Here is a 225,634-nt window from a genome sequence, read left to right as displayed (position 1 = left end):
TCGCGCAGCTGCGCGAAGTTGCCGGTGCTCGAGCCGGACGGCGTGCTCGCGAAATCGGGCTGGATGTAGATCGACACATGGTCGGAAACGTCGCCGCTGAGCACCACGCGCGCGCGGCGGATGCCGAGGCTCTGGTTGTCGCCGATGAAGCGATCACCCGGGGCGCGCAGCTCCTGCGAATCACCGGACAGCGGCTCGTCGAGGCGAATCTGCGTGTAGCCGCGCAGCGAGAGCTTCTCGAACCACTTCTTGTCGCTGGGCGTCTTCGGCTGCGGCGAGGCCACCGTGGCCGGAGCCGGAGCGGGTGGCGGCGGCGGCAGCTGCACCTTGTCCTCGACCTGCTTGAAGGTACCGAGCTTGACGCGATCCGGCCCCGGTTCGGAGTAGATCTGCCGCGTGTTCTTGTCGACGTAGAGATCGAGATTTTCTGCGTTCACCTCGATCGGTGACAGGCTGCTCAGCACAAGGGCGGCGGCGAGAGGCGTTTTCTTCATTCGGTCACAAAACTCGGTCGGATATGACAGCTCTGTTAAGGCGCCGGACCGAGCCTCGACGGCTCTTTGCAGCTGTGGCGGCGCGATTTCCCTGTTTCGCGCACGCGAAGCCGGGAATTCGGGCCGCAAGTTACGCAGGCCTGATTTCGAATTGATGAAAAATCGATGACAGTTTTATTACACGACCGAGCTCTGTAATACGGCTCGTCGACGCCGGATGCCGCGGTGCTGCGGAATCGGCTACGGCTTGTCGAACCAGCGCAGCTGGTCACGCAGGCTCACCACGCTGCCGACGATGGTCAGCGCAGGCCCCTGCACCTGCGCGGCCTGCACCTCGGCCGCGAGCGTGGCTAGCGTGGCCGCGATGACGCGCTGGTTCGCCGAGGTGCCCTGCTCGACCACGGCGGCCGGCCAGTCGGCCGGCAGGCCGTGCTCGATGAGCGCCTGGCAGAGCTCCGGCAGCGAATTGAGCCCCATGTAGATGACCACGGTTTGCCCTGGACGCGCGAGTGCGTCCCAGTGCAAGGCCAGCTTGCCGTCGGCGCGCTGATGGCCGGTCACGAAGATGCAGGCCTGCGCATGATCGCGGTGCGTGAGCGGAATGCCCGCATAGGCCGCGCAGCCGTTGGCCGCGGTGATGCCCGGCACGACCTGGAACGGAACGCCGGCCGCCGCGAGTTCCTGGATCTCCTCGCCGCCGCGCCCGAACACGAACGGATCGCCGCCCTTGAGCCTCAGCACGCGCTTGCCCTCGAGCGCCAGCCGCACGAGCTCGCTGTTGATCTGCTCCTGCGGCAGCGTGTGACGCGCACGCCGCTTGCCGACGTAGATGCGCTCGGCGTCGCGGCGCACGAGATCGAGGATCGAATCGGGCAGCAGGGCGTCGTAGAGCACGACGTCGCACTGCTGCATGAGCCGCAGCGCGCGAAACGTCAGCAGATCCGGATCGCCCGGGCCGGCGCCGACCAGGTAAACCTCGCCGCGCACGGACTCGCCGTCGATGAGCTTCTGCAACTCGGCGTCGGCGGCGGCTTCGGCCGCGCCGGACAGCAGCGCCTCGGCTCCGGGCGAATCGAGGAAGCGCTCCCACAGCCCGCGCCGCTGCGCTTGCGCGAGCGCCTGCTGCACGCGCTCGCGCCGGGCACCCATGAAGCGCGCGAGCCGGCCGTAAGCGGCCGGCAGCAGGGTTTCGAGCTTTTCGCGCAGACGGCGGCCGAGCACCGGCGCCTGGCCTTCGGTGCCGATGGCGATGACGACCGGCCAGCGATCGACGATCGACGGCGTGACGAAGCTGCTGGCCTGCGGATCGTCGACGGCGTTGACCGGAATGCCGCGCGCATCGGCCTCGGCGGCGACGCGGCGGTTGAGCTCGGCGTCGTCGGTCGCGGCGATCACGAGCGCGCAGCCGTCGAGCTGGGAGGCATCGAATTCAGCGGCGAGGTGGCGGATCGCCTGCGCCTGGCTCAGCGCGTGCAGTTCCTCGTTGATCTCACGCGCGACGACCTCGATGCGCGCCTGCGAACGCGACAGCAGCCGGACCTTGCGCGCCGCCACTTCCCCACCACCGACGACAAGCACGCGGCGACCGGCGACGCGGAAGAACAGCGGGAAGAAGGACCATTTGCCGTCAGGGGTCATGGTGGGTTCGGTGAGCGAGATTCAATGACGGACAGGCCTCGAGCCGTTCCTCTCTCCCGCTAGCGGGAGAGAATCCCGCCGAAGGCGGGGAGAGAGGGTTCGTCCGAAAAGTGAACGCACTTTGCGAGCTTTCCCTCTCCCGGTCCTTCGGACCACCCTCTCCCGCAAGCGGGAGAGGGGACCAACAAAGCTACAGCCTTTACAACCCCAGATTCAGCCCCGGCGGCAGCTGCATGCCGCCCGTGACGGCCGCCATCTTCTCCTTGCTGATCGCGTCGATCTTCTGCGAGGCGTCGTTGATCGCCGCGGCGATCAGGTCTTCGAGGAATTCCTTGTCTTCCTGCAAGGCGGCCGGGGCGATCTCGACCTTGCGCGCCTGGTGCTTGCCGTCGAGCGTGACCTTGACCATGCCGGCGCCGGATTCGCCGGTGGCTTCGAGCTTGGCGACTTCGTCCTGCGCGCGCTTGATGTTGTCCTGCACCTGCTGCGCCTGGCGCATGAGCTGGCCTAGCGGACCTTTCATGGTTCAACTCCTCAAGGATTCAAAAGATGGATGACGAAAGCCGGATGGCTTTCAGGAATCGAGCGGCTGGATCGAGCCCGGACGCACGCTGGCTCCGAACTGCTCGCGAAACGCGCGCACCACCGGATCGGTCTCGATGGCCACCTGCGCGGCCTTGACCTTCTCGACCGCGCGCCGCGCATCGAGCTCGGCCGGGCTGATGCCCGCGGACGACTCGGGCGCCGGCTCGTCGGCCATGCGCAGCTGGATGCGCAGTTCGATGCGCTCGCCGTAGGCACGCGAGAGCGCCGCCTCGAGCGCGGCGCGGCGCGCCTCGACGAGCAGGAACGCCGCGTCGGGCGACAGGTACAGCAACACGCGATTGTCCTCGCGAGACACCCATGCGCACTGGCGCGCGAGCTGGCGCGCGGCGCCTTCGAGGCCGAGCTGCTCGTGCAGTTCGGCCCACGGAAGATTCGACAAGTCGACGGCCGGCGCAGAGGACTCGCGCTCGGGCGCCGCCCCGATCGGAGCCGAGGCCATTTCGGCCGGCGCACCGCGCAGGCCGCCACCCGCACCGGCGGCCGGCACCGGACGCGCACCACCGGCCGGAGCCTTCGGCGCCGCGCCGCCCGCCTCGTCGGGCTTGAACGCGAGCATGCGCAGCAGGCTCATTTCGAAGCCCAGGCGCGGATCGGGCGCCCACGGCAGATCGCGACGGCCGTTGACCGCGATCTGGTACCAGAGCTGCACGTCCTCGACCGTCATCTCGCCGGCGAGCGCGACGATGTCGGCATCGTCGTCGTCATCGCGCGCATCGGGCAGCAGCTGCAGCACGGCGATGCGCTGCAGGCTCGCGGCGACGTCGTTGAGCAGCGAGGCGTAGTCGGGCGATTGCGATTCGAGTTTCCTGAGCGCGGCGAGCATCAGCGCGCCGTCGGATTGCGCGAGCGCCTGCAGCAGCTCGACGAGCATCTGCCGCGAACCCGTGCCGAGCATTTCGGCCACCGGCTCGCGCTTGAGCGCTTCACCGCCTGCAAACGCGATCGCCTGGTCGAGCAGCGACAGGCCATCGCGCATCGAGCCATCGGCCGAGCGCGCGATCTCTGTCGCCGCCGCGATCTCGTAGCCGACACCTTCGTTGTCGAGCACCTTGGCGAGCTGGTCGCGAATCACCACGATCGGCAGGCGCTTCAAATTGAATTGCAGGCAGCGCGACAGCACGGTGATCGGCAGCTTCTGCGGATCGGTGGTGGCGAGGATGAACTTGACGTGCGACGGCGGCTCCTCGAGCGTCTTGAGCAGCGCGTTGAAAGCGCTCTTCGACAGCATGTGGACTTCGTCGATCAGGTAGACCTTGTAGCGTCCGCGCGCCGGCGAGTACTGGCTGTTGTCGATCAGCTCGCGCACGTTGTCGACGCCGGTGTTCGAGGCGGCGTCGATTTCGAGCAGGTCGACGAAGCGGCCGCCGTCGACTTCCTTGCAGGCGCTGCAAATGCCGCAGGGCTGCGAGGACACGCCGGTTTCGCAGTTGAGGCCCTTGGCGATGATGCGCGCGAGCGTGGTCTTGCCGACGCCGCGCGTGCCCGTCAGCAGAATGGCCGGATGCAGCTTGTCGCCATCGAGCGCATGCGACAGCGCCTTGACCACATGCCCCTGCCCCATCACGTCGGCGAAGACGCGCGGGCGCCATTTACGGGCGAGTGCGAGATAGCTCATGTGATTTCGTTGGAAGCGTGAAGCCGGCGGCGCCGACCGGAGCGCGATTGTCGGCGATGCCGCCGGACGAGGCCAGCCCGGCCCGCACCGGAGCTACTTGGAAGCCGGGCGCTTGAGCTGGTGCTCGCCGATCCCGGGCAGCATCACGAGCAGGGAGCCGTCCTTAACGAGCTGCATCGCCCCCTCGCCGATCGGCGCTCCATCGTCGGCGGTGCGCAGCACGATGACCCAGCCGCCGTTGTGCGGCTGGAACAGCACGTCGAGCTTGCTCGATTCGGCCTGCGTCCGGCCGCTCGCATCGAGCGGCGTGATGGTGATCTGCTCGGCCGAGAAGTCCCAGCCGATCGCGCCGTTGTCGCCCTGCTCGACCCATTTGCCGAGCACTTCCTTCGGCGCGACCGCGGCCGACGCAGCGAAGCCGGCGCAAGCCAGCAACAGGCCCAGCATGGAAGCGAAACGACGCATGTCTGCGAACTCAGTTCAAAGGTGACTGCAGCGAGTGGAAGCCAATCTGCTTGCGCGCATGCGGCTTCACGGCCACTTCCGCCTCAAGCATCTTCTTGAGTTCGGCGCCGTTGCCGAGTTCCCCCAGAAGCTTCGCACGATTGCGCACCACCGCGTAGTCGCCCGGCGTCAGCGCATCGATTTCGCGGATGCCGGCCGGTGCCTCGATATCGAAGTAATGGCGGAACGCGAGTTCGCGCTGGGCGGGCTTGAGGAAATCGAACTTCACCTTGAACGAGAACCGCCGCAGCGCGGCCTCGTCGAGATGGCCCATCAGATTGGTGATGCAGGCGAACGGCAGCTCGTGGCTCTCCATCCAGGTCAGCATTTCGTTGACCTGGCTGATCTCCCAGCCCTGGCTCGCATGGCGACGGTCGCCAAGCAGCGAATCGGCCTCGTCGAAGACCAGGAAGGCGCCGGCGTCGCGCGCTTCGGCGAACGCGGCGGCGATGTTGCGCTCGTTCTCGCCGACCCATTTGCTGAGCAGGTCCGATGCGCGCTTCTGGATCACTTCCAGGCCCATCTCGCGCGCGAGCCAGCGCACGTAGGCGCTCTTGCCGGTGCCCGGCGGGCCGTAGAGGCACAGCGAGAACGCGCGCGTATCGAGCCCGGACAGGCGCGTCGCGAGATTGGCCAGGTCGAGGTCGGCGTTGATCAGCTGCGGCTCGTAGGCGACCGCATTCTTCGGCCGCGGCGGTGCCTCCGCTCCGCGCATGACCTTGGCGATCGAGGTCACCGCGCGGCGGATTTCGCGAGAGCCGCCGCCGGTCAGGCGCGCCGAGCGCACCGCGCCGGCCGCGATCGCGGGCGCGGTGTCGAAATCCTCGGCCAGACGTCGGATTTCCTCGCGCGGAATCTCGACGTGCTCGCGCTCGAGCAGGCGCGCCCAGACGCGCTCGCGCACGCGCGCCGGCGGCACCTTCATCTCGATCGCGAAGGTCATGCGACGCAGCACCGACGGGCCGAGCGCGGACGGATCGTTGACCGTCCACAGCGTCGGCACGCGCGATTCCTCGAACAGCTTGTGCATGAACACGCGCGAGCCGTAGCCGCCCGGGCGCTCGGCGAGGAATTCGTCGTGGCCTTCGGCGCGCAGCAAATCCTCGGCCTCGTCGAACAGCAGCAGGGCGTCGGTCTGGTTTTCGAGCAGCTTCTGCGACAGCCGGAAAGACCCCACGCGCTCGTCGCGCGAAGGCTCCTGGCCACGCTCGTCGGCCATCCCGACGCCGTAGAGCTTCAGGCCGAGCTTGGCCGCGAGCGTCTTGCAGAACTCGGTCTTGCCGGTGCCCGGCGCGCCATAGAGCAGGATGTGGATGCCGTGCTCCTGCAGGCTCGCCGCGCGCGACAGGATGTTGCCGGCCAGGTCGCGGTCTTCGCGCAGGTGCTCGTAGTCCTCCCACTCGAGGCTGTGCAGCAGCGGATCGCCGAGCAGGGCCGCGCGCACGTCGGACAGCGGCTCGGCCTGCGCCTGCAGGAATCTCGTCAAAGCAGGCAGCGGCTGGCAGTCGGAGCGGTAATCGATCGTGAACAGGCCCGAGCCGAGCAGCCGGCCGCGAGGCGACATGGCGTCGAGCAGTTCGCCACGCGTGAGGCCCAGCAGGGTCGCGAGCACGCCCATGACGGTCGAATCGCCGGCGCGGATCTCGTCGAGCTCAAGCGTTTCGAACAGGTCCTCGAACAGCGGCGAGACCTTGGCACGCACGAGCGCACCCATCAGCACGTGCTCCTGCTCGGAGAGCTGCAGCAGCTCGCCGACCGCGCGCAGGTTCAGCTCGAGCACCGAGGGTTCGGCCGACTCGCGCGCGGCCACGGCCGTGCGCAGGGCCTCGACGATGATGTCGTTGGTGATCGTGCGGTTCTCGTCGCCGAGATCGACTTCGAGATGCTCGGCCTCGTCGAGCACGAAGCGCGTATAGCCGTCCTGCGCCCAGCGGTAGCGGTCGACGCGGACCGAGAAATTGCTGAGCCAGCTCAACAGCAGCCGCTGCTCGAAGACTTCCATCATGGCACTGCCTTATGACGACGGGGCGAGACTGAAAATGTGGCCGAAGCCGGCGCTTCCAAGTACAGCCTGGCGAACCCAGTGCTCTGCGAGCCGATGTGACGATTAATCAAACAAGATTCCACAATGAAGCCAAAATAAACATCACTGCAGCATCAACACCTTGCGTGTCGAAAAAACTGCGTCCGCCGAATCGCGCTCGATGCGGCCCGATTCGGACAGCGAATGAAGAAGGCCCGCGCCAGCTGACTCCGGCGCCCGGTGCACCGCTACCGTTGCTCCCTTCCGGGCCTGGCGGGGTTCACGGCTTGCCGTCGCGGAGGGCCGGCGCGGACCAGCGGCCATTATCGCCGAAATCGATGGCTCAGGTGCCGAAAAAATGCGATCAGCCCCGAATCGGGCAGATATTCGCCGCTCGAAGTGCCAGGCCTCAGCCCTTGGCGGCACGCGCTGCCTGTTGCTCGACCAGCGTCAGGGCGACGCGATCGCGCAGGTAGGCTGGGGCGAGTTCATCCGCGCCGAGAACGTCGCCATTCGCGAAAGCCGGTAGCGCAAGCTTGAGCGCGGCGGCCGCGTGCGGCAGCGCCTGGCCGTCGATCGTGGCCGGTTCGATCTTCAAGCCTTGCTTCAACAAGGCCTCGTAAGTGCCCCAGCCGGTTCCGGCTGCGGCCCAGGCGCCGGCCGCCAGATCGGCCTCGATGGCGCCCGGCGGCGCGACCCGATCCGCGAGCAGCGTCCGGGCCAGACCCTCCGCCCCGCGCTCGTAGGCGCCCCAGTAGACCTCGCTCATGCGCGCATCGATGCAGGCAATCACGCGCTCGGCGCCGGCCTCGATCGCGCCCTGGGCGAGCATCGCGAGCGAGCTCACGCCGACCACGGGCCGGTCGAGCGCGAGCGCCAGGCCTTTGACGAAGCCGACCGCGATGCGCACGCCCGCGAAGCTGCCCGGTCCGATTCCCGCGACGAGCCCGTCGAGCTGGGCCGGCCGGGTGCCGGTGTCGGCGAGCAGCTGCTGAACCAGCGGCAGCAGGCGCTCGGTGTGCGTTCGCCCGGCGACTTCGTAGCGCTCGACCGCCTCGCCTTCGAGCCAGAGGGCGACGGAGCAGGCTTCGGTGGCGGTATCGACGGCGAGCAGGCGCATGGAAAGATCGGAAATTGGTCGCTAATCGGAAGGCTGAGCGGCGGAAAGGCTAATCGCTTTGCGTCCGCGATTCCTGGCTCACCATTACCCGCTCCCTGCTGCTCAAAGCGTCGACGCCCAGTCCAGAGCCTCGTCGCGATTCACGCGCGGCATCGGCGGCAGGGCTTCGAGCACCTTGCGGCCGTAGGGCTTGCCGCGCAGGCGCGGGTCGCCGATCACGAGCAGGCCGCGGTCGCCGGCGTCGCGGATCAGCCGGCCGGCGCCCTGGCGCAGCATCATCACGGCATCGGGCAACTGGTAGTCGAAGAACGGGTTGCCTCCGGCCTTGCGGATCGCGGCCAGGCGCGCCTCGAACACCGGGTCGCCCGGGGCCGCGAACGGCAGCCGGTCGATCAGCACCAGGCGCAGCGCCCTGCCCTTGACGTCGACGCCCTCCCAGAAGCTCGCGGTGCCGACGAGCACGCCGTCGCCGTCGGCCGTGAAGCGCTCGAGCAGGCGGGCGCGGTCGTCCTCGCCCTGCACGTAGAGGTTCTGGGCGAGCTTGTCGCGCAAAGTCTGCGCGACCTGCTTGAGCGCCCGGTGGCTCGTGCAGAGCACGAAGGCGCCGCCGCGCGCGGCCTCGATGATCGGCACGACGGCCTCGATGAAACGCGCGGTGTAATCGGGTGCGTTCGGCTCGGGCAGGTCGGCCGGCAGGTACAGGCGCGCCTGCTCGGCGTAGTCGAACGGGCTGTCGAGCGCGAGCGTCTGCGCGCGCTCGAGCCCGAGCTGGCGCTGGAAGTGGCCGAAATCACCGGCCGCCGACAAGGTCGCCGACGTGAAGATCCAGGCGCCGGCATGGGTCAGGCGCAGCTTCTCGAAGCTTTCGGCGACCTCGATCGGGGTTTGGTGGAAGCTGCCGCCGCGACCGCGCGCCTCGATCCAGCGCACGCGGCCTTCGAGTGCCTCGGGCGCGGTCAGCAGGGCCCAACGCTCGTAGGCCGCCGCGGCGCGCTCGAACACGCCCGACAGCGCGGGCGAGCGCTCTTCGTAGGCGCGCACGGTCTGGCGGAATTCGAACAGGCGCTCCTCGGTGGTCTCGATGAGCTTGGGCACCATCGGCCGGGCGACGAAATCCTCGAGCTTGAGCCGGCCGTTGATCATCGCGAAGGCCGCTTCGAGCGATTGCACGGTGTCGGCCAGCGCTTCGCTCGCGGAGACCAGATCGGGCAGGTCGCCCCACTCGTCCGCCTCGTTCTGCGCATCGGTGGCAAGGTCGCGCAGCTGGCGCGTCGACACGCGCACGCCGAAGAACTGCGTCGCGAGTTCGGGCAACTGATGTGCCTCGTCGACGACCACGGCATCCGAGCCCGGCAAAATCTCGCCGAAGCCCTCGTCCTTGAGCAGAAAGTCCGCGAACAGCAGATGGTGATTGACGACGACGAGGTCGGCCGCGAGCGCCGCGCGGCGCGCCTTGACGACGAAGCACTCGGCGAAATCCGGGCATTTGGCGCCCAGGCAGTTGTCGGCCGTCGAGCTCACGCGCGCATGCAGCGGATCGTCCTCGGGCAGATCGCCGAATTCGGACAGCTCGCCCGAATCGGTGGTCTTGGCCCAGGCGCGCAGGCGATTCAGGCGGTCGTCGTAGCGCCAGCCGGGCGTCTGCATGGCGCGCGTCGTGCGCTGGATGCAGAAGTAGTTCGAGCGGCCCTTGAGCAGCGCGGTGCGCGCCGGAATCTTGAGTGCGGACAGCAGCCGCGGCAGGTCGCGACGATAGAGCTGGTCCTGCAGGTTCTTGGTGCCGGTCGACACCACCACGCGACGGCCCGCGACGAGCGCCGGAACCAGGTAGGCGTAGGTCTTGCCGGTGCCGGTGCCGGCTTCGACGATCAGGGTTTCGGCGTTGTCGATGACGCCGGCGACCGCTCGCGCCATCTCGCGTTGCGGTCCGCGCGAGACGAAACCCGGCAGACCGCGCGCGAGTACGCCGTCGTCGCCGAACCAGTCATCGACCTCGTCCACTGCCGGCGTCTCAGCTGCCGATCAGGTTGCGCTGAATCTCGTCGAGTCGGCTTTGCGCCTGCAAGGCGCCGATGGCATCGCCCTGGGCCTGGCGGGCCTCGGTGATGATCTTCCAGTTCTCGAGTTCCACGTAGACGTTGCCGCGCGCGAGGCTGTTGGACTTCAGCGCGATGCTCTCGGCGTTGTCGTAGAGCTTCTTGTCGAGGTAATTGCGGGCCAGCGCGGACCAGACGAAGTAGTTGCGCGGCTCGATGCGCACGGCGCGTTCGAGCGCCCCGCTGGCCTGGTCGTACTTGCCGGCCGCGCGCGCCTGGCTGGCCTGCTTCATGAGCGAGACCACGGCCCCGCCACTGATGTCGGCCGCGCTCTTGGGGTAGCTCGGCTTCGGCGGCGGCGCCATGGCGGTCTGGTCGCCCGGCACGATCGGGACCGGCTGCTGGGGCTGCTGCGGAGCGGTCGGCTGCTGTGGCGCCGGATAGACCGTGCCGACCGGCGGCTGCGGCTGGGTACTGCCGCCCGGATAGCCGGTACGCTCGCCGGTGCTGCTCGCGCAGCCGACCAGTACGAGCAGGCCCAGCGCGGCAAGCGCCGGTCCGGCCGGGAAGGAAAACCGTTGCATCCTCATTCGAAAATCTCGCGCAACCATTGCAGGGGCTGGGACTCGGCGGACCGCGCGCAGGGCGCCCAGCTGGCCGGAGCGTAACCCCGCAAGTAGGGCAGCATCAGGCGGCTCTGGCAACCCTCGTCGGCCTTCAGGCCCGTGACGGTGTCGACCATCTGCTCCTCGACGTCGGGCGGCGGGATCAGATCCAGCGAACGCACGTTGAGGCTGCTGATGAGGTCGGTCCAGATCGGCAGGGCGCCGGTGGCGCCCGACAGGCCCATGGGCTTGTAGTCGTCGCGGCCGACCCAGATCACGCCGACGCGGTCGCCCGCGAAACCGGCGAACCAGGAATCGCGCAGGTCGTCGGTAGTGCCAGTCTTGCCGGCCAGCACGATGTTGCCCGGGATCTTGCTGTAGGCCGAGCGGCCGGTGCCGAGGCGCATGACCTGGGTCATCGCCCAGTTGATCAGGTAGACCGGCCCTTCGGACAGCGTCTGCTTGACCCGGATCGGATAGCGGTTGAGCGGCTCGCCTTCCTTGGTCGTGACCTCGCGGATCGAGGACAGCGGGCTCTGGAAGCCGTTGGCCGCGAGCGTGCCGTACATCTGCGCGACCTCGATCGGGGCAATGTCGACCGCGCCGAGGAACATCGACGGCACCAGCCCGGTGTTGCCCGTGTAGCCGGCCTGCTTGAGCGTCTGCAGCACGTTCTTCTCGCCGACTTCGAGGCCCAGGCGCACGGTCGGCAGGTTGTACGACTGGGCCAGCGCCATGTAGAGCGGCTGCGGACCGTGCAGCTTCTTGTCGTAGTTGCCGGGCGACCAGATCTGCTTGTTCGGCAGGCGCAGGGAGATCGGCTCGTCCTCGAGATAGGTATGCAGGTTGAAGCGGTCGCCCTGCTCGAGGGCCGTCAGATACACGAAGGGCTTGACCAGCGAGCCGATCGAGCGCCGCGAATCGAGCGCCCGGTTGAAGCCGGCGTAGCGCGTGTCGCGGCCGCCGACCACGGCGAGCACGTCGCCGCCGTCCACGCTCGTGACGACGCCGGCCGACTCGAGCGTGCCGGCGGGCAGCTTCCTGGATTTCTCGAGCGTCGCCAGGCCCTGGCCGATGCTGCGCTCGAGCTCTTCCTGCGCGCGCGGCTCCAGCGTCGTGAAGATGCGCAGGCCTTCGTCGGTCAGGTCGGACTCGGCGTACTGGCCGCGCAGCTGGCGCTTGACGAGGTCGACGAAGGCCGGATAGCGCTCGACGCCGCCCTTGCCGTTGCCGGCCAGGCTCAGCGGCCGCGCGATCGCCGATTCCATCTCGGCGTCGCTGATGAGCCCTTCGTCGCGGAATACGTGCAGCACGAGGTCGCGCCGCTCCTTGGCGCGCTTGGCGTTGCGCCGCGGGTTGTAGAACGAGGCGCCCTTGACCACGCCGACGAGCAGGGCGATCTCGTGGTCGCGCAGCTCGCCGAGCGGCTTGTTGAAGTAGAAGTAGCTCGCCAGGCCGAAGCCGTGGATCGCCCGGTTGCCGTCCTGGCCGAGGTAGATCTCGTTGATGTAGGCCTCGAGGATCTCGTCCTTCGGGTAATGCCGCTCGAGCAGCACCGACATCAGCACTTCGTTGATCTTGCGCGTCCAGCTGCGTTCGAGCGTCAGGAAGAAGTTGCGCACGAGCTGCTGGGTGATCGTGCTCGCGCCCTGCACCGTGTGGCCGGCGCGCAGGTTCACGAACATGGCGCGCAGCACGCCCTTGATGCTGATGCCGAAGTGGTCGTAGAAGCTCTTATCCTCGACCGCCAGCAGGCCGTCGCGCAGCAGCTTGGGCACCTCGTCGAGCTTGACGAGCACGCGGTCCTCGCCCTGCTGCGGATAGATGCTGCCGATCAGCATCGGGTCCATGCGCACGATGTCGCGCGGCTCCTTGGTATCGAGGTCGAGCACGTCGGAGACGCCGTCCTCGGACAGTTTCACGCTGATGCGGCTCTCGGGGCGGGGGCCGTCCCAGAAGTGAAAGGAGCGGATGTAGATGTCGGCCGCGGACTTGCTCAGCGAGAAGGTGCCGGGCCCGTCGAGGTTCTCGGTCGAGCGGTAGCCGAGGCGCTCGAGCTCGTGCCGCAGCGCCCCGCCGGTGATGCGCTGCCCCGCGTAGAGTTCCAGCGGAGCCGCGTAGACCTGGGCCGGCAAGGCCCAGCGCACGCCGGCGAAACGCGTGCGGATGTCCTTGTCGAGCTTGACGATGGTGAACGAGAACGCCACCAGAGCGACGCTGCCCGCGATGAGCAGCACCGCGAGCAGGCCGAGCCAGACCTGCCGCGGAATGAGGGGCGATTGTTTTCGAGTAGGAGGCGCCATGGAGCGGCCCCATCATACCGGCTTGGCCTGCCGAAATAACCGGATGCCAGCTGAACGCCGCCGAATTTGCGCAGCCGGGCCTCTCTAGCCGCCGCGGACTTCCTTCTCCATCTGCTCGATCGAGACGTGGCGGACATCCTTGCCCTTGACGAAGTAGATCACGTACTCGGCGATGTTCTTGGCGTGGTCGCCGATGCGCTCGAGCGCGCGCACGGCCCAGATCAGGTCGATCACCCGGCCGATCGTGCGCGGCTCCTCCATCATGTAGGTGATGCACTGGCGCAGCAGGGCTTCGTACTCGCGGTCGATCACCGCGTCCTCGCGCACCACGGCCAGCGCGGCATCGGCGTCCATGCGCGCGAAGGCGTCGAGCGCGTTGCGGACCATGCTCGAGACCTGGCGCGCCAGATGCTGCGTCTCGACCATGTTCTCGTACATGCGCTCCTGCGTGGACAGCTCGTGCGCCATCTTGGCGATCTTGTGCGACTCGTCGCCGATGCGCTCCAGATCGGTGATGGTCTTGATCACCGCGTGCACCAGGCGCAGGTCGCTGGCCGTCGGCTGGCGGCGCGCGAGGATGCGCGAGCACTCGTCGTCGATATAGACCTCGAGCTGGTCGACCTTGTCGTCGGCCCGGAACACCGATTCGGCGAGCTCGGCGTCGAGATCGAACAGCGCGCGCGTCGCATCGACGATCTGCTGTTCGACGAGCCCGCCCATCGCCAGCACGCGCTGGCGCACGTCTTCGAGCTCGGCGTTGAACTGGCTGGAGATGTGGGACTTGTAGCCGGGGGTGGTCATGGTGAGTCCTGTTTGATCGATTAGCTTTCGCCATCCATGGCGCAACTTCGGTGCCTATCGGATAACCCTGCCGGCCATCCCTGGCCGGGCGTTCGCCGGGACGGATTGCCAATGGCAATCCGTCCATTTCCGGCTCACCCATACCGTCCGGTGATGTAATCCTCGGTCTGCTTCTTGCTCGGCTTGGTGAACAGCTGGTCGGTGTTGCCGAACTCGATCAGATCGCCCACGTACATGAAAGCCGTGTAATCGGAAACGCGCGCGGCCTGCTGCATGTTGTGGGTGACGATGACGATCGTGTACTTGTGCTTGAGCTCGTTGATGAGCTCCTCGACCTTCAGCGTCGAGATCGGATCGAGCGCCGAGCAGGGTTCGTCGAGCAGGATCACGTCCGGGTGGATCGCGATCGCACGCGCGATCACCAGGCGCTGCTGCTGGCCGCCCGAAAGACCGAGCGCGGAATCATCGAGGCGATCCTTGACCTCATCCCAGAGCGCGGCGCCCTTGAGTGCCCATTCGACGGTCTCGTCGATGACGCGCTTCTTGTTGATGCCGGCCAGGCGCAGGCCGTAAGCCACGTTCTCGTAGATCGACTTCGGGAACGGGTTGGGCTTCTGGAACACCATGCCGACGCGACGACGCAGCATGGCGATGTCGACGTCGCGATCGTAGATGTTCTTGCCGTCGAGCTTGAGCTGGCCCTCGACGCGGCAGCCGTCGACGAGATCGTTCATGCGGTTGAAGCAGCGCAGCAGCGTCGACTTGCCGCAACCGGACGGGCCGATGAAGGCCGTCACCTTGTTGCGCGCGATCTTCATGTTGATGCCGTGCAGCGCGTGCTTGGCGCCGTAGTAGAGATCGAGCTTATCCACCTCGAGCGCGATCGTTTCGTTCTCGATGCGGCTGGCCGCGGGAATGCGGTCCAGCGACGAGATGTCGATGCCGTGATTCAAACGCGTCTTGTCTTGCACGCCGGTCATGGGTTTGTTGTCCAAAGTGAATCCCTTTTAAACGGTCACGGGCGGCTTGTCGAAGTCTGGGGAAACTCCGAGGAAGCGTCGCGAGGAGCGCAGCAGCTTCATCGGGGTTTCCTAGCCTTCGAGCGCCTTGTACCGCTCTCGTAGCCTGTTGCGAATGCTGATGGCGGACAGATTGAGCGCCAGGATCACCAGCACGAGCAGGAATGCGGTTGCGTAAACGAGCGGCCGCGCCGCCTCGACGTTCGGCGACTGGAAGCCGACGTCGTAGATGTGGAAGCCCAGGTGCATGAACTTGCGCTCCAGGTGCACGAAGGGTGTATCGCCGTCGAGTGGCAGCGAGGGCGCGAGCTTGACCACGCCGACGAGCATCAGCGGGGCGACTTCGCCGGCCGCGCGCGCGATCGCGAGAATCAGGCCGGTCATCATCGCCGGCGAGGCCATCGGCAGCACCACGCGCCAGAGCGTTTCGGCCTTGGTGGCACCCAATGCGAGTGAGGCTTCGCGCACCGAGCGCGGAATGCGCGCGAGGCCTTCTTCGGTGGCGACGATGACGACCGGCAAGGTCAGCAGCGCGAGCGTCAGCGAAGACCACAGAATGCCCGGCGTACCGAAGGTCGGTGCCGGCAGCGATTCGGCGTAGAACGCGCGGTCGATTGCAGATCCGACGAAGTAGACGAAGAAGCCCAGGCCGAACATGCCGTAGACGATCGACGGCACGCCCGCGAGATTGTTGACCGCGATGCGGATGCTTTGCGTGACGAAGCCCTGCTTGGCGTATTCGCGCAGATACAGCGCGGCGAGCACGCCGAACGGCATCACGATGATCGACATGATGATGACCATCATCACGGTGCCGAAGATGGCCGGGAAGATGCCGCCTTCGGTGTTCGCCTCGCGCGGATCCTCGCTGACGAATTCACCGATCTTACGGAAGAAGAACATCGTCTTGGCGAACACGCCCATGTCGTTCGGGCGATAGCCGTCGAGCACCTTGGCGAGCGGCAGCCTGACCTCGCTGCCGTCGACGGTCCTGATGATCAGCGTGTCGCGCGCGAGCTGCTGCTTGAGCTGGTCGAGCTCGACGCGCAGCTTTTCGTAGCTCGCCTGCTCGTGCTTGCGCTGCTCCTCGATCTCGGCGTAGTAGGCCGCGGCGTTCTCGCGCGTGCGGCCCTTGAGCTGCAGCCGGCGCTCGTCGAGGCGCAGCTGTTCGAGCGCGTAGTTGATGCTGCTGATCTCGCCCTTTTCGATGTCGCGGATCTGCCCGCGCAGATCGTCGGCGCGGTCCAGCCGCTCGTCGAACGCCGCCCAGGCCGTCGAGGCATCGGCGACGCGCTTGCCGTTCTCTTCGACGCCTTCGAGAAAACCGTGGAAATTGCCCCACTCCACGCGCTCGAACACGCCGGCGCTCTCGGGCGTGCTGCGCTCGACGAACCAGTCCGACAGCAGATAGCGGAAGTCGGCTCCATAGACATCGCGATTCGCCACCTTGACGAGCAGGCGCTCGTGCAGCGGCTTGTCGTCGGTGATCTGCATGCCCGCGCCCTTGAGGCGCTCGCTCGTCACTTCCTCCATGCTGCGGATTTCGACGAGCAGCGGAACCGGTTCTTCGCCGACGGCCTGATAGCGGCCCTGCACGAGATCGGCCGGCCAGAAATGCGGCAGGCCGCGCGTCGCGGTGAGGATCAGCAGCGACAAGGTGATGATGAAGGCGAAGGCGATGGCGGCCGCCGTCACCCACACGTAGGGCGCGCCCGAGCGCACGTAGGCGCCGACGCCGCGCGTGTCCTGCGCGACGAGGGTCTTGGGCATCGCTGCGGCGATTTCGTCTGCGGTATTGGCCATGTGCGAGCTACAGGCTGCTGTACTTGCGGCGCAGGCGCGAGCGCACCAGCTCCGCAACGGTATTGAACAGGAAGGTGAAGACGAACAGCACCAGGCCCGACAGGAACAGCAGGCGGAAGTGCGTGCTGCCGACTTCGGATTCGGGCATTTCGACCGCGACGTTGGCGGCCAGCGTGCGCATGCCCGAGAACAGGCTGAAGTTGGTCACCGCGGTGTTGCCGGTGGCCATCAGCACGATCATGGTCTCGCCGACCGCGCGGCCCATGCCGATCATCACGGCAGAGAAAATGCCGGGGCTCGCGGTCGGCAGCACCACGCCGACGAGCGTCTGCCAGGGCGTTGCGCCGAGCGCGAGCGAGCCGAGCGAGAGATGCTTGGGCACCGAGAAGATCGCGTCTTCGGCGATCGAGAAGATCACCGGCACCACCGCCACGCCCATCGCAATGCCGACGACGAGCGCGTTGCGCTGGTCGTAACCGATGCCGAGCGTGTGATCCATGAAAGCCTGCATGTTGCCACCGAAGGCGATCGCCTCGACCGGCTTGGCGAGCATGAAGCACAGCCAGACGATCAGCACGATCACCGGTATCAGCAGCGCGGCCTCCCAGCCCTGAGGAACGCGCAGGCGCAGAGAACGCGGCATGCGCAGCCACAGATAGCCGAAGATCGGAATCGACGTGGGCAGCAACAGCAGCGCCAGGAACATGCCCGGCAGGTTGTCCTCGACGAACGGCGCGAGCCACAAGCCGGCGAGGAATCCGAGGATCACCGACGGCAGCGCGGCAAGCACTTCGACCGCCGGCTTGACCACCTGGCGCAGCTCGGGCGACATGAAATTGGCCGTGAAGATCGCGCCGAGGATCGCCAGCGGCATCGCGAAGATCATCGCGTAGAACGCGCCCTTGAGCGTGCCGAGCGCGAGCGGAGTCATGCTGAACTTGGCCTCGAAATCGGCGCTCGCCGACGACGACTGCCAGAGCCACAGGGGCTCGTCGTAGCTCTCGTACCAGACCTTGTTCCAGAGCGCGCTGATGGAGACTTCGGGGTGCTCGTTGTCGACGTCGTAGGCGACGATCTTGCCGTCGTCGCCGAGCGCCATGAGCAGCTGCGCACGCGGGTTGAAGGCGAGCGCACGCACGGCCGAATCGAGCATCTTCTGCTCGTGGATCAGCCGGCCCGAGGTCGCGTAGAACACCGAGACATGGCCCTGGTCGTCGCCGACCGCGAAGCCGCGACGACGCGGTTCGGCGCCGATCGAGGTGGCCTTGGCGCCGTCATCGAGCGAGAAATCGCGCACGTGCGCGAGATAAGTTTTGCCGGCATCCGCGCCTTCGCTGCGACGCGCCGGAAACCACTGCGAAATGCGGCCGTCGGCATGCGCGACGACGATCGAGATGCCACCGGCCAGATAGTGCGCGCCGACCACCGGCGCCTTCGAGTCGACCACCTCGACGAGCTCGGCCGGCTTGTCGCCGCCGACGCGATAGAACGCGATCTTGCCGCTGGCCTTGTCGATCGCGTAAAGCCAGCGCATGCCCGGATCGAGCAGCAGCAGGTCGGGCTTGATCGGCGGAACAAAGGTCCGCAAGGGCGATTCGGTGACGCTGGTGTCGCCCATGATCGACGTGGTGACTTCGAACGATTTGAGCGAAACACCGCCATCCGGATCGGAGCCGACGATCATCATCGCATCGTCGCTCTCGCGCACCGCCAGATGCATCGGCGCGCGATCCATGAACGCCAGCGACGCCTCGCCCTTGGGATAGACGATGCCCGGCGTGATCAGGCGTTTGTCGTTCGGATAGCTGACCTTGTATTCGGGCGTGAACAGCAGCACCGAGCCATCCGACAGCCCTGCTGCGAGCGCGCCTTTTTCGGGAGCGACCTCGATCACTTCACCGAGCTGGCGATCGCCGATCGGCAGGTGCTGGGTATCGCGCAGCTGGCCGTCGTGGAGATCGAAGAAGCTCAGCTCGCCCGAGGCCGACACGCGCAGGCCGACTTCGCCCTGCTCTTCGGCGGCGACGAACAACGTTGGATTCGCATCGCCGGGCACCGGGAACGACTGGCGCGCCTTGAAATGCGCGCCCGCGAACAGCGGGGCCACTTCCGAAACCAGGTAAACGAAGATCAGCAGCAGGGCGACGATCACGCCGATGCCGCCGACCAGCACGACGAGCTTGGCCGCCAGGTCCTTCAGGTACCGCGGCTGATAGCCGCTGCGCCCGGCCACGATGGAACGGGGAACGCGGTCGATAGGGTCGGACGTGGGAGCTTCGCTCATGGATCGATCAACGAATGACGGGCGGGCGCAAAAACGAAGCGCAGCGTGTGGCTGCGCTTTCTACGCGAAAAATACTGCGGGAAAAAGTCGTGCAGCATCGATCAGAACGCGAACTGCGCCCGGGCGGTGAAGGCCTCGGGCTTGTCCTTCGCGAAACCACGGTCGTTCTCGCCCTTGAGGTAGTCGAACATGAAGCGCACCGCCGGGTTGACATACCAGTTGACCCCGGCCGTGATCAGGCTGGCCTCGCAATGCGTGGCCGAAACCGTGGTCGCGGGCAGCGGATTGGCGCCCGTGGTCGCGGCGATGGCGACGTCGCAGCCGGCGTTCGAATCCTTGTTCTCGGCGTGGTCGTAGCGCAGCGCGAGCTCGACGGCCCCGTGCGAACCGCTGGCCGGCTTGGGCTGGCCGAACACGCCCTCGCCCTTCTTGTACGGACGGGTTTCGCCGGTCAGGAAGTAGCTGGCCTGCAGATACCAGGCCGGAATGTCCTGATCGTGCAGACCGTCGCCCTGGCCGACGGTCTGCAGCATGTACTCGGCCTGCACTTCGGCCGGCCCGAGCTCGCCCGCGAGCTCGGCGCCGACGGTGCGCGCGTGATCGCCCTGCCTGGTGGTGCCGAGCACGACGGTCGGACCGCGGCGACCCGCGTAAGCCGCGGCGCTGCCGATGCTGTCGGCGGAACCGTCGTTGCCGTTGGTCTGCGGATTTTCGTCACTGTACGACAGGCCCAGATGCAGCACTTTGCCGTCGGCGCGCAGCGGGGCGTAGACGATGCGGCCGTTGTAGCCGAGACCTTCGGTCGGGCGCGTGTTGTCGCGGCGCAAGTCGAAAAAGCTCGCGCCGACGAGGAAGTCGCCGACGTCGGCCCTATAGAAGATGCCCTCCTGGAACTCGCGGCTCGAACCGCCGCCGTAGGTTCCCGCCGCCGATGCGAACGGCCGCTCCATCAGGGTGATGTCGTTGGAACTGGTCAGCTCTTCCAGGCCCCGGAAGGGCTTCATCTGGCCGATGAACACGTCGCCCGGACCGAGCGCGTGGCTGATGTAGATGTCCTGGAACGCGATGTCGCGGCTGCTGTTGCTGGTGCCGGTGGCGACACCGTTGTTGGTGCTGTTGCCGGCGAAATCGGGCTCGAACTTGTAGCTCCAGCCGTAGGCCTTGCCCTTGAGCGTCAGGTACAGCCGGCGGAAATAGGTGGAGCTGCGCTCGTCGTTGGCGCCAGTCCCGCTGCCGAAAGCGGCGGTGCGTCCATCCGCAGCGGTGGCGATGGCGCCCTCGTCCTCGTTGAGCTCGTAGAGATCGAACTGGATGCGTCCGCCGAGGCTGGCTTCGAATTCGCCATCATCGCTCTTGACCCTGAAACCGCCCTTGGTATCGATGGTGGCCGCCTGCGCGGCATCGAGGCCCGCTCCGAGCAGCATCGCCAGGACCGCAACAGGGACGATCTTCTTCACGGTGAGTGTCTTCACGATGCTTCTCCGCAAGGGCTGCAAGGAAACGGACGCAAGGCCGAGGCGGCGCCGGACGCCTGCGCCGCCTCGAACGGAATGGACCGGTAGGCTGATCGCCACGGTCGTCGATATCCAGCGCGGAACGGGTCTGCACGGAGCATGAGCGCGCAAGGTTTGCACCGGCTTGGCGGGCCTGCCCTTGCATCCACCTGCCGCGCAGGCCGCCGGCCGGACTTACTTGAGCTTGGCGAGTTCCTTCTCGGCCAGCTTGGCCGGCAGCGCGATGTAGCCGTCCTTCTCGACCGTGGCCTGCCCCGACTTGGACAGCACCATCTTGAAGAACTCGAGTTCCAGCGGAGACAGCGGCTTGTTCGGCGCCTTGTTGACGTAGACGTAGAGCACGCGGGCCAGCGGATACTTGCCGCTGATGGCGTTTTCCTCGGTGGCTTCCTCGAGCTCGCCGCCGTCCTTGGACGAGATCGGAACCGCCTTGACGCCCGAAGTCTTGTAGCCGATGCCCGAGTATCCGACGGCGTTCAGGCCGGTGGACACCGACTGCACCACCGAGGCGCTGCCCGGCTGCTCGTTGACGTTGGTCTTGAAATCGCCCTTGCAGAGCGCGTGTTCCTTGAAGTAGCCGTAGGTGCCCGAGACCGAGTTGCGGCCGTAGAGCTGGATCGGCCTGGTCGCCCAGGCTCCGGTCAGGCCCAGATCACCCCAGCGCGTCACGTCCTTCTCGGCGCCGCACTTGCGCGTGGCCGAAAACACCGCGTCGACCTGCGACAGGCTCAGGCCCTTGACCGGGTTGTCCTTGTTGACGAACACGGCGAGCGCGTCGATGGCCACGCCGACCGCGGTCGGCTTGTAGCCGTACTTCTGTTCGAAGGCCTGGATTTCCTGGTCCTTCATGAGGCGCGACATCGGGCCGAAGTTGGCCGTGCCCTCGGTCAGCGCCGGCGGCGCCGTGGCCGAGCCCGCGCCCTGGATCTGGATGTTGACACTCGGGTAGAGCTTCTTGAACTCCTCGGCCCACAGCGTCATCACGTTGTTGAGCGTGTCGGAACCGACGCTGCTGAAGTTGCCGGAGACGCCCGAGGCCGGCTTGTATTCGGGAAGGCTCGGATCGACCTTGGCGAGCGCCGCGCCCGTCATCAGGCCGGCGACGGCGCCGAAGGTCACCGCAAACGATTTGATAGTCATGTACTGCCTCAAAGGTGGCTGTGGAGCCTCGCCATGCTGGGATCGGCTCGTGCACAGCGTATGAATCTTTGATGACAGAAATATTTCAGTCCGCGCGGATTATTAAATTCATTTCAAAACAGCACCTTGTAAAGCATCATGCTGCCGACGAGGATCAGCAGGGCGGCGATCAGCTTCTTCAACACAGCCGCATCAAGGCGAAAGCCGATGCGCGTGCCGATCCAGATACCCGGAATCGCCCCGACCAGCAGGGCCGCCAGCATCGGCCAATCGATCGCCCCGAGCCCGGCGTGGCCCAGGCCGGCGATGGCCGTGATGATGACGGCGTGCGCCAGATCGCTGCCGACGAGGCGAATCGGCGCATGCTTCGGATAGATGATGAGCAGCATCATCATGCCGATGACGCCCGCTCCGACCGACGAAATGGTGACGAGCGCCCCGATGGCGACGCCGCAGATCACCGTGAGCGGCCGCTGCAAGCGGTCCGGCAAGGACAGCGGCTGGCGTCCGCTGCGCTTGATGAGCCCGAGCAGGGGCTCCTGCAGCAAGGTGAACAGCGCGGTGACCATGATGGCGACCGCGAGCACCAGCTTGATCATCTGGTCCAGTTCCTTGCCCGGCGGCTGCAGGTGCAGGAACGCTAGGGTCAGCAGTGCGGCGGGCACGCTGCCGATCGACAGCCAGCCGACGAGCCCCCAGTCCAGCGAACGATTGCGAACATGCAGGCCGACGCCGAAGGCCTTGCTGATCGAGGCGTAGAGCAGATCGGTGCCGACCGCCACGGTGGGCGAGATGCCATAGAACAGAATCAGGATCGGGGTCATCAGCGACCCTCCGCCGACGCCCGTGGCGCCCACCGCGATGCCGACCGCCAGGCCAGCCCAGGAAAATGCGAAGTCCATGTCTCGTGACGTAGGAGAGGGAAAGAGCCGCGCACATTAACAACAGCCCCTTGTAAGCGGCAGAACCAACATGATCTATCGTTATTCCATAAACGAATATTTAATAGGCATAACGGAATAACCAAGTATTCTTTTTAAGAAAAAAAGAATATGGCAGAGTGCTGACCGCCTTGTTGCGGAATATGCAACGAGCTCTACAGACCCAAAAGTGTGGACGCTGCCGTGAAACTCCGACAACTGAGCTACATCCACGAGGTTGCTCGCCGCGGCCTCAATGTCACCGCCGCCGCGGACGCCCTTTATACGTCGCAGCCCGGCGTCAGCAAGCAGATCCGCATGCTCGAGGAAGAGCTCGGCGTCGATATCTTCGTGCGCAACGGCAAGCATCTGTCCGAGGTCACGCCGGCCGGCAAGCGCATCCTCGAATACACCGATCGCCTGCTCAACGAAGTCGAGAACATCCGCAATATCGCCGAAGAATTCCGCGACACCGATCGCGGTGACCTGTCGATCGCGACCACGCACACGCAGGCGCGCTACGCGCTGCCGCCGGTGATCCAGCGATTCAAGGGCCGATTTCCTCGCGTTTCGCTGCATCTGCACCAGGGTTCGCCGCCGCAGATAGCCAAGATGGCCGCCGAAGGCCAGACCGATTTCGCCATCGCCACCGAGGCGCTCGAACACTTCGAGCAGCTGGTCATGCTGCCCTGCTACCACTGGAACCGCTGCGTCCTGATCAAGCCCGATCATCCGCTCGCCCAGGTATCGCGGCTCACGCTCAAGGAACTCGCCGAGTTCCCGATCATCACCTACACCTTCGGCTTCACGGGTCGATCGAAGCTCGACCAAGCCTTCGCCGCGAGCGGCCTGCGTCCGGACGTGGTGCTGACCGCGGTCGATGCCGACGTGATCAAGACCTATGTCCGCCTGGGGCTCGGCGTCGGCATCGTGGCCGACATGGCCTATGACGAGAAGACGGATGCCGATCTCGTCTGCCTGAGGGCTGATCACCTGTTCGAGCGGAGCACCACGCATATCGGCTTCCGCCGCGGCCTGTTCCTGCGCGGGTTCATGTACGAATTCATGCATACCTTCGCTCCGCATCTGACGCAGGAACTGGTCGACTCGGTGGCCTCCATCGCCGACCACGAAGAGCGCGCGGCCCGGACGCGCAACCTGGTCGACGAGGTGCTTCTGGTCTGACGATCGGCCAGGAAACCCGGCGGGCTGAGCCGAAGTGGTGCTTGGGCTTATAATCCGCCTCCCCTGTAGGGGGCGCAGGCAGGCTGCCGGCCTTGCGCCTCTTCTGTCGCGACCCGCAGCATGGAAGCCCGATGTACCGCTACGACCAATACGATCAATCCCTGGTGGACGAGCGCGTCGTCCAGTTTCGGGATCAGACGCGCCGCTTCCTGAACGGCGAATTGCCGGACGAAGAGTTCCGCGCCCTGCGCCTGCGCAATGGCCTCTACGTCCAGCGCTTCGCCCCGATGCTGCGCATCGCCGTTCCCTATGGCCTGCTGTCGAGCGCCCAGCTGCGCATGCTCGCGCACATCGCGCGCACCTACGACAAGGACTACGGCCACTTCACCACGCGCCAGAACCTGCAGTTCAACTGGCCTGAACTCGCCCGCGTTCCGGATATCCTCGCCGACCTCGCGTCGGTGCAGATGCACGCGATCCAGACCTCGGGCAACTGCATTCGCAACATCACCAGCGATCATCTGGCCGGCGTCGCCAAGGACGAGCTCGTCGATCCGCGTCCGTACTGCGAAATCACGCGCCAGTGGGCAACCTTTCACCCCGAATTCAACTGGCTGCCGCGCAAGTTCAAGATTGCCTTCGCGGCGACCACGAGCGATCGCGCCGCGATCCGCGTGCATGACATCGGCGTGCAGATCGTCCGCAACGAAGCTGGCGAGCTCGGCTACACCGTCTACGTCGGCGGCGGCCTGGGCCGCACGCCGATCATCGGCGTGAAGATGCGCGAGTTCCTGCCCGAGCTCGATCTGCTGTCGTACTTCGAAGCGGTGCTGCGCGTCTACAACCGCCTCGGCCGCCGCGACAACATGTATAAGGCGCGCATCAAGATCCTGGTCAAGGAAACCGGCGCCGACAAGTTCCGCCAGATGGTCGAGGCCGAGTGGGAGCAGATCAAGGACGGCGAACTCAAGCTCGCACCGGGCGACATCGAGTTCATGAAGTCGCGCTTCGACGAGTTCGAATACGAAGCCGGCGCGGCCGACGACAAGACCTACGCCGAACAGCTCGCCAGGGACAGCGCCTTCGCTGCCTGGGCCAAGCGCAATCTGGTTGCACACCGCGTCCCGGGCTATCACATCGTCTTCGTCTCGCTGAAGGCTTCGGGCATCGCCCCGGGCGACATCACCTCGACGCAGATGGACGCCGTCGCCGAACTGGCCGATCGCCATTCGTTCGGCGAAGTCCGCGCGACGCACGACCAGAACCTCGTGCTCGCCGACGTCAAGCAGGCCGATCTCTACGTGGTCTGGCAACGTCTGAAGGAACTCGACCTGGCGACTCCGAACATCGGCCTGCTGACCGACCTGATCTGCTGCCCGGGTCTCGATTTCTGCTCGCTCGCGAACGCCGGCTCGATCGGCGTGGCACAGGAAATCTTCGACCGCTTCGAGAACCTCGACGATCAGCACGACATCGGCCCGATCAAGGTCAAGATGTCGGGCTGCATGAACGGCTGCGGCCATCACAGCGTCGGCCACATCGGCATTCTCGGCGTCGACAAGAAGGGCGAGGAGTGGTACCAGGTCACGCTCGGCGGCTCGGCCGAAAACGACGCCAGCCTCGGCGATCGCACCGGCCCGTCGTTCGCGCGCGATGAAATCGCCGACGCGATCCAGAAAATCATCGAAATCTACCTCGAGTTGCGCGACAGCGAGGACGAAAGCTTCCTTGCCTGCTATCGCCGCGTCGGCATGGCCCCGTTCAAGACCCGCATCTACGCCAGCGAGGCGGAACCCGCATGACGCTCATTCGAGACGGAGCGATCACCGAAGACGATTTCGTACGCCTGGCCGACGATGCCGCCATCCCCTCGTCGGGCAAGGTGCTGGTCGGCTGGGATCGCTGGAGCGCAGAGTTGTCCGCGCCCGCCTCAGAGGCTGCCCGGTTCGGCGTGCAGCTGCCCAACACGCTGGACGTGGTCGATCAATGGCCCCAGCTGCAGCAGCTCGCCCTGATCGCGCTGAGCTTCCCCGCGTTCGCCGATGGCCGGGCCTACAGCCAGGCTCGCCTGTTGCGCGATCGTCTGGGGTTCAAGGGCGAGCTGCGCGCGGTCGGCAATGCCGTGGTTCGCGACCAGATGCAGAGCCTGAATCGCTGCGGCTTCAATTCCTTCGAGCTACGCGCGGACCAGGATGCCGCCGAATGCATCGCCGCCTTGCATGATTTCAGCCAGGCGTACCAGCCGGCGGCCGACCATCTTCCCGGGATATTCGGAGCCCGCCGCCGTGCCGCCGCGACCGCTGACCCGAAAAGAACCTGACAAAATCCACTACCTGACAAAATCCTCTTTCCGCAGGCACTTTGCCTGGGAAATTTCCGGAAGTATGATCAGGCTATATTGTTGCAGTGCACGAATTCGCTCGCGTCCGCTTGCGAATCCCGAGAACCGGTCGGCATAATCGCTGCAATAGGGCGTAGTCGATTTTCATAAAAGTTAATAGCAATAGGAATAGGGAGTCAGCATGCAGAAAACGATTTTGGCCACGCTGGGTATGGCCTGCCTCTTCGCAGCCAACCAGGCCTCTGCCCAGACGGCCGCGCCAGCCACTGTTGCTGCCCGCCCGACGTTGGGACTCGCAGCTGCCTCGTTCCAGGCTCCGGTCGGTTTCGGTGCCAGCTGGGGCGCCGTGGGAGCAGGCGCATATGCGCAAACCCTGGGCGACACGGAAGACGGTGCCGCGGGCGTCGTCATCGGCCTCGGTGATGCCAGCGAGTACGCCGGTCTGGAACTCGGCGCGGTGTTTTCCTCGCTGACCGGCGACAACAGCGACGACTCTTTCGGTGACTCCGGCTCGTTTGCGGCCAAGCTGCACACCAACCTCCCGGGCAATGCCGCCTTCGCCATTGGCGTCGTCGGTGCCGAGGAGTGGGGCAGCTCGGGCTTCAAAAACGCGAACAGCTCGAGCGTCTACACCGCGGTGACCAAGGCCTTCCGCGTGGGGAATCACGTGGCGATCCTGAATCTCGGTGCCGGCGACAACGTCTTCAACTCTCCCGACAAGAGTGGCATCGGTGTTTTCGGTTCGGGCTCGTTCTACTTCACCCATTGGCTCTCGGTCATCGGGGAATACAGCGGACGCTTCGCGAATGCCGCCGTGTCGATCGCTCCGCTGCCCAAGTATCTGCCGTTGACGATCACGCTCGGCGCCATCAATCTGACCGAGAAGTATGGCCAGGATGTCGAGTTCGGTGGCAGCGTTGGTATTGGTTACTCTTTCAGATAAGCGCAGATTGATCTGCACGGAGCATTGCAATGATGAAGTCAGGCACGGTTAAAGTTGCAGCTGTCATGTCGCTGATGCTGGCAGGAATTTCGGTTGCCGCGGCTCAAAGCGGAGGTAGCGGTGCTTCGGGCAGCGCCGGGGCAACCATCGATACCGGTGCTGGCGGCGCTCTGGCAGGTGCCGGCGCAGGCACCAACCCCGTCATTGGGCTCCCTCCTTTTGGAAGCTTTCTGCCTGGCCCCATGGGGCTGGTCATCGAGGTCTTCATGTCCGAGCAGAGCGGAGCCGACCTGAGCTGAAACTCCTCTTCGCTCAAAAAAACGGCCCCTTTCGGGGCCGTTTTTTTGCCGGTCGATCGATGATGCTTAGCGGATCGCGGTGATCGGCCCCATGTACGGTTTCAATACCTCTGGAACCGAGATGCTGCCGTCGGCCTGCTGATAGTTCTCGAGGATCGCGACGAGGGTACGGCCGACCGCGAGCCCCGAGCCGTTGAGCGTGTGCAAGAGCTCGTTCTTGCCTGCGGCGGTGCGATAGCGTGCAAGCATGCGGCGGGCCTGGAAATCTTCGAAGTTCGAGCAGGAGCTGATCTCGCGATAGCGGTTCTGCGAGGGCAGCCAGACTTCGATGTCGTAGGTCTTGGCCGCGTTGGCGCCCATGTCGCCCGTGCACAGCACGACGACGCGATACGGCAGGCCGAGCTTCCGAAGGATGGCCTCGGCGTGGCCGGTCAGCTCTTCGAGCGCTTCGGTGGATTTCTCTGGCGAGACCGCGTGCACGAGTTCAACCTTCTCGAACTGATGCTGGCGAATCATGCCTTTGGTATCGCGCCCGGCCGCACCGGCTTCGGCGCGGAAGCACGGCGTGTGCGCCACCCATTTGCGCGGCAGTGATTCGGCGCTCTGGATTTCATCGCGCAGCAGATTGGTGACCGGCACTTCGGCGGTCGGAATCAGCGACCAGCCGAGGCTGCCTTCATCACCGGCGCTCAGCGTGAACAGATCGTCGCCGAACTTCGGCAGCTGGCCCGTTCCACGCAGGCTCGCCGAATTGACGATGTAAGGGACGTAGAGCTCCTCGTAGCCATGCTCCTGCGTGTGCACGTCGAGCATGAACTGCGTGAGCGCACGATGCAGGCGCGCGAGCTGGCCCTTGAGTACGGTGAAGCGCGCGCCCGTCAGCTTGGCCGCGGCCGCGAAATCCATGAGGCCCAGCGCCTCGCCGAGATCGGCGTGATCCTTCGCGCCTTCGGCTGCGCGCGGCGTGCCCCAGCGACGCACTTCGACGTTGTCGTTCTCGTCGCGGCCTTCGGGCACCGATTCCTGCGGAATGTTCGGCACGCGCAGCAGGAAGTCCTCGAACTCGGCCTGCAGCGCCGCGAGCTTCTGCTCATTGCCGGCAAGCTTGTCCTTGATGAGCTCCATGTCGGCCAGGATCGGCGCCGCATCCTCGCCCTTGGCCTTGGCCTGGCCGATGCGCTTGGACCCCGCGTTGCGTTCGGCCTGCAGCTTTTCGGTTTCGCTCTGCAGCTGCTTGCGCGAAGACTCGAGCTCGTTGAAGCGCGTCAGGTCGAAAACATAGCCGCGGCGAGCAAGCTGCTGAGCGATCGCTTCCGGATTGGCGCGTAGGCGCTTGGGGTCCAGCATGGGAACGGTCCAGTCGAAAAACGGGCGCGCAGTATAAGCGCTGCGACTTGCGCCACCGCGCCGAAGCCTACAGCGCCCGGCCGAACCAGTAGCCGAGCGCGCAGGCGCCGATGCTCAGCAGCACGTTGGCGCCGATGTTGAGCAACGCCAGAGCCCCCTGCCCGTCACGCCAGAGCGTCAGGGTTTCGAGCGAGAAGGCCGAGAAGGTCGTGAAGCCACCGAGAAAGCCGGTGGCGAGCGCCAGACGCAGGGTTTCGGGGAACTCCTGCCGCGTCTGCACCCAGCCTGCGATCGCGCCCATGGCGAGGCCGCCGGCGACGTTGACCGCCAGCGTCGCGGCCGGAAACAGGCCCAGGTTGCCGCGCAATAACTGGTTCACGCCGAAGCGCGCGCCGGTGCCGAGCGCCCCGGCCAACATCACGACGAACCAGACGCCGAGAGTCCCCAGATTCACTTGCCTGCCCCGCGCTTGGCCGCGCGCAGCTGGGCGAGCTTGTCGCCGATCTTGGCCTCGAGCCCGCGCGAGGTCGGCGCGTAGAACTCGGTGCCGACGAGTGCGTCCGGCAGAAACTGCTGGCCAGCCGCGAGCGCGCCGTCCTCGTCGTGATCGTAGCGATAGCCCTTGTTGTAGCCGAGATCCTTCATGAGCTTGGTCGGGGCGTTGCGGATGTGCATCGGCACTTCGAGCGTGCCGGTGCGCTCGACCAGCGCGCGCGCCGTGTTGTAGGCCGTGTAGACCGCATTGCTCTTGGGCGCGACGGCCAGGTAGACCACGGCCTGGGCCAGCGCGAGTTCGCCTTCGGGGCTGCCGAGGCGCTCGAAAGTATCCCAGCCGTCGAGGCAGAGCTGCTGGGCGCGCGGATCGGCCAGGCCGATGTCCTCGACCGCCATGCGCACGAGTCGCCGGGCGACATAGCCCGGATCGACGCCACCGTCGAGCATGCGCGCGAACCAGTACAGCGCCGCGTCCGGATCGCTGCCGCGCACCGATTTGTGCAGGGCCGAGATCTGGTCGTAGAAGTTCTCGCCCTGCTTGTCGAAGCGGCGAAAGCCGCGCCCGAGCAGGCGTTCGAGCAGCGCATCGTCGGCTTTCGCGGGCGTTCCGGCGCGGTTCTCGGCGCGCCAGAGTTCGACCGCGGTTTCGAGCAGGATCAGCGAGCGCCGCGCATCGCCGTCGGCGGCCTCGGCCATGCGCTGCAGCCAGCTTTCGGGCAATGCGTCGGCCGGCTCGCCGAGGCCGCGTTCGGGATCGACGAGCGCGCGGCGCAGCAGCAGCAGGATCGCCTCCTCGTCGAGCGCGCGCAGCACGAACACGCGCAAGCGCGACAGCAGGGCCGAGTTGAGCTCGAACGAGGGATTTTCGGTGGTCGCGCCGATCAGCACGACGGTGCCGTCTTCGACGAACGGCAGCAGCGCGTCCTGCTGGCCCTTGTTGAAGCGATGGATTTCGTCGACGAACAGCACCGTGCGCTGCGGATGCAGGCCTTCGAGCGCCTGTTTGGCTTCCTGCGTCGCCTCGCGGATTTCCTTGACGCCTGCGAGCACGGCCGAAAGCGTCAAAAAGCGCGCTTCGACGTGCTGGGCGACGAGCCGGGCGATGGTCGTCTTGCCGACGCCCGGAGGCCCCCAGAACACCATCGATGGCGGGCGGCCGGCTTCGAGCAGGGTTCGCAGCGGGGCTCCGGCGCCAAGCAAGTGCTCCTGCCCGGCCACCTCGTCGAGATTGCGCGGCCGCATGCGCTCGGCCAGCGGCACCGAGGCCGGCGCTTCGCGCTCCCGGCGTCCGCCCGCAGTCGAGCCGCCGGAGCCGCGTGCACTCATTGCGGGGTCCGCTGTCCGCCGGATTCGACGACTTCGACGCCCTTCGGCGGCTTGAAGCGCAGCTGCGCCTCGTCGATCTTGCCGTTGACCTGAATCTGGCTGAAAGCCACTTCGGTGCGGTTGCCGATGCGATCGAGGAAGACCATGCGGTCGGGCGCACCGCGACTCAGCCAGAGCTCGATCGCCTCGAAATCACCGTCGGCACTCAAGGGACGCAGGCGAATGCCTTCGCTGCCCTCGCGCTGGCCGAGCTCCTCGATCGAGAACTGGTCGGTCAGCGTGGACTTCTGCGCGAGCAGCGCGGCCGGCGTTCCGCTGAGCGCCTCGGCGGCCGGGCGCACGCTGACCTGCAACAGGTCCGGGTCGTAGAGCCAGATCTTCTGGCCGTCGCAGACCATCAGCTGTTCATAGGGCTGCGTGTAGCTCCAGCGGAAGCGGCCGGGCCGCGACAGGATCATCTCGCCCGCGCTGCTCGCGAGCTTTTCGCCGCGCTCGTTGGTCTGGATCTGCGTGAAGCGCGCGCTGACCGTGCGCGTGTCGTTGACGAAGCGCTTGAGCTCGTCGGCGCCGCCGGCCGACCAGGCCGGCTGGCTCGCGAGCAAGCCGGCGATGAGGGCTGAGCAAAGCTGGAGTCGTTTGAGCATGAAAGACCGAAAAAGTGAGGGAACCATAGCCTCAGACCACTGCGTGGGCATTTAGTCCCGACCGCCCGGCGCGAGAATTTCGCGATTGCCGCCCGGGCCACTCGGGCCGACGAGCCCGGACGCCTCCATCTGCTCGACCATGCGCGCCGCCCGGTTGTAGCCGATCTTGAGCCGGCGCTGCACCCAGGACACGCTGGCCTTGCGCGTCTCGATCACGAGCGCGACGGCCTGGTCGTAGAGCGGATCGGCCTCGGCATCGTCGCCGCCTTCGCTGACCGGCTTTTCGACGACCTCGTCGGCGAGGATGTCTTCGATGTAGTTCGGCTCGCCGGTCTGCTTGAGATAGGCGACGACCTTGTGGACTTCGTGATCATCGACGAAGGCGCCGTGCACGCGCGCGACGTTCGAAGCGCCGATCGGCCGGTACAGCATGTCGCCATGGCCGAGCAGCGTCTCGGCGCCCTGCGTGTCGAGAATCGTGCGGCTGTCGATGCGAGAAGCCACTTGGAACGCGACGCGTGACGGGATGTTGGCCTTGATCAGGCCCGTGATGACGTCGACGCTCGGCCGCTGCGTCGCCACGATCAGATGAATGCCGGCCGCACGCGCCTTCTGCGCGATGCGCGCGATCAGTTCTTCGACCTTCTTGCCGACCACCATCATCATGTCGGCGAGCTCGTCGATGACGATGACGATGTGCGGCAGCGTCTTGAGATACACCGGCTCGCCGCCGACTTCGTCGAACAGTTCGGGCGTCGCCTTTGTGGGATCGGGAATCGGCTCGCCGGCCGCTTCGGCCTCTTCGACCTTGCGGTTCAGGCCCGCGAGATTGCGCACGCCCATCGCCGTCATCAGGCGGTAGCGACGCTCCATCTCGGCCACCGACCAACGCAGCGCGTTGGCCGCGTCCTTCATGTCGGTGACCACCGGCGTCAGCAGGTGCGGAATGTCAGCGTAGACCGAGAGCTCGAGCATCTTCGGGTCGACGAAGATGAAGCGCACCTGCTCGGGCGTGGCCTTGTAGAGCATCGACAGGATCATCACGTTGATCGCCACCGACTTGCCCGCGCCGGTCGTACCTGCGACGAGCAGGTGCGGCATCTTCGCCATGTCGACCGACATCGGATTGCCCGCGATGTCCTTGCCGAGCGCCATCGTCAGCGGCGAGACCGAGTTGGCGTAGCTGCTCGAATCGAGGATTTCGCGCAGGTAGACCATCTCGCGCTTCTGGTTCGGAATCTCGAGGCCGACGTAAGGCTTGCCGTCGATGACCTCGATCACGCGCACGCGCGATACCGAGAGCGAACGCGCGAGATCGTTCGACAGATTGGTGATCTGCGCGCCCTTCACGCCGGGCGCGGGCTGCAGTTCGAAGCGCGTGATGACCGGCCCCTGCATCGCATTGACGGCCTGCACCTTGATGCCGAAATCGGCCAGATGCTTCTCGACGTCACGCGAAAGTCGATCGAGTTCGTCGGCCGTGTAACGCTTGCCCGAGGGCTTGGGTGGATCGAGCAGGGTCAGCGGCGGAATCGGGTCGCCGTCGAACGGCGGGACCACCGGCGCATCCATTTTGGCGGGCTTGCGCACGGGCTTGGGCGGCCGAGGCGCTTCGGCCGGCGGGTCGAACGCGGACGCCGTCCCGGGAGGGGCGACCGACGCCTCCAATCCCGGCTCGACGCGCGGCTCGCTGACCGCCCCGACTCCGTACTCGTTCAGGAGAGGGCTCGCGCTGACCCGCGGCTCGCGGCGACGCGAAGCGGCCGGCGCCGGCTCCACCTCGGCTTCCACGCCTGGAAGATCGAGCTGGTTTTCCTCGTCGTTCACGCCCGAGGCGCGATCGAGCAGGGGAATCCGGCGGCGGCGCAGCCAGGAAGTTTCGGCCTGCGGCTCCGGAGCTTCGGCGGCTGGCTCCTCGCCGGCCTCGTCCTCGGGCTCCGCAAGCCCGGCTCCGCCTGGCTCGAAGCGGCTGCGCGACGAAGCCCACAAGCGCATCGCGAACGCGCCGACCGCATCGAGTACGCGAACCCACGAGAACATCAGCGCCAGCGGCAGCGTCGCGAGCGTGGTGGTCAGCAGCAACAGGCTCGCGCCGACCGGGTTCAGCAGTCCGACTAGCCAGCCGCTCAGGGCCTGACCGACGATGCCGCCCGCCCCTTGCGGCGGAAACGAGCCGAACACGCCGATATGCAGGGAGCAGATCGCCGCGAAGCTCGGCAGCAAGGCGAGCCAGGCGAAGGCGCGCACCGGCCAGGGCATTGCCGGAGCATCGGTTTCACCGCGATAAATGCGAATGCCGAGCACGAATACGGCCCACGGCAGGAAGAACGCCACGTAGCCGACCAGGCTCAGCAACACGTCGGCGATCCAGGCGCCGACGCCACCGATCAGATTGCGCGCCGGCTCGCCCGTACCCGACGACGACCAGCCCGCGTCGTCGGCGTGATAGCTGATCAAGGCGGCGAGCAGGAACAGCGTGAGCCCAACGCAGACCAGCAGCGCGGCTTCGCGAGGCAGGCGCTCCAGCCAGCCGGCTTCGGCGTACTCGTCAGTGGCCTGAGATTTGCTTTTAAGCACTTGAAGCGTCGGTCCAGCCGCCCGCGATGGCGGATTGGCGGGTCAAGTTAAGAAGAAAATGGAGCACCGGCCGAGTATAGCAAGCGAGGTCTGCCGCTCATCCGGGCTGCAGGCTTGCACCGGACATCGGGCTTGAAAAAGCCTGGTAAGGCCTTCAGATAGGAGACAGGTCGCGAACGCGACCATCAAGACGCGGTCATTACTTCAAGATCGACTTATTCAACAGGAGGGCGGACATGACGAGCCATGTGCGGCACTTCGTTCTGACCGGCGATGGCCGGATTCGTGAATTTTCCGCCGAGCTGGCCGCTCGCGTCGCAGGTGGCACGAGCCCGATGCCGGAGTTCGCCGACGCCTGCGTGCGCTACCTGCAGCTCACGCTCGACGACGAGGCCGAAACCGAGACCGAAATCCGCATCCAGAGCGCGGGCGCGAGCATTCGCTTCGACGCCGAAGGCCGCGTGCTGGAAGCCGCTCCCTCGAAGCCCGAGGATCAGATCAGCGGCTTCGAGCATGATGCCGTCGTCCAGTGGGTGCTCCGCGACCGGCCGCAGGTCGGCCCGACCTTCCACTGATCACCGAAGCAGCCGGGCCCAGGCCGCAATCCGGTGGCGAGGACTTGCTGAAAGACACGGACGCCCTCGCCAGCGAGTTGCGGCTCTCGTTCATCGATGGACTATCGTCCATCGCAACCGACCAGTGGGACGCCTTGTTCGATGGCCAGTCCCCTTTCGTTCGCCACGCATTTCTCGAAGCACTCGAGCGTCACCGCTGCGTCGGCGACGAAACCGGTTGGCGTCCTTTTCATTTGATTGCGTCCGACGAAACCGAAAAGCTCGTCGGCGCCGTGCCGCTCTACCTGAAGGCGCATTCCTACGGCGAATTCGTGTTCGACTTCGGCTGGGCCGATGCGAGCCGCCGGCTAGGTCAGCCGTACTATCCCAAGCTGCTGTGCGCCATTCCGTTCACGCCGTCGGTCGGCCCGCGCATCGGCGCGACCTCCGCCGCCGTGAAAACGGCGCTCGTCGAGACGCTCAAGCAGCAACTCGATGAGCTTCCGGTGTCCTCGATCCACGGTCTGTTCGCCGACGAGACCGATGCCCGGATCTTCGCAGGCTCGGGCTGGCTGCAGCGCAACGATCTGCAGTTTCAATGGTTCAATCAGGGAGATACCGACTTTGCCGGCTTCGTCTCGAGGCTCTCCAGCGACAAGCGCAAGAAGATTCTGCGCGAGCGCCGGCGCGTCGCCGAAGCCGGCATCCATTTCGAAATTCGCCCCGGTGACGAACTCAGCGAATCCGAATGGATGAGCGTCTACGCGCTCTACGCGAACACCTACGAAGAACGTGGCCAGGCGCCGTACCTGACGCCCGAATTCCTGCTCGATTACGGCCGCAGGCCCGACACGCCGATGCGCGTGATCCTGGCTCACGAAGGTCCACGGCTGGTCGCCGCCGCGCTGACCCTGCAGGCCGGCGATACCCTTTACGGGCGTCACTGGGGTGCTGCCGATCACTACCACAGCCTGCACTTCGAATGCTGCTACTACCAGGGCATCGAGCACTGCCTGCGCGAGGGCCTGCAACGCTACGACGCCGGCACGCAGGGCGAACACAAGCTCGCGCGCGGATTCACGCCGGTGGTCACGCGATCCTTCCATCTGCTGCGTCATCCGCGCCTGCATGGCGCCGTTGAGGACTTCCTGATTCACGAACGTCAGCTCGTCGAAGCCCGGCGCCAGGAACTGATGCAACATAGCCCCTACCGCCCGCTCACCCCACTTTGAGCACCGCGCCGGGGAGTTTCATGGACAATCCGATCCGATTGCACTGGTTGGACCCGCGCGATCCGCACCAGCCGTTTCCGTCCCCGCATCTGGCGATGCGCGATCCCAACGGGCTGCTCGCGATCGGCGGCGATCTGTCGATGACCCGCCTGATTCGCGCCTACTCACAGGGCATCTTCCCCTGGTACAACCCCGACGAGCCGATCCTGTGGTGGAGCCCGGACCCGCGCGCGGTACTGCTGCCCGACGCGATGAAGATTTCGCGCTCGCTGGGCAAAAGCATTCGCCGCGACGACTACGCCGTGACGCTCGACACGGCTTACACCGACGTGCTGGCCGCCTGCGCCGGAACGCGCCGGCACAGCCGCGGCACCTGGCTGGGGCCGGACATGCGCATGGCCTACGAGGAGCTGCATGCGCGCGGCTACGCGCACAGCGTCGAAGTCTGGCGCGATGGCGAGCTCGTGGGCGGCCTTTACGGTGTGGCGCTCGGTCGCGCATTCTTCGGCGAATCGATGTTTTCGCGAGCCAGCGATACGTCGAAGATCGCGCTGTTCTGGCTCTGCGAACAGTTGCGGGCCTGGGATTTCCGGCTCGTGGATTGCCAGGTCGCCTCCGAGCATCTCAAGACGCTGGGGGCGGTCGATGTTTCCCGCGAGCGTTTCCTGAACCTGCTGCGCCCCGCCGTGAATCTGCCCGGCCGCACCGGCCTGTGGCGATTCGATCTGCCGGTGCCCACCGGGCGCGAGCATCTGGCAAGCTAAAAACCAAAGTCGGAACCGGTATTAAGAGACACGCGCGGCACCATGGAACGAATTCGGTTGTACCTGAGCACGGAACACCCCTGTGGCTATCTGCCGCAGCGAACCGCGCGCAGCCTGTTCGTCGATCCGGATTTCGCGCTCAATCCGCAGCGCTACGAAATGCTGCTGCAGCAAGGCTTTCGCCGCGGCGGCGATCACGTCTACCGTCCGCGCTGCAATGGCTGCGCGGCCTGCATTCCGGCGCGCATCCCGGCCGCCGCGTTCATGCCGAATCGCTCGCAGCGGCGTTGCCTCAAGGACAATGCGGACCTGGCGCTCAACATCCGCCAGGAACTCACCGACGAGCAGTTCGAGCTTTATCAGCGCTACCTGCGCGGCCGCCACGCCGGTGGCGGCATGAACCCCGAGGACAAGCCGGGCTTTCACAACTTTCTCGACTGCGGCTGGGGCACGGCCGAATTCTGGGAATTCCGCCAGGACGGCCGGCTGGTCTGCTGCGCCGTCGTCGATCGCACGCCGCTCGCGCTATCGGCGGTCTATACCTTCTTCGATCCGGACATGGTCGACCGCAGCCTCGGCACCTACGCCGTGCTGCGCCAGGTCCTGCACGCCAAGCAGACGCAAATGGACCACGTCTATCTCGGCTACTGGGTTCCAGGCAGCCGCAAGATGGAATACAAGCGCAACTTCAAGCCGCTCGAAATTCTGTCCAGTCGAGGCTGGCAGGCGCTCGAAACCTGAGCCACACACGAAGCCCTTGACATCCGGTTGCCGTAATGGCTGTAAACGCGGATAATGCCGGGCTACATTCGTAGCTCCCAGCTCAACAGGTAATGGCGAAAGAAGATCATATCGAGATGCCCGGCACGGTCGCCGAGACCCTGCCCAACACCACCTTCCGCGTCAAACTCGACAACGGTCATGTGGTGACGGCTCACATTTCAGGTCGCATGCGCAAGAACTACATTCGCATCCTGACCGGCGACAAGGTTACGGTACAGCTGACCCCGTACGATCTCACGAAGGGACGCATCACCTTCCGCGACAAATAACGATCGGGCGATCGCCCCCGCCATTCACCGATGGTTCGGGCTCATCGACTCAAGATCAAACGATTAAAAAGCCAGTGAATCTCAGGACAACAAAAAAGCCCGCTTAGCGGGCTTTTTTGTTTCTGCTCGCAACATCGGTCACGCGCCTCAGACCGGTTCGAGCTGCGACACCTTTTCGCGCGCTTCGAGTTCGAACTCGAGCTTGTCGTCCTTGACACCAACGTGCACACGGCCACCCTGGGCGAGCTTGCCGAACAGCAACTCTTCGGCGAGCGGACGCTTGAGGCTGTCCTGGATCGTACGCGCCATCGGCCGCGCGCCCATTTTCGGATCGTAGCCGCGCGTGGCGAGCCAGGCGCGCGCATCGTCGTCGACGTCGAGCTGCACGCCCTTGGAGGCGAGCTGCTCTTCGAGCTGCACGAGGAACTTGTCGACCACGCGCGAGATTTCGGCCGGCCCGAGCGGCGCGAACGGGATGATCGCGTCGAGGCGGTTGCGGAATTCCGGCGTGAACATCTTGCGGATCACTTCCATCGCGTCGATCGTGTGGTTGTGCTCCACGAGGCCGATCGAGCGGCGCGAGGATTCCTCGGCGCCCGCGTTGGTCGTGAGGATCAGGATCACGTTGCGGAAATCCGCCTGGCGGCCGTTGTTGTCGGTCAGCTTGCCGTGATCCATGACCTGCAGCAGCAGGTTGAACACGTCCGGATGCGCCTTCTCGATTTCGTCGAGCAGCACGACCGCATGCGGATGCTTGATGACGGCTTCGGTCAGCAGGCCGCCCTGGTCGAAACCGACGTAGCCCGGGGGCGCGCCGATCAGTCGGCTGACCGTGTGGCGCTCCATGTATTCGGACATATCGAAGCGGATCAGCTCGATGCCGAGCAGCGACGCGAGCTGCTTGGTGACTTCGGTCTTGCCGACGCCGGTCGGACCCGCGAGCAGGAAGTTGCCGATCGGCTTGTCCGGATTGCCGAGGCCCGAGCGCGATAGCTTGATGCTGCTCGACAGCTGCTCGATCGCCACGTCCTGGCCGTAGATCGTGAGCTTCAGATCGCGCTCGAGCGAGGCGAGCTTGTCGCGATCGTTCGACGACACGCTCTTCGGAGGAATGCGCGCGATCTTGGCGATGGTCTCCTCGATGTCACGCACTTGCACGGTCTTGCGGCGCTTCGACTCGGGCAGCAGGCGCAGGCGCGCGGCGGCCTCGTCGATGACGTCGATGGCCTTGTCGGGAAGATGACGGTCGGTGATGTGACGTGCCGACAGTTCGACGGCCGAGCGCAGCGCTCCGCGCGTGAACTGCACCTGATGATGCTCCTCGAAGCGCAGCTTGAGCCCTTCGAGGATCTTCACGGTGTCGTCGACCGTGGGCTCGGAGACGTCGATCTTCTGGAAACGGCGCGCGAGCGCGCGATCCTTCTCGAAGATGCCGCGATATTCCTGGTACGTGGTCGAGCCGATGCAGCGCAGCTCGCCCGAGGACAGCAGCGGCTTGAGCAGGTTGGACGCATCCATCACGCCGCCGCTCGCCGCGCCGGCGCCGATGATCATGTGGATCTCGTCGATGAACACGATCGCGCCGGGCTGCGTGGTGAGTTCCTGCATCACGCTCTTGAAGCGCTTTTCGAAGTCGCCGCGGTACTTGGTGCCTGCGATCAGGCTGCCGAGATCGAGGCTGTAGACGATGCTGCCCTTGAGCAGATCGGGCACCTTGTCCTCGACGACGAGCCAGGCCAGGCCTTCGGCGATCGCGGTCTTGCCGACGCCGGCTTCGCCGACGAGCAGCGGATTGTTCTTGCGACGGCGGCAAAGCGTCTGCATGACGCGTTCGATTTCGTGCTCGCGGCCGATCAGCGGGTCGATCTGGCCACGCGCGGCGCGCTCGTTGAGGTTGACCGCGAACTGCTCGAGCGCGGTCTTGCCGTTGGCCTTGCCGTCTTCCTTGTCCTCGCCGTCCTGCGACGACTCCGCAGCGGACGGCGGCTGCGCGGGGCTGCTGCCATTCTTGCTGATGCCGTGCGAGATGAAGTTGACGACATCGAGCCGCGTGACGCCCTGCTCGTTGAGCAGGTAAACCGCATGGGTGTCCTTTTCGGCGAACAGCGCGACCAGCACGTTGAGCGTGGTGACCTGCTTCTTGCCCGCCGCCTGCACGTGATAGATGGCACGCTGCAGGACGCGCTGGAACGACAGCGTGGGCTGAACCTCGACCTGCTCGGTCGAATCACGGTTCGAGTGGATGTTCTGGCGGATGTAGTCGCGCAGCGCCTGCTCGAGCTTCTCGAGGTCCGCGCCGCCGCCGGTCAGTACCTCGGAAACATTGGTGTCCGACAGCAAGGCCAGCAGCAGATGTTCGACCGTCAGCAGCTCGTGGCCTTCGCCACGCGCTGCGAGAAAGGCGGCGTCCAACGCTTTTTGGAGTTCATCGCTGAGCATTAAGCCTTCTCCATGACGGTGAGCAGCGGGTGTTGATGCTTGCGCGCGTAGGCGTTGACCTGCGCCGTTTTGGTTTCCGCGATCTCGACCGGAAATACGCCGGCGACACCGCGGCCCTTGGTATGAACGTGGAGCATGATCTGCACCGCCGATTCACGGGAATGATGAAAAAACTGCTGCAAAACCTGGACCACGAATTCCATGGGCGTGAAGTCATCGTTGACGACGATCACCTTGTACATGGGCGGCTGCTGCAGGCGCGGCTTGGATTCCTCGACGACGAGGTCGCGAATCTCATCTCGCTTGGTGTTGCTGCTCATGACCCTAGTGTAGCGCTGCCCCTGCAAAAAACGAGGGCGGTCCGGGTGGGCAGTTCCTGATCTCTACAAGGCTGTGCGGTCGTGGTCATCTGATCGATTAATGGATACGTCGGCGACGCATTCAAGTACCCTCGATCGTGCCGGGCCGAGGTCCCCTTGGCTTGGTAGCGTGCTTGTGACAACGGACGATCGCGATCTGTTCATCGGTCCCGCAGGGCTACGAACACCTCGGCCATGCCGTGGTTCTGGATCGCTTGCGAATCGGCTTGTAACCAGGCCCGCCGCCCGTTTGTATCGGTTGTTACCAGCCACCGTCCAGCCCCTCTCAGCACGGTGTGATCTGTAGCAATCAGCGGGTTATGATGGCTTATGCTCGTCCTTTCAGAATCCGTTCAGGGCTCGGTTCTCCGTGCCTACGAAAAGCATGGCCGTTGGCTGCGCACGGTCATTCTGCTCGTGCTGACCGTGACGATCGCGAAGCTGGCGGCTCAATTCGTCTGGCTCTGGGTGCCGGTTCCGGAATCGGCGCAATGGAAGCCCGCGCCGGTGGCGGCGAGCGGCGTCACGGCCTCGGCGCCCAAGGGTCCGGACGCCCAGCTGATCGCGAGCGCCCATTTGTTCGGCGACTACCAGGCTCCGGCCGACGCCAGCCTGGATCGCATGGACAAGGCTCCGGACACGCGCCTGAACCTGACGCTGCTCGGCATTCTGGCGGCCGACCAGGACAAGGGCTCCCGCGCCCTGATCGCCGACGGCGGCGGAGACGAGAGGCCGTATTCGGTCGGCGACAAGGTGCCCGGCGGGGTCAATCTGCAGGCCATTTTCCCGGACCGCGTCATCCTCTCCCGCAACGGCCAGCTCGAAACCCTGCGGCTGGACAAGGACAAGGCTCCGAGCTCGCTGCAGCCGTCCGCGGCGCCGACGCCGGCGCCTTCGACAGTCAGCGCTGAAACGACCGAGATGCTCAGCAAAGTCCGCGAACAGCTGCTGCAGGACCCGAGCAAGGCCGCCGACTACATTCGCGTGCAGCCTGCCAACGTCAATGGCGAACAGCGCGGGTATCGCATCTATCCCGGCCGTGATCGCAGCGTGTTCAACAACGCCGGGTTGCGGCCCGGGGATATCGTGACCTCACTCAACGGCACGCCGCTCAGCGATCCGGCCCAGGCGCTGCAGCAGCTGGCCGACGTGAGTCAGGCCTCCAGCCTGAGCTTGACCATCGAACGCGGCGGCGTGCAGCAGACCGTGACGGTCAACTTTCGCTAAAGAGCAAAAAAGCGGTAAAAGTCCTTGGCTTGTCTCATTCATCCGCTATCCAGCTTCGCTTTTTCCGGGTTAACGCCGACGATCACATGACGCCTTACTCACTCGCCCGGCGCGCCGCCCTCGGCTTGCTTGCCTTCCTGGCCGTTTCCCTGCCCTCCTGGGCGCAAGTCACGCTCAACCTCAAAGACGCCGACATCAGCACGCTGATCGCGACGGTCAGCGAGGTGACGGGCAAGAACTTCATCGTCGATCCTCGCGTGAAGGGCAAGGTCACCGTGGTGTCGTCGAGCCCGATGGACTCGGCCGGCGTCTACGAGACCTTCCTTGCGGTTCTGCAGGTGCAGGGCTTCGCCGCGATTCCGGCCGGCGATGCGATCAAGATCGTCCCCGAGACCAATGCGCGCTGGGATGGCGGCGGCCTCAATTCGGGCGGCGTCGGCCTGCCGATCGACGAGGTCGTGACCCACGTCTACAACATCCAGAACGTCTCGGCCGCCCAGCTCGTGCCGATCCTGCGTCCGCTGGTGCCGCAATGGGGTCACCTGGCCGCCTATGCGCCGTCGAACATGCTGATCATCTCGGATCGCGCAGCCAACGTGGTGCGACTCGAGAAGCTGATCCGCCAGATCGACACCTCGAGCGACCGCGAGATCGAGATGGTGCAGCTCAAGTACGCGGGCGCCGCCGAGGTGGTCCGCACGCTGACCGCGCTGACCCAGGGCAGCAAGAACGCGGCCGACGCCAGCGTGCAGCCGGCCGTCGTGCTTGCGGACGAGCGCTCCAACAGCGTGCTCGTCGGCGGCGACAAGGCCGATCGCCAGAAGATGCTCGACATCATCCGCCGGCTCGACATCCAGGTCGGCGAAGACGGTGCGACGCAGGTCGTCTACCTGCGCTACGCGAGCGCCGAGAACCTGGCGCCGATCCTCGAAGGCTACGCCCAGCAGGCGACGCAGGGCGATCGCAACGGCGCCCAGGGCGGCGCAGCCGCTCCGACCGCGGCGAGCTCCGGCGCCAATGCGAACGGTGTCAAGGTATTGGCCGACAAGGACACCAATGCGCTGATCATCACCGCGCCGCCGAAGGCGATGCGCATGGTGCGCGATGTCGTCGCCCAGCTCGACATCCGCCGCCGCCAGGTGCTCGTCGACGGCATCGTCGCCGAAGTCTCGGCCGACAAGTCCAGCCAGCTCGGCGTCGACTGGGCAGTGTTCAACGGCGACAAGATCGCCGCGGCGGGCATCCTGAACCCGAATTCGCTGAGCGCGATCGCCGGCGCGGCCCAGGCCAGCAGCACGGCCGAGGCGATCGCCAGCGTCGTCGGCCAGGGCGTGACGCTCGGCGGCGGCAAGATCGCCAGCGGCGGCGGCACCAGCTTCGCCCTGCTGCTCAGGGCGCTCAAGGGCGACGGCAATACCAACGTGCTCTCGCAGCCCTCGCTGCTGACGCTCGACAACGAAGAGGCCGAGTTCTCGGTGGGCCAGGAAGTGCCGTTCCTGACCGGTTCCTACAGCAACACCGGCACCACCAGCAGCAGCGGCCTCGTCAACCCGTTCCAGACCGTCGAGCGCAAGGACGTCGGCCTCAAGCTCGGCATCACCCCGCAGATCAACGATGGCGGAGCGGTGAAGCTCAAGCTCAAGCTCGAAATCTCGAGCCTGGCCTCGACCGCGACGTCCGCCGTCGACCTCGTGACCAACAAGCGCACGCTCAACAACACGGTGACGGTCGAGGACGGCCAGATTCTCGTGCTCGGCGGGCTCATCGACGACTCGCTCAACGATTCGCGCTCGGGGGTCCCGTTCATCAGCGACATTCCGCTGGTCGGCTCGCTGTTCAAGTACCGCTCGGTCACGCGCACCAAGCGCAACCTGATGGTCTTCATTCGCCCGGCGATCATGCACAAGCAGACCGACAGCGATTACTACACGCGCCGCAAGTACGACATCTCGCGCGAGGCCCAGCTGATGGGTTCCGCCGGATCGATTCCGCTGATCGGCGGCCAGCGCCCGATCATGCCTCAGTTCGATTCGGTCAATCCGCCGCGCCCGGCCGAGCCCGTGCCCGTCCCCGCGCAGCAACCCGGCGGCAACGGCGCCTACGTTCCGCCGACCGCCCAGGAAACCGCGCCGCCGCCTCCGCCGTCAGGCGCAGCACCCGCGCTGCCGGTGCCGCTGCCCGCCGATCCGACCCCGGCGACGCAGCCCTAAGCGCCGGTCCGTCGTATGGAAACCCCGTTGCGGCGTCCGCCGTTCGCTTTCGCCAAGCGCCACGGCCTGATCGTCACCGAAGACCGCGTCGATCACGTGCTGGTGGCCGCGCGCCCGGGCGCCACGCTCGATGCGCTGCAGGAGACGCGGCGCTTCGTCGGTCGTCCTGTGCGCCTGCAGAACGTCACCGCGCCCGAGTTCGACGCCCTGCTCTCACGCACCTACGAAGGCCAGACCGCAGCCACCGCAAGCCTCATGCAGGGGCTCAACGATGAGGAAGACGCCGACCTCGACGCGATCGCCCACGCATTGCAGGAGAACCAGGATCTGCTCGAATCGAGCGACGACGCGCCGGTCATCAAGTTCATCAACGGCCTGCTCGTCGAGGCGATCAAGGAGAACGCCTCGGACATCCACGTCGAGACCTTCGAGAATCGCCTGACCGTGCGCTTTCGCGTCGACGGCGTGCTGCGCGAAATCATGTCACCTCCGCGCGCGCTCGCGCCGCGCCTGGTCTCGCGCATCAAGGTCATGGCCAAGCTCGACATCGCCGAGAAGCGCCTGCCGCAGGACGGCCGCATCAGCCGCGCCTTCGGCGGCCGCAAGGTCGACGTGCGCGTGTCGACGATTCCCACCGGCGTGAATGCCGAACGCGTGGTGATGCGTATCCTCGACAAGCAGGCCGACCGGCTCGATCTCGAGCAGATCGGCATCGCCGACGAGCAGATCGAAATGCTCCGGCGCATCATCTTCCGGCCCTACGGCATCCTGCTCGTGACCGGCCCGACCGGTTCGGGCAAGACGACGACGCTGTACTCCGCGCTGTCGGTGCTCAACGACCGCAGCCGCAACATCATGACGGTCGAGGATCCGATCGAGTACTACATCGACGGCGTCGGCCAGACCCAGGTCAACACAAAGGTCGAGATGACTTTCGCGCGTGGCCTGCGAGCGATCCTGCGCCAGGATCCGGACGTGGTGATGATCGGCGAAATCCGTGACCTCGAGACCGCCGAGATCGCGGTGCAGGCTTCGCAGACCGGTCACCTCGTGCTGTCGACCTTACATACGAACACCGCCGTCGGTGCGGTCACGCGTCTGCGCGACATGGGCGTGGAGCCGTATCAGCTGAGCTCTTCGCTCGTCGGCCTGATGGCGCAACGTCTCGTGCGCACGCTCTGCAAGCACTGCAAGCAGCCTTACGAAGCGAGCACGAGCGAGAAGGAACAGCTCGGCATCGATCCTTCGCAGCCGCTCGTGCTGTACAAGCCGGTCGGCTGCCCGCAGTGCCGGCACATGGGCTTTCTGGGCCGCAGCGGCATCCACGAGATCATCGAAGTCGACCGCAAGCTCGAATCGATGATCCACGACGGCGCGAGCGAACAGCAGCTCGAGGACTACGCCCGCACCATGAGCATGGGCATCCTGCAATCGGGCCGGAACAAGGTCATCGCCGGCCAGACCACGCTGCGCGAAGTGCTGCGTGTGACGGTGGAAGAGTGACGAACGTGAGGCGTGAGGGGTCAGGCGTGAAGCGTACTCAGGTGCCTCACTGTCTTAGCATCACGTCGCCTTACGCCTAAGCCATGCCCGCCTACGAATACAGCGCGCTCAACGCCCGGGGCCGCGAGGAAAAAGGCCTCATCGAAGGCGACAGTCCGCGCCAGGTGCGGCAGATGCTGCGCGACCGCGGACTTTCGCCGATGTCGGTCGCGCAGGTCGCCGAGAGCAGCATCGCGCAGGCTTCGCCGTTCCAGGCGCGGCGCGGCAGCATCAGCAGCACCGAGCTGTCGCTGTTCACGCGCCAGCTCGCGACGCTCGTGCGCTCGGGCCTGCCGCTCGACGAGGCGCTCGCCGCGGTCTCGCAACAGAGCGAATCCAAGCGCGTGAAGCGCATCGCGCTCGGCGTGCGTAGCGGCGTGCTCGAAGGCAGCACGCTCGCGTTGTCGCTGAACCAGTTTCCGAACGCGTTCCCGCCGCTGTTCCGCGCCACCGTCGAAGCCGGCGAGCAATCGGGCAAGCTCGATCACATCCTCGAGCGGCTCGCCGAATACGTCGAACGCCGTCAGGTCATGCGCAACAAGGTCATGCTCGCGGCCGTGTATCCGGCGATCCTCACGCTCGTCGCGATCGGTGTCGTCGTGCTGCTGCTGACCTACGTCGTTCCGCAGGTCGTCGGCGTGTACGCGGACATCAAGGCGGACCTGCCGCCGCTGACGACGGGGCTCATCGCGGTCAGCAATTTCCTGCGCAATTACGGCGTGTTCCTGCTCATCCTGATTGTGATCGGCGGCTTCACCTTCAACCGCCTCATGAAGAACGACAGCTTCAAGCGCAAGGTGCATCGTCGCCAACTCGGCCTGCCGCTGATCGGCCGGCTCACGCGCGGTGCCAACACCGGCCGCTTCACGCGCACGCTCGGCATTCTGTTCGGCAGCGGCGTGCCGATACTCGAAGCCATGCGCATCGGCACGCAGGTGGTCACCAACCTGCCGATGCGCGATGCGATCGAAACTGCGGCGCGCAAGGTGCGCGAAGGCGCGAGCCTTTATCGCTCGCTGTCGGAGAGCAAGTTGTTCCCGCCGATCACCGTGCACCTGATCGCGAGCGGCGAATCGTCGGGCAGGCTCGACGAAATGCTCGATCGCGCAGCGGAAAACCAGGAACGCGAAGTCGAGACCCTGGTCGCCGCGGTGATGGGCATCTTCGAGCCCGTGCTGATTCTCGCGATGGGCGCGATCGTGCTCGTGATCGTGCTCGCGATCCTGCTGCCGATCTTCGACTTGAATCAGCTCGTGAAGTGAGCTTGCGAGATCGTTCGCGGCTCGCGCCGCGGCGAACGATCGGACCGCGTCAGCTGCCCGGCGAAAGCGGCTGGTCGAGCCCCGCGTTGGCGAGCAGCCTGGCGATGCGGGCCGGCACGTTCTTCTCGACCTCGCGCAGCGCCATCTCGATCGCATTGTCGAATGCGAGCGCATCGGCGCCGCCGTGCGACTTGATGACGATGCCCTGCAGGCCGACGAAGCTCGCACCGTTGTAGCGGCGCGGATCGATGCGCTTCGACAGCGCCTTGAGCGCCGGCATCGAGGCCATCGCACCCGCACGCGTGATGACGTTGCGCTCGAACTCTTCGCGCATGAACTGGCGAATGAGCTTGGCGATGCCCTCGCCGGTTTTGAGCGCGACGTTGCCGACGAAGCCATCGCAAACCACCACGTCGACGTCCGACAGAAACACGCCGTCGCCTTCGACGAAACCGACGTAGTTGAGCGCGGACGCCTGCAGCCGAGCCGCGGCGTTCTTGATGGTGTCGTTGCCCTTGATCTCTTCGGCGCCGATGTTGAGCAGCGCCACGCGCGGCTTGTCGACGCCCATTACCGCCGTCACGAGCGCCGAGCCCATGACCGCGAACTGCACGAGCTGCTCGGCGTTGCACTCGGCATTGGCGCCGAGATCGAGCATGTGCACGGGGTGCAGCACCGCCGGCAGCGCGGAGACGATGGCCGGCCTGTCGATGCCCGGCAGCGTCTTGAGCACGAAGCGCGCGGTGGCCATCAGCGCACCGGTGTTGCCGGCCGAGACCGCCGCGTTGACCCGGCCACTCTTGACCAGATCGACCGCCACGCGCATCGATGAATCCTTCTTGTGCCGCAGCGCCCTGGACGGCGGCTCGTCCATCGCCACGACCTGGCTCGCATGCTGGATGCTGAGCCGCTTGCCGACCTGCCAGCTCGTGTCGAGCAGGCAGGCACGCAGGCGAACCTGGTCGCCCACGAGCACGATATGCAATTTTTTGTGGCGCTCCAGACACGACAAAGCGGCGGGCACGGTCACCGAAAGACCGTGATCGCCGCTCATCGCATCGACCGCCAGAACGATGGGCTGAGCCATCGGGCGGCGCCGAGGATTACTCCTCGGTGGTTTCCGCTGCTGCCTTCTCGATCACCTTGCGGCCACGGTAGTAGCCGTCGGCGGTGACGTGGTGACGCAGATGCGTCTCGCCCGAGGTCGGATCGACCGACAGGGCGGGCTTGGTCAGGGCGTCGTGCGAACGACGGTGACCACGATAGGAACGCGATTTTTTGGATTTTGCGACGGCCATGACTGACTTCCTTCAGGCGGACTCCGAGAGCCCGTTATTGCTTCTTCAATAATTGCGCGAAAGGATTCGGTTTCTTCTGCTCCGTTGCCGGCTCAGGCTCCGATTCCTCTGCCGAGGATTCCGCTTCCGCGGTCGCCTCACATTCACTGCAGCGCGGCATCATCGGCAGCGCCAGCAGCACCTCATTCTCGACGATCTCCACCAGCGGCAGCTTATCGTCCTCGACCAAAAACGGATCCGCTTCTTCCAGCACCCGCGCCTCTTCGGCTTCGCTCTGCACGAGCCTAAGCTCGACATCGACGTCCACGGGCCACTCGAAGGCGTTCAGGCAGCGCTGGCAGGTCAACCACAGACCGCCTTCGACTCGCCCTCTCAACCAGCTGCCTTTCCGGTCCCGTTCCAGGCCCAGTTCCGCTTTGAGCGTGGAACCGGGCTGCACGAGCTCGGGGCTCAGGCGCTCCAGGGAAGCCGGGTCGATTTCGCCGGCATATTGCGCTGACCGAGTCAGTCCAGCGCTGGCCTTGATGTACTGCGGAATCGGCATGGGGGCTTCACCAGGGCGGCGGATGATAGAGTTCCGACCCCACGAAGTCAAAGCTTTTCTCACCGTTATGCCCTCGCCCTACACCCTCTCCAAAGCCAGTATCGCGATCGGCGACGACCGTCCGCTGGTGCTGGCTTCGACTTCTAAATATCGCTCCGAACTGCTGCGCCGGCTGGGCCTGCCGTTCGTGCAGGAGGCGCCGGGAGTCGACGAGACCGAATTGCCCGGCGAGGCGCCCGAAGCCCGGGCCCGCCGGCTCGCCTCGCTGAAGGCCAAGGCCGTCGCCGAACGGCGGCCGCGCCAGTGGGTGCTCGGCTCGGACCAGGTCGCCTATTGCGGCGGGCAGATCCTGCGCAAACCCGGATCGCCTGAGGCCAATGTCGAACAGCTGCTCGCCCTGAGCGGCCGCGAAGCCGGCTTCGCGACCGCGATCGCGCTCGTCTCGGGGTCGACCGAGCTCTTCGCCGTCGACCTGACCGTGGTGCAGTTCCGCACCCTGAGCCGTGACGAGGTCGAGCGCTACGTGACCGCCGAGCCCGCGCACGATTGCGCGGGCGGCTTCAAGGTCGAGGGGCTCGGCATCAGCCTGTTCGAATCGGTCCGCAACCAGGACCCGACCGCGCTCGTCGGCCTACCGCTGATCGCGCTCCGTCGCCTGCTCGCCGAGGCCGGCTCAGCGGTGCCCTAGCCAGAGCGGCAACTGGGCGACGTACTCGATCACCGCCTCGGCACCGGCGGCGCGCAGGCGATCGCCGTTGTGGACGCCGCATTCGACCCCGACCACGGCCATGCCGAGCGCGGCCGCCATCTGCGTGTCGTATTCGGTGTCGCCGACCATCAGCGCCCGCTCGGCCGGCACCTCGAGTTCGGCCAGCAGCTCGCGCAGCATCAGCGGATCGGGCTTCGACGCCGTCTCGTCGGCCGTGCGCGAGGCGACCATGAGCTGCCCGACGCGCTCGTGACGCTTGAACGAGCGCACCATTCCCTTCCTCGACTTTCCTGTCGCGACTGCGAGCAAGTATTGATGCTCGTTGAGTTTTTCGAGCGCCTCGAGCGCTCCGGCGAACAGCGGCGCCTCGGGCGGCTGATTGGCCAGGTAGCGATCGCGGTACGAAATCAGCAGCTGCATGATCTCGTCCGCATCGAGCTCCGGATACAGCCGGGTCAGCACATCGTTGAGCCCGAGCCCGATCAGGTCGCGGATCTCGTGGTCGGTGCGCGGCGGCAGCTGGAGCTCGTCGATCGCGCCCTGCATGGCGCCGACAATCTGGGCGGCCGAGTCGGCCAGGGTTCCGTCCCAGTCGAAGATGATGAGGTCGAAGCGTCGCATCTGAGTTCCAGTTGGCCATCCTTGGCGCAGAGCCCGGCCCGGCCATCCATGGCCGGGCGTTCACCGGGATGGATTGCCCAATGGCAATCCATCTGTTTCCGGTTCACCCGTCCCAGTCGAAGATGATGAGGTCGAAGCGTCGATCGGCGCTCATCGCGCCGCCTGCGGCAGGCCGTTGAGGAAGTCGCGCAGCTCGTCGGGCATCGGCGCCGCGACGATCAGCTTGGCGAACTCGCCGTCGGCCGGCAGCTCCAGGAAGTGGGAGTGCAGGAACATGCGCTTGAGTCCGCGATCACGCAGCGGCTTGTGCACCTCGCGCTCACCGTACTTGCGGTCACCGGCCACCGGATGGCCGAGCGCGAGCGAATGCACGCGAATCTGGTGGGTGCGGCCCGAAAAGATTTCGACCTCGCAGAGCGTGGCCTCCTTGTACCGGGCCTGCGGCGTGAAGCGGCTTTTCGACGGCTTTCCGTCTTCTTCGTCCAACTCCACGTAACGCTCGCCGTTCTGCAGCCGATTTTTCACGAGCGCGGCATCGACGTCGCGCGCCTCACCTTTCCAGCGCCCGCACAGCAGGGCGAAGTAGCGCTTGTCGGAAGTGCCGTGCTGGAACGCCCTCTGCGCGCGCAGCAATGCAGGACGCGTCTTGGCGAGCAGCAGCACGCCGCTGGTGTCGCGGTCCAGGCGATGGGCCAGCTCGATGAATTCGTAGCTGTTCCAGGCACGGATCGCTTCGATCACCCCATACGGCAAGCCCGTACCACCATGCGAGGCATAACCGGCCGGCTTGTTGAGCGCCAGATAATGAGCATCCTCGTGGACGATGCACTCGCGCAGACGGTTGAGCACCTCGTCGGGCGGGCGCACGGCCTCGCCTTTCTCGGCCACGCGGACCGGCGGAACCCGGATCTCGTCGCCCTCTTCGAGCTTGCGTTCGGGCTTGGCCCGGCCGCCGTTGACGCGCACCTGGCCGGACCGCAACAAACGGTACACATGGGACTTCGGTACGCCAGGCAACTGCTTCAACAGGAAATTGTCGATACGCTGGCCGGCGTCCTGCGCCTTGGCGCGTACGTGCCGGACCTGGGGTTTCTCAGCTGGCAAAATGTGACAACTCCGTGCATTCTAGTAACCGGAGTCTCTCGCCCCGGCAGCGGCCTTGCGTCTGCGCCAGGAGAGACCTGAGGGTCGGGCCGTAGCGCCGGCGTGTCGCAAGTCTACCAGCGCCACGACCCATCCGATCAGATCTCGTGACTCTCTAAAGCTCTCTGGGCTTGTATTACATGCCTGCGGCATGCGGCTGCAATGAAGCAGCCGATGACGCAGATCCTTTTAGTCAGCATCGCTCCCGCAAGGGTCGGGCACAGAAACGCGCGGAGTACCTCATGCGCCAGAAGATTACCCGTACCGCGGTCGAGCGCACCCTCATAGACCGCATCAATGAAAAGAATCCTCATCAACGCCACGCAGCGCGAGGAATTGCGCGTGGCCATCGTCGACGGGCAGAAGCTTTTTGACCTCGACATCGAGCTCGCCAGCCGCGAGCAGAAAAAGTCCAATATCTACAAGGGCCGGATCACTCGCGTAGAGCCCAGCCTCGAGGCCTGCTTCGTCGACTACGGCGCCGAGCGCCACGGCTTTCTGCCGCTCAAGGAAGTCTCCAAGAGCTATTTCAAGCAATCGTCGGGCAACATCCGCGATCTTCTTTCGGAAGGTCAGGAAATCATCGTCCAGGTCGAGAAGGAAGAGCGCGGCAACAAGGGCGCGGCCCTGACCACGTTCATCAGCCTCGCCGGACGCTATCTGGTACTGATGCCGAACAACCCGAAGGCGGGCGGCGTGTCGCGCCGGGCCGAGGGCGAGGATCGCGAGGAGGCCAAGCAGGCCCTCGAACAGCTGCAGATTCCGGACACGATGGGCGTCATCGTCCGCTCCAACGGCATCGGCCGCACCGCCGAAGAACTGCAGTGGGACGCCAACTACCTCATCGAAATCTGGACCGCGATCGAGAAGGCATCGACCGAACGTAGCGGATCTTTCCTGATCTACCAGGAAAACAACATCATCCTGCGCGCATTGCGCGACTATCTGCGCCCGGACATCGGCGAAGTCGTGATCGACAACGCCGAGATCTTCGAGCAGGCCCGGCAGCACATGGAACATGTGATGCCGCAGAACCTGCCGCGCCTGAAGCTCTACAGCGACGACGTGCCGCTGTTCTCGCGCTACCAGATCGAGAGCCAGATCGAACTTGCCCACGAGCGCACCGTGCGCCTGCCCTCGGGCGGCAGCATCGTCATCGACATGGGCGAAGCGCTGACGGCCGTCGACATCAATTCGGCCAAGGCCACCGGCGGCGGCAGTATCGAGGACACCGCGCTCAACACCAACCTGGAAGCCGCCGACGAAATCGCGCGCCAGCTGCGCCTGCGCGACCTGGGCGGCCTGGTCGTGATCGATTTCATCGACATGAACAGCTCCAAGAATCAGAAGGAAGTCGAGCGTCGCCTCGAAAAGGCCTGCGAAATCGATCGCGCCCGCATCCAGCTCGGCCGCATCTCGCGCTTCGGGCTCATGGAAATGTCGCGCCAGCGCCTGCGTCCGTCGCTCGGCGAGCACACCCAGATCGCCTGCCCGCGCTGCGAAGGCCGCGGCCAGATCCGCAGCGTCGAATCGCTGTCGCTGTCGATCCTGCGCCTGATCGAGGAAGAGGCGATGAAGGACCGCACCGGCCGCGTGATCGCGCAGGTGCCGGTCGACGTCGGCACCTTCCTGCTCAACGAGAAGCGCGCCGTGGTGCGCGAGATCGAAGCGCGCTGCCGCGTCTCGATCGCCCTGATCCCGAACGCGACGCTGCATTCTCCGCACTTCGAGATCAAGCGCGTGCGCGCCGATCACCTGCAGCAGGAGAACAACGCGGCGTCGAGCCATCTGCTTGCGCAGAACTTCGACGCCAAGCCGCTCGAAGACGCCGCGGGCGGCCGTGCTCCGGCGCGCGTGGCCGAGGCGGCGGTCAAGCAGATCGTGCCGTCGACGCCGGCTCCGGCCGCGCCGACGCCCGCTCCGGCAGCGGCGCCGGCGCCAGCGCCGGTCGCCCTGCAGCCGACTGCTGCGGGCGAAAGCTTCTGGACCCGGCTGTTGCGCCTGTTCGGCATCGGCGCCACGCCGGTCGAAAGCGCCAAGCCGGCGGAACCGGTTCGCGGCCAGCGCCAGCAGGGCGGCGGTCGCCGCGATGATCGCCGTGGCGGTCAGCAGCGCAACGATGGCCGTCGCGACGAGCGCCAGGGCCGCGACGGCGGTCGCGACCAGCAGCGCGATCAGAACAACGCGCGTCGCGACAACAACCGCAACGCCGGCGGCGGCAACAACGCGCCGCAGCAGAAGCCACAACCGCAGCAGCCGCGTCGCGACGAGCGCGGCAACGATCGCAGCGGCGAGCAGCGCAACAACAATCCGCGCCCTCAGCAACAGCCCCAGCAGCAGCGCCCGGCTCCGGCCAACGAGGCTGTGGCCGCCGAAGCCGCAGCTGGCCAGAACCAGGGTCCGCGTCCGCAGCTGCCGCCCGGCGGCCAGCCGCGCCAGCACGGGGACGAGGAGCGCAGCGGCCGCAGCCGTCGTGGCCGCCGCAACCGCAACCGCGGCGATCGCCGCCCGCAGGACGGCTCGGAAGCCGAGGGAACCGAAGGCGTCGAGGTCACGCGCGATTCGCTGCCGGCCGATCTGGCCGCCGCCCTGACCCGCGCCAGCGCCGCGACGGCGGTCTCGGTGACGGTCGCCGATGCGGTCGAGCCGGTCGAAGCCTCGCTGCCGGTTCCGGCCGAGCCGCCGGTCGGCGACCTCATTCGCGAAAGCCGGACCGATCTGCCGGCCTTCGAACCCGAGAACACGTCGGGCCAGCAGGCCGACGGCGAGCCGCAGAGCAGCGCCGCGAGCGCCCAGTCGTTCGCCCCGAACGCGGTGCGCTACGAGAACGTCGAGTCGCGCTTCCCGGTCATCGACTTCGAGCCGGCCGAAGCGGTCGAGGAACAGCCCGCGCCCGTCGAAACCGCGGTTGGCGTCGAGGCCGAACCGGCGACGGCAGACGTCGAAATGACCGCCGCCGAAGAAATCGCGAGCCCGGCGACGGCTGAAGAGCCCGCGCCCGCGCCTGTTGAAGAAGCACAGGCTCCGGTCGCCGAACCTGCCGCCGTGATCGACGCCCTCGTCGAACCGATCGAAGCGGCGGAAACCGAGGTGCCGGCCGAGCGCACGGCGGCACTGTCCGAGCAGATCGTGCAGATCGAGACGGTTCAGCCGGTCGAGCCCGAGCCGCCGGTCGCCGAAGTCGCGGCCTCGCCCGTCGAAGCGGCGGAGCAGCCCGAGCCGATCGCGGAAGAACCCGCGGCCGTGGAAGCGGTGCTGGAAGCCGAGGTGACGACGGCCGAGCCCGAAATCGCGCCGCAGAGCGAGCCCGTTGCGGCCGAAGAACCGCAACCGGCCCCGACTCCGGCCGAGCCGCCGAAGCCGGCCGCTCCGCGCTTCATCCAGGTCGAGACGCGCAGCAATCCGTTCGAAAGCGAAAAGCCCGAGGACGAGCGGAAGTCCTAGCGACTTCTTGCTTCACCAACGAAAACGGCGCCCACCAGGCGCCGTTTTCGTTTGCGTGACCGCTTGCAGCGAAGATCAGCGCCGAGCCAGCGCCGCCGTCACGAAGGCCAGGTCTTCCTCGGTGTCGACTCCGCGCGGCGGCGGATCGTTGGTGATGCCGAGCTTGATGCGCATGCCGTGCGCGAGCGCGCGCAGCTGTTCGAGCGCCTCGCAGTCCTCGAGCGGAGCCGGCGGCAGGCCGCTGAATTCGGCGAGCCGGTTCGCGCGGTAGGCGTAGAGCCCGATGTGGCGGAACGCGAGCCCTTCGGGCAGCACGGGCTTCTCACGCGTCGCGCCATCGCGACGCCACGGAATCGGGGCGCGCGAGAAATACAGCGCGTAGCCGCGGCGGTCGGCGGTCACCTTGACCACGTTCGGATTGAGCCAGTCCTCGACCGAATGCAGCGGATGCGCGAGCGTGGCGATATCGGCGACCGGATCTTCGGCCAGCAGGGCCGCGGCCTGGCGCAGCAGCGCCGGCGGCATCAGCGGCTCGTCGCCCTGCAGGTTCACGACGATGGTGCTGTCGTCCCAGCCTTCGGTGCGCGCGACTTCGTTGGCGCGATCGGTGCCCGAATTGTGGCTCGCCGACGTGAGCCGCACTTCGGCGCCGAAGCCACGCGCCGCGCTCGCGACGCTCTCGTCGTCGGTGGCGACGATGACCTGTTCGGCACCGCTCGCACGCGCGGCCTCCCAGACGTGCGCGATGACCGGCTTGCCGTGCACGTCGCGCAGCACCTTGCCGGGCAGGCGCGTCGAGCCCAGGCGAGCCGGAATCACCACCTTGAACTTGACGGCCTTCTTCGGATCGACGGCGCTCATGCCTCGAGCTCCTCGTCGGAGAGCGCGCGGGCCTCTTCTTCGAGCATCACCGGAATGCCGTCGCGCACCGGATATGCGAGGCGAGAGGCCTTGCACCAGAGTTCCTGCTGCTCCGGGCGCCACTGCAAGGGCGCCTTGGAAACCGGGCAGACGAGTATGTCGAGCAGACGCTTGTCCATGTTCTGTTTGTTCACCTTGTCTCGTGAAACGCGGCAGCCTTGGCCGCGTTCCGCAGGGCCATGCAGGATACTCTCACGCGCGCCTCGTCCGCAGCCGACAACTGCGCCGATACCGGCAGGGCCCAGGCGCGTTCGTCTGCGAACGCGCGGCATTTGACCGCATCCTTCTCGGTCATGAGCACCGGCAGCGCGTCGCCGAAGCGCAGGTCCTGCGCACTGAAACGATGGTGATCGGCGAAGGCATGCTCGATGAGCTGCAGGCCCGCCGCACGCAGGCTCGCGAAGTAGCGCTGCGGATGTCCGATGCCGGCGACCGCATGCACGGTTTCACCGCGCCAGCTTGCGAGCGGACGCTCCGCGGCGCCGACCAGCGAGCGCGTCTGCGAGGCCTGCAGTTCGAAGCGCAGCGCATCGGGCCGCTCATCGAAACCCGCGCCGTTGACGACGACGAAATCGACTTCATCGAGCCGCGCAGGCGGCTCGCGCAAAGGCCCGGCCGGCATCAGGGCGCGATTGCCGAGTCCGCGCGCGCCGTCGATCACGCAGAACTCTAGCTGTCGCGGCAAACGATAGTGCTGCAGGCCATCGTCGGCGACGAGCACGTCGACCTCGCCGCTGTCGATCAGCAGCTGCGCTGCGGCCAGCCGATCGGGCGCAACGACCACGGGCGCGCCCGTGCGCAGCGCGATCAGCAAGGGCTCGTCGCCGCAGTGCGCGGGATCGCTGTCCGCGCGCACGCGCAGCGGATACTGCGGCGCCTTGCCGCCGTAGCCGCGCGAAATCACGCCGGGCGAGAAGCCCCATTCGCGCAGATGTTCGATGAGCCAGATCGCGAATGGCGTCTTGCCGGTTCCGCCGACGCTGATGTTGCCGACGACGATCACGGGCAAGGGCAGCGCCTTCTGCTGCGCGACTAGATGCTCGCGCCGACGCTTCGCGATGAAGCCATACAGCGCAGCGAGCGGACGCAGCGCGAGCGGCGCTTGCGCTCGCTCGTACCACAGCCGCTGCAGGCGATCGCTCAAACGAAGATCCGCGTCAGCCGGCGACCGCGGCCGGCTCCTGGAATTGCATGCGATGCAAGGCCGCGTAGATGCCGCCGCGATCGAGCAGCTCCTGATGCGCGCCCTGCTCCACCGCGCGGCCTTCCTGCATGACGACGATGCGATCGGCGTTCTGCACCGTCGACAGGCGATGCGCGATCACCAGCGTGGTGCGGCCGACGACGAGCCGCTCGAGCGCAGCCTGGATCAGCCGCTCGGATTCGGTATCGAGCGCCGAAGTCGCTTCGTCGAGAATCAGGATCGGCGCGTTCTTGAGCAGCGCACGCGCGATCGCCAGACGCTGGCGCTGTCCGCCCGACAGATTCACGCCGTTCTGGCCGAGCATCGTATTGAGCCCTTCGGGCAGTTTCTCGATGAACTCCCAGGCGTTCGCGGCCTTGGCCGCCTCGATGATCTGCGCCTGGTCGGGCAGCTTTTCGAGCCCGTAGGCGATGTTCTCGGCAATCGTCGCGTTGAACAGGCGCACCTGCTGATCGACGAGCGCGACCTGCGAGCGCAGGTCGTGCAGCGAGTATTCGCGCAGGTCGTGTCCATCGAGCAGCACTTCGCCGCTGTCGACGTCGTAGAAGCGTGGAATCAGCGACAGCAGCGTCGATTTGCCCGAGCCCGAACGACCGACGAAAGCCACGGTCTGGCCGGGCTCGATCATCACCGAAACCCCGCGCAGCGCCTCGGGCATTTCTTCGGAATAGCGGAAGTGCACGTCGCGGAATTCGATCGCACCGGTGGCGCGCTCGATCGGCCGCGTGCCGCCGGGCGCTTCGGCCGGCTCGGACATGATGCGGAACACATCGCCCGCCGCCGAAATGCCGCGCTGCACTTTCTCGTTGACGTTGCCGAGGCTGCGCATCGGATTCATCACCGCGAGCATCGCGCCGACGAAGGAGACGAAGGTTCCGGGCGTGATTTCGGCGAGCCGCTCGGGCTGCGTCGCGAAAAAGACGATGCCGGCCACCGCCCAGGCGGCGATGAACTGGATCGTCGCCTCGCTGCCTCCGCGCGTGGCGACCATCTTCATCGCGAGCGAACGCGCGCGCGCGTTGACGACATCGAACTGCCGACGCTCGTGCGCCTGCGCGTTGTGGATCTTGACGATGCGCTGGCCGCTCACGGATTCGTCCGCGGCCTGCGCGACCTGGCCCATGTTTTCCTGGATGCGCTTCGAGACCTTGCGGAAACGCTTGCTCACGTAGCCGACGATGCTCGCGATGATCGGCGCGACGATCATGCAGAAGGCGGCGAGCTGCCAGTTGAGCCAGAACATCCAGCCGATCAGGCCGATCACGGTGAGGCCGTCCTTGATCACCGAGGTCAGCGCATTGCTCGCGGCTTCGGCGACCTGCTCGACGTGATAGGTCAGCCGCGCCACGAGCTGCGCCGAACTCATGCGGTCGTAGAAGCGTACGGGCATCTTGAGCAGATGCTCGAACAGCTCGCCGCGCAGCTGCATCACCACGCTGCGCGCGATCCACGACATGCCGTAGCCCGAGGTGAAGCCGGCCACGCCGCGCAGCACGAACAGGCCGACGATGGCCCACGGCAGCCAGCTGATCGTCTGCGGGTCCGGCGACACGAAGGTCTTGTCGAGCAGCGGCCGCATGAGGCTCATGAACGCCACTTCGGTACCCGCGCTCGCGGCCATGCCGATCGCCGCGACGATGAAGATCTTCCAGTGGCCGATCGTGTAGCCGAGCAGGCGGCGGTAGATCGCCAGCGGCTGGAAATCGGCGTTGCCGGGGCTCGTCTGGGACGACGAGGCGAAAGAAGGTTGGGCGTCGGACATTTCCGCCTATGGTAGCGAAGCCTTGATGAACCCATTCGCAGCGCCGGCGATAGGGCGTGAAGGCGCCGCCGCTGGTAGACTCGCGCCCCAGCATGAAGACCCCCAACCTGCAACTCGACAGCCGCGGCCGGCTCCGGCATTTGCTGACGATGGAAGGCTTGTCGCGGGAGCTGATCCTGTCGCTGCTCGACCGCGCCGCCGAACTCGCCGAGGCCACCTCGGGCCCCGAGAAGAAGCTGCCGCTGCTGACCGGACGCACCGTCGTCAACCTGTTCTTCGAAGCCTCCACGCGCACCCGCACCACGTTCGAAGTGGCCGCCAAGCGGCTCTCGGCCGACGTCATCAACCTGCAGATCGCGGCGAGCTCGACCTCCAAGGGCGAGACCCTGCTCGATACGCTCAAGACCATGGAGTCGATGCAGGCCGACATGTTCGTGGTCCGCCACGAGTCCAGCGGCGCAGCGCATTTCTTCGCCGAGCACGCGGCGCCCGGCGTGGCGATCCTCAACGCCGGCGACGGCCGCCATGCGCATCCGACGCAGGGCCTGCTCGACATGTTCACGATCCGCGCGCACAAGGCGCCCGGCAAGCGCGACTTCTCGGGGCTGTCGGTGGCCATCGTCGGCGACGTGCTGCATTCGCGCGTCGCGCGCTCCGACATCCACGGCCTGCGCACGCTCGGCTGCACCGATATCCGCGTGATCGCCCCGCCACCGCTGGTGCCGGTCGGCATCGAGGCGATGGGCGTGCGCGTCTTCCACGAACTCGAGCGCGGCCTCGAAGGCGTCGACGTGGTGATCCTGCTGCGCCTGCAGAAGGAACGCATGCTCGGGGCCTTCCTGCCCTCGCTGTCCGAATTCCACGCCGATTTCGGCCTCACGCGCGAGCGCCTCGCCCGGCTCAAGCCGGACGCCGTAATCATGCATCCCGGGCCGATCAACCGCGGCGTCGAGCTCGAAGGCGACCTCGCCTACGACGAGCGCTCGCTGATCCTGAACCAGGTCACCTACGGCATCGCGGTACGCATGGCGGTGATGGCGGAAATCCTCGGCGAGACCGCCGGTGCGACCGGAGCCGGCGCATGACCTCCCTGCTGATCACCGACGTGCGCGTGCTCGACCCGGTCGCGGGCACCGATGCGATCGCCAACGTCGGCATTCGCGATGGGCGCATCGACCATCACGACGCCGCGCTGCCGAGCGCGAGCTACGACGAAACGATTTCCGGCACCGACCTCTGGCTGATGCCGTCGGCGGTCGACCTCGCCGCGCGCTTCCGCGAGCCGGGGGCGACGCACAAGGCCAGCCTCGCGAGCGAAACCCGCGCCGCGCAGGCCGGCGGCATCGGCTGTGTCGTGCTGCCGCCGGACACTTCTCCGGTCGTCGACACGCCGGCGATGGTCGACCGCATTCGCGGCATCGCGGCCAAAAGCGGCGGGCTCGACGTCGAAATCCTCGGCGCGCTCACGCAAGGCTTGAAGGGCGAAGCGCTCGCGAGCATGAGCGCGCTCAAGCGCGCCGGCTGCGTCGGCTACAGCCAGGCTTTCGCCCCGATCCGCGATGCGCTCGTCGCGCGCCGGGCGCTCGAATACGCGCACGGGCTCGGCCAGGTCATCCACGTGTTCGCGCAGGACGCCGCGCTGTCCAACGGCGGCTGCGCGCACGAAGGGCCGGTCGGTACGCGCCTGGGCCTGCCGCCGATTCCGGTCGCCGCCGAAGTCGCCGCGCTGCGACTGTGGATCTCGCTCGTCGAAGACACCGGCGCGCGCGTGCACTTCTGCCGGTTGTCGACGGCCAGCGGGGCGATGCTCGTCGAATCGGCCCAGTCACGCGGCCTGCCGATCACCGCCGACGTCGCGGCTCACCAGCTGTTCCTGACCGACGCGGATGTCGAAGGCTTCGACGCGATGGCGCATGTCATCCCGCCGCTGCGCGCGGCTCACGATCGTGACGCCCTGCGCGATGCGCTCAAGCGCGGCGTGATCGGCTCGATCTGCTCGGACCACCAGCCGCACGAGGCCGACGCCAAGGTCGATCCGTTCCCGATGACCGAGCCGGGCATTTCAGCGCTCGAGACCCTGCTGCCGCTGAGCCTGCGGCTGGTTCACGAAGGCGTTTTGAGCCCGCTCGAAGTGGCGGACCGCCTGAGCCGGGGACCGTGGCAGGTGCTCGGCCGCCAGGCTTCGGCGCTCCAGGCGACGGCGGCGGCGAATCTCGTGCTCGTCGATCCCGACGCACGCTGGACGCTGGAGCCTCGCGAGCTCGTCAGCCGCGGGCGCAACACGCCGTTCGCGGGCTACGAGTTCACCGGCAGCGTGACGCTCACGCTGCACGCCGGACAGATCGTCCATCGCCGCGCCTGAGCACGGCGGGCCGACACCGGCCTACTTCTTCTGGGTCTTGGGCTTGGGTGCCGGCTCATCGGCCGGCTTGTCGAGCGTGATGTACGGCGAAGACACCGTCGCCGGCAGCGGCCGGGCGGTAAGCGGGCGAACCTGGCCTTCCTGCGCGCGGGAGTAGTTTTCCTGACGGAAGCTGCCTACGGCGGTATCACCGTAGTGACCCTGGTCGATGTCGCCGAAGGCGCCCGAGGTGCGGTCGCCGAACTGGCCGGCCTGGCGGTTGCCGTACGCGGCCGGCGGAATCGCGGCCGACGTCTGGGCCAGTGCTTGCATGCTCAAAACGGCGCCGAGCACGCCCAGGCCAAGCTTGGATGCCGATAAAGTCATGTTGCCGCCCGTCCAGATCGGCTTTCGCCGTCGCCAAAAAGAGCCTCCAGTATAGGCGGCGGGCATGCAGGGATGCCGTACTCGCAATGCGCAATTTGCATGGATATTTTCACTACACGTTCATGCGCCCGCGGATGAATTTAGCCATAATTCATCTGTTTTCCATATGCCAGCCAGGGGTATCACGAATGACGTTTCAGGCGAGCTTCCAAGCCGATCTCGAGAAACTGTTCGGTCTGAAGACCGTCAGCTACAAGTACAACCTCGGCAAGACCGAGCTGTTCCATGAAGCCATCGCCAACGACCGCGGTCGCACCAAGCGCGATGGCGGCGACAACGACCAGAAGGCGTTCCCGACCATCCTCGGCGACCAGGGCCCGCTGGTTTATTACACCGACCCCGATTGCACCGGCCGCCGCACGCGCGACACCTATGCGGTCCAGTGGCCCGAAGTGGCCGACGAGATCTGGTTCAAAGCCGACCTGAACCCCTACGATCCCGAAAAGTACCAAGGCCTGCTCAAGCGCGTGATCGCGCACCTCAACGAGAAGAAGGCCACGCTGTACGTCAAAGACCTCTTCATGGGCTCCGACCCCGATTTCGCGGTGCCCTACCGCTTCGTCGGCGAATACGCGACCCACGCGATGTTCTGCCACAACATGTTCCCGAAGGACCTGCAGGGCGTGAAGGACGTCGACACGCGCCGCTGGACCATGCTCAACGTGCCGAGCTTCGTCTGCGAGCCCGAGATCGACGGCAGCCGCGCCGAAGCCGCCTGCATCATCGACGTGCGCAACAAGATCTGCCTCGTCGCCGGCCGCGCCGACTACTGCGGCGTCAACAAGAAGACCATCTTCACGGTCGGCAACTACCTGCTGCCGAAGGAAGGCCGCCTGTCGATGCACTGCTCGGCCAACGTCGGCAAGAACAACGACGCGGCGATCCTGTTCGGCCTGTCGGGCACCGGCAAGACCACGCTGTCGGCCGACGCCGCGCGCAAGCTCATCGGCGACGACGAGATCATCTGGTCCGACAACGGCCTCTGCAATCTCGAGGACGGCTGCTACGCCAAGCTCATCGACCTCGACAAGGAGGCCGAGCCGGTCATCGCCCAGGCGCTCTCCAAGCCCGGCACGATCATCGAAAACGTGCCGCCGCTGCCTGGCAAGAAGATGGAAGAGTGCCACCCCGACGAGCTCGACCTGTTCGACAGCTCGATCGCCGAGAACACCCGCTTCAGCTACCCGCTCGACGCCAACCCGAACGTGATGCCGAACGGCCAGGGCCCGGCACCGAAGACCATCGTGCTGCTGACCGCCGACGCCTTCGGCGTGCTGCCGCCGGTGTCGATCCTCGAGCCCAAGGACGTCATGTACCACTTCGTTTCGGGCTTCACGGCGCGCGTCGCCGGCACCGAAGTGGGCGTCAAGGAGCCGCAGCCGACGTTCTCGGCCTGCTTCGGCGGCCCGTTCATGGCCCAGCGCCCGAACGTCTATGCCGAGCTGCTCGCCAAGAAGATGGAAACCGCCAACGCGCGCTGTATCCTGCTCAACACGGGCTGGAGCGGCGGCGGCGCCACCACCGGCGGCGCGCGCATGAAGCTCAAGGTCACGCGCGCCCTGCTCAACGCGGCGCTCAACGGCGAGCTCGACAACGTCGAAACCGAAGTGCAGCCCATCCTCAAGCTCAAGATGCCCAAGAGCTGCCCGGGCGTGGATGCCAGCATCCTGAACCCGCGCAACACCTGGGCCGACAAGGACGCCTACGACGCCACCGCGACCAGGCTCCGCGACATGTTCCGCGACAACTTCAAGAAGAAGGGCTTCGCGAGCTTCGGCATCGAAGAGCGCATCTAGGCTTCAAGCGGCATCCGCTGTACCGAACCCCCGCTCCGGCGGGGGTTCGTCGTTTCGGCGCGTTGGGCGCGTTAGGCATGCCCTATGAATCCCGAGTCACCCCAACTCAAATGAGATTCTTTATCATTTGATCTCGATTGGGGGGATTTCTCGAATGCGTGACTTCAAACGGCGTGGCCACGCGCCGCGGGGACGTGGGTGGGCAGCGGGCTGGGCTGCTCTGGCGATGACGGCTTCGGTTCCGGTAGCGCTCGCCCAGGCCGACGAAGCGGCCAGCTACGACACCATCGCGGTCGGCGACGAAGCCCCCGCCCCGCTTCCGCCGGAAGCCGACGATCTTGCCGAACTCGAGGAAGTGGTCGTGATCGGCGAAAAAATCGGTCGCACGCTCGCCAAGACCACGAGTTCGGTCGCGATCACCAACAACCGGGCGGCGACCGATTACGGCATCGACAGCGTCTCCGAGGTCATCGCGCGCACCGCCAACGCGAGCATCACCAACGAGGGCGATTTCAGCCTGCGCGGCGTCAGCGCGGGCGGCGCCGAGGGCTTCGGCGCCGGCCAGCCGGTGATCAGCACCTATCTCGACGGCGTCGCGGTCGATCAGGTCGGCCAGTCCGGCAACCTGCTCGACCTGTTCGACGTCGAGCAGGTGGAAGTACTGCGCGGGGCGCAGTCGACGAGCCAGGGCCGCAATGCGCTGGCCGGCGCGGTCGTGGTCAACACGCGCGAACCGACACAGGACTGGAACCTCGTCACGCGCATGCGCCTGGCCGAGCTCAACGAGCGCCAGTACGCGCTCGCCGGCGGCGGGCCGATCGGCGGCGGCCTCGCGTTCCGGCTCGCGGCGGACTACCACGCCGACGACGGCTTCGTGCGCAACTTCACGCTCGACGATCCGGACTGGAACAAAACCGAAGACCTGCTGCTGCGCGGCAAGCTGGCCTGGCGCCCGAGCTTCGCCGAAGGCTTCGATGCCCTGCTGACCGCCGGCAAGTCGGATCGCGACGGCCCGACGCAGCCGGTCAACCGGATTCCGGACATCGCCGACGGCAACTCGCGCACGGTGGCCGACAACGTGCCGCGCGACGCCGGCCAGACCTCGGTTCCGCTCTCGCTGCGCCTGCGCCAGCTGCTCGGCGAGCACTTCGAGCTGACTTCGACCACCGGCCTGATCCGCTCCAAGAGCCATGAGTTCGCCGATTACGACACTTCGACGGCCGACAACGGCACCTATCAGTTCGACCAGAACGGCCGCACGCTGACCCAGGAACTGCGCCTCAACCTGCGCGACTGGAATGGCCTGACCGGGCTGGTCGGGCTCTATGCGGGCCGCTTCCGCTACGACTCGTCCAACCAGGGCCGCGACCTGTACGTGGAGCTCGGCGAAGTGCTGCCGCTGCCCGTGATCGGCGATCTGATCGCCGCGCGCGTCGACTTCGATCTCGACTCGAAGAACGACGCCGACAACGTCGCCGTGTTCACCGAGTTCGATTACGCGTTCACCGAGCGCCTGACCCTGATCGGTGGCCTGCGCTACGACCGCGAGAACGCCGACATCTACAGCAACTACCAGATCACGCGGGCCGACGGCTTCGTAGTCGCGCCCGAGCAGGCCGCCCCGCTCGACGCCTTGCTCGCGCAGATCACCGTGCCGGCGCTATTCGCGTTCCAGACCGGCGGCCTGACGCCCGGCACCGGCAGCGGCCGCGAGATCAAGGCGAGCTACGACGCCCTGCTGCCCAAGATCGGCCTGCGCTACGCGCTGACACCCGACGTGAACCTGTTCCTGACCTACGTCGAGGCCTATCGCGCGGGCGGCGGCGACGTCGACACGCAGAACGGCGACATCGTGCAGTACGACCCCGAGTACACGCATACCGTCGAAACCGGCCTGCGCGCGGCCTGGTTCGATCGCCGCCTGCAGACGCGCAGCAACGTCTACTACACGAAGTGGACCGACCAGCAGGTGCAGGTTCCGAACGCCGACGGCAGCGCCCTGCTCACGCAGAACGCGGCCGATTCCACGCTTTACGGCGTCGAGCTCGAAAACTCGCTGCGCATCGGCGCGGCCAGCAGCGTCTATCTCAACGCCGGCTACGCGCACGCACGCTTCGATCAATACGAAACGGCCAACAACGACTACTCCGGCAACCGCTTCGCCAAGGCGCCCGAGTGGACCGGCAGCGCCGGCGGCGTGGCGCGCTTCGTCGACGGCTGGCTGCGCGGCTGGTTCGGTTCGATCGCCTACACCTATACCGGCACCAGCTACACGACGCCGGCGAACCTGGAACGCGAGCGCGGCGATGCGCACGGGCTGCTCGACCTGCGCCTGGGCTATGAAACCTCGCGCGCTTCCATCGTCGCCTTCGGCCGCAACCTGCTCGACGACGACTACGCCACCTACCGCGCGAGCTACGTCGGCGGCTTCGGCATCGAGGCCGGCCGTGCGATCGCCTTCGGCGCCCCGCGCGTGTTCGGGGTGCAGGTGGACGTGAGCTTCGAATAAGCCCCGTTGCGATGGCGCCGTCAGAACACGGCGTTCATCTGCGGCGCTCTATACTCGCGGCCGATCTCCCGGAAGCGCTCATGAACGTCAATCGCATCTTCTGCATCGGCCGCAACTACGCCAAGCATGTCGCCGAACTCGGCAACGCCGCCGATGGCGAATGCGTGATCTTCATGAAGCCGGCGTCCTGCGTCGTCGAGGCCGGCGAGCCGGTGGTGCTGCCGAAGCACATCGGCGCCATCCATCACGAAGCCGAGCTCGTGGTGCTGCTGACCGGCGGCGGCCGCGACATCGCGGTCGAAGACGCGATGGGCTGCGTCGCCGGCATCACGCTCGGGCTCGACCTGACCGCGCGCGATCTGCAGAACACGCTCAAGAACAAGGGCGCTCCATGGGAGCTCGCGAAGGCCTTCGACGGCGCCGCGCCGCTCGGCGATTTCAAGCCGTATCTCGAACAGGATCTGCAGGCGCTCGAATTCACGCTGCACGTCAACGGCGAGCTGCGCCAGCACGCCCATACGCGAGACATGCTCTACACGGTGGCGCGGCAGATCCACATCCTGTCGCAGACCTGGTCGCTGGAACCCGGCGACGTCATCTACACCGGCACACCCGAAGGCGTGGCCCCGCTCAAGCTCGGCGACCACGCGGTGCTCGAAGGCCGCGGCCTCGGCCGTCACGAATGGACGTTTGCCTGAGCGAGACGACATGAAAATCGACTGGAGCAAGCTCGACCTTCTGAAACCCGGCACCCGCATCCCGAGCTGGCGCAAGTTCTCGCGCACCTTCTTCACCGGCCTGCTCGCGGTGCTGCCGATCATGGTGACCTTCGCCGTGATCCTCTGGCTGATCGGCGCCGCGGATACCTTCTTCGGCGGCTTCGTGCGCTGGCTCATGCCGAACGCGGGCAGCTGGCCGGGCGCCGGCCTGCTGATGTCGCTGGTGCTGATCTTCATCATCGGCCTGCTCATGCAGGCGGTGTTCTTCCGCGAGTTCATCAAGTGGCTCGAAGACCAGCTCGAGCGCGTGCCGCTGATCAAGACCGTCTACAGCGCCGTGCGCGACCTGACCGGTTTCTTCTCGAAGAAGGACGACAGCGCTTTCGGCAAGGTGGTGATGGTGAATCTGCCGAACCTGCCGTTTCGCATGCTCGGTTTCATCACCGTCGAAGACCTGACCAAGTTCGGTCTCGCGGACGATCACGATCAGGTGGCCGTCTACCTGCCGATGAGCTATCAGATCGGCGGCTACACGATCATGCTTCCGCGTTCGCTGCTGACCGAAGTCGACATGAGCTTCGAGGATGCGATGCGCTTCTTGATCACCGCGGGGCTGTCGCGCGTGGGCGATGAAAACAAGGGCAGCTCGACGATCGTGCTGCCCCCGAGCGTCGGACCGACGCCGGGCCCGAGTCCCACGCGCCAGCCGCCGAAGCTCTGATCACGCCATTCGCCGCGTGAGCACACCGACTCGCCGTGCGCTCACGCCGGCTGCCGCGCCCGCCTACACGCTCGCGTTGCTGACCGGGCTCTACGCGGCGCAAGGCATTCCGTTCGGATTCTTCAGCCAGGCGCTGCCGGTGCTGCTTCGCGAGGCCGGACTGTCGCTCAAGGCGATCAGCCTGAGTTCACTGCTGTTCCTGCCGTGGGCCCTGAAGTTTCTGTGGGGCCCGTTTGTCGACCACGTCGGCAAGCCGCGCAGCTGGCTGCTGCCGCTGCAGCTGAGCACCGCGGCCGGCGCGGCCGCACTGGCGTTCGTCGATCTGTCGCAAGGCTTCGCGATGCTGTTCGCGGCCCTGTTCGTCTTCAGCCTGTTCGCGTCGATGCAGGACGTGGTCACCGACAGCATCGCCGTGCGCCTGCTCGACGCGCGCCAGCGCGGGCTCGGCAACGGCATCCAGGTCGGCGCGTATCGCATCGGCATGGTGTTCGGCGGCGGCCTGTTGCTCTATGTCTACGCCCGGCTCGGCTCCGCGACGATGTTCCTGGCGATGTCCGGGCTGTTGCTGCTGAGCTCGATGCCGGTGCTGTGGCTGCGCCTCGACAAAGCCGCCGCGACGGCGACGCGCACGCCGGCGCGCGAACTCGTGCGCGGCTGGTGGCTGCGCCTGCGCGAGCCCGGCGTGATCGGCTTCGTCGTGCTGATCGCGGCCTACAAGTTCGGCGACACCATGGGCGCTTCGCTGATCGGCCCGTTCATGCGCGACTACGGCTTGAGCAAGGAATCGATCGCGATCATCAAGGGCAGCATCGGATCGAGCTGCGGCCTCGCGGGCGCCGCGCTCGGCGGCTGGCTCGCGTTCCGCCTGCCGCGGCGCACGGTGTTGCTCGCGTTCGGCATCGCGCAGACCGTGAGCCTCGCGCTCTATGCGGCGGCCGCCCAGCGCATCGGTGGCGAGCCGACGATTTGGGCCGCCTGCATCGCTGAACACCTGCTCGGCGGCATGGCGACGGTCGCGCTGTTCGCGCTGATGATGGACGCCAGCGACGCGCAGCACGCCGGCACCGATTACAGCCTCTACGCCTGCGCGATCGTCTGCACGCAAGGCGTCGCTGGATTCGTCGGCGCAGCGATCGGCGACGCCGGCGGCTACACGCTGATGTTCGTCGTCTCGACCGCGGCGTCGGCGCTCGGCTGCGCCGCGCTCGTCATCGGTCTCGATCGTGGCGCCGGGCCCGGCCTGTTGCGCGAAGTCTGGGCCGTGCGTACCGGCACATGAACTACCTCGTCCACCTGCTGATCGCCGATCGTGTCGGTGCCGACCTGGCCGGCGCGGTGCTCGGTGATTTCGTGCGCGGTTCCGACCTCGCCCGCTTTCCGCGGCCGATCGCCGATTCGATCCGCCTGCATCGGCGCCTCGACGCGCTGACCGATCATCATCCGCTGCGACTCGCGGCGGTCGGCCGCTTCGTCGCCGGCCCGCGCCGCTATGCGCCGGTGATCCTCGACGTGCTGACCGACCACGCGCTCGCCCTCGACTGGGCGCGCTATTCGTCGGACGACTTCGTGGGCTTCTGCGATCGTTGCGCGGTCGCCGTGGCCGCGGCAGGCGAATGGTTCGAAGCTGCGCGCAAACCCGATCGGCCGGGCTTCTCGGCCTTGCTGCGCAGCTATGCCGAGCCCGCGGGCATCGACCTGTCGTTGCGGCGCATCGCGCAGCGGCTCAAACGGCCGCAGCCGATGCGCGAAGCCAGCGCCGACTGGCCTGCGCATCTGCCCGCGCTGTCGGCCGAGCTGCCCGAGCTGCTGCGCGACCTGATCGCCGGAGCGCAGGCGTTCCAGCAGCGAATCGAAGACTAGGAAGCCCTGAATCAGCATCGGAGTTTTCCGAGCGGCCGCGGTGCCAGCACCCGGCGCCTTTGCCGCCGTTCACCATTCACGTGCGCCTCGACACAATCGGCACAACTCCCTTGATCGCCGACGACCATGACCGACACCCCGATCGCCCTGCGCAGCTGGAACACGCTGTCGAAACTGCCGATGGGCGCGCAGTTGTTCACACGCGCCATCTGCATGAAGGCGCCCTACTTCGGCAGCATCAGGCCGCGCTTCGTCGAACTCTCGTTCGGCCATTGCGTGGCGACGGTGAAGAAACATCGCGCCATCACCAATCATCTCGGTGGCGTGCACGCGATCGCGCTGTGCAACCTGGCCGAGCTCGTCGGCGGCATCATGACCGAGGCCAGCGTGCCGACGACGCATCGCTGGATTCCGAAAGGCATGACGGTGGAATACCTCAAGAAGGCCAACACCGACGTGCGCGGAATCGCGCGCTTCGAGAGCACTCCGGTGTTCGGCGATCAGGGCTTCGAGCTGCCCACGCACATCGAGATCGTCGATCGCGCCGGCGACGCGGTGTTTCGCGGCGTGATCACGATGTGGGTGTCACCGAAGCGCCGCCAAGCCCGCTGAGCCTGGGGCGCCCGGCGTTTCCTGTTACCGTTGCGGCCATGGAACCCCTCATCCTGGACACCGAGCTGCTGCTGACGATCGCGCAGATCATCCTCATCGACATCCTGCTCGGCGGCGACAACGCCGTGGTCATCGCCCTGGCCTGCCGCAAGCTGCCACCCGAGCTGCGCAACAAAGGCATTTTCTGGGGCATGTTCGGGGCCATCCTGCTGCGCGTGGTGCTGATCTTCTTCGCACTGCAGCTGCTGACGCTGCCGTTCCTGAAGATCGTCGGCGCGCTGCTGCTGTTCTGGATCGGCATCAAGCTGCTCGCGCCCGATGGCGACGACGATCACGCCGACATCCAGGGCAGCTCGCATCTGCTCGGCGCGATTCGCACCGTGATCGTCGCCGACGCCGTCATGAGCATCGACAACGTCGTCGCCGTCGCCGGCGCGGCCGATGGGCACATCGGCCTGGTCGCATTCGGCATTGCGATCAGCGTTCCGATCATCGTCTGGGGCAGCAGGATCGTGCTCGCGCTGATGGACCGCTTCCCGTTCGTGATCACGCTCGGCGGCGCGCTGCTCGGCTGGATCGGCGGTGAAATGTGGCTCGGCGACGCCTGGCTCGCACCGCGTCTCGCCGGCCTGCCGTCGTGGGCGCATTACGCATCCGCGGCGGTCGGCGCGCTGCTCGTGGTGGCGACCGGCAAGCTGCTCGCGCGGCGTCGCGGTACGGTCTGAGGATCAGCGCCGCGCCGCGTATTCCTGCTTGATCGCTTCGATGCGCTGATCCTTCTGCACCCAGATCTCGCCGAGCCAGAGCTGGAAGCGCTTGCGGTATTCCGGATCGTTTTCGTAGCTGCTGGTGTAGAACTCGTGCGGCACCGTGAGCTGGCGCACTTCGACGACGACGCGGCGCACCCTGCCCGACAGCAGTCCCCACAAGCCCTCGACGCCATCGGGATAGACGATGGTGACGTCGAGCATCGAGTTCAGGCGCTCGCCGAGTGCGGACAGCGCGAACGCGAAGCCGCCGGCCTTCGGCCGCAGCAGATGACGATACGGCGATTGCTGGCGCGCGCGTTTTTCCTCCGTGAAGCGCGTGCCTTCGAGGAAATTCAGCACCAGGCCCGGCTGATTGCGAAAGCGTGCGCAGGCGCGGCGCGTGGTTTCGAGATCGGTGCCCTTGAGCGCCGGGTTCTTCTTGATCTGCGACGGCGTGTGCCGCTTCATGAACGGATAGTCGAGCGCCCACCAGACCGGTCCGAGCACCGGCACCCAGATCAGCTCTTGCTTCAGGAAGAACTTGAAGAACGGCGAACGCCGGCCGAAGGCTTTGACGAGCACCATGATGTCGTTCCAGCTCTGGTGATTCGAGCAGACCAGATACTGCCCGTCGGGCCTGACGTCGGCGTGGATGCGCAGATCGTGCTCGACGCCGATCAGGTGCTGGATGAACCAGGTGTTGCAGAACGCCCATTGCTGCGCGAGCCAGGCCATCAGCCGCGAGATGCGATCACGCGGGCGCGAGCCTTCGGGCGTCAACAGCTTGAGCAGGATTCCGACGTAGACCGGCACCGCCCACAGCAAGGTATTGACGACCAGCAGCAGCGACATGATGGCGCCCAGCAGAAAGCCGGGTAGAAAGCGAAGCATGCGATTCCCCTCTAAACGTCGTTCGCCGCGCTCCGGCGGCGGCGCCGGATCGTGGTCCGGCGCTATGGTTCACCAAAACCCCGATCCAAGCCGTTACTGGATTTACTGGACCTTGTTGCCCTGTTGCAGCGAAGCACGCACCTTGCCGGTCTGGTCGATCAGACGCAGCGACGCGAAGCTCATCTGCGGCAGGCGCACGAGCGAACACGGGCTCGTGATCGCCTGCGTGCTCATGCCGCCCGGCGACGGCTCGAACACGGTCGCGCGCAGCACCAGGATGTCGTCCTTGAGCCCGGCCTGGCGGCTCACGGCGATGCCGTAGCCGCCGCTGCTGCGCTGGCCCAGATCGACGACCACGTAAGGCCCGGCCGGCAACTCGCCCTCGCCACTCAGCGACACGCCGCGCGAGGCCTCCCAGGCCTTCACCGCGGCCGAATCGGCGAGCAGGGTCAGCGCGCTCGCATCGCCCGGCGCGTTGCAATAGCTGTCGCTGTCGACCTCGCTGACGATGACCTGATTCTCCTTGGCCGAAAACCAGCTCGAGAAATCGGGCATGTCGGGCACCCAGCGCGAGGACGTGGAGCAGGCGGTCAGCAGCAGCGTGGACAGCGCCGCGCAGAGGCCGGCGGTCCGTCCAGGGGTGAAAAGTTTCATGTCGTTCATGCGCTTCGGATTTCAGGGCGGATGCTAACGTAATGCCATGAACAAGTCCGCGCCCGCCCCTGCCCGCGACCATCGCCTCGACTTGAGCGAAGTGCTCGATGCACTCGTCACCGATGGTCTCGTCGATGCCGCGGCAGCGCAGAAGCTGCGCCAGCAGCCCGCGGTCCGTCGCCATCCGCTGCAAGTCGTCGCCGAGTGCGAATGGACGCTGCCGGCCGAGCCTTCGGTTCGGCTCACGCTCGAGCGCCTGATGAGCTGGCTGTCCGAACGCAGCGGCCTGCCCTGGCAGCGCATCGATCCGCTGTCGCTCGACGTCGCCCGCATCACCCAGCTCGTGCCATACGCCTATGCGGCGCGCGCGCGCATCCTGCCGCTCAAGGTCGGCGCGACCGAAGTCGTGATCGCCACCGCCGAGCCGTACTGGCAGGAATGGGAGCGTGAGCTCGCCCCGCTGCTCAAGCGCGAGATCAAGCGCGTGCTCGCGAGTCCGACCGAGCTCGATCGCTACATCGTCGAGTTCTACGCGCTCGCGCGCTCGGTGAAAGCTTCGGTCGACGAGCGCGGCAAGCTCGCACCGGGCGGCGTACAGAACCTCGAGCAGCTCACCGAGCTCGGGCGCAGCGGCAAGCTCACGGCCGATGATCAGCACGTCGTCGGCATCGTCGACTGGCTGCTGCAATACGCGTTCGAACAGCGAGCGAGCGATATCCACCTGGAACCGCGGCGCGAGCGCGGCAACATCCGCTTCCGCATCGACGGCGTGCTGCACGAGGTCTACCAGGTTCCGGCTTCGGTGATGCCCGCGGTGACGAGCCGCCTGAAAATCCTCGGCCGGCTCGACGTTGCCGAGAAGCGCAAGCCACAGGACGGGCGCATCAAGACGCGCGCTCCGGGCGGCAAGGAGATCGAGCTGCGCGTCTCGAGCCTGCCGACGGCCTTCGGCGAGAAGATCGTCATGCGCATCTTCGACCCCGAGGTGCTGCTGCGTGATTTCTCGCAGCTCGGTTTCTCGGCCGAAGACGCGCCCCACTGGCAGCAGATGATCCGCCAGCCGCACGGCATCATCCTGGTGACCGGCCCGACCGGCTCGGGCAAGACGACGACGCTCTATTCCACGCTGCGCCAGCTCGCGACGCCCGAGGTCAACGTCTGCACGATCGAAGATCCGATCGAGCTCGTCGAGCCGAGCTTCAACCAGATGCAGGTGCACGCCGCGATCGACCTCGGTTTCGCGGCCGGCGTGCGCGCGCTGCTGCGGCAGGATCCGGACATCATCATGGTCGGCGAGATTCGCGACCTGGAAACAGCCGAGAACGCGATCCAGGCCGCGCTGACCGGGCATCTGGTGCTGTCGACGCTCCACACCAACGATGCGCCGAGCGCGGTCACGCGCCTGCTCGAACTCGGCGTCGCGCCGTACCTGGTCAAGGCGACCTTGCTCGGCGTGCTCGCGCAGCGGCTCGTGCGCCAGCTGTGCCCGCACTGCAAGAGGCCGGTGGCGACGACCGCGGCGCAATGGAGCGAGCTCACGGGGCGCTGGCCGCTGGCGATGCCCGCGCAGATCCACGAGCCCGCCGGCTGTCTCGAATGCCGCGAAACCGGTTATCTCGGCCGTTGCGGGCTCTACGAGATCATGCCGCTGTCAGCGGGCATCAAGGCGCTGATCGGCCACGACACCGATCTCGGCGCCCTGCGCGCGGCCGCGTTTCGCGGCGGCATGACGCCGCTGCGCATCGCCGGCGGACGGCAGGTGATCGCGGGCAACACCTCGATCGCCGAGGTCTTGCGCAGTTCTCCGGAGCCGCAGACGGAGTGAGCCGCTTTGCATCCCTCTCCCGGAGCGAGAGGGGTTCGCAGGCCGCTCAGAACTGATACCGCAGGAACGCCTGCGAATAATCGCGATCGCGGTAGAGGTTCGTATAGCCGCCGCCCCAGAACCACGCGTAGCCCAGGCCGAGCGAAAGGCCATCGCGATAGCGCGTTTCGATCATCACCTGCGCCTGCTTGCGATCCTCGACGAAGTTCTCGGCCGGCCCCGGCGCGGTGCCGTTGACGTCGTGGCCGAACAGGATGAACGGCTGGATGCTGATGCCCGGCAGCACGCTCTCGTACTTGATGATCGCGATCAGGCGATAGCCCCACGAGAACTTGTCGACCAGATCGTCGAGGTTGGCCTGATGCGGATTGAAGCGCGCGCCGTCCGGGCCGATGCTGCAGGTCGGATTCGTCGAGCAGGCCTGGCGCGAGCCATCGGCGCCGCTGCCGTCGGCACCGGCGCTCGCGTGGTAGTACACGCCGGGCGATTCGATCTGCAGGCGATCGTAGGACGGCAGGCCCGGGACATGCGTGGCGCCCACTTCGCCGACGATCTGGATCTGGTCCGCGCCGATCGGGTTTTCGGTGGAGCTCAGCACGCGCGTGAATCCGAGGTTGTACTGCAGCACGTCGAAGCGCTCGTAGCCGCGGATGTAGCTGTTCGCCGGGTTGTTGCCGATCTCGCCGCCGCGATACGGAATGATGAAGCTCGGGAACGACCGAGCCGAGCCCGGCGCAGCACCGACGATCAGGTTGATGGTGTCGTTGTAGCCCTCGACGCCCTCACCCGGAATGAAGTCGCTGCTGCCATAGGTGATCTGGTTGCCGTTGGCGTCGATGCCACGGCCCGCGGTGGTGCCGGCGCAGCCCAGATCACGGTCGTAGCAGCGCGTCAGCGACGGGCCGGCGGCCGCGAACTCGAGATCGGTGATCGCGACCTGCAGCGGCAGGTTCGGCCGGTAGGCGATCTCGCCCTGGAACGAGTAGTCGCCATAGGCGGTGTTGAAGCTCACGCCGTAGAGCTGGATGTTCTCGGGATAGTCGAAGAACACCTCGCCGGTATCGAGCGGCACCGCGTCGGACCTCGGCTGGTCCGGGTTCGGCACGATGGCCGCGAGCAGGCCGCCGAGATCGGTGCCGAAGTCGGCGAGCGAGGCCGGGTTGCTCGCGACCATGATGCCCGCCTGCTGCAGCACCGCCGCGAGCGACTGCGCGTTGTACGCCGGCAGGTTGTTGCAGTACTTGAAGAACTCGAGTGTGTTGCGCGCATCGCGTCCGTAGGCGTTGCCGCCGGCCCGCGCGCAGCTCGCGTCGACCGAGGTGAAGCTCACGTACGGCAGGCGCGAGTGGTAGTTCATGAAGTAGAAGCCGAACTCGGTGCCACTGTTGATGTTCTCGGCGTAGTACTTGAGCGAAAAGCCGAACTGCCCGCCGTTGCGGGGTTCGAGATCGCGGCCGCGCTGCGCGCGCGTGGTGGTCGGCGTGATCAGCGCGAGCGGGCTGTTGAGCGGATGGCCGAGCGCATCGCTGTCGTCGGCCGAGCCGCCGAAGCTCAGGTTCGCGTAATCACCGGCATTGTTGGTGCCCAGATCCGCGAACGACATGTAGCTGCCGGTGGCCGGCGCTTCGAGCGGACGCCACTCGAACTGGTAGAACACCTCGTACTGGATGTTCGCGAACGCATCGCCGCTGAACGTCAGCATGCCGACCGGCTGGAACACTTCCTCGAGCTGCTGGCCGACGCGGTAGAGGTTGTTCGCATTCGGCGGATTGATCTGGTTGAGGCTGTTGACGACCAGCGTGGTGCTCTCGCCCCAGTTCAGGTTCTGGCGGCCGACCTTCCAGTTGATGGTCTTGCCTTCCCACAGATCGAAGGAGCCGAACAGGTTCAGGTCCATGAGCTGGAAGTCGGTGCCGATCTGCCGCAGCGTCTCGCCGTCGCTGCGCTTGATGCGCTCGTAGCCGCCGGGGCCGTAGACGCGATCGAAGTAACGGTTGGCGACGTTGCCGGTGCCCGAAAAACCCACACGGTCGGCGTTGCCGGGCGTGATGATGTTGGGCCGCGTTTCGTCGAAGTCGTTGTTGACGGCGTCGTAGAAATACAGCCAGCGTGCGAACAGGCCCACGCCACCCCAATGCAGCGTGAGGTCTTGCGTGGCCTTGGCGACGGCCTGGGTGACGTCGCCCTTGTCGTAGTTGAGATTGCCGTCGTCGGCGCGCATGCCGGCGGCGCCCGGCGCTGCGACGAGCCGCTCGGCCGGGAAAATCTGGTCGCGGAACACGGCCTGGCAGGACTGGTAGTTGACGCCGCCGATGATGCCGCAGACGTTCGGATCGAGATTGCTCTTGCCGACCAGATTGTCCGCACGGCTTTCCATGCGCCAGGCCGCGCCGACCGTGAGATTGGTATTGAGGGTGCCGCTGATCTCGCCGAGGTTGATGTCGAGTGCGAACGCCGGGACCGATGCGCCCAGCAGCAACGCTCCGGCAACGGTTGCGCACGCGCCCGCGCCGATCAAGCGACGCTTCAAGCGAACTCCCTTCATCCGAGTCTCCTTCTCGTGAGCGTCGGATTCTAGGCGGGTTCAGTGTGAAGTCGGTTTGACTCTCGCGCCGCTGCGCAATGGCAAAAATGTCCTTGGCCGACGAGCGGTGGCGATCGCCGCCACCCTCAAGGAATCAGATGCGCCCGAGCGCCCGATGCGCGATGTCGCGGCGGAACTGCAGGCCGCGCCAGCTGATCTTGTCGACCGCCGCATACGCGGTCGCGCGCGCGGCCGCGATGTCGCGGCCCTTGGCGACAACGCAGAGCACGCGGCCGCCGGCGGTCACCACCGCGCCGTCGCGCTCGGCTGTGCCGGCGTGAAACACCTTGGCCGCGCCGAGATCGGCGTCGAGGCCGCTGATGACGTCGCCCTTCTCGACCGTGCCCGGATAGCCCGCCGCAGCGAGCACCACACCGATCGCCGGCTCGGCGCTCCAGCGCACTTCCACCTGATCGAGCTTGCGATCGAGCGCGGCCTGCAGCAGATCGAGCAGGTCGGATTCGAGGCGCGCCATGATCGGCTGCGTCTCCGGATCGCCCATGCGCGTGTTGAACTCGAGCACCTTCACGCGGCCCTGCCTGTCGATCATCAGGCCAGCGTACAGAAAGCCCGTGAACGGCCGGCCTTCGGCTCGCATGCCGGCCAATGTCGGCTCGATGACTTCGCGGCAGACGCGCTCGTAGACGGCCGGCGTCACCACCGGCGCCGGCGAATAGGCGCCCATGCCGCCCGTGTTCGGGCCCTGGTCGCCGTCGAAGATGCGCTTGTGGTCCTGCGAGGTTTCGAGCGGCACGTACTGCGATTCGCCGGCGACGACGATGAAGCTGGCCTCTTCGCCGTCGAGGAAATCCTCGATCACCACGCGCGCGCCGGCCTTGCCGAGCAGGCTGCCGCCGAGCATGTCGCGCACCGCGGCGTTGGCTTCTTCGACCGTGGTCGCGACGACCACGCCCTTGCCGGCGGCCAGGCCGTCGGCCTTGACCACGATCGGGGCTCCACGCTCGGCGATGTACGACAGCGCCGCATCGACGTCGGTGAAGACCTGGTACTGCGCGGTCGGAATCTTGTGGCGCGCGAGGAAATCCTTCGAGAAAGCCTTCGACGCTTCGAGCTGGGCGGCATCGCGGCTGGGCCCGAAGATGCGCAGGCCGGCGGCCTCGAACGCATCGACCACGCCGAGCGACAGCGGAACCTCGGGACCGACGACGGTGAGGCCCACCTGCTCGCTGCGCGCAAGCGCGACGAGCCCGGCGATGTCCTCGACGGCGACGGCGACATTGCGGCAGTTCGGCTCGCGTGCGGTGCCCGGGTTGCCCGGAGCGACCACCACCTCGTTCACGTTCGGGGATTGCGCGAGCTTCCACGCCAGCGCGTGCTCGCGCCCGCCCGAACCGATCACCAGCACCTTCATCGCTGCCTTCGTCATCCGTAATCCCTGCCTGTGAGCCGCTACGGCGCGCCGGAGAGGGCGCCGGAAAAGGCGCATAGGGTAGCGAATGCAGGCAGGCGAGTCGCCCGGCCCCGCGGCGCCAGGGGCTGGGACGCGATCAGTCGCGCGAGCGGCGGCTGCCCTGGCGGCGCTCGGGCACGCCGGGCGGCGGGCCGATGTCCTTCTTGCGGCGGTCGCCGCTCTCACCCTCGCGCCGCTCGAAGCGGCGCGTGTTCTTGGGCTTCTGTTCCGCGGAACCCTTGCTGTTCGAGCCCGAAGCGAGGAACAGCGTGTACACGAGATAGAGCAGCACGATCGCGCCGAGCACGTACAGCCCCATCTCCAACAACATGGTCAGCATCGCTTCATGCCCTTACCTGAGTGATCCCTCATTATTGCGGATTGCCCGGCCTGAGGCACCCGCCGTCCGGACGGACGGGAGCGGACCGGCCATCGACCGCGGCGCGCTATCATTCGCGCCTTCTTCGCACGCCGACCGCACCAGCATGTCCAACTCTTCCGCTTCCGCGCTGTTCGAATCGTCCATCGACAGCCTGCCGCGCATCCATCGCGGCAAGGTGCGCGACATCTACGCCGTCGGCGATGCGCACATGCTCATCGTCACGAGCGACCGGCTCTCGGCCTTCGACGTGATCCTGCCCGACCCGATTCCGGGCAAGGGCGCGGTGCTGACCGCGCTGACCGAGTTCTGGATGCGCCGCTTCAGCAGCCTGCTGCCGAACCAGATGGCGCCCGAAATGCGCCTCGCCGACTGGCTCAAGCCGCAGGAGCTCGCCCAGTGCGAGGGCCGCGCGGTGATCGTCAAGAAGCTCAAGGCGCTGCCGATCGAATGCGTGGCGCGCGGCTATCTGATCGGATCGGGTTGGAAGGACTACCAGGCCACCGGCGCGGTCTGCGGCATCCAGCTGCCGGCGGGCCTCAAGATGGCCGACAAGCTGCCCGAGCCGATCTTCACGCCGGCCGACAAGGCCCCGGTCGGCAGCCACGACGAGAACATCGATTACGCCGAGGTCGAGAAGCGCATCGGCCCGGACCTCGCGCGCCAGCTGCGCGACACTACGCTGCGCATCTACGCGGAGGCCTCGGCCTACGCGGCGCAGCGCGGCATCATCATCGCCGACACCAAGTTCGAATTCGGCGTCGACGAGGCCGGCACGCTGCACCTGATCGACGAAGTGCTGACGCCGGATTCCTCGCGCTTCTGGCCGGCCGAAACCTACCGGCCCGGCATCAGCCCGCCGAGCTTCGACAAGCAGATCGTCCGCGATTACCTCGAAACCCTGAGCTGGAACAAGCAGGCGCCGGGACCGAAGCTGCCCGACGAGGTCATCCGCCACACCGGCGACCAGTATCGCAAGGCGCAGCAATTGTTGACCGCCTGAATCAGGCGCTCCAAGAACGATCGATAAACGAGGGGACGACGATGACGATTGCCCTGTGGTGCATCCTGGCTGCCGGTTTCCTGCACATGCCTTTCGCCGCCGCGGCCAAGTTCAGCGGCGGCCGCTTCGACAACGACAACCCGCGCGATTTCCTCGCCGGCCTGCAGGGCTGGCCCAAGCGCGCCAACGCGGTGCAGCTCAACAGCTTCGAGGTGTTTCCGCTGTTCGCGGCGGCGGTGATCGTGGCGCATCTGCTGCACGCCGACCAGGGGCGCGTCGATGCGCTGGCGCTGGCCTTCGTCGGTCTGCGTGTTCTTTACGGCGTGCTCTACGTCGCCGGCCTGTCCAGCTTGCGCTCGGTCGCCTGGACCCTCGCCCAGGGCTGCTCGGTCGCGCTGTTCGTGATTTCGGCGTGATCTGGGCGTAGTCTCGCTGCATCGCAAACCAGGGACCGGCACGCATGCGGATCAAGATCGAGATCGACCTCAAACCCGAAGAACTGCGCCGCATCCTCGGCCTGCCCGATGTCGCGGGCCTGCAGGACGACGTGATCCGCTTTTTGCGCAACAAGGTCAGCGCGGCCGGCGAGAACTTCGATCCCTCGGCGGTCATCCAGGGCAGTTTCGATCTGATCAAGCGCACACCGGGCTGGCGCCGCCTGCGCGACGTGCTGTTGCCCAAGGGCGACGACGAGATCATCGTCGAGGCCGAGGCCGCCGCCGAGCAGGCGTCAAAGACCGAAGCCGCAGCCGGCAAGAGTTCCAGCCGCAAGCGCAGCGGCGGTGCCAGGAGCGTGGCGAAAAAAGCGCCGCGCAAGCGCGCCGCCCGCAAGGCCGAAGCGGCGGCGGACGAAACGCCAACCTGAGCGCGGCGCTTGCTTTCGTAGGGTGGGTCGGCGGCTTGGCCGTATTCCACCGGGATCGACCACCTGTGCGGCGGTGGCTTGCGCGCGAGGCACCAAGCCATCCTACGGTAGAGACATGCTCGACACGCTCATCATCGGTGGTGGCCACAATGGCCTGGTCTGTGCGGCCTATCTCGCGCGCGCCGGACAGAGCGTGCTCGTACTCGAACGCCGCAGGCTCGTCGGCGGTGCCGCGGTCACCGAAGAACTCGCGCCGGGCTATCGCTGCTCGACCGCCTCCTACGTGATCAGCCTGCTGCTGCCCGAGGTCGAACGCGAGCTGCGCCTGCGCGAGCACGGCTACACCGTGCTGCCGCGCTCGCCGTCCTCGTTCACGCCGTTCGAAGACGGCCGCTCGCTGCTGATGGGCCCCGACGCGGGGCTCAATCATCGCGAGATTTCGAAGTTCTCGAAGCGCGACGCCGAAGCCTATCCGCGCTACGAGGCCTGGCTGTCGCGCATCGCCGAAACGCTAGAACCGACGCTCATGCAAACCCCGCCCGAGCTGCTGCCGATGCCGGGCAGCTGGCGGCGGCGCGGCCTGGCGCACAAGCTGCGCAACCTGCTGCGCGGGCGCTCGGTGCTCAAGGCTTTCGAAGCACTCGGCGAGGATCTGCCCGAGGCGATCGAAGTGCTGACCGGCCCGGCGACGCCGATCCTCGATCGCTGGTTCGAATCCGACGAGCTCAAGGGCACGCTCGCGACCGACGCCATCATCGGCACCTTCGCCCCGCCGTCCGCGCCCGGCACCGCCTACGTGCTGCTGCATCACGTCATGGGCATGGCCGGCGGGGCGCGCGGCGTCTGGGGTTACGTCGAAGGCGGCATGGGCGCGCTGACCGGCGCGATGGCCGCGTCCGCGCAGCGCTTCGGCGCCAAGATTCGCTGTGAGGCGCCGGTGGCCCGCATTCTCGTGCGCGACGGCCGCGCGGTCGGCGTGCAGCTCGCCGATGGCGAAGTCATCGAAGCGCGCCGCGTGGTCTCGAACGCGACCGCCGCCGTGACCTTCGGCCAGCTGCTGTCCGAGAGCGATCTGCCCGCGCCGTTCGCGGCCGCGGTGAAACGCATCGACTACGCCTCGGCGAGCGTGAAGATCAATCTCGCGGTTTCCGAACTGCCCGATTTCATCGCGCGCCCGAACCAGGGCCGCAAGCCGGGGCCGCAGCATCGCGGCACGATCCACATCGGCGCGACACCAGACTACATCGAGCGCGCCTATGAAGACGCACGGCGTGGCGGGCTTTCCGAGCGGCCGGTGATCGAGATGACGATTCCGAGCAGCGTCGACACCACGCTCGCGCCGGCCGGACATCACATCGTCGGCCTGTTCGTGCAGTACGCACCGTATGCGCTCAAGGGCACGAGCTGGGACGAACAGCGCGAACGCTTCGCCGATCGCTGCGTCGCCGAGATCACGCGCTACGCGCCGAATTTCGAACGCTCGATCCTGCACCGGCAGGTGCTCGCGCCGCCCGATCTCGAAGCGCGCTTCGGGCTCACGGGCGGCAACATCTTCCAGGGCTCGATGCCGCTGCATCAGCTGTTCACGTTCCGCCCGGTGCCCGGCTGGAGCGACTACCGCACGCCCTTGCCAGGGTTGTATCTGTGTGGGGCCGCGACGCATCCGGGCGGCGGTGTGATGGGCGCCTGCGGACGCAATGCGGCGCAGGCGATTCTGCAGGACTGAGCCGGGCCGGCCGATGCGCGTTGCATAATGCGAATCCGATCGAAGCCTCACTCGCAAGTCCGGAGGACGTCATGACGCGACATCTCGCCCACGCCATCGCCGCAATGCTGCTCGTGCAGGCGAGTTCGAGCGCGTTCGCCGCCGATGCGGGCGCGCTCACGCGCGACGAGCTCAACCGCTGCGCGGCGCAGGTGCAGACACTGCGCAGCGAATCGGCCCGTCTCACGAGCGAGAGCTTCGACGCCAATGCGCAGAAGTCCGCCTACGACGCCAGGTCGATGCAGCTCAGGGCCGAAGCCGAAGCGCTGGCGCCCGACGACATCAAGGGCTCGCTTGCGCTGGCCGAGAAGCAGAAGCGGCACAACGCGGATCTCGCCGCGTTCAACGACAGGATCGCGCTGCTGCGCCGGCAGATCACCGAGATCAACGCGGTGCGCACGCAATACGACCAGAACTGTTCCAACCGCCCCTACAGGCGCACCGATTTCCACGGCATGCCCGAAGCCTCGCAGCAGGCGATGCGCGCCGGGCTGTCCGACGTGGCGGTGCCCTACTTCGACGAACCCCGCAGATGACTCAGGCAAGCCAATTCGAGATCCACATGTTCATGGCCGTGGCCCGCGTGGCCAGGGCCGGTCGCTTTCCGCTGGGCGAGCATCATCCGATGCTCGTGCTGGTGCGCCAGCATGCCGGCAGCGATCACGACTTCGACGCCGCCGAACTCGCGGTGCTGCGCGGCGGCTGGACCGAAATCGACTTCACCAGGGCCGGCACCTTGCCACCCGAAGCCTCCAAACAGACCGACGAGCCGTTCGCCTCCTGCTATGCCGAAGCGCTGCGCGACGGCAGCTCGCTGATGGTCTACGACACCATCGTCGAACCCAAGCCGGCCGAGAAGAAGCCGCAGTCGCCGGAACATCCGCACTGATCGCTGCATGGATCACCGCGGCAATCGCGTGAACCCGCAACCATCAGTCGATCCGACTCGTTGTCCGCTGTGCGGGCAGCGCAACGACTGCGGCATGACCGGCTCCACGCGTAGCGAAGCCTGCTGGTGCACGCGCCTGGAGTTCAGCGAAGCCTTGCTCGCGCGCGTCCCGATCGCAGCCAAAGCACGTGCCTGCATTTGCCGTCGCTGCGCCGTGGCCAGCACAGTGCAATCAAGCTCGACAGACTGAGCCTATCGACTCGATGAAAAGCTTTTGCTGGCGTAGTTGTTGAGAGTCACTATCATTCAGGTCACCCCATTTCGCGGGAGCAGACCATGCTCAAGACACTCACTTTCGCCTGCATGCACTTCACGGTGGCGTTCACCGTGGTTTATCTGATGACGGGCAACTGGGTCACCGGTGGGCTCATCGCGCTCGTCGAGCCCTGCTGCAACACTGTGGGCTTTTACTTTCACGAAAAGCTGTGGAATCGCCTTTCGGCGCCGCCGCTTCATGCGACCGTCTAAACCCTCGCGATGGCCCGATTTTCGCTCTACGAGCAGTCTCCCCAATCCAATGGACAATCGATGGGCACCGCTTGGACCGCACTGATCGTCGTACCCCTGGCCCTGGCCGTGAGCGCCTGCGCAGCGAACCTCGAAAGGGTTATCTCCAAACGACTCGCGGACAACCGCGCGATAGCGAGTCAGTCGATCGCCGATCTGAACGCCGCATCGCCCTGCTGCGGTGACTACACGGCGATTACGGCCAAGCAGATGAAGCTCAATGTGAAGTACGACGTGGTGCTCAACAAGGCCAGTCCGGTCTACGAGTTCCCATTTGGGAGAAGTCGTTTTCAGGCCTACGAGTTCCCTGCGCTACAGAAAGGCGACGAGATCAGAGTTTATGCACTGTATATCGGCGGGCCTTCGCCGAAGCCTCTCTACTACCCTGCTGCCGTGCTGCTCGACAAGGACTATAAAGCGCTGGAACATCAACCGGAGTGGCGTTTCAGTCACTCCTACATGGGCATGAACAGCCAAGGTCATTACGCAAGCATCGAGGCTTCCACTTTGCCGGCGAGCGTGCGCTACATTGTGGTGGCAGCCGATCCGCGCTACGTCGGCCAGGATTACGTGGAAAACGCCTACTCGTACATGGCGCCCGCCGGGCCTGTGCTGCTGAACAACGAAGTTCCAGAACTGCGTCACCCGTATAGCTATGAGGGGACATCAATGGTTCAGCTATATCGGCGCTAGTAGCGTTCGGTGGAGTCAGCCGCGACGCGCGGCCGCGATCGCCCTTCGATGCTGCTGGAACACGTGACGCTCGAGCGCCTGCTGAGCTGCGTCGTTCGCGGGCAGTAGTTCGGCTTCGGCGATGCCCGCGCTCACCGCCACCATGCGCGCAGGCCAGCGCAGGGGTTGCAGCACGAGTGCGTGCAGATGCACTTCGACGAGGCCGAAGCTGCCGATCGCCGGTGTCTGCGCATCGGCCGGAAAGCTCAGGCTGCGCCAGGACAATTGCAGCGGCTGGCGCGGCGGGCGGTCGAGAAAGCGCGGCGCGAGTTCGGCGACCGCGCCGAGCAGCAGATCGAGCTTGGCGTGCAGGCGCTGGATTTCGAGATCCTGCGGCGTCGGTTGCTCGATCTGCGCACCGCGTTCCTCGAACTGCGCGATCTGCGTGAGTACGCGCAGGTTCGCTTCGGACCAGTAGTCGATCGCCGCGGCGTCGAAGGCGCCATCGACCGCGACCCAGCGCATGGGCGCCTCGACGCGATAGCTCAAGGGTTCGTCGGCGTTCATGGCATCGGCTGTTTCAGCGATTTTCCTGCAGGGCCGGATCGATCTGATCCCAGCCGGATTTGATCGTCATGATCAGGCCCGAGACTTCGGCGAGCGCATCGGCATCGTTGCTCGCATTGGCCTGCGTCATGCGGCGCAGCATGTAGTCGTAGAGCGAATCGAGGCGCGCGGAGATTTCACCGCCGGCCTGATGGTCGAGCACCAGTCGCAGATGCTCGACGATCGCCATCGCCCCGTTGATCGCACGTAGCTTGGCGGTCACGTCGCGCCGCGCGATCGACGAGCGTGCGATCGCCAGACGCTCGAGCACGCCGTCGTAGAGCATGCTGATGAGCCGGTGCGGACTCGCTTCCTCGGCGACGGCGGCCGAAGCGGTCTGGTGGTAGTAGCGCATGCGCGCCGCGGTGGCCATCGAGGGTGACATGCCCGTTTCCTTCAGTGATGCGTCGATGTTCTAGACATCGGCAGAATCGATGGAAACTGAAGGCTGCGCGCGCAGATCAGGACTTCAATTTGTAGCGCTCGTTGTCCATCTGATCGAGATAGCTCGCGACGTTGTTGTACTTGCTGACGATCGCATCGAGCGAGCTGAACTGCTTGCGGTAGCGCTCCTCGGCTTTTTCCATGCGCGTATCGAGCGCGGTGCGATCGATGGCGATCTTGTCGAGCTGATCGTTGAGCGCATCGAGCCGCACGTCGATCTGGCCGTCGTCCGCGGTGTAGGCCTTGAGCGTGGCGTTGAGCTTGTCGATCAGTCCGCCGCTGGACGCGAACAGCTTCTGCACCGAACCGCCATCGGTGGCGAGCGCTTCGGCGAGCTTGGTGGAGTCGATGCTCAGCGAACCATCGAGCTTGGCGCTGATGCCGAGCTGCGAGAGCATCGTGTAGGTGCCCGATTCGACCGTGCCCGTCATTGCCGAGCGCAGATTGGTCATCGCCGCGCGCGTGCTCGCATCGCCCATCAGCACGCCGCCGCTCTTGCTGCTCGCGTCGTAGGCCGACAGGCTGTTGTAGGTGCTCAGCAGCGAGTTGTACGCATCGACGAAACTTTTGAGTCCGCTCTTGGCCGCGTCGGTATCGGCCGCGACCGTGAGCGTCGCGGTGGTGCCGACCTGCGCCTTGAGCAGGTTGATGCTCACGCCGTCGACGACACCGGTGATGGTGTTGTAGCTGCTCGTGCGCGTATAGCCGTCGACCTTGATCTGCGAGTCGCTGGCGACCTGCAAATCGCTGAAGCTCGTCGCGCTACTCGTGACGGCCAGCGTGCTCGCGGTGCCCGTGCTCGATGCGGTCAATACCAGGCGCACGCCGCTGTCTTCCTGCACGAGCGTGGCGGTTACGCCCTTGTTGTCGGTCGCCGTGTTGATCGCATCGCGCAGGCCGGCGACCGTCGTCGTCGCGGTCAGATCGACCGAGAACGACTGGCTGCCGACGCCGATCGTGAAGGTGCCCGCGCCGACCGCGGTCGACGACGAGGCGAACGCCGCCGAGCCGATCTTGTGCGCCTTGGCGAGCGAGAGCACTTCGATCTGCGTCTGTCCGGCCTGCGCGGTGGTGCCCGCGGTGGCCGTGAACAGGGAATTGTCGGACACCGTCGCGGTGCGCTTGCCGAGCCCGGAGACGTTGAGACTCGCGAGCACGGTTTGCAGCGAACCCATCGAGGAGCGCATCGAGCCGAGCGCCGAAATCTGCACCTGGGCCTTGGTCTCGCGCGTATTGAGTCGCTTGTCCGCGGCGCTGCGGTCGGCGGCGATGAGCTTGGTAACGATGCCGTCGACGTCGAGCCCCGAGCCGAGGCCGGACGAGGTGACGGCAGAGGTCGAGGCCATGATCGGGCTCCGGTTTTGATCGTGGACGAGCGCGGAAACGCCGCCCTAGACGACCTGGTCGAGCAGAGGCGGCGTCTCGCTGTGCAAGTCCTGCGCCAGCCGCAGTGCCTCTTCGCTCGGGATCTGACGGATCAGCGTGCCGTCGTGGGTATCCACCACTCTGACGACGAGGCGATCGCTGTCCTCGTCGACGGAAAAATGCAGCGCGACCTGACGCAGCTGGAAATGTTCGGTCAGCGCTTCGGCGGCTTTTTCGAGCGCCTCGCGCTCGGCCTTGCCGCTCGGCACGGGCTCGGTCGCGTCGGGATTCTGTCGCGAGGAGGCTTCGTCTCCGACCGCGCGCAGGTTCTGCGTCGCATCGATACCGGACAGCGGACTCAACGCGCGAAACCCGGCCGCGACGGGCGTCGCGGCCGGGTGGGTGGTTGCGGAGGTGATCGGCATGATCGTCTCTCTTGCCGCTGCGGATGGCCTCTAGTGCGCTCTGCAACGACTTTGCGTACAAGCAGACTCGCGACGCTGGGATCCCCAGGCTTTCGCCTGGGGCCCCTCCACGCTGCTCGCTGCTTTAGCCCTGCAGCAGCTTCAGCACGCCCTGGGCGGAGCTGTTGGCCTGCGAGAGCATCGAGATGCCGGCCTGCTGCAGCACCTGGCCGCGCGAGAGGTTCGCCGTTTCCTGCGCGAAGTCGGCGTCCTGGATGCGGCTGCGCGAGGCGTTGAGGTTCTCCGACGTGGTCTGCACCGAAGCCACCACCGAGCTGAAGCGGTTCTGCACCGCACCGAGGCTGGCGCGAGCGGTGTTGACCTGGCCGAGCGCGCTGTCGATCTGCTTGATGGCGAGCTGCGAGCCGGCGTAGGAATTCACGCTCAAGCCGGTCAGGCCGGTCTGCGTCGTCGCGTTGGCGGTGACGCCGGTCGCGCCGTCGAAGCCGGTCAGCGTGCCGTCGTCGGTGCCGCCGACCGTGATCGTCGATTCCGAGCTCAGCACGATGCGGTTGGTGGCCGAGTCGATCGAGGCGTTGACGCCCGTGGTGGTCGACACCTTGTTGATCGCTTCGACGACCTGCGAGGCGCGCTCGGCGGCGGTGCCGACCGCAGCCAGCGCACCGACGTCGGTGCCGTTGATCGTCAGCGAGCCCGAGGCCGCCGCGCCGGTGCCGAGGCCGCCGATCTGGGCAGACTGCGCCGAAGCCGTGCTGACCGAGCCCAGCGCCGCGAGGTTGGCGTCGGCGATGCTGTTCATGGTGATGGTTTCGCCGGCGTTGGCGCCGACCTGGAACACGCCGCCGTTGAAGCTGCCGTCGAGCACCTTCACGCCGTTGAAGGCGGTGGTGTTGGCGACGCGGTCGATTTCGTTCTTGAGGCTGTCGACTTCGGTCTGCAGCGCGGCGCGGTCGCTGCTGGAGTTGGTGGCGTTGGACGACTGCACCGCCAGCTCGCGGATGCGCTGCAGGTTGTTGGTCACTTCGACCAGCGCGCCTTCGGCCGTCTGGGCGAGCGAGATGCCGTCGTTGGCGTTGCGCGCGGCCTGGTCCAGGCCCTTGATCTGCGAGGTGAAGCGCTGGCTGATGGCGAGGCCGGCGGCGTCGTCCTTGGCGCTGTTGATGCGCAGGCCCGAGGACAGGCGCTGCATGGCGGTATTGAGCGAGCTCTGCGAGGCGTTGACATTGCGCTGTGCGGTGAGCGACGCCACATTGGTGTTGATGACTTGCATGACGGTTGACTCCTAAAGTGATGGTTGGCCCCGGTGCGCGCAGCGCGTGCATCCTGCTGGGATCGCCTCGGCGTCTTGCCCTTGAAGACCGTTGCCACGCCGCTGCTATGGGAGTTAACGGAAGGGGTCAAAAAAACTTTAGGGGCTTGTCAAGCGAGTTTTGCGGACGGTCGGCCGGCGCCCGTCCGCATGGCCCTGGGCAAAGCGGGTCGAGACCCGCCAGGCTCTACCAGCGTGCCTCGATGCCGACCCAGAACTGGCGCGGAGCGAGCAGGTTGGCGCTGTCGCTCTCGACCGTCGCGCCCGGGAAGATCGAGAGCGCATCGTCCGCGTCGAACAGATTGGTGACTTCGGTGTAGAGGCGCGTGGGCCCGATCTTCACGCCCGCCTCGGCGTTGGCGAGCCAGTACGGATCGACCTCGCCACGCAGCTGATTCGCGATGTCGGAGTAATACGATTCGCTGTAGCGCGCGTTGAAGCTCGCGTCCCAGCGGCCTTGCGTCCAGCGCGCGCCGGCGGAAGCCGTGAACGACGGCGAGTTCGGCAACTCGTTGCCCTGATAGCCCGAACCCGGATAGCGCGTGATCTCGGCCTTGAGCGCACCGGCGTTGAGGAAGGCTTCGAGCCCCGGAGCCAGCAGCCAGCTCAGGCCCGCTTCCGCGCCCCAGGTCTTCACCTTGTCCGCGTTCTCGACGACGAAGGCGTAGTCGGACGGATCGCTCGGCGTGAGGTCGTAGCTCAGCTGCATGTCGCGATAGTCCGAATAGAACAGGTTCGCGGTCAGGCGGCCACGCTTGTCTGCGAAGGTCTGGCGCAGCCAGAGTTCGTAGGTCCAGACGTATTCGGAGTCGTACTGGTAGTTGGTCACACGCGTGATGGCGTTCTGATCGTCGTCGGGGGATTCCACCGCCACACCCGCACCGCCACCGTTGTAGCCGCGCGACACCTGCACACCGACGGTGCTTGCCGCGCTGACATGCCACGCGAGGCCGAGCTTCGGCAGGAAGGCGCGATAGCTTTCGTCGAGATCGATCTTCACTTCGTACGGAAAATCGGCGACCGCATCGCGGCCGCCATCGCGCTTGTGCTTTTCCTGCTCGTAGCGGGCACCGACGATCAGATCGAGCTTGTCGCTGAGCGGCTGCGTACCTTCGCCGAACAACGCGGCGGTGCGAATGTCGTCGTCGAAGTCGAGATTGTTGTAGATGTCGATGAACTCATCCTGCTTTGCCTTGAACAGGTAGACGCCGACGACGCCCGTCTGTCGCCCTTCGCCGGTGTAGCGCAGACGCGGCTCGAACACGTACTCGCGCGCATCGATGTGCGCGATGCCGTATTGCGGTGCCGTCTTGCGCCGGACGTCGACATCGGTGCCGGTGAGCAGACCCTCGAAGCGAAGCTTCGATGAAATCCGGGATTGCGTCTCGACGATGGCGCTGCTCGTCTTCGGTTCGAAGACCGGCTCGAACGGATAAGTCGAGCGCCGATCGCCGAACGGACGATCCACGCTTTCGGTCTGCGGTCCGCGATAGTCCGCATGGTTGATCGTCACGAGCGTGCGCAGGCCTGCGATCGAAGGCGGCTCGAACAGCAGCTTGCCGCGCAGGTTCAGCGATTCGAGCTTGCGCGGATCCTGCACCTCGGCGTACGAAGGCCAGCCTTCGACCCAGCTCTGCGCACTCGACCAATCCGCACTCAGGCGATACGCCACACCCTCGCTGAGCGGCCCGCTCAGCAGGCCGGACACGCGACGACGATCGTAGTTGCCGCCCGCGACACGGAACGCGCCTTCGGGCGTGAACGTCGGATCGTTGGTGCGGATCGCAATCGTGCCGGCCAGCGCATTGCGCCCCTGCAAAGTGCTCTGCGCACCGCGCAGGACTTCGATCTGCTGCGTATCCCACAGCGCGCTGTCACCGAACACGATTTCGTTGTAGCTCATCGGCCGGCCATCGAGCTGCATGTTCAGGCGCGCACGCGTGCCGGCGATGAACGCATCGCCACCCTGCGCCGAGCCCGTGCTGTCGATACCGCGAATCGCGGGCGCGATATTGCCGGTGCCGACGTAGACGATGTTCGGAATCGTGGCGAGCACATCCTTGGCCGAGTTCAGCCCGGCGCTTTTTTCGAGCTCGTCCGAATCGAGCACGACGGCGCTGGTCGCCGTGTTCATGATCGAGCGTCCCGATTTTTCGGAGATCACGTAGACGGTCGGCAGTTCGGTAGCTTCTTCCGGAGCCTGCGCCGATGCGGCGGAGGCTTCCTGCTGCGACCAGGCCGAGGTCGATTGCATCAAGCTGCCGAACAGCGCAGCGCCCAACAAGGTTCTCTTCATCACTCCGTTCCTCTGGATGCTGCGGCGAAGCCATCGCCGCCGAATCGGCAGCTGCGCGCCCTCGCCTATGGGCTCGCAGCTGCCGTTGTGCTCTCGTTGCCGGGCTGCGTAGCCCACTGATCGAACACCGCCTCGATTTCGGAACGCGGCGGCATCTTGCCGGCCTGCGCCTGCTCGGCTTGATCGAAGGTCGGAATGATGATGGCCATGCCGTCGAGCCCGGTTTTCAGCCGCACGCCGCTGCCGTTCACGAGATACCTGTCCCAGATCGAACGCACCTGCGCCCAATAGTCTTTCGTCGCGGCCCAGTAATCGTGCGCGGGCTTGAAGTTCACGACGTCGTCGCCGGCGGTTGCGGCATGCGCGTAGTTGTCGAAGCCGAATTCGCGCACGATTGCGCCGCTGATCTTCTGGCCTTCGCGAATGACTTTGGTGTTGTCCTGCTCGTGCGTCCAGCCCAGCGGCGTGACCGTGTGGCGATTGATCGCGAGGATTGCGTTGTAATCCTTGCGCTTGGTGAATTCGCGACGCGGCAGCGGACGGAACGTGGGATCGGAAGTCCAGGTCGCGATGCCCTGCGCGTCATGCACCCACGAGCCGGTGCCGCAATAGCGCGGTGCGTCGCTGACTTCGAATACGCACTGCGTCCAGCTGCCGCGGCGCAGCGAGGGATCGAGCTTGCGCACACGCCAGGTCTGGTCTTCGGTGAACTCGAAGCGCTGCACCGCTTGCCACTGCCAGTCCTGCCGCCAGTGCTTGGTCACGTGGCCGTCGTCGCTGACGAGCACGTGCTGGATCGAGATGCGATCACCACGGTCCTCGACGAGCATCACCGCCTCGTGCCCGCCCGTGCGCCGCCCCGGCTGGCGTTCGTAGCCGGCGCGCAGCACCACGGTCTCGCTGAAATCGAAGCTCACGTCGTAGTCGCCGAGCATCGCGAGAATCGCGCGACGATCGGCTTGCGGTGGCGTGGTGTTCGCCATCTTGCTTCCAACGCCGGTGCTGCAGGCGCTGGCGAGAAACGCGATCGCGACTGCGGCGACGGATGCGAAAGCACAGCCGCCGGGCCGGTGAGTCATGAGGCGCATCCGAATTCTCCTGTGACGATCCGTGAGCGCTATCGGAACCACCTGCTGGGCGTTGCCCAGATCGAGATGCCCAGGCTTCCTCGTCGGTGGAATCGACATTGACCAACGTACTTGCGGAGCCCGCGGTGAAGCTGGCACGCCCAAGCGGAGCGACCGCCTCGCCCGAGACGCAGCCAGCCTCGGTTTGCAGTTCCTTGACGTCGCGACGAGCGACAGACCGACGATTCCAGCCAGATAAGCCGCCGCGCGGGAAGCTTCCCGTACCGCCCTCCATTGCGCCACACCCTGCTCCCCGTTCTCCCTTGGAAAAAATAAGCGCCGCGAAGCGGCGCCATGGGGAGAAACCGAATGATTTGTCAGACAGCGTCTTGTTGTTAATGATAAGAATTATCATTTAAACTGACAACGCCCGGCCAGCCTCGACTTGCAAGCCACCGCATCACGGCTCACACAAGAGAGGACGCCATGAACGACATGTTCTGGTTCGTGCTGATTGATCTGGCAGCTTGCCTGCTGATCGCTCTGCTACTGACCGCCCTGACCCGCTCCGACCGCCGGAGCTTCGAAAAAGAATCTCCGGACAAGCTGTTCCCGCCTGCGCATCGACGTGGCGGCACCGCCGCGCGGCCGACATGAACCTGCTCGATAGCCATCCGGGCGCTTCGGTGCCGTCGCCGCGCCGCGCGTCGGGCACGAGCCTGCGCATGATCGAGGCACGCGCCTTCATCGAGGCCCATTTCACGCAGCCGATCACGGCCACGCGCATCGCCCGGCATGTCGGCCTCGCCACGCCTCTGCTCAATCGCGAGTTCCAGCGCGCGTTCGGCGAATCGCCCGGGCAGACGCTCATGAACTGCCGCATGCGCGCGGCGCACGACCTGCTCATCGATGGAAGGCCAGCGACCGAGGTGGCCTTGCTGGTGGGCTACCACTCGGATCGCAGGTTCGCGTCCGACTATCGCAAGTGGCTCACCGCCGCGAAGTAGGCCACGCCCTGTGAAAGGGTGGGTTACGGCCTTCGGCCTACCCACCCTGTGAACGGCTTACTTCAACAGCCCCGCGTGATGCGCGATGTGGTCGGCGATGAAGCTCTGGATGAACCAGTACGAATGATCGTAGCCCTCGTGCCGGCGCAGCCAGAGTTGCTGGCCTGAAGCCTTCGCAGCGGCTTCGAGCGCCTCGGGCTTGAGTTCGCGTTCGAGGAACTGATCGGCATTGCCCTGATCGACGAGCAGCAGGCCCGGATACGCGCGGGTGCGGATGAGTTCGCTGGCGTCGTAATCCTTCCAGCGCTCCTGGTCGGCGCCCAGATAGTTACCGAAGGCTTTCTGCCCCCACGGCACCGCGACCGGATTGCTGATCGGCGCGAACGCAGACACCGACTGCCAGCGCTGCGGATGACGCAGAGCCGTCACGAGCGCCCCGTGTCCGCCCATCGAGTGGCCGAAGATGCCGCGACGCTCGGCGAGCACCGGGAAGTTCGCCTCGATGAGCGTCGGCAGTTCGAGGTTCACGTAGCTGCCCATGCAGTAGTGGCCGGCCCACGGCGCCTGCGTCGCATCGAGATAAAAGCCCGCGCCGACACCGAAATCCCAGGCGTCGGAATCGCCCGGCAAGTTCAGTCCGCGCGGACTCGTATCGCAAGCGACGAGCGCAAGACCCGCTTCGGCCGCGAAGCGCTGGGCGCCGGCCTTGATCATGAAGGTCTCTTCGGTGCACGTCAGGCCTGCGAGGTAGTAAACGGCGGGCACCTTGCCGTCCCGGGCTTGCGGCGGCAGATACACGGAGAAGTTCATCTTCGTGCCAGTGCTCTTCGACTCGTGCGAATAGAAGCCCTGGCGCCCACCGAAGCAGGCGTGTTCACCCTTGGTTTCGATGCTCATGTCAGAACACCACGACGCTGCGGATGGACTTGCCTTCGTGCATCAGATCGAAGCCCTTGTTGATGTCCTCGAGCTTGAGCACGTGCGTGATCATCGGGTCGATCTGGATCTTGCCGTTCATGTACCAGTCGACGATCTTCGGCACGTCGGTGCGGCCGCGTGCGCCACCGAACGCCGTGCCTTTCCAGACGCGTCCGGTGACGAGCTGGAACGGACGCGTGGCGATCTCCTTGCCCGACTCGGCCACGCCAATGACGATCGATTCGCCCCAGCCGCGATGGCAGGCTTCGAGCGCCTGGCGCATCACCGTGGTGTTGCCGGTGCAGTCGAAGGTGTAGTCGGCGCCGCCGCCGGTCAGTTCGACCAGATGCGGCACGATGTCGCCCGAAACCTTCTTCGGATTGACGAAGTGGGTCATGCCGAACTTGCGGCCCCAGTCTTCCTTGTCGTCGTTGATGTCGACGCCGACGATCATGTCGGCGCCCGCGAGCCTCGCACCCTGGATCACGTTGAGGCCGATGCCGCCGAGGCCGAACACGATCACGTTGGAGCCCGGCGTGACCTTGGCGGTGTTGATCACCGCGCCGACGCCGGTGGTGACGCCGCAGCCGATGTAGCAGGCCTTGTCGAACGGCGCGTCCTCGCGAATCTTCGCGACCGCGATTTCGGGCAGCACGGTGAAGTTGCTGAAGGTCGAGCAGCCCATGTAGTGATAGACCGGCTTGCCCTTGTACGAGAAGCGCGTGGTGCCGTCAGGCATCACGCCCTTGCCCTGCGTCGCGCGGATCGCGGTGCAGAGGTTGGACTTGTGGCTCGTGCAGGTCTTGCACTGGCGGCATTCGGGCGTGTAGAGCGGAATCACGTGATCGCCGGGCTTGACGCTCGTCACGCCGGCGCCGACTTCGCGCACGATGCCCGCACCTTCGTGGCCGAGCACGGACGGAAAGATGCCTTCGGAATCGAAGCCGTCGAGCGTGTACGCATCGGTGTGGCAGATGCCGGTGGCCATGATCTCGACGAGCACTTCGCCCGCCTTCGGGCCTTCCAGATCGAGTTCGACGATCTCCAGCGGCTTCTTGGCTTCGAAAGCGACGGCGGCGCGGGTTTTCATGCTGTCTCCTGACGGACTTTTTCGATGGGTGACGCGCAGGCGCAAGGGCCGACGACGCCGGATGGCCGCCAGCTTAGAAAGGCCCGGTGACGGCTTCAAAACCTGGGGCGTTTGTGCCCCAGCGGTCGCGACTCGGCCGTGAACGATCGGCGAGCTATTGCGGCCGGCTCAGCCCGTGCCGCTGCAGCTTGCGATGCAGCGTCTTGCGATCGATGTTCAGGCGAGCCGCGGCCTGCGTGATGTTCCAGCCGCAGGATTCGACCATGTCGAGCAGCGCTTGGCGCTCGGCCTGATCGAGCACGTCGGCTCCCGGCAGCACCGCCGTCTGCGGCGGCTGCACGAGCACGTAGAGCTCGTCGACACCGAGCCGCTGCGGCTGCCACGGAGAGCGGCGCGCCCAGTCGCCGAGCTGGCGCAGGTCGAGCCCGATGCTCTGCACCACCGGCTGGCCGATCAGCGCCGCGGCGCCGTCTTCGCCGAGCCAGTCGCGCGCGGTCTGGTTGAGCCCGGTGACGAGGCCCTCTTCGTCGGCCAGGATCAGCGCGCCCGAGCCGCTGGTCACGAGCGCCGGGTGCGCGTGCAACCGGATCACGTAGCGATCGCGCGCCTGCTGCAGCAGCGCATGCATTTCGATCGAACGCGCGGTCTGCGACACCAGCGCGAGCGTGGCCGCGGCCGAATCGCCCTGGCCGTACGAGAGATTGAGCACCGCCACGACGGCACCGCGCCCGTCGCGGATCGGAGCCGCGCAGCAGACCATCGCCGCGTTCTGGCGCAGGAAGTGGTCTTCGCGGTGGATCAGCACCGGCGCGTGGGCGACCAGGCAGGTGCCGATGCCGTTGGTGCCGACTTCGGCCTCGGTCCAGATCGCGCCCTCGCGCATGCCGGCGCGCTGGGCCTCGCGCGTGAACGAGGCAGCGCCGTGGTAGTACAGGATCACGCCTTCGGCGTCGGTCAACGTGAGGCCGGCCGGCACGCCGAGGCTGCGCTGCAGCGCCTGCATTTCGAGCGCCGCGATCTCGAACAGGCTGCCGAGTGCGCGGCGGCGGCGGCGAATTTCCTCTGCGCCCAGAATGCTGGGTTCGCGCCGGATCTCGGGCTTGAGCTCGAACTGGCTGCGGCAGCGCAGCCAGGACTGGCGGATCAGCTGCGCCCAGCCGCGCTCGGCCGGCGGAGCCGGCCAGGGGTTGGCCATGGGGGCGAGGCGTTCGGACATGGGCGTGAGCTTATACCCCCGGCGAAGCAGCGTCAGGCCTCGCGAACCGCGTAGCTCTCGATCTTCTCGATCCGGCCGATGCGCCGGCCGTCCCAGTAATAGCGAAAGTGCGAGGACTGCCGCGCCGGGGCGAGCGCCTTGGGCCGCAGCACGGCGACGCAGCGGCCCTCGGGCGTGTCGCGCACGCTGTTGTAGAAAATGCCCCAGGCGCCGCGCTGGCGCAGGGCCGCGCCGAAGCGCTGGGCCGCGGTGTAATCGTCCGGATCGAGCAGCGAGTCGCGCTGGGCGCTCGGCAGCAGCGTCATGTTCTGCTGCAAGTGGCTCACGTAGCAGCGCATTTCGAGCACTTCGCGCGGGATGCTCGCGGCGCGCAGGAAACGCTCGCGGTGATAGACGGTTTCGAGAATCGCGGTCTGCTCGCTGAGCCCTGCGTAGTAGACGCCGAAGAGGCCACTTGTGAAGCGCGAAGGCGTCGGATGGCAGAACGCGGCCATCACCGGCGTCGCGCCCGGACCGTAAAGCCCCTCGCCCTTCGGCACGAGCTGAATCTGCCCGAGCTCCTGGCGCAAGCGGTCGTTGGTGAGCCCTTCGAGTTCGGCGAGCATCAGCAACTCGTCCTCGCTGCGCGCCGCGTCGAACAGCAGCGCGGTCGGAAAGCGGCTCGGCACGATGCGATGCAGCGGATCGTCGATGCGGCGCGTGCGCAGGGCGCCGTAGTCGGCCTCGGGCTCATCCATGAGAAACCTCCGCCGCGACTAGCTGCGAGCGCCGTCGAGGTAATGCCGCACGACGTAGAGATCGGCCACCTGCCCGGCGAGCAGGCGCGCCAGCGGCGCCTGGCCGTTGAACGGCGCGTCGGTATTGGCGTTGCGCAGCCAGAGCAGCCGGTTCGCCGGCGTCGGCAGCAGAATGCCGAGCGCCTTCCAGATGCCGAGCAGGTAGCTCAGGCGCTCGACCGTATCGGCCGACAGGTTGAGCCCTTCGCCGGCCTCGACCTGCTGGCGCCAGCGCTGCAGGTTCCGCGGCACCGTGCCGAGCAGCGTGCCGAGCGCCGCCTGCGACAGCTCCCAGGCTTCCGCGATCACGAAAGCCTGGCGCAGGCCGACTGCGTTACGGCGGACGATCCAGTCGGCACCGGCATCGCCCGCCGGCACGGCGGAACCGTGCTTATCCGTGCCGTAAGCCTGGGCCGGAGCATCCGCGACCCGCTGCGCGGCGGGCAGATCGGTCTCGGTATAGGTGTCGATGCGCTTGAGCTTCATGAGTCCATCATGTCACTTGTCGCTTTTTTATCAATATAAAAGACAAGTGTCGCAAATCTCATTCCGTGACCGAGGCCCGCTCGACGAGGAAATCGAGCATCGCGCGCACGCGCGCCGACGGCCTGCCCTGGCCGAGATAGAGCGCGTGAATGTCCTCGGTATCGCCGTCGTGACAGGAGCCGAGTATCGGCACGAGCCGGCCCGCGGCGATGTCGGCAGCGACGAGAAAATGCGCGAGCCGCACGATGCCCGCCCCGCAGACGGCCATCACACGCAGCGCCTCGCCCGAATTGCCGAGAAAGTTGCCGCTCACGCCGCGCTGCTGCAGCGCTCCGGCGACGCGAAAGCTCCAGCCTTCGATCGAGCGGCGGAAGTTGAAGTTGAGGCAGTTGTGCGCGTCGAGATCGTCGGGCTTTCGCGGCATACCGCGGCGTGCGAGATAGTCCGGCGAGGCCGCGATGATCCAGCGGCTGCTGCCGAGCTTGCGCGCCCGCAGGCTCGAATCGCGCAGCGGCCCGTGGCGGATCGCGATGTCGGTGCGCTCGTCGACGAGATTGACGAGCGCATCGTTGAGCGAAACGTCGACCGTGACTTTCGGGTAGCGCTCGAGAAACTCCGGCAGCACCGGCAGCACGCAATGCAGGCCGAACGGCACCGATGCGTTGAGCCGCAGGCGTCCGCGCGGCTCGGCGCGCTCGGCCGTGAAGCTCGCTTCGAGTTCGTCGAGTTCATGCAGGATGGCTTGAGCCCGCTGCTTATAGGCCTCGCCCTCGGGCGTCAGCGTCAGTGCGCGCGTACTCCGCTGCAGCAGCCGCACCCCGAGCCGCGTTTCGAGGCGGGCGACCGAGCGGCTCACGGCCGACGGCGTCTGCCGCAGCTGCTGCGCCGCCGCCGCGAAGCTGCCGGCGTCGACGCTGCGCAGAAAGGCCTCGATTTCCCCAGTGCGATTATCCATCGGTCCGCGCTCCGCTATTCGTGCATTCGATGCACGATTATTCTTCCTTCGCGCATTCTTATCATCAATCGCAGACATCGCCACAGTAGCTGACTGAAAAACCGCAGGAGCTGGCGATGTCTTCAAGTTCAAACCGCGCGATGCCGCTCGCGCTCTACGCGCTGACGATCGGCGCCTTCGGCATCGGCGTCACCGAATTCGTAATCATGGGCCTGCTCATGCAGGTTTCCGCCGACTTCGGCGTGTCGCTGCCGACCGCCGGCGTGCTGATCAGCGGCTATGCGCTCGGCGTGATGGTCGGCGCTCCGCTGATGACCGTATGGACCGCGCGCTGGCCGCGCAAGGCGACGCTGCTCGCGCTGATGGCCGTGTTCACGCTCGGCAATCTGGCCTGCGCGCTCGCGCCGAACTACGCCACGCTGCTCGGCGCGCGCGTGCTGACGTCCTTCGCGCACGGCACCTTCTTCGGCGTCGGCTCGGTGGTGGCGACGCAGCTCGTCGCCCCGCAGCAGCGCGCCTCGGCGATCGCGATCATGTTCACCGGCCTGACCGTGGCGAACGTGCTCGGCGTTCCGTTCGGCACCTGGCTCGGCCAGATGCAGGGCTGGCGCGCGACCTTCTGGGCCGTCGCCCTCGTCGGCGTCGCCGCGATGGCGGTGATCGCCGCACTCGTGCCGCGCGACGCGGCCAAGCCCGAAGCCGGCGACTGGCGCGCCGACCTGCGCGCGCTGCTGCGCCCGGCCGTGCTGCTCGGCCTGCTCGCGACCGTGCTCGGCTTCGGCGGCGTGTTCGTGGTGTTCACCTACATTGCGCCCTTGCTCACGCAGATCACCGGCTTCGCGGACGCGGCGGTGTCGCCGATCCTGCTCGTGTTCGGCGGCGGCCTGGTGATCGGCAATCTGCTCGGCGGCAAGTTCGCCGATCGTCATCTGGGCCCTACGCTGCTCGGCTCGCTGCTCGCGCTCGCGCTCGTCATGGGCCTGATGAGCTTCGTCATGCACAGCCGGCTGCTGACCGTGATCTTCGTCGGCCTGCTCGGCGCGGCCGCGTTCGCCACCGTGCCGCCGCTGCAGATGTGGGTGCTCGAAAAAGCCTCCGGCGCCGGGCAAAGCCTGGCGTCGAGCTTCAACATCGGCGCGTTCAATCTCGGTAATGCGCTCGGCGCCTGGCTCGGCGGCATGGCGATCGACCACGGACTCGGACTGGCGGCGCTTCCGTGGGTTGGCGCGCTGATGCCGCTCGCCGCGCTCGCAACGGCCTGGATCGGGCTGCGCAGCGGCAAGTCGAACGCCCGCTGCGACGCAGCGCTGGAGGCCTGAGCCATGAGCGCAAGCAAGACCGCACTCGTCGTCGGCGCTCAGGGCGTGATCGGGCGCAATCTGATCGAGCATCTGCGCACACTCGACGAATGGCAGATCGTCGGCCTCTCGCGTCGCGGCGGAGAAGATTCGCCGCGTCTGCGCCACATCGCGGTCGATCTGCTCGATGCCGACGACACGCGCGCCAAGCTCACGAATCTGTGTGAGGTCACGCACGTGTTCTATGCCGCGTACCAGGATCGTCCGACCTGGGCCGAACTCGTCGAGCCGAACCTGACGATGCTGCGCAACGTCGTGCAGACCATCGATGGCGTCGCCGACGACTTGCAGCACGTGAGTCTCATGCAGGGCTACAAGGTCTACGGCGCGCATCTCGGGCCGTTCAAGACGCCCGCGCGCGAAGACGATCCGGGCCACATGCCGCCCGAATTCAACGTCGACCAGCAGCGCTTTCTCGAAGCACAGCAACGCGGCAGGAACTGGAGCTGGTCCGCGATCCGTCCGAGCGTGGTCTGTGGCTTCGCGCTCGGCAATCCAATGAATCTCGCGATGGTCATCGGCGTCTACGCTGCGATCAGCAAGGAGCTCGGCCTGCCGCTGCGTTTCCCCGGCAAGCCCGGCGCCTATGACACGCTCATGGAAGTCACCGACGCCGGCCTGCTCGCCCGCGCCACCGTCTGGGCCGCGACCGAACCGCGCTGCGCCAACCAGGCCTTCAACATCGCCAACGGCGATCTGTTCCGCTGGAATCAGCTGTGGCCGCGCATCGCGCAGCACTTCGAACTCGAAGTCGCGCCGCCGCTGACGATGTCGCTCACAAGCGTCATGGCCGACAAGGAGCCGCTCTGGAACGCGATGCGCGAGCGTCACGGCCTTGCCGCGCATCGCTGGAGCGAGCTGTCATCGTGGGGTTTCGGTGACTTCGTGTTCGGGTGGGACTACGACTTCTTCGCCGATGGCAGCAAGGCCCGGCGATATGGGTTTCACGAGTACGTCGATACCGAGGCGATGTTCAAGGGCATCTTCGATGACTTCAGGCAGCGGCGCGTGATTCCATAAGAAGCCCGCTTTCGCAAGCAGCGACGCGAAGCGAGCCAGTCCATCAATCCCCTTGGCAGCGCCGGCCGAAGCGGCGCGCGCAGTGGGTCTAGCGGCCAAGGATGGCCGCTTGAGGCTCGTCGCGACACGATGTCGCGTCGAGCCGACCCTGAGCACGTCGATTCGGCCGGGAACCCCTCGCGGCTTCATCGCGAGGGGCGCGGACTTCAGGGGCGTGCTTTCTTTGGTTACTTTCTTTGCACGAGCAAAGAAAGTAACCCCGTCCGGGAAGGACAAAAGCTCTCGGGTCACCACCAAGAGAGAGCGAGCAGCCGCAACAACAAGCTACTTCTTGAGCGCCTCGAACAACGCAGCCCCGAGCGCGCTCGGCGGCTTCACTTCCTGCTTGCCCTTGCTAGGCGGCGGCCCACGCCGATCACGCGACGAAGACGCATCGCCACCCGCAGCAGAACGCGGCATCGAAGCACTGCCATCATCCTTGCGCATGCTCAGCGCGATGCGCTGCCGCTTGAGGTCCACGTCGACGACGCGCACCTTGACGATATCGCCCGCCTTCACCACCTCGTGCGGATTCTTCACGAACTTGTCGGCGAGTTGCGACACGTGCACGAGGCCGTCCTGATGCACGCCGATATCGACGAAAGCGCCGAAAGCCGCGACGTTCGTGACCGTGCCCTCGAGCACCATGCCGGGCTTCAGGTCCTTCACCTCGTTGACGCCGTCGGCGAAGCTCGCGGTGCGGAACTCGGGGCGCGGATCGCGGCCCGGCTTTTCGAGTTCGGCGAGGATGTCGCGCACCGTCGGCAAGCCGAAGCGCTCGTCGGCGAACTGCTTCGCATCGAGTTTCTTGAGCGCCGCGCTATCGCCCATCAGCGAGCGCAGATCGCGCCCGCAGGCGCTGACGATGCGCCGCGCCACCTCGTAGGCTTCGGGATGCACGGCCGAAGCGTCGAGCGGCTCCTCGCCATCGCGAATGCGCAGGAAGCCCGCGCACTGCTCGAACGTCTTCGGCCCGAGGCGGCTGACTTCGAGCAGCTGCTTGCGTGAACGAAACGCGCCCTGGCGATCGCGATGAAACACGATCGCATCGGCCAGCGAAGTGCCCACGCCCGACACGCGTGCAAGCAGCGAAGCCGAGGCGGTATTCAAGTCGACACCGACCGCATTCACCGCATCCTCGACCACCGCATCGAGCGCCTTCGATAACCGATACTGATCGACGTCGTGCTGATACTGGCCGACGCCGATCGACTTCGGCTCGATCTTCACGAGTTCGGCGAGCGGGTCTTGCAGGCGGCGTGCGATCGACACCGCACCGCGCAGCGAGACATCGAGATTCGGAAATTCCGCGGCCGCGGCGGCCGAAGCCGAATACACCGACGCGCCGGCCTCGCTGACGATGACCTTGCGCGGACGCGGCTCGGGCAACAGCGCGAGCAGGTCGGTGACGAGCTTTTCGGTTTCGCGGCTCGCGGTGCCATTGCCGATCGCGATGAGCTGCGCGTTGTGCTGCTTGATCAGGCGCGCGATCTCGGCCTGCGCGCCGCGCACGTCGTTGCGAGGCTGGAATGGATACACCGTCGCGGTTTCGAGCAGCTTGCCGGTGCCGTCGACCACGGCCACCTTCACGCCCGTGCGAATGCCCGGATCGAGCCCGATCGTCGCGCGCGAACCGGCCGGAGCGGCGAGCAGCAGATCCTTGAGGTTACGTGCGAACACGTCGATCGCCTCTTCTTCGGCGCGCGTGCGCAGCTCCATCATGAGGTCGACCGACAGGCTCACCGAGAGCTTCACGCGCCAGGTCCAGCGCGCCACTTCCATGAGCCAGGCATCGCAGGCGCCGCGCGCGGGCTTGACGCCTTCGGCGTCGGCGATCATCTGCTCGATCGGCTTGACGGGGGCGGTGCTGTCCGCATCGACCTCGATTTCGAGCATCAGGATTTCTTCGTTGCGGCCGCGCATCATCGCGAGCGCGCGATGGCTCGCGACCTTGCTCCAGGCCTCGGCATGATCGAAATAGTCGGAAAACTTCGCGCCGGCTTCCTGCTTGCCGTCGATCACGCGCGAACGCAGCACCGCCTGCGTGCGCAAATACTGGCGCAGGCGGCCGAGCAGATCGGCGTTCTCGGCGAAGCGCTCCATCAGGATGTCGCGTGCGCCGTCGAGCGCGGCCTTCACGTCGGCGACCTTGTCGTTGACGAAGTTCGCGGCGACGGTTTGCGGAACCAGGCTGCGGTCTTCGAGCAACTGCTCGGCGAGCGGCCCGAGACCGTTTTCGCGCGCGATCTCGGCGCGCGTGCGGCGCTTGGGCTTGTACGGCAGGTACAGATCCTCGACTTCGGCCTTGGTCGTCGCGGCCTGGATTTTCGCCTCGAGTTCATCGGTGAGCTTGCCCTGCCCGCCGATCGATTCGATCACCGCAGCGCGGCGCTCTTCGAGCTCGCGCAGGTAGCCGAGGCGTTCTTCTAGGTTGCGCAGCTGGGTATCGTCGAGTCCGCCGGTGACTTCCTTGCGATAGCGCGCGATGAACGGCACGGTCGCGCCTTCGTCGAGCAGGGCGACGGCGGCTTCGACCTGGCGGGTCTGCGCCGCGATGTCGCTGGCGATGGTCTGGTAGATGCGGCGGACGACGGAATCTGAAAAAGCGGGCATGCGAGGAGAGTCTGCTTGCGGCGAGAAAGGGCTCAGACGATACGTCGCACCGCCGCGCTTGCCAACATTGCATTCCCGCTCCGGATGCGGCATGCCATGATGCGACGCATCCCAAAAACAGAAGAGGAGAAGCCAGCATGCTGATACGCGCTTTCATGTGGTTCGCCGGCCTGTCATGGGCCGCGTTCGGCGTCTGGTGCCTCGTGCGTCCGCAGGCGCTCGCGATGGCCAGCATCGTCTCCACCGGCGCGACCGGAGACACCGAATTGCGCGCGATCTACGGCGGCATGCAGATCGCGTTCGGCGCCCTGATCGTCGGCGGCGCGATCTGCGCGGCCTGGCGCCGTGGCGTGCTCATCACGATGAGCTTCCTGCTCGGCGGCGTCTTCTCCGGCCGCGTGATCGGCGCGCTGCTGGCCGGCGAAGCCTCGTCCTACATCGTCTACGCGCTGGCCTTTGAAGGCGTGTTCCTGGCCGCGACGCTGGCCTGCCTAAAAGCCAGCACGCCTTCGACCACGGGCTGAGCCGGAAACAGTCCGCTGACCCGTCCTGAATTAGGTTGACACCTGATTGGACTGGGAAGCGGACCGAAGTTGATCCGCCACAGACGCCCGATGCACTTCATCGGGCGTTTTCATTTTGAGCGACAGATGCGGTCGCTCGCCGTTATAGATTGCAACGGATTCGCGCACCATGCGCCTGGCTTGCTCCAGATCGGTCGGCTTTTGCAGCAAAAGCTCGCCTTTCAGAATGCCGTTCACCCGTTCGGCCAAGGCGTTCTGGTAGCAGTCATATCCATCCGTCATCGAGCAGCTCAGGTGATGGCGCACGTGCAGACCTTGGTACTCGTTCGCGCAGTATTGAATCCCTCGGTCGGAGTGATGCACCAGGCGCTGCCTCGTTCGGCGCTCCTTGAGTGCTCGCTTCAGCGCACGGCTCACCGGCTCGGCATGCAAGCTGTCGTGGACATGCCAGCCAACGATCTTTCGCGAGTAGGCATCCGTCACCAGGCTCAGATAGGCATGGCTCTGGGCCATCGGCAGATACGTGATGTCGGCTACCCAGACTTGCTCGGACGCCTCGGCGATGACTTGATCCGGCCCGGCTTTGAGCCGGTTCGGGTGTCGATGGAATCGGTGATGGCTGTTCGTCGTCTTGTGATACGCCCGCTTCATCGGTACCAGCAAGTGTCGCTGTCGCAGCAGATCGAACAAGGCGTCGCGCCCGATCCGCAGGCCCGAGGCCTGCCACTGCGGGCTGAGTAGGTGATGCAGCTTGCGGGTGCCCAGGCGCGGCTGGCGCAGGCGCTGGGTCTGCACCTGTTTCACGATCCGATCCGCCTGATCCCGGCGTCGCTGCTGACGGCCGCGATCCGCGTAGTACGCCTGCCGGCTGATGCCGAAATAGCGGCAAGCCCTCTGCACGCTTACGCCTTCGGCGTGCTTTTGCGTGAGGGCCTGCCCAAAGGCTTTTTTACCACGCGCACTCCATAGTCCTGCTTGAGCACCTCGATCACCGCCTCGAACAGACGGGCTTTCTCCTGTGCTTCACGTAGTTGTACTTCCAGCGCTTTGATTCGCTGCTCGGGTGTCAGCGGCAGGTCAGCAGATTTCGTCGTCATCGCCCGCAATCGTGCCCGATCGCTCCACCCTGCGCGACCATGCTTGCGCAGCCACACCAGCACCGTCGACCGCCCCTGGATCCCGTAGCGCCACTGCGCCTGCTTGTAACTCAGCTCGCCCTTTTCAACCTGATCCACCACCGACAACTTAAAAGCCAGACTGTAATCCCGCTGGCTCCTCTTCTTCCTCGTTTCCATTTGAATCGCCTTTTCTTCGCTGAAAAGGTGTCAACTCATTTCAGGACGGGTCACGCATAACGAAAAAGCCCCGACGTATCGGGGCTTTTTCTTGACCGCGGAGCTTGCTTAGAGCGAGCCCTTGAGCGTGGTCGACGGCTTGAAACGCACCGACTTCGAGGCCTTGATCTTGATGGCCTCGCCGGTCGACGGGTTGCGACCCTTGCGTGCGCCGCGCGACGACTTGGCGAAGGTGCCGAGGCCGCTCACGCGAACCTTGGTGCCCTTCTTGAGGTGCTTGGCGGTGCTCTCGACGAACAGACCGAGAACCGACTTCACCTGCGCCTTGGAAAGGCCGGACTTCGCCGAGATCTGCTCGATCAGGGCCGTCGTCGAAACCACATCAGCTGCTGCCATTTTTCATCTCCTTAAATTCAGTCGCGTCCAACTGTTCCCGACTCCCGCGTGCTGAATGGAAGCGCGACGGCTGGCGGGTGCGCGGCATTCTACTGTGATTTGCGCGCAGCGCACGCCTTATGCCCGATCAACAGGCGCCGATCGTCGATCCGCATATCGCCGCGTTCTTCGCGAGCGCAAAACGCCCGCGATACCTCGCCTCGGGCCGGACTCAGGCCGCGGAATCGAACACCGGCCAGCTCGCGACGATCTGGCCCTGGTGATAGACCGCGATGTCGCCGAACTGCAGGAACACCGACTCGCTCTGGTGCGGACGCAGGAACACGAAGTCGTCGACCGCGAGCTCGACCTTGCGCGAGCCGTTGACGAGCTCCTGGTTCGTCGAATGGCCCCAGATCGCGTTGTGCTGCAAGCCGGGCGGCGAGACGATGTCCGCGTACCAGTAGCCGCCATAAAGATAGAACGCACGCGCGGTGTTCGGGTCCCAGGCCGCGAACAGGCCGGTCAGCGATTCGAGACCGGCGATCTCGGAGCGATCGAGCGCCTTGAGTACCGGCGTGCCGATAAAGCAGGCCGGCACGTGATCGGCCAGGGTCGGGCGATCGAAATCGGTGGGCTTGACGAGGCCCGAGCCCATCGAGATTTCGTTGCACGGGGCGGATTCGTCGTAGAGCTCGTAGGTGCTGCTGCCGCCGGCATTGAGCGTGAGCGTGTTCTCGTCGAAGGCCGCGCCGAGTTCCTCGCGCGCAGCGGCCACGCAATCCGCGTAGGTGCTCAGCGCCTCGGCGAGCGCCTCACGCGGTCCGCCGAGAAAATCCGGCATCTTGGACGCGTGCGCCTCGTAGCCCATGAAGCCCGAGAACTTCATCGACGGCTCTTTCTGCAGCTCGCGCAGCATTTCGACGACCGCCTGCGGGCCATGCAGGCCGCCGCGATGCAGGCCGATGTCGAGCTCCAGATTCACGCGCATGAGCTCGCCGTGATCGCGGTGACGCGCACGCGCGAGTTCGCGGTACTGGGCCATGCGCTCGGGCGTGTCGAGCAGCCATTGCAGCTGGCGCTCGGGCAAGAAACCGCTGGAGGGATCGTGCCGCTCGTAAAAGCGCTGCGCGGCGCCGACCGGCATCGGCTTGCCGACGAGCACCTGCGCATCGGGCATCTCGCGCCCGATCAGATTCAGGAACGGCTGATGGAAGCTCATGAGCCGGTCGGTGCCGGTGGCCTTGCGCACGTAGCGCAGCAGCTCGAGGCTCGGCAGCGATTTCTCGACGATGCGATAGCCCTTGTTCGCCGGCAGGTGCGAGCGCAGGCAGGCGATGTTGTGATCCAGCTTCTCGCGATCGATCACGAGCGTCGGGCGGAACAGCCCAGCCTTGCGCAGCGCCTGCTGCATCTGCATGAAGTAGGCATCGTGCGCCCCGCCCTTTTCGCTCGGACGCAGCGCCACTGCCGCCGCGACGGGAGCGGCGACAGCTGCTCCCAACAATAGCCGCCGCCGTGAGCTGAATTTAGCCAAGACCGAACACCTGTTTCAGATAGGTATTGAGCATGCGCCCCTCCGGATCGAGCGAGGCACGCACGGCGAGGAAATCCTTCCACTTCGGATAGCGGCTCGCGAAATCCGCGGCCTTGAGCGTATTCATCTTGCCCCAGTGCGGACGCCCGGCCAGCGGCTGGTACAGCGGCTCGATGTCGGCGAAATAAGGCAGCGGATCTTCGACGTAGTAGCGATGCACCGCGATCGAGCCCGACACCGCGTGGCCATAGAACGGGCTGAGCCAGGCATCGTCGCCCTTGACGGTGCGAATCTCGATCGGGAAGAACTCTTCGTGGTGCTTGCTCTCGACGCGTTCGCGCACCTTGCGCAAGGTCGGCATGAGCTGCTCGCGCGGCAGGTGATATTCCATCTCGTTGAAGCGCACCGCGCGATTCGACGGGAAGATGCGATTCCAGACGTCGACGGCTTCTTCGGGCTCGTAATCTTCGGTCGCCAGGTTCATGAGCTTGCGCCGCGCGGCCGGGAACCAGCTCAGGTAGTCGCGCAGCTTCTTGATGCCCATGACCGCATCGTTGTCCTGCTCGGCACCGCGCGGGCGCAGCGGCTCGTCGGTCGGGTCGATCGAGATCGCCATCGCCTGGTCCGAGAACGGCAGGTAATACATCTCGAAGCTCTGGTGCTTGGCCGCGTGATCATCGAAGCGCTCGATGAGCTGCTCGATCGGCTCGAACCAGACGCGGCGCTTGAGATTGTGTGTCGCCACGTTCTGCAAAGTGACCTGCGTGATGACACCGAGGCTGCCGAGCGAGACGCGCGCCGCATCGAAGATCTCGGGATGGCTCTGGCGGCTGCAATCGAGCACTTCGCCGCGCGGCGTCACCAGGCGCAGGCCGATGATCTGGCTGTGCAAGGCGCCAAGTGTTTCACCGGTTCCGTGCGTCGCCGTGGCGGTGGCGCCGGCGATCGACTGCTCGTCGATGTCGGGCATGTTCGGCAGCGCCTGGCCGATACCCTGCAATAGTTCGGCGAGTTGGCCGAGCTTGGTGCCCGCGCCGACGGTGGCGGTCAGCGCGTTCGCATCGTGCGCGATGAGGCCGTCGAAATGACGCAACGAGATGATGCCGCCGTCGGTCGGAACCAGCGGCGTGAACGAATGCCCTGCGCCGACCGGACGCAGCGTGGTCTTGGCCGAGCGCAGCAGCGTGGCGAGTTCGTCTTCGGTCTTCGGCGTCAGCCGCTCGGCGGGCAGGCAGTGCTGGTAGCCCGACCAGTTCTGCCAGGGCAGCAGCCGCTTGCCATCGGGCCCGATCGTCGCGACCGGCGGCTTGGGCATGTTGGCCGCGCCGTGATCGTCGCAGCCGGCGAGCGGAAGCGCCGCGGCGGCGAGCGAGGCGCCCAGAAAGTCACGGCGTTTCACAGGCCGGGCTCCGCGGACATGAAGCGGATCAGCGCGGCGAACTCGTCTTCGCTGCAATCGCCGCAGGAGCCGAGCGGCGGCATGCCCTTGTAGCCGCTCACCGTATGTTCGAGCAGCGTGTCGAGGCCTTGCGCGAGACGTGGCGCCCAGGCCGCGCGATCGCCCGTTTGCGGTGCTCCGCTGGCCGGCGTCGCGTGACAGGCCTTGCAGCTCTGGTCGTAGACACTCGCGAGCGCCGCATCGGCGGGACGCAGGTTCGCGGCCGAGCCCGCAGGTGCCACCGGAGTCGACTCAGGCCCCTTTCCACAGGCGACGAGCATGACGGAGAACATCAGCAGGCACAGCATGCGTGGCATCGGATCGCTCATCGGATTGAGTTGGTATTCCCATACGAAAACTGCTTCGCCACTGCGGGCACAGCACGGATTTCGCATATTCTTCGAGCGAATTACATATTGCCGGGTGTTCACTGGCAACTAGGAAAAACGCAGGACTCAGGTGGACCGGGGATGGCCAAGGGAACAGTGAAACTCGCGGGCAAGCGCCCGGTTCGGGCAATTCGACATCATGGCGCGATGAGTCTCGCGCTGCTTGCAGGGCTGCTGTCGGCGCATGACGCCGCCGCACAGCAGACGCCTGCCGAGCCGCCGCTCGAAACGATTCCGGTCGATCCGGCACCACAGTCCGAAGCGGCGATGACGCAGAGCGACGACTCCGCGCAGATCGCCGAGATCGTCGTCACCGCGCAGAAGCGCCAGCAATCGCTGCAGGACGTGCCGGTGTCGGTCACCGCGCTCGGCGGCGACTTCATCAAGGAAACCGGCGCGGCCGATCTGGCCGACGCCTCGCTCTACATTCCGAACGTGCGCGTCGACGCCGACGATCTCGGCTCGCCGCAGCTGTTCATCCGCGGCTTCGGCACCAATGCGTTCAACCCGAGCTTCGAAAGCTCGGTCGGTTTCGTGCAGGACGAAATCTATTACGGCCGCCCGGGCTACTTCACCGAATCGATGTTCGACGTCGAGCGCGTGGAGGTGCTGCGCGGGCCGCAGGGAACCTTGTTCGGCAAGAACACCATCGCCGGCGTGTTCAACGTGACCACCAAGGGTCCGAGCGATGCGTTCACCGCCGATGGCCGCTATCAGTACGGCTCGAACAACTCGCATCGCGTCGAAGCCGGTGCCGGCGGCATGCTCAACGACTGGTTCGGCATGCGCGTCTCCGGGCTTTATCGCAGCGAGGATGGACAGCTCTACAACAGCTTCCTCGATCGCGACGAAGAAAAGCTCGAGCAGAAAGCCGCGCGCGGCAAGCTGCGTTTCCTGCTGAGCGACTCCGTCACCACCGACGTGATCATCCAGGGCTCGGAAACCGAGGCGCCGTTCTGGCCCTACCAGCTCTACAAGCTCGATGCGGACACGCGCACCTATCTGACCGGCTTCGATCCGAACATCGAAGACGATCCCAAGGATTTCCAGACCGAGTTCAACACGCCGGGCTTCATCGAAAAAGGCTCCGAAACGCTCGGCGTGCGCACGCAATGGGACATCGGCGAACTCGGCGGCCTGCACAACGCGCAGAGCGTGCTCGTGCTCGCCGGATCGCGCTTCTACATCGACCAGCTCAACGAGCTCGACGTCTCGCCGGCCGACATCGCGAGCCTCGACAACCACGAGGATCACAAGCAGTTCTCGGCCGAGCTGCGCTTTTCGGCCGACGCCGACAGCCTGTTCGGGCTCGGCCAGAAAGTGGAATTCGTCGGCGGCGCCTTCTGGTACGACTCCAACTACGTGCTCGACGCGAGCATCCAGGCCGGCCAGGACATCGCCTCGTTCCTGCTCACGCAGGATTTCTGTCAGCTCGCCGGGCTTTGCATGGCGACGATCCCGGGCCTGCAGCTGCCGGGCCTGCCGATTCTCGGCACCATCGTCGGCCCGCTGCTCGGCCCCGACTACTACCAGTTCAACTACGAACAGGACGTGAGCTCGTACGCGGCCTTCGGCCAGATGACCTGGTATCTGACCGATCACTGGGCGATCACGCCGGGCATTCGCATCAATCGCGAAAGCAAGACCGTCGATGCCTCCGGCACGCAGCATTGCCCGCAGCGCGCCGACACCGCGTGCATCATGGCCGCGCTGCTCGGCGCGAACGACTATCCGTCGGCTGATCAGCAACGCCCGCTCAAGCGCGCGGAGACCGACGTCTCGCCGAAGATCGTGCTGCAGTATTTCGGCGACAACGGCATCAACCTGTTCACCTCGTACACGCGCGGCTACAAGAGCGGCGGCTTCAACGCGCTGTCGTACACGGGCGAGGATCTCGAGTTCAAGCCCGAGAAGGCGCAGACCTACGAACTCGGCGCCAAGACCACGTTCTTCGATCGCACGCTGCGCTTCAACGCGACGCTCTATCACACGCGCTTCGAAGACCTGCAGGTACTCGCGCTGCAGGGCGTGATCACCAACGTCAGCAACGCGGCGGTGGCAACTTCCAAGGGCCTCGAAGCCGATTTCATGTGGATCACCCCGTTCAAGCCGCTGCGCATCATGGGCTCGTTCGGCCTGCTCGACGCAAGCTACGACCGCTACCCCGAGGCGCCCGCTCCGGTGCGCAATCCGCAGACCGGCGCCCTGCAGCTCGGGGCCACGCAGGATCTCGGCGGCCGGCGCATCGCCTTCGCCCCGCGCGAAACCGCCACCTTGACGCCGACGCTGGAATTCCCGCTGTTCTTCGGCCTCGGCGGGCAGCTCGCGGGCGACGTGATCTACCAGGGCGACCAGTACACCGACGTCGACCTCGACCCGAACACATACGTGCCGGCCTACACGCTCTACAACGCGCGCCTGGTGGTCTCGAACGCCGAGCAGACCTGGTCGCTGGCCGTCGGTGGAACCAACCTGGCCGACAAGCGCGTGCTGAACCAGGTCGCCGACGCGAGCTTCTTCCCGGGCAGCTACTTCGCGCAGCAGGCGGCCGGACGACAACTGTTCGCGGCGCTGAGCTTCAATTTCTGAGCCTCATGAGACGCCACGCCTAGCAACCTCCCTGATCAACACCACTGTCTGATTGAACGACAAAAACCGCCACCGCAAGGGCGAATAATGGCGGCTACCGCCACTGTGCGGGACCGCTTCCTGCGGTATGGTGCGGCACCTCAATTTGGAGCCCGTCATGTCCAGCGATCCCGTCGTCATCGTCTCAGCCGTCAGAACGCCCATGGGCGCCTTCCAGGGCGCGTTCAAGGATGTTCCGGTGCCCGAGCTCGGCGCCACGGCGATTCGCGGCGCGCTCGCCAAGGCCGGGCTCGCCGGTGATTCGGTGTCCGAAGTGCTGATGGGCTGCGTGCTCACGGCCGGCGTCGGCCAGGCGCCGGCGCGCCAGGCCGCGCTCAAGGCCGGTCTGTCGCTCGGCACGCCCTGCACCACCATCGGCAAGGTCTGCGGCTCGGGCCTCAAGGCCGTCATGATCGCCCACGATGCGATCGTCGCGGGCAGCGCCGACATCGTCGTCGCCGGTGGCATGGAAAGCATGACCGGCGCCCCGTTTTTGCTCAGCAAGGGCCGCGGCGGCTACCGCATGGGCCACTCGCCGATCTTCGACAGCATGATGCTCGACGGTCTCGAAGACGCCTACGAGGCCGGCCGCTCGATGGGCACCTTCGGCGAAGATTGCGCCGCCAAGTACAAGTTCAGCCGCCAGGATCAGGACGCCTTCGCGACCGCTTCGGTGCAGCGCGCGCAGGCCGCGATCGCCAGCGGCGCCTTCGCCGACGAGATCGTGCCGGTGACCGTGCGCGATCGCAGCGGCGAAACCGTGGTCTCGGTCGACGAAGGCCCCGGCAAGATCAAGCTCGACAAGATCCCCACGCTCAAGCCCGCCTTCAAGAAGGACGGCACCATCACCGCGGCCTCGAGCTCGTCGATCAACGACGGCGCCGCCGCGCTCGTGCTGATGCGCGCGAGCAAGGCCGCCGAGCTCGGCCTGAAGCCGATCGCCCGCGTGCTCGGCCACAGCATGCATGCGCAGGAACCCGGCTGGTTCACGACCGCTCCGGTCGGCGCGATGCAGAAGCTGTTCTCGCGCATCGGCTGGACCGCGGCCGACGTCGATCTCTACGAGATCAACGAGGCCTTCGCGGTGGTGCCGATGGCGGCGATGGCCGAGCTCGGCATTCCGCACGAGAAGGTCAACGTCAACGGCGGCGCCTGCGCGCTCGGCCACCCGATCGGAGCCAGCGGTGCGCGCGTGCTCGTGACGCTGCTGCACGCGCTCAAGAACCGCAAGCTCAAGCGCGGCCTGGCGACGCTCTGCATCGGCGGCGGTGAAGCCACCGCGCTCGCGGTCGAGCTGATCTAAGCTCTCCGCCGTCGCGCAACGGCCCGTGGCGATCGACTCGCCACGGGCCGTTTTTATTGGCCGGCCGCGTCGAGCGCCGGATCGAGCTGAGACCCCATCGACATCGGGCTGCACCTGGGTCCGAACCCCGCGGATCATCACCCTGGGCTGAGTGAGCACCACCATTCAAGCGTGGCCACGAGGCCTGCGATTATTTCACCTCACGCAATGATCTAGTGCCGACAACGGCGATTCTCGCCGGGCACGCTGCGAGCCAATCTACCGGGGCGGATAGGGAATGGTCCCGATCCACCGAATCACGCCACTGGAGGCCTCGCCATGAAGCTCTACATCCATCCCCTCTCCGGCCACGCGCACCGCGCTCGGCTGTTCATCTCGCTGCTCGGCCTGCCGCACGAGCTGATCGAAGTCGATCTGAAAGCGGGCGCTCACAAGCAGCCTGCATTCCTCGCGCTGAATCCGTTCGGACAGGTGCCGGTGCTCGACGACGACGGCGTCGTCGTCTCCGATTCCAATGCCATCCTCGTCTACCTCGCGAAGAAGCATCGCCGCAGCGACTGGCTGCCCGAGACGCCCGCCGAAGCCGCAGCGGTGCAGCGCTGGCTGTCGGTCGCGGCGGGCGAGATCGCCTACGGCCCCGCCGCCGCCCGGCTCGTGACCGTGTTCGGCGCCAAGTTCAACGCCGACGAAGTGATCGCCCGTGCGCACGCCATTCTCGGCAAGATCGAGGCGCATCTCGCCGATCGCGAGTGGCTCGTCGGCGCTCGTCCGACCATCGCCGACGTGGCGCTCTACAGCTACGTCGCCCGCGCCCCCGAGGGCAACGTCGATCTGTCCGCCTATCCGCGCGTGAACGCCTTCCTGCGCAGGCTCGAGGCGCTGCCGGGCTTCGTGCCGTTTGCGCAGACAGCGGCCGGTCTGACGGCTGCGGCCTGAGCATTTCGCAAGCGCACGGAGCACGAACATGAGCACGACGCCGACCCGACGAAAGCTGGAAACCTGGCACACGGGTGAAAAAGCGATCCAGACCCGGGTCGGCGTTGCCGAGCGCATGGACGGCATCGGTCAGCGCGTGATTCGCGACTACATGCCGGACCAGCATCGCGAGTTCTACACGCAGATTCCGTTCGTCGTCGTCGGCAGCGTCGATCGCCGCGGCGAGGCCTGGGCGAGCTTGATCACCGGCGCGTCGGGCTTCATCTCGTCGCCGACGCCGACCACGCTCGACATCCACACGCGACGCGATCCCAACGATCCGGCAAGCGACGGCCTCAAAACCGGCGATGCGATCGGCCTGCTCGGCATCGAGCTGCATACGCGCAGGCGCAATCGGGTCAACGGCATCCTGCGCGCGGCCGACGACGAGGTGCTGCGCTTCGAAGTCGACCAGAGTTTCGGCAACTGCCCGCAGTACATCCAGCAGCGCGACTATCACGTCGCCCGCGAACCGCACGAGGCTTTCGCCGGCGAGGTTCATAACAGCACGCAGCTCGATGCGATCGCCCGCCGAATGATCGAAGCGGCCGATACTTTCTTCGTCGCGTCTTACGCCGAGCGCGAAGATCGTCGCCAGGTGGATGTCTCGCATCGCGGCGGCAAGGCGGGCTTCGTGCGCGTCGCCGACGATGGCACGCTGACCATTCCCGATTTCGCCGGTAACCTGTTCTTCAACACGCTCGGCAACATTCTGTTGAACGGCAAGGCTGGCCTGGTCTTCGTCGACTTCGAAAGTGGCGATCTGCTGCAGATGACGGGAACGGCCGAAGTGCTGCTCGACTCGCCGGAGATCGCCGCGTTTCAAGGCGCCGAGCGGCTCTGGACGTTTCGTGCGAGCCGCATCGTGCGCAGGCCCGCGGCGCTCGCGCTGCGCTGGGCTTTTCGCGAAGACGGATGGTCTCCGAACTCGCTGATGACCGGCGATTGGATGCAGGCCGCGAATCGCCTGCGCGCGGCCGAGCTCGCGACGCAATGGCGGCCATTCAAGGTAGCGAAGATCGTCGACGAGAGCGCCTCGATCCGCTCGTTTCACCTGCAGCCGGACGATGGAGCGGGCCTGCTCGCACATCAGGCTGGCCAGCATCTGCCGATCCGGCTGTCGATTCCGGGTGCCGACCAGCCGCTGATGCGGACCTACACGCTGTCGGTGGCGCCGTCGGATGCGACGTACCGAATCAGCGTGAAGCGCGAAGGCCTCGTATCGATTCACTTGCACGACCACATCCGCGTCGGCGACGTCATCGAAGCGCGAGCGCCCAGCGGAAGCTTCACCATCGACGCTCGCGAAAAACGCCCCGCGGTGCTGCTGGCCGGAGGCGTCGGCATCACGCCGCTGCTCGCGATGCTCCGGCACGTGGTTTATGAAGGCCTGCGGACGCGTGGCATACGGCCGAGCATCCTGTTCCATGCGGCGCGCTCCAAGGCGGAGCTGGCATTCGGACAAGAGCTGGCGGAACTCGCGACTGCCGCCGCGGGCGCCGTTCGCATCGTGCGGGTGCTCAGCGATCCCGATGGCGCCGAACCAGGCGTCGACTACGACGCGGCGGGCCGCATCGACATGGCCATGCTGAGCCGCTTCCTGCCGTTCAACGACTACGACTTCTATCTCTGCGGACCGCCGCAGTTCACGCAGTCGCTCTACGACGGCCTGCGCGGCTATCGGATCGCGGACGAGCGGATTCATGCGGAAGCCTTCGGGCCGTCGTCGCTGCTCAGGACGCCGCTAGCCGCGCCGACCTCGCATCCCGCCGCACCCGTATCGACGAAGAACGTTCCGGTCGTGTTCACGGCTTCGCTGAAGGAAGCCCGCTGGACCCCGCAATCCGGAACCCTGCTCGAACTCGCGGAGTCGCGCGGCCTGAGCCCCGCATTCAGTTGCCGCGCGGGCAGTTGCGGAAGCTGCCGCACCACGCTGCTGGCCGGCAGCGTGACGTACCCGAAGCCGCCGGGCGCGAGCGTGGCGGACGGTGAAGTGCTGATCTGCTGCGCGGTGCCTGCGCAGACCGCGGCCGATGTCGAGAACCGCATCGAGCTCGCACTATGATGCTCACACCATGGCTTATCGGATGCTGGCTGAGGCTGCGCGGTCAGATTGCGCAGCCGGCGCGCGACCCTCGCGAGCAGCAAGCGGACGCTTATCGGGACCTGCTGATCCACGACCCGGATCTGCAGGCCGAAACCATCGCCCGCCTGTTCTGGTGACGCGCCGAAAACCGCCGCAGCAAGGGAACATCAATGGATCGCTGGCAAGCCATGCGCATTTTCGTGAAAGTCGCGGAGACCCAGAGCTTCGCTGAAACCGCGCGGCTGCTGCACATGAGCGCTCCGGCCGTCACGCGCTCCGTCGCCGCGCTCGAAGCACTCATCGGGGCCAGGCTGTTCGTCCGCACGACACGCGCGGTGAAACTGACCGAAGCCGGCGAGCGTTACTTCGAAGACTGCCGGCGCATCCTCGCCGACATCGTCGAAGCCGAAGCTGCGGCGGCCGGCTCCTACGCCAGGCCCTCCGGAACCCTGGCGGTGACGGCGCCGACGCTGTTCGGGCAGCTCTACGTGCTGCCGATCGTGCTGGAGTGCCTCGATCTGCACCCGATGCTGTCGGCTAGAACCTTCTTCATCGATCGCACGGTGAACATCATCGAAGAAGGCGTCGATGTCGCGGTGCGCATCGGCCATCTGCCGGACTCGGGCTTCACCGCGGTGAAGGTCGGCTCGGTACGGCGAGTGGTCTGCGGATCACCGGGCTACTTCGAGCGCCACGGCGTGCCGGCTACGCCCGCGGAACTCAAGCAGCATCGCATCGCCGCTTCGACCGGCGCCTGGGCCTCGTCGGACTGGCGCTTTCGCGACGACCAGCGCGTGAACATCGAGCCCACGCTGCTGAGCAATTCCAATGAAGCGGCCATCGCGGCCGCGACGGCGGGCTGGGGCCTCACGCGCGTGCTGCACTACCAGATCGGACCGGCCCTGCTCGAAGGCCGGCTACGGATCGTGCTCGACGAGCACGAAGAGCCGCCTTTCCCGATCCATGTGCTCTACCCGGCCGGAAGACAGGCGCCGGCCAAAGTCAGGGCCTTCGTCGATCTCGCCGTTGCGAGGCTGCGCGAGAACCGGCTGCTGAACTGAGCAAGGTCGAGCGCTAGAGCCTAGGCCCTAGTTCAGCACCTTGTACCCGCGTCCGCGCAGGCAGTTCTTGACGACCTGGTCCTTGGACTGCTCGCCCGCCACCGCGCCGCTCGCACCGCCCGCGACACCGCCGACACCGGCTCCGCGCGCAACCGAGGTGCTGTTGCCGGTGATCGCGCCGATCGCGGCGCCGACGACCGCACCCGCGAGGGCGCTCTTGCCCGCGGCCTTGCCGGTCGAGACTTCGCTCGCGTAAGTCTTGCACTCGGACAGATCGTTCGCGTAGCGCTTTTCGTCGACACCCGTGCGATCGATGATCGGCCCGTTGCCTGCACAGCCCGCGAGCAGCGCGCCAATCGTCAACACCGTGCCGGTCAGCAGCACACCGCGACGGGCGCGCACACCCGGCATCCTTTGCGCGTTCATCCGAATCTCCTGGTTTTGCAATGACGGCCCGATGGTAGCGCGTCCGCACGGGCCGGGTTGCTCAGCCGCCGCGCTTGTAGTCGCGCGTGATCTGGGCGACCTGCACCTGATACGACTCGTACCAGCGCTCGCGGCCGAGGCGCTGGGCCAGCAGATGATCGGCATGCGCCTTCCAGGCCCGAATGCTCGCCTCGTCGGGCCAGTACGACAGCGCGATCTCGTCGCGACCTTCGGTGAGCGCCTGGAATTCGATGCAGCCGAACCGGCTCAGCGCGAGCTCGCGCAGCTGCGCGGCGACGGTGGAATATTCGTCATCGAACTCGCGCACGCGAGCCCGGAAGATCACGACGTACATGGACGCTGTCGTCTCGTATGAACTGCAGAACGTGAATTGCGGACCGGCTCAGGCACGGCCGAAGCGGCGCGCCGAATCGGCCATCGCCCTGGCGCTCACGGCCTCGCGATCACGCGGCGGCGCGAGCGTGACGAGTGAACCGATCAGCGTGCGCGCAGCCTCGGCCACCTGCTCGACGGCCAGCTCGAACGCGGCTTCATTGATCTTCGACGGCTTGTTGAAGCCGCTGAGCTTGCGCACGAACTGCAGCGCCGAGGCGTGGATTTCATCTTCGGTCGCGGGCGGCTCGAAGTTGAACAGCGTCTTGATGTTGCGGCACATGGCGGGGGCCTCGCATGAGTGCCCGGCGAGCATAGCACCGGGCTTTCGCCTCGCCGCCTCAGCCGATGGCGTGCACCGCGGTGCCGAGCAGCCCGGCCTGCGGATGCGTGATGATCTGCGTCGGAATGCGCTGCAGGATCGCCGAATGCCGGCCCTTGTCCTCGAAGCGCCGGCGAAAGCCTCCGGCCATGATCCACGGCAACAGCTTCTGCGTGACGCCGCCGGGCAGGAACACGCCGTCCCAGGCCCCGAGCGCGAGCGCGACGTCGCCCGCGAAGCTGCCGAGCAGTTCGGCGAACACGTGCAGCGTGCGCGCGCACAGGCCGTCCGGATCGGCCGTCGCGGTCTCGGTGATCTGTGCCGGCGCGAGCTCGAGCGTGGCCTGCCCTTCGACCGCCGCAACCGCCTGCAGCAGGTTGCCGAGCCCGCTGCCCGAGATCAGGCGCTCGGCCGACACGCGCGGATACCGCGTCAGCAGCGCCTTGAGCAGCTCCACCTCGTAGGCATTGCCCGGAGCGAATCCCACATGCCCGCCTTCGGACTGGATCACCACCGCACGGCCTCCCTGCACGATCACGCCGCCGACACCGAGGCCGGTGCCGGGCCCGACGACGGCGTAGCAGCGGCTCGTGGCCTGCGCGCGATTGGACGGCTGTGCGCTGCCGACGGCTTCGAGATCGTCGACCTTCAAGACCGGCAGCACGCTCGCCATCGCGGTGAAGTCGTTGATCACTTCGACCGGCATGCCGATCTCGCGGCCCAGCTGGCTGATCGAGAACGCCCAGGGATTGTTGGTGATCTTGATCGCGTCGCCGGTGACAGCCGAGGCCACCGCGAGCACCGCGCGAGTCGGGCGCTGCTGCGGATGGCGGCCGAGGTAATCGAGCAGCGCATCCTTGAGCGTGGCGAAATCGGTGGTCGCGACGCGATGCTGCGCGAGCAGCGGCGGGCACTCGTGACCGGCCTGAGTGAACGCGAATCGCGCATTGGTGCCGCCGATGTCGGCGACGAGAATGGAATCCGCCACTGAATTCGATGCCGCCAGCTGCATGCCACTCTCCGGGTCCTAAGTTGCGTTTCGTCGCGAACGATACCCGGGACGCGCGCAGCCTGCAGCTGAACACGGGTCACTGATCACGAAGCTCGGCAAGCAAGGCGCAAGCCGCATCCGCCGACCATTCGAGGCCCTGCTAGCGACATGGCGACCCACATGCAAGTGCTTGGGCCAACGGGAAATTCAGAAAGAATTAAGGCGGCGCTGAGCAAGCTGCCGCCCGACCGCTCACCAAGGCGGCGCCGATACCGACATAACAACGATCCAAGGAGTGAACATGGTCCATACCCCGATCCGCAAGGCGCTTGCGGCTGTCTCCACCGTTGCGGCTCTGCTGGCGGCACCCGCCGCTTCGGCCTTCAACTACACCTATGTCGAAGGCGGCTACGGCGACATCGACATCGATTACTACGACGACAGCGGCTTCCGTCTCGCGGGTTCGTTCGACGTCGCGCCGCAGGTGGCGCTGATCGGTGAATACGCGGATTGGGGCGATCTCTCGCAGCTCTCGCTCGGCGCGATCTTCCACGCGCCGATCCAGAAGGATCTCGACTTCTTCGCGGGCGGCACCTTCGAGCGCGTCGACCTCGACGGCTACGACGACGACACCGGCTTCGGCCTGCGCGCCGGCCTGCGCTGGCAGATTCCGAACCTGCCCGTGCAGCTGATCCCCGAAGTGCGCTACCTCGACGTGGCCGACGACACGCTCACCTCGTTCCGCGTGACCGGCCTGTTCACGATCGCGCCGCGCCTCGACCTCGTGGCCGGCCTGCAGAGCGGCGACGACGATCGTCTCGAACTCGGCGCCCGCTACAACTTCTAAGCCGAAGTCGTCCGCGTACGACGGCGAGGTCCGCAAGGGCCTCGCCGTTTTTTATGCGCGCCGCGGCCTTGCGGCACAATCGCGCCTCGCCTGCGCCGCCCGATTCGATGCTGCCGATCACCTGCCCCGTCTGCCGCTGCGTGCTCGATCAGCACGCCAAGGTCTGGTCCTGCGCCAATCGGCATAGCTTCGACGTGGCGCGCGAAGGCTACGTGAACCTGCTGCTCGCCCAGCAGAAGAACAGTCCTTCGCCCGGAGACAGCGCCGAAAGCCTGCAGGCGCGCCGCGCGTTTCTCGACGCCGGACACTACGCTCCGTTGCGCGAAGCCATCCGCTCGCTCGCGCGCGAACTCGGCGCGCGCCGGATTCTCGATCTGGGCTGTGGCGAGGGTTACTACACGAGCGCGCTGGCCGATTCCGACCACGACATCGAAGGCGACACCGACGTCGCCGGACTCGACATCGCCAAGCCCGCGATCCAGCTCGCGGCCAAGCGCTATCGCGGCATTCGCTGGCTCGTCGGCAGCGGCGCTGCGCTGCCGTTCGCCGACCAGTCGCTGGACCTCGTCACCAACCTGTTCACGCAACTGCACGTGAGCGAGCTTCGCCGCGTGCTCGACATCGGCGGACATCTGGTCATCGTCACGCCGGGGCCGGAACATCTCTGGAGCCTGCGCGCCGGTCTGTTCGACGCCGTGCAGGCGCACGAGCCCGAAAAATTCCTGGGCGAACTCGGCGAGGGCTTCATGCTCGTCCGCCGCCTGGACATCGGCAACGAACTCGATCTCGATCAGCAGGCTTTGCGAAACCTGCTGGCGATGACGCCTTATGTCTGGAAAGCCCGTCCCGAGAAAAGAGCGCAGCTGGAGGCTGCTTCCGGGCTGCGGACGACGGCCCACTTCACGCTGCTGGTCGTCCGGCGCTGCTGATCGTTCGCCAGACTAGCCTGCGGACGCAGCGCGAAATGCCTGTATCGGCAGTGCCCCACACCGCCAGTCGACACGCCTGGCGTTGTTCCGGTTAATGCCCCGACCCCGGCAGGGACATCGATGATCCGAGGCCTCTTCAGAAGGCCAGCCCTGCATCGCGGGATTCACTACAAGAAAACTGGAGGAGTCATGAGTCACCATCGGAACACCCGTTTCGCGATCTGCTCGACCGTCGCGCTGTCGTCCGCCCTGCCTGCCATCGCCTACGCGCAGGCCAGCGACGATGCGGCGACCGCGCAGCAGGCCGGCGACATCGAAGAGGTCGTCGTCACCGCCCAGCGCCGCGCGGAAGCCTCGCGCGACGTGCCGATCTCGATCGTCTCGCTGTCGGGCGAGACGCTGGAGCAGAGCGGCGTCGAGCAGCTCGGCGACATCGTCAACCTGACGCCGGGCCTGCGCTTCGACGCCACCGGCTCGTTCTTCCAGCCGACCGTCCGCGGCGTCGGCACCGCGGTGCTCACCTCGGGCGGCGGCCCCAACGTCGGCATCTACATCGACGGCTTCTTCTCCGCCAACGCGGAAGTCTCCAACTTCCAGCTCACCAAGCTGCAGAACATCCAGGTGCTCAAGGGCCCGCAGGGCACCCTGTTCGGGCGCAACACCACGGGCGGCGCGATCCTGGTGACCACGGCCGACCCGAGCCCCGAAACCGGGCTCGAGCTCAAGGCCAGCTACGGCAGCTTCGACGCCACCCGGCTGCAGGCCTACGCGACCACCGGCCTCGGCGAACGCGTGGCCGTCGACATCGAGGGCAATTACAGCCGCGGCGACAGCTTCATCGAGAACACCGTCACCGGCGACGACGAGGCCGGCGCCTACGAGAATTCGTCGGTGCGGCTGGGCCTCAAGGCCGAGCTGTCGGAATCGGTTTCGCTGCTGCTGCGCTACACGCACAGCAAGACCGACGATCCGACCTCGCTGATGACCAATGCCTACGTCGACAAGCGCGGCAACTCGGGCTTCCTGAGCAAGCTGCCGACGGCGGCTTACGGCACCGACGACACCACCGGCCGGGCGCTGGTCAACTTCAACTTTCCGGCCACGCTCTACACCACCGATCCTGACGAGGTTGCGACGCCGTTCCAGAACGTCTTCACCAACGAGTCGGACATCTTCCAGGCCACGCTCAAGGCCGACCTGGGCTTCGCCGACCTGACCTCGTACACGCAGTATCGCGAAGATGATTCGCTGAACCTGCAGGATCTCGACTCCACCGCGGTGCCGATCTTCGACATGAACCTGGGCATCGACGACAAGACCTTCTCGCAGGAATTGCTGCTGAACTCGAAGCCGGGCAGCCGCCTGCAATGGACCGGTGGCCTGAACTACTTCCGCTATCGCGATCTGTTCGATTTCAAAGGCTCCGTCCTCGGCTCGCCGTACGCGGAGGCCGGCAGCTCGGGCACGCTGACCACCGCGTACGCAGCCTTCGCCGACGCCACCTACGAACTCGCGCCGCAATGGTTCCTGACCATCGGCGGCCGCTACAGCATCGACGAGGTGTCGGACGCTTACTTCATTTCGACGGGTGCCTACGAAAATGCCGACGGCGTGACGACACCGGCTCCGTACGGCACGCGCGTCGCGGTGGACGATCTGGACAACAAGCGCTTCACGCCGCGCGCGGTGCTGCGCTACAAGCCCACCGACTTGTCGAGCGTGTACCTGTCCTACACGCAGGGCTACAAGGCCGGCATCCTCAACGTCGGCGGCGCCTCGCAGGTGCCCGTGAAGCCCGAGGAGATCGACGCCTTCGAACTGGGCTACAAGTACGACGACCGCCGCCTGGCGATCGACGTGGCGGCCTTCCACTACGACTATCGGAACCTGCAGGTTTCGAGCTACCAGACCGGCGCGGCGCAGGTGCGCAATGCGGCGGAGTCGACCATCTACGGCATCGACGGCGCGGTGCGCTACAAGCTCACCCAGGCCTTCAACGTGAATCTCGGCGCCACCTGGACGCACGCTCGCTACGACTCGTTCAAGAACGCGCCGTTCTACAGCTACTGCGATCCCGATTCCAACGCCAATCCGACTGCCGATCCCGGCGTGCCGGGCTACTGCGGCGCTCCGGAAAACGCAGGCGCGCTCACGCAGGTGACCGCCGACGCCAGCGACAACCACATGCAGCGCTCACCGGATTTCACCGCGAATCTCGGCGGCAGCTACGTCACCGGCCTCGCCGGCGGCGTGCTCACGCTGTCGAGCAACCTGTACTACACCTCGAAGTTCTGGTTCGACCCGTCCGAGCAATTCGAACAGGAGGCCTACACCGTGCTCGGCGCGCGAGCACAGTGGGTCGACCGCAGCGAGCGCTACACGATCGCGCTGTTCGGAGACAACCTGACCGACGAGCGCTATCGCACGCAGGTGCTGTTCAACAGCATCGGCATCGGCAACACCTGGAGCGCGCCGGTGACGGTGGGCGTGCAGCTGGGCGCTCGCTTCTGATGGGCTGAGTGAGCGGCACGAGAAAGCCCGCGTAGCGCCTGCCACACGGGCTTTTTGATCGCTCGCCAATCTTCTTCGTTCGAAGACTCAGCGTTTCACGTTTCCGACGCAAAAACTACACGTCGCGGGCTGTCCAGCCGGGCGGTTGACGACCTGGAAGCAGATCATCGGGCGCTCCGCGATCGGCTTCGTCGCGTTCGCGATCCGCTAACGAACGTTGGGCGCGTTCAACGCCTTGCCCTTGCTGGCGACTGTCACCCTGGGCCGCACGCTGCTGCTGCGGATGGTTCGAGTGCGCCTGTGGCTGACCCGGCGGCGCGCCCTGCTGCGACTGTTGCGAGGGTCGATTCGATGAAGAGTGCTGCTTGCGCTGGTTCGACTGCACATTCTTCTGGTCGGCCATGAGAATCCTCCTGGTGGTTCCAACTGAATGAAGGCATGGTGGGAGATCGATCACGCCCATGCATCGATTGGACTCCCCGGTGCGGCGAGCATTCCGTCGAATATCGGCGATGTCTAAGCGCTGCCGAGGCTCGTCGATGTCGTTCGCAATCAAACAGAAGCGGCGATGAATTCACGCAGCCAGATGTGGGCCGGATCGCGATGCAGGCGCTCGTGCCAGAGCATCGCCATTTCATAGCCGGGCACTTCGATCGGCGCATCGACGACGCGCAGGCCGGAAGCCGCGCGTGCGAGACGCTCGGGCAGCATCGCGACGAGATCACTCGTCTGCAGCATCGATTGCAGCAGCAGGAAATGCGGCACCGAGGCGACGACCCGGCGCTGCAGATTTCGCTCACCCAGCACCTGATCGGTGACACCGTGGAATCCGCCACCGTTGGGCGAGACCAGTGCGTGCTCGAGCTTGCAGAACTGCGCGAGCGTCGGCTTGCGCCGCAATCGCGGATGATCGGCTCGGCCCGCAAGCACGTAGCGCTCCTTGAACAAGACGCGCTGGCGCAGACTCGGCGGCGCGTCGTGACTCGTATGGAAGGCGAGGTCGATCTCGCGCTGCTCGGCCTGTCGAGAGAGGCGCGGGGGCTCGAGCCCCAATATGGCCAGCCTCGTCAGCGGAGCCGCAGCGCGCAGCTCCGGCAGCAGCGGCAGCAACAAGGTCGAGGCCGTGTAATCGGATGCGACCAAGCGCCAGGTGTGGCGTGCTTTTGCGGGATCGAACGCGGTGGCCGGCGTAATCACCGATTCGAGCACCTCCAGGGCTTCGCGCAGAGGCTCGCGCAAGGCTTCGGCGCGCGCTGTCGGCCACATGCCCCGCGGCCCCGGCAACAGCAATGGGTCATCGAACACGCGGCGCAGCTTGGCGAGCTGCACGCTCACGGAAGACTGCGTGAGATTCAGCCGCCGCGCCGCGCGCGTCACGTTGTGCTCGACCAGCAGCGCATCGAGCGTGAGCAGCAGATTCAGATCGAGGCGACGCAAAGCATTCACGGCATCGTCTCCGACGATAGCGACTATTCGCGATATTCATTTCCACTATACCGGCGGCAGGCCTAGCCTGGGCTCATCGTTTCTTCCGCCATGAGAGCCGCCATGAATGTGCTGATCGTCCATGCCCACCCGGAGCCGCGTTCGCTCAATGGCTCACTGCGGGATTTCGCGGTACGTCGGCTGCAAGAAGCCGGGCATCGCGTGCAGGTCTCCGATCTCTACGCCATGCGCTGGAACCCGGTGGTCGATCGTCAGGACGATCTTGCATTCCAAGCCGGCGAACGCTTCGATGTCTCCGAGGCCTCGAAGCAGGCCTACGCCAACAGCACGCAGAGCGCCGACATCGCCGCCGAACAGGACAAGCTGCGCTGGGCCGATGTGCTGATCCTGCAGTTCCCGCTCTGGTGGTTCACGATGCCGGCGATCCTCAAGGGCTGGATCGATCGCGTCTACGCCTGCGGTTTCGCCTACGGCGTCGGCGAACACTCGGACCACCGCTGGGGCAATCGCTACGGCGAAGGCACCCTGCAAGGCAAGCGCGCGATGCTGATCGTCACGACCGGTGGCTGGGAATCGCACTACGCGCCGCGCGGCATCAACGGTCCGATCGACGATCTGCTGTTTCCGATCCAGCACGGCGTGCTGCACTACCCGGGCTTCAGCGTGCTGCCGCCGTTTCTCGTGCATCGCACGGGCCGCACCGACGCGGCGCGCTTCGAGGCCCTCTGCGAGGCACTCGGCGAGCGCCTCGACAGTCTGCCGAGCACGCCGCCGATCGCGTTCCGCCGCCAGAATTTCGGTGATTACGAGATTCCGGCGCTCACGCTGCGCGACGACGTGGCTCCGGGCCGCAGTGGCTTCGGAGCGCACGTCGAATGATCACGATGCGCGCTACGCGAGTGCGCGCTTGAACAGCGCGAGCTGGCGCGCCCAGGCCTTCTCGGCCTGATCGTGGTCGTAGACGGCGGCGTCGGTCGGACACCAGCCATGCTTGGTGCCCGCATAGACTTCGATCTCCGCGGGCAGCTTGGCCTTGGCGAAGGCCTCGCGCAGCGTGTTCTTCGCTTCGGGCTCCTTGGCATCGTCGTTCTCGGCGATCGCGATCAGGAACTGCGCCTTGATGCCCGGAATCAGCAGGTGCGGGCTGTCGGGCTTGTCGGTCGCCAGGCCACCGCCGTGGAAGGTGGCGCCCGCTCCGATGCGCGCCGGAACCGCAGCCGCGGTCTGCACGACGAGCGGGCCGCCCATGCAGTAGCCGGTGGTGCCGATCTTGCGCTGGGTGTCGACGGCGCTCTGCTGATCGAGAAACGCGACGAAGGCCGTGGCATCGGTCTTCGCGGTCTGCGGGCTCAGGCTTGCGCGCAGGGCCAGCAGCGCCTCGCGCGTGGCCGGATCGTTGAAATCGGCATGTTCGGGCGCCGTCGGCGCGCGCTTGGTGCGATAGAACGGGTTGACCACGAGCACCGCATAGCCTGATTCCGCAAGCCGCGTCGCCATTTCCTTGAACGCGGGACGCAGGCCGAAGATGTCGGGCCAGATCAGCACGGCCGGATGCTTGCCCTTGGCCGGATGCACGAAGTACGCATCGGTGGTGCCGTCCGGTGTCTTGATCTCGACGTCACGGCCCTGGGTCTCGGCCGCCGCTGCCACACCGGGCAGCGCAACGGCCAGCCCGGCGCCGAGCGCCGTCAGGCCGAAGCTGCGACGCGTGATTCCCTGCTTGCGCCGCGCAAAGTATTCGAGATCGTCGTTTTCGCACATCGATTCTATCCTCGTGTAATCGGAAGGCCCGGCGTGTTCGGGCGTCCGTGAACGGTAGCGTCATTCGACCGCGTTGGCACTATCGGCTTCGGTGCCAAGGCTATGCCTGGACGACCGCGCGTGGCGACGGCGTCTCGATGAACGCCGCTCGGCCCGCTAGTGGGCTCGCAGGCAGCCGATCTACAATGCGCGCTCACCGCCCAGCAATGAGGTGTTCGTCCGATGCGCCAGTAATGCCCGCCGTGTCGTTTTCACGGTCGCCTTCCCTGCCTATCGCAGTGGAAGCCGCAGGCATGCACTGGAGTTCGCATGACGAAGCCTTCGACGAATCACGTCTCGTTGACGCTGCAAGGTGTCAGCCATCATCTGCCCGACGGCAGCATTCTGTTCTCCGATCTCGACGAGCGATTCGACGCCCGGCATACCGGTCTGGTCGGGCGCAACGGTGTCGGCAAGAGCGTGCTCGGCCGCATCCTCGCCGGTGCGCTCGAGCCGAGCCGCGGACGCTGTCTGCGCATCGGCAACGTACATCATCTCACGCAGCAAATCAGCCTCGACCCTGGGCGGACAGTCGCCGATCTGGCGGGCCTGCGGGCGGTCTTCGATGCGCTGCAGCGCATCGAACGCGGAAGCAGTTTGCAGCAGGATTTCGACCTCGTCGGCGACCGTTGGGATATCCGCCAGCGACTGCAGCAGGAACTCGCGGCCAGCGGGCTCGCGCATCTGCAGGCCGACACGCCCGCGAGCCAGCTCAGCGGTGGCGAAGCGATGCGCGTCGCGCTGTGCGGCGCTTATCTTTCCGCAGCCGATCTGCTGATCCTCGACGAGCCGAGCAACCATCTCGATCGCGGGCATCGCAAGGCACTGATCGATCGCCTGCGCCGATTCAGTGGCGGAATCATCGCGATCAGCCACGATCGCGCCCTGCTCGAATCGATGGATTGCATCGTCGAACTGTCGAATCTCGGGCTCCGGCGTTACGGCGGCAACTACACCTTCTATGCGCAAGCCAAGGCGCAGGAGCGCGAGCATGCACAAGCTCGGCTCGATCATCTGAAGGCCGAGAAACGCCGCGAGGAGCGCGAACTCACGCAGCAGCGCGAGCGCCTGGACCGGCGCCAATCCCGCGGCGCCAGACAGGCGGCCACCGCAAACCAGGCTCCGATCCTGCTCGGCCTGCAGAAAAGTCGAAGCCAGAACAGCGCCGCCCGAGCCGAGGCGCGCATGGAGGCGTCACGAAGCGCGGCTTCGCAGCGTGTGACGCAAGCTGCCCAGCGCCTGGCGGACGATGCGGCGGTGACGCTGCTGCAGCCCGAGATCGACCGGCAGCTTCCGGACACGATCGTGGCGCTGTCGGCCGAACTCGCGCATGTCGCGCCGCGATATCGGCACCTCGAATTCTCGCTCAGGAAAGGACAAAGGCTCGGCCTGACCGGGCCCAACGGCAGCGGCAAGTCGAGCCTGCTCAAACGCATCGCCAGCGCCTCGTCACACGCCGACTCGGGTTGCACGGTCTCGGTGAAAGCCGCTTACCTCGATCAGAGCCTGTCGCTGCTCGACTCCGGGCGCGGCCTGCTCGAACAGATGCTCGCGCTCGGCGGCGCATTGGACGAGGCGGATTTGCGCAGCCGTCTCGCCTTGCTCGGACTCGACGAACGAGATCTGCACACTCCCGTGCACTCGCTGAGCGGCGGCGAGCGCCTCAAGGCAGCGCTGGCCCGCGTGCTTTACACCGACGAGCCGGCGAGGCTGCTGCTGCTCGACGAGCCCGACAATCACCTCGATCTCGCTGCGATCCGGGCGCTGGAGTCGTTGCTGTTGCAGTATCGCGGGGCTCTGATCGTGGTCTCGCACGACGAAGTTTTCTTGAGCCGGATCGGACTCACGCATCGTCTCGATGCGGGCGAACAAGGCTGGCGCATGAGCGCCTGGAGCTGATCGATCTCAGGGCGCTTCGAGCGCCGCGGCGATGAAGTCGACGCCGACCTTGGTCCGGGGCACCTTGACGCCGAACCAGCTGCGCACGTCCGCATCGAGCCCGATGCCGTGCATGTAGTTGTAGAGCGCCTTGTTGAGCGCGATCCCGAGCGTGTCGTGATCGACGCCGGTCGGATCGATGAAGCCGATGTCGTTCTTCGCGAAGCTGCCGGGCGGCGGTGGCACGAGCGTGACACCGTATTCCTGCGGATTCTTGCCGACCGGCGAATGCACGGTGCAGGCGAAGCGATGGAAGAATCCGGATTGCAGGCAGCCGGCTTCGAACAGCTGGCGCACGTATTCGAGCGCATCGACGGTGTCCTGCACGGTTTGCGTCGGAAAGCCGTACATCAGGTAGGCATGCACGAGGATGCCGGCTTTCGAAAATGCGCGTGTCACGCGTGCGACCTGCTGCACCGAAACGCCCTTCTTCATGAGCTTGAGCAGGCGATCCGAGGCCACCTCGAGCCCGCCCGACACCGCGATGCAGCCGCTTTGCGCGAGCAGTTCGCAAAGCTCGACGGAGAACGATTTTTCGAAGCGGATGTTGCCCCACCACGAAATCGAAACACCGCGCTTGATCAGCTCGTTCGCAAGCGCCTTGAGCACTTTCGGCGGCGCGGCCTCGTCGACGAAGTGAAAGCCGGTCTGTCCGGTTTCGGCGACGATGGCCTCGATGCGATCGACCAGCACGCTCGCCGACGCGGCTTCGTAGCGCGAGATGTAATCGAGGCTGATGTCGCAGAAGCTGCACTGCTTCCAGTAGCAGCCATGCGCGATCGTGAGCTTGTTCCAGCGGCCGTCCGACCACAGCCGGTGCATCGGGTTGAGCATGTCGAGCAGCGACAGGTAGCCGTCGAGCGGCAGGCCATCCCAGGTCGGCGTGCCGACTTCGTTGAACGGCACGTCGGGCTCGGCCGCGTTGGCATAGCGCACCACGCCCGCCTCGTCGCGAACGAAGCTGCGAACGAGCCGGTCGCGTCCGCGCTCGCCGTGCAGATGCTCGATCAGCGCGAGCAGCGGACGCTCGCCCGCATCGAGGCTGACGATGTCGACGTAATCGAAAACGCGCGGCTCGGCGAGCTCACGCAACTCGGTGTTGACGTAGCCGCCACCGAGCGAAATCACGATCTGCGGATCATGGGCCTTGATCGTCTGCGCGATCCGAAACGCCGCGTAGACCGCGCCCGGAAACGGCACCGAGAGCAGCACGAGCTGCGGCCGATGCCGCTCGATCGCATCGAGCGCGAGCGCCTGCAGGATCTCGTCGATCAGGTTCGGCTCGGCTGCGAGCGCGGCCGCGAGCGGATCGAAACTCGCCTGGCTTTGCGCGAGCGATTCGGCATAGCGCACGAACTCGAAGCGCGGGTCGATCGCGTCGCGTACGACGTCGGCGAGATCGTTCAGATACAGCGTCGCGAGATGCCGCGCCCGGTCCTGCATGCCGAGCGCGCCGAAAGCCCAGGCCAGCGGATCGCCGCCTTCGTCGTCGACGTAGACATCGAGCGCCGAAAAGCGCGGCCCTTCGGGCAGAAAGCGGCGGCTGACGATGCGGTGCGCGAGCGTGGAATCGCGCCCCTGCAGAAAGCCGATCACGCTTTCGATGGTGGCGCGATAGCGCTCGAACTGCTCGCAGAAGTTCGCGATCGCGGCGGTCGGCTCGGTGTCTTGGTCGATGCGTTCGCGAATCGCGTCGAGCCCCGGCGCCGAGAACAGCTGCAGCACGAGCGCCAGCGCCAGATCCTCCTGCACCGCGTCGATGCCGCGCGAGCGCAGAAAGCCGGTCAGATACGCCGTCGACGGATACGGCGTGTTGAGCTGGGTCATCGGCGGAATGATCGCCAGCGCACGCAGGGGCGATGCCTCTGCGACCGGCCCGGCAGTTACGGAATTGGAAGAATCCGACGTCATGTAAACCAGTGGTGACTCGAACGCGCTGGATGAGTTCGTGAATGGTACGCGAGGTGGCAGCCCCGCACGCGGAAGGCCGCCCTTCCGACCGATCCGCACGTCAGCAGAAACATGAATTTAGAAACATGAATTTAGAAACATGGATTTTTTGTATACATCCATCACGCAGGTTGCATGCAATTCGGGCACATGCGTTGCATATACCTCGATGAGCCAGGCACGCCCCGGCTCCACGCAAAAAATTCGTCTTCTTGCTTCTGGCGATTGCCTCCAGCCTCGCCACTGGAGTCGTTTGCCCGACAGGAAGCCGCCCGCATCCACTGCATCGATCGTTCGGTCCAACGCCCGCTGCCCGGGCTTCATCATTCAAGGGAGTTCACGATGTTTCGCAAACCCAAACTGTTCGCCGCCGTCGCGCTTGCGATGGCCAGTGCCAGTGCCCACGCGGGTGGCACCGCGATCTGGTCGACGACCGCTGCCGAATACCTCTACGGCACTTCCTATCGCGATATCGCCACCGGCGACAAGGACAAGGCCAGCATCATCACCCTCGAACATGCCGACGGCTGGAAATACGGCGACAACTTCTTCTTCGTCGACATCACCAACCCCGATCGCCAGGGCGACACCGCAGACTTCGCAGGCGCCAACGCCAAGAGCACCGGCGAGTACTACGCCGAACTCTCCCCTCGCCTCTCCTTCGGAAAAATCCTCGGCAAGGATCTTTCCATCGGCCCGTTCTCCGATTTCCTCTTCACCTCCACCCTCGAAATCCCACAGTTCTCCTCAGGCTCCGAGCAGACTTATCTCTACGGCCTCGCCGCCGACCTCAAGATGCCGCAGTTCGCCTTCTTCCAGATCAATCTCTACCTGCGCGACAACCAGGCCGCCGCGCTCGGCGACGGCTATCAGGTCACCCTCGCCTGGGGCATTCCGTTCGACATCGGCGCCACCAAGTTCTCCTTCGAAGGCTTCTTCGACTACGCCTGGGACCAGAAGGGCCTCGCAGACAACATCATTTCCGCTCCGCGCTTCCTCGTCGACCTCGGCAACTGGTTCGGCAAGCCCGGATGCATCCAGGCCGGCGTCGAATGGCAGTTCTGGCACAACAAGTTCGGCCTCGACAACGCCATCTTCAACCCCTCCAAAACCTCCGACGAATCCGTCCCTCAGGCCATGTTCAAGTGGATCCTCAACTGACGCCGGCTGGCAGGCTTTTCCATCCGCCTGCTGGGGGCCTGAGTCGATAGATAACAAGCATCGCAAGCATCCCTCGCGGAGAGGGATGCTTGCGAACCTTATCGGACCGCGGTTGAACTACTTGCCGTTAGCAGTCGGCTTTTTCGAAATCGCTTCGATCTGCTCGACGAGCTCGGGATAGAGCGTTTTCAGATCGAAATCCCCGCCAACGGTCTGGCTGTTGAATATCTGGCAATAGCTGTCTTTCTCATCGCCAGCGTCGACGATGCCCGCAAGTTCGGCCGCCGCAGCCTGATCGGTTGCAGCGTCGATGGCCTTGCGTGAACGCGCTTCAGCTTCCGCGGCCACCTTCTGATCCTTGCTCTGACTGCGCGCGGTCGCGAACAGCGCCTCTTCCATCGACAGCGTCTGCCTGAGCGTGGTGTCGTTGCGGGCGTGCCACTGCTTGGCAGCGGCCTTGGCATTGTCCGCAACCAAACCTTCGAGCTTGGCGCAATTACCGGTTACCGCATCGATACGCTTCTGCATGCCCTGCAACAGAACAACGGCACGCAGCTGATTCTGCGCGGCAATCTGCTCGGGCGTGGAGTTGTCGATGCGGAAGGTGTAGCGCAGCGGAGCAACACTGGCGACGGCGACTCCCTTCCGAGTCGCAGGGACGAAACGGCACTGGCGCATGCCTTCGACGGCCGCCTGGTCGAGTTGCACGTTGCCCGATGACTGGGTCACGTCGACCTTCTCGGCCCGTCCATCGGCAGTCACGGCGATCGACAGCAGCACCGAACCGGTCAAGCCAGCGGCATGCGCTTCCGGCGGATAAACCGGCTGCGCACAGCTGTCGGCCAGCACGTGCGCAGAATCGGATTCGGGATTGGCCGCGGCCATGAGCGGCGGAGCCGGCGACGCTCGACCAGGCGTGTTGGCCCAGGCGCACGGAACGATGGCCGTCAGTGCACCCAGCGCGCAGCCGATGCGTACCAGCGATGAGGAAAGTGGGAGCTTCAGGAGCGAATGAGTCATTTGCCAGCGGGTCTTCAGCCCTGGTCGGTGGAGGAGTGCGAGGTCACATGGCCCGCATGGGGGCGCCATTCTGCCACGACGCAGCACACCCGCCGGAACGGCAGGGCGCCACTTCACCGTGACGGTGCAAGCGGGCCCGACGTGGCCGCTGAGGCGCTTCACCCAAGCATGCGCGTACTGATCTGGTTGTGCCGCTGGATCAGCGAACGAAGATCGACTCCGGGCAGCGAACCGTTCTCGACGACGACACGACCGTTGATCACCGACAGCCATGCCCTGGTTGGAGCACAAGTCAGCAGCGCCGCCACCGGATCGCTCTGGGCTCCCGCGTGCTCGATGCCATCGACGCGGAAGGCAACGAGATCCGCAGCCTTGCCGGCTTCGATGCTGCCGATGTCGTCACGACCGAGCATCGCCGCGCCGCCGCGCGTCGCCAGGTGCAAGGCTTCGCGCGCGGAAAAGCGATCGGCGCGCGATTCGAACCCAGGCCAGCCGACACGCTGTAGCAGCATGGCCTGCCGCGCCTCGCCGAGCAGATGATTGCCGTCGTTGCTCGCCGAGCCATCGACGCCCAAGCCGACACGCACGCCCGCATCGACCATCGCACGGATCGGGGCGATGCCCGAGGCGAGGATCATGTTGCTGCTCGGGCAATGGCAGGCACCGCTGCAACTGTGCGCAAGCTTGCCGATATCGGCCGCACTCGGATGGACCATGTGCGCAAACCAGACATCGTCGCCGAGCCATTCGAGCGATTCGGCATAGTCCACCGGGCGCAGGCCGAACTTCTGCAGGCAGAAGCGATCCTCGTCCTGCGTTTCCGCCAGATGCGTATGCAGGCCGACCTTTGCGTAGCCACGTGCGAGTCGCGCGCTCTGGCGCATGAGTTCGGCGCTCACTGAGAACGGCGAGCAGGGCGCCAGACCGATGCGCAGCATCGAACCCGGCTGCGGATCGTGCCAGCGCTCGATCACTCGCTGCGAGTCGGCGAGGATGGAATCCTCGCGCTCGACGAGCGAATCCGGCGGCAGGCCGCCGAGGCTTTCGCCAAGGCTCATCGAACCACGCGTGGGATGGAAGCGCACCCCGAGTTCCCGCGCGGCCTCGATCTCGTCATCGAGCCGAGCTCCGTTGGGGAACATGTAGAGATGATCGGCAACCGTTGTCGCGCCTGAAAGCAGCAACTCGGAAAGCCCGAGCTTGGCACTCACGTAGACCGCTTCGGGATCCATGCGACCCCAGATCGGATAGAACTTCTTGAGCCAGTCGAACAGCACCAGACCAGCGCCCGTTCCGGCAGCCCGCGTGAGCGTCTGATAGAGATGGTGATGCCCGTTGACCAGCCCCGGAACCAGCACGCAGCCGGACATATCGATGCACCGATCAGGCGTTCGCTGCGCCGGATCCTGTGCCATCCAGAGTTCGATGCTCGCCACGTCACCGACAGCCGCGATCCAGCCATCTTTCACGAAAACCGACCCGCCCGCGATCTCGCGGCCGGCATCGTCCATCGTCGCCACCACTTCGGCGCGTTCGAGCAGTAGATTCATGAGCCTTCCTGCACGTGAATGTCAGGCAATTCTCGCACGGGCATCGCACTCGCCTTCCTGGCCGAGTGGTGCGAGTCCCGCTCGATCGTCGCTACGGGATAGAACGTCCTCAAGCCGGAGCAATCACGCCAAATCGCAGTCCGCTTCGGCGCAGGTAATCGCGATAAGCCGACGACATGCGATCACAGGCAATCGAGATTTCGGCTCGCGGGAAGAGCGGCAGGCACTTGGGAAACTGGTTCTCGAGGATCGGCAGATCCTGCTGAAAAATACGGTCCTGGAAAGCGCGCAGCGTCTCGTCGGACTGTTCCTGATTGGTGAGTGCGAGCACGATCCAGACCCGGCTGACATCGGGCTGCAAGGGTTGGACATGCAGGCTGATCGCTTCGCGAAAACCCGATTGCTCCTCAGGCAGCTTGGTCAGGATCGCGGTCAGCGGGCGCACCACGCGATAGGTGTATTCCACGTCGCTGCCCCCGTGCGCCAGGCTATTGGCCTGCGGCTGCCAGGCACGGCAACGAGTGGCGATCACGCCCTGCCCGCCTTCGCCATCGTCGAACGGCCCGACCTCGTAGTCACGCACTTCCATGTGATCGGCATCACCGAGTATGCCTTCGTGCACGCTGCCGAAATGCGCCATGTCGAGAAAGTTCTCGACGATGCGCGGCCCGCTTGCGGCCACCGGATACGGCCCGCAGATGACCTTGCGCAACACCGCGTCGTCGTACTCGGAAAACGGCGGAACCCCAGCCTGCGGTTTGCCCAGACAGACCCAGACGAGGCCATAGGCTTCGCGAACTTCGAAAACGCGGACACCGCGCCCCGGCAGCGGCGAAGCAGGCTGCGCGGGCACCGCCTCGCATGCGCCCGAGAGACCGAAGCGCCAGCCGTGATAGCGGCAAGTCAGCGATTCACCCTGCACGCAGCCGATCGACAGGCGCACACCACGATGCGGGCAGCGATTCTCCCAAGCCTGCAACCGGCCCGACTCGCTGCGCCAGAGCACGAGTTCCTGGCCCAGCAGTTCCGCCTGCTGCAGGCCACCAGCAGCGATCGCCGCCCCCGCGGCTACCGGATGCCAGTCGTCGAACACGACCGGATCGATCACTCCTTCGACGGTCGCCGCGCTCATGCCGACTCCAGACAGTGATCGATCTTCGCGATCCATTCGCGCTTCCGTGCTTCCGGCAACCAGCTCGCTTCGAAGGAGTTGCGTGCGAGCTGTGCGAGCGCCGTGCGGTCGAGCGCAAGTCCCCGATGCAGCGCGAGGTAATTGTCGACGACATAACCACCGAAGTAAGCCGGATCGTCGGAGTTGACCGTGACGCAAAGACCACGCTGCAGCAAACGGCCGATGTTGTGCTGCTCCATGCGCGAATAGAGCTTGAGTTTGATGTTCGAAAGTGGGCAGACCGTCAGAGGTATGCGCTCCCTGCGTAACCGCTCGACGAGTTCCGCATCCTCCTCACAGCGCACGCCGTGATCGATGCGTTGCACTTTGAGCAAATCGAGTGCCTCCCGGATATACGCTGGCGGCCCCTCCTCGCCCGCGTGCGCGACGCAGGCGAACCCGAGTCCTCGAGCACGCGCGAACACGCGTTCGAACTTCGCCGGTGGGTGGCCGACTTCGGAGGAGTCGAGGCCGATGCCGGCAATGCATTGACGCCAGGGCAGCGCTTCGTCGAGACAGGCTTGCGCCTCGTCTTCAGACAGGTGACGAAGAAAGCAGAGGATCAGCCGATGCGTAAGCCCCCAGTCGCGGGCAGCTTCTTCGAGCGCACGCGCAATGCCACCGATGACCGTTTCGAAGGCGATGCCGCGCGCCGTGTGCGTCTGCGGATCGAAGAACAGCTCCACGTGCACGACACCGTCGGCGCGAGCGCGCTGTAGGTAAGCCTGCGTCATCGCGTGAAAGTCTTCCTCGTCGCGCAACACGGCGGCACCCGCGTAATAGAGATCGAGGAAAGATTGCAGATCGTGAAAGTCGTAGGCGCCTCGCAGCGCTTCGACCGAATCATAGGCGAGCTTCACGCCGTGCTTGCGCGCCAGCGCGAAGGTGAGTTCAGGCTCCAGCGTGCCTTCGATGTGCAGATGAAGCTCTGCCTTGGGCAAGGCAGTGACGAAAGCGCGGATGCCCTGAGTCATCGCCTGGGGCTCCATTCAAAAAGTCTCCGCTGATGTTTAAAACCTGTCGCTGCGCAGACAGAAGAGGCACTTTCGCCAAGCGAAAGCACCTCTCCGCAAGACATCGACATCACTTCGGAATCGAACCCTCGACTCCAGCCACATACCAGTTCATCGACATCAGGTCGCCGATCGGCAAGGTCGCGCCCGCGGCAAGCTTATCGACACCGGTGTTGTCCTTCAGCGGGCCCGTGAACGGCGTGAACTTGCCGGACTTGATATCGGCGAACTTCGCATCGAAGATTTTCTTGATCGGGCCGGGAACGACAGGCAGCACGGGTGCGAGATGGATCGCATCTTCGGCGATGCCCCACTTGGTGTCCTCCGACTTCCAGGTTCCGTCAAGTACGGACTTGACAGTCTTGATGTAGTACGGCGCCCAGTTGTTGATGTTGGCCGACAATTGCGCCTTGGGCGCGAACTTGCTCATGTCGCTGTCCCATCCACAAGCATAAACGCCCTTTTCCTGCGCCACCTGCAAGGTAGCCGGCGAATCGGTGTTCTGGCACATCACGTCAGCACCCTGGGCGACGAGCGTTTCGGCAGCCTGACGCTCCTTGCCCGGGTCATACCAGGTGTTGACCCAGATCACCTTGACCTTGATCTTCGGATTGACGCTCTGCGCGCCCAGCGTGAAGGCGTTGATATTGCGCACGACTTCGGGAATCGGGAACGAACCGACGAAGCCCAGCGTGTTCGACTTGCTCATACCACCCGCGAGCACCCCGATCAGGTAAGCACCTTCGTAGAAGCGCGTCTGATAAACGCCCATGTTCTTCGCCGTCTTGTATCCGGTGGCGTGCTCGAACTTCACTTTCGGAAAGGTCTTGGCGACCTTGAGTGTAGGCTCCATGTAGCCGAACGAGGTCGTGAAGATGAGCTGGTTGCCGTCGGCCGCGAGCTGACGGATCACACGCTCGGCGTCCGCTCCTTCGGGCACGCTCTCGACGTAGGTGGTTTTGACCTTGTCGCCGAGTTCCTTCTCCATCAGAAGACGGGACTGATCGTGCGCATAGGTCCAGCCCGCATCACCGACCGGCCCCACGTAGACGAAAGCGACCTTGAGTGGATCGGCAGCGACGGTGGCCGCTGAAGCGAGCGACAGGCCGAGGCCGAGCAGCGTGGCCATCCAGCGCGAGCGAGTGGAACGGCGTTTCATTCAAATCCCCTTTCTATGAGTGGCCGCAGGCGATCCGGCGGTGAGCAGAGAGTCCGAGCCGGTACTCGACCAGCGCGTGTGAGTTTGGATACGAACGGGTTCGACGATCGTCGAAAGCCTCGCTGGGATCGCAATCGCCATGCCATCGAAATCGCGCATGGGCAGACCGTGTCGACGGGTCCGAGGCGCTGTATTGCGAGCCCATCTTGCGTACGCGCCTCCCAACGGTGCGCGACGTGCACGACTTTGTGGCGACAATTCACTTAAAGATTGCATACGATTTTTAAAATACACGCCTCCCCCCATCTGCACACGACTACCGTCCGTGGCATGCGCCTTGCGATTCCCGGACCAGGTCAGCAACGGCGCGACGTCTCACGACGAACCCATCATGGGCAAGCTCAGCACTCACGTTCTCGACACCGCTAATGGAAGGCCCGCCGCTGGCTTGGCCATGAGCCTTTATCGCTGCAATGGCGAACGCGAATTGCTGCTGAGCACGCGCACCAATGCCGATGGCCGTACCGATGCGCCGCTGCTGCAAGGCGAGTCGCTCGTTGCAGGCATCTACGAACTCGTCTTCGTCGTCGACGACTATTTCCGTGCTCAGGAAGCGGCGCTACCCGAAACGCCGTTCCTCGATATCGTCACTCTGCGCTTCGGCATCGCCGACGCGGCCTCGCACTATCACGTACCGCTGCTGGTCTCGCCGTGGAGCTACTCCACCTACCGCGGAAGCTGATCGCCGTGTCGGAACACGAGCCTCAAGCCGTCCGATTCATCCTCGATGGCCATACCGTCAGCACTCCGGCGCTGCCCGCGACGACGACGCTGCTCGACTACCTCCGCGAAATCGAGGGTCGCAAGGGCACGAAAGAAGGGTGTGCCGAAGGTGACTGTGGCGCCTGCACCATCGTGCTCGGCCAGCATGGCGCCAGCGGCATCCGCTGGCGCGCGATCAACAGCTGTATCCGGTTCCTGCCGACGATCGATGGCTGCGAGCTCGTGACCGCCGAAAGCCTGCAGGCAGCCGACGGCAGCCTGCATCCGGTGCAACAGGCGATGGTCGCGGGCCATGCCTCCCAATGCGGCTTCTGCACGCCCGGCTTCGTCATGTCTCTGTTCGCGCACTACCTGCAACGAGAATCATCGACGCGCGAAGCGATTGTCGACACGGTCTCGGGCAATCTCTGCCGCTGCACGGGCTACCGGCCAATTGTCGAAGCCGGCCTGGCGAGCTTCACCCTGCCCGCACCACAACGCTGGAGCCGCGATGATGCCCAATCACCATCGCGCCTCGCCGCGCTGCAATCGATCGCGCGCGAAAAACCGTTGCGGCTGCCGGATTTCTACGCGCCGCGCACGCTTGCCGAGCTCGCCGACGAATACACCGCCGCACCTCACTCGCTGCTACTCGCCGGTGGCACCGACATCGGACTATGGGTCACGCAGCATCTGCGCGATCTGCCGCCGCTGATCTACATCGGAGAAGTGGCCGAACTCGCGGCGATCGAAACGGCACCACAAGAGCTTTCGATCGGCGCTGCCGTCTCGCTCGGCGATGCCTGGGATGCGATCGTCGCGGCTTATCCGGCGTTGACCGAACTCGCGCGACGCTTCGCGTCGACGCCGGTCTGCAATTCGGGCACCTTCTGCGGCAACGTCGCCAACGGCTCGCCGATCGGCGATTCGATGCCGGTACTGCTCGCACTCGGCGCGCGCGTGCGGCTGCGCAAGGGCGCGAGCGTTCGCGAATTGCCGCTGGAACGCTTCTATCTGGGCTACCAGAAAAAAGATCTTGCAGCCGGAGAATTCGTCAGCCACGTACTGCTGCCCGAGCCACAAGCCAACTGGTGTTACGCGAGCTACAAGCTCTCCAAGCGCATCGACCAGGACATTTCGGCCGTCTGCACGGGCTTCGCGGTGAAGATCGAAGACGGCATCGTCGTCGACGCACGCCTCGGCTTCGGTGGCATGGCGGCAACGCCAAGCCGCGCACCGCAGGCCGAATCCACATTGATCGGCCAGCCCTGGAGTGCGGACAGCATCGAGGCCGCCATCGGCGCACTCGCGCTCGACTTCAAACCGCTCAGCGACATGCGCGCGAGCAGCCGTTATCGCTTGCAGGCCGCAGGCAATCTGTTGCGCCGCTTCCATCTCGAACTTGTAGGCGACACGGTGCTGCGCACCACGCAGGCGCGCGCGGAGCCACTCTGATGGCCGATTCGCCTTCACCCACGCATATCGTCGGCGGAACACAGCCGCACGAGAGCGCCCCGCTGCACGTCAGCGGCAAGGCGCTCTACTGCGATGACATCGCGCTGCCGGCCAATACCTTGCACGCGGTGTTCGGCCTGAGCCGGGTGGCGCACGGGCGCATCACCCGGCTCGATCTGTCCGCCGTGCTCGCCATGCCCGGCGTCATCGCCGTCGCCGGTCCTGCCGATGTGCCCGGGGACAACAACTACGGCGGCATCGTCCATGACGATCCGATCTTCACCGACGAACTCGTGCAGTACGCCGGCCAGCCGATATTCGCGGTCGCCGCAACCTCGCATCTGGCCGCGCGCAAGGCGGCGCGCAAGGCAGTCGTCGAATACGAGGAGCTGCCCGCGATCCTCGACGTGCGCTCGGCGCTCGCTGCGCAGAGCTTCGTGATTCCTTCGCAACACCTGGTCAGCGGCGATCCACGGGGCGAACTCGCCCGCTCGCCGCGCCGGCTGCAGGGCAGCGTGACGATCGGCGGGCAGGATCATTTCTATCTCGAAGGACAGATTGCGATCGCGCTGCCACAGGACGGCGGCGGCATGCTGATCCATAGCTCGACGCAGCATCCGACCGAAGTGCAGCACATGGTCTGCCATGCGCTGCATCTCGCGCAGCATGACGTGGTCGTGCAGTGCCGGCGCATGGGTGGCGGCTTCGGCGGCAAGGAAAGCCAGCCCGCGTTGCTCGCCTGCGCAGCTGCGGTGCTCGCACGCAAGACCGGCCGGCCCGTGAAACTGCGCCTCGATCGCGACGCCGACATGCTCATGACCGGCAAGCGTCACGACTTCGTTGCCGACTACGACGTCGGCTTCGACGACGAAGGACGCATCCGCGCGCTCGACGTCATGCTCGCCTCGCGCTGTGGCTACTCAGCCGATCTCTCGGGGCCGGTCAACGACCGCGCCGTCTGCCATGTCGACAACGCCTACTTCCTCGAGCACGTCGAGATCACGAGCCACCGCTGCAAGACGAATACGGTCTCGAACACCGCCTTCCGCGGCTTCGGCGGACCGCAGGGCATGGTCGTCATCGAACAGATCGTCGACGACATCGCACGCGCGCTGAAGCTCGATCCGCTCGCGGTACGCCAGATCAATTTCTACGGCGTCGGCGAGCGCAATGCAACGCCTTACGGCCAGATCGTCGAGGACAACGTGCTCCACGAAATGGCCGCGCAGCTCGTCCACGACAGCGACTATGCGAATCGGCGCGAGCGCATCGGCGATTGGAACGCGGCCAACGCGGTCGTCAAGCGCGGCATCGCGCTCACGCCGGTCAAATTCGGCATTTCGTTCAATGCAACGCTCTACAACCAGGCCGGTGCACTCCTGCACCTCTACGCCGACGGCAGCGTGCTGCTCAACCACGGCGGCACCGAAATGGGCCAGGGGCTCTATACCAAAGTCGCGCAAGTAGTCGCCGAAGAACTCGGCATTCCATTGTCGGCCGTGCGCGTCTCGACGACCGACACGAGCAAGGTACCGAATACCTCGGCGACAGCTGCATCGAGCGGAGCGGATCTCAACGGCAAGGCGGCGCAGGCAGCAGCGCAGACGCTGCGCCAACGGCTCATCGACTTCGCCTGCCGCAGCGAGGGCCTGCTGCCGCACGACGTGCAGTTCGTCGACGGCATCGTGCACCTGGGCAGCAAGCGGATTCCGTTCAAGGAGCTCACCGCGCGTGCCTACGCAGCGCGCATTTCGCTATCGGCGACGGGTTACTACTCGACACCGAAAATCCATTGGGATCGCACCAGGCTGCGTGGCCGGCCGTTCTTCTACTACGCCTACGGCATGGCAGTGTCGGAAGTCGCGATCGACACGCTTACGGGCGAATCGCAGTTGTTGCGCGTCGACATCCTGCACGACGTCGGTCGCTCGCTGAACCCGGCGATCGATCTCGGTCAGATCGAAGGCGGCTTCCTGCAAGGCATGGGCTGGCTGACCTGCGAGGAACTCTGGTGGAACGCCAGGGGCGAGCTCAAGACGCACGCGCCCTCGACCTACAAGATTCCGACCGCGCGTGACTGGCCGGCGGTGGCGAACATCCGGCTGCTCGAACGCTCGCCCAATCGCGAAGACACGATCTACCGATCGAAAGCCGTCGGCGAGCCACCGCTGATGCTGGGCATCTCGGTGCTGCACGCCATTCGCGATGCGGTCGCGAGTTGCGGTGACGGCAGTGCACCGCCCGAACTCGCGTCGCCGGCAACGGCAGAGGCGGTGTTGATGGCCGTCGAAGCGATCCGGTCCGTTGCAGGGAACACCGGAGCCACGAGCGAATGAGCGCAACACCGCAAGCCGCGCTCGCGCCTGCATCGGGCCTTCGGCTGGAAAGCCTGCATCACTGGCCCCGCGATCTGCTGTCGATGCTCGACCACGAGGCCAGCGCCGTGCGCGTGCTCGTCGCGAGCCTGCGCGGCTCGGCGCCGCGCGAACCCGGAGCGATCATGCTGATCGGACGCGAGCGACTCGTCGGCACGATCGGCGGTGGCCATCTGGAGTGGAAGGCGATCGCGGCAGCGCGCTCGATGCTCGCGGATTCCGCGCCGGCCGGGCAGCTCAAGCGTTATGTCCTCGGACTGGAGCTCGGGCAGTGCTGCGGCGGCGTGGTGGAACTCTGGATCGAGCGCTACGGGCGCGAGGATCGGGCCTTGTTGCAAGCGCTGTCGCAGGATGCGCAGCCCTTGATGCTCAAGTCCGAACTGTCGAACGGCTCGCTGCGCCGCTGGATCGAAAATGCCGGCCCGAAGGCGTCGCCGCCTTCGTTGAGACTCCTGCGCGGCGTCATCAGCACCACCGTCGAAGAACCCATCGCCCCGCCTCATCCGAGCGTCTGGCTCTTCGGCGCCGGCCATGTCGGGCAGGCGATCGCCAGGCTGCTCGCCGACTTGCCGCTACAGCTCAGCTGGATCGACTCGCGACCCGATCTGTTTCCCGTTGAGACAGCGCGACACGTCGAGCAACGCGTCATCGCCGATCCGGCCGCGAGCGTCGCCAATGCACCGCCGGGAACGCGATTCCTGATCCTCACTCACGACCACGCGCTCGATTACGCGATCTGCCGTGCCGTGCTCGCACGTGGCGATTTCGCGTTCGCCGGCGTGATCGGCTCGGCGAGCAAGGCGGCGCGCTTCCGCTCGCGGCTCGCTTGCGAGGATGGTTTCGCGGCCGACCAGATCGAGCGGCTTAGCTGCCCGATCGGCATCGACGGCATCGCCAGCAAGTGGCCTGCGGCGATCGCCGTCGCAGTCGCCGCACAGCTCCTGCAATCGCTGCCCGCCGCCGAGTCGCGTATTTCGGCGAAGTCCTCCATGACCGCAGCCGAAGCCCACGGCTGCTCCGAATCGAGATGCTCCACATGCCAGCCGAACCGCCCGACCCCATGACCCCTCCACGTCTGGCCATGCGCGGCATCACCAAGCGCTATCCGAGCGTGGTTGCCAACGACCACGTCGATCTCACCGTCATGCCCGGCGAGATTCATGCGCTGATGGGCGAGAACGGCGCGGGCAAGAGCACGCTCATGAAGATCGCCTATGGCGTGACCCAGCCCACCGAAGGGCGCATCGAGTGGGAAGGCCGGCCGGTGCGCATCACCACACCGGCACAGGCGCGCGAACTCGGCATCGGCATGGTGTTCCAGCATTTCTCGTTGTTCGAAACGCTGACCGTTGCCGAGAACATCGCGCTGGCTCTCGACTTCAAGGAATCGCCGACCAAGCTTTATGTGCAGATTCGCGAAGTTTCGGAGAAATACGGGCTGCCGGTCGATCCGCAGCGGCTCGTGCACAGCATGTCGGTGGGCGAGCGGCAGCGCGTCGAGATCGTCCGCTGCCTGTTGCAGAACCCGCGCCTGCTGATCATGGACGAGCCGACCTCGGTCCTGACACCACAAGCGGTGCGCAAGCTGTTCGACACGCTGCGCCGGCTCGCCTCCGAAGGCGTCTCGATCCTCTACATCAGCCACAAGCTCGACGAGATTCGCGAACTCTGCGACACCGCGACCGTGCTGCGTGGCGGCAAGCTCAGTGGCACCGCCAAACCCAAAACCGAAACCAACGAATCGCTCGCCACGCTGATGATCGGCAGCGAGTTGTCGGTCTGCCAGCTCACGCCGCGCGAGCCGGGCCAGATCATGCTCGAGCTGACCAACCTGAGCCTGGCGACGCGCGATCCCTTTGGCACCACGCTCAAGCAGATCGACCTGCGCGTGCGTGAAGGCGAGATCGTCGGCATCGCCGGCGTCTCGGGCAACGGCCAGAAGGAGTTCATGGCCGCGCTGTCGGGCGAGAACCTGCTGTCCTACGACGATCGCGGCGCGATTCGCGTCGCCGGCCAGCCCGCTGGGCTGCTCAACCCGGCACAGCGCCGCAAGCTAGGCCTGACCTTCGTTCCCGAAGAGCGCCTCGGACGCGGCGCGGTTCCGCCGATGAGCCTGTCGAACAATGCGCTGCTCACCGGCGCGCGTGCCGGCATGGTGCGCTTCGGCCTGGTCGACAACGGCGCAGCACGCAGCTTCGCCGATCGCGCGATCAGCGATTTCAAGGTCAAGTGCGGAGGCAATGGCTCGGCCGCGAATTCACTGTCGGGCGGCAACCTGCAGAAGTTCATCGTCGGCCGCGAAACCCTGCTCGAACCCAAGGTGATGATCGCCGCACAACCGACCTGGGGCGTCGATGTCGGAGCGTCGCAGATGATCCGCCAGGCACTCATCGACCTGCGCGACAGGGGCGTTGCGGTGCTGGTGGTTTCCGAGGAGCTCGACGAGCTGTTCGCCATCTGCGACCGCATCGCGGTGATCGCGCAGGGGCATCTGTCGCCGACACGCAAGCCGGCCGAAACCAGCATCGAGGAGATCGGCTACTGGATGTCCGGCGGCTTCATCGAAAACAAGCAGGAACGCGAGGAGGCCCTTCATGCTGCGGCTTGAGAAACGTCAGGCACCGTCCAGCCTCATGCGACTCACCGCGCCGCTGATCGCGGCGCTGGCGATGCTCGTTACCGGCTTCATTATTTTCACCGTGCTCGGCAAGAACCCGGTCGACGCCTTCCGCGTGTTCTTCATCAAACCGCTGTCGACCACCTACGGCCTTGGCGAGCTGCTGCTCAAGACCACGCCGCTGCTGCTCTGCGCGCTGGGGCTGGCACTGGGCTTTCGCGCCAACGTCTGGAACATCGGCGCCGAAGGCCAGCTCGTCATGGGCGCGATCTTCGGTTCGGGCGTGGCGCTGGCCTTCGGCGAAACCGAGAGCCACTGGCTACTGCCCTCGATGCTCGCGGCCGGCGTGATCGGCGGCATGCTCTGGGCGGCGATCCCGGCGTTCCTGCGCACGCGCTTCCACACCAACGAAATTCTGGTGAGCCTCATGCTGGTCTATATCGCCCAGCTGATCCTCGCCTGGCTCGTGCATGGTCCCTGGCGCGATCCGGCCGGCTACAACTTTCCGCAGTCGCGCACGTTCAACGATTGGGAGCTGCTGCCGCTGCTCATCGAAGGCACGCGCGTGAACCTCAGCTTCATCTTCGCGCTCGCCATCGCCGCGGCTGCATGGCTCTTCATCGCCCGCACCCACGCAGGCTATCGCATGCAGGTCGCCGGGCTCGCGCCCGCAGCGGCGGCCTACGCGGGCTTTTCGGAGAAGCGGAATATCTGGCTCGCCCTGCTGCTCTCGGGCGCCACTGCGGGCCTCGCGGGCATCTGTGAAGTCGCCGGGCCGATCGGCCAGTTGCAACCCACCGTTTCGCCAGGCTACGGCTTCGCGGCGATCATCGTCGCCTTTGTCGGACGCCTGCATCCGGCCGGCATCGTGCTGGCCTCCATGCTGATGTCGCTGCTCTACCTCGGCGGCGAGCAGTCGCAGATGGAACTCGCGCTGCCGTCCGCCGTCACCGGGCTGTTCCAGGGCCTGCTGCTGTTCTACCTGCTCGCGGCCGACCTGTTCGTGCTGTTCCGCGTGCGCCGCAGGATCGCCGCACCCAAACCAGCCGCGGCGGCCGCCGCATCGCCCGCAACCCCAGCCGAGGCCGCCTGATGGACGCGCTCGTTCCGATCCTCGTCAGCACCGTCGTCGCCGCCACGCCGCTGATCTACGCCGCACTGGGTGAACTCGTCGCCGAACGCGCCGGCGTACTCAACCTGGGCGTCGAAGGCATGATGCTGGTCGGCGCCGTCACCGGCTTCGCCGTCGGCCTGTCGACAGGCAGCCTCACGCTGGGCTATCTGGCCGCCGCGCTCGCCGGCGTGGCGATGTCGCTGGTGTTCGGCTTCCTCACGATCACGCTGCAGACCAACCAGGTGGCCACGGGCCTGGCACTGACACTGTTCGGCGTCGGACTGTCGGCTTTCGCCGGCCGGCCCTTCGTCGGCCAGCCGATTCCGGGCGCCCCGGCGATCGACATTCCGGTCCTGAGCGACCTGCCCGTGCTCGGCCCGCTGCTGTTCCGTTTCAACCTGCTCGTCTACGGCTCGATCGCCCTGTACTTCGCCGTACAGTGGTTCCTCACCAGGACGCACGCGGGCCTGAAGATGCGCGCGGTCGGCGAGGCTCCGCAGGTCTCGCACGCGCTCGGCCATCCGGTCGCCGGCATCCGCTACGCGGCGACGATGTTCGGCGGCGCCTGCAGCGGCATCGCGGGAGCCTACCTGTCCACCGCGCTGACGCCGATGTGGGTCGAAGGCATGAGCGCCGGCCGCGGCTGGATCGCATTGGCGCTGGTCGTCTTCGCCACCTGGAAACCCTTGCGCGTGATGCTCGGCGCCTACCTGTTCGGCGGCGTGACGGTGATGCAGCTCTATGCACAAGGCTTCGGGCTGCACATTCCGTCGGAGTTTCTCTCGATGCTGCCGTATGCGGCGACGGTGATCGTGCTGGTGATCATCTGCCGTGATCCGAAAACGATCCTGCTCAACCAGCCGGCGGCCCTGGGCAAGTCGTATCACCCGGACGCGTGAGATGGACGCCTATCTCCTCGACTGGCTCAGTCTCCTCGGTCGCTGGATCCACCTGATCACCGGGATCGCCTGGATCGGCGCCTCGTTCTACTTCGTCTGGCTCGACAACCACCTGCTCGCACCCACCGACGAAGCGCTCAAGACCAAGGGCGTCGGCGGCGAACTCTGGGCCGTGCATGGCGGCGGTTTCTACAACGCGCAGAAGTACAAGACCGCGCCGGCCGAGGTCCCGCGCTCACTGCACTGGTTCTACTGGGAGGCCTACAGCACCTGGCTGTCGGGGTTCTTCCTGCTCTGCCTGCTCTATTACCGCGCGCCCGAGCTCTACCTCATCGATCCTTCGCTCGCCGATCTCGGCCAGTGGAGCGCGATCGCACTGGGCCTGGCCTCACTCGCGGGGGGCTGGATCGTCTACGACCTGCTCTGCCGCTCGGCCCTGGGGCGCAACGACAGGATGCTCGGCGTGGTGACCGCCGTACTGCTCTGCAGCGCGGCCTACGGACTTTGCAAGGTCTACAGCGGGCGCGGCGCCTATCTGCAATTCGGCGCGATGCTCGGCACCATCATGGTCGCGAACGTGTTTTTCGTGATCATTCCGGGGCAGCGCGCGATGGTCGAGGCCGCGCGTGCAGGCAAGCCGGTCGATCCGATCCACGGGCAGCGCGGCAAACAGCGTTCGGTGCACAACACCTACTTCACACTGCCCGTGCTGCTGGTGATGATCAGCAACCACTACGCCTTCACCTACGGCGCGGCACAGAACGGAGCGGTGCTCATCGGACTCTGCGTCGCGGGCGCGGCGATCCGCACCTGGTTCGTCGCCCGGCACAAGGCGCACGAGCGCGGAGGCAAGACGTCGCCGGTAGCGCTGATCGTCGGCGTGGTGGTGCTCGCGATCCTGGCTTGGACGCTCAAGCCGGAGCCGCGCAAGCCCTTGTCCGCGAGCCCCGCGCCATCGGGGCCCGCACAGGCAGGGAACGTTCCAGCCGTCGCCAGCGACTTCGCAAGCGTGCAGGCGATCCTGTTGCAGCGCTGTGCGAGCTGCCATGCCGAGCACCCGACGCAGCCGGGCTTCGCCGCGCCACCCAAGGGCTACAGGCTCGACACCCCCGACCGCATTCGCGCGCAGACCACGGAAATCCGCCAGCAACTGGCGACGCGCGCGATGCCGCTGGGCAATCTCACGCAGATGACCGACGCCGAGCGCGAGGCCGTGCTGGCCTGGATCGACGCCGGAGCCTCACCGTGAAATGCATCCTGAGGACGGCATGAACGCCACCGTGTCCAGCGACCGCCACGATGTGCTCACCGCGCACCGCGGCGCGCTGCTGCATTTCTCTTCCGATCCCGGCGCGAACGACGACGCCGGCAGTTACGAGCACCACGAAGATGGCCTGCTGATCATCGAGGACGGTCGCGTCAAGCAGGCGGGCGCGGCGGCCGAGCTGCTCGCCACCCTGCCCGCGGGCTGCAAGCCCATCGAGCATCACGACGCCTTGCTGGTGCCGGGCTTCATCGACACGCACATCCACCTGCCGCAGACCGACATGATCGCCGCTGGCGGTCGCGACCTGCTCGACTGGCTCAACCGCTATACCTTTCCGACCGAGCGCAGCTTCGAGAACCCAGCCTACGCGCAGGACACGGCGGGCTTCTTCTTCGACGAACTGCTGCGCAACGGCACCACCACCGCGCAGGTGTTCTGCAGCGTGCATGCGAGTTCGGCCGACGCCTGCTTCGGCGCGGCGCAGGCACGCGGGCTGCGGACCATCGCCGGCAAGGTGCTCATGGACCGGCATTGCCCGGACTACCTGCAGGACACCGCCGAAAGCGGCGAGCGCGAATCGCGCGAACTCATCGAACGCTGGCACGGCCGTGACCGGCTGCTCTACGCGATCACGCCGCGCTTCGCTCCGACCTCGACGCCCGAGCAGCTCGCCGCCGCCGGCCGGCTGGCGCGTGACTATCCGACCACTTACATCCACACCCACCTCGCCGAGAATCTCGACGAGGTCGCCTGGGTATGCGAACTGTTCCCCGAGCGGCGCAGTTACCTCGACGTCTACGAGCATTACGGGCTGCTGCGCGAGCGGGCCACCTTCGCGCACAGCGTCCACATCGACGACGAGGACCGGCGCCGCTTCTGCGCCTGCGGCGCCTGCGCCGCGCATGCGCCGACGTCGAATCTCTATCTCGGCAGCGGGCTGTTCGACTTCGACGCGGCCGACGCCGCCGGCATGCAATACGCACTGGCGACCGACGTCGGCGGTGGCACCAGCTTCAGCCTGCTGCGGACGATGGGCGAGGCCTACAAGGTCGCGCAGATGCGTGGTCAGCGGCTGTCGCCGCTGCGCGCCTTCTATCTGGCGACACTCGCGGGTGCGCGGGCGCTACAGCTCGATCATCGCATCGGCTCGTTCGCGCCCGGCCGCGAGGCCGACTTCCTCGTGCTCGATCTGAAAGCGACACCGCTGATCGAGCGCCGCTGCCGGCACACGCGCTCGCTGGGCGAATTGCTGCAGGTGCTCATGGTGCTCGGCGACGACCGCTGCATCGGCCAGACCTACGTCATGGGCCGCCGCGTCGCAGGAACCGCGACATGAAGCCGACTTCACCCCTGCGGGCGGTCCGGCTGCCTATACTTTGCGCCCCCCGCCCGGCACGAGGGCGGCCGGCCAGCCTCGAGGCGCTCGCCGCGCAGCCTTCAGATTTCCGATCGGGCAAGGCGCGACCAGAGCCTTGGATGGTTCCGAATGACCGAGGGACAACGCAGCATGATCGAAAATCCGATGGCGACCCGCAGGCTGCGGTTCGCTTTGGCGCATCGCAGCGGCCGTCGCGCCTGTGCGGCCGGGACACGGCGCGCTGCCGTTGCAGCGCTGCGCCCGAGCGACCTTTGTCCTGGCGACAACAGGCACTGACCGGCGCGCATGAAAACCCGCGCCCCGATCTCCCGGAAATCCACAGACAAGGCACGCGGCCAGGCGCGCAAGCCGGCAGTGGTCCGCCGCCCGCGCAAGCCGGCGGCGATCAGCCCCATCGACGAGGCTTACGAGCGCATCTGCTCCGCAGTCATGGACCACAGCCTGCCGCCCGGCACCCGGCTCATCGAAACCAAGCTCGGCGAGGTGCTCGGCCTGGGCCGCACCCGCGTACGCCAGGTGCTGCAACGGCTCGCCGGCGAAGGGCTGGTGACGCTGCTGCCCAACAAGGGCGCACTGGTCTCCAAGCCCAGCGTGCAAGATGCGCTCGACGTGTTCGAGGCACGCCGGCTCATCGAGCCAGGCATCGTCGAGCGTTTCATCACGCGCGCCTCTGCCGACGACTTGCAACGCGTGCGCGACCATCTGGCCCGCGAGCGGCGGGCCTGGGAAAAGCGCGATCGCCGTTCGATGATCAGGCTGTCGGGCGAGTTCCACCTGCTGATCGCCGAAGCCGCAGGCAACCTGACGCTGCTGGCGATGCTGCGCGAACTGGTTTCGCGTTCCTCGCTGATCATCGCCGTGTTCCAGCAGCCTGGCGCCGCGCTGTGCCCGCCCGACGATCACCAGGATCTGGCGAACGCGCTCGACCGGCGCAGCCCCAAGGCGCCGAGCCTCATGCTGCATCACCTCGATCACGTGCTCGCGGACCTCAAGCTCGAAGACCCGCGCGACACCAGTGTCGACCTGCATACCGTGCTGGGCCGCGTGCCGGCCTGAGACGCGCTTGAGCACCGTGCCGTATCCGCGCGATCTGATCGGCTACGGCCGCCGGCCGCCGCACGCGCGCTGGCCCGGGGCCACGCGCATCGCCGTGCAGTTCGTACTCAATTACGAAGAGGGTGCGGAGAACTGCGTGCTCGACGGCGATGCCGCATCGGAGACCTTCCTCTCCGAGATCGTCGGCGCGCAAACCTTCCCGACGCGCCACATGAGCATGGAATCGCTGTACGAATACGGGTCGCGTGCCGGGCTCTGGCGCGTGCTGCGGCTGTTCGAGCGCAAGCGCCTGCCGTTCAGCGTTTTCGGCGTCGCACGCGCACTGCAACGCAACCTGGACGCCGTCGCAGCCTTTCGCGAACTCGGGGCGGACATCGTCAGCCATGGCCTGCGCTGGATCAGCTACCAGAACATCGACGAGGCCACCGAACGGGCCCACATGGCCGAGGCCGTCGCAATCCTGCGCGATCTCACCGGCGAGGCCCCGCTGGGCTGGTACACCGGCCGCGACAGCCCGAACACACGCCGGCTCGTCGTCGAGCACGGCGGCTTTCTCTACGACTCCGACTCCTACGCCGACGATCTGCCCTACTGGACCGCGGTAAACGGCCGGCCGCATCTCGTCGTGCCCTACACGCTCGACACCAACGACATGCGCTTCGCCACGGTGCAAGGCTTCAACTCGGGCGTGCAGTTCTTCGACTACCTCAAGGATGCCTTCGACGTGCTCTACGCCGAGGGCGATCCGCAGGGGCTCGACACGCCGAAGATGCTGTCGATCGGCCTGCACGCGCGGCTGATCGGCCGTCCCGCGCGGCTGGCCTCGCTCGAACGCTTCATCGACTACGTCGCCGCCCGGCCCGGCGTCTGGATCGCACGGCGCCTCGACATCGCCCGGCATTGGGCCGAAACGCATCCGCCCGCATGAGCACACCCATCCATCCACCGATCGATCTCGACGCGCTCAATGCGCTGCCGGCCAGCGGCTTCGTCGCCGCGCTTGATGGAATCTTCGAGCATTCGCCGTGGATCGCCGAGGCGACCGCGAGCCAGCGGCCGTTCGCGACCTGCTTCGATCTGGCCGACGCGCTCAACGCCAGCATGCGCGCGGCCCCGGTCGGGCAACAGCTCGCGCTCGTGCGGGCGCACCCCGAGCTCGCCGGCCGCACCGCAATCCGTGGCGAACTGACGGCCGAGTCGACGCGCGAGCAGGCCGGCGCCGGGCTTTCGCAATGCTCGCCCGAAGAGTTCGATCGCTTGCAGGAACTCAACGCGCGCTACACCGCGCGCTTCGGCTTTCCGTTCGTGCTCTCGGTCAAGGGCCATGATCGCGCCTCGATCCTGGCCCAGTTCGAACAGCGCATCGAGCACGACCCTGAAACCGAACTCGCCACGGCGCTCGCGCAGATCGCGCGCATCGCCGAATTCCGCCTCGCCGAGCGCGTCACCGAGCCCGCGGGCCGCACGATCCTGGCAATGGCCGGCAGCCTCGCAGGCCACAGCGATCAGGATGGCGCGCTGACCTGTACCTTCATGACGCCCGCGCACCGCGCCACCGCACGGCAGCTCCGCGAATGGATGTGGCAGGCCGGGCTCGATGCCCATATCGACGCCATCGGCAACGTCGTCGGCCGCTGGCGCTGCGGGCTCGCCGACGCCAAGACGCTCATCACCGGCTCGCACTACGACACCGTGATCGATGGGGGCCGCTACGACGGCCGGCTCGGCATCCTGCTGCCCATCGTCGTCGCGCAGCGGCTGCGGCTCGCCGGCCGGCGGCTGCCGTTCGATCTGGAGATCGTCGGCTTCTGCGAAGAAGAAGGCGTGCGCTTCAAATCGACCTTCCTCGGCAGCAGCGCCATCGCCGGCCGCTTCGATTTCGCCAGTCTCGATCGCGTCGACGCCGACGGCCTGAGCCTGCGGGACGTGCTCGTCGCGGCCGGCCACGACCCGCAGCAGATCACGGCAATCGCACGCGATGCCGCAGCGGTCGCGGCTTACGTCGAAGTCCATATCGAGCAGGGTCCGGTACTGCTCGATGAAGGGCACGCCGTCGGCGTCGTCACCGCGATCAACGGCAGCCAGCGGCATCTGCTGCAGATCACCGGCCTGGCGGGCCATTCGGGCACCGTGCCCATGCACCTGCGGCGTGACGCCGCGGCGGCGGCAGCCGAGATCGTGCTCTGCGTCGAGCGCCGCTGCGCGAGCGTGCCCGGCCTCGTCGGCACCGTCGGACGCCTGCTCGTGCCCAACGGGGCGATCAACGTGATTCCGGGCGCCTGCGAACTGTCGATCGACATCCGTGCCCCCGACGATGCAGTCCGCGATGCGGCGGCAGCCGACATCTTCGCCGAGATCGAGCGCATCGCCGCGCGGCGCCAGGTGCAGATCACTTCACAAGCGGTGCTGCGCGCCGCGGCCACCCCCTGCTCGCCCGCACTGCAGGCGCAACTGTCGGCGAGCATCGCGCGGGTGACCGGTGAACCGTCGCCGCGCCACCTGCCCAGCGGTGCCGGCCACGACGCGATGCAGCTCGCAGAGCTGACCGGGGTCGGCATGCTGTTCGTGCGCTGCGGTCACGGCGGCATCAGCCACCATCCGGCCGAGACGCTCAGCGAAGCCGATGCCGGCGTCGCTGCCGAGGTCTTCGCCGATTTCCTGAGCCATTTCACGAACAGCCCGGATCCCGGTGCGGGAGAGCTCGCATGAGTCCACTGGAAAGCCAGCAGGCCGAACTGCTCGCACACGTCGACACCGACTTCGACGCGAGCTGCAACTTTCTCGCCGAACTCGTGCGCATTCCCACCGACAACCCGCCCGGTGACTGCGCCGCACATGCGCGCAAGGCCGCCGAACTGCTGACGGCGCTGGGCTTCGAGGTCGAATCGCACCCGGTGCCGGAGGCGACCGTCCGCGCCGCCGGCATGATTTCGGCGACCAACCTAATCGTGCGCCACCGTTTCGGCGCAGGCCCCTGCATCGCGCTCAATGCGCATGGCGACGTGGTGCCGCCGGGCCTGGGATGGACGCAGGATCCGTATGGCGCGGCGATCATCGAAGACGGGGAGCACGGCCCGGCGATGGTCGGACGCGGCGTGGCGGTGAGCAAATCCGACTTCGCCACCTACACCTTCGCCCTGCGCGCCTTGCAGCGGCTCGCCGCCGACGGCCATGCGCTCAAGGGCTCGGTGGAACTGCACTTCACCTACGACGAGGAAGTCGGCGGCGACATCGGCCCGCGCTGGCTCGTCGAGCAAGGTCTGACCAAGCCCGATTACGCGATCTGCGCCGGCTTCTCCTATGCGGTGACGACCGCGCACAACGGCTGCCTGCACTTCGAAGTCGTCGTGCGCGGCCGCCAGGGCCACGCCGCCATGCCCGAGTCAGGCATCGACGCGCTGGCCGCCGCGACGCACATCCTTCAGCGGCTCTACGATTCACGCAAAGCGCTGGAGCTTCGCGAGTCGCAGACGCCGGGCATTCGTCATCCGACGCTCAACGTCGGGCTCATCGAAGGCGGCATCAACACCAACGTGGTGCCGGACCGGGTGAGCTTCCGCATCGATCGCCGCGTGATTCCGGAGGAATCCATGGACGACGCCGAAGCCGAACTGCGCGGGCTCATCGAATTGGCCGCTGCGCAGATCGACGGTATTCGCGTGGAGATCCGTCGCATCCTGCGTGCGGCACCGCTCGCCAAACTGGCGGGCTCCGAAAACCTCGCCGCGGCCTTGCAGCGCAATGGCGCGGCTTTCCTCGGGGTTCCGATCGCCGAGCACGGTGTGCCGCTCTACACCGACGCAAGGCACTACGCCGAAGCCGGTATTCCGACCGTTCTCTACGGCGCCGGGCCGCGCACGCTCGGCGAAGCCAACGGCCATGCGGCCGACGAGAAGCTGCGCCTGCGCGACCTGCGCGCAGCGACCGCGACGGTGGCCTGCACGCTCGCCGAGCTGCTCGGCTAAAGCCGCGATCCGCCGGGCTCGATTCGCCGCGAGAAAATCGAAGAGACGATCAGCAGGCGGATCGCAACTGATGTGCGGACGGTGCCGGTCGCGGCCATGCGGATCCTGGGCGCGCGCTTCGCTTTCCGGCGCTGCGTCTGGGATGAACGAACTCAGCCCGCCGCCCGCTCACGCTGGACGCGCCGGGCGCGGGAACGCGCCCGCGAGAGCTGCTCCAGCGTGATCGTCTTGGCCGCGAGCTGACTGCGCTGGATGTGCTGGCGCAGCGCCTGCTGCGCGCCGACGATGTTGCGCTTGAGCAGGTGCTGGCAGACGTCGTGGTGCTCTTTATATGTGAGGTCCACGCGCTGGTTCTCGGTGAAATCCAGACGCCGGATGATATGGATCGCGTGATTCACGCGTTGCAGGTAGTCGGCCAGCACGAGGTTGCCGCCGCCTTCCGCGAGCGCAATGTGGAAACTCTCATCGAGGTCCGCCATCGTCTCGACGTCGATCCGGCCCTTGGGCTGCCTGGCGGGGTCCCACTTCTTGGCGAGCTCGCGGATCGCCTTGTCGGGCATGTGGATACAGGCGACTTCGAGTGCGCACATTTCCAGGGCAATGCGCACCTGGTAGTGCTCGTCGATCTCTTCGATGTCGATCTCGCGGATGAAACAGCCCTGCTTGGGCCGCACCGACAGATAGCCTTCCAGCTGCAGCCGCTGCAGCGCCTCGCGCACGGGCGTGCGGCTGACACCGAAGCGCTCGGCCAGTTCGGTCTCGGTCACGCGCGAACCCGGGTAGATCTCGAACCCCAGGATCAACGACTTGAGCTGGCTGTAGACCTCTTGCGCCGAACCGCCGCGAATCGTGCTCGTGGTGCTCATGCTCGAATGGGCTGCCGTAGGAGCCCGCATTGTATGCAAGCTCAGGCACGAGCGTTGCATACATCATTGCGCGCCAAGGTGGTGCAGCAGCAATGACCAGAATGGGGAGGCGGACTTGGATATCGGGAGCGATCTTTCGCTGGCGGCACTGCGCGCGGCCTATCGAGAGCGGCGGTTCACGCCCAGGCAACTGCTGGCGAACCTGCAAAAGCGGGCCGCCGCACTCAACCCGGAGTTCCACACCTACATCGAGCTGCTGGGGCCGGAACAGCTCGAGCCCTATCTCGTCGCGCTCGAAACGCGTTCACCCGATTCCCTGCCGCTCTACGGCATTCCGTTCGCGATCAAGGACAACATCGACCTCGGCGAAGTCACGACGACCGCCGCCTGCCCGGCCTACGCCTACAGGCCCGGCCGCTCGGCACGCGTGGTGCAGCGGCTCATGGAACTCGGGGCGATCCCAACCGGCAAGACCAATCTCGACCAGCTCGCCACCGGCATCAACGGTACGCGCTCGCCTTATGGCGAATGCCGCAATTCGGTTCTGCCCGACTATCCCAGCGGGGGCTCGAGTTCGGGCTCGGCGCTCGCGGTCGCGCTGAACCTCGCGAGCTTTTCGCTGGGCACCGACACGGCCGGCTCGGGCCGCGTGCCGGCGGCGCTCAACGGCCTTGTCGGACTCAAACCCACGCGCGGCATCGTCTCGATCGACGGCGTCGTGCCCTGCTGCCGCTCGCTCGATTGCGTGAGCCTGTTCACGCGCGAGGCGCAAGAAGCCGCCGAGCTACTCGCGTTGATCGCGCAATACGATGAGCAGGAGCCCGAGAGCCGGCGCAACCCGGCCTGGAACGCCGCGCCCGCCAACGCACGGCCAGCCCGATTCCGCTTCGCGGTTCCGCGTCCGCAGGACCGCATCTGGTGCGGTTGCGAAGAAAGCCCGGCGCTCTACGAAGCCGCCATCGCCTCGCTCGAAGCGCTCGGCGGCACCGCGGTGGAAATCGACTTCACGCCGTTTTTGCAGGCCGCCGTGCTGCTCTACCAGCCGGCTGGCGCCGCCGAGCGCTACGCCGCCTTCGGCGGGCTCATCGAGCGCGATCCCGAACTCGTACTGCCGGTGATCCGCGACGTGGTCTCGCCGGGCGCCGGGGCGACGGCGGTCGAGCGCATCCAGGCGGCCGAGCAGTTGCGCGCCTACAAGCGCCTATGCGATCGCAGCGTCGAAGCGGTGGACCTGGTGCTCACGCCGACGATTCCGCGCGCCGTCACGCTGGCCGAACTCCACGCCGAGCCGGTCCTGCGCAACAGCGAACTCGGCACCTACACCAACTTCATGAATCTGCTCGACTACACCGCCGTCGCGGTGCCCGCCGGCACGCTCGCCAACGGATTGCCGTTCGGCGTGACGCTGTTCGGCCGCGCATTCACCGACCACTATCTGCTGAGCATCGCGCAGGCCATGCAATCGGCGGCAAAACCCGCGTCGGCGACGGTAATACCGGGCGATCGCATGCGCCTCGTCGTCTGCGGCGCGCACCTGCAAGGGCTTGCACTCAACCATCAGTTGCTCGGTCGCGGAGCGACGCTCATCGAAGCCACTCACAGCGCGCCTGCCTACAAGCTCTACGCCTTGCCCGGCGGTCCGCCACAGCGACCCGCGATGGTGCGCGATGCAGCAGGCCGGGCGATCGAAGTGGAAGTCTGGGAGCTGCCGAGCAGCGAAGTAGGCTCATTCCTCGCTGGCATTGGCGCTCCGCTGGGCCTGGGCAAGATCGAACTCGCCGACGGCCGCCGCGAAACCGGCTTCATCTGCGAGCACGACGGCGTCGCTGGAGCACTCGACATCACGCAGTTCGGCGGCTGGCGCGGCTATCTGGCATCGAAAACCTCGTGAACCGGAGTTTCCCAAGGTGATGACATCATTTTTGTTGCATGCAACGACGCACTCAGGCATGGATACTGCATGCGTCGTTGGTGTCGAGTCTGCGGACCAATGGAGGCCGCAATGAGCGCTGACAAGCTGATCGAAGCCCAGCCTTACGCGCTGGCGTTCTCACCCGTCACGACGGCGCTGCTGATCATCGACATGCAGCGTGACTTCATGGAGCCTGGCGGCTTCGGTGCCATGCTCGGCAACGACGTCTCCAGGCTGCGCGTCGCCATCGAGCCGCTCAAGGCGCTGCTCTGTGCCGCGCGTGAAACTGGACTCTTCGTTCTGCATACGCGCGAAGGCCATCGGGCCGATCTCACCGATGCACCACGCGCCAAGCTCGAACGCGGCCACGGCCCGACGCGCATCGGTGATGCCGGGCCGATGGGCCGCATCCTGATTCGCGGCGAAGCCGGACACGACATCATTCCTGAGCTGTATCCGATCGCCGGCGAGCCGGTCATCGACAAGCCCGGCAAGGGCTCGTTCTGCCAGACCGATCTCGAACTGATCCTCAAGAACCGCGGCATCAGGACATTGATCGTCTGCGGCGTAACCACCGAAGTCTGCGTGCACACCACCGTGCGCGAAGCCAACGATCGTGGCTTCGAATGCCTGGTGCCGTCCGATTGCGCCGCTTCGTATTTTCCCGAATTCCACGAAGTGGCACTGCGCATGATCGTCGCGCAGAGCGGCATCTTCGGCTGGGTCTCGGATTCGTCGCGCGTGATCGCCGCATTGAATAGCGGCTGACGCTGTTGAACTCGCTTCTCCGATTTTGGAGAAGCCGGCGCTTGTCGCCACTGAATGAATGAAGCGACCGCGCAATCGCGTGGGAAGCCCCTCTGCGCCTTTCGCAAAGAAGCGCGTGGGCAAACGAATCGGAGCGCAGCACCGGCGTCGTCGTAGTACACATGGGAGACATCAAATGAGCACCGTAACACTGAGTAAACCCAAGATCTGGGTTCCAGGAGACTGGAACGCCTTCTTCGGCTTCGGCACCAACATTCTCGTCAACCTGCTCACGCTCACGGCGCTCATGCGCTACGTGCTCAAGCTGCCGGACGAGCTGATCTTCGGGCGCATCCTGCCGGCGACCGGCCTGATGCTGTTCCTGTCGACCGTCTACTACGCCTGGCTCGCCTACAAGCTCGCGCAGAAAACCGGCCGCAGCGATGTCTGCGCGCTGCCCTCGGGCATCAGCGTGCCGCACATGTTCGTCGTCGTCTTCGTGATCATGATGCCGATCGCAGCGAGCGCCGGTGACCCGATCAAGGGCTGGGAAGCGGGGCTCACCTGGGTTTTCGTGCAGAGCTTCGTGCTCATGGTCGGCGGCTTCGTCGCCCCGTGGATCAAGAAGATCACGCCGCGCGCCGCACTGCTCGGCGCGCTCGCGGGCGTGTCGATCGCCTTCATCTCGCTGCGTCCGGCGCTCGACATGTACATGGATCCGGTGATCGGCATCGTCTGCTTCGCGATCCTGCTCGCGAGCTGGTTCGGCGGCGTGCGCTACTTCAAGGGCATTCCGGCCGGGCTCGTCGCGATCGCGGTCGGTTCGGCGATCGCCTGGGGCGGGCTCGCGCTGGGCTACAACTTCGGCGGCATGAGCATCGCCAAGCTCGGCGATTCGTTCGCGAGCTTCGGCTTCAGCATTCCGCTGCCGGTGTTCGGCCACGTGTTCGGCGGCTTCGAATACCTCGGCGTGATCCTCGTGACCGCGATTCCGTTCGGCATCTACGACCTCGTCGAGGCGATGGACAACGTCGAATCGGCCGAAGCCGGCGGCGATCACTACCCGACCACGCGCGTGCTGACGGCCGACGGCGTCGTGAGCCTGATCGGCTGCCTGCTCGGCAATCCGTTCATCAACGCGGTCTACATCGGCCATCCGGGCTGGAAGGCGATCGGCGGACGCATCGGCTACTCGGCCGCGACCGGCGTGATGGTGCTCGTGCTGTCGTGGTTCGGCATTCTCGCGCTGATGATGGCGCTGATTCCGGTCGTCGCGATCTCGCCGATCCTGCTCTACATCGGCATGCTGATCGGAGCGCAGGCCTTCCAGGAAACACCCAAGAGCCATGCGCCCGCGGTGATCCTGTCGCTGATTCCGCAGGTCGCCGGCTGGGGCAAGCTGATGATCGACAATGCGCTCGGCGCGGCCGGCACCAATGCGGCGACGGTCGGCATCGACAAGCTCGCTGGAATGGGCGTGCTCTATCACGGGCTCGAACTGCTCGGTGGCGGCGCGATCCTCGGCAGCCTGATTCTCGCGGCGATCGCGGCCTGCATCATCGATCGGGCCTTCACCAAGGCCGCGGGCTTCGCGCTCGCCGGCGCCGTGCTGACCTTCTTCGGCTTCATGCACAGCGAGGCGATCGGCGTGATGAAGACGCCGCTCGTGGCCCTGAGCTATCTCGGCGTGGCCGGCGTGCTGTTCGGCTGCGCCAAGGCGCGCTATGCCGACGAGCCGGCCAAGGTGCGTCCACAGGAGGCGGCGCCCGGCACGGCCGAGGTCGCCTTGTGAGGCCGGCCGTGACGCTGCACTAGCAGCCTGCCCGGGCCGCCACTCGGCCTACCCACATCCCACGCATGCCCGGCTCCGCGGAGCCGGTCGGGAGCATGCGTTCCAACGCCAGGCAACACCAGGAACCACCGTGAACATCCAAGCCTTTCTCAAGCGCAACACGCTGCTCAAGACCGCGACGCTATCGACGATGATGGCGCTCGCACTCGCCTCCAACACGGCGACGGCCGGCGGCACCGCGATCTGGTCGACGACCGCTGCCGAATACCTCTACGGCACTTCCTATCGCGACATCGCCACCGGCGACAAGGACAAGGCCAGCATCATCACCCTCGAACATGCCGACGGCTGGAAATACGGCGACAACTTCTTCTTCGTCGACATCACCAACCCCGATCGCCAGGGCGACACCGCAGACTTCGCAGGCGCCAACGCCAAGAGCACCGGCGAGTACTACGCCGAACTCTCCCCTCGCCTCTCCTTCGGAAAAATCCTCGGCAAGGATCTTTCCATCGGCCCGTTCTCCGATTTCCTCTTCACCTCCACCCTCGAAATCCCACAGTTCTCCTCAGGCTCCGAGCAGACTTATCTCTACGGCCTCGCCGCCGACCTCAAGATGCCGCAGTTCGCCTTCTTCCAGATCAATCTCTACCTGCGCGACAACCAGGCCGCCGCGCTCGGCGACGGCTATCAGGTCACCCTCGCCTGGGGCATTCCGTTCGACATCGGCGCCACCAAGTTCTCCTTCGAAGGCTTCTTCGACTACGCCTGGGACCAGAAGGGCCTCGCAGACAACATCATTTCCGCTCCGCGCTTCCTCGTCGACCTCGGCAACTGGTTCGGCAAGCCCGGATGCATCCAGGCCGGCGTCGAATGGCAGTTCTGGCACAACAAGTTCGGCCTCGACAACGCCATCTTCAACCCCTCCAAAACCTCCGACGAATCCGTCCCTCAGGCCATGTTCAAGTGGATCCTCAACTGACGCCGGACATCAGGACGAACCCATGACCCTCGACCGCCGCCATTTCCTCAAATCCACCGCAGCCGCTACGGCGCTGGCCCTGCTGACGCCCGCCGAGCGCCTGCTCGCCGCCGCCGGCAAGCTCACCGTCGGCGCGCTCTACGTCGGCCCGCACGACGACTACGGCTACAACCAGGCGCACGCGCAGGCCGTCGCCAAGCTCAAGGCCCTGCCCGGCGTCAAGGTGATCGAGCAGGAGAACGTGCCCGAAACCGTCGCCGTGCAGAAGGCGATGGAAGCGATGATCGTCGAGGACGAAGCCTCGCTGATCTTCGTGACCTCGTTCGGCTACTTCTCGCACGCGGTGAAGCTCGCGCCCAAGTATCCCAAGGTGCGCTTCGCGCATTGCGGCGGACTGTGGACCCAGGGCAAGGACCCGCTCAACGTCGGCAGCTACTTCGGCTACATCGACGAGTGCCAGTATCTCAACGGCATCGCCGCCGGCCACGCGAGCAAGAGCGGCAAGCTCGGTTTCGTCGCCGCCAAGCCGATTCCGCAGGTACTGCGCAACATCAACGCGTTCACGCTCGGCGCGCGCTCGGTGAAGCCCGGCATCACCACGCAGGTGATCTTCACGGGCGACTGGTCGATGCCGGTGAAGGAAGCCGAGGCCACCAACTCGCTCGCCGACCAGGGCGTCGACGTCGTCACCTGCCACGTCGACAGCCCCAAGGTGCTCGTCGAAACCGCGGCCAGGCGCGGCCTGTTCGTCTGTGGCTATCACGCCGACCAGTCGGTACTCGCGCCCAAGTCCTACCTCACGGGCGCCGAGTGGAACTGGGAGACCGTCTACAAGAGCTACGTCGCAGCGGCGCAATCGGGCGCGGCCTTCGCCAACCTCACGCGCGGCGGACTCAAGGAAGGCTTCGTGAAGATGTCGCCCTACACGGGCGCGACACCGGCCGCGGCCAAGACGCAGATCGACAAGACCAAGGCCGAAATGGTCGCGGGCAAGTTCGACATCTTCAAGGGCCCGCTCAAGGACAATGGCGGCAAGACCGTGATCGCGGCCGGCACCACGCTCGTGCAGACCGACATCGTGCTCGAGTCGATGAACTACCTCGTCGAAGGCGTGGTGGGTTCGACCGGCGCATGAGGCGGCCGGCTCCGATGCCCGCGCGGCAACTCACGCGCCGCCTCGCCGCGAGCGGCTTGGGCCTGCTGCCCACGCTGTTCGCGGTGCTGTCGGCGCTCACCCTGTTCGGGCTGTTCCTCGAATGGCGCGGCGTCTCCGCGATCGAGGCCCTGGGGCTCATGGTCAAGGGCGCGTTCGGCTCTTCGTTCGCGCTCGCCAACACCTTGCAGCGCGCCGCGCCGCTGATGCTCACGGCGCTGTGCGTGGTGCTGCCCGCGCGCGCGGGGCTGGTCATCATCGGCGCGGAAGGTGCGCTCGCCCTCGGCGGCCTGGCCGCGGGTTCGGTGGCGATCGCCGCGCCGGGCCTGGCGCCGCTGCCCGCGCTCGTGCTCATGACGCTGGCGAGCGCGCTGGTCGGCGGGCTGTGGATCGCCGCGAGCGCGCTGATGCGTCAGTGGCGCGGCGTCAACGAGACCATCGGCAGCCTGCTGATGTCCTACCTGGGCATCGCCGTCTTCAATCATCTGGTCGAAGGCCCGCTGCGCGATCCGGCCAGCCTCAACAAGCCCTCGACGCTGCCGCTGCCCGACGACTGGATGATCGGCCTGCTGCCGGGTCTCGACGCGCACTGGGGCTTCGCGGCCGGGCTGCTGTGCTGCCTGGTCGCCTGGATCGTGCTGCGCTGGACCGTCGCCGGCTTCGCCCTCAACGTGGTCGGCGGCAATGCGCAGGCCGCGCGGCTGGTGGGGCTGTCGGTCGACCGGCTCGTCATCGGCGCCTGCTTCGCGGGCGGCGCGGCGGCCGGGCTCGCCGGCATGTTCGAGGTCGCCGCCGTGCAGGGCAGCGCCAACGCCTCGCTGCTGTCGGGCTACGGTTATGCGGGCATTCTCGTCGCCTTCGCGGCGCGCCAGAACCCGCTCGCGGTCACCGTCTGCGCGGTGCTGGTCGGCGGCATCGGCGCCAGCGGCAGCCTGCTGCAGCGGCGGCTCGACCTGCCCGATGCGGCGACGCTGGTGCTGCAAGGCCTGATCTTCACCCAGCTGCTGGCCTGGGAGGCCCTCAACGGCCGCCTCGGCGGCTGGCAATTGCGCTTGAGAACTCTGGAGCCGGCCCATGGCTGACGGTGCACTGGCGACGCTGTCCATCGGCATGGTCGCCGGCGCGATCCGCGTCGGCACGCCCTACCTGTTCGTGAGCCTCGGCGAATGCCTGACCGAGAAAAGCGGGCGCGTGAACCTGGGCCTGGAAGGCGTGCTCGTGGCCGGGGCGATGTGCGGCTACGCGGGCTCGTACCTGAGCCAGTCGGCCTGGATCGGCGTCGGCCTCGCCGCGCTCGCGGGCCTGGCGCTCGGATGGCTGCACGGCCTGGTCTGCTCGCTGCCGCGCGTCAACGACATCGCCTTCGGCATCGCGCTGATGCTGCTCGGAACCGGCCTCGCCTTCTTCCTGGGCAAGCCCTACATCCAGCCGCAGGCGCCGCAGTTGCCGAGTCTGCCGCTCGGCGGCTGGATCGCCGATCCGCGCTGGCGCAGCGCGCTCGCGATCAACGCCCTGTTTCCGGTCGGCGTGCTGCTGGCCCTGCTGCTGCATTGGGGCCTGCGCAGCACCGGCCTGGGCCTGGCCTTGCGCCTGGTCGGCGATCACGAGGGCACCGCACGTGCGCTGGCGTATCCGGTGGCGCGCGTACGCACGCTCGCCACCGCCGCCGGCGGGGCTTTCGCGGGCGTCGGCGGGGCCTATCTGTCGCTGTGCTATCCGGGCTCCTGGAGCGAGGGACTGTCGAGCGGCCAGGGCATCATGGCGGTGGCGCTGGTGATCTTCGCGCGCTGGCGGCCGCTGGGCTGCCTGGCCGCGGCGATGCTGTTCGGTGCAGCCGGGGCGCTCGGCCCGGCGCTGCAGTCCATCGGCATCAGCTCCGGCTATCACCTGTTCAACGCGGCACCCTATGCGCTGACGCTGGGCATCATGATCGCGAGTTCGCGGCCGCGGCAGACGCTTGCGGGCACGCCCGGCGAGCTGTCGCTGACGCGATGAGGGCCGCTCCATGACCCGCACCCATTCGATACCTTCGTCGCCCGCGGCACCCCGGGCCATCGCGCTCGAAGTCGTCGGCGCGGGCAAGAGCTTCGGGGCGTTCCGCGCGCTCGACGAGGTCTCGCTCAAGCTCGCGCCCGGCAGCGTCCACGCGCTGCTCGGCGAGAACGGGGCCGGCAAGAGCACGCTCGTCAAGGGGCTCATCGGCTACCAGGTGCTCGACCAGGGGCAGATCCTGCTCGACGGCCGCGAGGTGGAGATCACCTCGCCGCGCGCCGCGCAGAAGCTCGGCATCGGCATGGTCTACCAGCATTTCACGGTGGCCCCGGGATTCAGCGTCGCCGAGAACCTGCTGCTCGCGCGCGGCGCCCTGCCCTGGCGCATTCCGTGGCGCTCGGTGCGCGGCGAACTCGAGGCCTTCATGCGGCAGGCGCCGTTCCGGCTGCCGCTCGACGCGCCGGTCGCCGGCCTCGGCGCCGGCGAAAAGCAGAAGCTCGAGATCCTCAAGCAGCTCTATCTCCGGCATCGCCTGCTGATCCTCGACGAGCCGACGTCGGTGCTGACGCCGCAGGAGGCCGACGAGGTGCTGGGCCTGCTGCGCGACATGGCCCATCGCGGCGAGATCAGCGTGCTCATGATCACCCACAAGTTCGGCGAAGTGCTGGCCTACGCCGACGAGGTCACGGTGTTGCGTCGCGGCCGACTGGTGGCGCGCTCGCAGGTCGCACAGACCTCGCAGGCGCAGATGGCGCGCTGGATCATGGGCCAGGCCGAAGACGCCACCGCGGCGGTGGAGCCGCAGACGCAGACGCGCCAGCTGCCACGCACGCCGCCGTCCGCAGTCACGCGCCTGACCATCGACCGGCTCTGCGTGCGCGACGATCGCGGCCTGCAGCGCGTGCACGACCTGTCGCTGAGCCTGCGCGGCGGCGAACTGGTGGGACTTGCGGGCATTTCGGGCAACGGGCAGAAAGAGCTCATCGAGGCGCTCAGCGGCCAGCGCGAAGTCGCCGCGGGCAGCATCGCCATCGATGGTGAGGCCTACCACGCCACGCGCGCGCAGATGCGCCGCCACCGCGTCTTCGCGCTGCCCGAAGAACCCTTGCACAAGGGCTGCGTCGGCAAGCTCAGCGTGGCCGACAACATCGCCCTGCGCAGCTTCGATCGCGCCCCGATCCGCCGCGCCGGCGGCCTGGTGAGTTTCGCGGCGATCCGCCGGCAGGCGCGCGAGCGCATCACCGCGTTCAACGTGCGGCCAGCCGACCCGGCGCGGCCGATCGCGACGCTGTCGGGCGGCAACGTGCAGCGCGCGGTGCTCGCGCGCGAGCTGTCCGAACCGGTCAATGTGCTGATCGTGGCCAACCCGGTGTTCGGCCTCGACTTCAAGGCGGTCGCCGACGTGCATGCGCGGCTGGTGGCCGCGCGCAATGCCGGCGCGGCCGTGCTGGTGGCCAGCGACGATCTCGACGAGCTGCTGCAGCTGGCCGACCGCCTGCTCGTCATCAGCGACGGCCGCATCGTCCACGAGGTGGACGCGGCGCAGGCCGATCGCAGCGTCATCGGCAGCCACATGGCGGCCGGGCATTGAGCCCAAGACAGACCGCAAGGGCGCAATCCTTGCGCAGCAATTCCATCCACCGCCACTTGCCGAGGCCCCCGTGACCGAAGTAACCATCGATGCCGAGCCCTACCGCTGGCCCTACAACGGCGACCTGCGCCCGCAGAACACCGCGCTGGTCATCATCGACATGCAGACCGATTTCTGCGGCGTCGGTGGCTACGTCGACAAGATGGGCTACGACCTTTCGCTCACGCGCGCGCCGATCGAGCCGATCAAGCGCGTGCTGACGCGCTTTCGCGAACTCGGCTTTCACGTCATCCACACGCGCGAAGGCCATCGGCCCGACCTGTCCGATCTGCCCGCGAACAAGCGCTGGCGCTCGCGGCAGATCGGCGCGGGCATCGGCGATCCGGGGCCTTGCGGACGCATCCTGGTTCGCGGCGAACCGGGCTGGGACATCATCGAAGAGCTCTATCCGCTGCCCGGCGAGCCGATCATCGACAAGCCCGGCAAGGGCAGCTTCTGCGCGACCGATCTCGAGCTGATGCTGCGCGTGAAGGGCATCGACAACATCGTGCTGACCGGCATCACCACCGACGTCTGCGTCCACACGACGATGCGCGAGGGCAACGATCGCGGCTTCGAATGCGTGCTGCTCGCGGACTGCTGCGGAGCCACCGATTACAACAATCACCTGGCGGCGCAGCAGATGATCAAGATGCAGGGCGGCGTGTTCGGCGCGGTGTCGAATTCGGAGGCCCTGCTCGCCGCGCTCGCGTGAGGCTGGCCATAGCGGCTCGGGTGTTGCATCGTTCCAGGCTGATTCTTCCCAAGCATCGGCACGGAGCGCGATGACTTCACCTGTTCCAGTGGTTCCGATCGTCCTCGACGGCTTGTTCGATGCATCCGCCAATCTGCCGGTGGACGGCTGGAAGCCGTTCCACGCCGGCATCGATTGCTATCCGATCTACGAGACACCGAACGGCGGGCCCGCCGCGATGCTGCTGCGCTATGCCCCTGGCGCGACCGCGCCTGTCCATCGCCACGAAGGCTACGAGCACATCTTCGTGCTCTCGGGCAGCCAGACCGACGAGCGCGGCCGGCATGAGGCCGGCAGCTTCATGGTGCAGCCCGCGGGCACCGACCACCACGTGCACAGCGAGGACGGCTGCGTGGTGCTCGCGATCTGGGAGCGGCGCGTGCGCTTTCTGCCCTAGCCAGGCTTCGGGTTTGCACCGGCTCCCGATCGCCGCATCATGCGGCGAGAAGAATCGAGAGAGGAGAAACCGATGGCATCGCTGACGCTCTACGCGCACCCGTTTTCGTCCTACTGCCAGAAAGCGCTGATCGCGCTCTACGAGAACGCCACGCCGTTCACGTTCAAGGAACTCGCGATCGGCGACCAGGCCGCGTCGGACGAACTCGGGCGCCTGTGGCCGATCAAGCGCTTTCCGGTGCTCGTCGACGGCGGCAAGGTGGTGCCCGAGGCCACCATCATCATCGAACGGCTCGATGCGCTGTATCCGGGCCCGGTGCGCTTCATTCCGGACGATGCGGAGGCCGCGCTCGACGTGCGCTTTCTGGATCGCTTCTTCGACCATTACATCCACACGCCCTCGCAGAAAATCGTGTTCGACGCGATTCGCGAGCCGGGCCGGCGCGATGCGCAGGGCGTCGAAGAGGCGCGTGCGCTGCTCGAGAAGTCCTATTCTTGGCTCGATGCGCACATGGCCGGCCGCGAGTGGGCTTCGGGCGACGGTTTCACGCTGGCCGACTGCGCGGCGGCTCCGTCATTGTTCTACGTCGACTGGGTGCACAAGATCGACGAGCGCTTCGCGAACGTGCTCGCCTACCGCAAGCGGCTCAACGCACGACCGTCGTTCGCGCGTGCGATCGACGAGGCGCGGCCGTATCGGCCGTATTTTCCGCTCGGGGCACCCGACCGCGACTAAAGGCGCGTGGCTGGGCTCAGATCAGCCGGCGAACCGAAACCAGCCGGCGATTCCAATCGTTGTTGAGCCGCGTGCGCGTCACCTGCTGCGCATTCGGCGAGGCATGCACGATTTCATTATTGCCCGCATACATCGCCACGTGCAGGCGATTGCGGTTCCAGCGGTAGAACAGCAGATCGCCCGGACGCAGGCTCGCGCGATCGACCTTCTCGCCGATCTTGGCGAGCTCGCGCGTGGTGCGCGGCAATTCGAGCCCGGCGACGCGGAAGGCCTTCTGCACGAGCGCGGAGCAATCGATGTCGTCGTCCGAATCACCGCCGAGACGATACGGCGTGCCGACGAGCGCGTCGGCCTTCGACAGCACCAGGCGCATCGCCACGCTGCTGGCGACGTCCTCGGCGACCTCCAACCTGACCGGCGGCTCATGTTCACCGCGAGCGGGGTTTTCGATCGGCCGGAATTCCAGCGATTCAGCGAGCTTGAGGCTCGCCCTGGTATCAATCGACTGCGCTTGCGATTCCAGCGACAGCAAGGCACAGCCGATCAAAAGCGTTGATCGGATCAGTGTCGAAAGCATTTTTTATTGGATTGGCGCTGAGCAATCACGCCCTCGCGCCCCAGTGTGAGCGGGCGAGAAGACATTCCTGAGAATGGCTCAGTCAAACACGCATGGAGCTTGATGCAAGCTCCGGACCGATCAAGGGAGAAATCGCAGCGATGAACGGCGGCTGACTTCATTCGGCCCGCATTTCGGCATCCATGCCAAGAAACACGAAAGCCGCACCGGCACTGGGCCGGTGCGGCTCGCGACTTCAGCAGTGCATTACACCTTGCTCTGCAGCTCCGGCACGACCTGGAACAGATCGCCGACGAGGCCGAAATCGGCCACTTCGAAGATCGGCGCTTCGGCGTCCTTGTTGATCGCCACGATCGTGCGCGCGTCCTTGATGCCGGCCAGATGCTGGATCGCGCCCGAGATACCGATGGCGAAATACAGTTCCGGCGCGATGATCTTGCCGGTCTGGCCGACCTGCAGATCGTTCGGCACGTAGCCCGAGTCGACGGCGGCGCGCGAAGCACCGACGGCCGCACCGATCTTGTCGGCGAAGTCGTAGATGACCTTGAAGTTGTCGCTGCTGCCGAGCGCGCGACCACCCGAAACCACCTTGTTGGCGGCCTGCAGGTCGGGGCGTTCGGACTTCTGCGCTTCGAGCTTCACAAAGCGCGTGTGCGTCGGCAGAGCGGCCGAGGTGCTGGCCGCTTCGACGGCGGCGCTGCCGCCGGCGCCGACGGCCGTGAACGAGGCCAGACGCACGGTGGCGACGATCGCCGGGGCAGCCGGAGCTTCCACGGTGACGATGGCGTTGCCCGCGTAGGTCGGACGATCGAAGCTGGTCGGGCTGTGCGCGACCATGATGTCCGAGATCTGCTGCACGCCGAGCTTGGCGGCCACGCGCGGGGCGGTGTCCTTGCCGAAGGCGGTGCCCGGGAACAGCACGTGGCTGTAGCCGGCCGCGAGTTCGACGATCTGCGGGGCATAGGTGGCGGCGAGGATGTCCTTGTTCTCGGCGCGCTCGACCTTCAGCACCTTGCTGACGCCGTCGAGCTTGGCGGCTTCGGCGGCCGGGCCGGCGACGTCGGCACCGAGCAGCGCCACAACCACTTCACCACCGATCTGCTTGGCGGCCGCCACGACCTTGGCGACGCCCGAGTTCAACTTACCGTCGGCGATTTCGCCGATGACCAGAATCTTGCTCATTAGTTTTATTTCCTAGAAGCAGGCCTTAGAGAAGGCCCTTGCCCTTGAGTGCGGACACCAGCTCGTCCACCGACTTCACCACGATGCCCTTGCTGCGCTTGGGCGGAGCGGCGGTCTTGGTGGCCTTCAGCGCGGCGGCCTTTTCGACGCCGAGGTCGGCGAAGCTGACCGTTTCGATCGGCTTCTTCTTGGCCTTCATGATGTCCGGCAGCTTCAGGTAGCGCGGCTCGTTGAGGCGCAGGTCGGTGGTGATGACCGCCGGCAGGTCCACTTCGAGCGTTTCGAGGCCGGCGTCGACTTCGCGCGTCACGGTGGCCTTGCCGGCTTCGAGTTCGACCTTGCTGGCGAACGTCGCCTGGGCGATGTCGAGCAGCGCGGCGACCATCTGGCCGGTCTGGTTGGCGTCGTCGTCGATGGCCTGCTTGCCGGCCAGGAACACGTCCGCACCTTCCTTCTTGAGCACCGCGGCGAACGCGCGGGCCGCCGACAGCGGCTGAACCTCGCCTTCTTCCTTGATGTGAATGGCGCGATCCGCGCCGAACGCCAGCGCCGAGCGCAGCGTTTCTTCGTTCTTGGCGCCGCCGATCGTCACCGCGACGATCTCGGTGATCTTGCCCTTCTCACGCAGACGAACCGCTTCTTCCATCGCGATTTCGTCGAACGGGTTCATCGAGTGCTTGACGCCATCCGTCACCACTCCGCTTCCATCCGACTTCACCTGCACGCGGACGTTGTAGTCCACCACTCGCTTCACGCTCACCAATGCTTTCATTCTGTCTCTCGCTCGGCTTCAAAGTTTCTGGGGTCAGACGCTCATCCATCCTCCGAGCGCCTTTCACCTTTCATTGCTGCAGTCCTCCCGGCAAGGCCGGGGGGATTAACCACTGATCTACGGCTGTGAAAACCTACATGTTGGCGTAATTCGGCCCGCCAGTACCTTCGGGCGCGACCCAGACGATGTTCTGGGCCGGGTCCTTGATGTCGCAAGTCTTGCAGTGCACGCAGTTCTGCGCATTGATCTGGAAGCGCTTGTCTCCCGTCGGAGCGGTCACCACCTCGTAGACGCCGGCCGGGCAGTAGCGCTGCGCGGGCTCGTCGTACTTGGGCAGGTTCTGCTCGATCGGAACCGACGGATCCTTGAGCTTGAGGTGGACCGGCTGGTCTTCCTCGTGGTTGGTGCTCGACAGGAACACCGACGACAGCTTGTCGAACGACAGTTTGCCGTCCGGCTTCGGGTAGATGATCTTCTCGGAATCCTTGGCGAGCTTGAGCGTCTCGTGATCCTTCTTGAGATCGCGGAAGTGCCAGGGCGCCTTGCCGCCGAAGATGTTCTGCTCGATCCAGTTGATGGTGCCGCCGATCAGCGCGCCGAACTTGTGAATCGCGGCGCCGAAGCTGCGGCTCTTGTAGAGCTCTTCGTAGAGCCAGCTGGCCTTGAACTTCTCCGGATAGTTGCTCAGCAGGTCGCCACCTTCCGAACCCGCCTGCAGCTTCTCGGCGATCGCCTCGGCCGCGAGCATGCCCGACTTCATCGCCGTATGGCTGCCCTTGATCTTGGCGAAGTTGAGCTTGCCGGCGTCGTCACCGATCAGCGCACCGCCCGGGAACACGAGCTTGGGCAGCGAGTTGAGGCCACCCTTGACGATCGCGCGCGCGCCGTACGAGAGGCGCTTGCCTCCTTCGAGGTACTTGGCGGCGACCGGGTGGTGCTTGAAGCGCTGGAACTCGTCGAACGGCGACAGGTACGGGTTGGTGTACGACAGGTCGACGATCAGGCCGACGACGACCTGGTTGTTCTCGAGGTGATACAGGAACGAACCGCCGGTGCTGTCGGTGCCAAACGTCTGCAGCGGCCAGCCGGCGCCGTGCACGACCAGGCCGAGCTCGTGCTTGGCGGGGTCGATTTCCCAGAGTTCCTTTAGACCAATGGCGTAGTGCTGCGGATCGGCTTCGCTGGCAAGCTGATACTTCTCGATCAGGCGCTTACCGAGATGACCGCGGCAACCTTCGGCGAACAGCGTGTACTTGGCGCGCAGCTCCATGCCGGGCGTGTAGACGCCTTCCTTGGGCTCGCCGTTGTGGCCGACGCCGAGATCGCCGATCTGCACGCCGCGAACGACGCCGTCTTCGATGATCACTTCCTGGGCCGCGAAGCCCGGATAGATCTCGACGCCGAGGCCTTCGGCCTGCGTGGCGAGCCAGCGGCAGAGATTGCCGAGCGAAATGACGTAGTTCCCATGGTTGTGCATGGGCGTCGGGATCATGAAGTCGAGGAAGCGGAACGACTTCTGCGGGCTATAGAAGAAATGCAGCTCGTCGCGCTTGACCGGCGCGTTGAGCGGAGCGCCGAGCTCCTTCCAGTTGGGGAACAGCTCGTCGAGCGCGCGCGGCTCGAACACCGCACCCGAGAGGATGTGAGCACCGACCTCGGAGCCCTTTTCGACGAGGCAGACGTTGATTTCCTGGCCATTTTTCTCGGCCAGCTGCTTCAGACGGATCGCCGCCGACAAGCCCGACGGACCACCGCCGACGATGACGACGTCGTACTCCATTACGTCCCGCTCAACGGGCTCTGACATTGCTTACTCCAAAAGGACTCGATATCTGGGACCGCCCCGATCGATACGCGGGACGCCTGGCGTAATCCGCAAGTCGTCCATTATCCCATCGCATTCAGGCCCAGGCCAAGGTCTTGCAGCGCCACTGATCATGGGCGCAGAAAACAGTATCCTATCGAAATCCGCATTCACCGCTTCGGCTAAAGCAGCGGAGCCCCGCGCAGCAGCCACAGTGCGCCCGTGCCGATCAGGGCCACGAACAGGCCGGCCAGCCCGTCGTCGAGCATCACCCCGAGTCCGCCGTGAACGTGGCGGTCGAACCAGGCGATCGGCCAGGGTTTGACGATGTCGAAGACCCGGAACAGCACAAACGCGATCGGCAGCCCGATCCAGACGCCCGGCGCCCAGAAGCCGAACCAGGCCACCAGCGGGGCCGCGGCGAGCAGGAAGCCGACGATCTCGTCGAATACGAAACCCGGGTAATCCTCGACCTGCAGCAACCGGCCGCTCTCTCCGCAGGCCCAGCAGCCGAGCACGAACAGGGCCAGGCACAGCGCCGCGTAGGCGTAGAACGGCAAGGCCGAGGCGAGCAGGAAGATCGGCACCGCGGCGAGCGTGCCCCAGGTTCCGGGCGCGTGGCGCGCGAGCCCGGAACCGAAGCCGAAGGCGATCAGGTGGACCGGCGTGCTCAGGATCAAGGCGGCGGGCGGGCGCGGAATGGCCTGCTGCTTGAGGCGCTGGCGATGGGCCGCGCCGTGCTTGTTCGGGTTCGTGGAGGCTTTCATGGGAAGTGACGATAGCCGGTCGATGTGAACGCCTGCGATCGACCGTCCGCGTCGACCAGGCGCAGGCCGGGTTCGGCCTCGATGCGGCCGATGCGGGTCAGCGCCAGCCGTTCGGCCGCTACGATGTGTTCGGGCGGCACGCAGACGCAGAGCTCGTAGTCGTCGCCGCCGCTCAATTGCAGTTCGTCGCGCAGCGCATCGGGGACCAGGTCGGCGAAGGCATCCGACATCGGCAGCGCCTGGGCATCGAGGCTCGCGCCGACGCCGCTGGCCGCGAGGATATGGCCGAGATCGCCGGCCAGGCCGTCGGACAGATCGATCGCCGCGCTCGCGATGCCGCGCAGGGCGAGCCCGAGCGCAAGCCGCGGCGTCGGCCGGTCCAGGCGCTGGCGCAACTGCTTTTCGCGCGCCGTGCGCACAGGCGATCCGCCCTGCCACTGCCGCAGCGCGAGCGCCGCGTCACCGAGCGTTCCGCTGACGAAGATCGCATCGCCGGGCCGAGCGCCGGAGCGGCGCAGCGCCTGCCCGGCCGGCACCGTGCCCATCGCGGTGATCGTCAGCGTCAGCGGGCCGCGCGTGGTATCGCCGCCGACCAGCGCCACATGGCTGGCTTGCGCGAGCTCGCGCAGGCCGCGCGTGAATTCGAGCAGCCAGGCTTCGTCCACTTCCGGCAGGCTGACGGCGAGCGTGAACCAGCGCGCCTGCGCCCCCATCGCCGCGAGATCGGACAGATTCACCGCGAGCGTTTTCCAGCCGATGTCGGCCGGCGCGGTCTCGAGCGGAAAATGCCGTCCCGCGATCAGCATGTCGCTCGTGACGACGAGTTCCTCGCCGGACGGCACGCTCAGCAGCGCGGCGTCGTCGCCGATGCCGAGCGCCACGTCCTCGCGCGGCGACGACAGCGTGGCGAAGTGGCGACGGATGAGGGTGAATTCGTCCATGTGTCCGCGTCGAAAGCACTGACCGGCTGGTCCCTCTCCCACTTGTGGGAGAGGGTGGCGCGCAGCGCCGGGAGAGGGACAGCTTGAAAAGGGCGCTCGCTAAATCGGGCCGACCCTCTCTCCCCTCGCTATCACGAGGGACTCTCTCCCGCAAGCGGGAGAGAGGAACATCAAAAACTTATGCGCCGATCTCCCGTCCGCGCGCGTCGCGCGCGAGCTTGTCGAGCACGCCGTTGACGAACTTGTAGCCCTCTTCGGCGCCGAACACCTTGGCGAGGTTGACCGACTCGTTGACCACGACCTTCCACGGCACTTCGATCTTGTGCGTGAGCTCGTAGGCGCCGAGCAGCAGCACCGCGTGTTCGACCGGGTCGAGCTGGCTCAGCGGGCGATCGATGTGCGGCACGATCGCCATCGTCAGCTCCGGCGCCTGGTCGACCACGCCCTTGAGCAGCTCGGTGAAGTACTCGCCGTCGGCGCGACCGAGCCCTTCGGGTTGTTCGCGGAACTGCTTGAGCAGCGAATCGGGCGGCGTCTCGTTGACGAGCCACTGGTACAAGGCCTGCACGGTCAGCCGGCGCGCGAGTCCGCGGCGGCTCTGGGGCAACTGGTCACTCAAGACACGCTCCTGATCAGGCGGATCATGTCGAGTACCGCCGCCGCGGCTTCATAACCCTTGTTCGTCTTGCCCGGGCCAGCGCGATCGTGCGCCTGCTGCGCGGTGTTGACCGTCAGCACGCCGAAACCCACCGGCTTGCCGTGCTTGAGCTGTACGTCCATGAGGCCGCGCGAACATTCGCCGGCGACGAAATCGAAATGCGGCGTATCGCCTCGAATGACCGCGCCGAGCACGACCACGCCGTCGTAGCCGCCGGCCAGGATGCGCTCGGCCGCGAGCGGCAATTCGTACGCGCCGGGCGCGCGGAATTCACGAATGTGCGCGGGCGCCACGCCCCAATCCTGCAGGCATTCGTAGGCGCCTTTGACGAGCGCGTCGACGACGTCGAGGTTCCATTGCGTGGCGAGGATGCCGACGCGCAGGTTCGATGCATCGAGCCCTTGCGGGCGTTCGGCGCTGTAGCCGGACTTGCCGGCGATTTGCGAAGTGCTCATCAGTCGCAGGCCACGTATTCGACGACTTCGAGGCCGAAGCCGGCGATGCCCTGCATGCGCTTGGGCGCGGACAGCACGCGCATCTTGCGCACGCCGACGTCGGACAGAATCTGCGCGCCGATGCCGTAGGTGCGCAGCACCTGCGGATCGTGCGGGCCGTGCTCAATGTCCGGGATCGCGTTCTTGTGCAGGCCGACGATCTGCTGGACGAGTTCGCGCGGCGATTCGGGACGGCGCAGCAGCACGAGCACGCCCTGCCCTTCGTCGGCGATGCGCTTGAGCGCGCGCTTGAGCGGCCAGGCGAAATGCTCGTGCTCGATGCCGAGCACGTCGGCCAAGGTATTGCGAATGTGCACACGCACGAGCGTCGGCGTCTGCGGCTTGATGTGGCCCTTCACCATCGCCAGGTGCACGGTGTTGTCGACCGTGTCCTGGAAGGTGACGAGACGGAAGTCGCCGAACTCGGTCTTCACCGTGGTTTCGGCGACGCGTTCGACGGTGTGCTCGTTGTCGAGGCGATAGCGGATCAGGTCGGCGATCGTGCCGATCTTGAGGTCGTGCTCGCGCGCGAACACTTCGAGATCCGGACGGCGCGCCATGCTGCCGTCCTCGTTGAGTACTTCGCAGATCACCGCGGCCGGTTCCAGGCCGGCCAGACGCGCGAGATCGCAACCGGCTTCGGTGTGGCCCGCACGTGCGAGCACGCCGCCGGGCTGCGCGGTCAGCGGAAAGATGTGGCCGGGCTGGACGAGGTCTTCGGGCTTGGCGTCGCGCTTCACCGCCGTGCGGATCGTGTGCGCGCGGTCGTAGGCCGAGATGCCCGTGGTCACGCCCTGCGCGGCTTCGATCGAGACCGTGAACGCGGTCGAGAACTGCGCCCCGTTGTCGGTGACCATCGGCGGCAGGCGCAACTGCTTGCAGCGCTGTTCGGACAGCGTCAGGCAGATCAGGCCGCGCGCGAAGCGGGCCATGAAGTTGATGTCCTCGGGCCGCACTTTCTCGGCGGCCATGACGATGTCGCCCTCGTTCTCGCGATCCTCGTCGTCCATCAGCACGACCATCTTGCCGGCCTTGAAGTCGGCGATGATCTCTTCGATGGAGTGCAGCCCGCGCTCGCGGATCGTTTCGTTCGCGGGGGGATTCTTGACAGCGGTACTCATGACTTACTTCTCCTCGCCCGCACGGAAGGACAGCAGGCGTTCCAGATATCGTGCAACCAGATCCACTTCGAGGTTCACCGCGTCGCCGGCGGCGAGCTCGCCGAGCGTGGTGTGGGTCAGGGTTTGGGGAATGATGTTAACCCCAAAGCGGCAGCCCTCGACCTCGTTCACGGTCAGGCTGACGCCGTCGATGGTGATCGAGCCCTTGCGCGCGATGTAGCGCGCGATGCCGGCAGGCGCCTCGAACGTCATCCGCCAGGAGCGCGCGTCCTCGTGCCGCTCGACCAGATGGCCGACACCGTCGACGTGGCCCGACACCATGTGGCCGCCGAGCGGCTTGTTCGCGGTGAGGGCCTTTTCGAGATTGATGCGCTGGCCCTGAACCCAGCGGCCAGCCGTGGTCGCGCCGAGCGTCTCGGCCGACAGATCGGCGTCGAAGCCCTGCGCGTAGAGCTTGATCGCGGTCAGGCAGACGCCGTTGCAGGCGATGCTGTCGCCAAGGCCGATACCGGCCAGATAGCCGTCGGACGATTCGAAGCGCATGCGGCGGTCGCCGCCGATGCTGTCGATCGCGCCGATGCGGCCCACGGATTCGACGATGCCGGTGAACATGGTTTTCAGCCCTCTTCGGGAACAGCGGTGATCTTGAGATCGGGTCCGATCTGCCGGACGTCGGTGTAACGCAGGCGCAGGCGCTGATCGAGCCGAGCCAAGCCCGGCAGCGCGGCGAGCCCGCGCGCCTCGCTGCCGAGCAGCGAAGGTGCGAGATAGATCAGCAGTTCATCGACGAGCTTCGCCTGTAGCAGCGCACCGGCGAGCTTGGGGCCGCATTCGACGAGCACTTCGTTGACGGCCGCGGTGCCGAGCGCGGCGAGCGCGGCGGGCAGGTCGATCTTGCCGCTGCTGTTGGCTGGAACCGTCAGCAGTTCGACGCCGTCCGGCACCGTCATGGGCTCCTGCGTCGAAACCCAGAAGCGGCGGGCGCCGGAGTTCCAGACCTTCGCGCTCGCCGACACGCGAGCCCGCGAATCGAGCACGATGCGATCGGGCTGGTGCAAGAAGAGCGTCCCCTCCCCCGCTTGCGGGAGAGGGTCCCCGCGCAGCCGGGGGGGGAGGGTCGGGTCGGAATGAGCGCTCAGCATCTCGGGCTGCCCCTCTCCCGGCACCTGCGGCGCCACCCTCTCCCGCGAGCGGGAGAGGGGAACAGCAGATGCGATCTCCCGCACCGTCAGCTGCGGATCATCCGCGAGCACGGTTTCCGAACTCGTCAGCACCGCGCCGGCTTCGGCGCGAAGGCGATGCACATCCGCACGCGCCTCGGCCGAGGTGATCCACTGCGACTCGCCGCTCGCCATCGCCGTACGGCCGTCGAGGCTCGCGCCGAGCTTGAGCGTGACGAACGGCCGGCCGCGCTCCATGCGCGAGACGAAGCCGCGATTGAGCTTCATCGCCGCGGTCTGCATGACGCCGGTTTCGACGACGATGCCCGCCGCGCGCAGCCGGTCGAGCCCGCGCCCGGAGACCAACGGATTCGGATCCTGCATCGCCACGACCACGCGCCGGATGCCGGCCGCGATCACCGCATCGGCGCAGGGCGGTGTGCGGCCGTGATGCGAACAGGGTTCGAGCGTGACGTAGAGATCGGCGCCGCGGGCGCGCTCGCCCGCCGCACGCAGCGCGAAAACTTCGGCATGCGCTTCGCCCGCGCGTTGATGCCAGCCTTCGCCGACGACTTCACCATCGGCCGTCACCACCACCGCGCCGACGCGCGGATTCGGGAACGTGCTGTACCGGCCGAGCGCTGCGAGTTGCAGGGCGCGGGCCAGGTGGGCGGGATCGAGGGCGTTCAAATTCGGAACTTCTGAGCGACGGCCGAGGGCGTCAGCTCTGGCGCTTGCGCGTCGTCTTGTCGGCGCTGTCGATCAGCGGCAGCTGCAGCTTGCGCTGCTCGGCCGTGGGCAACTTCTGCAGAGCCTCGATTTCCTCGCGGAAGGCGTTGACGTCCTCGAAGCTGCGATAGATCGAGGCGAAGCGCACGTAGGCCACGTGATCGAGATCGCGCAGCTCTTCCATCACCCACTCGCCGACCTGGCGCGAAGGCACTTCGCGCTCACCAGTCGCGCGCATCTTGCGCATGATGCTTTCGACCGCGTGATCGACCATTTCGGGCGACACCGGCCGCTTGTAGATCGCGTGCTCGATGCCCTGGCGCAGCTTGTCCTCGCGAAACGGCTCGGGGTCGCCGCTACGCTTGATGACGTTCGGCGTCGCGAGCTGCGCCTTCTCGAACGTCGTGAAGCGCCCGAAGCAGACCGGGCATTCGCGCCGCCGCCGCACCTGCGAGCCGTCCTCGGCCAGACGCGAGTCGATGACTCGCGTGTCGGCGGCTTTGCAGAAGGGGCATTGCACGCGAGTGCTCTATTACCCAGCTTTGCCATAGACGGGAAAGCGAGCACAGAGCGCCGACACTTCCTCGCGCACCTTGGCCGCCGCGGCTTCGGTGTCTCCACCGGCCGACAGCGTGTCGACCAGATCGGCGATCCAGTTCGCGACCTGCTTCATCTCGGCTTCCTTGAAACCGCGCGTCGTGCTCGCCGGCGAACCCAGGCGCAGGCCGCTCGTCACGAACGGCGACTTCGGGTCGTTCGGCACCGAGTTCTTGTTGACCGTGATGTGCGCCTTGCCGAGCAAGGCCTCGGCGTCCTTGCCCGTCACGTTCTTGGCGATCAGGTCGAGCAGGAACAGGTGGTTGTCGGTTCCGCCCGACACCACCTTGTAGCCGCGCTCGAGCAGCACGCCCGCCATCGCGCGCGCGTTGGCGATGACCTGCTTCTGGTAGACCTTGAAGCTCGGATCGAGCGCTTCCTTGAACGCCACGGCCTTGGCCGCGATCACGTGCATCAGCGGGCCGCCCTGGATGCCCGGAAACACCGCGCTCTGGAACTTCTTGTTGAAGTCCTCGGGCTGGCCCTTGGTCAGGATGATGCCGCCGCGCGGACCGCGCAGGGTCTTGTGCGTGGTGCTCGTGACGACGTGCGCGTACGGCAGCGGGCTCGGGTATTCACCCGCCGCGACGAGGCCGGCGATGTGCGCCATGTCGACCCAGAACCAGGCGCCGACCTTGTCGGCGATCTCGCGCATGCGCTTCCAGTCCTTCACTCGCGAATACGCCGAGAACCCGCCGATCAGCATCTTCGGTTTGGTTTCGAGCGCGATGCGCTCCATTTCGTCGTAGTTGATCAGGCCGGTCTCGGTGTCGAGGCCGTACGGCACGATCTTGTACTGCTTGCCCGAGAAGTTCGCCGGGTTGCCGTGCGTCAGGTGACCGCCCTGGGCGAGGTTCATGCCCATGACGGTGTCGCCCGGGTTCACGAGGGCGAGGAAGATGGCAGCGTTGGCCTGCGCGCCCGAGTGCGGCTGCACGTTGGCGTAGTCGCAGTCGAAGACCTGCTTGAGGCGGTCGATGGCGAGCTGTTCGGCGACGTCGACGTGCTCGCAACCGCCGTAGTAGCGCTTGCCCGGATAACCTTCGGCGTACTTGTTGGTGAGCTGCGAGCCCTGCGCTTCCATCACCGCAGGGGACGCATAGTTCTCCGAAGCGATCAGCTCGATGTGGTGTTCCTGACGTTGGGCCTCCGCGCCGATGACGGCGGCGAGTTCAGGGTCGTACTGGGTCAGGCTGGGGGCTTTGGTCCACATGGGTTCAAGCGATCTCGGGGCTAGGTGGTACTCCCCTCTCCCGCGTGAGCGGGAGAGGGTTGGGGATGAGGGAACACCTTTTGCAAACGGCGCACCCTCACCCGGCGCTACGCACCCCCTCTCCCACTCACGTGGGAGAGGGGAACAGCACATCAATCCACGACTTCCAGCATCAGATTCAGCGCCTTACGCGCCGGATCGGCCACGTCTTCGCGCACGCGGATGCGGTTGACGACGTTGCCGGAGACGATGTTGTCGAGCACCCAGGCCAGGTGCTGCGGGTCGGTGCGGAACATGGTCGAGCACATGCAGACGGTCGGGCTCATGAACTGCACGCTCACGCCCTTGGGCTTCATCTCGTCGGCCAGGCGGTTGACGAGGTTCAGCTCGGTGCCGACCAGCCACTGCGTACCGGGCTCGGAGGCCCGCACCGTGCGCAGGATGTACTCGGTGCTGCCGACGAAATCGCTCTTCTGGCAGACCTCGTAGGCGTTCTCGGGGTGGCTGATGACCAGGCCGTTCGGCGTGTTCTTGCGGAAGTTGTCGATGTGCGCGGGCTGGAACATCTGGTGCACGGAGCAGAAGCCCTTCCAGAGGATCATCTTGGCGTTCCTGATCTGCTCGTCCGTGAGGCCGCCGCGCGGCTTCATGAAGTCCCAGGTCACCATCTGCTCGAGCGGAATGCCCATCTTGAGCCCGGTGTTGCGGCCCAGGTGCTGGTCCGGGAAGAACAGGATCTTCTCGCGGCGCGCAAAGCTCCATTCGAGCACCGCACGCGCGTTCGAGCTCGTGCAGACGATGCCGCCGTGGCTGCCGCAGAAGGCCTTCAGGTCGGCCGCCGAGTTGATGTACGTGACCGGCGTGACGTGCTCGTCCGGGTCGAGCAGCTGGGAAATCTCCTCCCAGCACTTCCTGACCTTGACGAGATTGGCCATGTCGGCCATCGAACAGCCCGCCGCGAGGTCGGGCAGGATCACGTTGCGCTGGCCGAAGGTCAGGATATCGGCGACCTCGGCCATGAAGTGCACGCCGCAGAAGACGATGAACTCCGCATCGGAGTCAGCCGCCAGCTGCGAGAGCTTGAGCGAATCGCCGGTGAAATCGGCGTGCTTGAAGACCTCATTGCGCTGGTAGTGATGCCCCAGGATCGCGAGGCGCTTGCCGAGAATGGCCTTGGCGGCGGCGATGCGGGCATCGCATTCGCTGTCGTCCATCAGGCTGAAATGGTCGATTTTCAGTGCAGCGGACATCTCCGCACTCCCCGGGTTTGGATGCCCGGTCTTGAGAAGGGGGCGCGATTTTAGCTTATGGGGCGCGCGAACGGGCTCTTTTTTGACCGTTCGATGAAGGGTTCTTGTGATCGGCCCGTTCGTCCCCAAGGGCAATTGAGCAGGCCAGCTAACGATAGCCTCGCCCAATCGATTAGTGAAAAAATTACAACTTTCATCAATGATCGACGAGCGTTAGTCTTGCTTTCGCGATGCACCAACCACCAACAGAGGACGTTACGACATGTCGCTGATCAACACTCCCATCCCCTCCTTCAGGACTCAGGCGTTCCACAACGGCAAGTTCGTCGAAGTGAGCAGCGAGAGCGTCAAGGGCAAGTGGTCGGTCTTCATCTTCATGCCGGCAGCTTTCACCTTCAACTGCCCGACCGAAGTCGAAGACGCCGCCGATAACTACGCCGAATTCCAGAAGCTCGGCGCCGAGGTCTATATCGTCACCACCGACACCCACTTCTCGCACAAGGTCTGGCACGAGACCTCGCCGGCCGTCGGCAAGGCCAAGTTCCCGCTCGTCGGCGACCCGACGCATGTGCTGACGCGCGGCTTCGGCGTGCACATCGAAGAAGAAGGCCTCGCCCTGCGCGGCACCTTCATCGTCAACCCGGACGGCGTGATCAAGACGCTCGAAATCCACAGCAACGAAATCGCCCGCGACGTGTCGGAAACCCTGCGCAAGCTCAAGGCAGCGCAGTACACCGCCGCCAATCCGGGCCAGGTCTGCCCGGCCAAGTGGAAGGAAGGCGCCAAGACCATCGCACCGTCGCTGGACCTGGTCGGCAAGATCTGAAGCGGTTGCCGTAGAGCTGTCCTCTCTCCCGCGTGCGGGAGAGAGTCCCTCGCGCAGCGAGGGGAGAGAGGGGCTTTCGGAAAAGTGCACGCACTTTCCACCCCCCCTCTCCCGGTCCTTCGGACCACCCTCTCCCGCATGCGGGAGAGGGATTTCCAAGATTCAACATTTCTGCATCAACTTTTAAAGAGGTCTCCCATGTTGGACGCCAATCTGAAGACCCAGCTGCAGGGTCATTTCGAAAAACTCACGGAAACGGTCGAGATCGTTGCCTCCGTCGATGGCGGCGACAAATCGCGCGAAATGCTCGAGCTTCTGCACGATCTGCAAGACCTCTCCCCCAAATTCAAGCTCAGCGAGAGCAGCGACGACGCGCACCGCAAGCCGTCGTTCTCGCTGGGTCGTCCGGGCGGCGGCATCGACATCCGCTTCTCGGGCATCCCGATGGGCCACGAGTTCACCTCGCTCGTGCTCGCCCTGCTGCAGGTCGGCGGTGTCGCGCCCAAGCTCGATGCCGATCTGATCGAGCAGGTGAAGAACGTCGAGGGCGAGTTCCGCTTCGAGACCTTCATCTCGCTGTCCTGCCACAACTGCCCGGAAGTCGTGCAGGCGCTCAATGTGATGGCGCTGCTGAATCCGAACATCCACGTCGAGATGATCGACGGCGGCGTGTTCCAGGAAGAGGTCGAGAAGCGCGGCATCATGACCGTGCCGTGCACGCTGCTGAACGGCCAGAGCTTCGCGAGCGGCCGCATGGGCGTGGAAGACATTCTCGCCAAGATCGACACCGGCGCCACGGCGCGTGAAGCGGCCAAGCTCAACGAAAAGGAACCCTACGACGTGCTGATCGTCGGTGGTGGCCCGGCCGGTGCTTCGGCGGCGATCTACGCGGCGCGCAAGGGCATCCGCACCGGCGTCGTCGCCGAGCGTTTCGGCGGCCAGGTGCAGGACACCATGGGCATCGAAAACTTCATCTCGGTGAAGGAAACCCAGGGCCCGAAGCTCGCGGCCGAACTCGAAGCGCACGTCGACAGCTACGGCGTCGACGTGATGAACCTGCAGCGCGCCAAGAGCCTCGTGCGCGGTGATGAACTGGTCGAGATCCAGCTCGAAAGCGGCGCGGCGCTCAAGGCCAAGGCGGTGGTGATTTCCACCGGCGCCCGCTGGCGCGAAATGAACGTGCCGGGCGAGAAGGAATATCGCAACAAGGGCGTGGCCTACTGCCCGCACTGCGATGGACCGCTGTTCAAGGGCAAGCGCGTGGCGGTGATCGGCGGCGGCAACTCGGGCGTCGAAGCGGCGATCGACCTTGCCGGGCTCGTCGAGCACGTGACCCTGATCGAGTTCGACAGCCAGCTGCGGGCAGACGCGGTACTGCAGCGCAAGCTGCACAGCCTGCCGAACGTCGGCGTGATCGTGAGTGCGCAGACTACCGAGGTGACCGGCGACGGTTCCAAGGTCAACGGCCTGAACTACAAGGACCGCATCAGCGGCGAAGCCAAGCGCATCGAGCTCGAAGGCATCTTCGTGCAGATCGGCTTGGTGCCGAACACCGAGTGGCTCAAGGGCACGCTGGAGCTCACGAATCGCGGTGAGATCGTCATCGACGCCAAGGGCCAGACCTCGATCCCAGGCGTATTCGCGGCCGGCGACGTCACCACGGTGCCGTACAAGCAGATCGTGATCGCGATGGGCGAAGGCTCCAAGGCGGCGCTGTCGGCCTTCGACTACCTGATCCGCCTGCCCGTGCCGGTCGCCAAGGCCGCCTGACCGACCTGATCGGCTGCAAGTAGTGACCAGCGGTCGTCGGCCTACCCGGCGACCGCTTTTTTGTGCGCGCAACGGCAAGGCGCAGCCCTGAAACCGGAAAAGCATGAAGCGAAGCATCGTGGGTTATCGGCAGGACGACGAGCGGCATTGGGTCGCACTGCTCGAGTGCGGCCATGGCCAGCATGTCCGCCACGATCCGCCATGGATCAACCGCCCATGGGTGACAACGCAGGCTGGCCGCCGATCCAAGCTCGGCGAATCGCTCGACTGCGTGCTGTGCGAGCAGCCAGCGTCGCAGACACGATGACGGGAACCGTGGAATAGCGGGCAAAAAGAAGCCCCCGAGTAGGGGGCCAAGGTGCGAGAAGGGCGCGTGGCCCTTCTGGAGGAGACTGGTTACGAATCGGAGCCTGGAAGGATGCTCGAACGATTCATGTTGCGGTGCAGTATAGAGAAACTTACTGAAAGGTAAATAGTCCGAAAGGCGTAGTTTTTACAAAAGGCTGACTCGAAAGATAATTTTGCGTTTGCCCTGGTTCATCGCAGCTGACACAATCCGCCCAGCTGATCGCGGGTATAGGCATTACTGCTGAATCCCGCCTTAAAGAACTTCCGCTATGACGGAAGCAAGGTGCGGGGGAGAACACGGGCCCGATGACAAGTGATGTCGTCGGGCCTTGGCGTTTCTGCACCCGCGAATGTCCGCTTCTCAGGCCAAACTCCGGATCTTGGGCTCCCGCTCGAAATGGCGGACCGCGGCGGCCTGGATGAAGGCCTCGCCGAGATCGGTCACGCCGTCGTCGGTTTCCACTCCGGCCTTGTCGAGCAGGGGCTGGGCCTCGTCGCTCGCACCGATCGCCTTGCAGTGCCCAAAGGCGTCCATGACGAACTGCACCGCCGCCGCCTCCTTGATGAGCGCCTCGCAGCCTTTCGCCGACAAGGCGATGGCCACCGCGTCGAAGATCACCGCCGGCGAACCCGCGAGTTGCCCGTCGGCCTTGAGCGTCTGCCCATCCGCGGTTTTGATCGAGCCCACCTTCGGCGCAACGATCATCACATGCGCCCCGGCCCGCTCGGCGGCGGACTTCAGCCCGGAGACCACGGCCGCGTCGCTGCCATCGGCGACGAGAATGCCGATCACCGAGCCTTGGAGTTTCTGCTTGCTGCGCGGCCCATTGATGATGCGCAGCGCTGGCGACAACGGCATGTCGATGACGGGAGCCTTCGCCGGATTCGGCTTGGGCAGGCGCATGCCGATTCCATCCGCGATGCGTGCCGCCAGGTCGCCATCGACATTGAGCAGATTGCCGAGCACGCGCGAGCGAATGTGCTCGTGGCTGACCTTGGAGAGTTCGAACACCACCGCGCTCGCCAGATGCGCCTGCTCGGCAGCGTCGAGAGAGCGGTAGAACAGACGTGCCTGGCTATAGTGATCGGCAAAGCTTTCGGGCCGGATACGCAGCTTGTCGCCTTCTTCGCGCGTGGCGACGCTCGTGAAGCCGGTGGTCGGGCATTCGCGCGGGCCCGTTACCTCGCCTGCTTCGGAGAGGCTGTTGGGCTCGTAGTTCGCACGGCCTTTCGGAATCTGCATCTGCATCATGCCGTCACGCTGGAAGTTCGCGAACGGACACTTGGGCGCATTGATCGGCAGCTGATTGAAATTGGCGCTGCCGAGCCGGCTTTTCTGGGTATCGAGATAGCTGAAAAGCCGGCCTTGCAGCAAGGGATCGTTGGTGAAATCGATGCCCGGCACGACGTTGGCCGGGCAGAACGCCACCTGCTCGGTTTCGGCGAAGAAGTTGTCGACATTGCGATCGAGCACGAGGCGCCCGACGATCTTCACGGGCAGCACTTCTTCGGGAATGATCTTGGTGGCGTCGAGCACGTCGTAAGGCTGCTGGGCCGCGAAGTCTTCATCAAAGAGTTGCAGTCCGAGTTCCCACTCGGGGAAATCGCCGCGATCGATGCGGGTGAACAGATCTCGCCGCTGGAAATCGGGATCGGCGCCCGCGATCTTCAATGTCTCGTCCCAGATCGTCGAAGCGAGGCCCGCCTTGGGCTTCCAGTGGAATTTCACGAACGTGGACTTGCCGCTGTTGTCGACGAAGCGAAACGTGTGAACGCCGAAGCCTTCCATCGTCGCGAACGAACGCGGCAGCGTTCGATCCGACATCGCCCACATGATCATGTGCGTGGATTCGGGCATCAGGCCGATGAAATCCCAGAACGTGTCATGCGCGGTGGCCGCTTGCGGGTAGCCACGATCGGCCTCCATTTTCGCAGCGTGGACCAGATCGGGAAACTTCATCGCATCCTGGATGAAGAACACTGGAATATTGTTACCGACCAGGTCCCAGTTGCCCTCCTTGGTATAGAACTTCACCGCGAAGCCCCGAACATCGCGCGGCGTGTCGATCGACCCAGCGCCACCCGCAACGGTCGAGAAGCGCACGAACACCGGCGTCTTCTCTCCCTTGCGCTGGAACAGGTCTGCGCACGTGATGTCGCCGAGCGATTCGGTGAGTTCGAAGTAGCCATGCGCGGCCGAGCCACGCGCATGCACGATGCGCTCGGGAATACGCTCGTGATCGAAGTGAAAAATCTTCTCGCGCAGAACGAAATCTTCGAGCAAAACCGGGCCGCGCTCGCCAGCCTTGAGTTGATTCTGGTTGTCCGCGATTCGAACGCCCTGGTTGGTCGTCAGATGATCTTCACCCGCATGTGAAGCTTTGGCCGGAATGTGCTGATGCAGTTCGTCACCACTGCCTGTCGTGGCCGCGTAGGTGGGCTTGGATGCGGGCTTCGCCATATGACTCTCCGTGTCGTGTTCTGTGGTATTGGCGAGCCGCGGCTCGATTCGCTTCGAGCCACTCTGCCTTGCATCATCAGTGATGACACAGGCGCAATGATCTGCGCCTGAACTCGGGCGATGACGCGAAAGTGGCTTGTCGCTCGATATCCACCAGCATTTCAAAAGAACGGCCTGAGTTCAGCGGCAAGCCGCATTGAAGCGTTACCGTCGGCTCACACAGTCAGGCAAGGAGGCCCGTCATGAACCTCAAGCATTCCGCATTGGCAGCCGCCACGGCTGCGCTGCTTTCGTTGGCCGCGTCACCGAGCTTTGCCGGCGATCGCCATCGCCACGACGACGATCGCTGGTCCTCGCGCGAGCGCGACCAAGTCCACGTGAGCGGTGACCGCATCGAGGACGAGTACCGCGAGCGTGGCGAGCGCATCAACGACCAGTACGAACGCGCGGCCGACCGCGCAAGCGCACGCGGCGACGATCGTCGTGCGGCCGAACTCGAAAAGAAAGGCGACCGCATCGAGGAAGCCTACGAGCGCGAAGGCAAGGCGCTCAACAAGGCCTACGACGAAAAGGGCGAGCGCCTCGAAGAGGCCTATGGTGACGATCGATACCGTCCGCGCTATTGAACTCGTCGCCCTAAGTGCTCTTCACCGGACCCGCCGCCCCAAGGGCGGCGGGTTTTTTGTGGGCGAACGGGCCATTGCCGCGCTGCCGGATTCCTACGAGTATGGGCGCCCGCCGCCGGGGCCGGCGTCGCCTGATTCGAGTGGGCGCGGCATCGGCGGATTTTTCGAGAAAGAGGACCCATGCGAGTTTTCGTGCTTGCCGTTTCGCTGCTTGGCCTGTGGCCTTGTCTTGTCCAATCGCAGGATCCGTTCGACGGCGCGTGCTCTCCGGGGCGCTATGACGCCGCCAAGGGCCTCGGCCAAAGCAGCGGCGATGCACCCGAGTGCTACACGAGCCAGGAAATGATACGGGCGCTGCGAGACCAGCTCAGTTTTCCGGTGATTCTCGCCACGCCGACCGACTCCAGGACGACGACCAGAATGTTCACGTTCAATCGGCAGTCGCATGAAGGCTACGAGCTACTGCTAAACGCACCCGTCATCGACTGTGCGCAAGCCGAAAAAAATGGCGCGGTGCCCCACTGCCCCGACCCGTCGCTGCGCGACGCCTTCGGCGCCACTCAGGCCATCGTCGTCGATCGCTACGATCAGGCGCAGTTCATGGACATCGCAGCCAAGGGCGCGAGAATTTTCGACGAGGACTCCAAGGTGATGTTTCGCGCGCACTCGATCAAGCGGGATCTCGCCTTCGTCGTGGCCAAGACCCATCGCGGAGCCGCGGCCGGAACCGGGTTCCAGAGTGAACTCGAGCAGCCGCAGCAGACCCTGTCGAGCTACGGCTTCATCGATTACACGAGCGATGGCAAGGCGCTGCTCGGCGGGCCGTGAGGGAAGCAGCGCGCTGACATGGAGAAGAATTGCGTTGGTGTAGGGCACTGATCACCCGGAGGCCGCGCCCGTAAGCGCTCGGCCGGAGTTCGCACCCCTATGCGACGCCATCGATACCCTGCCGCCAGCTCACTTCTCACCTCTGGCCGGCAGTATCCGATCACTGTAATTTTTTACAGGTTATCTCCGTGCGCAGATAACCGAGACTGGAGGTGATGGTTGCTTCAGATCCCGCTCCGGGATGCTGGGCGGACATCCCCTCCATTTAGCCCCTTCCATCCGGGGCTTCTTTTTTGCCTCGACGCCTTTCGGGCCGAGCGCATGACGACGAAATTCATTTCCATGAGCCCATCCATTTGGTGCATCTGTCGGCTCGAAATCTGCGTACCTTCCATTGTCCGGTCCAGACCCTGACGGACCCTCTCTCAGGAGGTAAACACTGCCCGCCAGGGTCCACCCGTTCTCTGGCGGGCTTTTTTTGAATCTCTTTCAGGCGCTTCACCGTATTAAGAATGGTCCGGAGTCACTGATTTTGATTCCGGAAACTCTCCGCGGAGGGGAAGCCCGCCAAGTCCCAGCCCTATTACTTGGCGGGTCTTTTTACATCCCGCTGGATCGCGCTCGGCCCGCCCGTTACGAGGGCTTGGCGTAACGCTGGGTGCGGGACCGCTTTAGCCGATGGGCCGTGTCGGGCGCGCCTTGCGCCTCGAGCCTCCGCAAGACCGGGACTAGCGTCGAACCTGTTCGGCCCGATGCTCAACCGGTGTGACGCCGGCCAACAGACGGTCCTTGTGCTGATCTCGAAGCGATACCGCGGCAGCCAAGTCTCGCAGGCACTAAGCCTCAGATTCCCAGAACCGATCTAGTTGCGCGCGATTACACCGGCGGCCTCTATGACGGCGTCGAACCAGCTGCATTGGTCCGTCTGTTCAAGAACGGTCGCGCATCGGCCTTCTGGATCGAAGCCGGCGTGACCATCGACGGCCATCTCCAATCCATGTTCATGATCAATTTCTAGGAGCTTCCCATGATTCGTTTTCTGCTTACTGCGCTGCTGTCGGTCGTTCTGAGCTTTAACGCCTTGGCAATCGACGAACCCCGCACCATCGAAATGAAGGTCGATGGGCTGGTCTGCGCGTTTTGCGCTCAAGGCATCTCCAAGAAGCTCGGAAAAATGGATGCAACCGCAGACGTGCTCGTCAGTCTCGAAAACGGGCTGGTTGCCGTTGCTCTGAAGCCCGGCAAGGATCTGAGCGACCAGGTCCTCCGCGACGCGCTGACGGATGCGGGCTATTTGCTCAAAACAATTGATCGCAAGTCCGAGACACTGGCGGATTTACGCGCCCGCCTGGAGAGCAAGCCATGATCGATCAATTGCAGCCCGAGTTGCGCGGCAGCTTCTGGGCAGCCTTCCTTTCGATCGCGACGAGTAGTTCAACGCTGATCTGTTGCGCGCTGCCGGCACTGCTGGTGGCGATCGGTGCTGGTGCCACACTGGCAGGCCTGGTGTGTGCCATTCCGCAGCTGGTGTGGCTATCAACCCACAAAGCCCTCGTGTTCGGAACTGCGGGCAGCATGCTGATGCTCGCAGGAGGGCTGCAATACCGCGCTCGTTTCGTGCCGTGCCCAGCGGACCCACGGCTTGCCGCCGCCTGCACGAGGGCACGTCGGGTGAGTCTGGTGACTTATCTCGTCTCGCTGACGATCTTCGGCCTCGGCGCGTTTTTCGCGTTTTTGCTGCCCATGCTGAGCTGAGTCAGTCGTATCTGCGTGCAGTCCGACCGGGCACTTAGAGTGATCTATCTTCATCTGGGCACGCGCCCGCGCTTGAGCATCCCGAAGCAGCCTTCGCAGGCAGCGTTGTCGCCGCAGTGTCCGGCCGCACTCATCGAACACAGCACGTGTTCTTCGTCAGCAACCGCTGCTAGTCGCTGCTGCGAAACTGGCTGCCACAATCCGAATGCAGGATCACCGACCAGCCGATCGCTAGCTTGCTGAGAAGATCGAGGACGACATACAGGAAGAGCTTGCCCTCGCTGGTGCCGATTCGGTGATGTCCGTCACCCACTTGTTTCGGGCTCCAGTTCATCGAAATCCCGCTTCAGCAGGTTGCTGGCACTTGGCGGGGGCAAGCACGGATCGTCACGCTGGCCCCGACCGGCGCAACTTCCAGATACATGCCGCCGCCGTCGAACAACCGCGCCGCTTTATCTGAGGGCTTCGCATTGCGGCGATTTCGGTTAAAGACATGGGGGGCAACTCCCTGTGAGAGCGGCTAGCTGCCCCAAAAGCTGCCCCCGGCTGTCAACGCACTGCAACGGCTTGGGCCGCACTAACAGGCAACAAAAAACCCCGCAACTTCCGGGGTTTAGGCACTGCAACGTCCGTTGAAAACTTTATTTTGGTGGATGGTACAGGGATCGAACCTGTGGCCCCCGCCGTGTGAAGGCGATGCTCTACCGCTGAGCTAACCATCCGGGGGCGCGAATCATAGTGCCGTGGGTCAGGAGCGTCAACGCTGGCGGCGGGCTCGGAAGAATCCGCGCAGCAGTTCGGCGGCTTCGGCTTCGAGCACGCCGCCGATCCATTCCAGCCGGTGGTTGAGGCGGGGGTTGGAGATGAGGTCGTAGACCGAATGCACGGCCCCGGCCTTGGGGTCCTGGGCGGCGTAGACGAGCCGGTCGACGCGGGCGTGGATGATCGCGCCGGCGCACATCGCGCAGGGCTCGAGCGTGGCGTAGAGCGTGGTGCCGGGCAGCCGATAGTTGCCGAGCTTCTGGCCGGCGGCGCGAAGGGCGATCATCTCGGCGTGTGCGCTCGGATCGTGGGAGCCGATCGGCTGGTTCCAGCCTTCCGCGACGATCTCGCCGTCCTTGACGATCACCGCGCCGACCGGCACTTCGCCCGCTGCGGCCGCGCGCGCTGCGAGCTGCAGGGCATGGCGCATCCAGGCTTCGTCGGAGGCGCTCGGCAGGCTCGGAATCAGGGGCGGCGGATCGATCACGCGCGAATTCTAGCCGCGGTGGGCCGCCTATACTTCGGCCCCACCGACCGGAGCCGATCATGCGCGATTGCATTCTTCACAACCCTCGCTGCAGCAAGAGCCGCGAGACGCTCAAGCTGCTGCAGGATCGCGGCGTCGATCTGCCGGTGATCGAGTATCTGCAGCATCCGCTCAAGGCCGCGGAGCTGCGCGAAATCTGCAAGCTGCTCGGCAAGAAGCCGCTCGAGATCGTGCGTACCAAGGAGGCCCTGTTCTCCGAACTCGGCCTGTCGACGGACAACGGCTACAGCGATGCGCAGTGGATCGCGGTGCTCGCCGAGCATCCCAAGCTGCTGGAGCGGCCGATCGTGGTGCGCAACGGCAAGGCGGCGGTCGGACGCCCGCCCGAAGCGGTGCTCGCGCTGCTGTAGCGTCTTCGCGCGCTCAGAACCGTCATCGAGATTCACCGTATCGATCATGAGCGGCGGCAAATGTGATCGCGCTCGTTCACCGCGACGCCGGGTGACTTGCTTATAGTGCGACGCACGTCGCGCAGCAGCGCGATCATTCGCGGTGATCCTCGCCCGCCGTCGCGGACGGCCGGGCGCTTCGGAGTTCTGGACGTAATGGAAGGCGGTATCCCTCTCGCGTCGGCGACGCCGGCGCTGCGCAGCGCCCATCCGGCGCTCGTGCAACTGGCACTCGCAGTCGGCGGCTTCGCCATCGGCACCACCGAATTCGCCACTATGAGCCTGGTTCCGGACATGGCGCGCGATCTGCAGATCAGCGAGCCCGTGGCCGGCCATGTGATCAGCGCGTATGCGCTCGGCGTGGTCGTCGGCGCTCCGCTGTTCGCGGTGCTGTCCGCGCGCATGGCCCAGCGCAGCGTGCTGATCCTGTTGATGACGCTGTTCGCGCTCGCCAATGGGCTGTCCGCGATCGCGCCGAACTATCACGCGATGATGCTGTTCCGCTTCTGCAGCGGATTGCCGCATGGCGCCTACTTCGGCATCGCGATGCTGCTGGCTGCATCGCTGGTGCCCGTCAACAAACGCTCCGCCGCGGTGGGGCGCGTGATTCTCGGGCTCACGGTGGCGACCATCGTCGGCGTGCCGCTCGCGAACGGGCTCGGCCAGGCCGTCGGCTGGCGCTGGGGTTTCGTCGTCGTGACCGGGCTCGCCCTGCTCACGGCGGGGCTCGTCGCGCTGTACGCGCCGCGCGACAAGGCCGACAGCAATGCGAGCCCCTTGCGCGAACTCGGGGCGCTGCGCAACCGCGCGGTCTGGCTGACCTTGCTCACGGGCGCGATCGGCTTCGGCGGCCTGTTCTCGGTCTACACGTATCTCGCCTCGACGCTGACCGAAGTCACCGGCGCCTCTTCGCACGCCCTGCCCTTCGTGCTCGCCTCATTCGGTATCGGCATGACGATCGGCAATCTCGTGGTGCCGCGTTTCGCGGACCGCGCGCTGATGCCGACCGCTGGCTTTCTGCTGCTCTACGCCGCCTTGTGTCTGGCCGCGTTTCCGTTCGCAGCGCACGCGCTCTGGAGCATCACGCTGATGATGTTCCTGATCGGCACGAGCGCGGCGCTCGCGACGGTGCTGCAGACGCGGCTCATGGACGTGGCCGGCGACGGCCAGCGGCTCGCCGCGGCGCTGAATCACTCGGCGTTCAATACCGCCAACGCGCTCGGCCCCTGGCTCGGCGGCCTCGCGATCACGGCCGGCTACGGCTGGACCTCGACGGGCTGGGTCGGCGCGGGACTGGCGCTCGGCGGTCTGCTGGTCTGGGCGCTGTCGGGCGGAATCACGCTGCGCCGCTGAGCCACCTTGCAGGCGACGCCCGAAGCCGCGACGCACTCGGATTTAGAATCGAGTGCATGCAGAACAGCCTTTTCGACGACGATCCGCCGGAGCCTGCACGCGCGGCCAAGGCCGCAGCGCAAGCCGCGCCGCGCAAGCCTGCCAAGCGCACGGTCGCGCCGGTGGCCGCGCCAGCGGAACACGAGGCGCTCGCCGCCGCGTTGCCGCCGTCACTCAAGATCGGCACCTCGTCGTGGAATTATCCGGGCTGGGCCGGCTTCGTCTGGGATGGCGACTACGAGGAAGCCAAACTCTCGCGCCATGGCCTCGCCGCCTATGCGCAGCATCCGCTGCTGCGCAGCGTGAGCCTCGATCGGGCCTTCTACAAACCACTGGATCGCGCGCAGTACGCGGCCTACGCGGCGCAGGTTCCCGAGCACTTCCGCTTCACCGTCAAGGCGCCGAGCCTGATCGCCGATGCCTTGATCCGCGAAGAAGGCCGCGGGCTCGCCGAGAACAGCGTGTTCCTCGATCCGGATCTCGCGGTCACGCAGTTCGTGGAGCCCGCAGTCAGCGGTCTCGGCGATCGGCTCGGCGCGCTGGTGTTCCAGATCAGTCCGTTGCCGCCGTTTCTGCTCGAACGCCCGGGCGAGCTCATCGAACGCATCGGCCGCATGCTGCAAGCACTGCCCGACGTGCGCGAACGCTTGCCCGAGGCAGTGATCGCGGTGGAATTCCGCGACCCGATTTTCGTCGCACCCGAATGGTCGCGCGGGCTCGTCGACATGCTGCGCGCGAGTCGCGCGACGTATTGCCTAGGCCTGCACGGCAAGATGCCGCCGATCGAGATGCAACTGCCGATCCTGCGCGCGCTCTGGCCCGGGCCGCTGGTTTGCCGCTGGAACCTGCATCGCAAGCACGGCGCCTACGGTTACGAGAAAGCCAAGCAGCTTTATGGAAACTTCGATCGCATCGTCGATGCGGACATCGAGACGCGGCAAGCGCTCTCGCGCGTCGCGTCCGCCACCGCGAGCGCCGGCCATCCCGCGATCATCACGATCGGCAACAAGGCCGAAGGCTCGGCTCCGCGCTCGGTGCTCGCGCTGAGCGAGGCGATCGTCGAGCGCTTGCGCCAGCCGTCGTAGCGCACAAAAAAAGATCGGCGCCGAAGCGCCGATCTTTCATTCATCGCGTACAACGCAGCGATCAAGCCACCGCAGCGAGCGCCTCGTTGAGCGTCTTGCTCGGACGCATCACCGCATCGCGCTTCTTTTCGTCGGCGAGGTAGTAGCCGCCGATGTCGACCGGCTTGCCCTGCACTTCGGTGAGTTCGTCGACGATCTTCTTCTCGTTGGCGGTCAGCGTCTCGGCGAGCGTGGCGAACTTGGAAGCGAGCTCCTTGTCTTCGGTTTGCTTTGCGAGTTCCTGCGCCCAGTACATGGCGAGGTAGAACTGGCTGCCGCGGTTGTCGAGCTGGCCGGTTTTCGGCGACGGGCTCTTGTTGTTGTCGAGCAGCTTGCCGGTGGCGGCGTCGAGCGTTTTGGCGAGGATCTTGGCCTTCTCGTTGTTGAACTTGATGCCGAGTTCTTCGAGCGACACCGCGAGCGCGAGGAATTCACCGAGCGAATCCCAGCGCAGGTGGTTTTCTTCGACGAGCTGCTGCACGTGCTTGGGCGCCGAACCGCCCGCGCCGGTTTCGTAGAGTCCGCCGCCGTTCATGAGCGGAACAATCGACAGCATCTTCGCGGACGTGCCGAGCTCCATGATCGGGAACAGGTCGGTCAGGTAATCGCGCAGGATGTTGCCGGTCACGCTGATCGTGTCGAGACCGCGGATCACGCGCTCGAGCGTGTAACGCATCGCGCGCACCTGCGACATGATCTCGATCTTCAGGCCCTTGAGGTCGTACTCCTGCACGTACTTGACCACCTTCTGGATCAGCTCGTGCTCGTGCGGGCGATACGGGTCGAGCCAGAACACCGCCGGCATGCCCGATTGGCGCGCACGCGTGACCGCGAGCTTGACCCAGTCGCGGATCGCCGCGTCCTTGACCTGGCACATGCGCCAGATATCGCCCTCTTCCACGTTCTGTGAGAGCAGCACTTCGCCGGTAGCGAGGTCGACGATGTTGGCGACGCCGTCTTCGGGCACTTCGAAGGTCTTGTCGTGGCTGCCGTACTCCTCGGCCTGCTGCGCCATCAGGCCCACGTTCGGCACCGTGCCCATGGTCTTGGGATCGAAAGCGCCGTGGGTTTTGCAGAAGTTGATCATCTCCTGGTAAATGCGCGCGAAGGTCGATTCCGGCATCACCGCCTTGACGTCCTTCAGGCGACCATCGGCGCCCCACATCTTGCCGCCGTTGCGGATCATCGCGGGCATCGAAGCGTCGACGATGACGTCGTTCGGCGAGTGGAAGTTGGTGATGCCCTTGGCCGAATCCACCATCGCGAGTTCCGGACGGTTCTCGTGGCAGGCATGCAGATCGCGCATCACTTCTTCGTACTGGCTCTGCGGCAGCGTCTTGATCTTCTCGTAGAGCTGCGCCATGCCGTTGTTGACGTTGACGCCGAGCTCGTCGAACAGCTTGCCGTGCTTGGCGAAGGCATCCTTGTAGAAGATCTTCACGCAGTGGCCGAACACGATCGGGTGGCTGACTTTCATCATCGTCGCCTTCACGTGCAGCGAGAACATGACGCCGGTCTTGCGTGCGTCGTCGATCTCTTTTTCATAGAACGCGAGCAAGGCCTTCTTGCTCATGAACATGCTGTCGATGATTTCCTTGTCCTGCAGGGAAACCTTGGGCTTGAGCACATAGGTCTTGCCGCTCTTGCCGATGAGTTCCATCTTCACGTCGCGCGCCTTGTCGAGCGTCATCGATTTTTCGCCGTGATAGAAGTCGCCGCCGTGCATGTGCGACACGTGGCTGCGCGAGGCCTGGCTCCATTCGGCCATCGAGTGCGGATGCTTGCGTGCGTAATCCTTCACGGCCTTCGGCGCGCGGCGGTCGGAGTTGCCTTCGCGCAGCACCGGGTTCACGGCGCTGCCGAGCACCTTCGAATAGCGCGCGCGGATTTCCTTTTCTTCGTCGGTCTTCGGGTTTTCGGGGAAGTTCGGAATCTTGTAGCCCTTGGACTGCAGCTCCTTCACCGCGTTGATCAGCTGGTTCACCGAAGCGCTGATGTTCGGCAGCTTGATGATGTTGGCCTCGGGCGTCAGCGTGAGCTTGCCGAGTTCGGCGAGGTTGTCGGGGACGCGCTGTTCTTCGGTCAGGTATTCCGGGAACTGGGCCAGGATGCGCGCGGCGACGGAGATGTCGCTGGTGTCGATCTTGACGCCGGCCGGAGTCGCGAACGTGCGGATGATCGGCAGGAAGGCCGCGGTCGCGAGCAGCGGCGCCTCATCGGTCAGGGTGTAGATGATGGTCGGCTGCTGCGTGCTCATGCGTCTGATCTCCTGGAATGCTGCAATGGGTTCCAGCCCGCGTCGTGGAAGGGCTGCATGACCGGATCTGGCCGGGCAAGTGCTTCCGTTCGACTGCTGGGTCTGTCAGAAATTTCTTCGGGCCCTCGGCGTATGGGTCCAGGGCGGCTACCGGCGCTTTCGACGGAGAGCCGCGGTGGGAGAGCGGGGGCATTATGTCACGCGCGGCCATGCCGACGCTCGGGAAGGCGAATGGGGCAGCCGTTCGACTGGCTGAATTTCGTTCGCAACGCTACGTACCCAGCTTCGGATCCTCTCTGCGCCGTAGCGGCGACCCACGCTTCGCGTCGAACGCTCGGGGCCGGCACCGACGATGAGAACAAGCGCCCATGGCGTCCAGCATCGGGTTCTTCGGCACGTGCACGGTGGACGCGCACGGTCGTTTCGCCGGCAACCGCGTCGAGGGTGCCACGTTCCCCAACGGGGTGGCCGCTGTGCGAACCAGGCGGGATCTGCAGCTGACGGTAGCGCGTGATCGGATGTACGAGACGTTCACTCGACCGGACGGAGGACGGGTGAGTGCGGAGTTCGTGCGGGGCCGTTAGCGCGCATTGGGCGCCGGGTAGGATCTACGTAAAGGCGTCCCCCGTCGGGACTGCCAACCTTGGGTGATCCTGTCGGCGCCTCGGCCATCCTGCGCAACCTCCCGGCATCCTTGGCTGGAGGCATGCCAAACATACGGACATAGTCGCGGCTAAATTGCGAGGGGCTCTCGTAGCCGACGCGATATCCAGCGCCTGCTGCATCCATCGCCTCGGCAACCATGAGCCTGCGCGCTTGCTGCAGCCGCAACTGGCTACGGAATTCCAGCGGGCTCATCGAGGTGACCGCCTTGAAGTGCACATGGAACGTGGAACGGCTCATGCCGGCGATTTCCGCGATTTCATCGATCCGGCATGTTTCGCTGTAGTGCTCCCTTAGCCACGCGATGGCCCTTGCGATTTGGTTCAAGCGGCTGTCCGCGGTCGCCATCTGCCGGACGATGCCGTTGCCGGGGTCGGTCAGAAGACGATAGAGGATCTCGCGAACCACCAGCGGGGCCAGCGCTTCGATGTCGCTCGGCCTGTCGAGCAATGCCGCAAGCCGTACCGCCGCGTCCAGTAGTTCGGGCGTCGTGTCGTTGAGGGCAAGGCCGGCGGAGGGTGCATCGTCATTCACGTCCAGGGCGGGATGACGCAGGGCAAGGTCGCTCAGCTCGGTCATGTCCAGGTCGAGCACCAGACACAGATAGGGAACAGCCTCACTGGCCTCGATGACCGACCCGGTAACCGGCAGATCGACCGAGGCGAGCAGGTACCTGGCCGGGTTGTACACATAGGCGGTCGTTCCCAGCATCACTCGCTTGCGGCCCTGCGCGACCAGGCAGAGCGTCGGCTCGTACACCACGGGCATCGGCATGGTGGGGGTGCCCGAGCGAACCAGGCGGACGCCCCGAATCGGCGTGCCGTGCATGCCGTCGTCCTGAGCGTGACGACCCAGGATATCGGCGAGCTTTGTCAGTGAGTCCATGCGTCACTCCATCAACGGGCAGGTGCGCCAGTGAGTCGAACGCCCGCACTTGGACGATCGTACAAGGACGCCGGACGATCCCGCTACAGGCTTATGGCCCATCAACGGCAAACTTCTGCCCTGTGGATTCAATGTATCGACTCTGGCAGGAGTTCATGATGCCCATCCGTGGCGCTAGACCCCATATCGTCTTCTCGGACGATCAGGCATGCGTGTCTCTTCCTTCACTGGGCAACGCGACCTTCGTCTCCGATTGAGGCCAGGCATGGACGACGCCGGAGCGCACTGCATCCCCGATGCCTATGTCGTGGGCGACATTGCCTGCGAACCGGGCGCGACGCCGGGCCCACTGTCTGCCGGCATTGACCATCAAACCGGAGTGAGCCCGCCAACCCGGGCGCTTCCGCCGCCCGCAGGACGTGATTGAACGTCGACTCATACGAAAGGAGACCCATGATGCGAACCTTGCCTGCCGCCCTGATTCTGGCGACCACAGTGGGCGGTCTTGTGCCAGCTACCGCACAGACGACGACCGAACCTCCACCCGGGACGTGCGCCGCCACCGGTTCCAGGAGCCCCGGCGAGCTCCATCGCGAATGGATCATGGTGGGGTGGGAAAAGCGTCGCGGCGATCCCCCGTTCGACTTTCGCCAGCGGCTGGGCCAGCTCTATCACTGGAACTCCAGCGACGTCCGGCTCTACGACGATTTCGATCCGCAGCATCGGGTAGCGCGCAGCGCAGGCGAATGGGCCTCGATCTGGACCGAGCCCTTCACCGCGTTGAGGGCCGCCAGACACAGCATCATGGATGGTCCGCACGTCATCGACGGCAGCGTGCTGTCCGCCTCCACTCTCGAATTTGCGGCGCGCCTCGAGACTGCGGAAGAGGAGATCGTCGGAATCAGGGCGCGCTCCTCGCTGGTCTGGCAGTGCACGTCCACTGGTTGGAGGATCGTGCGCGAGCACACCTCCACCCGCCGCGTGCCGCGGGAGGAGATCGATGCGATCGTCCCTGCCCGTGAATGAGATCTCATCGGCCAAAGGAGCGAACAGTCCGGCGCACCCGCTTACGCTGATCCTGCGGTGTCACGGCGCCGACGGAAAGATCGGGGCGGGAACGCAACTCGTCACGGGTCCACGCAAGGTCCATCACGCGCGCAGAGCCGTATTCCTGCACGCTCCAACATACTCGGGAGCGAGCAACATGACGATGCCAAGGTTCATCACCGCTGCGTTGCTGGTTCTGACCATGCTGATCAGCGGTTGCGCGCTGGCTCGGCCTGTCGAATCGACAGCCGAACGAAACCGCCAGTTCATTGCACAAGCCTTCGAGAAGTGGGCAGCCGGCGGCGCGACGTTCTTCCAGGACGTACTGGCGCCCGATGCGACCTGGACGATCAAGGGAACGAGCCCGGTGGCCGGAAGCTACGAGGGCCGCGACGCGTTCCTGGAACAGGCAGTAGTGCCTTTCGCTGCACGTCTTTCCTCACCCGTCCAGCCGACGGTGAAAGGCATCTGGGCGGACGGCGACCACGTCATCGTGCATTGGGACGGTGCCGCCACCGCCGCCGACGGAGCGCCCTACAGCAACAGCTATGTGTGGATATTCCGAATGGCGAATCTGCGCGCAAGCGAAGTCACCGCCTTCCTCGATCTGGTGCCCTACGACGATGTCATCAGGCGGGTTCCGCTCGATCGGCAAGGAGATACGCAAATGAGCAAGCACCCCTACGTCGGGATGTGGGTGACCGATGACGGGCGCATCCGTCATGAACTTCTTGCCAGTGGCCGCTATGACGAGGCGCGCGGCACGCGGGAAAGTGCCTATCGAGGTCGCTACGAGGTGAAAGGAAACCAGATCGATTACTGGGACGACACCGGGTTCACGGCAGACGGCGTCTTCGTCGACGAGAACACTCTCCATCACGGCGGGATGATCTTTCGCCGTCAATAGCCGCGCCTCTTGCCCTGCATGCCGAGCGCCCGTCGCGAGACTCGCTGCCGTGCCGGTTTTATTGGAGCCGGAGCGCTGCGCGCCGGAGGCGGACGACGCCCAGCTGCGTCGAGATGCCCTCGTGCAGCTGGGACACTGACGGACGACGGAAGGGCAAAGCCACGCTGGATCGTCGTGGCGCGAAGCTTAAAACCACCGATGCAGATCGGTGCGTGGATGGAGCGTACGAACTTCGGTAGTCACTGCAGGGGTTAATCGCTTCTTAAAGTCAGCGCCCCACATTGCGCCACCTGCTATCCACTCGCAGGTCATCTACCTTCGCATTGTTACGAGGTGCCAATCATGGTCAACCGCCTTGTTCTCGATACTCCCTCGTTTCGCTCCACTGTCATCTCCGGTCGAACGGGTCACGGCGGCTTCGGCCGCGTGATGCCGGACCTGAGCCGGCGCTTCTGATGTTTACGCCCGACCCACTCCAGCTCCCCGCGAGGACTTGCCCATGATCAACGAACGAACCACACCCTTCGTGTCCGTACCTTCCCGCTGGCGCGGCCCCCTCGCCGCTTTCTGCATGCTGCTGGGCAGCGTGGCCGCGGTCGACGCGCTTGCGCAGACAAAGCCGCCGCCGGCCTGGAGCGCGGCCGACATGCCTTCGCAAAAAGGACGCATCTTTCTCGTCACAGGCGGAACCAGTGGCATGGGATTCGAAGATGCCAAGGCACTGACGGCCACCGGTGCCCGCGTGGTCATCGTCGCGCGCAATGCACAGCGCGGACAGGAAGCGATCGAGAAGATCCGGCAGGAGGTTCCGGCGGCGCAGGTGGAGTTCGAAGGCGTCGACCTGTCGAGCCTGTCCTCGGTCCGCGACCTCGGCAAGCGCCTGCGTGCTTCTCTGCCTCGTCTGGATGGCTTGATCAACAACGCCGCCATCATGGCGACACCGGAGCGCGCAACGTCGGTGGATGGCCTGGAAATGCAGTTCGCCACCAACTACGCCGGCCACTTCGTCCTGACCGCCGAGTTGCTGCCGCTCCTGCGCAAGAGCGAGGCGCCGCGTGTGGTGACCCTGTCCAGCATCGCGGTGCATCGCGGCACGATGAATCTCGACGACCTCCAGTCGACCGGCGCCTATGAGCCCATGGCGACGTATGCGCAGTCGAAGCTGGCCTGCCTGATGTTCGCCTTCGAGCTGCAGCGTCGCAGCGAGGCCGGCGGCTGGGGCATCCAGAGCATGGCCGCGCATCCGGGCGTGGCGGTGACCGAATTGGTGGCACGCGGTCCGGGCTTGGACAGCCCGCAAGGACGCCAGTGGGCCAGCAATCGCGAGAACTACCAGACCGCAGCCCAGGGCGCCGTTCCCACGCTGTACGCGGCAACCGCCCCCACGGCGCAAGGCGGCGTCTACTACGGACCCACAGGACCCAATGAGATCGCAGGACCGCTGGGGCTGGCCACCGTTCCCGCCATCGCCCGCGATGCAGCCGCAGCCGCGCGTCTGTGGGAGCTGAGCGAAGAGATCACGGGTGCGCGTTTCCCGCAGCCTCGCCGCTGATTGCGCCATGACGTACAAGCGCGATGCTCGCCTCGGCATGACGGAAGGCGGACATTTGGGCAGCCTACTGGAGTGGCGGAGCTCCAAAGCGGCCCTCATACAACTTCGCGACCCAGTCAATGAAGACTCTCACGCGTGGCGACAACTGGCGATGCAAAGGATACATCGCCGACACAGGTAGCCCTACGCTCGACCAATCTCCCAAGACTTCCACGAGCCGACCATCGCGCAGCTCGTCCTCGACGTGGAAACGCGGCAACTGAATCAGACCACAGCCGCGCAGCCCGCACGTCACGTAGCTTTCCGCGTCATTGACCGCTATCCAACCGCCCAACTCGAATTCGCGGACCTGGCCATCGACGACGAGTTCGAATGGGTAGCTGCGGTCATGACTACTGGCAAAGAAACCGACTGCCTGATGCGAGGACAACTCATCGGGATGCTGAGGCGTGCCGAAGTACCGCAGATACTCCGGGCTGGCGCATATCACTTCAGGCATGACAGCCAGACGCCGCGCCACCAATGACGAATCCTTGAGCGTGCCGGCGCGCACGACGCAGTCGATTCCCTCGCGGACCAGATCAACCAGGCGATCGCCGCTGCTGATGACGAGATCGATCTGCGGATAGCGGCTGCGGAACTCATCGATGCGCGGCAACACGATCCGCGTTGCGTGGGTGCCATGCAGATCCAGACGCAAGGTGCCGCGCGGGTTCGCGGCGGTCGTGCGCAGTGAGGACTCGGCGTCGTCCAGATCTGCGAGCAGTTGCACGCAACGCTCGTAGAACGCCTGACCATCGAGGGTCGGCCGCACCTGGCGAGTGGTGCGTTCGAGCAGCCGCGTGCCCAGTCTCGCCTCCAGTTCCTTCATCGCATGGGTGGCTGTGGCGCGTGGGATGCCGAGCGCGCCGGCGGCCCGGGTAAAGCTACCCAGTTCGATGATCCGAGCGAACAGTTGGAAGGAGTCAAAGCGATCCATGCCCTGATTGTTGTCATTTTTTGAATTCAATTGCCAATTCAAGCCGATTTATTCAGCCGACAACAACGAGAAGAATGCCTCCCGTACCCGCGTCCTTCCCCTGACGCCCCACGGGAGCTAGAAATGACCAGCACCACCCCTCAGACCCATCAGCCAGTCCCCTCCGGCCCTGCCGCGCGGGTCGCCATCGTTACCGGCGGCTCGCGCGGCATCGGCCACTCGATCGTGCGTCGCCTCGCGGCCGATGGTTTTGCCGTCGTGATCAACTACGCCGGCAAGGCTTCAGCGGCAGAGGCGGTCGCGCAGGACATCCGCGCCAACGGCGGCAATGCCATCGCCGTGCAGGGAGATGTCAGCCGCCCGGAAGATGTCGCCCACCTGTTCGCCGCTACGCACGAAGCCTTTGGTCGTGTCGATGTAGTCGTCAACAGTGCCGGCATCATGCCGATGGCGCCCATCGCAGAATCCAGCCTCGCCGACTTCGATCGCGTCATCGCCATCAACCTGCGCGGCAGCTTCCTGGTGCTCGCGCAAGCAGCGCATCACCTGCGCGAAGGCGGCCGGATCATCGCCCTGTCCACCAGCGTGATCGCCAAGTCCTTCCCCAACTACGGGCCCTACATCGCCTCCAAGGCCGGCGTCGAGGGACTGGTGCCTGTGCTCGCCAACGAACTGCGTGGCCGCGGCATCACCGTCAACGCGATCGCCCCGGGGCCGGTGGGCACCGAGTTGTTCTTCAACGGCAAGACCGCGGAGCAAATCGCACACATCAGCAAGCTTGCGCCGCTCGAACGCCTCGGCACGCCCGAGGAGATCGCGGCCACCGTCGCTTTCCTGGCCGGACCGGATGGCAGCTGGGTCAATGCCCAGGTACTGCGCGTCAACGGCGGCTACGCCTGATCACGCGAGTCTTTCTCTTGCGCAACACAAGCGCGCACATCGGAGATTTCCCATGAATGCAAACCTGAAGCACGTCATCCTCGTCACCGGCGCCTCCAGCGGCTTCGGCGCCCTGTCGGCTCGAGCGCTCGCACGCGCGGGTCACATCGTCTACGCAAGCATGCGTGAGACCGCGGGTCGCAACGCTGCGCAGGTGCAGGCCGCATGCGACTACGCGCACGAGCACGGCGTCGACCTGCGCACGATTGATCTGGACGTACAGTCGCAAACCTCTGCCGACGAGGCAGTCGGGCGCATCGTTGCCGAGAACGGTCGACTTGACGTGGTGATGCATAACGCCGGTCACATGGTGTTCGGTCCGGCCGAGGCATTCACGCCAGAGCAGTATGCGCAGCTCTACGACGTCAACGTTCTCGGTACGCAGCGCGTCAACCGCGCGGCGCTGCCGCAGCTGCGCCGACAAGGCCGCGGCCTGTTGTTATGGATCGGCAGCAGCAGCCATCGCGGCGGCACCCCTCCCTATCTCGCTCCGTATTTCGCGGCGAAGGCGGCAATGGATGCGCTCGCGGTCAGCTACGCCGGCGAACTTGCGCGATGGGGAATTGAAACCTCGATCGTGGTGCCCGGTGCTTTCACCAAGGGCACCCATCATTTCACCCACTCAGGCGCGCCTGCCGACTCGAATCGCGCCGCCGAATACGACACCGGTCCGACCAGGGGCTTCACTCGGGAAATCCTCGCCGGACTCGCCGGTTGTGAGCCACCGGATGCCGACGTAGCCACCGTTGCGCAGGCCGTCGTCGACGTCGTCGATTCACCGTTTGGAGCACGGCCTTTCCGCGTCCACGTCGATCCGTCCAGTGACGGTTGCGAAGTCGTAAACGGAGTGGCCGACCGAATTCGCGCCGAGTTCCTGCGCCGCATCCAGCTTGGCGATCTGTTGGCACCGCGCGATAACACAATACAAGCCGCGGAGGTATCCCATGCCGCATGACGCCAGTGTTGCCACGGAGCTCAAGATCACACTAGGCGAATCTGTCGTTGCAACGGTCGCGGCAACGGTCAGTGCGCTGGTGCTGGAAGTTCCGGTCTGGGCGATGTTCGTCGGCTGGATCTCCTACTTCACGCGGGGCATCAATCTTCACCAAGGGCTGATCAATCTGGCCTGCGTGTTCATCGGAATCTGGCTGGGAATGGCTGCCGGCGCAGCGACGCATGCACTCAGGCCCTATCTCGGTGCGGCCACGCTGACGATCGTCGTGTTCGCTGTATCGGTCGTCGTGCTGTGCTTGCGGCATCTACCGGTGTTCAACAATCTGCTCGGCTTCTTCCTCGGGCTGGTCGCCTTTTTCGCTTCGCACCAGCCACCGTCATGGAGCGCTTTCGCCGACCTCGGACTGGCCGCCGCCGTAGGCACAACGGCCGCCTGCATCGCCACCGTGCTTCAGCGTCGCGCGCTACGCGCCGCCACCCGAGCCCGACCCGCCAAGCAGCCAGCGGCGGTCCAGGACGTCGCATGAAAACGCATCGCTATCGCATCCGCATCGAGGAAGTCGAGCATCCGCAAGGGGACCGGTGCGGAACATCGGCTTCGCCGAACGTCGCGCTCAATTTCGAGGTGGACCAGCACGACGATCTGTTCGGCATCGTCGCGCGCGTTCGTAATGCCACTGCCTTTCCGGATTCTGACGCCATTGCACTCGCGGTCGGTATGAAGCTCTTTACCGGCGTGATGTTGCTTCATCGCAAAGATCCACTGTTCGCCGATGTCCAGCCTGCGTTGCTTGCCTTCATCGGCAACCTGAAAGCACGCGTCGCATCCACCACACCTGTCTCAGCCGCACTAGCACCGCCCTGACCCTCAGCGCGACGGCCTTGGTCGTCGACTTCCTTGGAGGACACCATGCAGCTCCCCACCCCGCGCTCCGCCATCAGTCCTGCCGACGCCAGCTCGCTACTGATCTTTCCTTTCCTGCACGGCGTGTACGCACGTGTAGAGCCGTTGGCCTATGCCCTATTGCGCGTCGTGTTTGGCGTCGTGCTGATTACCCATGGCATGCCCAAGCTGCTGCGAACTTCGCACGGCTCGATGGCCGACCCGATGGCCGGTTCGATCAACTTGATCGAGAACGTCCTACACCTGCCAGCGGCACCCGCGCTGGCGATGTTCATTGCTTTGCTTGAAGGCGTAGGCGGCGCTCTACTTATCATCGGCTTCGGTACGCGCGCCATTGCAGCCATGGTCGCGGTGCAGATGCTCGCGATCTGCGTGGCGCTGGGTCCAACTTGGCCTTGGATCGATCGCGGCATCGAGTTCCCGTTCCTGATGATGTTCCTCGGACTTTTCATGGCGTTCAAGGGTGGCGGCCACTGGTCGTTGGACCGCGCCATCGGGCGCGAACTTTAAGATCAGGGAGGCGCCATGCAGGCCGAAATCCGCGTCCTGAACCGGGACCACCTTGATGGTGGGCGGGTCACGTCGAGCGCCTGCAGGGCATGCAAATCCAGCAGCGCGGACAGCGGTGGGCGGACCAGCCCTTCGTCCCGGATTTTCACGCGCAGCGCGTCGAAGAACACGATGGCGCCGGTCGACTATCCCGCCGCCAGCTAAGGATTGCCGCGATAGCCAACGCAAATGCCATGATGATCGACGCTAGCGAGAATCCGTTGGCGACTTCTTTTGCGCTCGCACCGTCGGGCACCATCGAGAAGAACACGCCGCCGACCAAGGCAACCGACAGTGCGGCACTGATCTGCAACACGGCGCTGACCACACCGGCCGCGAGCCCAGCCCATTTCTCTTCGACCTGGTCCACATTGAGCCGCACGAGTGCCGGGTGCGCGATACCTTGTCCGACGCCGATCAAGACGAGGGGAATGGGCAGCCACGATGGCTCTGCGCATGCTGCGAGAATGGCCGTGATCGCCAGCCCTACCGCTTCCAAACTCATGCCAAAAGCGGCTGTGCGTGCATGGAACCACCGCGCGACCCGAGGGCCACTCAGTGCGCCCCAAAGGAGACCGACACCCACAGGCAGGATCGCAAAGCCGGCAGCCAGGGGGCTGTGGTGCAGCCCTGCTTGCTGATAGACCGAGAAGGTCAGAAAGAAGGCCGCGAGAGCATAGAAAAACAGCGTCGCCAAGAGCGTGCGTTGTAGTGCCGGAGATGAAAGTGCCGTGGGTGATACCAGTGGTGAGGCTCCTGACCGCTCTCGGGCCTTCTGGTGGCGCCAGAAGGCAATCAACAGCAGCGGCGCCAGAGCAAGAACGCCCAGGCTCCACAGTGGCCAGTCGTGCTCCCGTCCCTCGATGAGCGGCACCACGAGGGCAAGCAAGCCCAAGGCCAGCAAGGCCGCGCCCGGCATATCCAGGCGGTCAGGGTCCGAAGCTTTGCGCTCGGGAAGCAGGATGAGTGCCGCAGGAATCGCGACAGCGATGACAGGCAGGTTGACCAGGAAGACGCTCCTCCAGCCGAGGCCCCATGGGCTTGCAGCAACCAGCAGGCCGCCCAGGAGCTGGCCTGCTACCGATGCAAGTCCGAACGTCGCACCATACCAACTGAGCGCGCGATTCTTTTCGCTCGCCTGGAAGAGCGCATGAATGAATGCGAGCGACTGCGGCGCCATCACTGCGGCCGATATTCCCTGCAGCAGCCTCCCTGCTACGAGTACCTCTGCTGAGGGTGCCAGCCCACACAAGGCAGAAGTCACTCCAAAGCCAACCATGCCCGCCAGGAACGCGCGCTTTCGACCCAATATGTCGCCTAGGCGGCCACCCAGAACAAGGGTGACCGCATAGGCGGTGGCGTACACCGACACCACGAGCTGGGACACGTCCGGCGAGGCACGCAGGTCTTCGCGAATTGCCGGCAGCGCTACATTGACGATGAAGAAGTCCAGTGGCGGCAGCAGCGTACCGGTGAGCAGTACCACCAGTGCGATCCAGCGACGTGAGTCCGGACGCTCCGCTTCTGAGCCTACGATTGATGTGTTCATGGGGTGGCACCTGGTCTTGCGGGCCGTAGCGAAGGATCGCCTTAGCGCATGCCGCCGGATGCCATGATGCATTCGCCGGTCACCCACCCCGCGTCGTCGGACGCAAGGAACGACACGATCGACGCGACATCCTTGACCTGGCCAATGCGACCAAGCGGCGTCTGCTGCTCGTTCCACGTCTGGAACTCGGAACCCATGACACCCGCGGCGTGCGTACCGTCCGTCTCGATCAATCCGGGATTGACTGCGTTGACGCGGATACCTCGCGGGCCAAGCTCGCGCGACAGGACGCCCGTGATCGCATCGATTGCGCCCTTCGTTCCGCTGTAGATCGCGCTTTCCACCGGAAGAACGCGTGTGACAAACGAGCTGATGTTGATGATGCTTGCGCCCTCGCGCAGGAAAGGCGCTGCGACACCAGTGACGAGTAGGGGTCCGAGCACGTTGATGTCGAATTGCTGGCGGTACAGCTCTTCCGTGCTCGCCTCGATCTTGGCGAACTGATAAATGCCCGAGTTATTCACCAACACATCCAGTCGACCGAAACTGTCGATGGTCGCCTTGACGAGCGCCTCGACACCGGATCGCTTGCGGACATCGGCCTGTACCGCCAACGCGCGCCCACCTGCAGCTTCGATTTCGGCGACCACCTTCTCCGCCGCACTCTCGTCAGTTGCGTAGTTCACTACTACCTGCGCCCCGTCATTCGCCAGTCGGCGGGCGATTCCTGCACCGATGCCCTTTGAAGCGCCCGTCACCAAGGCGACTTTGTCGTTCAACCTGCTCATGCTCTTTGACTCCAGATGAATCACGGGGATTGGCGGTGGCAGCCGATGGCGGCCGAAGGCCCCTTGCATGGCGGATCAGGAAGAAGAAGAGCCGAGTCGACCGACCTGGCTTCCGTGTAAGGGAGCCGCCAATGCAAGGACGCGCATAGTGCGACTGACAGTGTTGTTTGTGCACTGCCATTTCTGCATATTCCGCGTACATATTTGAACGGCTGGAATGGCGATGGAATGGAGCGATGTCAGGATCTTTCTAGCCGTCGCACGCGCAGGTTCTCTGGGTGAGGCGGCCCGGCGCCTCAACGTGAGCCACCCTACGGTCGGTCGGCGGATAAAGGCGCTCGAAGAGGAGGCCGAGCAGCCACTCTTCCGCCGGACCAAGGACGGCCTGGTGCTCACGGATGCAGGGGACCGAGTGCTGTCGCTCGCTGAGTCCATGGAGAACTCAGCGCTCTCCATGGAGCGTCGCCTGACGGGCAACCATGAAAGACTCGAAGGCATCCTTCGGGTATCGTCGGCAGACTGGTTCGCAGCCTTCGTTCTCGCTCCAGTCTTCGTGGAGATGGGGCGGCTTCACCCTGCCGTGGTTCCGGAAGTCATCGCGAGCTACCGTCTCCTGGATCTCACCCGTCGTGAAGCGGACCTTGCTTTTCGCATCGTTCCATTCAGCGAACCTGACATCGTCCAGCGACGCCTGATGACGATGCACTATGGCTTGTACGGAACGGCGGATACGGTCGCGGCGGTGAGAGGCGATCCAGCGTCTGTAGGTCTCATCCTGATGAACTCCGCACAGAGCCATTTTCCGGACGTGGCCTGGCTTATCGAGCGGTTTCCCGATTCGTCGCGTGTATTCACCAGCACGAGCCGTAGCGTGCAAGCCCAGATGTGCCTCCGCGGGCGTGGGATCGCAGTTCTGCCGCGGCCGCTAGGCGATGGAACAGCGGGGCTCCAGCGCATCGAGGCCCTGGGCGCCCCGCCCACGAGGGACATCTGGGTCGGATATCACCAGGACCTCAGGCACATGGACCGGTTGAGAGCCATGCTTGAGGTGACGGAGAAGATGTTGAGCAACGGGTCGCCTGGCTAGCTGTCCCCCGCATCACGAGGCAGTAAGACGCTGGATCGCGTCCAAAACGGAAGGGACGAAAGTGATCAGCAGTCTCAAGCGATCAACTACAAGCTGCATGATTTCGACGGCGGCCCTGTCTCGGCTTTCCAAGACATCGGCTCGATAGTGGAGCGCCGCTTTCTCGCGAATACAAACGCGGTGCGGGTCGCCTGGAAGGTTCAGGCGTCCGCCAAGGCTCGCTCGCGCGTCGCGTCGTACTTTCTGATATCCGCCGAGAGCCGCTGTCCCCATCGCGTCACAAAGGCGATGGTGTCGGCGGCCGCCAGGTGGGCGCTCAGGGCCTGCTGGTCTCGCCAGCGCTCCATCACGAGCAGCCGCCCGCGAGACGGGTCAACCACGGCGGCGTCATAGGACATGACGCCGTCTCGCTCGCGGGCGGCTTCGGCGAGGTTGGCGAGGTCGCGGGTGAAGGTCTGCAGGTCCGAGGGCGGGACCTGCACGTAACCAGTGACGATGATCATGGCGAGCGACTCCAGAAGCTCGAACAAAGAAAACGGAGCCCGCTGCGAGGGCAGGCGCGTCGGAGTCAGGAGACGGTCAGGACGATCTTGCCCTGAATGCCGCCCTTGGCGACACGCTGATGCGCGCTCGAAGCTTCCGACAGCGGAAAGACGCTGTCGATCACCACGCGAACGGCCCCCTGGTCGAGCAATGCGGCGGCCGTCGCCAGCTGCGCGCCGTTCGAGCGGACCTGGGTCGACGAGACCCTGATCCCGCGCTTTGCCGCCGCATCGCGGCCCTCGAAGCCCAGCGGGTTGACCAGGAACAGGGCGCCGCCAGGCTTGATCACGCTCAGGAAGCGCTCCATCCGTGGACCGCCCACCGCATCGAGCACCAAGTCGACATCCCGGACGACCGTTTCGACAGCGGTTTTTCCGTAATCGATGAACTGCTCGACTCCGAACTCGCCAAGCATCGCCGCGTTCTTGGCTGAGGCCACGGCGATCACCCGCGCGCCGCGCGCCTTGGCCAGCTGCGCCGCCAGATGGCCGACGCCCCCGCCCGCGCCGTTGATCAGCACGGTCCGGCCCTCAAGCTCGACCGGCTCATGCGGGAAGTCCTGGAAGGGATTGGGCGCGTCGTGGCCAAGCTCGACCAGGAACTGCCACGCCGTCAGCAGGGACATCGGCGCGGCGGCCGCGTGAATATGATCCAGCCTGGCAGGCTTGTGGGCCAGGTGCGAGGCCGGCGCGCTGACATACTCGGCATAGGCGCCGCCGCCGGTCATCACACCCTCGGGGAAACGCACCATGCCGTAGACCTCGTCGCCGACCTTGAAACCCTCGACGTCGGCAGCCGTCGCTTCGACCACGCCGGCGATGTCGGTGCCCAGGATCAGCGGGAAGTCGGCGTTCGGCCGCCATTCGGGCGGCAGGGCGCGATAGCCGTCGCGTAGATACCAGTCCGGCGGATTGAGGCCTACGGCCCGGACACGGACCAAGACCTCGCCCGGCCGGACGTCGGGCTTGGGCGCATCTTCGTAAGTCAGCACATCAGGTCCGCCAAAGGCGTGCAGTCGAACCGCTTTCATCGTCTCGCTCATGATTTTCTCCTTGCGAGGCAATATATCGGCTAGCACCGGAGTTGATAACGAGGCCCGAAATCAGTTTTATAGTTCCGCCATGGAACGAATAAGCCTCGACCGTCTCACCGGTTTGATCGCGTTCGCGCGCGTCGGCGCGCTGGGCAGCTATGCGGCGGCGGCGCGGTCGCTGTCGATATCCCCCTCGGCGGTCAGCAAAAGCATCCAGCGACTCGAGCAGCGCCTGGGGGTCTCCCTGTTCACGAGGACGACGCGCTCGCTGGCGTTCACGCCCGAAGGTCGCGACCTCCACGAGCGAGCCTTGAATCTGATCCGCCAGGCCGAGGAAATCGAGCAGATGGCGCTGACGGCGCGCTCGGCACCTCGCGGCGCGCTGCGGGTGGCCACCTCCCTGCCAATCGGTCTGCACGTGATCGCACCCGCCCTGCCCGGGTTCCGGCGGCGCTTCCCTGACGTGACGATCGATCTTCGGCTCGGGGACCAGATGACCGATCTGATCGACGAAGGGATCGACGTCGCCGTTCGTATCGGTGACCTCCCGGACAGCCGCCTGCTGTCGCGCAAGCTGGCGCCGTATCGGCTGTGCTGCCTTGCATCACCAGCCTACCTCGCCGAGCGCGGCGCGCCCTTGCATCCGCACGACCTCGAAGGCCACGACACGGTCAACCTGCGCTACCAGAGCACGGGACAGATGTTCCGCTGGCCCTTCAGGATCGGCGACCAGGAAATCGAGATCCTGCCGCGGTCCGACATCGTCGTGGATGCGAGCGAGGGGGTGATGGCCGCGCTCGTCGCGGGCGGCGGGATCGGCATCGGCGCGTCGTTCGCCGCCGCGCCCTATATCGCGCGCGGAGAGCTGTCGCCGGTGCTCATCGAATTCGCGATCGAACGGCGGAATATCACCGCGCTATGGCCCGAGAGCCGACGCAGCAATCCAGCGGTCCGCGCCTTCCTGGACATGCTCGAACCGGCCTTCGAACACAGGGTGACCGTGTCGGACTTGGCCAACACCGGGCCGTGGTGATGGCTAAGCACGATGACGGCCAGGCGGCGTCGAGCGCCCGGGAGCAGGCTTTGGCCAACGCGGCGGCTCTGGCAGGACATTCATGGAAACCAGGCTCTGGTTGCGCACGACACCGACATTGAAGTGGACCGCAGTAAGACCGCCCGTAATGCGATCGGCTTCGGCGATGGCAGCGCGAAGGGCTTGTACGCCGGTGGCGTCGGCTGGGATTGCGTGGGCAGTGATGCCCTCGATCTACGGCATCGTTCAGTATCTATAGAAACAGCAGAATCGCCGAAGCTACGACGCAGTATCCGACGCTATTCAAACCTACGACCCGTCACTCCCACTCGATCGTCGCGGGCGGCTTGCCGGAGACGTCGTACACCACGCGCGAAACGCCGGCGATCTCGTTGACGATGCGGCGCGAGCAGACGTCGAGCAGCTCGTACGGCAGATGCGCCCAGTGCGCGGTCATGAAGTCGATGGTCTGCACCGCACGCAGCGCGATGACGGGCTCGTAGCGGCGGCCGTCGCCGGTCACGCCGACCGACTTCACGGGCAGGAATACCGCGAAGGCCTGGCTGGTCTTGTCGTACCAGCCCGAGCGGCGCAGCTCTTCGATGAAGATGTGATCGGCCAGGCGCAGCGTGTCGGCCGCGGCCTTGGTGACTTCACCGAGGATGCGCACTCCCAGGCCCGGGCCCGGGAACGGATGGCGATAGACCATCTCGTGCGGCAGTCCGAGCTCGACGCCGATCTTGCGCACCTCGTCCTTGAACAGCTCGCGCAGCGGCTCGACGAGCTTGAGCTTCATGTGCTCGGGCAGGCCACCGACGTTGTGATGGCTCTTGATCACGTGCGCCTTGCCGGTCTTGGCACCAGCGCTTTCGATCACGTCCGGATAGATCGTGCCTTGCGCGAGGAACTGCACGTTGTCGATCTTGCTCGACTCTTCGTCGAACACGTCGACGAAGAGCTTGCCGATGATCTTGCGCTTGGCTTCGGGATCGCTGACGCCCGCGAGCGCTTCGAGAAAGCGCTGCTCGGCGTTCACACGGATGACTTTCACGCCAAGATTCTTGGCGAAGATCTGCATGACCTGATCGCCTTCCTGGTGGCGCAGCAGGCCGTGATCGACGAACACGCAGGTCAGCTGCTTGCCGATCGCCTTGTGCAGCAGCGCGGCGACGACGGACGAATCGACGCCGCCCGAAAGGCCCAGCAGCACGTGGCCATCACCGACCTGCGCACGCACGCGCGCGATCGCGTCGTCGATGATGCTGTCGGGCTTCCAGGCGTTGCCGCAGCCGCAGATTTCGTGCACGAAGCGCGAGTAGATGCGTTCGCCCTGCTTGGTGTGCGTGACTTCGGCGTGGAACTGCAGGCCGTAGTAGCCGCGCGTTTCGTCGGCCATGCCGGCGAGCGGCAGATCGGGCGTCGAGGCGATGCACTTGAAGCCTTCGGGCAGCTGCACGACGCGATCGCCGTGGCTCATCCAGACATCGAGCAGGCCATGGCCTTCGGCGTTGACGCGGTCCTCGATGCCCTTGAGCAGCTGCGAATGACCGCGCGCGCGAACCTCCGCGTAACCGAATTCCTTCTGATCGTGCGGCTCGACCACGCCGCCGAAAGTGTGCGCCATCACCTGCATGCCGTAGCAGATGCCGAGCACCGGCACGCCGAGTTCCCACACCGCAGCCGGCGGACGCGGCGAGCCTGACGCCGCGACCGACTCCGGGCTCCCCGAGAGGATGATGCCCTTCGGAGCAAACTCGCGAATGGCCGCGTCGGCCATGTCGTAGGGATGCAGCTCGCAGTAGACGCCGAGCTCGCGCACGCGACGCGCGATCAGCTGGGTGAGCTGGCTGCCGAAGTCGAGGATCAGGATCCGGTCGGCATGAATGTTTGCAGCTTGGGCGGACATCAAAGGCTCTCAGCTCAGCCGACGCGGTAGTTCGGCGCTTCTTTGGTGATCGTCACGTCGTGGACGTGGCTCTCCTTGATGCCGGCCGACGTGATCTTCACGAAACGCGTCTTGGTGCGCATGTCGTGAATGCTCAGGCAGCCCGTGTAGCCCATGCTCGCGCGCAGGCCGCCGATCATCTGATGCACGATCGCACCCATCGGGCCCTTGTAGGGCACGCGGCCTTCGATGCCTTCCGGAACCAGCTTCTCGACTTCGCTCGTGGTGTCCTGGAAGTAGCGGTCCTTGGAACCCTGGGCCTGCGCCATCGCGCCCATGCTGCCCATGCCGCGATAGGCCTTGTACGAGCGGCCCTGGTAGAGCTCGACTTCGCCGGGGGCTTCCTCGGTGCCCGCGAGCATCGAGCCGACCATCACGCAGTACGCACCGGCCGCGATCGCCTTGGCGAAGTCGCCCGAGTAGCGCACGCCGCCGTCGGAAATCAGCGGAATGTTGCGGCCGCGCAGCGCGTCGGCCACCGACATCACCGCGCTGATCTGCGGAACGCCGACGCCCGCGACCACGCGCGTGGTGCAGATGGAGCCCGGGCCGATGCCGACCTTGACCGCGTCGGCGCCCGCATCGACGAGCGCAAGCGCGGCGTCGCCGGTGGCGATGTTGCCGCCGATCACCTGCAGATCGCCGTAGCGCTTCTTGATCGCGGTGACGCGATCGAGCACGCCCTTGCTGTGCCCATGCGCGGTATCGACGATGACGACGTCGACGCCCGCTTCGACGAGCGCGGCGACGCGCTCTTCGGTGTCGCCACCGGTGCCGACCGCGGCGCCGACGCGCAGGCGGCCGTGCTCGTCCTTCGAGGCATTCGGATAGTCGGTGGACTTCTGGATGTCCTTCACCGTGATCATGCCGCGCAGCTGGAAGGCGTCGTTGACCACGAGCACCTTCTCGATGCGGTGCTGGTGCAGCTTGGCGATGACCTCTTCCTTGCTCGCGCCTTCCTTCACCGTCACGAGGCGCTGCTTCGGCGTCATGATGCTCGACACCGGCTGGTCGTAGCGCGTCTCGAAGCGCAGGTCGCGCGAGGTGACGATACCGACGAGCTGGTTGCCCTCCACCACCGGTACGCCCGAGAAGCGATGCGCGCGCGTCAGTGCGAGCACTTCGCCGATGGTCATGCTCGGATTCACCGTGACCGGATCGACGATCACGCCGGCCTCGAACTTCTTGACCGCGCGAACCTCGGCGGCCTGGCGTTCGGCCGTCATGTTCTTGTGGACGATGCCGATGCCGCCTTCCTGCGCGAGCGCGATCGCGAGCTTGGATTCGGTGACCGTATCCATGGCCGCGGACAGCAGCGGAATGTTGAGGGTGATGCGCGAGGTCAGCGGGGTGCGAAGATCGACCTGCCTGGGCAGCACTTCCGAGTACGCGGGCTGCAGCAGCACGTCGTCGAAAGTGAGGGCTTCTAGATCGATGCGGGAGTCTTGGGAAAGACGCGACATGAACGGCTCCGGCAAAGCGACATTATACAGATGCGGTTTCCGCATGGGGCCTCCGGAGCAGGCATCCGCAAACCGGCTTTAATAATCCGGCAGACGCCTCCCATAATCGCGGATGCCTACCGCCACCACGGTCTACGCCGTTTCCGAACTCACCGAAATCCTGCGCGCCCTCGTCGAGGACGCGCTGCCCTCGGTCTGGGTCGAGGGCGAAATCTCGAACCTGTCCAAGCCGAGCTCCGGGCATTGGTACTTCACGCTCAAGGACGGCCGCGCGCAGATGCGCTGCGTGATGTTCCGCAACCGCAACTTCCTCGTGCGTCCGCTGCCGCGCGACGGCGACCAGGTGCGCGTGCGTGCCCAGCCGAGCGTCTACACCGCGCGCGGCGACCTGCAGCTGATCTGCGAGGCGATGGAACCGGCCGGCCAGGGCGCCCTGCTGCTGGCCTACGAGAAGCTCAAGGCCAAGCTGCAGGCCGAAGGCCTGTTCGACCCGGCGATCAAGCGTCCGATTCCGCCGGTTCCGCGCGCGATCGGGCTCATCACCTCGGCGACCGGCGCGGCCGTGCAGGACGTGCTGACCGCCCTCGCCCGCCGCTTTCCACTGACCACGGTTTACCTGCATCCGGTGCCGGTCCAGGGCGCCGAGGCGGCGCCGGCCATCGTCCGCGCGCTGCAGAAACTGCCCGCGCTCGCGCCGGTCGATGTCGTGCTGCTCGTGCGCGGCGGCGGCTCGCTCGAAGATCTCTGGGCCTTCAACGAAGAAGCCGTCGCGCGCGCAATCCGCGCCTGCGCCAGGCCGGTGGTCTGCGGCGTCGGCCACGAAGTGGATTTCACGATCGCCGATTTCGCCGCCGACCTGCGCGCGCCGACGCCGACCGCCGCGGCCGAGCTCGCGAGCCCGAACCTGACCGACTGGGAGCAGCGCCTCGACGTCGCCGAGCGCCGGATCGAACTGAGCCTGGGCCAGCAGCAGAACGCTCGCCGCGACCGGCTACGGCAGATGGAACATCGGCTGCGCCAGCTGCATCCGGGCCGCCGCCTGCAGGAGCGCGCCCAGCGCCTCGACGAACTCGAGCTGCGCCTGAGCCAGCGCCAGCGCCAGCTCGTGGCCGCGTTGCACGAACGCCTGCGCGGACACCGGGCGCGGCTGGCGGCGCTGCGCCTCGACGCGCGCCTGCTGCGACTCGAGGAGCGCCGCCACGCGCTGGAGCTGCGCCTGCACCAAGCGATGCGCAGCGCGCTGCAGGCACCCTCGGAACGCCTCGCGAGCTTCGATGCGCTGCTGTCGAGCCTGAATCCGCAGGCCGTGCTGGGCCGCGGCTATGCGATCGCCCGCGATCGTAGCGGCGCCATCCTGCGCAATCCGGAGACGGTGAAGTTGAACGAGGAAGTCGAGCTGCAGCTCGCCGAAGGCAGCCTGCAGCTGACCCGGCTGCGCTGAACGCGAGCCGGGCCCGGGTCGACGCAGGACTTACTCGGCGGCCGGAGCCGGAGTGACCGTGACCGTGGTCTTGATCGGCGCCGTGACCGTGGTGCCGTCGATCGCGGTATTCGGCGTGGCGGTGATCTCGGCGGTATCGGTTTCGGTGAGCCCCGCCGCCGACTGCATCAGACCAGTCGGGTTGCCCGCCGGGAATGCCACAACCGTCGTATCGGCCGAGCTCCAGGTGACTTGGCGCGTGATCGGCTGCGTCCGCGCGCCATTGTCGAACGTCCCCTGCGCGGTGAACTGCTGGGTCTCGCCCGACACCACGCTCGGCGTCAACGGATCGATCGTGAAGCTGGTCAGATCGCCGGCCACCGGCGTGATCGACAGCGGGTTGCTCGTGTAAGCGGCGGTCTCGCCCTCGTCGGTCTGGTCGCCGTCGTCGTTGAGGTCGATGGCGCAGCAGACGGCCTGGACCGGCACCGCAGCGCCGGCCTTGAGGGCAGTGACGACACCGGTGCCGACCGACACGCGCGACGCGGCATCGGAGTCGGTCGAGTCGTTGGTACGCGAAAACGCGGACTGGGAAGTCAGATCCTGGGGCTCGATGCCCTCGCCGAAATTGGCCTTGAGCGTCAGCCGCTCATTGGTGCCGACGATCAGCTCGCCGCCGTTGAAACCCTCCTCGTGCGTTAAATCCAGCGACTGCGGCACGGCCACGTTCACGGTGGTGCTGACCACCTGATTGCAATACGGCAGCGTGAGTTCGAGCGTCAGCGGGCTGCCCGTGACGCCCAGGGCGGTGATGACCGGAACGGCGCTCGAAACGGTGACCGTGGCCAGCGTGTCGCTGACCGGGTTGAACGCCGCCTTCACGAGCTGCGTGCCGCCCGCTGTCGTCAGGTTGGTCTCGACGCCACCGAGCTTGGCCATGAGCTGCAGGCCCTGCCGCGAATGCAGCGTGAGGGTGGGATCGGCCGGCGTGATCGTGAAATCGGTCGGAGTGCCGACCTTGACCGTGATCGCGGCCTGCAGGTCGAGATAGTTCGCGCGTATCGTCGTCTCGCCGACGTTGCCGGCCACGATGACGCCCTTGCCGAGCATGAGCGTGGAATCGATCGGGCTGGCGATGTCGCCATTGCTGACGCGGGCGACGGCCGGATTGTCGGAGCTCCAGTCCGCCCGCGCCGTGAAGTCGCCGATGTCGTCGTCGCCACGCGTGAAGGTGCCGAACAGGTTCAGCGACCGCGGAGCGCACTGGTAGGCGTCCACATCGGTGTACTGGTCCTGGATTCCTTCGAGCGTGTTCGAGAACTCCGCCGGCACGATGTGGATCCGGTCCAGCGAGTTGCCGTCTCCGACGCCGTTGCAAGCGGCGAGCGCGACCGCTCCGGCCGATGCGGCGAATGCCGCCATGAGCGAGGACAGGGGACGGCGGATCGACTTCGACATGCGGCGGACTTCCTTCGTGACCTGATGAGTGGCTGGCGGCGGATCGGCTCAGGCCGATCCGGCAGGCGCCGCGCCGCCGGTGTTTCCTGGCGTAACGGTTTGTGCGGCGCCCTTGGGCTGGACAGTCGAACGGATCGACAGTTCACGCAATTGACGCGCATCGACCGTGCTCGGCGCCTTGGTCATCGGGTCGTGGGCGGTCTGCGTCTTCGGGAAGGCGATGACTTCGCGGATCGAGTTGGCACCCGCCATCAGCATGACCAGGCGGTCGATGCCGAGCGCGATGCCGCCGTGCGGCGGAGCGCCGTAGGACAGCGCTTCGAGCAGGAAGCCGAACTTCTCCTGCTGCTCCTCGGGCGAAATGCCGAGCAGGTCGAACACCGCCTGCTGCACGTCGGCGCGATGGATACGCACGCTGCCGCCGCCGATCTCGATGCCGTTGAGCACGATGTCGTAGCCCTGGCTGATGATCGTGCCCGGGTTGTTGCGCACTTCCTGCGCGTCGAACTGCTTGGGCGCCGTGAACGGATGGTGCAGCGACACCCAGCGCCCATCGTCCTCCTCGAACATCGGCCAGTCCACCACCCACAGTGCGGCCCAGCCGCCACGCGTGATGCCGAGATCGACGCCGACCTTCAGGCGCAGCGCACCGAGCGCGTCGCAGACGACCTTGAACTTGTCGGCACCGAAAAACAGGATGTCGCCGTCGACCGCGCCGGTGCGTTCGAGGATGCCGGCCAGCGCCGCGTCGGACAGGTTCTTGACGATCGGCGACTGCAGGCCATCGCGGCCCTTGGCCTTCTCGTTGACCTTGATCCAGGCCAGGCCACGCGCGCCGTACTGGGTGACGAACTGGGTGTAGCCGTCGATCTGGCCGCGCGAGAGCTTCTCGCCGCCGGCCGGAACGCGCAGTACCGCGACGCGGCACTTCGGGTCTTTCGCCGGGTTGGCGAAGACCTTGAAGTCGGAATCGGCGACCAGGTCCTTGATCTCGACGAGTTCGAGCGGGTTGCGCAGGTCGGGCTTGTCCGAGCCGTAGCGGCCCATCGCATCGGCGTAGCTCATGTGCGGCAGCGTGCCAAGATCGACGTTCATGACCTCGCGGAACAGGTCCACGAACATGCCTTCGATCATCGACATGATTTCGGTCATCGAGAGGAAAGAGGTCTCGACGTCGAGCTGGGTGAATTCGGGCTGGCGATCGGCGCGCAGGTCTTCGTCGCGGAAGCAGCGGGCGATCTGGTAGTAGCGATCCAGGCCCGACACCATCAGCAGCTGCTTGAACAGCTGCGGCGACTGCGGCAGCGCGAAAAAGCTGCCCTGGTGCGTGCGGCTCGGCACCAGATAGTCGCGCGCACCCTCGGGCGTCGCACGCGTGAGGATCGGCGTTTCCACGTCGACGAAGCCGTTGGCATCCATGTAGTTGCGGATGCGGCGGATCACGTCGTGGCGCAGGCGCAGGTTCTTCTGCATCTGCGGGCGGCGCAGGTCGATGTAGCGGAAGGCCAGGCGCGTGTCTTCGCCCACCGAGTCGTCGTCGATCTGGAACGGCGGCGTCTCGGAGCGGTTCAGCACCTCGAGTTCCTTGCCGAGCAGCTCGACCTTGCCGCTGGTCAGGTTGGCGTTCTCGGTGCCGGCCGGGCGCGGACGCACGCGGCCGGTGATCTTGACCACGTATTCCGAACGCAGGCGATCGGCCGCGGCGAAGGCTTCGGCGGTATCCGGATCGAACACGCACTGCAGCACACCTTCACGATCGCGCAGATCGATGAAGATCACGCCGCCATGATCCCGGCGGCGATGAACCCAGCCGCAGACGGAGACGGTTTCGCCGGTCAGCGCTTCGGTGACCTGGCCGCAGTAGTGGGAACGCATCATGGTTGGAATCGGATTGGGAGAACGGAGCGGGCCCGGCGAGGGCTTCCGCGAGGCGCGCATTGTACGCACCTGAGGCGTTTGCGGTCGAAGCCCGCAAGGCCGGGCTTTTCGGCTCTCATGAACGACAACGCCCCCGGCTGCGGGGGCGCTGAAAAGCGACGTTCGCTGGCCGGTCCGGCCGGCCGTTCAGCTCGAGGTCGAGGCCGCCGGCGTGCTGCTCGCGGTCGAGGCGCTCGACGCGCCGGCGCCCGAAGCCGAACTGGCGCTCGATCCGCTGTCGCCCGATGCCGACGAGCCGCCGCCCTCGGCGAGGTTGCGCTTGCCGCCGGACTTGAAGTCGGTTTCGTACCAGCCGCCACCCTTGAGGCGAAAACCGGCCGCGGACATCTGCTTGGTCAGCGCCGGCTTGCCGCAGGCCGGGCAATCGGTCGCCGGCGGATCGGACATGCGATGGGAAATCTCGGACTGCTTGCCGCACTCGGTGCAGAAATACTCGTAAATAGGCATCGACGTTCGCCGGAAAGGTCTTGAAGAATCGGAATGTTCCCAAGCATGGGGAACCGGCGCGCATTTTCAAGGGACCGCCAGCCGAGGTCCAGCCGCCGCCGCAGCGCGCGAAGCCGGCGCCGCGGCGCATCGAGCGCCGGAAACGCTGATCAAGCGTGGCGAGCGAACGCAGGTCGTACGAGGACGGAGCGCAGTAGCTTGAGCGGAGTTTCCTAGTCGAACTCCACTCCGCCGACCCCACGCCGCACCGTGAATCCGGCCGCCTGCAGATCGCCGATGATCTGCTCGGCATGGGCCTCGTCCTGGGCTTCGATCAGCAGTTCCAGGCTCGCGTTCTTGGCATGCGTGCCGGCGTGCAGGCGCTCATGATGCACCTGCACGATGTTGCCTCCGCTCTCGCCGACACGGCCTGCGACGCGGGCCAGAAAGCCCGGTCGGTCCTCGATATCGATGGTCAGGCTCACGAGCCGCGATTCGTGCACGAGCTGGCGCAGCAGCACCGAGGCGAGCAAGCGCGAGTCGATGTTGCCGCCGCAGACCACCAGTCCGACCTTGCGCCCGGCGAAGCGGGCCGGGTCGGAGAGCAGCGCGGCCAGACCGACCGCGCCGGCGCCTTCGGCGATCACCTTCTCGATGTTCGCGAGCAGGCCGACCGCACGCTCGATGGCGGCCTCTTCGACGCGCATGAGTTCGGCGACCTCGTTGCGGATGATCTCGATCGTGAGCTTGCCGATGTTGCGGACGGCGATGCCCTCGGCGATCGTCTGCCCGCCCTTGACCAGATTCGGGTCGCCCTGCAGGGCCGCGTAGGCCGACGGATAGCCGGCCGATTCGACGCCGACCACGCGCAGGTCCGGCTTGATGCCATGCGCCGCGATCGCCATGCCGCCGATGAGCCCGCCGCCGCCGATCGGCACGACGAGCGTGTCGAGCTCGGGCGCCGCGGCGAGCATCTCGAGCGCGATGGTGCCCTGCCCGGCGATGATGTTCGGGTCGTCGTACGGATGCACGAGCGTCATGCCGCGACGGCCGATCAGCTCTTCTTCGAGAAAGGCCTGCGACTCGGCCAGCGATTCGCCGTGCAGGATCACCTCGCCACCGAGCTCGCGCGTGTTGCGGACCTTGGTGAACGGCGTGTTGGTGGGCATCACGATGACGCTTTTGATGCCGAGCCTCGTCGCGTGATACGCCACGCCCTGGGCGTGGTTGCCGGCCGACATCGCGGCGACGCCGGCGGCGCGCTCAGCTTCGGTCAGGCTCTCGAGCTTGTTGAGCGCACCGCGTTCCTTGAACGAGGCGGTGAACTGGAAGTTCTCGAACTTGAGCCAGACCTCGGCCCCGGTGATGCGCGACAGCACGCGCGAACGCCGGCACGGCGTGTCGATGACCTGGCCTTTGAGCACCTCGGCGGCGTGCTTGACGTCGTCGAAGCGGACTGCGGGAGTGGCGGATGCGTTCATCGCTCTATTGTCGGTCTCCGGGCCGGTCGTGCGCTTGAGGGGATTTCCTGGGCTTGGCGGCGGGCCGCGATGCGGTGGCCGGGCCCTTCACGTGGCCGTTCTCGAACTCCACCACCTCGCGCCTGCGGTCGCGACGATAAACCCAGCGCTCGCCGCCCGCACCCGCGCCGGGCTCGATCGAATCCGGCGCCCCGCGAACGTGGCGCACGTCGGCCGCGCTCATGCCGGCCACCACGCGCCCTTCGACGAGCCCCTGGCGAATCCTCGCCGCCTCGGCCTTGCGATCCTCGTGGAGCCGCAGCCACTGCGCATCTGCAGTGCTGCGTAAATCGCGCTCGCGTTCGCGGCGCTCGTCGTGCGCGGCCGCCAGATCGGCCTCGCCGTCGGCGGCGATGGTCGTCGGCTGGCGCTCGGCGATCGGCTCGCTCGCGGCCGCGCAGGGTGTGTCGGTGTAGACCGTACGGCCATCCTGCTCGCAGCGGTAGATCGCCGCCTCGGCCCTCAGGACCAGAACCCCGGCGGTCATCGCAAATCCCAGCCGCCGCATCGTCTCGCCGCGCATACGCCGTCTCCCCAATTCGTGATGGACAGACGAAGTCTGTGCGGGATCGCGCCGACGCACCGTAAAATAGCTCTCACTTTCGAGCTGGATTTCCGTACGCGTACATGAAGGCCCTCATTCTCAGCGCCGGGCAAGGTAGTCGCTTGCTGCCGCTCACCGTCAGCCGTCCCAAATGCCTCATCGAGCTCTCGGGCTTGAGCCTGCTCGAGTGGCAGCTGCAGGCGCTGGCCGCGGCCGGCGTCACCGAAGTCGTCGTCGTCACCGGCTTTTCGATGGACCAGGTCGAAGCCGAAGTCGCCAAACGCGCCCCGGCCGGGCTGCGCGTGCGCACGCTCTACAACCCGTTCTACAAGCTCGCCGACAACCTCGCGACCTGCTGGCTCGTGCGCGCCGAAATGCAAGGTCCCTGCCTGATCCTCAACGGCGACACCCTGATCGAGCCCGAGATCGCGCGCCGCCTGCTCGCCGCGCCGGATGCGCCGATCACCGTGACGATCGACCGCAAGCCGTCCTACGACAGCGACGACATGAAGGTGCACACCGAAGGCAGCCAGCTGCACGCGATCGGCAAGACGCTGACCGCCGACGTCACCAACGGCGAGTCGATCGGCTTCCTGCGCTTCTCGGCCGAAGGCGCGGCACGCTTCGTCGCCGAGATCGAGCGTGTCATGCGCCTGCCCGAAGGCGTGAAGCTCTGGTACCTGTCGGCCATCAACGGCCTGACGCAGTCCGGCTGCGAAGTGCGCGTCGCCTCGATCGAAGGCCTCGAATGGGGCGAAGTGGACTTCCACCCGGACGTCGATCGCGCGCGCGAGCTGACGGCGGGTTGGGTGCGGCGCTGGTTGAAGGGCTGAAGGCTGCTATTCCTCTCTCCCGCGTGCGGGAGAGAGTCCCGCCGAAGGCGGGGAGTGAGGGAGCGCCGTCTGGAATAGGTGCTCTGCCGCAGCGTGTTCCCTCACCCGGCGCTGACGCGCCACCCTTTCCCGCTCGCGGGAGAGGGGACTGCAAGCCTCAGCGGGCGACCAGCTCGCGCACCAGATCCAGATCCGCCGGCTTGTCGACGTCCACGGCCGCGAGTCCGAACGGCATCTCGACCACCGCGAGCTTCGCGCCCGCGAGCTTGCCGAGTCGCCTCAGCGCGCCGGCCAGACTGAGCCGGTTGAGCAGATAAAGCAGCGCAGTCATCGTGCCGAGCCGGCGAATCATCTTGACCGGCCGCTTGCGCTGGTTCTCGATCTCGAGCCAGACGCGCGCGACGCCGGCCGCTTCCGGACTGGCGAAATAGAACAGGTTGCAGCCCGAGTAGCGGCGGCCACGAAAACGCAGCCAGGTGCGGCGCGTCTGCGGCAGTTCGCCGAGCACCGCTTCGCTCGTCGCGAGCGCGGCGCAGACGTCGGCGACGCGCTCGCGATGCTCGATGAAATAGCGCACCCATTCCGGTGTCAGCAGCGCGTGATCGGCCGTGGTCACGAGCAGCGGCGTACCGAGCCGATCGAGCGCGGCGAGCACGCTCGAACTCGGGCTGTGCGCGGCCGCGATCACCTCAAGCGTCTTGTCGCCCGCCGCCTCGCGCAGCGCCGGATGCGCATCGAGCAGATCGGGGTGCTCGATCTGCACGACGATGCGCCCGATGCCCTCGACCGCCGCGAGCGCCGCGATCACGCGCTCGAGCATGCTGCGCCCGCCGATCTCGATGAGCGCCTTGTGCTCGACGCCCGCATAGACCGCGAGCGGATCGCCGGGGCCGCGCGAACCCGCGAGGATCAGCGCGGTGAGCTTCGCCGTCGGTGCTTGCGCAGCGCTCAAGCGGGCGCCTGCACGAGCGGCTTCTGGTAGACGCGATAGGTCTTGTAAGGCTTGCCGCCGACGGCTTCGATCATGCGCTTCATCGCGACGTTGTCTTCGAGTATCCACGACAGTTCGGCGCTCTGGTAGCGGAGCTTCACCGCATGCGAGCGGATCGCCTCGATGACCAGGAACGGCGCCATCGCGGCCATGAACGGAGACTCGACATCACGACGCACGCCCATCAGCGGCAGGCGACCTGTTTTCACGCCACTGACCTTCAGGCGCCAGAGCAGCTTGGCCCAGTTGAACGGCAACAGGCTGCCGCCGAAATCACGGATCGCCTCGTTGAGATTCGGCAGCAGAATGCCGAAGGCCACCGGCTTGCCATCGATCTCGGCGATCGGCGCGAAGCCCGGATCAATCAACAGTTTCAGCGCACGCGCGAGATGATCGATCTCGGCCGGCGTGTACGGCACGAAGCCCCAGTTGTCGGCCCAGGCGTCGTTGAAGATGTGCGTGACGGTCTGGATGTCCTTGAGGTAGTGCTTCATGTCGAGCAGGCGCACGCGAACGTTTCCGGGCTTGCGTTCGACCATGCGCTGGGCCACCGGCGGCAGCGGCGCGGTGACGTCGTAGTTGTAAGCGATCAGATCGCGCGCCTTGCCGTAGCCCTGGGCTTCGATGCGCGCGCCCACGTACGGAAAATCGTGGCTCATCATCACCGCGGGCGGCGTGTCGAAGCCTTGCACGAGCAGGCCGGTCTCCTCGTTGATCGAGAGATTGAACGGACCGATCACGATCGTGCAGCCGCGCGCCTTGAGCCAGTTCTCGGCGGTCTCGAACAGCGCGGAGAACACCTCGGCATCGTCGATCGCATCGATGAGCCCGAAATGCCCGGTGCCCTTGGCGGCGAGCCGGTCGACCTGCGCGCTGATGCGCCCGACGTCGCGCCCTCCCCGCACCGCGAGCCAGAACTGCACTTCGGCGTGTTCGAAATAGGGATTGTGCTTGGCCGAAAGCGACTCGCTGCGCTCCATCTCGAGCGGCGCGATGTAGAGCGGATCGTGCTTGTGCAGCTGCGCGGGCAGGCGAATGAAGCGTTTGAACTCGGCCGGCGAATTCACCGGCACGATCTGCAGGGTGGATGAGGTCATAGCTTGTCGTATCGATGGAGCCACGAAAGACCAACGCCGCCGAACAGCAGCAGCGGGACGATCGCGGCGAAGAAGGGAGGCAGGCGTCCGCCCTGGCCGAGCGAGCCGAGCAGACCAACGGTCAACGTGAAACCAAGGCCGGTGCCGAGTGCGAGCAGCAGCATGCCGCCGCCCTCGCCTCCGCGCTGCACCGAGCGCGTCGCAGGCAAGGCGAGCAGCAGCATGATCGCGAGCGTGAACGGCGCGAGATAGGCCTTGTAGAGCACGGTGCGGTAATAGCTCGCCGGACGATCGCCGACGCGCTTGCCCGCGAGCACACCGAGCAGCGCGGTGCTCGACAGCGGAAGCTGCGCACTGTCCTGGCCGAGATCCGACGGACGCAGATTGGTCTGCCACGTTTCCTCGGCGTTCGCCGAGCGCTCCGCGTGATCGTCGAACAGCCGCAGCGAAGTAACATCGCGCAGGTGCCAGCTGCGATCGATCCACTGCGCCTCGCGCGCCGTCTTGCGGCCCGCATACTGGCCCTGTTCGTTGCGCAGGTAGATCGTGAGGCCCTGCAGCGTGCGACCGTTCGAACTCGTGCGCTCGACCGCGGTAAGTCCGTCCTGCGTGCGAAACCACAGGCGATTCGGCTCTCGCTGTTCATCGCCTTCGTCGGGCAGTTCGGACGCGGCCCACCAGTTGGCGAGCGAGGCCTCGGTCACCGGCACCACGCGATCGGAGACGACGAACTGGATCACCGCGAGCCCGACCGCGACCGGCAACAGCGTGCCGACCACCCAGCGCAGGCGCAGGCCCGAGGCGCGAATCGCGACGAGCTCGTGATTGCGCGCGAGCGTGTAGTACGTGAACAGGCTGCCGACGAGCATCGCCAGCGGCAGCGCGAGCGTGAATTCGGTCGGCAGTCGCAAGGCCGCGTAATGCAGCACGCCGGCGACGCCGAGCTTGCGCTTGAGGATGTCGGTGGTGACGTCGAGCAGTTCGAGCATCTGCAGCAGGGCGGTCAACGCGATCGCGATGCCGATCACCTGCGCCAGCAGCAGGCGACGCAGATAGCTGGCGAGCGGTCCGCCGAAGCTCATCATCACGAAGCCGCCTTCGCAGCCGGCTTCTTGCGCCGAAGATTGATGCCGCCGATGAGCCCTTCCACCGTGCCCACCGCGCGCGTCACCGGGTTTTCGCCGGGACTGCCGAGGCTCGCGCGGAACAGCCAGATCGAGAACGCCGAGAACGCCGCCAGCGGCCCCCACACGGCCGGAATCGCCGCGAGCTTGCCGGCCTCCGCGAGGCTCTCGCCGATCTGTACGCCCTGCTGCAACAGCAGCAGCATCAGGCAGGCGATGACCACGCCGGGCGCGCGACGCCCGCGCTTCGACGCCATGCCGAGCGGCACCGCGAGCAAGGGCAGCAGCGGCAGCGACAGCGAGCGCACGAGCCGCGCATGCATTTCGCCCGCGAGTTCGGACGGCTCGAGCGCCGGCTGCGCCGAATGCAGGCCAGCCCACAGCTCGGGCAGCGTGAGCTCGCGCTCGCTGTCCCCGCGCGGACGGAACGGCGGCGTGTCGATGGCGAAGTTCTCGTGCGCGACGCCGTTTTCGAACGCGATGTTCTCGATCACGCCGTTGCCGTCTTCACGCACGATGTGGCCTTTCTGCAGCAGCAGCACGAGCTCCTTGCCGCCCGCGCTCGGCACCAGTTCGCCGGTTTCGGCGGTGGTGATCTCGTCGAGTCCGTTCGCGCTGTGGCGGATGAACACGCGCGTCAGCTTGCGCCCGGTGCCGTCGACGCCATCGGCGGTCAGCACGAAGCCGCGGCCCGCGTCGGCGAACACGTTCTCCTGCACCTTCGCGTTCCAGCCCGCGTTCAAGGCGTCGTAGCGCACCACGTGATAGCGATAGCGGCTGTGCGGCTGCAGGAAACCGAACAGGTAGATGCAGAACACCGACAGCAGTACCGAGACGACCAGAAACGGCAGCGTGATCTCGAAGATCGAGCGCCCCGATGCGAGCAGCGCGTCGAGCTCGTTGTCCTCG

Annotated in this window: 204 protein-coding genes, 1 tRNA gene, 1 other RNA gene and 2 pseudogenes (2 of these 208 running past the window's edge); 99 read left to right on the top strand and 109 right to left on the bottom strand. The window is 65.8% G+C overall.

Translation table 11 applies throughout. The features are described from left to right. The 18 genes from AC3WUM_RS08625 to AC3WUM_RS08540 all read right to left on the bottom strand — a co-directional run. On the bottom strand, window positions 1-494 hold the start of the coding sequence (locus AC3WUM_RS08625) for a porin (protein ID WP_492409810.1). 886 nt of this gene lie to the left of the window's left edge; the window shows 494 of its 1,380 coding nt (coding positions 1-494); its start codon is at window positions 492-494; its stop codon lies beyond the left edge, outside the window. Between the two features lie 240 nt (window positions 495-734). Beyond that, entirely contained in the window at window positions 735-2,132 is a 1,398-nt protein-coding gene (cysG, locus tag AC3WUM_RS08620) for a siroheme synthase CysG (protein ID WP_492409808.1), read from the bottom strand. 199 nt (window positions 2,133-2,331) lie between these two features. Next, on the bottom strand, window positions 2,332-2,655 hold the full coding sequence (locus AC3WUM_RS08615; RefSeq protein ID WP_492409807.1) for a YbaB/EbfC family nucleoid-associated protein: 324 nt from the start codon (window positions 2,653-2,655) through the stop codon (window positions 2,332-2,334). Window positions 2,656-2,706: 51 nt separating this feature from the next. Continuing rightward, window positions 2,707-4,353: a DNA polymerase III subunit gamma/tau gene (dnaX, locus tag AC3WUM_RS08610; RefSeq protein ID WP_492409806.1), complete on the bottom strand. Its 1,647-nt coding sequence runs from the start codon at window positions 4,351-4,353 to the stop codon at window positions 2,707-2,709. 93 nt (window positions 4,354-4,446) lie between these two features. After that, a complete protein-coding gene (locus AC3WUM_RS08605) occupies window positions 4,447-4,818 on the bottom strand; it encodes a hypothetical protein (RefSeq protein WP_492409805.1) in 372 nt (123 codons plus the stop codon). A 10-nt stretch (window positions 4,819-4,828) separates the two neighbouring features. Beyond that, complete coding sequence (locus AC3WUM_RS08600; RefSeq protein ID WP_492409804.1) at window positions 4,829-6,862, bottom strand: AAA family ATPase; 2,034 nt, start codon at window positions 6,860-6,862, stop codon at window positions 4,829-4,831. A gap of 238 nt (window positions 6,863-7,100) precedes the next feature. Beyond that, window positions 7,101-7,190: signal recognition particle sRNA small type (gene ffs / locus AC3WUM_RS08595), an RNA gene on the bottom strand. A gap of 99 nt (window positions 7,191-7,289) precedes the next feature. After that, window positions 7,290-8,000, bottom strand: a complete 711-nt coding sequence (gene tsaB / locus AC3WUM_RS08590) for a tRNA (adenosine(37)-N6)-threonylcarbamoyltransferase complex dimerization subunit type 1 TsaB (RefSeq protein WP_492409803.1) — start codon at window positions 7,998-8,000, stop codon at window positions 7,290-7,292. A 102-nt stretch (window positions 8,001-8,102) separates the two neighbouring features. Next, entirely contained in the window at window positions 8,103-10,001 is a 1,899-nt protein-coding gene (yoaA, locus tag AC3WUM_RS08585; protein WP_492409802.1) for a DNA repair helicase YoaA, read from the bottom strand. Window positions 10,002-10,011: 10 nt separating this feature from the next. Beyond that, the gene (locus AC3WUM_RS08580) at window positions 10,012-10,620 is read right to left on the bottom strand and encodes a tetratricopeptide repeat protein (RefSeq protein WP_492409801.1); all 609 of its coding nucleotides are present in this window, start codon (window positions 10,618-10,620) and stop codon (window positions 10,012-10,014) included. A gap of 2 nt (window positions 10,621-10,622) precedes the next feature. Then, a complete protein-coding gene (gene mrcB / locus AC3WUM_RS08575; RefSeq protein WP_492409800.1) occupies window positions 10,623-12,944 on the bottom strand; it encodes a penicillin-binding protein 1B in 2,322 nt (773 codons plus the stop codon). Window positions 12,945-13,028: 84 nt separating this feature from the next. Beyond that, a complete protein-coding gene (gene phoU / locus AC3WUM_RS08570) occupies window positions 13,029-13,745 on the bottom strand; it encodes a phosphate signaling complex protein PhoU (RefSeq protein ID WP_492409799.1) in 717 nt (238 codons plus the stop codon). Between the two features lie 134 nt (window positions 13,746-13,879). Continuing rightward, window positions 13,880-14,716: a phosphate ABC transporter ATP-binding protein PstB gene (gene pstB / locus AC3WUM_RS08565; protein WP_492409997.1), complete on the bottom strand. Its 837-nt coding sequence runs from the start codon at window positions 14,714-14,716 to the stop codon at window positions 13,880-13,882. A gap of 120 nt (window positions 14,717-14,836) precedes the next feature. Further along, window positions 14,837-16,534, bottom strand: coding sequence for a phosphate ABC transporter permease PstA (pstA, locus tag AC3WUM_RS08560; protein WP_492409996.1), 1,698 nt, complete (start codon window positions 16,532-16,534; stop codon window positions 14,837-14,839). A gap of 40 nt (window positions 16,535-16,574) precedes the next feature. Next, on the bottom strand, window positions 16,575-18,851 hold the full coding sequence (locus AC3WUM_RS08555; RefSeq protein ID WP_492409798.1) for an ABC transporter permease subunit: 2,277 nt from the start codon (window positions 18,849-18,851) through the stop codon (window positions 16,575-16,577). Window positions 18,852-18,952: 101 nt separating this feature from the next. Then, the gene (locus AC3WUM_RS08550; RefSeq protein ID WP_492409796.1) at window positions 18,953-20,323 is read right to left on the bottom strand and encodes an OprO/OprP family phosphate-selective porin; all 1,371 of its coding nucleotides are present in this window, start codon (window positions 20,321-20,323) and stop codon (window positions 18,953-18,955) included. 216 nt (window positions 20,324-20,539) lie between these two features. Beyond that, on the bottom strand, window positions 20,540-21,505 hold the full coding sequence (locus tag AC3WUM_RS08545) for a PstS family phosphate ABC transporter substrate-binding protein (RefSeq protein ID WP_492409795.1): 966 nt from the start codon (window positions 21,503-21,505) through the stop codon (window positions 20,540-20,542). A gap of 113 nt (window positions 21,506-21,618) precedes the next feature. Continuing rightward, the gene (locus tag AC3WUM_RS08540; RefSeq protein ID WP_492409794.1) at window positions 21,619-22,407 is read right to left on the bottom strand and encodes a sulfite exporter TauE/SafE family protein; all 789 of its coding nucleotides are present in this window, start codon (window positions 22,405-22,407) and stop codon (window positions 21,619-21,621) included. Window positions 22,408-22,629: 222 nt separating this feature from the next. Here AC3WUM_RS08540 and cysB point away from each other — a divergent pair, with 222 nt between their 5' ends. The 5 genes from cysB to AC3WUM_RS08515 all read left to right on the top strand — a co-directional run bounded on the left by cysB (window position 22,630) and on the right by AC3WUM_RS08515 (window position 27,193). Next, the gene (gene cysB, locus AC3WUM_RS08535) at window positions 22,630-23,610 is read left to right on the top strand and encodes an HTH-type transcriptional regulator CysB (protein ID WP_492409793.1); all 981 of its coding nucleotides are present in this window, start codon (window positions 22,630-22,632) and stop codon (window positions 23,608-23,610) included. Between the two features lie 131 nt (window positions 23,611-23,741). Next, window positions 23,742-25,412 (top strand): nitrite/sulfite reductase, encoded by a 1,671-nt coding sequence (locus AC3WUM_RS08530; protein ID WP_492409792.1) that lies wholly within the window; start codon window positions 23,742-23,744, stop codon window positions 25,410-25,412. After that, window positions 25,409-25,930, top strand: coding sequence for a DUF934 domain-containing protein (locus tag AC3WUM_RS08525; protein ID WP_492409791.1), 522 nt, complete (start codon window positions 25,409-25,411; stop codon window positions 25,928-25,930). The genes AC3WUM_RS08530 and AC3WUM_RS08525 overlap by 4 nt, the downstream gene beginning before the upstream one ends. A gap of 202 nt (window positions 25,931-26,132) precedes the next feature. Continuing rightward, window positions 26,133-26,894, top strand: coding sequence for a hypothetical protein (locus tag AC3WUM_RS08520; protein WP_492409790.1), 762 nt, complete (start codon window positions 26,133-26,135; stop codon window positions 26,892-26,894). Window positions 26,895-26,923: 29 nt separating this feature from the next. Further along, the gene (locus tag AC3WUM_RS08515; protein ID WP_492409789.1) at window positions 26,924-27,193 is read left to right on the top strand and encodes a hypothetical protein; all 270 of its coding nucleotides are present in this window, start codon (window positions 26,924-26,926) and stop codon (window positions 27,191-27,193) included. A gap of 66 nt (window positions 27,194-27,259) precedes the next feature. Here the strand turns inward: AC3WUM_RS08515 and serS are convergent, their stop codons facing one another. From serS to AC3WUM_RS08490, 5 genes are all read right to left on the bottom strand, one after another. Then, window positions 27,260-28,540 (bottom strand): serine--tRNA ligase, encoded by a 1,281-nt coding sequence (serS, locus tag AC3WUM_RS08510; protein WP_492409788.1) that lies wholly within the window; start codon window positions 28,538-28,540, stop codon window positions 27,260-27,262. A 67-nt stretch (window positions 28,541-28,607) separates the two neighbouring features. Continuing rightward, window positions 28,608-28,994, bottom strand: coding sequence for a fluoride efflux transporter CrcB (gene crcB, locus AC3WUM_RS08505; RefSeq protein WP_492409787.1), 387 nt, complete (start codon window positions 28,992-28,994; stop codon window positions 28,608-28,610). Continuing rightward, a complete protein-coding gene (locus AC3WUM_RS08500; protein WP_492409786.1) occupies window positions 28,991-30,361 on the bottom strand; it encodes a replication-associated recombination protein A in 1,371 nt (456 codons plus the stop codon). Before AC3WUM_RS08500 ends, crcB begins: the two co-directional genes overlap by 4 nt. Further along, window positions 30,358-31,005 carry an outer membrane lipoprotein periplasmic chaperone LolA gene (lolA, locus tag AC3WUM_RS08495; protein WP_492409785.1) on the bottom strand — a complete coding sequence of 216 codons (648 nt, stop codon included), beginning with the start codon at window positions 31,003-31,005 and terminating at the stop codon, window positions 30,358-30,360. Before lolA ends, AC3WUM_RS08500 begins: the two co-directional genes overlap by 4 nt. Window positions 31,006-31,056: 51 nt before the next feature. Next, window positions 31,057-33,582 (bottom strand): DNA translocase FtsK, encoded by a 2,526-nt coding sequence (locus tag AC3WUM_RS08490; RefSeq protein ID WP_492409784.1) that lies wholly within the window; start codon window positions 33,580-33,582, stop codon window positions 31,057-31,059. Between the two features lie 236 nt (window positions 33,583-33,818). Here AC3WUM_RS08490 and AC3WUM_RS08485 point away from each other — a divergent pair, with 236 nt between their 5' ends. The 5 genes from AC3WUM_RS08485 to infA all read left to right on the top strand — a co-directional run bounded on the left by AC3WUM_RS08485 (window position 33,819) and on the right by infA (window position 37,184). Then, window positions 33,819-34,157 carry a hypothetical protein gene (locus AC3WUM_RS08485; protein ID WP_492409782.1) on the top strand — a complete coding sequence of 113 codons (339 nt, stop codon included), beginning with the start codon at window positions 33,819-33,821 and terminating at the stop codon, window positions 34,155-34,157. Between the two features lie 44 nt (window positions 34,158-34,201). Continuing rightward, window positions 34,202-35,368, top strand: coding sequence for a GNAT family N-acetyltransferase (locus AC3WUM_RS08480; protein ID WP_492409780.1), 1,167 nt, complete (start codon window positions 34,202-34,204; stop codon window positions 35,366-35,368). Between the two features lie 20 nt (window positions 35,369-35,388). Beyond that, window positions 35,389-36,132, top strand: a complete 744-nt coding sequence (gene aat / locus AC3WUM_RS08475; protein ID WP_492409779.1) for a leucyl/phenylalanyl-tRNA--protein transferase — start codon at window positions 35,389-35,391, stop codon at window positions 36,130-36,132. Between the two features lie 42 nt (window positions 36,133-36,174). Beyond that, the gene (locus AC3WUM_RS08470) at window positions 36,175-36,873 is read left to right on the top strand and encodes an arginyltransferase (protein WP_492409778.1); all 699 of its coding nucleotides are present in this window, start codon (window positions 36,175-36,177) and stop codon (window positions 36,871-36,873) included. A gap of 92 nt (window positions 36,874-36,965) precedes the next feature. Continuing rightward, the gene (infA, locus tag AC3WUM_RS08465; protein ID WP_007186111.1) at window positions 36,966-37,184 is read left to right on the top strand and encodes a translation initiation factor IF-1; all 219 of its coding nucleotides are present in this window, start codon (window positions 36,966-36,968) and stop codon (window positions 37,182-37,184) included. 147 nt (window positions 37,185-37,331) lie between these two features. Here the strand turns inward: infA and clpA are convergent, their stop codons facing one another. Beyond that, window positions 37,332-39,623 (bottom strand): ATP-dependent Clp protease ATP-binding subunit ClpA, encoded by a 2,292-nt coding sequence (gene clpA, locus AC3WUM_RS08460; RefSeq protein ID WP_492409777.1) that lies wholly within the window; start codon window positions 39,621-39,623, stop codon window positions 37,332-37,334. Next, window positions 39,623-39,943 carry an ATP-dependent Clp protease adapter ClpS gene (clpS, locus tag AC3WUM_RS08455; RefSeq protein ID WP_492409776.1) on the bottom strand — a complete coding sequence of 107 codons (321 nt, stop codon included), beginning with the start codon at window positions 39,941-39,943 and terminating at the stop codon, window positions 39,623-39,625. The genes clpA and clpS overlap by 1 nt, the downstream gene beginning before the upstream one ends. A gap of 369 nt (window positions 39,944-40,312) precedes the next feature. Between clpS and gspC the strand changes: the two genes are divergently transcribed. The 4 genes from gspC to gspF all read left to right on the top strand — a co-directional run bounded on the left by gspC (window position 40,313) and on the right by gspF (window position 46,223). Continuing rightward, window positions 40,313-41,209: a type II secretion system protein GspC gene (gene gspC, locus AC3WUM_RS08450; RefSeq protein WP_492409775.1), complete on the top strand. Its 897-nt coding sequence runs from the start codon at window positions 40,313-40,315 to the stop codon at window positions 41,207-41,209. Window positions 41,210-41,295: 86 nt separating this feature from the next. Next, on the top strand, window positions 41,296-43,419 hold the full coding sequence (gspD, locus tag AC3WUM_RS08445) for a type II secretion system secretin GspD (protein ID WP_492409774.1): 2,124 nt from the start codon (window positions 41,296-41,298) through the stop codon (window positions 43,417-43,419). A gap of 15 nt (window positions 43,420-43,434) precedes the next feature. After that, a complete protein-coding gene (gene gspE, locus AC3WUM_RS08440; protein WP_492409773.1) occupies window positions 43,435-44,922 on the top strand; it encodes a type II secretion system ATPase GspE in 1,488 nt (495 codons plus the stop codon). Window positions 44,923-45,005: 83 nt separating this feature from the next. Continuing rightward, on the top strand, window positions 45,006-46,223 hold the full coding sequence (gspF, locus tag AC3WUM_RS08435) for a type II secretion system inner membrane protein GspF (RefSeq protein ID WP_492409772.1): 1,218 nt from the start codon (window positions 45,006-45,008) through the stop codon (window positions 46,221-46,223). Window positions 46,224-46,272: 49 nt separating this feature from the next. Here gspF and plsX read toward each other — a convergent pair whose 3' ends face one another. Genes plsX through AC3WUM_RS08420 form a run of 3 tightly spaced genes read right to left on the bottom strand, consistent with a single transcriptional unit; the run spans window position 46,273 to window position 48,065 of the window. Further along, window positions 46,273-47,310, bottom strand: a complete 1,038-nt coding sequence (gene plsX, locus AC3WUM_RS08430) for a phosphate acyltransferase PlsX (protein WP_492409771.1) — start codon at window positions 47,308-47,310, stop codon at window positions 46,273-46,275. Between the two features lie 16 nt (window positions 47,311-47,326). Beyond that, on the bottom strand, window positions 47,327-47,521 hold the full coding sequence (gene rpmF, locus AC3WUM_RS08425; RefSeq protein ID WP_492409770.1) for a 50S ribosomal protein L32: 195 nt from the start codon (window positions 47,519-47,521) through the stop codon (window positions 47,327-47,329). A gap of 34 nt (window positions 47,522-47,555) precedes the next feature. Beyond that, window positions 47,556-48,065 (bottom strand): YceD family protein, encoded by a 510-nt coding sequence (locus tag AC3WUM_RS08420; protein ID WP_492409769.1) that lies wholly within the window; start codon window positions 48,063-48,065, stop codon window positions 47,556-47,558. Between the two features lie 67 nt (window positions 48,066-48,132). Here AC3WUM_RS08420 and AC3WUM_RS08415 point away from each other — a divergent pair, with 67 nt between their 5' ends. Beyond that, window positions 48,133-48,753 (top strand): Maf family protein, encoded by a 621-nt coding sequence (locus AC3WUM_RS08415; RefSeq protein ID WP_492409768.1) that lies wholly within the window; start codon window positions 48,133-48,135, stop codon window positions 48,751-48,753. Here the strand turns inward: AC3WUM_RS08415 and AC3WUM_RS08410 are convergent. Together AC3WUM_RS08410 and AC3WUM_RS08405 are read right to left on the bottom strand one after the other, a co-directional pair. Next, window positions 48,739-49,395, bottom strand: a complete 657-nt coding sequence (locus tag AC3WUM_RS08410; RefSeq protein WP_492409767.1) for an HAD family hydrolase — start codon at window positions 49,393-49,395, stop codon at window positions 48,739-48,741. The two genes, AC3WUM_RS08415 and AC3WUM_RS08410, sit on opposite strands and share 15 nt — an antisense overlap. Before the next feature lie 150 nt (window positions 49,396-49,545). Further along, window positions 49,546-50,499, bottom strand: coding sequence for an RluA family pseudouridine synthase (locus AC3WUM_RS08405; protein ID WP_492409766.1), 954 nt, complete (start codon window positions 50,497-50,499; stop codon window positions 49,546-49,548). 336 nt (window positions 50,500-50,835) lie between these two features. On the opposite strand from AC3WUM_RS08405, the gene AC3WUM_RS08400 reads away from it, so the two are divergent. After that, on the top strand, window positions 50,836-53,982 hold the full coding sequence (locus tag AC3WUM_RS08400; RefSeq protein ID WP_492409765.1) for an Rne/Rng family ribonuclease: 3,147 nt from the start codon (window positions 50,836-50,838) through the stop codon (window positions 53,980-53,982). Window positions 53,983-54,057: 75 nt separating this feature from the next. Here the strand turns inward: AC3WUM_RS08400 and kdsB are convergent, their stop codons facing one another. From kdsB to msbA, 4 genes are read right to left on the bottom strand one after another with little or no spacing between them, the layout of a single operon-like run. Next, complete coding sequence (kdsB, locus tag AC3WUM_RS08395; protein ID WP_492409764.1) at window positions 54,058-54,843, bottom strand: 3-deoxy-manno-octulosonate cytidylyltransferase; 786 nt, start codon at window positions 54,841-54,843, stop codon at window positions 54,058-54,060. Continuing rightward, window positions 54,840-55,022, bottom strand: coding sequence for a Trm112 family protein (locus AC3WUM_RS08390; protein ID WP_492409995.1), 183 nt, complete (start codon window positions 55,020-55,022; stop codon window positions 54,840-54,842). The genes kdsB and AC3WUM_RS08390 overlap by 4 nt, the downstream gene beginning before the upstream one ends. A gap of 11 nt (window positions 55,023-55,033) precedes the next feature. Beyond that, entirely contained in the window at window positions 55,034-56,047 is a 1,014-nt protein-coding gene (lpxK, locus tag AC3WUM_RS08385) for a tetraacyldisaccharide 4'-kinase (RefSeq protein ID WP_492409763.1), read from the bottom strand. A gap of 13 nt (window positions 56,048-56,060) precedes the next feature. After that, on the bottom strand, window positions 56,061-57,869 hold the full coding sequence (msbA, locus tag AC3WUM_RS08380) for a lipid A export permease/ATP-binding protein MsbA (protein WP_492409762.1): 1,809 nt from the start codon (window positions 57,867-57,869) through the stop codon (window positions 56,061-56,063). A gap of 92 nt (window positions 57,870-57,961) precedes the next feature. Between msbA and AC3WUM_RS08375 the strand changes: the two genes are divergently transcribed. Then, entirely contained in the window at window positions 57,962-58,954 is a 993-nt protein-coding gene (locus AC3WUM_RS08375) for an aspartate carbamoyltransferase catalytic subunit (RefSeq protein WP_492409761.1), read from the top strand. Then, entirely contained in the window at window positions 58,951-60,231 is a 1,281-nt protein-coding gene (locus tag AC3WUM_RS08370) for a dihydroorotase (protein WP_492409760.1), read from the top strand. The genes AC3WUM_RS08375 and AC3WUM_RS08370 overlap by 4 nt, the downstream gene beginning before the upstream one ends. Before the next feature lie 21 nt (window positions 60,232-60,252). Here the strand turns inward: AC3WUM_RS08370 and AC3WUM_RS08365 are convergent, their stop codons facing one another. Further along, on the bottom strand, window positions 60,253-60,597 hold the full coding sequence (locus AC3WUM_RS08365) for a hypothetical protein (RefSeq protein ID WP_492409759.1): 345 nt from the start codon (window positions 60,595-60,597) through the stop codon (window positions 60,253-60,255). A 188-nt stretch (window positions 60,598-60,785) separates the two neighbouring features. On the opposite strand from AC3WUM_RS08365, the gene AC3WUM_RS08360 reads away from it, so the two are divergent. The 8 genes from AC3WUM_RS08360 to AC3WUM_RS08325 all read left to right on the top strand — a co-directional run bounded on the left by AC3WUM_RS08360 (window position 60,786) and on the right by AC3WUM_RS08325 (window position 69,599). After that, on the top strand, window positions 60,786-62,453 hold the full coding sequence (locus AC3WUM_RS08360) for a phosphoenolpyruvate carboxykinase (ATP) (protein WP_492409758.1): 1,668 nt from the start codon (window positions 60,786-60,788) through the stop codon (window positions 62,451-62,453). 154 nt (window positions 62,454-62,607) lie between these two features. After that, a complete protein-coding gene (locus AC3WUM_RS08355; protein WP_492409757.1) occupies window positions 62,608-64,962 on the top strand; it encodes a TonB-dependent receptor in 2,355 nt (784 codons plus the stop codon). An 80-nt stretch (window positions 64,963-65,042) separates the two neighbouring features. Next, window positions 65,043-65,660 carry a fumarylacetoacetate hydrolase family protein gene (locus AC3WUM_RS08350; protein ID WP_492409756.1) on the top strand — a complete coding sequence of 206 codons (618 nt, stop codon included), beginning with the start codon at window positions 65,043-65,045 and terminating at the stop codon, window positions 65,658-65,660. A 10-nt stretch (window positions 65,661-65,670) separates the two neighbouring features. Next, on the top strand, window positions 65,671-66,402 hold the full coding sequence (locus tag AC3WUM_RS08345) for a DUF502 domain-containing protein (RefSeq protein WP_492409755.1): 732 nt from the start codon (window positions 65,671-65,673) through the stop codon (window positions 66,400-66,402). Between the two features lie 16 nt (window positions 66,403-66,418). Further along, window positions 66,419-67,681, top strand: coding sequence for an MFS transporter (locus AC3WUM_RS08340; RefSeq protein ID WP_492409754.1), 1,263 nt, complete (start codon window positions 66,419-66,421; stop codon window positions 67,679-67,681). Then, the gene (locus AC3WUM_RS08335) at window positions 67,678-68,262 is read left to right on the top strand and encodes an ACP phosphodiesterase (RefSeq protein ID WP_492409753.1); all 585 of its coding nucleotides are present in this window, start codon (window positions 67,678-67,680) and stop codon (window positions 68,260-68,262) included. The genes AC3WUM_RS08340 and AC3WUM_RS08335 overlap by 4 nt, the downstream gene beginning before the upstream one ends. Before the next feature lie 126 nt (window positions 68,263-68,388). Then, window positions 68,389-68,874, top strand: a complete 486-nt coding sequence (locus tag AC3WUM_RS08330; protein WP_492409752.1) for a hotdog fold domain-containing protein — start codon at window positions 68,389-68,391, stop codon at window positions 68,872-68,874. A 38-nt stretch (window positions 68,875-68,912) separates the two neighbouring features. Beyond that, entirely contained in the window at window positions 68,913-69,599 is a 687-nt protein-coding gene (locus AC3WUM_RS08325; RefSeq protein WP_492409751.1) for a TerC family protein, read from the top strand. A gap of 3 nt (window positions 69,600-69,602) precedes the next feature. Here the strand turns inward: AC3WUM_RS08325 and yihG are convergent, their stop codons facing one another. After that, entirely contained in the window at window positions 69,603-70,514 is a 912-nt protein-coding gene (yihG, locus tag AC3WUM_RS08320) for a 1-acylglycerol-3-phosphate O-acyltransferase, YihG family (RefSeq protein WP_492409750.1), read from the bottom strand. Window positions 70,515-70,616: 102 nt separating this feature from the next. After that, window positions 70,617-71,168: a protease complex subunit PrcB family protein gene (locus tag AC3WUM_RS08315; protein ID WP_492409749.1), complete on the bottom strand. Its 552-nt coding sequence runs from the start codon at window positions 71,166-71,168 to the stop codon at window positions 70,617-70,619. Window positions 71,169-71,214: 46 nt separating this feature from the next. On the opposite strand from AC3WUM_RS08315, the gene tfpB reads away from it, so the two are divergent. Next, window positions 71,215-72,993 carry a type IV pilus assembly ATPase TfpB gene (tfpB, locus tag AC3WUM_RS08310; protein ID WP_492409748.1) on the top strand — a complete coding sequence of 593 codons (1,779 nt, stop codon included), beginning with the start codon at window positions 71,215-71,217 and terminating at the stop codon, window positions 72,991-72,993. Between the two features lie 46 nt (window positions 72,994-73,039). On the opposite strand, the gene AC3WUM_RS08305 is transcribed toward tfpB, so the two are convergent. From AC3WUM_RS08305 to AC3WUM_RS08295, 3 genes are all read right to left on the bottom strand, one after another. After that, complete coding sequence (locus AC3WUM_RS08305) at window positions 73,040-75,523, bottom strand: DUF1302 domain-containing protein (protein ID WP_492409746.1); 2,484 nt, start codon at window positions 75,521-75,523, stop codon at window positions 73,040-73,042. 148 nt (window positions 75,524-75,671) lie between these two features. Beyond that, on the bottom strand, window positions 75,672-76,949 hold the full coding sequence (gene purD / locus AC3WUM_RS08300) for a phosphoribosylamine--glycine ligase (protein WP_492409994.1): 1,278 nt from the start codon (window positions 76,947-76,949) through the stop codon (window positions 75,672-75,674). A gap of 136 nt (window positions 76,950-77,085) precedes the next feature. Next, window positions 77,086-77,319 (bottom strand): hypothetical protein, encoded by a 234-nt coding sequence (locus AC3WUM_RS08295; RefSeq protein WP_492409744.1) that lies wholly within the window; start codon window positions 77,317-77,319, stop codon window positions 77,086-77,088. Between the two features lie 154 nt (window positions 77,320-77,473). Between AC3WUM_RS08295 and AC3WUM_RS08290 the strand changes: the two genes are divergently transcribed. The 9 genes from AC3WUM_RS08290 to AC3WUM_RS08250 all read left to right on the top strand — a co-directional run bounded on the left by AC3WUM_RS08290 (window position 77,474) and on the right by AC3WUM_RS08250 (window position 83,149). Further along, window positions 77,474-78,370: a phosphoribosylaminoimidazolesuccinocarboxamide synthase gene (locus AC3WUM_RS08290; RefSeq protein ID WP_492409743.1), complete on the top strand. Its 897-nt coding sequence runs from the start codon at window positions 77,474-77,476 to the stop codon at window positions 78,368-78,370. A 41-nt stretch (window positions 78,371-78,411) separates the two neighbouring features. Further along, window positions 78,412-78,786 carry an MAPEG family protein gene (locus AC3WUM_RS08285; RefSeq protein WP_492409742.1) on the top strand — a complete coding sequence of 125 codons (375 nt, stop codon included), beginning with the start codon at window positions 78,412-78,414 and terminating at the stop codon, window positions 78,784-78,786. Window positions 78,787-78,830: 44 nt separating this feature from the next. Further along, the gene (locus AC3WUM_RS08280; RefSeq protein WP_492409741.1) at window positions 78,831-79,235 is read left to right on the top strand and encodes a hypothetical protein; all 405 of its coding nucleotides are present in this window, start codon (window positions 78,831-78,833) and stop codon (window positions 79,233-79,235) included. Window positions 79,236-79,350: 115 nt separating this feature from the next. Next, on the top strand, window positions 79,351-80,961 hold the full coding sequence (locus AC3WUM_RS08275) for a phytoene desaturase family protein (protein WP_492409740.1): 1,611 nt from the start codon (window positions 79,351-79,353) through the stop codon (window positions 80,959-80,961). Window positions 80,962-81,032: 71 nt separating this feature from the next. Further along, window positions 81,033-81,536, top strand: a complete 504-nt coding sequence (locus tag AC3WUM_RS08270; protein ID WP_492409739.1) for a hypothetical protein — start codon at window positions 81,033-81,035, stop codon at window positions 81,534-81,536. Then, a complete protein-coding gene (locus tag AC3WUM_RS08265) occupies window positions 81,533-81,889 on the top strand; it encodes a hypothetical protein (protein ID WP_492409738.1) in 357 nt (118 codons plus the stop codon). The genes AC3WUM_RS08270 and AC3WUM_RS08265 overlap by 4 nt, the downstream gene beginning before the upstream one ends. A gap of 7 nt (window positions 81,890-81,896) precedes the next feature. Continuing rightward, window positions 81,897-82,139 (top strand): cysteine-rich CWC family protein, encoded by a 243-nt coding sequence (locus AC3WUM_RS08260; protein ID WP_492409737.1) that lies wholly within the window; start codon window positions 81,897-81,899, stop codon window positions 82,137-82,139. Between the two features lie 86 nt (window positions 82,140-82,225). Then, a complete protein-coding gene (locus tag AC3WUM_RS08255; protein WP_492409735.1) occupies window positions 82,226-82,417 on the top strand; it encodes a DUF2061 domain-containing protein in 192 nt (63 codons plus the stop codon). A gap of 60 nt (window positions 82,418-82,477) precedes the next feature. After that, window positions 82,478-83,149 carry a hypothetical protein gene (locus AC3WUM_RS08250; RefSeq protein ID WP_492409733.1) on the top strand — a complete coding sequence of 224 codons (672 nt, stop codon included), beginning with the start codon at window positions 82,478-82,480 and terminating at the stop codon, window positions 83,147-83,149. 15 nt (window positions 83,150-83,164) lie between these two features. Here AC3WUM_RS08250 and AC3WUM_RS08245 read toward each other — a convergent pair whose 3' ends face one another. From AC3WUM_RS08245 to AC3WUM_RS08215, 7 genes are all read right to left on the bottom strand, one after another. Further along, window positions 83,165-83,695, bottom strand: coding sequence for a PilZ domain-containing protein (locus AC3WUM_RS08245; protein ID WP_492409732.1), 531 nt, complete (start codon window positions 83,693-83,695; stop codon window positions 83,165-83,167). Between the two features lie 13 nt (window positions 83,696-83,708). Further along, window positions 83,709-84,119, bottom strand: coding sequence for a flagellar export chaperone FliS (fliS, locus tag AC3WUM_RS08240; RefSeq protein WP_492409731.1), 411 nt, complete (start codon window positions 84,117-84,119; stop codon window positions 83,709-83,711). Window positions 84,120-84,195: 76 nt separating this feature from the next. Then, window positions 84,196-85,524 (bottom strand): flagellar filament capping protein FliD, encoded by a 1,329-nt coding sequence (fliD, locus tag AC3WUM_RS08235; protein WP_492409730.1) that lies wholly within the window; start codon window positions 85,522-85,524, stop codon window positions 84,196-84,198. 45 nt (window positions 85,525-85,569) lie between these two features. Continuing rightward, complete coding sequence (locus AC3WUM_RS08230) at window positions 85,570-85,968, bottom strand: flagellar protein FlaG (protein WP_492409729.1); 399 nt, start codon at window positions 85,966-85,968, stop codon at window positions 85,570-85,572. A 124-nt stretch (window positions 85,969-86,092) separates the two neighbouring features. Beyond that, entirely contained in the window at window positions 86,093-87,238 is a 1,146-nt protein-coding gene (locus tag AC3WUM_RS08225) for a flagellin (protein WP_492409728.1), read from the bottom strand. A gap of 226 nt (window positions 87,239-87,464) precedes the next feature. After that, on the bottom strand, window positions 87,465-89,573 hold the full coding sequence (locus AC3WUM_RS08220) for a TonB-dependent receptor (RefSeq protein WP_492409727.1): 2,109 nt from the start codon (window positions 89,571-89,573) through the stop codon (window positions 87,465-87,467). Window positions 89,574-89,638: 65 nt separating this feature from the next. Continuing rightward, window positions 89,639-90,556, bottom strand: a complete 918-nt coding sequence (locus AC3WUM_RS08215; RefSeq protein ID WP_492409993.1) for a DUF6607 family protein — start codon at window positions 90,554-90,556, stop codon at window positions 89,639-89,641. 570 nt (window positions 90,557-91,126) lie between these two features. On the opposite strand from AC3WUM_RS08215, the gene AC3WUM_RS08210 reads away from it, so the two are divergent. Together AC3WUM_RS08210 and AC3WUM_RS08205 are read left to right on the top strand one after the other, a co-directional pair. Beyond that, on the top strand, window positions 91,127-91,297 hold the full coding sequence (locus AC3WUM_RS08210) for a hypothetical protein (protein WP_492409726.1): 171 nt from the start codon (window positions 91,127-91,129) through the stop codon (window positions 91,295-91,297). Further along, window positions 91,294-91,647 (top strand): helix-turn-helix transcriptional regulator, encoded by a 354-nt coding sequence (locus tag AC3WUM_RS08205; RefSeq protein ID WP_492409725.1) that lies wholly within the window; start codon window positions 91,294-91,296, stop codon window positions 91,645-91,647. The genes AC3WUM_RS08210 and AC3WUM_RS08205 overlap by 4 nt, the downstream gene beginning before the upstream one ends. Before the next feature lie 57 nt (window positions 91,648-91,704). Here the strand turns inward: AC3WUM_RS08205 and fghA are convergent, their stop codons facing one another. The 6 genes from fghA to AC3WUM_RS08175 form a co-directional block, all read right to left on the bottom strand. Continuing rightward, complete coding sequence (fghA, locus tag AC3WUM_RS08200) at window positions 91,705-92,544, bottom strand: S-formylglutathione hydrolase (protein ID WP_492409724.1); 840 nt, start codon at window positions 92,542-92,544, stop codon at window positions 91,705-91,707. 1 nt (window position 92,545) lies between these two features. Then, a complete protein-coding gene (locus tag AC3WUM_RS08195; protein ID WP_492409723.1) occupies window positions 92,546-93,655 on the bottom strand; it encodes an S-(hydroxymethyl)glutathione dehydrogenase/class III alcohol dehydrogenase in 1,110 nt (369 codons plus the stop codon). Window positions 93,656-93,809: 154 nt separating this feature from the next. Then, a complete protein-coding gene (locus AC3WUM_RS08190) occupies window positions 93,810-94,850 on the bottom strand; it encodes a helix-turn-helix domain-containing protein (RefSeq protein WP_492409722.1) in 1,041 nt (346 codons plus the stop codon). Between the two features lie 53 nt (window positions 94,851-94,903). After that, window positions 94,904-95,608 (bottom strand): RES family NAD+ phosphorylase, encoded by a 705-nt coding sequence (locus AC3WUM_RS08185; RefSeq protein ID WP_492409721.1) that lies wholly within the window; start codon window positions 95,606-95,608, stop codon window positions 94,904-94,906. An 18-nt stretch (window positions 95,609-95,626) separates the two neighbouring features. Continuing rightward, window positions 95,627-96,133 carry an antitoxin Xre-like helix-turn-helix domain-containing protein gene (locus tag AC3WUM_RS08180; RefSeq protein WP_492409720.1) on the bottom strand — a complete coding sequence of 169 codons (507 nt, stop codon included), beginning with the start codon at window positions 96,131-96,133 and terminating at the stop codon, window positions 95,627-95,629. Window positions 96,134-96,191: 58 nt separating this feature from the next. Continuing rightward, the gene (locus AC3WUM_RS08175) at window positions 96,192-97,088 is read right to left on the bottom strand and encodes a LysR family transcriptional regulator (RefSeq protein WP_492409719.1); all 897 of its coding nucleotides are present in this window, start codon (window positions 97,086-97,088) and stop codon (window positions 96,192-96,194) included. A 140-nt stretch (window positions 97,089-97,228) separates the two neighbouring features. On the opposite strand from AC3WUM_RS08175, the gene AC3WUM_RS08170 reads away from it, so the two are divergent. Both AC3WUM_RS08170 and AC3WUM_RS08165 read left to right on the top strand, forming a co-directional pair. After that, a complete protein-coding gene (locus tag AC3WUM_RS08170; RefSeq protein ID WP_492409992.1) occupies window positions 97,229-98,407 on the top strand; it encodes an MFS transporter in 1,179 nt (392 codons plus the stop codon). 3 nt (window positions 98,408-98,410) lie between these two features. Then, window positions 98,411-99,466, top strand: a complete 1,056-nt coding sequence (locus AC3WUM_RS08165) for an SDR family oxidoreductase (protein WP_492409718.1) — start codon at window positions 98,411-98,413, stop codon at window positions 99,464-99,466. A 324-nt stretch (window positions 99,467-99,790) separates the two neighbouring features. Here AC3WUM_RS08165 and AC3WUM_RS08160 read toward each other — a convergent pair whose 3' ends face one another. Then, a complete protein-coding gene (locus AC3WUM_RS08160; RefSeq protein WP_492409717.1) occupies window positions 99,791-102,118 on the bottom strand; it encodes a Tex family protein in 2,328 nt (775 codons plus the stop codon). Window positions 102,119-102,255: 137 nt separating this feature from the next. Here AC3WUM_RS08160 and AC3WUM_RS08155 point away from each other — a divergent pair, with 137 nt between their 5' ends. After that, window positions 102,256-102,642: a DUF4345 family protein gene (locus AC3WUM_RS08155; RefSeq protein WP_492409716.1), complete on the top strand. Its 387-nt coding sequence runs from the start codon at window positions 102,256-102,258 to the stop codon at window positions 102,640-102,642. A gap of 30 nt (window positions 102,643-102,672) precedes the next feature. Here AC3WUM_RS08155 and AC3WUM_RS08150 read toward each other — a convergent pair. The 5 genes from AC3WUM_RS08150 to AC3WUM_RS08130 all read right to left on the bottom strand — a co-directional run bounded on the left by AC3WUM_RS08150 (window position 102,673) and on the right by AC3WUM_RS08130 (window position 107,604). Further along, window positions 102,673-103,937 (bottom strand): IS3 family transposase gene (locus tag AC3WUM_RS08150; RefSeq protein ID WP_492409715.1). Its coding sequence is split into 2 segments (ribosomal slippage): window positions 102,673-103,580 and window positions 103,580-103,937, totalling 1,266 coding nucleotides; the frame shifts between segments, so codons are not numbered across the junction. Window positions 103,938-104,045: 108 nt separating this feature from the next. Beyond that, a complete protein-coding gene (locus AC3WUM_RS08145; protein ID WP_007186042.1) occupies window positions 104,046-104,333 on the bottom strand; it encodes an HU family DNA-binding protein in 288 nt (95 codons plus the stop codon). 211 nt (window positions 104,334-104,544) lie between these two features. Continuing rightward, window positions 104,545-105,780, bottom strand: a complete 1,236-nt coding sequence (locus AC3WUM_RS08140) for a DSD1 family PLP-dependent enzyme (protein WP_492409714.1) — start codon at window positions 105,778-105,780, stop codon at window positions 104,545-104,547. A gap of 61 nt (window positions 105,781-105,841) precedes the next feature. Continuing rightward, window positions 105,842-107,248, bottom strand: a complete 1,407-nt coding sequence (locus AC3WUM_RS08135) for a D-arabinono-1,4-lactone oxidase (RefSeq protein WP_492409713.1) — start codon at window positions 107,246-107,248, stop codon at window positions 105,842-105,844. Next, the gene (locus tag AC3WUM_RS08130) at window positions 107,245-107,604 is read right to left on the bottom strand and encodes a c-type cytochrome (RefSeq protein ID WP_492409712.1); all 360 of its coding nucleotides are present in this window, start codon (window positions 107,602-107,604) and stop codon (window positions 107,245-107,247) included. The genes AC3WUM_RS08135 and AC3WUM_RS08130 overlap by 4 nt, the downstream gene beginning before the upstream one ends. 153 nt (window positions 107,605-107,757) lie before the next feature. Here AC3WUM_RS08130 and AC3WUM_RS08125 point away from each other — a divergent pair, with 153 nt between their 5' ends. The 6 genes from AC3WUM_RS08125 (at window position 107,758) to AC3WUM_RS08100 (ending at window position 115,729) form a co-directional block, all read left to right on the top strand. After that, complete coding sequence (locus AC3WUM_RS08125) at window positions 107,758-110,265, top strand: TonB-dependent receptor (RefSeq protein WP_492409711.1); 2,508 nt, start codon at window positions 107,758-107,760, stop codon at window positions 110,263-110,265. Between the two features lie 157 nt (window positions 110,266-110,422). Continuing rightward, the gene (locus AC3WUM_RS08120; RefSeq protein WP_492409710.1) at window positions 110,423-111,607 is read left to right on the top strand and encodes an acetyl-CoA C-acyltransferase; all 1,185 of its coding nucleotides are present in this window, start codon (window positions 110,423-110,425) and stop codon (window positions 111,605-111,607) included. A gap of 318 nt (window positions 111,608-111,925) precedes the next feature. After that, a complete protein-coding gene (locus AC3WUM_RS08115; RefSeq protein ID WP_492409709.1) occupies window positions 111,926-112,543 on the top strand; it encodes a glutathione S-transferase family protein in 618 nt (205 codons plus the stop codon). Between the two features lie 28 nt (window positions 112,544-112,571). Beyond that, window positions 112,572-114,647, top strand: coding sequence for a 2Fe-2S iron-sulfur cluster-binding protein (locus AC3WUM_RS08110; protein ID WP_492409708.1), 2,076 nt, complete (start codon window positions 112,572-112,574; stop codon window positions 114,645-114,647). Then, entirely contained in the window at window positions 114,644-114,805 is a 162-nt protein-coding gene (locus tag AC3WUM_RS08105) for a hypothetical protein (protein WP_492409707.1), read from the top strand. Before AC3WUM_RS08110 ends, AC3WUM_RS08105 begins: the two co-directional genes overlap by 4 nt. 33 nt (window positions 114,806-114,838) lie before the next feature. After that, a complete protein-coding gene (locus AC3WUM_RS08100) occupies window positions 114,839-115,729 on the top strand; it encodes a LysR family transcriptional regulator (protein ID WP_492409706.1) in 891 nt (296 codons plus the stop codon). 27 nt (window positions 115,730-115,756) lie between these two features. Here AC3WUM_RS08100 and AC3WUM_RS08095 read toward each other — a convergent pair whose 3' ends face one another. The 4 genes from AC3WUM_RS08095 to glk form a co-directional block, all read right to left on the bottom strand. Next, on the bottom strand, window positions 115,757-116,155 hold the full coding sequence (locus AC3WUM_RS08095) for a YMGG-like glycine zipper-containing protein (protein ID WP_492409705.1): 399 nt from the start codon (window positions 116,153-116,155) through the stop codon (window positions 115,757-115,759). A gap of 61 nt (window positions 116,156-116,216) precedes the next feature. Beyond that, a complete protein-coding gene (locus AC3WUM_RS08090) occupies window positions 116,217-116,510 on the bottom strand; it encodes an antibiotic biosynthesis monooxygenase family protein (protein WP_492409704.1) in 294 nt (97 codons plus the stop codon). 48 nt (window positions 116,511-116,558) lie between these two features. Further along, the gene (locus AC3WUM_RS08085) at window positions 116,559-116,831 is read right to left on the bottom strand and encodes a DUF2277 domain-containing protein (protein ID WP_492409703.1); all 273 of its coding nucleotides are present in this window, start codon (window positions 116,829-116,831) and stop codon (window positions 116,559-116,561) included. A 58-nt stretch (window positions 116,832-116,889) separates the two neighbouring features. Further along, the gene (gene glk / locus AC3WUM_RS08080) at window positions 116,890-117,882 is read right to left on the bottom strand and encodes a glucokinase (protein WP_492409702.1); all 993 of its coding nucleotides are present in this window, start codon (window positions 117,880-117,882) and stop codon (window positions 116,890-116,892) included. Window positions 117,883-118,162: 280 nt separating this feature from the next. On the opposite strand from glk, the gene AC3WUM_RS08075 reads away from it, so the two are divergent. The 3 genes from AC3WUM_RS08075 (at window position 118,163) to AC3WUM_RS08065 (ending at window position 122,148) form a co-directional block, all read left to right on the top strand. After that, window positions 118,163-118,708 (top strand): hypothetical protein, encoded by a 546-nt coding sequence (locus AC3WUM_RS08075; RefSeq protein WP_492409701.1) that lies wholly within the window; start codon window positions 118,163-118,165, stop codon window positions 118,706-118,708. Between the two features lie 53 nt (window positions 118,709-118,761). Continuing rightward, entirely contained in the window at window positions 118,762-119,637 is an 876-nt protein-coding gene (locus tag AC3WUM_RS08070; RefSeq protein WP_492409700.1) for a putative RNA methyltransferase, read from the top strand. A 189-nt stretch (window positions 119,638-119,826) separates the two neighbouring features. Next, complete coding sequence (locus AC3WUM_RS08065; RefSeq protein ID WP_492409699.1) at window positions 119,827-122,148, top strand: TonB-dependent receptor; 2,322 nt, start codon at window positions 119,827-119,829, stop codon at window positions 122,146-122,148. Window positions 122,149-122,263: 115 nt separating this feature from the next. Here the strand turns inward: AC3WUM_RS08065 and AC3WUM_RS08060 are convergent, their stop codons facing one another. Next, the gene (locus tag AC3WUM_RS08060) at window positions 122,264-122,551 is read right to left on the bottom strand and encodes a hypothetical protein (RefSeq protein ID WP_492409698.1); all 288 of its coding nucleotides are present in this window, start codon (window positions 122,549-122,551) and stop codon (window positions 122,264-122,266) included. A gap of 149 nt (window positions 122,552-122,700) precedes the next feature. Next, entirely contained in the window at window positions 122,701-123,594 is an 894-nt protein-coding gene (locus tag AC3WUM_RS08055) for a LysR family transcriptional regulator (protein ID WP_492409697.1), read from the bottom strand. Window positions 123,595-123,696: 102 nt separating this feature from the next. On the opposite strand from AC3WUM_RS08055, the gene AC3WUM_RS08050 reads away from it, so the two are divergent. Then, the gene (locus AC3WUM_RS08050) at window positions 123,697-124,473 is read left to right on the top strand and encodes an NAD(P)H-dependent oxidoreductase (protein ID WP_492409696.1); all 777 of its coding nucleotides are present in this window, start codon (window positions 123,697-123,699) and stop codon (window positions 124,471-124,473) included. A 12-nt stretch (window positions 124,474-124,485) separates the two neighbouring features. Here AC3WUM_RS08050 and AC3WUM_RS08045 read toward each other — a convergent pair whose 3' ends face one another. Further along, window positions 124,486-125,355: a dienelactone hydrolase family protein gene (locus AC3WUM_RS08045; protein ID WP_492409695.1), complete on the bottom strand. Its 870-nt coding sequence runs from the start codon at window positions 125,353-125,355 to the stop codon at window positions 124,486-124,488. A gap of 309 nt (window positions 125,356-125,664) precedes the next feature. Here AC3WUM_RS08045 and AC3WUM_RS08040 point away from each other — a divergent pair, with 309 nt between their 5' ends. Continuing rightward, complete coding sequence (locus tag AC3WUM_RS08040) at window positions 125,665-127,293, top strand: ABC-F family ATP-binding cassette domain-containing protein (protein WP_492409694.1); 1,629 nt, start codon at window positions 125,665-125,667, stop codon at window positions 127,291-127,293. Between the two features lie 6 nt (window positions 127,294-127,299). Here AC3WUM_RS08040 and AC3WUM_RS08035 read toward each other — a convergent pair whose 3' ends face one another. Further along, window positions 127,300-129,243 (bottom strand): B12-binding domain-containing radical SAM protein, encoded by a 1,944-nt coding sequence (locus AC3WUM_RS08035; protein ID WP_492409693.1) that lies wholly within the window; start codon window positions 129,241-129,243, stop codon window positions 127,300-127,302. A 381-nt stretch (window positions 129,244-129,624) separates the two neighbouring features. On the opposite strand from AC3WUM_RS08035, the gene AC3WUM_RS08030 reads away from it, so the two are divergent. Continuing rightward, window positions 129,625-130,443: an outer membrane protein OmpK gene (locus AC3WUM_RS08030; protein ID WP_492409692.1), complete on the top strand. Its 819-nt coding sequence runs from the start codon at window positions 129,625-129,627 to the stop codon at window positions 130,441-130,443. A 117-nt stretch (window positions 130,444-130,560) separates the two neighbouring features. Here the strand turns inward: AC3WUM_RS08030 and AC3WUM_RS08025 are convergent, their stop codons facing one another. The 5 genes from AC3WUM_RS08025 to AC3WUM_RS08005 form a co-directional block, all read right to left on the bottom strand. Next, window positions 130,561-131,328, bottom strand: coding sequence for an energy transducer TonB (locus AC3WUM_RS08025; protein ID WP_492409691.1), 768 nt, complete (start codon window positions 131,326-131,328; stop codon window positions 130,561-130,563). 293 nt (window positions 131,329-131,621) lie between these two features. Then, window positions 131,622-133,013 (bottom strand): 8-oxoguanine deaminase, encoded by a 1,392-nt coding sequence (locus AC3WUM_RS08020; RefSeq protein ID WP_492409690.1) that lies wholly within the window; start codon window positions 133,011-133,013, stop codon window positions 131,622-131,624. A gap of 109 nt (window positions 133,014-133,122) precedes the next feature. Next, window positions 133,123-134,145, bottom strand: coding sequence for a Rieske 2Fe-2S domain-containing protein (locus AC3WUM_RS08015; RefSeq protein ID WP_492409689.1), 1,023 nt, complete (start codon window positions 134,143-134,145; stop codon window positions 133,123-133,125). Further along, window positions 134,142-135,158, bottom strand: a complete 1,017-nt coding sequence (locus AC3WUM_RS08010; RefSeq protein ID WP_492409688.1) for an adenosine deaminase — start codon at window positions 135,156-135,158, stop codon at window positions 134,142-134,144. The genes AC3WUM_RS08015 and AC3WUM_RS08010 overlap by 4 nt, the downstream gene beginning before the upstream one ends. A 109-nt stretch (window positions 135,159-135,267) precedes the next feature. Then, window positions 135,268-136,356 carry a BMP family ABC transporter substrate-binding protein gene (locus tag AC3WUM_RS08005; RefSeq protein ID WP_492409687.1) on the bottom strand — a complete coding sequence of 363 codons (1,089 nt, stop codon included), beginning with the start codon at window positions 136,354-136,356 and terminating at the stop codon, window positions 135,268-135,270. 391 nt (window positions 136,357-136,747) lie between these two features. Here AC3WUM_RS08005 and uraH point away from each other — a divergent pair, with 391 nt between their 5' ends. The 13 genes from uraH (at window position 136,748) to AC3WUM_RS07940 (ending at window position 153,244) form a co-directional block, all read left to right on the top strand. Next, window positions 136,748-137,098: a hydroxyisourate hydrolase gene (gene uraH / locus AC3WUM_RS08000; RefSeq protein WP_492409686.1), complete on the top strand. Its 351-nt coding sequence runs from the start codon at window positions 136,748-136,750 to the stop codon at window positions 137,096-137,098. A 5-nt stretch (window positions 137,099-137,103) separates the two neighbouring features. Continuing rightward, a complete protein-coding gene (gene xdhA, locus AC3WUM_RS07995) occupies window positions 137,104-138,573 on the top strand; it encodes a xanthine dehydrogenase small subunit (protein WP_492409685.1) in 1,470 nt (489 codons plus the stop codon). After that, window positions 138,573-140,909, top strand: a complete 2,337-nt coding sequence (gene xdhB / locus AC3WUM_RS07990; RefSeq protein ID WP_492409684.1) for a xanthine dehydrogenase molybdopterin binding subunit — start codon at window positions 138,573-138,575, stop codon at window positions 140,907-140,909. The genes xdhA and xdhB overlap by 1 nt, the downstream gene beginning before the upstream one ends. Beyond that, window positions 140,906-142,012 (top strand): xanthine dehydrogenase accessory protein XdhC, encoded by a 1,107-nt coding sequence (xdhC, locus tag AC3WUM_RS07985; RefSeq protein ID WP_492409683.1) that lies wholly within the window; start codon window positions 140,906-140,908, stop codon window positions 142,010-142,012. Before xdhB ends, xdhC begins: the two co-directional genes overlap by 4 nt. Next, window positions 142,009-143,556, top strand: a complete 1,548-nt coding sequence (locus tag AC3WUM_RS07980) for an ABC transporter ATP-binding protein (RefSeq protein WP_492409682.1) — start codon at window positions 142,009-142,011, stop codon at window positions 143,554-143,556. The genes xdhC and AC3WUM_RS07980 overlap by 4 nt, the downstream gene beginning before the upstream one ends. Beyond that, window positions 143,543-144,658: an ABC transporter permease gene (locus AC3WUM_RS07975; protein WP_492409681.1), complete on the top strand. Its 1,116-nt coding sequence runs from the start codon at window positions 143,543-143,545 to the stop codon at window positions 144,656-144,658. The genes AC3WUM_RS07980 and AC3WUM_RS07975 overlap by 14 nt, the downstream gene beginning before the upstream one ends. Next, a complete protein-coding gene (locus AC3WUM_RS07970) occupies window positions 144,658-145,578 on the top strand; it encodes an ABC transporter permease (RefSeq protein WP_492409680.1) in 921 nt (306 codons plus the stop codon). Before AC3WUM_RS07975 ends, AC3WUM_RS07970 begins: the two co-directional genes overlap by 1 nt. A 1-nt stretch (window position 145,579) precedes the next feature. Further along, window positions 145,580-146,827 (top strand): urate hydroxylase PuuD, encoded by a 1,248-nt coding sequence (locus AC3WUM_RS07965; RefSeq protein WP_492409679.1) that lies wholly within the window; start codon window positions 145,580-145,582, stop codon window positions 146,825-146,827. A 19-nt stretch (window positions 146,828-146,846) separates the two neighbouring features. Continuing rightward, window positions 146,847-148,181: a guanine deaminase gene (guaD, locus tag AC3WUM_RS07960; RefSeq protein ID WP_492409678.1), complete on the top strand. Its 1,335-nt coding sequence runs from the start codon at window positions 146,847-146,849 to the stop codon at window positions 148,179-148,181. Between the two features lie 327 nt (window positions 148,182-148,508). Continuing rightward, entirely contained in the window at window positions 148,509-149,279 is a 771-nt protein-coding gene (locus AC3WUM_RS07955; RefSeq protein ID WP_492409677.1) for a GntR family transcriptional regulator, read from the top strand. A 7-nt stretch (window positions 149,280-149,286) separates the two neighbouring features. Next, complete coding sequence (gene puuE / locus AC3WUM_RS07950; RefSeq protein WP_492409676.1) at window positions 149,287-150,207, top strand: allantoinase PuuE; 921 nt, start codon at window positions 149,287-149,289, stop codon at window positions 150,205-150,207. Continuing rightward, on the top strand, window positions 150,204-151,988 hold the full coding sequence (locus tag AC3WUM_RS07945) for an allantoate amidohydrolase (protein WP_492409675.1): 1,785 nt from the start codon (window positions 150,204-150,206) through the stop codon (window positions 151,986-151,988). Before puuE ends, AC3WUM_RS07945 begins: the two co-directional genes overlap by 4 nt. Next, window positions 151,985-153,244 carry a M20/M25/M40 family metallo-hydrolase gene (locus AC3WUM_RS07940; RefSeq protein WP_492409674.1) on the top strand — a complete coding sequence of 420 codons (1,260 nt, stop codon included), beginning with the start codon at window positions 151,985-151,987 and terminating at the stop codon, window positions 153,242-153,244. Before AC3WUM_RS07945 ends, AC3WUM_RS07940 begins: the two co-directional genes overlap by 4 nt. A 152-nt stretch (window positions 153,245-153,396) precedes the next feature. Here AC3WUM_RS07940 and AC3WUM_RS07935 read toward each other — a convergent pair whose 3' ends face one another. Further along, the gene (locus tag AC3WUM_RS07935; protein ID WP_492409673.1) at window positions 153,397-154,110 is read right to left on the bottom strand and encodes a GntR family transcriptional regulator; all 714 of its coding nucleotides are present in this window, start codon (window positions 154,108-154,110) and stop codon (window positions 153,397-153,399) included. Between the two features lie 121 nt (window positions 154,111-154,231). Between AC3WUM_RS07935 and atzF the strand changes: the two genes are divergently transcribed. The 11 genes from atzF (at window position 154,232) to AC3WUM_RS07880 (ending at window position 166,204) form a co-directional block, all read left to right on the top strand. Continuing rightward, window positions 154,232-156,001 (top strand): allophanate hydrolase, encoded by a 1,770-nt coding sequence (gene atzF, locus AC3WUM_RS07930; protein ID WP_492409991.1) that lies wholly within the window; start codon window positions 154,232-154,234, stop codon window positions 155,999-156,001. A 111-nt stretch (window positions 156,002-156,112) separates the two neighbouring features. Further along, complete coding sequence (locus AC3WUM_RS07925; protein WP_492409672.1) at window positions 156,113-156,790, top strand: cysteine hydrolase family protein; 678 nt, start codon at window positions 156,113-156,115, stop codon at window positions 156,788-156,790. A gap of 175 nt (window positions 156,791-156,965) precedes the next feature. Continuing rightward, on the top strand, window positions 156,966-158,561 hold the full coding sequence (locus AC3WUM_RS07920) for a regulator (RefSeq protein ID WP_492409671.1): 1,596 nt from the start codon (window positions 156,966-156,968) through the stop codon (window positions 158,559-158,561). A gap of 130 nt (window positions 158,562-158,691) precedes the next feature. Continuing rightward, window positions 158,692-159,543 carry an outer membrane protein OmpK gene (locus AC3WUM_RS07915; RefSeq protein ID WP_492409670.1) on the top strand — a complete coding sequence of 284 codons (852 nt, stop codon included), beginning with the start codon at window positions 158,692-158,694 and terminating at the stop codon, window positions 159,541-159,543. Between the two features lie 22 nt (window positions 159,544-159,565). Next, entirely contained in the window at window positions 159,566-160,678 is a 1,113-nt protein-coding gene (locus AC3WUM_RS07910; protein ID WP_492409669.1) for a BMP family ABC transporter substrate-binding protein, read from the top strand. A gap of 14 nt (window positions 160,679-160,692) precedes the next feature. Then, on the top strand, window positions 160,693-161,778 hold the full coding sequence (locus AC3WUM_RS07905; RefSeq protein WP_492409668.1) for an ABC transporter permease: 1,086 nt from the start codon (window positions 160,693-160,695) through the stop codon (window positions 161,776-161,778). Next, entirely contained in the window at window positions 161,771-162,691 is a 921-nt protein-coding gene (locus AC3WUM_RS07900; protein WP_492409667.1) for an ABC transporter permease, read from the top strand. The genes AC3WUM_RS07905 and AC3WUM_RS07900 overlap by 8 nt, the downstream gene beginning before the upstream one ends. Before the next feature lie 10 nt (window positions 162,692-162,701). Beyond that, window positions 162,702-164,279, top strand: a complete 1,578-nt coding sequence (locus tag AC3WUM_RS07895; protein ID WP_492409666.1) for an ABC transporter ATP-binding protein — start codon at window positions 162,702-162,704, stop codon at window positions 164,277-164,279. A gap of 70 nt (window positions 164,280-164,349) precedes the next feature. After that, a complete protein-coding gene (biuH, locus tag AC3WUM_RS07890) occupies window positions 164,350-165,033 on the top strand; it encodes a biuret amidohydrolase (protein WP_492409665.1) in 684 nt (227 codons plus the stop codon). A 70-nt stretch (window positions 165,034-165,103) separates the two neighbouring features. Beyond that, a complete protein-coding gene (locus AC3WUM_RS07885) occupies window positions 165,104-165,469 on the top strand; it encodes a cupin domain-containing protein (protein ID WP_492409664.1) in 366 nt (121 codons plus the stop codon). A 72-nt stretch (window positions 165,470-165,541) separates the two neighbouring features. Then, complete coding sequence (locus tag AC3WUM_RS07880) at window positions 165,542-166,204, top strand: glutathione S-transferase family protein (protein ID WP_492409663.1); 663 nt, start codon at window positions 165,542-165,544, stop codon at window positions 166,202-166,204. Window positions 166,205-166,220: 16 nt separating this feature from the next. Here the strand turns inward: AC3WUM_RS07880 and AC3WUM_RS07875 are convergent, their stop codons facing one another. From AC3WUM_RS07875 to nadA, 14 genes are all read right to left on the bottom strand, one after another. Then, complete coding sequence (locus tag AC3WUM_RS07875) at window positions 166,221-166,751, bottom strand: C40 family peptidase (RefSeq protein ID WP_492409662.1); 531 nt, start codon at window positions 166,749-166,751, stop codon at window positions 166,221-166,223. A 276-nt stretch (window positions 166,752-167,027) separates the two neighbouring features. Beyond that, window positions 167,028-167,963 carry an electron transfer flavoprotein subunit alpha/FixB family protein gene (locus AC3WUM_RS07870; protein ID WP_492409661.1) on the bottom strand — a complete coding sequence of 312 codons (936 nt, stop codon included), beginning with the start codon at window positions 167,961-167,963 and terminating at the stop codon, window positions 167,028-167,030. Between the two features lie 25 nt (window positions 167,964-167,988). Next, a complete protein-coding gene (locus tag AC3WUM_RS07865) occupies window positions 167,989-168,735 on the bottom strand; it encodes an electron transfer flavoprotein subunit beta/FixA family protein (RefSeq protein WP_492409660.1) in 747 nt (248 codons plus the stop codon). 133 nt (window positions 168,736-168,868) lie between these two features. Beyond that, on the bottom strand, window positions 168,869-170,542 hold the full coding sequence (locus AC3WUM_RS07860; RefSeq protein ID WP_492409659.1) for an electron transfer flavoprotein-ubiquinone oxidoreductase: 1,674 nt from the start codon (window positions 170,540-170,542) through the stop codon (window positions 168,869-168,871). Between the two features lie 179 nt (window positions 170,543-170,721). After that, window positions 170,722-171,306: a phosphatidylglycerophosphatase A family protein gene (locus AC3WUM_RS07855; protein WP_492409658.1), complete on the bottom strand. Its 585-nt coding sequence runs from the start codon at window positions 171,304-171,306 to the stop codon at window positions 170,722-170,724. Then, entirely contained in the window at window positions 171,303-172,247 is a 945-nt protein-coding gene (thiL, locus tag AC3WUM_RS07850; RefSeq protein WP_492409657.1) for a thiamine-phosphate kinase, read from the bottom strand. The genes AC3WUM_RS07855 and thiL overlap by 4 nt, the downstream gene beginning before the upstream one ends. 178 nt (window positions 172,248-172,425) lie before the next feature. Further along, complete coding sequence (gene nusB / locus AC3WUM_RS07845; RefSeq protein WP_492409656.1) at window positions 172,426-172,866, bottom strand: transcription antitermination factor NusB; 441 nt, start codon at window positions 172,864-172,866, stop codon at window positions 172,426-172,428. Further along, window positions 172,863-173,360 carry a 6,7-dimethyl-8-ribityllumazine synthase gene (ribH, locus tag AC3WUM_RS07840; protein WP_492409655.1) on the bottom strand — a complete coding sequence of 166 codons (498 nt, stop codon included), beginning with the start codon at window positions 173,358-173,360 and terminating at the stop codon, window positions 172,863-172,865. The genes nusB and ribH overlap by 4 nt, the downstream gene beginning before the upstream one ends. After that, window positions 173,360-174,520, bottom strand: coding sequence for a bifunctional 3,4-dihydroxy-2-butanone-4-phosphate synthase/GTP cyclohydrolase II (gene ribBA / locus AC3WUM_RS07835; RefSeq protein ID WP_411888000.1), 1,161 nt, complete (start codon window positions 174,518-174,520; stop codon window positions 173,360-173,362). The genes ribH and ribBA overlap by 1 nt, the downstream gene beginning before the upstream one ends. Before the next feature lie 3 nt (window positions 174,521-174,523). After that, entirely contained in the window at window positions 174,524-175,132 is a 609-nt protein-coding gene (locus tag AC3WUM_RS07830; RefSeq protein WP_492409654.1) for a riboflavin synthase, read from the bottom strand. 5 nt (window positions 175,133-175,137) lie between these two features. After that, window positions 175,138-176,370 (bottom strand): bifunctional diaminohydroxyphosphoribosylaminopyrimidine deaminase/5-amino-6-(5-phosphoribosylamino)uracil reductase RibD, encoded by a 1,233-nt coding sequence (gene ribD / locus AC3WUM_RS07825; RefSeq protein WP_492409653.1) that lies wholly within the window; start codon window positions 176,368-176,370, stop codon window positions 175,138-175,140. A 31-nt stretch (window positions 176,371-176,401) separates the two neighbouring features. Further along, a complete protein-coding gene (gene nrdR / locus AC3WUM_RS07820) occupies window positions 176,402-176,929 on the bottom strand; it encodes a transcriptional regulator NrdR (protein WP_492409652.1) in 528 nt (175 codons plus the stop codon). A 12-nt stretch (window positions 176,930-176,941) separates the two neighbouring features. Further along, window positions 176,942-178,219 carry a serine hydroxymethyltransferase gene (gene glyA / locus AC3WUM_RS07815; RefSeq protein WP_492409650.1) on the bottom strand — a complete coding sequence of 426 codons (1,278 nt, stop codon included), beginning with the start codon at window positions 178,217-178,219 and terminating at the stop codon, window positions 176,942-176,944. A gap of 152 nt (window positions 178,220-178,371) precedes the next feature. Further along, complete coding sequence (nadA, locus tag AC3WUM_RS07810) at window positions 178,372-179,469, bottom strand: quinolinate synthase NadA (RefSeq protein ID WP_492409649.1); 1,098 nt, start codon at window positions 179,467-179,469, stop codon at window positions 178,372-178,374. 262 nt (window positions 179,470-179,731) lie between these two features. Between nadA and ahpC the strand changes: the two genes are divergently transcribed. The 3 genes from ahpC (at window position 179,732) to AC3WUM_RS07795 (ending at window position 182,372) form a co-directional block, all read left to right on the top strand. Further along, window positions 179,732-180,295: an alkyl hydroperoxide reductase subunit C gene (gene ahpC, locus AC3WUM_RS07805; protein ID WP_492409648.1), complete on the top strand. Its 564-nt coding sequence runs from the start codon at window positions 179,732-179,734 to the stop codon at window positions 180,293-180,295. Between the two features lie 198 nt (window positions 180,296-180,493). Further along, window positions 180,494-182,065 carry an alkyl hydroperoxide reductase subunit F gene (gene ahpF / locus AC3WUM_RS07800; RefSeq protein ID WP_492409647.1) on the top strand — a complete coding sequence of 524 codons (1,572 nt, stop codon included), beginning with the start codon at window positions 180,494-180,496 and terminating at the stop codon, window positions 182,063-182,065. A gap of 103 nt (window positions 182,066-182,168) precedes the next feature. Next, window positions 182,169-182,372: a DUF3565 domain-containing protein gene (locus AC3WUM_RS07795; RefSeq protein WP_492409646.1), complete on the top strand. Its 204-nt coding sequence runs from the start codon at window positions 182,169-182,171 to the stop codon at window positions 182,370-182,372. Between the two features lie 402 nt (window positions 182,373-182,774). Here the strand turns inward: AC3WUM_RS07795 and AC3WUM_RS07790 are convergent, their stop codons facing one another. Then, on the bottom strand, window positions 182,775-184,874 hold the full coding sequence (locus tag AC3WUM_RS07790) for a catalase (protein WP_492409645.1): 2,100 nt from the start codon (window positions 184,872-184,874) through the stop codon (window positions 182,775-182,777). Window positions 184,875-185,116: 242 nt separating this feature from the next. Here AC3WUM_RS07790 and AC3WUM_RS07785 point away from each other — a divergent pair, with 242 nt between their 5' ends. The 4 genes from AC3WUM_RS07785 to AC3WUM_RS07770 all read left to right on the top strand — a co-directional run bounded on the left by AC3WUM_RS07785 (window position 185,117) and on the right by AC3WUM_RS07770 (window position 188,083). Then, on the top strand, window positions 185,117-185,500 hold the full coding sequence (locus AC3WUM_RS07785) for a hypothetical protein (RefSeq protein WP_492409644.1): 384 nt from the start codon (window positions 185,117-185,119) through the stop codon (window positions 185,498-185,500). A gap of 180 nt (window positions 185,501-185,680) precedes the next feature. Continuing rightward, window positions 185,681-186,328: a hypothetical protein gene (locus tag AC3WUM_RS07780; protein ID WP_492409643.1), complete on the top strand. Its 648-nt coding sequence runs from the start codon at window positions 185,681-185,683 to the stop codon at window positions 186,326-186,328. 1,027 nt (window positions 186,329-187,355) lie between these two features. Next, a complete protein-coding gene (locus AC3WUM_RS07775; RefSeq protein WP_492409642.1) occupies window positions 187,356-187,694 on the top strand; it encodes a heavy-metal-associated domain-containing protein in 339 nt (112 codons plus the stop codon). Next, on the top strand, window positions 187,691-188,083 hold the full coding sequence (locus AC3WUM_RS07770) for a hypothetical protein (protein ID WP_492409641.1): 393 nt from the start codon (window positions 187,691-187,693) through the stop codon (window positions 188,081-188,083). Before AC3WUM_RS07775 ends, AC3WUM_RS07770 begins: the two co-directional genes overlap by 4 nt. A 53-nt stretch (window positions 188,084-188,136) precedes the next feature. Here the strand turns inward: AC3WUM_RS07770 and AC3WUM_RS07765 are convergent. The 3 genes and pseudogenes from AC3WUM_RS07765 to tadA all read right to left on the bottom strand — a co-directional run. Further along, window positions 188,137-188,484: pseudogene (locus tag AC3WUM_RS07765) on the bottom strand (IS3 family transposase); the annotation flags it as partial. 246 nt (window positions 188,485-188,730) lie between these two features. Next, a tRNA-Val gene (locus AC3WUM_RS07760) sits at window positions 188,731-188,805 on the bottom strand. A gap of 35 nt (window positions 188,806-188,840) precedes the next feature. Continuing rightward, entirely contained in the window at window positions 188,841-189,332 is a 492-nt protein-coding gene (tadA, locus tag AC3WUM_RS07755) for a tRNA adenosine(34) deaminase TadA (RefSeq protein ID WP_492409640.1), read from the bottom strand. Window positions 189,333-189,391: 59 nt separating this feature from the next. On the opposite strand from tadA, the gene arsC reads away from it, so the two are divergent. From arsC to AC3WUM_RS07740, 3 genes are all read left to right on the top strand, one after another. Then, window positions 189,392-189,742, top strand: coding sequence for an arsenate reductase (glutaredoxin) (gene arsC, locus AC3WUM_RS07750; protein WP_492409639.1), 351 nt, complete (start codon window positions 189,392-189,394; stop codon window positions 189,740-189,742). A gap of 195 nt (window positions 189,743-189,937) precedes the next feature. Then, window positions 189,938-191,134 (top strand): MFS transporter, encoded by a 1,197-nt coding sequence (locus AC3WUM_RS07745; protein ID WP_492409638.1) that lies wholly within the window; start codon window positions 189,938-189,940, stop codon window positions 191,132-191,134. A gap of 56 nt (window positions 191,135-191,190) precedes the next feature. Then, window positions 191,191-192,258: a DUF72 domain-containing protein gene (locus AC3WUM_RS07740; protein WP_492409637.1), complete on the top strand. Its 1,068-nt coding sequence runs from the start codon at window positions 191,191-191,193 to the stop codon at window positions 192,256-192,258. A 61-nt stretch (window positions 192,259-192,319) separates the two neighbouring features. On the opposite strand, the gene AC3WUM_RS07735 is transcribed toward AC3WUM_RS07740, so the two are convergent. Together AC3WUM_RS07735 and AC3WUM_RS07730 are read right to left on the bottom strand one after the other, a co-directional pair. Further along, the gene (locus AC3WUM_RS07735; RefSeq protein ID WP_492409636.1) at window positions 192,320-194,554 is read right to left on the bottom strand and encodes an NADP-dependent isocitrate dehydrogenase; all 2,235 of its coding nucleotides are present in this window, start codon (window positions 194,552-194,554) and stop codon (window positions 192,320-192,322) included. 654 nt (window positions 194,555-195,208) lie between these two features. After that, window positions 195,209-196,102 (bottom strand): annotated as a pseudogene (locus tag AC3WUM_RS07730) (AraC family transcriptional regulator); the annotation flags it as partial. 453 nt (window positions 196,103-196,555) lie between these two features. On the opposite strand from AC3WUM_RS07730, the gene AC3WUM_RS07725 reads away from it, so the two are divergent. The 3 genes from AC3WUM_RS07725 to AC3WUM_RS07715 all read left to right on the top strand — a co-directional run bounded on the left by AC3WUM_RS07725 (window position 196,556) and on the right by AC3WUM_RS07715 (window position 199,608). Next, a complete protein-coding gene (locus tag AC3WUM_RS07725; RefSeq protein ID WP_492409635.1) occupies window positions 196,556-197,128 on the top strand; it encodes a YybH family protein in 573 nt (190 codons plus the stop codon). After that, window positions 197,103-198,056, top strand: a complete 954-nt coding sequence (locus tag AC3WUM_RS07720; protein ID WP_492409634.1) for an Atu4866 domain-containing protein — start codon at window positions 197,103-197,105, stop codon at window positions 198,054-198,056. The genes AC3WUM_RS07725 and AC3WUM_RS07720 overlap by 26 nt, the downstream gene beginning before the upstream one ends. Window positions 198,057-198,627: 571 nt before the next feature. Next, entirely contained in the window at window positions 198,628-199,608 is a 981-nt protein-coding gene (locus AC3WUM_RS07715; protein ID WP_492409990.1) for an SDR family oxidoreductase, read from the top strand. A gap of 64 nt (window positions 199,609-199,672) precedes the next feature. Here AC3WUM_RS07715 and AC3WUM_RS07710 read toward each other — a convergent pair whose 3' ends face one another. After that, entirely contained in the window at window positions 199,673-200,587 is a 915-nt protein-coding gene (locus tag AC3WUM_RS07710; protein WP_492409989.1) for a LysR family transcriptional regulator, read from the bottom strand. A gap of 123 nt (window positions 200,588-200,710) precedes the next feature. Between AC3WUM_RS07710 and AC3WUM_RS07705 the strand changes: the two genes are divergently transcribed. From AC3WUM_RS07705 to AC3WUM_RS07685, 5 genes are read left to right on the top strand one after another with little or no spacing between them, the layout of a single operon-like run. Next, window positions 200,711-201,487: an SDR family oxidoreductase gene (locus AC3WUM_RS07705; RefSeq protein ID WP_492409633.1), complete on the top strand. Its 777-nt coding sequence runs from the start codon at window positions 200,711-200,713 to the stop codon at window positions 201,485-201,487. A 52-nt stretch (window positions 201,488-201,539) separates the two neighbouring features. Beyond that, window positions 201,540-202,481 (top strand): SDR family NAD(P)-dependent oxidoreductase, encoded by a 942-nt coding sequence (locus AC3WUM_RS07700; protein WP_492409632.1) that lies wholly within the window; start codon window positions 201,540-201,542, stop codon window positions 202,479-202,481. Then, complete coding sequence (locus AC3WUM_RS07695) at window positions 202,471-203,007, top strand: DUF1097 domain-containing protein (RefSeq protein ID WP_492409631.1); 537 nt, start codon at window positions 202,471-202,473, stop codon at window positions 203,005-203,007. Before AC3WUM_RS07700 ends, AC3WUM_RS07695 begins: the two co-directional genes overlap by 11 nt. Beyond that, window positions 203,004-203,345: a DUF3861 domain-containing protein gene (locus tag AC3WUM_RS07690; RefSeq protein WP_492409630.1), complete on the top strand. Its 342-nt coding sequence runs from the start codon at window positions 203,004-203,006 to the stop codon at window positions 203,343-203,345. Before AC3WUM_RS07695 ends, AC3WUM_RS07690 begins: the two co-directional genes overlap by 4 nt. 45 nt (window positions 203,346-203,390) lie before the next feature. After that, window positions 203,391-203,894, top strand: coding sequence for a DoxX family protein (locus AC3WUM_RS07685; RefSeq protein ID WP_492409629.1), 504 nt, complete (start codon window positions 203,391-203,393; stop codon window positions 203,892-203,894). A 145-nt stretch (window positions 203,895-204,039) separates the two neighbouring features. Here AC3WUM_RS07685 and AC3WUM_RS07680 read toward each other — a convergent pair whose 3' ends face one another. Then, window positions 204,040-205,482, bottom strand: a complete 1,443-nt coding sequence (locus AC3WUM_RS07680; protein WP_492409628.1) for an MFS transporter — start codon at window positions 205,480-205,482, stop codon at window positions 204,040-204,042. Between the two features lie 41 nt (window positions 205,483-205,523). After that, on the bottom strand, window positions 205,524-206,270 hold the full coding sequence (locus tag AC3WUM_RS07675) for a glucose 1-dehydrogenase (RefSeq protein WP_492409627.1): 747 nt from the start codon (window positions 206,268-206,270) through the stop codon (window positions 205,524-205,526). 223 nt (window positions 206,271-206,493) lie between these two features. On the opposite strand from AC3WUM_RS07675, the gene AC3WUM_RS07670 reads away from it, so the two are divergent. Further along, a complete protein-coding gene (locus tag AC3WUM_RS07670) occupies window positions 206,494-207,357 on the top strand; it encodes a LysR family transcriptional regulator (RefSeq protein WP_492409626.1) in 864 nt (287 codons plus the stop codon). 200 nt (window positions 207,358-207,557) lie between these two features. On the opposite strand, the gene AC3WUM_RS07665 is transcribed toward AC3WUM_RS07670, so the two are convergent. Further along, entirely contained in the window at window positions 207,558-207,860 is a 303-nt protein-coding gene (locus AC3WUM_RS07665; RefSeq protein WP_492409625.1) for a putative quinol monooxygenase, read from the bottom strand. Window positions 207,861-207,925: 65 nt separating this feature from the next. Beyond that, window positions 207,926-208,942, bottom strand: a complete 1,017-nt coding sequence (locus AC3WUM_RS07660) for an NADP-dependent oxidoreductase (RefSeq protein WP_492409624.1) — start codon at window positions 208,940-208,942, stop codon at window positions 207,926-207,928. 79 nt (window positions 208,943-209,021) lie between these two features. Between AC3WUM_RS07660 and AC3WUM_RS07655 the strand changes: the two genes are divergently transcribed. Next, window positions 209,022-209,966 (top strand): LysR family transcriptional regulator, encoded by a 945-nt coding sequence (locus AC3WUM_RS07655; protein ID WP_492409623.1) that lies wholly within the window; start codon window positions 209,022-209,024, stop codon window positions 209,964-209,966. Window positions 209,967-210,285: 319 nt separating this feature from the next. On the opposite strand, the gene guaA is transcribed toward AC3WUM_RS07655, so the two are convergent. Both guaA and guaB read right to left on the bottom strand, forming a co-directional pair. Beyond that, complete coding sequence (gene guaA, locus AC3WUM_RS07650) at window positions 210,286-211,872, bottom strand: glutamine-hydrolyzing GMP synthase (protein WP_492409622.1); 1,587 nt, start codon at window positions 211,870-211,872, stop codon at window positions 210,286-210,288. A 14-nt stretch (window positions 211,873-211,886) separates the two neighbouring features. Next, a complete protein-coding gene (guaB, locus tag AC3WUM_RS07645) occupies window positions 211,887-213,374 on the bottom strand; it encodes an IMP dehydrogenase (RefSeq protein ID WP_492409621.1) in 1,488 nt (495 codons plus the stop codon). 112 nt (window positions 213,375-213,486) lie between these two features. On the opposite strand from guaB, the gene xseA reads away from it, so the two are divergent. Further along, window positions 213,487-214,815 (top strand): exodeoxyribonuclease VII large subunit, encoded by a 1,329-nt coding sequence (gene xseA, locus AC3WUM_RS07640; protein ID WP_492409620.1) that lies wholly within the window; start codon window positions 213,487-213,489, stop codon window positions 214,813-214,815. Window positions 214,816-214,845: 30 nt separating this feature from the next. On the opposite strand, the gene AC3WUM_RS07635 is transcribed toward xseA, so the two are convergent. The 5 genes from AC3WUM_RS07635 to AC3WUM_RS07615 form a co-directional block, all read right to left on the bottom strand. After that, window positions 214,846-216,252, bottom strand: a complete 1,407-nt coding sequence (locus tag AC3WUM_RS07635; RefSeq protein WP_492409619.1) for an Ig-like domain-containing protein — start codon at window positions 216,250-216,252, stop codon at window positions 214,846-214,848. 48 nt (window positions 216,253-216,300) lie between these two features. Then, window positions 216,301-218,130, bottom strand: a complete 1,830-nt coding sequence (gene aspS / locus AC3WUM_RS07630; RefSeq protein ID WP_492409618.1) for an aspartate--tRNA ligase — start codon at window positions 218,128-218,130, stop codon at window positions 216,301-216,303. A gap of 186 nt (window positions 218,131-218,316) precedes the next feature. Further along, window positions 218,317-218,637, bottom strand: coding sequence for an FmdB family zinc ribbon protein (locus AC3WUM_RS07625; RefSeq protein ID WP_492409617.1), 321 nt, complete (start codon window positions 218,635-218,637; stop codon window positions 218,317-218,319). A 212-nt stretch (window positions 218,638-218,849) separates the two neighbouring features. Beyond that, a complete protein-coding gene (locus AC3WUM_RS07620) occupies window positions 218,850-220,097 on the bottom strand; it encodes a threonine ammonia-lyase (protein ID WP_492409616.1) in 1,248 nt (415 codons plus the stop codon). A gap of 4 nt (window positions 220,098-220,101) precedes the next feature. Beyond that, window positions 220,102-220,623 carry a DUF4124 domain-containing protein gene (locus AC3WUM_RS07615; protein WP_492409615.1) on the bottom strand — a complete coding sequence of 174 codons (522 nt, stop codon included), beginning with the start codon at window positions 220,621-220,623 and terminating at the stop codon, window positions 220,102-220,104. A gap of 140 nt (window positions 220,624-220,763) precedes the next feature. On the opposite strand from AC3WUM_RS07615, the gene AC3WUM_RS07610 reads away from it, so the two are divergent. Further along, complete coding sequence (locus AC3WUM_RS07610) at window positions 220,764-221,513, top strand: phosphocholine cytidylyltransferase family protein (RefSeq protein ID WP_492409614.1); 750 nt, start codon at window positions 220,764-220,766, stop codon at window positions 221,511-221,513. 157 nt (window positions 221,514-221,670) lie between these two features. On the opposite strand, the gene AC3WUM_RS07605 is transcribed toward AC3WUM_RS07610, so the two are convergent. The 4 genes in view from AC3WUM_RS07605 to AC3WUM_RS07590 are tightly spaced (each overlapping or abutting the next) and all read right to left on the bottom strand, a layout consistent with a single transcriptional unit that may run on beyond the window. Continuing rightward, a complete protein-coding gene (locus AC3WUM_RS07605) occupies window positions 221,671-222,465 on the bottom strand; it encodes an NTP transferase domain-containing protein (protein WP_492409613.1) in 795 nt (264 codons plus the stop codon). Continuing rightward, window positions 222,462-223,601, bottom strand: coding sequence for a dATP pyrophosphohydrolase (locus AC3WUM_RS07600; protein ID WP_492409612.1), 1,140 nt, complete (start codon window positions 223,599-223,601; stop codon window positions 222,462-222,464). Before AC3WUM_RS07600 ends, AC3WUM_RS07605 begins: the two co-directional genes overlap by 4 nt. Next, window positions 223,598-224,686: an LptF/LptG family permease gene (locus AC3WUM_RS07595; protein ID WP_492409988.1), complete on the bottom strand. Its 1,089-nt coding sequence runs from the start codon at window positions 224,684-224,686 to the stop codon at window positions 223,598-223,600. The genes AC3WUM_RS07600 and AC3WUM_RS07595 overlap by 4 nt, the downstream gene beginning before the upstream one ends. Next, window positions 224,686-225,634 carry the 3' portion of an LptF/LptG family permease gene (locus tag AC3WUM_RS07590; protein ID WP_492409611.1) on the bottom strand. It continues 245 nt past the right edge of the window, so the window shows 949 of its 1,194 coding nt (coding positions 246-1,194); its start codon lies beyond the right edge, outside the window — the gene reads right to left on this strand; it ends in the stop codon at window positions 224,686-224,688. The genes AC3WUM_RS07595 and AC3WUM_RS07590 overlap by 1 nt, the downstream gene beginning before the upstream one ends.

The organism is Hydrocarboniphaga sp. FW305-C-57 (assembly GCF_058783045.1).
The sequence above is the reverse complement of the archived record's forward strand: the minus strand, read 5'-3'. Positions and strand labels throughout refer to the sequence as shown.

What these genes read in the sequence shown, in the direction of transcription:
- AC3WUM_RS07925 (WP_492409672.1), top strand. Translation starts at nt 156,113, where the DNA reads ATGAGCGCTGACAAGCTGATCGAAGCCCAGCCTTACGCGCTGGCGTTC.
- msbA (WP_492409762.1), bottom strand. Translation starts at nt 57,869, where the DNA reads ATGTCCGACGCCCAACCTTCTTTCGCCTCGTCGTCCCAGACGAGCCCC.
- AC3WUM_RS07920 (WP_492409671.1), top strand. Translation starts at nt 156,966, where the DNA reads ATGAGCACCGTAACACTGAGTAAACCCAAGATCTGGGTTCCAGGAGAC.
- AC3WUM_RS08105 (WP_492409707.1), top strand. Translation starts at nt 114,644, where the DNA reads ATGATGCTCACACCATGGCTTATCGGATGCTGGCTGAGGCTGCGCGGT.
- AC3WUM_RS07880 (WP_492409663.1), top strand. Translation starts at nt 165,542, where the DNA reads ATGGCATCGCTGACGCTCTACGCGCACCCGTTTTCGTCCTACTGCCAG.
- AC3WUM_RS08580 (WP_492409801.1), bottom strand. Translation starts at nt 10,620, where the DNA reads ATGCAACGGTTTTCCTTCCCGGCCGGACCGGCGCTTGCCGCGCTGGGC.
- AC3WUM_RS08410 (WP_492409767.1), bottom strand. Translation starts at nt 49,395, where the DNA reads ATGCGACGCTTCGACCTCATCATCTTCGACTGGGACGGAACCCTGGCC.
- AC3WUM_RS07705 (WP_492409633.1), top strand. Translation starts at nt 200,711, where the DNA reads ATGACCAGCACCACCCCTCAGACCCATCAGCCAGTCCCCTCCGGCCCT.
- AC3WUM_RS08180 (WP_492409720.1), bottom strand. Translation starts at nt 96,133, where the DNA reads ATGAAGCTCAAGCGCATCGACACCTATACCGAGACCGATCTGCCCGCC.
- AC3WUM_RS08525 (WP_492409791.1), top strand. Translation starts at nt 25,409, where the DNA reads ATGACGCTCATTCGAGACGGAGCGATCACCGAAGACGATTTCGTACGC.
- AC3WUM_RS07855 (WP_492409658.1), bottom strand. Translation starts at nt 171,306, where the DNA reads ATGAAAGCCTCCACGAACCCGAACAAGCACGGCGCGGCCCATCGCCAG.
- AC3WUM_RS08005 (WP_492409687.1), bottom strand. Translation starts at nt 136,356, where the DNA reads ATGAAACGCCGTTCCACTCGCTCGCGCTGGATGGCCACGCTGCTCGGC.
- AC3WUM_RS08330 (WP_492409752.1), top strand. Translation starts at nt 68,389, where the DNA reads ATGACCGACACCCCGATCGCCCTGCGCAGCTGGAACACGCTGTCGAAA.
- AC3WUM_RS07795 (WP_492409646.1), top strand. Translation starts at nt 182,169, where the DNA reads ATGAAGCGAAGCATCGTGGGTTATCGGCAGGACGACGAGCGGCATTGG.
- phoU (WP_492409799.1), bottom strand. Translation starts at nt 13,745, where the DNA reads ATGACCACCCCCGGCTACAAGTCCCACATCTCCAGCCAGTTCAACGCC.
- xseA (WP_492409620.1), top strand. Translation starts at nt 213,487, where the DNA reads ATGCCTACCGCCACCACGGTCTACGCCGTTTCCGAACTCACCGAAATC.
- AC3WUM_RS07700 (WP_492409632.1), top strand. Translation starts at nt 201,540, where the DNA reads ATGAATGCAAACCTGAAGCACGTCATCCTCGTCACCGGCGCCTCCAGC.
- AC3WUM_RS08185 (WP_492409721.1), bottom strand. Translation starts at nt 95,608, where the DNA reads ATGGATGAGCCCGAGGCCGACTACGGCGCCCTGCGCACGCGCCGCATC.
- AC3WUM_RS08420 (WP_492409769.1), bottom strand. Translation starts at nt 48,065, where the DNA reads ATGCCGATTCCGCAGTACATCAAGGCCAGCGCTGGACTGACTCGGTCA.
- clpA (WP_492409777.1), bottom strand. Translation starts at nt 39,623, where the DNA reads ATGCTCAGCGATGAACTCCAAAAAGCGTTGGACGCCGCCTTTCTCGCA.
- AC3WUM_RS08295 (WP_492409744.1), bottom strand. Translation starts at nt 77,319, where the DNA reads ATGTTGTTGGAGATGGGGCTGTACGTGCTCGGCGCGATCGTGCTGCTC.
- AC3WUM_RS08145 (WP_007186042.1), bottom strand. Translation starts at nt 104,333, where the DNA reads ATGGCAGCAGCTGATGTGGTTTCGACGACGGCCCTGATCGAGCAGATC.
- AC3WUM_RS07945 (WP_492409675.1), top strand. Translation starts at nt 150,204, where the DNA reads ATGAGCACACCCATCCATCCACCGATCGATCTCGACGCGCTCAATGCG.
- AC3WUM_RS07625 (WP_492409617.1), bottom strand. Translation starts at nt 218,637, where the DNA reads ATGCCTATTTACGAGTATTTCTGCACCGAGTGCGGCAAGCAGTCCGAG.
- AC3WUM_RS08540 (WP_492409794.1), bottom strand. Translation starts at nt 22,407, where the DNA reads ATGGACTTCGCATTTTCCTGGGCTGGCCTGGCGGTCGGCATCGCGGTG.
- AC3WUM_RS08020 (WP_492409690.1), bottom strand. Translation starts at nt 133,013, where the DNA reads ATGAATCTACTGCTCGAACGCGCCGAAGTGGTGGCGACGATGGACGAT.
- AC3WUM_RS08355 (WP_492409757.1), top strand. Translation starts at nt 62,608, where the DNA reads ATGCGTGACTTCAAACGGCGTGGCCACGCGCCGCGGGGACGTGGGTGG.
- AC3WUM_RS07955 (WP_492409677.1), top strand. Translation starts at nt 148,509, where the DNA reads ATGAAAACCCGCGCCCCGATCTCCCGGAAATCCACAGACAAGGCACGC.
- AC3WUM_RS07715 (WP_492409990.1), top strand. Translation starts at nt 198,628, where the DNA reads ATGCTGCTGGGCAGCGTGGCCGCGGTCGACGCGCTTGCGCAGACAAAG.
- AC3WUM_RS07790 (WP_492409645.1), bottom strand. Translation starts at nt 184,874, where the DNA reads ATGGCGAAGCCCGCATCCAAGCCCACCTACGCGGCCACGACAGGCAGT.
- AC3WUM_RS08375 (WP_492409761.1), top strand. Translation starts at nt 57,962, where the DNA reads ATGAAGACCCCCAACCTGCAACTCGACAGCCGCGGCCGGCTCCGGCAT.
- AC3WUM_RS08280 (WP_492409741.1), top strand. Translation starts at nt 78,831, where the DNA reads ATGCGGATCAAGATCGAGATCGACCTCAAACCCGAAGAACTGCGCCGC.
- AC3WUM_RS08545 (WP_492409795.1), bottom strand. Translation starts at nt 21,505, where the DNA reads ATGACTATCAAATCGTTTGCGGTGACCTTCGGCGCCGTCGCCGGCCTG.
- AC3WUM_RS08100 (WP_492409706.1), top strand. Translation starts at nt 114,839, where the DNA reads ATGGATCGCTGGCAAGCCATGCGCATTTTCGTGAAAGTCGCGGAGACC.
- AC3WUM_RS07595 (WP_492409988.1), bottom strand. Translation starts at nt 224,686, where the DNA reads ATGATGAGCTTCGGCGGACCGCTCGCCAGCTATCTGCGTCGCCTGCTG.
- AC3WUM_RS08470 (WP_492409778.1), top strand. Translation starts at nt 36,175, where the DNA reads ATGGAACGAATTCGGTTGTACCTGAGCACGGAACACCCCTGTGGCTAT.
- AC3WUM_RS08605 (WP_492409805.1), bottom strand. Translation starts at nt 4,818, where the DNA reads ATGCGTCGTTTCGCTTCCATGCTGGGCCTGTTGCTGGCTTGCGCCGGC.
- glk (WP_492409702.1), bottom strand. Translation starts at nt 117,882, where the DNA reads ATGCAGCTGGCGGCATCGAATTCAGTGGCGGATTCCATTCTCGTCGCC.
- xdhB (WP_492409684.1), top strand. Translation starts at nt 138,573, where the DNA reads ATGGCCGATTCGCCTTCACCCACGCATATCGTCGGCGGAACACAGCCG.
- AC3WUM_RS07965 (WP_492409679.1), top strand. Translation starts at nt 145,580, where the DNA reads ATGGACGCCTATCTCCTCGACTGGCTCAGTCTCCTCGGTCGCTGGATC.
- AC3WUM_RS08615 (WP_492409807.1), bottom strand. Translation starts at nt 2,655, where the DNA reads ATGAAAGGTCCGCTAGGCCAGCTCATGCGCCAGGCGCAGCAGGTGCAG.
- AC3WUM_RS07740 (WP_492409637.1), top strand. Translation starts at nt 191,191, where the DNA reads ATGCAGAACAGCCTTTTCGACGACGATCCGCCGGAGCCTGCACGCGCG.
- AC3WUM_RS08075 (WP_492409701.1), top strand. Translation starts at nt 118,163, where the DNA reads ATGGTCCATACCCCGATCCGCAAGGCGCTTGCGGCTGTCTCCACCGTT.
- AC3WUM_RS07980 (WP_492409682.1), top strand. Translation starts at nt 142,009, where the DNA reads ATGACCCCTCCACGTCTGGCCATGCGCGGCATCACCAAGCGCTATCCG.
- AC3WUM_RS08400 (WP_492409765.1), top strand. Translation starts at nt 50,836, where the DNA reads ATGAAAAGAATCCTCATCAACGCCACGCAGCGCGAGGAATTGCGCGTG.
- AC3WUM_RS07905 (WP_492409668.1), top strand. Translation starts at nt 160,693, where the DNA reads ATGCCCGCGCGGCAACTCACGCGCCGCCTCGCCGCGAGCGGCTTGGGC.
- ahpF (WP_492409647.1), top strand. Translation starts at nt 180,494, where the DNA reads ATGTTGGACGCCAATCTGAAGACCCAGCTGCAGGGTCATTTCGAAAAA.
- AC3WUM_RS07610 (WP_492409614.1), top strand. Translation starts at nt 220,764, where the DNA reads ATGAAGGCCCTCATTCTCAGCGCCGGGCAAGGTAGTCGCTTGCTGCCG.
- infA (WP_007186111.1), top strand. Translation starts at nt 36,966, where the DNA reads ATGGCGAAAGAAGATCATATCGAGATGCCCGGCACGGTCGCCGAGACC.
- AC3WUM_RS07770 (WP_492409641.1), top strand. Translation starts at nt 187,691, where the DNA reads ATGATCGATCAATTGCAGCCCGAGTTGCGCGGCAGCTTCTGGGCAGCC.
- AC3WUM_RS08335 (WP_492409753.1), top strand. Translation starts at nt 67,678, where the DNA reads ATGAACTACCTCGTCCACCTGCTGATCGCCGATCGTGTCGGTGCCGAC.
- AC3WUM_RS08195 (WP_492409723.1), bottom strand. Translation starts at nt 93,655, where the DNA reads ATGAAAACCCGCGCCGCCGTCGCTTTCGAAGCCAAGAAGCCGCTGGAG.
- AC3WUM_RS07720 (WP_492409634.1), top strand. Translation starts at nt 197,103, where the DNA reads ATGCGATCGTCCCTGCCCGTGAATGAGATCTCATCGGCCAAAGGAGCG.
- AC3WUM_RS08210 (WP_492409726.1), top strand. Translation starts at nt 91,127, where the DNA reads ATGAACGACATGTTCTGGTTCGTGCTGATTGATCTGGCAGCTTGCCTG.
- aspS (WP_492409618.1), bottom strand. Translation starts at nt 218,130, where the DNA reads ATGATGCGTTCCCACTACTGCGGCCAGGTCACCGAAGCGCTGACCGGC.
- AC3WUM_RS08045 (WP_492409695.1), bottom strand. Translation starts at nt 125,355, where the DNA reads ATGTGCGAAAACGACGATCTCGAATACTTTGCGCGGCGCAAGCAGGGA.
- fliD (WP_492409730.1), bottom strand. Translation starts at nt 85,524, where the DNA reads ATGGCCTCGACCTCTGCCGTCACCTCGTCCGGCCTCGGCTCGGGGCTC.
- AC3WUM_RS08170 (WP_492409992.1), top strand. Translation starts at nt 97,229, where the DNA reads ATGCCGCTCGCGCTCTACGCGCTGACGATCGGCGCCTTCGGCATCGGC.
- AC3WUM_RS08290 (WP_492409743.1), top strand. Translation starts at nt 77,474, where the DNA reads ATGTCCAACTCTTCCGCTTCCGCGCTGTTCGAATCGTCCATCGACAGC.
- AC3WUM_RS07970 (WP_492409680.1), top strand. Translation starts at nt 144,658, where the DNA reads ATGGACGCGCTCGTTCCGATCCTCGTCAGCACCGTCGTCGCCGCCACG.
- AC3WUM_RS08390 (WP_492409995.1), bottom strand. Translation starts at nt 55,022, where the DNA reads ATGGACAAGCGTCTGCTCGACATACTCGTCTGCCCGGTTTCCAAGGCG.
- AC3WUM_RS08260 (WP_492409737.1), top strand. Translation starts at nt 81,897, where the DNA reads ATGGATCACCGCGGCAATCGCGTGAACCCGCAACCATCAGTCGATCCG.
- AC3WUM_RS07830 (WP_492409654.1), bottom strand. Translation starts at nt 175,132, where the DNA reads ATGTTCACCGGCATCGTCGAATCCGTGGGCCGCATCGGCGCGATCGAC.
- uraH (WP_492409686.1), top strand. Translation starts at nt 136,748, where the DNA reads ATGGGCAAGCTCAGCACTCACGTTCTCGACACCGCTAATGGAAGGCCC.
- AC3WUM_RS08090 (WP_492409704.1), bottom strand. Translation starts at nt 116,510, where the DNA reads ATGTACGTCGTGATCTTCCGGGCTCGCGTGCGCGAGTTCGATGACGAA.
- mrcB (WP_492409800.1), bottom strand. Translation starts at nt 12,944, where the DNA reads ATGGCGCCTCCTACTCGAAAACAATCGCCCCTCATTCCGCGGCAGGTC.
- cysG (WP_492409808.1), bottom strand. Translation starts at nt 2,132, where the DNA reads ATGACCCCTGACGGCAAATGGTCCTTCTTCCCGCTGTTCTTCCGCGTC.
- AC3WUM_RS08015 (WP_492409689.1), bottom strand. Translation starts at nt 134,145, where the DNA reads ATGAGCGCGGCGACCGTCGAAGGAGTGATCGATCCGGTCGTGTTCGAC.
- AC3WUM_RS08515 (WP_492409789.1), top strand. Translation starts at nt 26,924, where the DNA reads ATGATGAAGTCAGGCACGGTTAAAGTTGCAGCTGTCATGTCGCTGATG.
- thiL (WP_492409657.1), bottom strand. Translation starts at nt 172,247, where the DNA reads ATGGACGAATTCACCCTCATCCGTCGCCACTTCGCCACGCTGTCGTCG.
- AC3WUM_RS08370 (WP_492409760.1), top strand. Translation starts at nt 58,951, where the DNA reads ATGACCTCCCTGCTGATCACCGACGTGCGCGTGCTCGACCCGGTCGCG.
- glyA (WP_492409650.1), bottom strand. Translation starts at nt 178,219, where the DNA reads ATGTGGACCAAAGCCCCCAGCCTGACCCAGTACGACCCTGAACTCGCC.
- AC3WUM_RS08345 (WP_492409755.1), top strand. Translation starts at nt 65,671, where the DNA reads ATGAAAATCGACTGGAGCAAGCTCGACCTTCTGAAACCCGGCACCCGC.
- AC3WUM_RS08230 (WP_492409729.1), bottom strand. Translation starts at nt 85,968, where the DNA reads ATGCCGATCACCTCCGCAACCACCCACCCGGCCGCGACGCCCGTCGCG.
- AC3WUM_RS08050 (WP_492409696.1), top strand. Translation starts at nt 123,697, where the DNA reads ATGAATGTGCTGATCGTCCATGCCCACCCGGAGCCGCGTTCGCTCAAT.
- gspF (WP_492409772.1), top strand. Translation starts at nt 45,006, where the DNA reads ATGCCCGCCTACGAATACAGCGCGCTCAACGCCCGGGGCCGCGAGGAA.
- AC3WUM_RS07870 (WP_492409661.1), bottom strand. Translation starts at nt 167,963, where the DNA reads ATGAGCAAGATTCTGGTCATCGGCGAAATCGCCGACGGTAAGTTGAAC.
- AC3WUM_RS08270 (WP_492409739.1), top strand. Translation starts at nt 81,033, where the DNA reads ATGACGCGACATCTCGCCCACGCCATCGCCGCAATGCTGCTCGTGCAG.
- AC3WUM_RS07885 (WP_492409664.1), top strand. Translation starts at nt 165,104, where the DNA reads ATGACTTCACCTGTTCCAGTGGTTCCGATCGTCCTCGACGGCTTGTTC.
- AC3WUM_RS08220 (WP_492409727.1), bottom strand. Translation starts at nt 89,573, where the DNA reads ATGAAGAGAACCTTGTTGGGCGCTGCGCTGTTCGGCAGCTTGATGCAA.
- AC3WUM_RS08115 (WP_492409709.1), top strand. Translation starts at nt 111,926, where the DNA reads ATGAAGCTCTACATCCATCCCCTCTCCGGCCACGCGCACCGCGCTCGG.
- fghA (WP_492409724.1), bottom strand. Translation starts at nt 92,544, where the DNA reads ATGAGCATCGAAACCAAGGGTGAACACGCCTGCTTCGGTGGGCGCCAG.
- AC3WUM_RS08265 (WP_492409738.1), top strand. Translation starts at nt 81,533, where the DNA reads ATGACTCAGGCAAGCCAATTCGAGATCCACATGTTCATGGCCGTGGCC.
- tfpB (WP_492409748.1), top strand. Translation starts at nt 71,215, where the DNA reads ATGAACAAGTCCGCGCCCGCCCCTGCCCGCGACCATCGCCTCGACTTG.
- AC3WUM_RS08130 (WP_492409712.1), bottom strand. Translation starts at nt 107,604, where the DNA reads ATGCCACGCATGCTGTGCCTGCTGATGTTCTCCGTCATGCTCGTCGCC.
- AC3WUM_RS07695 (WP_492409631.1), top strand. Translation starts at nt 202,471, where the DNA reads ATGCCGCATGACGCCAGTGTTGCCACGGAGCTCAAGATCACACTAGGC.
- AC3WUM_RS08095 (WP_492409705.1), bottom strand. Translation starts at nt 116,155, where the DNA reads ATGAACGCGCAAAGGATGCCGGGTGTGCGCGCCCGTCGCGGTGTGCTG.
- guaD (WP_492409678.1), top strand. Translation starts at nt 146,847, where the DNA reads ATGAACGCCACCGTGTCCAGCGACCGCCACGATGTGCTCACCGCGCAC.
- clpS (WP_492409776.1), bottom strand. Translation starts at nt 39,943, where the DNA reads ATGAGCAGCAACACCAAGCGAGATGAGATTCGCGACCTCGTCGTCGAG.
- AC3WUM_RS08215 (WP_492409993.1), bottom strand. Translation starts at nt 90,556, where the DNA reads ATGGCGAACACCACGCCACCGCAAGCCGATCGTCGCGCGATTCTCGCG.
- xdhC (WP_492409683.1), top strand. Translation starts at nt 140,906, where the DNA reads ATGAGCGCAACACCGCAAGCCGCGCTCGCGCCTGCATCGGGCCTTCGG.
- guaB (WP_492409621.1), bottom strand. Translation starts at nt 213,374, where the DNA reads ATGTCGCGTCTTTCCCAAGACTCCCGCATCGATCTAGAAGCCCTCACT.
- AC3WUM_RS07860 (WP_492409659.1), bottom strand. Translation starts at nt 170,542, where the DNA reads ATGTCAGAGCCCGTTGAGCGGGACGTAATGGAGTACGACGTCGTCATC.
- AC3WUM_RS07895 (WP_492409666.1), top strand. Translation starts at nt 162,702, where the DNA reads ATGACCCGCACCCATTCGATACCTTCGTCGCCCGCGGCACCCCGGGCC.
- AC3WUM_RS07910 (WP_492409669.1), top strand. Translation starts at nt 159,566, where the DNA reads ATGACCCTCGACCGCCGCCATTTCCTCAAATCCACCGCAGCCGCTACG.
- AC3WUM_RS08520 (WP_492409790.1), top strand. Translation starts at nt 26,133, where the DNA reads ATGCAGAAAACGATTTTGGCCACGCTGGGTATGGCCTGCCTCTTCGCA.
- AC3WUM_RS07780 (WP_492409643.1), top strand. Translation starts at nt 185,681, where the DNA reads ATGCGAGTTTTCGTGCTTGCCGTTTCGCTGCTTGGCCTGTGGCCTTGT.
- AC3WUM_RS08065 (WP_492409699.1), top strand. Translation starts at nt 119,827, where the DNA reads ATGAGTCACCATCGGAACACCCGTTTCGCGATCTGCTCGACCGTCGCG.
- AC3WUM_RS08025 (WP_492409691.1), bottom strand. Translation starts at nt 131,328, where the DNA reads ATGGCCGCGGCCAATCCCGAATCCGATTCTGCGCACGTGCTGGCCGAC.
- aat (WP_492409779.1), top strand. Translation starts at nt 35,389, where the DNA reads ATGGACAATCCGATCCGATTGCACTGGTTGGACCCGCGCGATCCGCAC.
- nadA (WP_492409649.1), bottom strand. Translation starts at nt 179,469, where the DNA reads ATGTCCGCTGCACTGAAAATCGACCATTTCAGCCTGATGGACGACAGC.
- AC3WUM_RS07615 (WP_492409615.1), bottom strand. Translation starts at nt 220,623, where the DNA reads ATGACCGCCGGGGTTCTGGTCCTGAGGGCCGAGGCGGCGATCTACCGC.
- AC3WUM_RS07745 (WP_492409638.1), top strand. Translation starts at nt 189,938, where the DNA reads ATGGAAGGCGGTATCCCTCTCGCGTCGGCGACGCCGGCGCTGCGCAGC.
- AC3WUM_RS08285 (WP_492409742.1), top strand. Translation starts at nt 78,412, where the DNA reads ATGACGATTGCCCTGTGGTGCATCCTGGCTGCCGGTTTCCTGCACATG.
- AC3WUM_RS07725 (WP_492409635.1), top strand. Translation starts at nt 196,556, where the DNA reads ATGATGCGAACCTTGCCTGCCGCCCTGATTCTGGCGACCACAGTGGGC.
- AC3WUM_RS08205 (WP_492409725.1), top strand. Translation starts at nt 91,294, where the DNA reads ATGAACCTGCTCGATAGCCATCCGGGCGCTTCGGTGCCGTCGCCGCGC.
- AC3WUM_RS08485 (WP_492409782.1), top strand. Translation starts at nt 33,819, where the DNA reads ATGACGAGCCATGTGCGGCACTTCGTTCTGACCGGCGATGGCCGGATT.
- AC3WUM_RS08600 (WP_492409804.1), bottom strand. Translation starts at nt 6,862, where the DNA reads ATGATGGAAGTCTTCGAGCAGCGGCTGCTGTTGAGCTGGCTCAGCAAT.
- AC3WUM_RS07865 (WP_492409660.1), bottom strand. Translation starts at nt 168,735, where the DNA reads ATGAAAGCATTGGTGAGCGTGAAGCGAGTGGTGGACTACAACGTCCGC.
- AC3WUM_RS07710 (WP_492409989.1), bottom strand. Translation starts at nt 200,587, where the DNA reads ATGGATCGCTTTGACTCCTTCCAACTGTTCGCTCGGATCATCGAACTG.
- AC3WUM_RS07940 (WP_492409674.1), top strand. Translation starts at nt 151,985, where the DNA reads ATGAGTCCACTGGAAAGCCAGCAGGCCGAACTGCTCGCACACGTCGAC.
- AC3WUM_RS08315 (WP_492409749.1), bottom strand. Translation starts at nt 71,168, where the DNA reads ATGAAACTTTTCACCCCTGGACGGACCGCCGGCCTCTGCGCGGCGCTG.
- AC3WUM_RS08040 (WP_492409694.1), top strand. Translation starts at nt 125,665, where the DNA reads ATGACGAAGCCTTCGACGAATCACGTCTCGTTGACGCTGCAAGGTGTC.
- gspE (WP_492409773.1), top strand. Translation starts at nt 43,435, where the DNA reads ATGGAAACCCCGTTGCGGCGTCCGCCGTTCGCTTTCGCCAAGCGCCAC.
- AC3WUM_RS07665 (WP_492409625.1), bottom strand. Translation starts at nt 207,860, where the DNA reads ATGATCATCGTCACTGGTTACGTGCAGGTCCCGCCCTCGGACCTGCAG.
- AC3WUM_RS07935 (WP_492409673.1), bottom strand. Translation starts at nt 154,110, where the DNA reads ATGAGCACCACGAGCACGATTCGCGGCGGTTCGGCGCAAGAGGTCTAC.
- AC3WUM_RS08175 (WP_492409719.1), bottom strand. Translation starts at nt 97,088, where the DNA reads ATGGATAATCGCACTGGGGAAATCGAGGCCTTTCTGCGCAGCGTCGAC.
- AC3WUM_RS07655 (WP_492409623.1), top strand. Translation starts at nt 209,022, where the DNA reads ATGGAACGAATAAGCCTCGACCGTCTCACCGGTTTGATCGCGTTCGCG.
- AC3WUM_RS07680 (WP_492409628.1), bottom strand. Translation starts at nt 205,482, where the DNA reads ATGAACACATCAATCGTAGGCTCAGAAGCGGAGCGTCCGGACTCACGT.
- AC3WUM_RS08160 (WP_492409717.1), bottom strand. Translation starts at nt 102,118, where the DNA reads ATGCCCGCTTTTTCAGATTCCGTCGTCCGCCGCATCTACCAGACCATC.
- dnaX (WP_492409806.1), bottom strand. Translation starts at nt 4,353, where the DNA reads ATGAGCTATCTCGCACTCGCCCGTAAATGGCGCCCGCGCGTCTTCGCC.
- ahpC (WP_492409648.1), top strand. Translation starts at nt 179,732, where the DNA reads ATGTCGCTGATCAACACTCCCATCCCCTCCTTCAGGACTCAGGCGTTC.
- AC3WUM_RS07660 (WP_492409624.1), bottom strand. Translation starts at nt 208,942, where the DNA reads ATGAGCGAGACGATGAAAGCGGTTCGACTGCACGCCTTTGGCGGACCT.
- AC3WUM_RS07670 (WP_492409626.1), top strand. Translation starts at nt 206,494, where the DNA reads ATGGAATGGAGCGATGTCAGGATCTTTCTAGCCGTCGCACGCGCAGGT.
- AC3WUM_RS08225 (WP_492409728.1), bottom strand. Translation starts at nt 87,238, where the DNA reads ATGCAAGTCATCAACACCAATGTGGCGTCGCTCACCGCACAGCGCAAT.
- ribH (WP_492409655.1), bottom strand. Translation starts at nt 173,360, where the DNA reads ATGAGCACTTCGCAAATCGCCGGCAAGTCCGGCTACAGCGCCGAACGC.
- AC3WUM_RS08350 (WP_492409756.1), top strand. Translation starts at nt 65,043, where the DNA reads ATGAACGTCAATCGCATCTTCTGCATCGGCCGCAACTACGCCAAGCAT.
- arsC (WP_492409639.1), top strand. Translation starts at nt 189,392, where the DNA reads ATGCGCGATTGCATTCTTCACAACCCTCGCTGCAGCAAGAGCCGCGAG.
- AC3WUM_RS07685 (WP_492409629.1), top strand. Translation starts at nt 203,391, where the DNA reads ATGCAGCTCCCCACCCCGCGCTCCGCCATCAGTCCTGCCGACGCCAGC.
- pstA (WP_492409996.1), bottom strand. Translation starts at nt 16,534, where the DNA reads ATGCCCAAGACCCTCGTCGCGCAGGACACGCGCGGCGTCGGCGCCTAC.
- purD (WP_492409994.1), bottom strand. Translation starts at nt 76,949, where the DNA reads ATGAAGGTGCTGGTGATCGGTTCGGGCGGGCGCGAGCACGCGCTGGCG.
- AC3WUM_RS08030 (WP_492409692.1), top strand. Translation starts at nt 129,625, where the DNA reads ATGTTTCGCAAACCCAAACTGTTCGCCGCCGTCGCGCTTGCGATGGCC.
- AC3WUM_RS08155 (WP_492409716.1), top strand. Translation starts at nt 102,256, where the DNA reads ATGCTGATACGCGCTTTCATGTGGTTCGCCGGCCTGTCATGGGCCGCG.
- AC3WUM_RS08415 (WP_492409768.1), top strand. Translation starts at nt 48,133, where the DNA reads ATGCCCTCGCCCTACACCCTCTCCAAAGCCAGTATCGCGATCGGCGAC.
- AC3WUM_RS07775 (WP_492409642.1), top strand. Translation starts at nt 187,356, where the DNA reads ATGATTCGTTTTCTGCTTACTGCGCTGCTGTCGGTCGTTCTGAGCTTT.
- AC3WUM_RS08530 (WP_492409792.1), top strand. Translation starts at nt 23,742, where the DNA reads ATGTACCGCTACGACCAATACGATCAATCCCTGGTGGACGAGCGCGTC.
- AC3WUM_RS08010 (WP_492409688.1), bottom strand. Translation starts at nt 135,158, where the DNA reads ATGACTCAGGGCATCCGCGCTTTCGTCACTGCCTTGCCCAAGGCAGAG.
- AC3WUM_RS07690 (WP_492409630.1), top strand. Translation starts at nt 203,004, where the DNA reads ATGAAAACGCATCGCTATCGCATCCGCATCGAGGAAGTCGAGCATCCG.
- gspD (WP_492409774.1), top strand. Translation starts at nt 41,296, where the DNA reads ATGACGCCTTACTCACTCGCCCGGCGCGCCGCCCTCGGCTTGCTTGCC.
- AC3WUM_RS07900 (WP_492409667.1), top strand. Translation starts at nt 161,771, where the DNA reads ATGGCTGACGGTGCACTGGCGACGCTGTCCATCGGCATGGTCGCCGGC.
- guaA (WP_492409622.1), bottom strand. Translation starts at nt 211,872, where the DNA reads ATGTCCGCCCAAGCTGCAAACATTCATGCCGACCGGATCCTGATCCTC.
- AC3WUM_RS08275 (WP_492409740.1), top strand. Translation starts at nt 79,351, where the DNA reads ATGCTCGACACGCTCATCATCGGTGGTGGCCACAATGGCCTGGTCTGT.
- AC3WUM_RS07600 (WP_492409612.1), bottom strand. Translation starts at nt 223,601, where the DNA reads ATGACCTCATCCACCCTGCAGATCGTGCCGGTGAATTCGCCGGCCGAG.
- AC3WUM_RS08110 (WP_492409708.1), top strand. Translation starts at nt 112,572, where the DNA reads ATGAGCACGACGCCGACCCGACGAAAGCTGGAAACCTGGCACACGGGT.
- AC3WUM_RS08360 (WP_492409758.1), top strand. Translation starts at nt 60,786, where the DNA reads ATGACGTTTCAGGCGAGCTTCCAAGCCGATCTCGAGAAACTGTTCGGT.
- AC3WUM_RS07735 (WP_492409636.1), bottom strand. Translation starts at nt 194,554, where the DNA reads ATGAGCACGCAGCAGCCGACCATCATCTACACCCTGACCGATGAGGCG.
- AC3WUM_RS07975 (WP_492409681.1), top strand. Translation starts at nt 143,543, where the DNA reads ATGCTGCGGCTTGAGAAACGTCAGGCACCGTCCAGCCTCATGCGACTC.
- gspC (WP_492409775.1), top strand. Translation starts at nt 40,313, where the DNA reads ATGCTCGTCCTTTCAGAATCCGTTCAGGGCTCGGTTCTCCGTGCCTAC.
- AC3WUM_RS08190 (WP_492409722.1), bottom strand. Translation starts at nt 94,850, where the DNA reads ATGGCCAACCCCTGGCCGGCTCCGCCGGCCGAGCGCGGCTGGGCGCAG.
- AC3WUM_RS07675 (WP_492409627.1), bottom strand. Translation starts at nt 206,270, where the DNA reads ATGAGCAGGTTGAACGACAAAGTCGCCTTGGTGACGGGCGCTTCAAAG.
- fliS (WP_492409731.1), bottom strand. Translation starts at nt 84,119, where the DNA reads ATGTCACCCTCGATGGCCACCGCGGCGCGCATGCGCTACTACCACCAG.
- rpmF (WP_492409770.1), bottom strand. Translation starts at nt 47,521, where the DNA reads ATGGCCGTCGCAAAATCCAAAAAATCGCGTTCCTATCGTGGTCACCGT.
- lolA (WP_492409785.1), bottom strand. Translation starts at nt 31,005, where the DNA reads ATGCTCAAACGACTCCAGCTTTGCTCAGCCCTCATCGCCGGCTTGCTC.
- kdsB (WP_492409764.1), bottom strand. Translation starts at nt 54,843, where the DNA reads ATGAGCGCCGTCGATCCGAAGAAGGCCGTCAAGTTCAAGGTGGTGATT.
- AC3WUM_RS07635 (WP_492409619.1), bottom strand. Translation starts at nt 216,252, where the DNA reads ATGTCGAAGTCGATCCGCCGTCCCCTGTCCTCGCTCATGGCGGCATTC.
- ribBA (WP_411888000.1), bottom strand. Translation starts at nt 174,520, where the DNA reads ATGAGTACCGCTGTCAAGAATCCCCCCGCGAACGAAACGATCCGCGAG.
- AC3WUM_RS07620 (WP_492409616.1), bottom strand. Translation starts at nt 220,097, where the DNA reads ATGAACGCATCCGCCACTCCCGCAGTCCGCTTCGACGACGTCAAGCAC.
- AC3WUM_RS08165 (WP_492409718.1), top strand. Translation starts at nt 98,411, where the DNA reads ATGAGCGCAAGCAAGACCGCACTCGTCGTCGGCGCTCAGGGCGTGATC.
- yihG (WP_492409750.1), bottom strand. Translation starts at nt 70,514, where the DNA reads ATGCTTCGCTTTCTACCCGGCTTTCTGCTGGGCGCCATCATGTCGCTG.
- AC3WUM_RS08035 (WP_492409693.1), bottom strand. Translation starts at nt 129,243, where the DNA reads ATGACGTCGGATTCTTCCAATTCCGTAACTGCCGGGCCGGTCGCAGAG.
- AC3WUM_RS08125 (WP_492409711.1), top strand. Translation starts at nt 107,758, where the DNA reads ATGGCCAAGGGAACAGTGAAACTCGCGGGCAAGCGCCCGGTTCGGGCA.
- AC3WUM_RS08500 (WP_492409786.1), bottom strand. Translation starts at nt 30,361, where the DNA reads ATGAGTGCACGCGGCTCCGGCGGCTCGACTGCGGGCGGACGCCGGGAG.
- AC3WUM_RS08250 (WP_492409733.1), top strand. Translation starts at nt 82,478, where the DNA reads ATGGGCACCGCTTGGACCGCACTGATCGTCGTACCCCTGGCCCTGGCC.
- AC3WUM_RS08060 (WP_492409698.1), bottom strand. Translation starts at nt 122,551, where the DNA reads ATGGCCGACCAGAAGAATGTGCAGTCGAACCAGCGCAAGCAGCACTCT.
- AC3WUM_RS07785 (WP_492409644.1), top strand. Translation starts at nt 185,117, where the DNA reads ATGAACCTCAAGCATTCCGCATTGGCAGCCGCCACGGCTGCGCTGCTT.
- tsaB (WP_492409803.1), bottom strand. Translation starts at nt 8,000, where the DNA reads ATGCGCCTGCTCGCCGTCGATACCGCCACCGAAGCCTGCTCCGTCGCC.
- AC3WUM_RS08555 (WP_492409798.1), bottom strand. Translation starts at nt 18,851, where the DNA reads ATGAGCGAAGCTCCCACGTCCGACCCTATCGACCGCGTTCCCCGTTCC.
- plsX (WP_492409771.1), bottom strand. Translation starts at nt 47,310, where the DNA reads ATGGCTCAGCCCATCGTTCTGGCGGTCGATGCGATGAGCGGCGATCAC.
- AC3WUM_RS08120 (WP_492409710.1), top strand. Translation starts at nt 110,423, where the DNA reads ATGTCCAGCGATCCCGTCGTCATCGTCTCAGCCGTCAGAACGCCCATG.
- AC3WUM_RS08085 (WP_492409703.1), bottom strand. Translation starts at nt 116,831, where the DNA reads ATGTGCCGCAACATCAAGACGCTGTTCAACTTCGAGCCGCCCGCGACC.
- AC3WUM_RS08365 (WP_492409759.1), bottom strand. Translation starts at nt 60,597, where the DNA reads ATGACTTTATCGGCATCCAAGCTTGGCCTGGGCGTGCTCGGCGCCGTT.
- AC3WUM_RS08325 (WP_492409751.1), top strand. Translation starts at nt 68,913, where the DNA reads ATGGAACCCCTCATCCTGGACACCGAGCTGCTGCTGACGATCGCGCAG.
- AC3WUM_RS08245 (WP_492409732.1), bottom strand. Translation starts at nt 83,695, where the DNA reads ATGAACGCCGACGAACCCTTGAGCTATCGCGTCGAGGCGCCCATGCGC.
- AC3WUM_RS08070 (WP_492409700.1), top strand. Translation starts at nt 118,762, where the DNA reads ATGCGCGCCGCGGCCTTGCGGCACAATCGCGCCTCGCCTGCGCCGCCC.
- serS (WP_492409788.1), bottom strand. Translation starts at nt 28,540, where the DNA reads ATGCTGGACCCCAAGCGCCTACGCGCCAATCCGGAAGCGATCGCTCAG.
- AC3WUM_RS08255 (WP_492409735.1), top strand. Translation starts at nt 82,226, where the DNA reads ATGCTCAAGACACTCACTTTCGCCTGCATGCACTTCACGGTGGCGTTC.